Origin of the sequence: Bacillus mycoides, assembly GCF_001757995.1 — a bacterium.
In the GTDB taxonomy this organism is placed as follows: Bacteria; Bacillota; Bacilli; order Bacillales; family Bacillaceae_G; genus Bacillus_A; species Bacillus_A mycoides_B.
Window position 1 is genome coordinate 1 of the sequence record NZ_LXLV01000009.1, and the last position, 220,191, is coordinate 220,191.

Sequence of the window (220,191 nt, forward strand, 5' to 3'; positions counted from 1 at the left end):
TTCCCATAGCGTAAGCTAGTAAGATCCCTGAAAGATGATCAGGTTGATAGGTTCGAGGTGGAAGCATGGTGACATGTGGAGCTGACGAATACTAATAGATCGAGGACTTAACCATATAATATGAAGCAAATGTTATCTAGTTTTGAAGGAATATACCTTCATCAGTTTGGTGATGATGGCAGAGAGGTCACACCCGTTCCCATACCGAACACGGAAGTTAAGCTCTCTAGCGCCGATGGTAGTTGGGACCTTGTCCCTGTGAGAGTAGGACGTCGCCAAGCAAAAACCTAAGTTGTTTCGACTTAGGTTTTTTTGTGTATATTTTTATTTACCGAAGGTTAAAATCCAGAAATTTAATAACCCTAAAGAAGAAAAAAGAGTGAAATAGAGGCTGTTTAAAATAATAACAATGATTTTTTGTGCTCCTGATTTTCCGAATGCTCCTAAAATAATCCCTAAGATAGGAAAGATTATTTCTATCATAAGTGTATATTTTAAATAATGAGAGTGGAAAAAATGGGATGATATAAATAAGTATTCAATAATTACTGCAATTACTGCGATAGAGAAAAATAAATAGGATAATAGCACAGTTATTTTTTTCACGATTATTCCTCCTTAGAAATTAAATCGTTCTAATATAAGTTCTATTGATGTATAGAACTTATATTTTGATTAAAACATACTGAAGTACTATATAAACAGTTATACGTAAAGTAGATCTCTAGAAATATATATTCTAATTCCCTTTCCTTCTTGCATATAGTTGCAATTCTTCTTTTGAATATAACTAAAACACGAACGTTATCGATAACTAGTAAAAAAACATTCGATTATTTATTGACATTGTTTATGAAATATTGTTAATATAGCCATAGAAACAATAATATATAAGACCTCATATAATCGCGGGGATATGGCCTGCAAGTCTCTACCTAACGACCGTTATTCGTTAGACTATGAGGGAAAGTCACTCGGTATTTTTCTATTCACAAGGGATACGTATGCCTGAGTAGAGCGCTTTCTCTCATAGTAAAAGAGAAACTGTTCTATTTCAGGCTTTTTTTATTTGAATCGGGGGGATTCTAATATGAAATCACTAGTTGGAGTCATAATGGGAAGTACGTCAGACTGGGAAACAATGAAATATGCTTGTGACATTTTAGATGAATTAAATATACCGTATGAGAAAAAAGTTGTATCCGCTCATCGGACTCCGGATTATATGTTTGAATATGCAGAGACGGCTCGTGAACGTGGATTGAAAGTTATTATTGCTGGAGCTGGTGGAGCAGCACATTTACCAGGGATGGTTGCAGCGAAGACAAATCTTCCTGTAATTGGCGTTCCAGTTCAATCAAAAGCGTTAAACGGATTAGATTCATTATTATCCATCGTCCAAATGCCAGGAGGGGTTCCAGTTGCAACTGTTGCAATTGGTAAAGCTGGTTCAACAAATGCTGGATTACTTGCTGCACAAATACTTGGATCATTCCATGATGACATACATGATGCATTGGAATTGAGACGAGAAGCGATTGAAAAAGATGTGCGTGAAGGTAGTGAGCTAGTATGACGAGAATCATTTTACCTGGAAAAACAATCGGCATTATTGGAGGCGGCCAGCTTGGAAGAATGATGGCATTGGCAGCTAAGGAGATGGGATATAAAATTGCTGTTTTAGATCCTACAAAGCATTCACCATGTGCACAAGTTGCTGATATTGAAATTGTTGCATCATATGACGATTTAAAAGCAATTCAGCATTTAGCAGAGATCAGTGATGTTGTCACATATGAATTTGAGAATATTGATTATAGATGTTTACAATGGCTTGAAAAACATGCTTACTTACCGCAAGGCAGTCAGTTGTTAAGTAAAACGCAAAATCGTTTTACAGAAAAGAATGCAATTGAAAAAGCGGGATTACCAGTAGCAACGTATAGACTGGTTCAAACTCAAGAGCAGCTTACTGAAGCAATCGCCGAGTTATCATATCCTTCCGTCTTAAAAACAACGACAGGTGGATACGATGGTAAAGGGCAAGTGGTTTTAAAGAGTGAAGCTGATGTTGTGAGAGCAAAAGAACTTACTAATAAAGCAGAATGCATTCTAGAAAAATGGGTACCTTTTGAAAAAGAAATATCAGTTATTGTAATTCGTAGTGTAAGTGGTGAAACGAAAGTATTTCCCGTAGCAGAAAATATTCATGTGAATAACATTTTACATGAATCTATTGTTCCAGCTCGCATTACAGAAGAACTTTCTCAAAAAGCAATTACTTATGCAAAAGTACTTGCGGATGAATTAAAACTTGTGGGAACACTAGCGGTAGAGATGTTTGCTACAGCTGACGGTGAGATTTACATTAATGAATTAGCGCCAAGGCCTCATAATTCAGGACACTATACACAGGATGCATGTGAAACGAGTCAATTTGGTCAACATATTCGAGCAATCTGTAATTTACCTCTTGGAGAAACAAATTTGTTAAAACCAGTTGTCATGGTAAACATTTTAGGCGAACATATAGAAGGGGTCCTAGGACAAGTGAATAGACTAACCGGGTGCTATTTACACTTGTATGGAAAAGAAGAAGCAAAAGCGCAGCGAAAAATGGGGCATGTTAATATTTTAAATGATAATATTGAAGTCGCTCTAGAAAAAGCGAAGAGTTTGCATATTTGGGACCATCAAGAACAACTGTTGGAGGGAAAAAGATGATTAATCGTTATACACGCCCTGAAATGGGTGCAATTTGGACGGAAGAAAACAAATTTAAGGCATGGTTAGAAGTTGAGATTTTAGCTTGTGAAGCATGGGCTGAGCTTGGCGATATTCCAAAAGAAGATGTTAAAAAAATTCGTGAGCATGCATCATTTGATATTGATCGTATTTATGAAATTGAAAAAGAAACACGTCATGACGTAGTTGCTTTCACTCGTGCTGTATCAGAAACACCAACATTAGGTGAAGAACGCAAATGGGTTCATTACGGTCTAACATCTACAGACGTAGTAGATACAGCTTTATCTTACATCTTAAAACAAGCAAATGAAATCTTGTTAAAAGACTTAGAAAACTTTGTTAGCATTTTAGCTAATAAAGCGAAAGAGCATAAATACACGATTATGATGGGAAGAACACACGGTGTACATGCAGAGCCAACAACATTTGGTTTAAAACTTGGTCTTTGGTATGAAGAAATGAAACGTAACGTAGAGCGTTTCAAACAAGCTGCTGATACAGTTCGCGTTGGTAAATTATCTGGTGCGGTTGGTACATATGCAAATATTGATCCATTCGTAGAAAAGTATGTTTGTGAAAACTTAGGATTAGAAGCAGCACCAATTTCAACACAAACATTGCAACGTGATCGTCATGCACATTACATGTCAACACTTGCACTAATCGCAACATCTGTTGAAAAGATGGCAGTTGAGATTCGTGGTTTACAAAAGAGTGAAACACGTGAAGTTGAAGAGGCTTTCGCAAAAGGTCAAAAAGGTTCTTCTGCAATGCCGCATAAACGTAATCCAATTGGATCTGAAAATATGACTGGTTTAGCTCGTGTTATCCGCGGTTATATGATGACAGCTTACGAGAATGTTCCGTTATGGCATGAGCGTGATATCTCTCACTCTTCTGCAGAACGCGTAATTTTACCAGATGCTACAATCGCGTTAAATTACATGTTAAATCGCTTTGGTAATATCGTTAAAAATTTAACTGTATTCCCAGAGAATATGAAACGCAATATGACAAGAACATACGGATTAATTTACTCTCAACGCGTAATGCTTACACTAATTGACAAAGGTCTGGTACGTGAAGAAGCTTATGATATCGTACAGCCTAAAGCAATGGAAGCTTGGGAAACACAAGTACAATTTAAAGAGCTTGTAGAAGCTGACGAGCGTATTACAAGTAAGTTAACGCAAGAAGAAATTAACGAATGTTTCAATTATGAACATCATATGCAACACGTTGATACAATCTTTGAACGCCTTGGATTAAACGAAGCGTAAAATTTCATATGGCACAGAATAGAGTCATTCTGTGCCATTCTTTATAAAAATATTATTCACATTTTTCAAACTACAGGGGGCTTGCGAAATGCAAAAGCTAGAATTGCTGTATGAAGGTAAGGCAAAAAGAATTTATCGTACAGAAGCAGCAGATATGGTTTGGGTAGAGTACAAAGATAGTGCGACTGCTTTCAATGGGGAGAAAAAAGCGACAATTACAGGAAAAGGTCGTTTGAACAATGAGATTACAACTTTATTGTTCAGAAAGTTACAAGAAGTTGGAATTAAAACACACTTTGTAGAGAAGTTATCTGATACAGAACAACTTGTCAAAAAGGTGAGTATTATTCCATTAGAAGTTGTCACAAGAAACGTAATTGCAGGTAGTCTTTCAAAAAGACTAGGAATGGAAGAAGGAACTGCTCTTACAACACCAATCGTAGAATTTTACTACAAAGATGATGATTTAGGAGATCCGCTTGTAACGGAAGATCATATTCGTTTGTTAAATGTTGCAACACCAGAGCAAGTAAGCGTATTACGAGATGCAGCTCTACAAATCAATCAAGTGTTGATTGAGCATTTCGCAAGCTGTCGTGTAAGATTAGTAGATTTCAAATTAGAGTTTGGCTTAACAGAAGAAGGAGAAATCATATTAGCAGATGAAATTTCGCCAGATACTTGCCGTTTATGGGATGAAACGAGCAATGAAAAATTTGATAAAGATGTATTCCGTCGTGATCTTGGGAATTTAACAGAAGCATATGAAGAAATTTTAAAACGTTTAGGGGGAGCTTCACATGTATAAAGTTAAGGTATATGTAACGTTAAGAGAAAGTGTATTAGATCCACAAGGAACTGCGGTAAAGGGAGCACTTCATAGTCTTTCATTCACAGAAGTACAAGACGTTCGAATCGGAAAGTATATGGAATTAACAATTGATAAATCAGTATCTGATCTAGATAGCAAGGTAAAAGAAATGTGCGAAAAACTATTAGCAAACGTTGTAATGGAAGACTACCGTTATGAAGTTGAGGAGGTTGTCGCACAGTGAAATTTGCCGTAATAGTATTTCCGGGTTCGAACTGTGATGTCGATATGTTCCATGCAATTAAAGATGAGCTTGGCGAAGAGGTAGATTACGTTTGGCACGATAGAGAGAATTTAGATGAATATGATGCGATTTTACTACCAGGTGGATTCTCTTACGGTGACTACTTACGTTGCGGTGCTATTTCTCGCTTTGCTAATGCAATGAAAGCAGTGCAAAAAGCTGCTGAGCAAGGAAAGCCGATTTTAGGTGTATGTAATGGATTCCAGATTCTTGTTGAATCAGGATTATTACCAGGAGCATTAATGAGAAACGAAAACTTAAAATTTATGTGCCGAACTGTTCAGTTACGTGTTGAAAATAATGAAACGATGTTTACATCACAATATGAAAAAGATGAAGTGATTAATATTCCAATTGCACATGGTGAAGGGAATTACTATTGTGATGAAGCGACCCTTAAACAATTAGAAGAGAATAATCAAATCGCATTCCGTTACGTAGAAAATCCGAATGGAAGCGTTTCAGATATTGCAGGTATTGTAAATGAAAAAGGGAATGTCCTTGGCATGATGCCACATCCAGAGCGCGCTGTAGATGAATTACTTGGCGGTGCGGAAGGGTTAAAAGTCTTTCAATCTATCTTAAAACAGTGGAGGGAAACATATGTCGTTAATGCTTGAGCCAAATCCAACACAAATTAAAGAAGAGCGTATATATGCGGAAATGGGGCTAACAGACGAAGAGTTTGCCATGGTTGAAAAGATTCTAGGCCGTTTGCCGAATTATACAGAAACAGGATTATTCTCTGTAATGTGGTCTGAACATTGTAGTTATAAAAATTCAAAACCAGTTCTTCGCAAGTTCCCAACGACAGGGGAGCGTGTCCTGCAAGGGCCTGGAGAAGGCGCTGGAATTGTAGATATCGGTGATAATCAAGCGGTTGTATTTAAAATGGAAAGCCATAACCATCCTTCTGCTATTGAACCATATCAAGGAGCAGCAACAGGCGTTGGTGGTATTATCCGTGACGTATTCTCTATGGGAGCACGTCCAGTAGCTCTATTAAACTCACTTCGCTTCGGTGAATTACAATCACCACGCGTGAAATATTTATTCGAAGAAGTAGTAGCAGGAATCGCAGGATACGGTAACTGCATCGGTATTCCTACTGTTGGTGGAGAAGTACAATTCGATCCATGTTACGAAGGAAATCCACTTGTAAATGCAATGTGCGTAGGTTTAATTAACCACGAAGATATTAAAAAAGGGCAAGCACACGGTGCTGGCAATACAGTAATGTACGTAGGAGCATCAACTGGTCGTGACGGTATTCACGGTGCAACATTCGCATCTGAAGAACTATCTGAAAGCTCAGAAGCAAAACGTCCGGCAGTTCAAGTAGGAGATCCATTTATGGAGAAACTTCTTATCGAAGCATGTTTAGAACTTATTCAGTCTGATGCACTTGTTGGAATTCAAGATATGGGAGCTGCTGGTTTAACTTCATCTTCTGCAGAAATGGCAAGTAAAGCAGGTATGGGTATTGAAATGTACTTAGATGATGTACCACAGCGTGAAACGGGAATGACACCATATGAAATGATGCTATCTGAATCACAAGAGCGTATGTTAATTGTTATAAAAAAAGGTAGAGAGCAAGAAATAGTAGATTTATTTGAGAAGTATGGTCTTGCAGCAGTTACGATGGGGAAAGTAACGGAAGATAAAATGCTTCGCTTATTCCATAAAGATGAAATGGTAGCTGAAGTACCGGCGGATGCTCTTGCAGAAGAAGCGCCAATTTATAATAAACCGTCAAAAGAAGCAGCATACTTTGCTGAGTTCCAGCAGATGAAAATGGAAACACCAAAAGTAGAAAATTATAAAGAAACGTTATTATCTCTATTACAGCAACCAACGATTGCAAGTAAAGAGTGGGTATACGATCAATATGATTATCAAGTGCGCACAAGCACAGTTGTTACACCAGGTTCAGATGCAGCGGTTGTACGTGTACGCGGTACAGAAAAAGGATTAGCAATGACGACAGATTGTAACTCTCGCTACATTTATTTAGATCCAGAAGTGGGTGGTAAAATTGCAGTAGCAGAGGCAGCACGTAATATCGTATGTTCTGGCGGGGAGCCACTTGCAATTACAGATTGCTTAAACTTCGGTAACCCAGAAAAACCAGAGATCTTCTGGCAAATTGAGAAATCAGTAGACGGTATGAGTGAAGCTTGTCGCAAGTTACAAACGCCAGTTATCGGTGGGAATGTATCAATGTATAACGAGCGTAGTGGTGAAGCTGTATATCCAACACCGACTGTTGGGATGGTCGGTCTTGTACACGATTTAAAACATGTAACAACACAAGAGTTTAAGCAAGCTGGTGATTTAGTTTATGTAATCGGAGAGACGAAAGCTGAGTTTGGTGGAAGTGAATTACAGAAAATGATTCACGGCAAAATTTTCGGTCAATCACCAAGTATCGATTTAGACGTAGAATTACAACGTCAAAAACAAGTATTAGAAGCAATTCAAGCTGGACTTGTTCAATCTGCACATGATGTTGCTGAAGGTGGTTTAGCAGTTGCGATTGCAGAAAGTGCAATTGGTGCTAATGGCTTAGGTGCTACTGTGAAATTAGATGGAGAAGCAACAGCGGCATTATTCTCTGAATCACAATCTCGCTTCGTGATAACTGTAAAGCGTGAAAATAAAGAAGCATTCGAGAAAGCGGTAGAAGCAATTCAAGTTGGAGAAGTTACAAATACAAATGAAGTAACAATTCATAATGAAGAAAATGAAGTATTACTTACAGCAAATGTAGATGAAATGAGAAAGGCTTGGAAAGGGGCAATCCCATGCTTGCTGAAATAAAGGGGTTAAATGAAGAATGTGGCGTTTTTGGAATTTGGGGGCATGAAAATGCAGCACAAGTTTCGTACTACGGATTGCACAGTTTGCAGCACCGTGGACAAGAGGGCGCAGGCATTGTTGTAAATAATGGGGAAAAGATCGTCGGTCACAAGGGGTTAGGTCTAATATCAGAAGTGTTTTCAAGAGGTGAGCTAGAGGGATTAAACGGAAAATCAGCAATTGGACACGTACGATATGCAACAGCTGGTGGAAGTGAAGTTGCTAACGTTCAACCATTATTATTCCGTTTTTCCGATCATAGTATGGCATTAGCTCATAACGGAAATTTAATTAATGCAAAGATGCTTCGCCGTGAATTAGAGGCAGAGGGAAGTATTTTTCAAACAAGTTCAGATACAGAGGTACTTTTACATCTCATTAAACGTAGTTCAAAAGATTCTTTAATTGAAAGTGTAAAAGAGGCCCTAAATAAAGTGAAAGGTGCGTTTGCATATCTTTTACTAACTGGAAATGAAATGATCGTTGCGTTAGACCCGAATGGGTTCCGTCCTCTTTCAATTGGAAAGATGGGGGATGCTTACGTTGTAGCGTCAGAAACATGTGCTTTCGATGTGGTTGGTGCAACATACATTCGTGATGTAGAACCTGGTGAATTGCTTATTATCAATGATGAAGGAATTCACGTAGATCGTTTTACAAATGAAGTAGACCATGCGATTTGTAGTATGGAATACATTTACTTTGCACGTCCAGATTCTAATATCGCTGGTATTAATGTTCATGCAGCACGTAAAAACATGGGGAAACGTTTAGCGGCGGAAGCTCCTATTGAAGCTGATGTTGTTACTGGTGTACCAGACTCTAGTATTTCAGCAGCAATTGGTTATGCGGAGGCGACAGGAATTCCGTATGAGTTAGGATTAATTAAAAATCGTTACGTTGGACGTACGTTTATTCAACCTTCTCAAGAACTGCGTGAGCAAGGGGTTAAGATGAAGCTTTCAGCAGTAAGAGGCGTAGTTGAAGGAAAACGAGTTGTTATGATTGACGATTCTATCGTAAGGGGAACGACAAGTAAACGAATTGTTCGTATGCTTCGCGAGGCTGGAGCGACAGAAGTCCATGTAAGAATTGCTTCACCACCTCTTAAGTATCCATGCTTCTATGGCATTGATATTCAAACGAGAAAAGAATTAATCGCAGCAAATAATTCAATAGAAGAAATCCGTCAAATCATCGGAGCAGATTCTTTAACATTTTTAAGTGAAGATGGATTAGTAGATGCAATTGGACGTCCATATGAAGGGAAATACGGCGGTCTATGTATGGCTTACTTCAATGGGGATTATCCAACAGCTCTTTATGATTATGAGCAAGAGCTTTTAGAAAGTATGAAATAAGAAGAAAAAAGCTTCTACTTCTTTTGATGTAGAAGCTAGCTTCTTTCTTAAAACGGCCGCCCTGGATGGGGAGAAATTAAAAGACGAGGTGTAAATAACGATGGCGAATGCATATAAGCAAGCAGGAGTAGATATTGAAGCTGGATATGAAGCGGTATCTCGCATGAAAAAACACGTACAAACAACAATGAGAAAAGAAGTGCTAGGCGGTTTAGGCGGTTTTGGAGGTATGTTTGATCTATCAAAATTTGCATTAGAAGAACCTGTATTAGTATCTGGAACAGATGGCGTGGGAACGAAATTGATGCTCGCTTTTATGGCAGATAAACATGACACAATTGGTATTGATGCAGTAGCAATGTGTGTAAATGATATTGTTGTCCAAGGGGCAGAGCCGCTTTTCTTCCTTGATTATATTGCTTGTGGTAAAGCTGAACCTAGTAAAATTGAAAACATCGTCAAAGGTATATCAGAGGGCTGTCGCCAAGCTGGTTGTGCATTAATTGGTGGGGAAACAGCTGAAATGCCAGGTATGTATTCTACGGAAGAATATGATTTAGCTGGTTTTACAGTTGGTATTGTTGATAAAAAGAAAATTGTAACAGGTGAAAAGATTGAAGCTGGTCAAGTATTAATTGGCTTAGCATCTAGCGGTATTCATAGTAACGGTTATTCTTTAGTGCGAAAAGTGTTACTAGAAGATGGAGAATTATCTTTAGATCGTATTTATGGGCGCTTAGAACTACCTCTTGGTGAAGAATTATTAAAACCAACGAAAATTTATGTCAAACCTATTTTAGAACTATTGAAGAAACATGAAGTATACGGTATGGCGCATATTACAGGTGGCGGGTTCATTGAAAATATTCCACGTATGTTGCCAGAAGGAATCGGTGCGGAAATTGAACTAGGAGCTTGGGAAATTCAGCCGATCTTCAGTTTACTTCAAGAAGTTGGGAAACTAGAAGAGAAAGAAATGTTCAATATTTTTAACATGGGTATTGGTATGGTAGTAGCGGTGAAGGAAGAAGATGCAAAAGATATTGTTCGTCTTCTTGAAGAGCAAGGAGAAACAGCTCGTATTATTGGACGTACTGTACAAGGAGCTGGCGTTACCTTTAATGAGGGCGCAGCACTATGAGTAGATTAGCAGTTTTTGCTTCTGGAAGCGGATCTAACTTTCAATCTCTCATTAATGCGGTAGAAGAAAAAAGATTGGACGCAGATATTAGTTTATTAGTATGTGATAAACCAGAGGCACGCGCTATTGGACGGGCACATTATCACCATATTCCGTGTTTCGCCTTTTCAGCGAAAGCATATGAGTCAAAAGAAGCATTTGAAAAAGAGATATTAAAGAAATTGGAAGAGTATGAAATTGATTATGTTATTTTAGCTGGATATATGCGTTTAATTGGACCGACTTTACTAGAAGCGTACGGCGGAAAAATTATTAATATTCATCCATCACTATTACCGAGCTTTCCAGGTAAAGATGCTGTCGGTCAAGCGTTAGAAGCAGGTGTGAAAGTAACTGGAGTAACAATTCATTATGTAGATGCAGGTATGGATACAGGTCCAATTATTGCGCAAGAAGCAGTAGTTGTTTCTGAAGGGGATACGAGAGAAAGCTTACAAAAGAAAATTCAACAAGTTGAACATAAATTATACGTAAATACAGTGAATCAAATTGTTCAGTCTGCGAAAGAAACAACTGTTAACTAACATACAACCAGGGGTGAAGGATAAATGAAAAAGCGTGCATTAGTAAGTGTTTCAGATAAAACAGGAGTAGTAGAATTTGTTAAAGGTTTACTTGAACAAGGGATTGAAGTTATTTCAACTGGTGGTACGAAAAAATTATTAGAAGAAAACGGCTTACAAGTAATTGGTATTTCTGAAGTAACTGGTTTCCCAGAAATTATGGATGGCCGTGTAAAAACATTACATCCAAATATTCATGGTGGTCTATTAGCAGTTCGTGATAATGAAACGCATGTAGCGCAAATGAATGAATTAGGTATTCAACCAATTGACTTTGTTGTTGTTAACTTATACCCATTTAAAGAAACAATCGCTAAGCCTGATGTAACATTTGCTGATGCAATTGAAAATATTGATATCGGTGGCCCAACAATGATTCGTTCTGCAGCAAAGAATCATAAATTTGTATCGGTAATTGTAGATCCAGTAGATTACGACGTTGTACTAGCAGAGCTGAAAGAGAACGGTGAAGTAACAGATGAAACGAAACGTAAATTGGCAGCGAAAGTATTCCGTCATACAGCAGCATATGATGCGTTAATTTCTAGTTATTTAACAGAGCAAATGGGTGAAGAAAGCCCTGAAACATTAACTGTAACATTTGAGAAAAAACAAGATTTACGTTATGGAGAAAATCCGCATCAAAAAGCGACATTCTATAAAGCACCATTTGCTGCAACTTCTTCTGTTGCATATGCAGAACAATTACACGGTAAAGAATTATCTTATAACAATATTAACGATGCAGATGCAGCGCTTAGCATCGTAAAAGAATTTACAGAACCAGCAGTAGTAGCGGTAAAACATATGAATCCATGTGGTGTTGGAGTGGGTACGGATATTCATGAAGCATACACACGCGCTTATGAAGCAGATCCAGTATCAATCTTCGGAGGCATTATTGCAGCGAATCGTGAAATTGATAAAGCTACAGCAGAAAAGTTACACGAAATTTTCTTAGAAATTGTTATCGCACCTTCTTTCTCACAAGAAGCTTTAGAAGTATTGCAAAGTAAGAAAAATTTACGTTTACTAACTGTAAATATTGAAAAAGCGACAAGTGCAAGTAAAAAGCTAACTTCTGTACAAGGTGGACTTCTTGTTCAAGAGGAAGATACGTTATCATTAGATGAAAGTACAATTTCAATTCCAACGAAACGTGAACCATCAGAGCAAGAGTGGAAAGATTTAAAACTAGCTTGGAAAGTTGTAAAACATGTGAAATCAAATGCAATTGTTTTAGCGAATGATAACATGACAGTTGGTGTAGGTGCGGGACAGATGAACCGTGTAGGTTCTGCAAAAATCGCAATTACACAAGCTGGCGAAAAAGTACAAGGTAGCGCACTTGCATCTGATGCTTTCTTCCCAATGCCAGATACAGTAGAAGAAGCAGCAAAAGCTGGAATTACAGCAATCATCCAACCAGGCGGATCGATTCGTGATGAAGATTCTATTAAAATGGCAGATGCGTATGGGATTACGATGGTGTTCACTGGCGTACGTCATTTCAAACATTAATAGAGTAATTTTAGAAATAACAGACTAGGAGCATAGCTTCTAGTTTGTACTTATTTAATTATTGGGGGATGAAATATGAATGTTTTAGTAATCGGCCGTGGTGGGCGTGAGCATGCTTTAGCTTGGAAGTTTGCACAATCTGAAAAGGTAGAAAAAGTATATGTAGCGCCAGGGAATGAAGGTATGCGAGATGTTGCAACACCAGTTGATATTGATGAAAATGATTTTGATGCATTAGTTTTATTTGCCAAAGAGAATAATGTTGAGTTAACTTTCGTTGGACCAGAAATTCCGCTTATGAACGGAATCGTGGATCGTTTTAAAGAAGAGGGACTTCGCGTATTTGGTCCGAATAAAGCGGCTGCTGTTATTGAAGGTAGTAAAGCTTTTACGAAAGAATTGATGAAAAAGTATAATATACCAACTGCTGCATATGAAACTTTTACAGACTATGAAGAAGCAGTAAAGTACATTGAAAAAGTTGGTGCACCAATCGTAATTAAGGCAGATGGTTTGGCTGCTGGTAAAGGTGTAGCGGTAGCAATGACGCTTGAAGAGGCATTACAAGCTGTGAAAGAAATGCTACAAGATGTGAAGTTCGGTGAAGCAAGTAAGAAGGTTGTTATTGAAGAGTTTTTAGATGGACAAGAATTTTCATTAATGGCATTTGTAAATGGAACAACTGTACATCCGATGGTAATCGCTCAGGACCATAAACGAGCTTTTGATGCTGATAAAGGCCCAAATACAGGCGGAATGGGTGCATATTCTCCAGTACCACAAATTCCAGAATCAGCAGTTCAAGAAGCGATTCAAACCGTATTACATCCAACTGCTCAAGCAATGATCCAAGAAAATCGATCGTTTACAGGGATTTTATATGCAGGGCTTATTTTAACAAATGATGGTCCAAAGGTAATTGAATTTAATGCACGCTTTGGTGATCCTGAAACGGAAGTTGTATTGCCTCGCTTAGAAAATGATTTAGTTGATGTATGTAACGCTGTATTAGATGAAAGTGAGTTAGTATTAGAGTGGTCAGAGGAAGCAGTAATTGGTGTTGTACTTGCTTCAAAAGGATATCCAGAAGCGTATAAAAAAGGTGAAATTATTACAGGATTAGATCGTTTAGAAGATGCTATTGTCTTTCATTCAGGTACAGAGATGAAGCATGGGGATTTTGTAACAAATGGTGGCCGTGTACTATTTATTGCTTATAAAGCGAAAGACTTACAAGAAGCGAAAGATAGAGTGTATAAAGAAATCGCAAAGATTGAGAGCGATGGCTTATTTTATCGTAGTGATATAGGATATCGTACGATTGGGCATGAGATTACGCGAAGCTAACATATGTTAGCTTCTTTTTTTTATAGGAAATAGAGTATAGTACGTTGAATCTTTTCAAGAGATTATAAACTATTTGTATCTATATACACTTTTTCTCTACCTGCTTACATCTTATTTCTCCAATTAATAATAGTAGTATTGAGATGATTAACGTAAGAGCAGCGACAAGGAGTGGGAGGGAAAAACTTTGCATTTGCTTCGCAATAATACCTGTAAAGATTGGACCGATAATTTGGCCAATCCCATAAACACCTGTCGTATAACCAATGATTTTATTACTTTCATTCGGTCTTATTCGTTTTGCTTCTGTAGTTGTTAAAATTGTAATTCCGACGAATGTAGCACCTAGAAGGAATGCACTTAGAAATGCCCCAAAAAGGTTTGGAATAAGGAGTGGAGAAAGTACACTTATAATTTGTAACATATAGGCGGATGTAAGAGCTCGTGTTGGTCCGTACTTCCGAGCAACAGTGGACCAAAGGTAACTAGATGGGATGACAGCAATACCGACAATAATCCAGCTACAAGATGCATAGAAGGGTGATAGTGTAATTCTTTCTACAATGGTGACAAGGAAGGTCCCTGTAATGATATAGCCAAACCCTTCGAATCCGTAAGCTAAAATAAGCCAAAATAAATAGTTTTTTCTATGAGATGTAGCTTGTATAGTACTTTTTGGTTGCTGTATAGTATGTCTACTGTCCTCTCTTAACCATTTCCATACAAGGATAGCTAAATTAAAACTAATAAGTCCTAACCCAATCCATGCACCTTGCCAATTCCAAATTGAGTTGAATAAAGGTGCGAAACTTCCAGAGAAAATAATGCCAATTCCAACACCGCTATAAATCATGCCAGCTAGCATGACTTTATTACTTTGAAATAAATAATCTAAAACAATACTAGAGGCAAGAACAAATACAATTGCACTTGTGAAACCACCGATAAAGCGAAGGGGAAACCATAAAAAGATATAAGAGGTTAAGCCCATACAAAGAGTTGAAAGAACATTGAAGAATAAACAGTGGTGTAATATTTTTTCACGATTTTTTATCGTAATGAATCCAATAAAGAATGCCCCAAGTAAATAACCAAGATAATTACTGGACGCTAAATATCCAGCGAGGTCATCTTCTATATGGGCTTGCTTTTCCATAAAAGAAATAATCGGTGTGTAGGCGAACCGACTAATACCCATGACAGCTATTAAAGAACATATCCCAGCTATAATCATTTTCCATGTTTTTGTCTCGTTCATATAATCTCCCTTCTTGAAATATCTTCTAATATATATGATAGAGGAATATATATGGGGCGTAAAATACTGATTTTTTATATGTAATATCAAAATTAATGATATGAACGAAGGGAGATGAACGAATGAACTTACAAGATTTTGTAGCTTTTTATATGGTCGCGCAGGAGAAAAGTATTTCAAGAGCAGCTATTCGGTTGAATTTTGTTCAATCAAACATAACAGCAAAAATAAAACGGCTAGAAGCTGAATATGAAACACAATTATTTTATAGGCATCGAGATGGAGTTACATTAACACCAGCCGGAGAAAAGTTGTTAACATACGCTGAAAAAATGATTCAATTATTAAATGAATCAAAAAGGCAAGTGAAACATACAGCGGAGCCTGGAGGAGTATTGAAAATTGGAGCGATGGAAACAGCAGCAGCTGTTAGATTGCCCACGATTTTAGCTAATTATCATATGCGCTATCCAGAAGTGGAAATTATGTTGCAAACGCACAATACGGAAGAATTAACGAAGAAGGTACTTTTATATGAAATAGAGGGGGCATTTGTAGCTGATTGTATAGATGATCCAGCTTTAGAAAAGATAGAAGTATTCCAAGAGGAAATGATGTTACTTTCAAAGCGGAATGTTTTGTGGGATAACGGATGTTCGGAATCGCAGTCTTTTATCGTTTTTCAATCAGGTTGTTTTTATAGAAAAGTTTTAGAAGAATGGTTACTATCTGAAGGGATTGTTCCAAAAAAAATAATGGAATTAAATTCTTTAGACGGTATTATTGGATGCGTAAAAGCTGGACTTGGGGTGTCTATGTTACCACATGAAGTAGCAGAGCAATTTGATAGCCATAAAGAACTTATTCATACACCGTTAGTACATGAAAACAGGTTTATTCCGACTTATTTTATTTATCGGAAAGATAGTGTGAGAACAGCAGCGTTATGCAAGTTTATTGATGACTTGCTTTGTATAGAAAATATTAGTAAGTGTATAAAAACAGCCCGCTGAAAATTCAGTGGGCTGTTTGTTCATGCATCTTTATCTTTTTTTAGTTTTCCTTTTTGCTTTGCCATTTCTCGAAGTAAATACTCGATGTGTGCGTTGACGCTGCGAAATTCATCATTCGCCCATTTTTCGATGACTGCGTGTAATTCAGGATCAATACGTAATGGAAAGCTTTTCTTTTTAGTCATAATTACTTACAACCTTTAATATAGGCTTCCTGTATTAATAACTGGTTGCGCACCTTTATCTGAAACGATGGCAACTAATAAGTTGTTCACCATATTTGCTTTACGCTCGTCATCTAATTCAAGCACGCCTTCTTCATCTAACATATGGATTGAATCTTTGGCCATCTTCACAGCACCTTCAACAATCTCTTTTCTAGCAGCTAATACTGCTTTTGCTTGTTGACGTTGCAACATTGCATGGGCAATTTCTGTTGCATAAGCTAAATGTGTTAAACGAGTTTCTAATACTTCTACGCCAGCGATTTCAAGTCGTGCTTCTAACTCACGCTTTAATTCTTCAGAGATTTCTTCAGTATTTCCTCGTAACGTGATGCAAGTTTCATCTTGGAAATTATCATAAGGATATTTTGTAGCAACGTGGCGGATTGCTGTTTCACTTTGAATTTCTACGAATCGATCGTAATGCTCAACACCAAACATTGCTTTTGCGGAATCAACAACTTTATATACGATAACGGCTGCAATTTCAATTGGATTTCCCTCAACATCGTTTACTTTTAATTTCTTACTGTTAAAGTTTTCAACGCGTAAAGATACAGTTTGACGGAATGCGAATGGAATTGTTAAAAATAAACCATTTTGACGAATTGTTCCTAAATAACTACCGAAAAACGTAATTACTTTTGCTTGGTTCGGTTGAACGATACCAATACCCGTCGCGAGAACCGCAGCTAAAATAATAGTTAATGCTGCTACTATAAAAATTTCTTGCACAAGGCAAAATACACCGATAGCAGCTAAAATGAGAATCCCGATAATTCCGAGAAATCCATTAACATAAAATACTTGTTTTTCTTTCATATGATCGCCTCCTGATATAAAAATGATATCACTTTTATATCACTTTATGCAAGGGATTTACACCTAATTTTCTGAAATTTATTTATTGATTGATTTATGTATGTTTTAGGGATAAAACTCAAAAATATAAGAATGTACGTTCTGTTTCGTGTTAAAATAAAGAAGACTTAACCGCCCACTGCAGCAGCTAAGTCTCTTTGAGAGCATCTTGCATCGTGACAAATGATTCAAAGCGGTTTTGCCAGGATTATATCTTCAATCGCTGACTCAATCTCTTTGTCAGAAGCGTTATAACTTCCATTTGACTGTGGTTTGTCATGATTGGAAGTTTGATTCACTTCTTCTTTAGCATGTCCTTTTTCAGAAAAATTCATGCTTGGCATTTTAAATGCGCCCATACTCATATATTTTCCAAATTTACATACTTCAGCAATAGGACAGAAACGAACAATCCCCTCTGCAATTTTCATTGCACCAATCCATAGTAAAACTTTAGACCAAGTGCACCACGGTTTGCGTACGAGTTTAGCTGTACTACAACCGAAGAGGATAAGTCCGAGTGTAATTCGAATTAGAGCATTGATTGTACCAATGTTTTGCTTCATTAGAAAAACACTCCTTTTTGATGAACTTTGAAATAGCAAATACTATTTCTCCTATTAGTATTCCATGTGCTCTTGGTGATATGTAATCCAACATTTGACGTTAAAAAAGATGTTGGAATGGGCGTGTGTGTAAGTAGTTTTTTTTGTTATAATGAAAGAATGCATAAAAGGAAGTTCAAAATTAAATCCTCCCGTTTGAAAAAATATGGAAGAGGAAATTCCAAACTTAATTCTCCGTTTTAAACAAATATTTAAGATGAAGTTAAAAAATCCTGATAAAAATAAACTGTTATTTTGAACAGAAATATATAAATAGAGAAAAGAAAGGGTGTTTTCATGTACGATATTTCCAAATGGAAGCATGTATTTAAGCTTGATCCAAATAAGGAGTTAAGTGACGAACATTTAGAAATGATTTGTGAATCAGGAACGGATGCTGTTATTGTAGGCGGAAGTGATGGAGTTACAATTGATAACGTATTACACATGCTAGTTAGCATTCGTAGATATGCAGTTCCTTGTGTGTTAGAGGTTTCTGATGTGGAAGCAATTACACCAGGATTTGATTTTTATTACATCCCAAGTGTTTTAAATAGCCGAAAAGTGGAATGGGTAACAGGTGTTCATCATGAGGCATTGAAAGAATTTGGGGATATTATGGACTGGGACGAAATTTTCATGGAAGGATATTGTGTTTTAAATCCAGAAGCGAAAGTAGCCCAGCTTACAGATGCAAACTGTGATTTAACAGAAGATGACGTTATTGCATATGCACGTTTAGCAGACAAGCTATTACATTTACCGATATTCTATTTAGAATATAGCGGTACGTATGGAGATATTGAACTTGTTAAAAATGTAAAAGCGGAATTGAAACAAGCTAAGCTATATTATGGCGGTGGTATTTCTAATGCAGAACAAGCGAAAGAAATGGCACAGTATGCGGATACAGTAGTTGTTGGAAACGTTATTTATGATGATATAAAATCGGCGTTAAAAACAGTTAAAGCAGTAAAAGGAGAGTAGGTGCAGGTACATATGAGTAAGACAGATAAGTTATTAAATGGACTAAATCCACAGCAACAAAAAGCAGTGCAAACAACGAGCGGACCACTTCTATTAATGGCAGGCGCAGGTAGTGGTAAAACACGTGTGTTAACACATCGTATTGCGTATTTACTTGGTGAAAAAGGTGTAGCACCATGGAATGTACTAGCTATTACCTTCACAAATAAAGCTGCTCGTGAAATGCGCGAGCGTATTGATACACTTGTCGGACCAGAAGCAGAAGATATTTGGATTTCTACGTTCCACTCTATGTGCGTACGTATTTTACGACGTGATATCGATCGTATTGGTATTAATCGTAACTTTACAATTTTAGATTCAGGTGATCAGTTAACTGTTGTGAAGAAGATTATGAAAGAGCGCAATATTGATCCGAAGAAATTTGAACCGCGCTCTATTTTAGCGGGTATTAGTAATGCAAAAAATGAACTTTTATCTGCAGATAAATATGCAAAGAAAATTACAATGGCTGATCCATATGAAAAATTAACGAGCGATGTATATACAGAATATCAAAAACGTCTTTTGAAAAATAACTCATTAGACTTTGATGATTTAATTATGACGACGATTCAGCTATTTGAACGTGTTCCAGAAGTACTAGAGTTTTATCAGCGCAAATTCCAATATATTCACGTTGATGAGTATCAAGATACGAATAAAGCGCAGTACCTTCTTGTTAAACATTTGGCAGCACGTTTCAAAAATCTTTGTGTTGTAGGTGACTCAGATCAGTCTATTTATCGCTGGCGTGGTGCTGATATTTCTAACATTTTGTCATTTGAAAAAGACTATGAGAATGCGCAAGTAATTTTGTTAGAACAAAATTACCGTTCATCACAAAATATTTTGAATGCAGCGAATGCTGTTATTGAAAAAAATTCAAACCGTAAACCGAAGAAATTATGGACAGACAATCAAGTTGGGAGCAAAATCTCGTATTATCGTGCTGCAACTGAAAAGGACGAAGCGTATTTTGTTGCGAAAAAAATTCGTGACGATATTCAAATGGGGAAACGAAAATATACTGATTTCGCAGTATTATATCGTACGAATGCCCAGTCTCGTATGGTCGAGGAGATTTTTCTGAAATCTAATATTCCTTACAAAATTGTCGGCGGTACTAAGTTCTACGATCGTAAAGAGATTAAAGACATTTTGGCGTACTTACGTTTAATTGGGAATCCAGATGATGAGATTAGTTTCGCGCGTATTATTAACATGCCAAAGCGTGGGATTGGTGCGACTTCTATCGATAAAATTATTAATTATGGTGTGCAAAACGGAATATCATTAACTGCTGTATTTGATGAGATTGAGCATGTTGGTGTAAGTGCAAAAATAACAAAAGCAGTAAAAGAATTCGCAAGTTTATTACACAACTGGGTAAATATGCAAGAGTATTTATCTGTTACAGAATTAGTAGAAGAAGTTATTGAAAAGACAGGTTATCGCGATATGCTGAAAAATGAGCGTTCTTTAGAAGCAGAAGGTCGTTTAGAAAACTTAGACGAGTTTTTATCTGTTACACAAACATTTGAATCTCAAAGCGAAGATAAGAGCCTTGTTGCATTCTTAACAGATTTAGCACTTGTTGCTGATATTGATCGTGTAGATGAAGACCCAACTGCTGGTGAGGAAGTTATTTTAATGACGATGCACTCAGCAAAAGGATTAGAGTTCCCAGTTGTCTTTATTGTTGGCTTAGAGGAAGGAATATTCCCACATACTCGTTCTCTTATGGAAGAAGATGAAATGCAAGAAGAGCGTCGTCTTGCTTATGTAGGTATTACTCGTGCAGAAGAAGAGTTATACTTATCGAATGCGCAAATGCGTACTTTATTTGGTAGAACAAGTATGAATGCAGCATCTCGATTTATTACAGAAATTCCGGCAGAGTTAGTAGAACCATTAAATGAAACAGCGCCGAAGCGTGAAACTTCGTTTGGTGCAAAAGGAAGAACGACAAGCGCAACTACAACACGTTCTCGTTCAGCTTTCGTACGTCCAGCTGTTAAGACAACAGGTGGCGAACAAATTGGCTGGGCAGTAGGCGATAAAGCTTCCCATCAGAAGTGGGGAGTCGGTACAGTTGTAAGTGTAAAAGGTGAAGGTGATTCAAAAGAATTGGATATTGCGTTCCCAAGCCCGATTGGTGTTAAACGTTTATTAGCAAAATTTGCACCTGTGACGAAACAATAGAAAGGAATGAGGATATGTCAAAAGAGATAGCAAAAAAACGTATAGAAGAACTGCGTGATTTGTTAAATACATTTAACTATCAATATCACGTATTAGACAATCCTTCTGTTTCTGATGCGGAATATGACCGTGATATGCAGGAGCTTATGAAATTAGAAGCAGAGAACCCTGAATTTGTAACGGAAGACTCCCCCTCTATTCGAGTTGGGGGAGCTGTACTTGATATATTTGAAAAGGTAACACATAAATCACCGATGTTAAGTTTAGGTAACGCATTTAATGAAGGAGATTTGCGTGATTTTGACCGAAGAGTACGTCAAGGAATTGATAGTACGAATGTAAGATATATATGCGAATTAAAAATTGACGGACTTGCTGTTTCACTTCATTATGAAAAAGGACGCTTTATTCAAGGGGCAACACGTGGTGATGGTGTAACGGGTGAAGATATTACCCAAAACTTGAAAACGATTAAAGCAATTCCACTTCGATTAAATGAAGAAGTAACGTTAGAAGCGCGAGGCGAGGCTTATATGCCGAAGCGTTCATTCGTTAAATTAAATGAGGAAAAAGAGCAAAATGGTGAAGATGTATTTGCGAATCCACGTAATGCGGCAGCAGGATCGATACGTCAACTAGATACAAAAATTGCAGCGAAGCGTAACTTATCTATGTTTGTGTACGGTCTTGCGAATGTAGAAGAAAAAACAATTCCATCCCACAGTGAATCACTGGATTTCTTAGGTGAGCTTGGATTTAAGACGAATCCAAATCGTCGTACATGTGAAACAATTGAAGACGTAATAGCCTATGTAGAAGAGTGGCAAGAAAAACGCCCGCATCTTGATTATGAGATTGACGGAATCGTTATAAAAGTAGATGATGTTGCTATTCAAGAAAGCTTAGGAACTACAGCAAAGAGTCCGAGATGGGCAATAGCTTATAAATTCCCAGCTGAAGAAGTTGTGACGAGATTAACAGGGATTGAATTAAGTGTCGGCCGCACAGGGGTTGTAACACCAACTGCAGAGTTAGAGCCAGTTAGAGTGGCTGGTACTATCGTTCGTCGTGCTTCTTTACATAACGAAGATTTAATTCGTGAAAAGGATATTCGAATTGGTGACTACGTTGTTGTGAAAAAGGCTGGAGATATTATTCCTGAAGTTGTGAACGTTATTTTTGATAAGCGTACTGGTGAGGAAGAAGAATATCATATGCCAACGCATTGTCCAGCATGTGAGAGTGAACTTGTTCGTTTAGAAGAAGAAGTAGCACTTCGATGTATAAATCCGACTTGTCCAGCTCAAATTCGTGAAGGATTAATCCATTTCGTTTCAAGAAATGCAATGAATATTGATGGACTTGGAGAACGTGTAATTACACAACTCTTTGATGCGGATTATATTCGTACGTTTGCTGATTTATATTCATTGACGAAAGAGCAATTATTAGAACTAGAACGTTTCGGTGAAAAATCAGCAACAAATTTAGTCCAAGCAATTGAGAATTCTAAGGAAAACTCATTAGAGCGATTATTATTCGGTCTTGGTATTCGCCACGTCGGTGCGAAAGCCGCACGTACATTTGCTGAGCATTTCGAAACGATGGATGAGCTTGTGAAAGCGACGGAAGAAGAACTAAAAGCAATTAATGAAATTGGCGAAAAAATGGCCCAATCTGTTGTGACATATTTTGATAATGAAGACGTATTAGAGTTATTACAACAATTTAAAGAGTATGGCGTGAACATGGCATACAAAGGTATAAAAATTGCTGATTTACAAAATGTTGAATCGTACTTCGCAGGAAAAACTGTCGTCTTAACAGGGAAATTAGAAGTTATGGGACGCAGTGAAGCGAAGAAGAAGATTGAGGCATTAGGTGGAAAAGTAACAGGAAGTGTTAGTAAAAGTACGGATTTAGTTGTTGCTGGTGAAGCTGCTGGCTCGAAATTAGCGCAAGCAGAGAAGCACAATGTTGAAGTTTGGAATGAAGAGAGGTTCTTACAAGAGCTGAATAAGTAAGAGGTGCAAACTTACGATGAAAAAAATAGCGTTAGTGGTATTAAGTCTAGGCCTACTTGTAAGTGGGTGTAGTACAGGTTCTAATAAAGATGAAAAGACAGTTGAGAAATCGGGGAAAGCGAAAGAGCAAGCGGTTGTCCCGAAATACTCCATTTCGGATGAATATTATAAGACGACGATTCCATTTGATCCAGGTAAGGCACGTGGTCTAGTTGTACAAGGTTTAAATAGTCGCCTTGATATAGATGAATTTGAAACCGGACTAATGCGTATTGCCAAAGAATCATTTAGCACGGAAGATTATTTCTTTAAAGGTGGAGACGTTTTAGATGCTCAAGCTGTTCAAATGCTTGTGAAAAGAAAGCGTACAGACGCTGAACAAAAAGAGCTAGAGGACAAGTTGAAAAAAGATGCAGTTAAATTTCCGAATATAGGGTTGAATCCAGCCTTAAGTGAAGGGTCAGAATCGTTAGAAGTAAAGAATAAAAAAAATCCAATGTATATCTCAAATATTTTAGAGCATGACTATTACCTGCAAAAAGGCGAGAAAGGTGCTGTGCCTGATGGGGTTGTAGTTGGATTAGCGATGAATTCTGTTCAATATTATGAGGAAGAGCATGGTTATCCACGTGAGGCTGCAATTCCAGATGAAAAAATGTTAGCTGAAGGAAAAAGGATGGCACAAGAAATCTTGAAAGTAATGCAGCAAAAAAAGCCTGAAATAAAAAATATTCCGGTTACATTTGCAATTTATCGTCAAGGTCCAAAGTCTTCGCTTGTACCAGGGAATTTTGTTTCTTATGCTAAGGTAGAAAAAGGTAGTGAAACGGTTGAGGATTGGAAAGAAATCAATGAGAAATATTATTTGTTCCCGTCTGAACAAGCAAAAGCGGATAATAAACGTGAAGATCTTGCAAGGGTGTCAAACTTTAAAGCAAAATTAAGTGAGTATTTCCAAGGCGATTATACAGCTGTTATCGGTACTGGAATGTATAGAGATGATGAATTAAAAGAAATGAAGCTCGATATTCCTGTCCAATTCAATGGAAAAGCTGAAGTAATTGGATTTACACAATATGTAGCTGGACTTGTTATGGAATACTTCCCGAATTATATGAAAGTACAAGTAACAATTAAATCTGTAGAACGTCCAGAAGCAATTATTATACGTGAAGCGAAGCAAGATGAACCGTTTGTGAAAATTTTAGATTAAAGGTGAGAGCTGTTCCTTTATGGAACAGCTTTTTTTCTCGAGGAATTTTGTTATAATTTAAAATGTTATAAATAAAGGGGTAAGGGGAAAAGTTATGGATGAACTAAGCTTTCAAGTCATTATTTTATTAATTGCATTCGGATTTTTAGCGGCTTTCATTGATTCGGTTGTTGGAGGGGGAGGGTTAATTTCGCTTCCTGCACTTATGTTTGTTGGTTTATCACCAGCTTCGGCAATCGCAACGAATAAATTAGCTGCAACGATGGGGACGCTTACGAGTACAATTTATTTTATTCGATCAGGCAAGGTTAATTTTCGGATTGTAGGAAAGTTAATCCCATTAACTATTATTGGAGCAGTCGCAGGGGCTTTAGTAGTAAAGTTTATTCCGCCTGATATTTTGCGTCCACTAGTGCTCGTAATGTTGGTTTTTATTGCTATTTATATTATTGCGAAAAAAGATTGGGGAAGTGCATCTACCTATAAAAAGATGACAAAAGGGAAAACATTAATGTTTTTCTTTGTTATTTTAATGATAGGGTTTTATGATGGATTTTTTGGACCAGGGACAGGATCCTTTTTAATTTTTGCATTTTTATTAATTGGTTTGGATTTTATTCAAGCGGCAGCATCTGGAAAACTTTTGAACTTCGTTAGTAATATCGTATCTTTAATTACTTTTTTATTTTTAGATGTGATTCATTTTGAATACGGTATAATTATGGGATTATCAATGATTTTAGGTGCTTATTTCGGATCGAAGTTTGCGGTTCAAAAAGGTGTTGGATATGTAAGGACTTTATTTTTATTAGTTACTATTTTATTAATCGGGAAAAATGTTTTGGAATATACTCATATTTTGTAGATTCATACGTATGTATGAATCTCTTTTTTATTATTATATTTTAAAAATTTATTAATTTTTAAAATATAAGTCTAGGAATATTTGAATAAATCTAAATTATCGTGTAGAATAATGTTGTAAAATGTAAACGTTTTTTTAAGGGGAGGCTAAAAAGATGGTAGTAGCATACAAACATGAGCCATTTACAGATTTTTCAGTAGAGGCTAACAAGTTAGCGTTTGAAGAGGGTTTAAAGAAAGTAGAAGCTTATCTTGGACAAGACTATCCATTAATTATCGGGGGAGAAAAAATCACTACAGAAGACAAAATTGTTTCTGTAAACCCTGCAAATAAAGAGGAACTTGTTGGTCGCGTTTCAAAAGCAAGCCGTGAATTAGCTGAAAAAGCAATGCAAGTAGCGGATGCAACATTCCAAACTTGGAGAAAGTCAAAACCAGAAATGCGTGCAGACATTTTATTCCGTGCTGCAGCAATCGTTCGTCGTAGAAAACATGAGTTCTCTGCTATTCTTGTAAAAGAAGCAGGTAAACCATGGAATGAGGCAGATGCTGATACAGCAGAAGCAATCGACTTTATGGAATATTATGCTCGTCAAATGTTGAAATTAAAAGACGGTATTCCAGTAGAAAGCCGTCCAATTGAATATAATCGTTTCTCTTACATTCCATTAGGAGTAGGTGTTATCATTTCTCCTTGGAATTTCCCATTCGCAATTATGGCAGGTATGACAACAGCTGCTTTAGTTTCTGGTAACACAGTATTACTAAAACCAGCTAGTACAACTCCTGTAGTAGCAGCGAAATTTATGGAAGTATTAGAAGAAGCTGGCTTACCAGCTGGCGTAGTAAACTTCGTTCCAGGTAATGGTTCTGAAGTTGGTGACTACTTAGTAGATCACCCTCGTACACGTTTCGTTAGCTTCACTGGATCTCGTGATGTAGGTATTCGTATTTACGAACGTGCAGCAAAAGTAAACCCAGGACAAATTTGGTTGAAACGTGTTATCGCTGAAATGGGTGGTAAAGATACAATCGTTGTTGATAAAGAGGCAGATCTTGAGTTAGCAGCTAAATCTATCGTTGCATCAGCATTCGGATTCTCAGGACAAAAATGTTCTGCATGTTCTCGTGCAGTAATCCATGAAGATGTATACGATCATGTATTAAATCGTGCTGTTGAATTAACAAAAGAATTAACAGTAGGTAACCCAGATGCAAAAGATATCAACATGGGACCTGTTAATGACCAAGCTGCATTCGATAAAGTAATGAGTTATGTTGCAATTGGTAAAGAAGAAGGTAAAATCGTATCAGGTGGCGAAGGAGACGATTCTAAAGGCTGGTTCATCCAACCAACAATCGTTGCTGACGTTGCAGAAGATGCTCGTTTAATGAAAGAAGAAATCTTCGGACCAGTAGTAGCATTCTGTAAAGCAAAAGACTTTGATCATGCACTTGCAATTGCAAACAATACAGAATACGGTTTAACAGGAGCAGTTGTTACTAACAACCGTGACCATATTGAAAAAGCACGTGAAGACTTCCACGTTGGTAACTTATACTTCAACCGTGGATGTACTGGTGCAATCGTAGGTTACCAACCATTCGGTGGCTTTAACATGTCTGGTACAGACTCTAAAGCTGGTGGCCCTGACTACTTAGCACTTCACATGCAAGCAAAAACTACTTCTGAAACTTTATAAGAAATAGTAGAAGAGATCTTCACATCCTGTGAAGATCTCTTCTTTTTGAGGAAATCTCTATATTAGAGGTAGCTAGTTAATTTGAATCAAGAAACAATTACTGTATATTACCATTTATTCTTTGAAACTAGCTAAACCCTATTAATAGCGGGATAAACATGTAAATAGAAACAAAACAACGAGAAAAATTGACTTATTAGTCATATTTTTTAGTATTCATTTTGAGAATTTCCTGTATAATACAATTTGAAAGAAAATCTATGGTTTGACAAGAGAACACTCCTTTCGGTTTTGCTCACTGAAAGGAGTGTTTTTTTTAGGTTGCTAAAAACTCTTCTGTACTCATTACATTGGCGTATACTCCATTTAAACTTGCCAAAATTGTATTATGAATATAAACAGCTGGTATAGTAGCATTCTTAAATGAAAGATCTTTTGTAGCACAAGCATCGTGTATTACGGTACAGTGAAAGCCGAAATCAAAAGCAGCCCTTACGGTAGCATCAATACACATATGAGTCATCATCCCGCATATGACGATGTGTTCAATGTCTAAACGTTGTAATTGTTCTAAAAGATTAGTTCCTCGGAAGCTATTTGGATAATGTTTGAGTATAACAGTTTCTTCTCTAAGCGGACGGACATTCTCGTGAATATGGACACCTTCTGTATTAGGTAGGAAAAAAGTAGCATCATCTTTTATTGCTACATGTTGGATATGAAAAATAGGTCCGCCGTTCATTCTAAAGTGTTTTAGTAGCTCACTAGCATACTCACTTGCTTCTACCGGATTGCGCAATTCCATCTTTCCATTTGGAAAATAATCATTTTGGATATCAACGAGTAATAGAGCTGTTTTCATATATTCACCTTCCTCTGATTTCATATTCAAATAATGTTATTCAATTCATAGAAAAAATAATCCTTTTAAAAAATATGAGGGAGAAGAATTTTACATAACTTTAAAGATTACTATTTTATTATGAATTTTTATTTGAAAATCTTAATAAAGAAATAATTAATATTTTTCTAAAAAATATATTGACTCTCACTATTCTGAGTTCTATAATGAGAATTAATTAAACGACAATTAAATCGATACATTCTTATCCAGAGAGGTGGAGGGACTGGCCCTACGATACCTCAGCAACGGGTTTTTTAATACCGTGCTAACTCCAGCAAGTCTTTATAGGCTTGGAAGATGAGAAGATGTGAACGAGTACATATAAGTGCTCTCCTTCTTATCTTTTATTACTGATAAGAAGGAGAGCACTTTTTATTTTACCTCGAAAGCTCTACTTCAAGTTTTTACAGCATATAGGAGGGAAGAAAATGATTTCTTTTAATAACGTAAGTAAAGTATATGAATCAGGTGGGCAATCTGTTCATGCTGTGGAGGATGTAACATTATCAGTTGAGAAGGGCGAAATTTTTGGCATTATCGGATTTAGTGGTGCTGGAAAGAGTACGTTATTACGCTTAGTAAATATGTTAGAAAGACCAACTGCAGGAACAATTTCAATAGATGATAAAGAAATTACATCATTATCGGCGAAAGAATTACGGAAACTAAGACAAAGAATTGGAATGATTTTTCAAAGCTTTAATTTATTTAATTCAAGAACGGTGTTTGGGAACATTGCTTATCCATTAAGGTTAGCGAAATTGCCGAAGAATGAGATAAAAGAAAGAGTGAATGAACTACTAAAATTTGTTGGTTTAGAAGATAAAGCGAACTATTATGCAGAACAGTTATCAGGTGGGCAAAAGCAGCGTGTTGGGATTGCAAGAGCACTTGCGACATCACCGGATATTCTCATATGTGATGAGGCAACATCAGCTTTAGATCCAGAAACAACGACAGAAATTTTAAATTTATTAAAGAAAGTAAATAGAGAGTACAATTTAACGATTCTACTTATTACACATGAAATGCACGTTGTGAAAGAAATTTGTCACCGTGTAGCCGTTATGGAAAAAGGAAAAGTAATTGAAGAAGGAAAACTGTTTGATGTTTTCACACAACCAAAAACAAAGACAACTCAAAATTTTGTACGCTCTGTTATTAATGATCACTTACCAGAAAGTGTTCTAGCGAAAATTCAAAACGGAGGTCAGATTTATCGCCTGACTTTTACTGGGGAAGAGACAGGGCAGCCTGTACTATCATATATTGCGAAAAACTATAACGTCGATGTAAATGTATTGTACGGAAATATTATTGAACTTCAAAATGTGCTATTTGGAAATCTTCTTGTAGAACTACAAGGTGAACAGAAAGAAATTCAAAAAGCATTACAACATCTAAGACTGCAAGTGCAGCTGAAGGAGGTAGAAGCTCATGCGAGTTGATTGGAGTATATTTTGGCCTCGCATATTAGATGCGACGGGGGATACCCTCTTAATGGTAATTGTAACCCTTATATTCGCTACAATTCTTGGTATACCTCTAGGTTTACTTTTATACGTAACGAGAAAAGGAAACTTTTTAGAAAATAAATGGGTCTTTTCTATTCTTAATATCGTAATTAATACAATTCGTCCTGTTCCATTCATTATCTTTTTAGTAGCTTTAAGTCCGGTAACGAGAAGCGTTATTGGAACGACGATTGGAACGGCAGCAGCAATCTTCCCAATGACGTTAGTTGCATCAATTGGTATTGCTAGAATGGTTGAAACAAATCTTGTTTCGGTTCCGAAAGGGGTAATTGAAGCAGCTCAAGCGATGGGTGCTTCACCACTTAGAATTGTTTTTGAAATCCTCGTGCGAGAAGCTTTAGCGCCATTGATCTTAGGTGTCACGTTTATGACGGTCGGTTTAATTGAATTTTCTGCAGTTGCTGGGCTTGTCGGTGGTGGTGGTCTTGGTGACTTAGCAATGACATATGGTTATCAACGCTTTGATACGTCAGTTATGTTCGTAACGGTCGTTTTACTTATTATTCTTGTACAGGTAGCTCAAAATTTAGGAAACTACTTTGCGAAAGTCTTTTTACGCAGATCATAAAAAGGAAGAGGGGAAAAGAAAATGAAGAAAATTTTAGCATTTGCATTATCAGCGATTGTAGGAATTACAGCCTTAAGCGGCTGCTCAGGTGGAGACACAGGTGCAGGAGCGAAAGAGAAAGTAGTTCGCGTCGGTGTAACTGGAACAGATGGAGACGCTTGGGAAATTTTAAAGAAAAAAGCTGAAAAAGAAGGGATTAAAATTAAACTGGTTGAGTTCTCTGATTACACAACGCCCAACAAAGCGTTAGCTGATGGAGATATTGAACTAAACTCATTCCAGCACATTGCTTTCTTAGAGCAATTTAAAAAGGAGCATAAGTTAGATATTACAGCTGTTGGTACAACGCAAATTGCACCGATGGGCTTATACTCTGAAAAATATAATAAAGCAAATGAAATCCCAGATGGTTCAGAAATTGCTATTCCAAATGATCCAACGAACCAAGCTCGTGCATTAAAACTTCTTGATGCAGCTGGATTATTAAAGCTTAAGAAAGATTTCGGTTTATTTGGAGATCCAAGCGGTATTGCTGAAAATCCGAAGAAGTTAAAGATTACACCGGTTATCGCACAGCAAACACCTCGTGTATTAAAAGATGTAGCGGCTTCAGTTATTAATAATGGTGTTGCTGGTCAAGCTGGATTAGACCCAGCGAAGGATCCAATTTTCTTAGAAGATCCAAATAATGAAAATGCAAAGGCCTATATTAATATTTTCGCAGCTCGTACGAAAGATAAAAATGATCCAACACTGAAAAAAGTAATTGAGTTATACCATTCAAAAGAAGTAACAGATGCAATTAAGAAAGAAACAAATGATGGTTCAATTTCAGTAGATCTTTCACTCGATGAGCTTGAAAAAATCGTAAAATAATTATCGGGTTTAATGACTAACAGTAGGAACCCCTCCACTGTTAGCTCGTTCAACATATAATCTACTTAACAAACAAAACCCTAATTCTGTACCTTCCAATTTTGTATAACATAGAATCCAATGTTCGTTAAGTAGAGTGATGGACCAGGAGTTTTCCTGGTCTTTTTTTAATTAAAGCAGCAAGCTAATAATAAGGTAATCCAAATTATGATTGGGTAAGAGAGTAAACTAAAAATGAGTGTAATTGCTAATTTCTTTTTATGGAGTAATAGTTTTTTTGATGAAAATAAGAAAAGGGAAAATAGGATAATAATAGATGCTGATATTACTCCCGGATTATAAGAACGATAAATAAAAAACAAAATAATATGTTGAACGGCGTTAAAAAAGATACAGCCCTGTATAAAAATGATCCAGTAAATAGAGGATATGATGCTTAATTGATATAGAATGACTATGAGTAAGACAAGGGTTGTTAAGATGGAAATTGCAATGAAAAATTGTTTGTTATTTATAAAATGAATCGAAAATTGATTAGCAAGATATTGTGGCATCTGGAAAGCTTCTTCAAGGTTATGAATGAAAAATAAAAAGGGGATTAACCAGAGTGTACGTGTAGTGAAATGTCTTGCAGAAGATGTTTTCATCAACTTACATCAGCTCCAATAAAGGTATAGAAAGCCTATAAGAAAAGGCCTTCTATACGAATATAGTTATTCAATTATGATACTTTTTAAACTGCTTTCAGGTTGCGGTTGTTCTGTGATGCAAGAAGAAAGCTCCTCCTGTAAAATATTTAGCGCTTGTTTAGCGTGATGCTGGATTGGATTGGGCAGCTCTTCTAATATACGTATACCGACTTTTATTTTTGTACGAATTACCTTTCTTAGTAGTTCATCATGCATGTACTACACCTCCAAACCGAATGTTTAGTACATCATCTTCAAACTTAGCTCCTTGAATAGAAAGGTGTGTTAATGTTTTAGGCAAGGTGATATTTCGTTTTGCAGAACCGGCTCGAATAATAAGTTCATCACCTTTTTGATTTAATGAAAGTTCACTTTTGTTTGAGAAGGGTATAGACAGAACGAAAATATACTCATCACCATCTTTTTTTACATATTGTGTGCGGCCGTTAAATTTCACTTCCGTAGGAGAAGAGTCAGATTTAAATAAAGCATCTCCTACACGTTCTAACATAGACAAACCAACAACTTCTTGTTCAAACATCGGGGCTTCGTAAATAGGAAGTGGCTGAAAACTATCTTGAATTAATGCTTTATATTTCTTTTGTGTATCTTTCCACGCTTGAAAATAAGGATCGGTGACAGTGTTAGGGATGACGCGGTTAATCATAATGGCATCTACGTTATAATCGTATAAGTTTAAATACGTAAAGCTGCGCTGAGCTTCTTTAATGACCATTTTTTCAGGATTTACAACAACGCGAATACTTGTTACTTCTCGGTTTGATAAAATATCTCTCATTTCTCCAAGCTGTTCAAGCGTATTTGTTAATTCGTCCATAATATCATCGGTTGGAAGGGGAACACCAAGAAGTGGTTGAGCTACAGGACGAACGACTTTTAGAACTTTTCTTTTAATAGGAAAGAGTTTTTCCATCCACCAGCCGAGCATGTCTGGAAAGCTTAGCATTGCTAAAGTTTCTCCAGTCGGTGCGCAATCAATAATGATGACGTCGTAAGTGTTGTGTTTATAATAATCGAGTACTCGAAGTAAGCTAATTAAATCTTCCATACCAGGAAACATTGTTAATTCTTCTGTTGTAATATCATCAGCTGCTTTGGAAGTGAATAGCAAGGTAATGTATTTCTGTAATTTTCCCCAGCCTTTTTCCATTTCATAAATCGTATTAATTTCTTGTGCCCATAAATTTTCACGAATTTCTAATGGCTCAGAAGATAACTTTATACCGAATGAATCTCCTAAACTATGAGCGGGGTCTGTGCTCATTACTAATGTTTTTAATCCTTGTTTTGCACTTTGAAGTGCTGTTGCTGCTGAAATGCTAGTTTTTCCTACGCCGCCTTTACCCGTATACAAAATAATTCTCATCATTCTATCCCCTTTGTTTCGAGTGTCGAATATTACGAGTTACGAAATATTTAATTGAATAAAAACCCAGCTAGGGTTTTATTCAATCGGAATGTTTTTCATTTTAGGTGTAGAAACCTTTTCTTCTGTTTTTTGCTGTGACGTAGCTATGTGATTCATAATCTTTTGGAAGATTTGTAGTAAGAATGCTTTTTCTTCTTCTGATAGTGCGTCCGTCACTAGGCTAAAGTAATGGGCTGCATTTTGTTTTACTTCTTGAACGAGCATTACGCCGTTTTCTGTTAAACGAATTAATACAATACGTCGATCGCTTTCATCACGGTATCGTTCAATATATCCCTTTTTTACAAGGCGATTTACAACGCCTGTCGTTGTACTCATCGGTATATCAAGAAGGTCAGCAATTTTTGTCATTGTAATATCTGTATTTCGCTCCATCCAAAGTAAACAAAATACTTCTGTCTTGGAAAGTGTTAAATCAAGGCTTACCCATTCTTCAGGATAGAAAAGTTTCTTGGCGTTATCTAGCAGTAAGTCTAAAAAATGTTCATATTGCAACAATTATTTCCACTCCCGTATATTTCGAGGTTCGTAATATTTGTTTTTATTTTATGTGGAATTGAAATAAATGTCAATGCTTTTGACTGTTTTTTCAGATTAGAAAGAAAAAAATCTTCAAAATAGAAATTTTTTGTGATAGATTAATAAATAGAAAAAGGAATTTTACATAAAAACCCATTGTAATAAATATATTTATCTATAATGGGTGTGCAGCTAACGAGGGGGAGAACGATGAGAAGACGAAATACGCAAGCGTTCACGTTTTTAGCATGGACTTCATTTGTTTGTGCGCTTTCAGGGATGCTAATTGGGATTTACACGTTAGATGAAACGCTTAGTGTAAAAGGGTACTATTTAATCGGAACATTATTTTTAACGATGTCTTGTTTTGTATTACAAAAAACAATTCGTGATAATGAGGAAGATAATGAAAGATTTCCGAAAAATAAATCGTTAGATAAAGAGTAAATTGTAAAGAAAGGCACTTGCCTTTCTTTTTTTATGTAAAAATGCCGTAAGTGCCGTGTGTTGACTTGCTTGAAGTACTGGAAATTTGGTATCATCAATAGTATTGTAGATTGAACGATATATTATGGAGGTGGCCTAGCCGTGTCAAGAATTTCCGTTGAGAATGTAAAGCACGTAGCACATTTAGCACGTCTTGCAATTACTGATCAAGAAGCAGAAAAATTCCAAAAACAACTAGATGCAATTGTTACATTTGCAGAACAGTTAAATGAATTAGATACAACAGATGTAAAACCAACAACTCATGTATTAACTATGAAAAATGTTATGCGTGAAGATGTGCCAGAAAAAGGTTTACCAGTAGAAGAAGTATTAAAAAATGCACCGGATCACAAAGATAATCAAATCCGTGTTCCAGCAGTATTAGAATAGAGGAGGGAATTTCGATGTCATTATTTGATCATTCTGTATCAGAGTTACATAAGAAGTTAAACAACAAAGAAATTTCCGTTACGGATTTAGTAGAAGAATCTTACAAGCGTATTTCGGATGTTGAAGATAACGTAAAAGCTTTTCTTACATTAGATGAAGAAAATGCACGCGCGAAAGCGAAAGAATTAGATGCAAAGATTGGTGCTGAGGATAATGGTTTATTATTCGGTATGCCAATCGGTGTAAAAGATAACATTGTAACTAACGGTCTTCGTACAACTTGTGCGAGCAAAATGTTAGCAAACTTCGATCCAATTTACGATGCGACAGTTGTACAAAAGCTAAAAGCTGCTGACACAGTTACAATCGGTAAATTAAATATGGACGAGTTCGCAATGGGTTCTTCAAATGAAAACTCAGGTTTCTACGCTACAAAAAATCCATGGAACTTAGATTACGTTCCAGGCGGATCTAGTGGTGGTTCTGCAGCGGCAGTAGCAGCAGGAGAAGTATTATTCTCCCTAGGTTCTGATACGGGTGGTTCTATCCGTCAGCCAGCTGCATATTGCGGTGTTGTAGGTTTAAAACCAACTTACGGACGCGTATCTCGTTACGGATTAGTAGCATTCGCATCTTCACTTGACCAAATCGGACCGATTACACGTACAGTAGAAGACAATGCATACTTATTACAAGCTATTTCAGGTATTGACCGTATGGATGCAACTTCTGCAAACGTTGAAGTAGGAAACTACTTAGCTGGTTTAACAGGCGACGTTAAAGGTTTACGCATTGCTGTACCGAAAGAATACTTAGGCGAAGGTGTTGGCGAAGAAGCTCGTGAGTCAGTACTAGCTGCGTTAAAAGTGTTAGAAGGTATGGGCGCAACTTGGGAGGAAGTATCTCTTCCGCACTCTAAATACGCCCTAGCAACGTATTACTTATTATCTTCTTCTGAAGCATCTGCTAACCTTTCACGCTTTGATGGCGTACGTTACGGTGTTCGTTCTGATAATGTAAATAACTTATTAGATCTTTACAAAAACACACGTAGCGAAGGTTTCGGTGATGAAGTAAAACGTCGTATTATGCTTGGTACATTTGCTCTTAGCTCTGGTTACTATGATGCATATTACAAAAAAGCACAACAAGTACGTACATTAATTAAAAATGACTTTGAAAATGTATTTGCTAACTACGATGTTATTATTGGACCAACAACACCAACTCCAGCATTTAAAGTGGGCGAAAAAGTGGACGATCCAATGACAATGTATGCAAATGACATTTTAACAATTCCAGTAAACTTAGCAGGTGTTCCAGCGATTTCTGTTCCATGTGGATTCGGTGCTAACAACATGCCACTTGGTTTACAAATCATTGGTAAACACTTCGATGAAGCGACAATTTACCGCGTTGCACATGCGTTTGAGCAAGCAACAGACTATCATACAAAAAAAGCAAGTCTGTAAGGAGGCGAGCATAGATGAATTTAGAAACAATTATTGGTTTAGAGGTTCACGTTGAGTTAAAAACAAATTCGAAAATTTTCTCTGCGAGTCCAACAGAATTCGGAGCGGAGCCAAATACACAAACAAGTGTAATTGACTTAGGATACCCAGGGGTACTTCCTACTTTAAATAAAGAAGCAGTTAACTTTGCAATGAAAGCTGCAATGGCATTAAACTGTGAAATCGCAACGGAAACGAAGTTCGACCGTAAAAACTATTTCTACCCAGATAATCCGAAAGCTTACCAAATCTCTCAATTTGATAAGCCAATTGGTGAAAATGGTTGGATTGAAATTGAAGTAGACGGTAAAAAGAAACGTATCGGTATTACACGTCTTCATTTAGAAGAAGATGCTGGTAAATCAACGCATACAGCTGACGGTTCATTAGTAGACTACAACCGTCAAGGTATGCCTTTAATCGAAATCGTATCTGAGCCAGATATGCGTACTCCAGAAGAAGCATATGCGTACTTAGAGAAGTTAAAATCAATCATTCAATATACAGGTGTATCTGATTGTAAGATGGAAGAAGGTTCTCTTCGTTGTGATGCGAATATTTCACTTCGTCCAGTTGGACAAGAGAAGTTCGGTACAAAAGCAGAACTGAAAAACTTAAACTCTTTCACTTACGTGCAAAAAGGTCTTGAGCATGAACAAGTGCGCCAAGAGAAAGAATTATTATCTGGTGGTATCATCCAACAAGAAACACGTCGTTATGATGAAGCAACGAAGAAAACAATCTTAATGCGTATAAAAGAAGGATCTGACGATTACCGTTACTTCCCAGAGCCAGATTTAGTTGAACTTTACATCGATGATGAGTGGAAAGAAGAAGTTCGTGCTTCTATTCCAGAACTTCCAGATGCACGTAAAGCTCGCTATGTTGAAGAAATTGGCTTACCGGCTTATGATGCACACGTATTGACATTAACGAAAGAGATGTCTGATTTCTTTGAAGCAACAATTGTAGATGGTGCAGATGCGAAATTAACATCAAACTGGTTAATGGGTGAAGTACTTGCATACTTAAACAAACAACAAAAAGAATTAAAAGACGTTGCGTTAACGCCTGCTGGCTTATCTAAAATGGTTCAATTAATTGAAAAAGGTACAATTTCTTCTAAAATCGCGAAGAAAGTATTTAACGAATTAATTGAAAAAGGTGGAGACCCAGAAGAAATCGTTAAAGCAAAAGGTCTTGTTCAAATTTCTGACGAAGGAACACTTCGTAAGGTTGTAACAGAAATTCTTGATAATAATGAGCAATCTATTGAAGACTTTAAAAACGGTAAAGACCGTGCAATTGGCTTCTTAGTTGGTCAAATTATGAAAGCTACAAAAGGACAAGCCAATCCACCGCTTGTTAACAAAATCTTACTTGAAGAAATTAATAAGCGATAAAAATAGTCTAGGATTTTAAAGATTAAACAGAAAAAACACCCGTATCGGGTGTTTTTTCTGAGTTAATCAAACGTTTGTTTAAATGGTGAAAAATAATTTAAACAAACGTTTGATTAACTGTCAAAAGTGAAAAAATGTTTGTATAGCAACTATGGTATGATAGTTGCAAAAAGGTGGGAATAATGATAAATCTAGACATAGAGAGTTTTTTCATCTCATGAAATAATAGATAATTATTATTCATTATATGTAAATTGATGTGAGAGAATGGATAGACATAAATTTATTGGTTAAATAAAGCAAAACCATCATGGGTGAATAGTTACTTTTGATGGGCTACACGAATCGGGTTCTTACTGCCTGTTTGAGCGGAATTAAAGAAGGATAGGAAGATGAGAGGAGGTAGGCATAGGGATACTGAATAAGGGTTCGGTGTATTCGTTTTTCAATGAATAAGGAATTTCCTGTGCTAATAAATGATGAAGCGAGCAAGAATTATTTATAATCCTACTTCTGGGCGCGAGCTATTTAAGAAGAGCTTACCAGAAGTATTACAAAAATTAGAACAAGCTGGATATGAAGCGTCTTGTCATGCGACAACTGGTCCTGGAGATGCGACTGTGGCAGCGAGGCAAGCTGCGGATCGTAAGTTTGATGTTGTTATCGCAGCTGGTGGTGATGGTACATTAAATGAAGTAGTGAACGGTTTAGTAGGACATGAGCATCGTCCAAAGTTTGGAATTATTCCAGTTGGAACGACAAATGATTTTGCGCGTGCGATCGGTGTACCTCGTGTTATTGAAGAGGCTGCGGATATTATTTGTGAAGGAACAACGGTACCGTTAGATCTTGGTAGAGCGAATGATACATATTTCATTAATATCGCTGGTGGCGGCCGTATTACAGAATTAACATATGAAGTACCAAGCAAGTTAAAAACGGTATTAGGCCAACTTGCTTACTATTTAAAAGGAATCGAAATGTTACCATCATTACATCCAACATATGTTGAAATTGAGTATGATGGGAAGTTGCTCCAAGAAGAAATTACGATGTTTTTAATTACGAATACTCGTTCAGTTGGTGGATTCGAAAAAGTAGCACCATATGCATCTATTAACGATGGGTTATTTGATTTATTAGTACTGAAAAAAGGTTCTATAGCTGATTTAATTAAAGCAGCAACACAAGCGCAGCGTGGGGAACATATTAACAATCCAAAAGTGCTATATACACAAGCTAATCGTATTAAAGTTCATTCACCTGATAAATTAATGATCAACTTAGATGGTGAATATGGTGGAGATGCGCCGATGGAATTCGAAAATATATATCATTGTCTAGAACTATTTGTTCCTGAACATCAAGAGGATGCCCTGTAAAGGCATCTTTTTTTGTTTTTACCTCACTATTTGCGAGTAATAAGATGCCCCGGCTGATTAAAGTTTAGACGAATTGTAAATTGGAAGTTAGTTTGATTTTTATGGTATTTTTACAATCCGTTTATTTTATATCCATATTTTATTGATACACTGGAAGAGATAAGAAATGAGAGGTAGGGTGCTATGGAGAAGGTAAAAGCAATATTATTTGATAAAGATGGGACATTAATGGATTTTCATTCAATTTGGATAAAAGTAGCTGAAGAGCTTGTTGCTGAATGTATAAATTTATATCAACTACCAGAATCAATGCAGCAGGCTTTATTAAAAGAGATTGGTGTAGATGGAGCATTTGTTCATCCACGTAGTGCGCTCGCTGCTGGAACGAGTCTTGATGTGGCAAAGGGGCTTTGTAAGTATATTGCATCATCTAGAGAAGAAGAGATGCATCAATGGGTGAGTGAAAAGTTGTTTGCTCTTATGTACGAGCATCGTTCACATATGAGAATGACGGCAGATTTACCGAAAGTTTTACAAGCGTTAAAGGATAGAGGATTTATTCTAGGTGTCGTTACAGCTGATGATTTCGCGCCGACAGAATTATTTTTAAAGCAATATCAATTGGAAGACTTTTTTGATTGTGTTATAGCTTCAGATACATTTCCAGCACAGAAGCCAGATAAAAAAATTGTAGAATCGTTTTGTGAGAGATTTAATTTAGAGACATGTGAAGTAGCAGTCATCGGGGATACACCGACGGATTTACATTTAGCGAAAAATGGTGGCGACTGCTATGCAATTGGCGTACTATCTGGTACGGGTAATCGTCAAACGTTAGAACCACTTGCAGATTTAGTATTACAATCTGTTGAAGATTTAATTTCTCATGCAGGTGAGTTTATTTGGAAACAAGGAAAGTCTAATGTATAAATGAAAAAGTCTATAAAGACTCTATATGAGTCTTTATAGACTTATTTTTTATGCCGAGATAGTAAGGGAATGGGATGAATACTAGGAAGAGGAAGTTGGCATACATCTTGCAATATAAAGAGAAAACATTGTATAGAAAAGGATGGGGTACACAATGAACACAAAAAAATTTGCTAAAGTAAATGAACAAATTCCAGGACCAAAAGCAGCGTCTTTATTAGAACGCCGCCAAAATATAGTACCAAAAGGAGTAAGTAATGGTATTCCAACATTTGTACAGTCTGCAAATGGTGCACTCGTAACAGATGTGGATGGAAATCAGTACATTGATTTCGCAGGAGCAATTGGGACAATTAATGTAGGACATTGTCATCCAGCTGTTAAAGAAGCGCTTCATAAACAAGTAGATCAATATATTCATACTGGTTTTAATGTGATGATGTATGAGCCATATATTGAATTAGCGGAAAAGCTGGCAGCATTAGCACCAGGTAATTTCGATAAACAAGTCCTGTTTTTAAACAGTGGGGCAGAAGCGGTTGAAAATGCAGTGAAGATTGCTCGTAAATATACGAAGAGACCTGGAATTATCGCATTTTCTAAAGGATTTCATGGGCGTACATTAATGACAATGACGATGACGAGTAAAGTAAAACCATATAAATTTGGATTTGGACCATTTGCTCCAGAAGTATATAAAGCGCCATTCCCATATGAATACCGTCGACCAGAAGGGTTAACAGAAGAGCAGTATGATGATTTTATCATTGAAGAGTTTAAGAACTTCTTTATATCAGAAGTAGCACCAGAAACAATTGCAGCCGTTGTAATGGAACCAGTTCAAGGGGAAGGCGGATTTATCGTTCCAAGTAAGAAATTTGTTCAAGAAGTACGCAGCATTTGTTCAGAGCACGGTATTTTATTTGTAGCTGATGAAATTCAAACAGGCTTTAGTCGTACCGGAAAATACTTTGCAATTGATCATTATGATGTCGTTCCAGATTTAATTACGGTATCTAAATCATTAGGTGCTGGTGTACCGATAAGTGGTGTTATTGGACGTAAAGAAATTATGAATGAGTCTGCACCGGGAGAACTGGGCGGAACGTATGCAGGAAGCCCGCTAGGATGTGCGGCTGCATTAGCTGTGCTTGATGTAATAGAAAAAGAGAAATTAAATGATAGAGCGATAGAAGTAGGGAAAGTCGTAATGAACCAATTCCAAGAGATGAAAAACAAATATAATTGCATAGGTGATGTGCGCGGCTTAGGTGCAATGTGTGCATTCGAGCTCGTTCAAGATCGCAAGACGAAAGCGCCTGATAAAACATTAGCGTCTAATTTATGTGCAGAAGCAAATAAACGGGGATTACTTCTACTATCAGCAGGAACATATGGAAATGTTATTCGTGTGTTAATGCCATTAGTTATTACAGATGAGCAACTTGAGGAAGGTTTAACAATAATTGAAGAATCATTGCTAGCTTGTTATGAGCAAGCAAATATCGCTCGCGTTTAAAGAATTGGGATAACTTAAAAAAGGGCATAAAGCTTTTCTTTTTAGGCGGAAGAGAGCATCTGGCCATGCATAGAATCGGTCAGCCCCTTTCCCATGCCAAGCTAAAACAAAGTGAGGGTGTGGTTGCGATGGCATTCTGTATTTTTCAAGGCAGCGAATTATGTGTTGAAAAATATAAATAGATTTGTATAAATAACAAATTGAAAACATTCTAGCTTACTCTATGTAAAATGCAGAAAATTCACTTTATAATAAAGGTAGTGAAGTGAATCGATGTATTTAAAGTAAGGGGTGGCTAGGATGGTTGCAGAAAAGGAACGAGTGTTGATGGATTTACAAGATGTATTTGAATATGCATTTGACGAAATTTTTGTTACGGATGATAAGGGAATTGTTGTACGCGTAAATAGCATGTGTGAAAGACATTACCAGCTCTCTGCTAAGGAATTAGTAGGAAAGCATGTAAAAGAACTACAAAAAGAAGGGATTTTTTATCCATCGGCAACATTAGAAGTAATTGAAAAAAAGAGACCAGTTGAACTTGTTCAAACAACGAAATCAGGAGAGTATTTGCATGTTCGTACAAGGCCTGTTTTTGATGATGAGGGAAATTTAAGAAGAGTGATTAGTTATTCTCGTGATCTTACAGAACTCTATCAATTACGTCAAAAGGTAGAGGAAATGGATAATCAGCTAAAGACATATAAGAAAGAATTAAGAGAAACATATGAGCATGAAGGGCTTATTTTTAAAAGTATCGCTATGCAAAAAATAGTCGAAACAATCAAGAAAGTATCCGTGGTAGATAGCACAGTTCTTGTTTTAGGTGAGACAGGAGTAGGAAAAAGTCGATTAGTACGTCATTTACATGAAGTGAGTAACCGGAAGAATGAAAGTTTCTATGAAATTAATTGTGCGGCATTGCCGACGAATTTAATTGAATCTGAGCTTTTTGGATATTCAGGTGGGTCTTTTACAGGTGCAAATCGTGAAGGGAAAAAGGGATTACTAGAATCAGCGCATAAAGGAACTCTTTTCTTAGATGAAATTGGTGAAATGCCGCTTGAAATTCAAGCAAAGCTTTTGCAAGTATTGCAAGAAAAAACGTTTCGCCCTATAGGCGAAAGAGAATTAAAAAAGGTGGACGTTAGAATTGTAGCGGCAACAAATAGAGATTTAAGTACGATGGTGAAACAAGGAACATTCCGGAAAGATTTATACTATCGTCTGAATGTCATTCCAATTTCAATTCCGCCACTTCGGGAGAGAACAGAAGACATTTTGCCGCTTATCTATCATTATTTACAGCATTTTAATAAAAAGTACGGACGTGATGTAAAGTTAGCTCCTAGTACGTTACAAATGTTTGTAGGGTATCCTTGGGAAGGAAATAATAGAGAGATTGAAAATGTAATTGAACGAATTGTTATCACTGCAGATGATTTTGTAATGGTAGAAGATTTGCCACTATCTATGCAAGAGGCCACAGTTGAACAATCCGGACAAAGTCTTTATAGAATGCTGGAAGAGGTAGAGAGAAATATTATTCTTAAAGCGTATAAAACGTATGGATCAAGTTATAAAGTGGCTGAGTTTTTACAAATAAGTCAATCTGCTGCCACTAGGAAGATTAAGAAGTTCATAGAGGAGGAAGAAAACATTGGATAAAAAAGCGACGTTCGTAAACTTAGAGAAAAAAGCGATGTATATAAATGGTGAGTGGATTACACTGCAAGAACAAATCGAAGTAAACAATCCAGCGACAAAGGAAGTATTTGCAACTGTACCAAAGGGCGGGGTTACAGAGGCAAAGCAAGCAGTTGATGCTGCACATGAGGCTTTTAAATTATGGTCAAAATTAACGGCAGCGGATCGTGCAGTAAAGTTAAAAAAGTGGTTCACACTCATTGATGAAAATAAAGAAGAAATTGCAGCAATCATGACGAGAGAACAAGGAAAGCCGTTTGCAGAAGCACTTGGTGAAGTGAATTATGCAAATAGTTTTGTTGAATGGTACGCAGAAGAAGGAAAGAGAATATACGGTGAAATGATTCCTGCTTCTCATCCGAATAAGCGTATTTTAGTTATGAAGCAACCAGTTGGGGTTATGGCAGCTATTACACCGTGGAACTTCCCAGCTGCTATGATTACAAGAAAGGTAGCTCCAGCACTTGCAGCAGGCTGTACGGCAGTTGTGAAGCCAGCGAGTCAAACACCATTAACGGCATTGAAGTTAGTTGAATTAGCACATGAAGCAGACATTCCAAAAGGTGTAATAAATATTGTAACAGGTAGTGCAAAAGCAATTGCTGATACGTGGATGGAAGATGAGCGCGTTCGAAAAGTTTCCTTTACAGGATCAACTGAAATTGGAAAAGAATTAATGGCTAGCGCTGCGCAAACGATGAAAAAGGTTTCGCTTGAATTAGGTGGTCATGCTCCATTTATTGTTATGAATGATGCTGATTTAGATAAGGCGGTAGAAGCGGTAATCGGTTCTAAATTCCGTAACGCAGGACAAACGTGTATATGTACAAACCGCGTCTTTGTTCAAGAAGAAGTGTATGAAGAATTTGCAGGAAAGTTCACAAAAGCTGTAGAGCAGCTTAAAGTTGGAGATGGATTTGGCGAAGGAACAACTGTAGGGCCACTTATTGATGCGAATGCAATTTCGAAAGTACAAGAACATATTGAAGATGCTATTCAAAAGGGTGGAGAAGTTTTATATGGTGGCCAAAAATTTGCAGAGTTAGATGGATATTTCATTCAGCCAACAGTAATTGGATTGGCAAATGACACGATGCTTTGTATGAATGAAGAAACATTTGGACCAGTTGCACCTGTTGCTAAATTTAAAACGGTTAAAGAAGTAATCGAGCGAGCAAATAATACACCATATGGCTTGGCTGCTTATATTTTCACAAAAGATATTAGTCAAGCATTCCAAATTAGCGAAGCGTTAGAGTACGGTATTATCGGTTTAAATGATGGACTTCCATCAGTTGCACAAGCACCATTTGGTGGCTTTAAAGAAAGTGGTATCGGCCGTGAAGGAGGTCACTTCGGTATCGAGGAATATTTAGAAATTAAATATATTTCGTTAGGACTATAAGTAGTATACTAGAATCTCTATAAGGTAACAGAGAAGGAGATTCTAGTATGATGTATTGGCTATTATTACTCGTAACAATTATTTTTGAAGTAGCTGGAACGATTGCGATGAAATTATCGAACGGTTTAACAAAGCCCGTTCCAAGTGTACTTATTTTTGTATTCTATGGAATTTGTTTCAGTGTGTTTGCTATCGTTGTTAAAAAGATTCATTTAAGCATTGCCTATGCAATTTGGTCTGGTGTGGGAACACTACTTATTACGATTATTAGTGTGTATTTCTTTAAAGAGCATATTAACTTATTCCAAGCGTGTTGTATTCTATTTATTGTTTTAGGAGTAATTGGACTTAAAGTTTCATCAGCATCATGAAAGCTATCTTTTGTAGAAGATAGCTTTTTTCTTTTGGTTAGTATGTGTTATTACAAAATATTACAGAAAAAAAGAAATGCTTTGTTATAATAGATATAAAAACCTTGTCTCATATGGAGGGAAGAGTATGTTAAAGAAAGTGAGTCGAATTATTTTAATTTGTGGCATAGCTTTTAGTTTAAGTGCTTGCACAGAAACTAAAAATAGTGATGAAAGTAAACAAGAGGACGTTCAAGAGAAAATTTATAAAATAGGGGAAACAGCAGATGTAGATGGTTTGCAAGTAACTCTCGATTCAGTTCAATTAGGATATCCAGATTACACTATTGATAAAAAGAAAGAGGATATTTTAGGAATTGTTTTTACGGTGAAAAATAATAGTAAGAAAGAAATACCTTTTGCATTTTACGAATTTGAGATTACCGATAAGAAAGGTACAAAGTTTAAAGAATATAAGTATGATAGTTTCATTAGTAAAAAGGTAGCACCGGATGAGAAAATTCAAGATGTTATGCTATTTGATGTAGATAAAGAAAATACGTATATCGCTACGTATAGGCCTGAGTTTACACATGAGAATAGAACGATAAAATTTGAATTGAAGCCAAACAAATAAAAAACACATTGGGTAATCCAATGTGTTTTTTATAATGGTTAACTTAAAACGCCCAGTTACCTTTACGGAAAATCGGCTCATGTCTTCCATCAGCTGTAATACCATCGATATCAAGCTCAGCTGATCCGATCATGAAGTCATTGTGTGTAATACTAGCGTTTGCGCCGTTTTCAGCAAGTTCTTCTTTCGTCATTGTTTTTCCACCAACTAAGTTAAATGCATAAGCATTTCCGATTGCAAGGTGGCAAGATGCGTTTTCATCAAATAGTGTATTGTAGAATAAAATATTTGTGTTTGAAATTGGTGAATTATGAGGCACTAAAGCAACCTCACCTAAGAAGTGAGAGCCTTCATCTGTTTCTACTAAATGTTTTAAAGCTTCTTCGCCATCTTCTGCTTTGTAGTCTACGATACGTCCGTTTTCAAATGTTAACGTGAAGTTATCGATAATGTTGCCTGCAAATGCTAACGGTTTTGTGCTAGATACTTGGCCGTTTACACCTGTTTTAAGTGGCATTGTAAATACTTCTTCAGTTGGAATGTTAGCCATAAATGGTACGTTCTTTTCATTTAAGCTACCAGCACCAGCCCATACATGTTTTTCTGGAAGTTCAATCGTTAAGTCTGTTCCAGGAGCTGTATAGTGAAGAGCTTTATAATGCTTTTCGTTTAAGTAATCTACTTTTGTATGTAGCGTTTCATCATGTTCTTTCCATGCTTCCACAGGATTCTCTAAATCAGCACGAGTAGCTTTGAAGATAGCATCCCATAGTTTAGCTTCTTGTTCCTCTGGCGCTACATCAGGGAATACTTTCGCAGCCCATTCTTTCGTAGGAACAGAAATAACACACCAGCTTACTTTGTCCGCTTGTACGTAATCACGGTATACTTTCATCGCTTCACCGGCTACTTTATGAGCTGTTGCGATACGAGTTGGTTCTACACCTTTTAATAAATCAGGATTTTCTGCATAAATAGACATAAATGCAGCGCCTTCTTTTGCTAATTCTTCACGAGCATGTGCTTTCCAAGATGGGAATTCGGCGAAAGCTTCTTCAGGAGCTAGATCGAACTTTAAGCGTGTTAACGTCTCATCATTCCAATCAACATATACGTGTTTTGCACCAGATTTATATGCTTTTTCTGTAACGAGGCGTACAAACTGTACAGCTTCTAGAGGTGCACTAATTGATAAAGTTTGTCCTGGTTGAATATTAACACCAACATTGACTGCAAGGGCAGCATATTTCTCTAACGTTTGTTCAAATGACATATGTATAATCTCCTTTAGTTTGAAAGATTTCTTACTATATATAATACAAGAAAATTCTAAAAATATATATAAATATAGAGTAAAAAGAGAGCTCAAAATGTATTGAGCTCTCACATTTATTTAATGGAAGAGGCGAATTGCTCCACAGTAGTTGTATGGTGTATGCGAACACGCTTCATTTTTAACAACTCATCAGGTTCACCCTTCGTAATGAATTGTCCAGGCTTCGTTGTTGTTGCAAATTGATAGTATTTCTTTGTTTCTGCGACAACTTTATCGTCTACATGACCGAATGGATAAGCAATTGCGATAACAGGCTTACCTGTTATTTTTTCTAGCTTTTCTTTTGATCCTTTTAACTCTTCTTCATAGTTTGTAATTTTCGGCAAGTCTGCATGTGTTGCTGTATGAGATTGTACAGAGAAAATACCTGAATCAACCATTTCTTTTATTTCAGATGTAGAAAGGGCGCCTTCTACATCAACGTTATCAACAATCATATATTCCGTTGCCGCTGGTTTAAAAGTATCATCTTTTAGCTTTTGTAAAATGCGAAATGCATTCATATTATTTTTCATACCGTCATCAAATGTAACGAAAATCGGCTTGTTTACTTTATTAATATCGCTCCAGCGTTCAAATGTTAATAATGTATAACCATTGTCTTTTAAATGCTTCATTTGTGCTTCAAAGTTAGCGGGTGATACGAATAAATCTTTAATACCTTGTCCATGATAATCATCAATTGCGTGGTACATAAGAACAGGAACTTTTTGCTCGAAAGTAATAGTAGATTTCGTAAGTGGAATAGTTTTTCCGCCCTCTGTTGTTCCTGTAGCTTCAATTTGGTATTCACCGCGTTTTCCTTCAAATTCTTTTATATCAAAGGGAAGTGTAAATTGTTGATCTTTCTCTTTAGAAGAAAAAGATTTAGCACTTTCCTTTCCATCAGCAGTGCGCCAAATTTTATATTGTACTTCGGTTAAAGAATCCTTTATGTCTGTAATATGAATATTTGCGTTTGTAGATTCGTGCGTAATTGGATTATAAGAAATTTTACTTTGTTCCCGCACCGGCTCTTCTTGCTTTTTGACCTCTTGTACTTTTTTCTCTTTTTTAGGTTCTTGGCTTACATTGCTAGTATTACAGCCTGCTAGAATAGCAGATGTACATAAAGCAATCGCTGCGTATTTTCTCATAAAGTCACCTTCTATTGTGTATTATGTTGCATACTTACATTAAAATCCCCACCGCTATAAGAGAGGTGGGGATATACCCTTGTTCATCATATCATTTTTAGATATGGGATAGGTTAGTGACTTTGAATAGAGGTATTCTTTCGTTTTTTATTAGAATTGATAATAATATAACCGACCACAAAGATAAGAGGGATAATGAAGACATAGATAGGTATACCCCATACATAATAGCTTTTCATGCTTAAAATTAATAAATGTAAGAAATCGAAAAGGGCGTGGGCTTTCATAATATCCTCCAATGTTTTTTACAAATTATAACATTATAAGTTTCTGATTTGTATATTTTGGTAATTAATTTAAGCTGATTTTAAAGTGAGAGAAAGGATTATTAATATGTAATTTTGTATATATTGATAGTTTTTATTAAAACATCAGGATTTTAAACTATAATAAGAAACGCTATAAATGAAAGTAATACTGATGTACGGAGTGGAGAACAGAGATGAAGTATAAAAAATTAGTATATATCCTGCTCATATCGCTATTCATAGTCGGTTGTCAAAGTGAAATGAGTAAGGAAAATAGTGTAGAGGAGTATATTCCACCGCACCTTATGAACGCGGAAGTGACGGCGGATATTATGACACTTGAGATGGATCCAGATGCTCTTAAAAAGGTAGGGAATATTGGTCAAAGAATGAGAGAGCACCTAGTGAATAATATGGAATGGTATTTAAAATACGTAGAAGAGCATGCAGAGAAAAAAAGTTTTCCATATCATCCTAATTTCGGTGTTACAAAAGAAGAGTATGAGTTTGTACTAAATGCAATTGATCAAAGTAAATTGGTTAATACAAAGGATGGAAAGCTGAAATTCAAGAAAAAAAGTGACCATGAAGTAGAGATTTTTTCAAGTGAAAGTATAAAACTTCTTAAATATATAGTTATTGATACGGAGAAGAATACAGTAAAAACATCTCTAGGCGAATGTGAATATTTTGGAGAAATACTGGCATCGCCAGAACAGAAGTTAACTGGTCCTTGGCACGGAAAACAATGGATGTTAAAAAAAGATGACTTAATATATATGTTTTCTTTAGGGAAAATGGAAACAGGAAATAAATCAATTATTGATATTTCGGTGAAAGGTGGATATAAGGGAGAAATTATTAATAAGGAAGAGGCATTAGAGTTTTCTTCAGTTTTTTAAATGATGATAATAAAAAAATCACCTTGCTGTCTAAGCGAAGGTGATTTTTTATTAAATAAACAATCCAGCGATTGTTGCAGATAAAATAGAAGCAAGTGTTGATGCAAATAGCATTTTCCAACCAAATTTAGATACGACGCTTCCTTGTTTTTCAGAAAGGGCACGGATTGTACCAACAATCGCACCAATTTGGCTAATACTTGCGAAGCTAATTAAGAATACGGTAACGATTCCAACTGTACGTGGAGATAATGTTGCAGCAGCGCCTTTTAAATCAAGGATTGCTACAAACTCGTTTAATACAATCTTCGTGCCCATAATACCACCAGCTGGGATAATATCTTGAGTTGGAATACCCATTAAGAATGCGAATGGAGCAAGTATATAACCAAAGATTTGTTGTAAAGTAACAGCATATCCCATTGCACCTGAAGCAGCGCTAATTACGTAGTTTACAACTTCCATAACACCAATGAAGGCAATCATTAATGCAGCAACGATACCAGCTACTTTTAAACCATCAAGCGCACCGTTAATCATAGCGCCGATAAAGCTATCTCCGAATAGGCTTCTATCAAATTTTTGAATCACTTCGTCTTCTTTTTTCGTATCAACTGGTGTTAATAACGAACAAACGATTAAGCTTGAGAATAAGTTTAGCGGAAGAGCCGCTAATACATATTTCGCATCTAACATCATAACGTATGATGCTGTTACAGAAGCAGAAACTGAGCTCATCGCAGAACAACAAATGATAAACATACGGTTTTTATTAAAATGCTGTAAATCGTTTTTAATAACGATTAACGCTTCACTTGAACCGAAGAATACAGAGTTTACTGCGTGGAATGATTCAACGCGTGGTAAACCAGTGATTTTTGAAATTGCACCGCCGACAATACGAACGATGAATGGTAAAACACCTAAATAACTAAAGATAGAAAGTAGTGCTGAGAAAAATACGATAATTAATAATACATTTAAGAAAAAGACAAAATCTCTTTGAATTCCATTAAAGAGAAAATCGACACCTGTCGTACCAAGTTTAATTAGTTTGTTGAAAACTTTACTAATGAATATAATAATTTGTTGACCAATTTTTGTGCCAAACATAAACCAACCGATTAAAATTTGGAAACTAATCATAATAGCAATTGCACGGAAGTTGATTTTACTTCTATTGTTTGACAAAGCAAAGCATAAACCTAAAACGACAAGAATACCGATAATGCTCATTACATATTGCATGTAGTTGCCCCTTTCAGAAGTTCGTATAAAGTTTGTACATAAAACGCTCGTTATATTACTAAAAATAAAGTAGTAGAAGTTTTATGTCATACGTAAGATGTCTGACCTTTTTGAAAATAAAAAATAAAAAAAGACCCATATGGATTCACTTTCATCTATGAGAGAAAGCTAATCAATATGAGTCTTTTTATACATAAGCTAATATTTATTAGTTTTCCCCATAGTCCAGCAATTTAAGGTTGCCGGGTAGAAACTCTCGATCCATATTATCGACTATATATGAGGTAACATCGTCCGTATTAAATTAGTAGTAGCGTAACATTACTAGAGAACTATCGTCAATAGCTTTTTTTCTTCCAATAGAAATAGACCGTATAAGTATGATAAAATGTAACGCAGTGTTATGAAAAAGAGAGGTCGGAAAATGAGTACAAAAATGACGCCACCAGTTGAAAAAAACGAGTTTATAGATGTAGTGTTTGAAGATTTAACACATGATGGTGCCGGTGTTGCGAAAGTGAAGGGATATCCTATTTTCGTGAAAAACGGATTACCAGGTGAGGAAGCGCAAATTAAAATTATTAAAGTGAAGAAAAACTTCGCGTTTGGTCGTTTAATGAAGCTTCATCAAGAAAGTCCATATCGTAAAGATGCAGAATGCCCCGTGTACAATGAGTGCGGCGGTTGTCAGCTTCAGCACTTAACATATGAAGGACAATTAAAAGCGAAAGAAAAACAAGTACGCGACGTTATGCAGCGCATCGGCGGATTAAGTGATGTTCCTGTTCATCCTGTACTTGGCATGAAGAACCCATGGGTATACCGTAATAAAGCACAAGTACCAATTGGAGAACGTGAAGGTGGGCTTGTAGCTGGTTTCTATCGTCAAGGAACGCATGACATCATTAATATGGAATCATGCTTAATTCAGGCGGAAGAAAACGATACATTAATTCAAGAAGTAAAACGTATTTGTGAAAAGCACGATATTTCGGCTTACAATGAAGAGCGTAACAAAGGAACACTTCGCCACGTAATGGCTCGCTATGGGCAAGTAACAGGGGAAATTATGCTTGTCTTCATTACACGTACAGCAGAATTGCCAAACAAAAAAGCAATCATTGAAGAAATTGCAGCGAAATTCCCAGAAGTAAAATCAATCGTTCAAAACGTAAACACGAAACGTACAAACGTTATTTTCGGAGACAAAACGACAGTACTGTACGGATCAGAATATATTTATGACTTTATCGGTGACATTAAATTTGCGATTTCAGCACGTTCATTCTATCAAGTAAACCCAGAACAAACGAAAGTGCTATACGATAAAACGTTAGAATACGCAAAATTAAATGGTAACGAAACAGTAATTGATGCATATTGCGGAATTGGATCAATCTCCTTATTCCTGGCGCAAAAAGCGAAAAAAGTGTACGGTGTTGAAATTGTTCCAGAAGCAATCGAAGATGCAAACCGAAACGCAGCACTAAACAACATGACAAACGCTGAATTTGGTGTAGGAGAAGCAGAAGTAGTTATTCCTAAATGGTACAAAGAAGGCGTAATCGCCGACACAATGGTCGTAGACCCACCGCGTAAAGGTTGTGACGAAGCATTACTAAACACAATCATCGACATGAAACCAAAGCGCGTCGTATACGTATCATGTAATCCAGCAACATTAGCACGCGACTTAAAAGTACTAGAAGAAGGCGGATATAAAACGCAGGAAGTACAACCTGTTGATATGTTCCCGCATACGACTCATGTAGAGTGTGTAGCTTGGCTTAAGTTGGTATAATAAAAAAGCAGTTGATATAGAAAAAATCTATACCATCTGCTTTTTGGTTTATCCCGTAAAAGCCCGATTGGTTCAACTAATAATCAGTGGAGGATGAAGAAAACCTCCACTGATTAAAGTTTCACTTTATAAAAATACCATTCATAAGCGATGTTAGTTAAAATAAATATTGCTGATTTTCACAAATTATAAATGTCCAAATGTACTGTTGCTATTTGGCTTTATATTTTTAAATTGAGAGTTTGAAATTGTATTCATATTGAGAGGATTTGAATTTGAAATGATAGATAATTTTTGGCGTGATTTACCACGACCGTTTTTCGTACTTGCACCAATGGAAGATGTGACAGATGTTGTTTTTCGTCACGTAGTAAGTGAAGCTGGTCGCCCAGACGTATTCTTCACAGAGTTTACAAACTCGGATAGCTATTGTCATCCAGAAGGTATGAAAAGTGTACGTGGCCGTTTAATTTTTACAGAAGATGAACAGCCGATAGTGGCGCATATTTGGGGAGATAATCCTGAATATTTCCGTCAAATGAGTATTGGCATGGCAGAGCTAGGATTTAAAGGTATCGATATTAATATGGGCTGCCCTGTACCGAATGTGGCATCAAGAGGAAAAGGTAGTGGCCTTATTCTACGTCCAGACGTTGCGGCAGAACTAATTCAAGCAGCAAAAGCGGGCGGACTACCTGTCAGCGTAAAAACACGACTTGGCTTTAAAGAGTTAAGTGAGTGGGAGGATTGGTTAACGCACATTTTCAAACAAGATATTGCAAACCTTTCTATTCACTTACGTACAAGAGAAGAAATGAGCCAAGTAGATGCGCATTGGGAGCTAATTCCGGAAATTAAAAAATTACGTGACCGCATTGCACCAAATACGTTAATAACAATCAACGGAGACATTCCTGACCGTCAAACTGGAATGGAACTTGCTGAAAAATACGGTATTGATGGCGTTATGATTGGACGAGGAATCTTTAAAAATCCATTTGCTTTTGAAAAAGAGCCGAGAGAACATAGCAGTAAAGAACACCTTGATCTTCTAAGACTACAGCTTGATCTTCAAGATCAATATGCGGAAGTACTACCACGTTCAATCACAGGGCTTCATCGCTTTTTCAAAATTTATGTAAAAGGATTCCCTGGAGCTGCTGAATTACGAAATCAATTGATGAACACGAAATCAACAGATGACGTGCGTGCGTTGCTTGATAAGTTTGAGGCTAGTGTTGATGTGATTGGGGATAGTGACACATTGTAACTCTTGAGAGTTAGAGTGGATGGGGTGTAGCGGTTTTATGAGTGATTGTTTCATTTTACTTAAGGTGAACCGTATCATAAGTAAGTGAGATATTCTATGTAAAACAAGGGTAAGAAAAGAATACAGAAGAAAATCGAAAATGGCAGGTTGGTCTTGATTTTCACTAATATTATCATGTTTATTTTATTATGCCTATAATTGGAGGCTATGTGAATGTTAAGTGATCAGGCGAGATATTCTAGGCTCGCGAATATAACAAAAATAATAAATACAAAATTAGAACTACGTGAAGTATTGCAGCGTGTAACAATGGCGATATCAGAGGAGATTGTTAGGTGCAACGCTGTTGGAATTTATTTACCCCAGGAAGATGGAACATTTAGAGGGGTTGCAGGAAAACCAGAGACCATAAATGGCGTAACGCTCGATACTCAGGTAATTGATCCTGAAATAGACTTACTGGCAAAAGAAGTTATTGAAACCAAAAAAACCATCTATATCCCTGATACCTCAAAGGATCATCGGCCGGATCCGAGACCAGTTGATGCGTTCAAAATTAAGTCCTTATTAGCCCTGCCTATCTCATTTGGGCAAGAGTTATTTGGTCTGGTTTTTTTATTTGATTATGGAACTCCAATGAACTTAACAGATTCAGAAATTCAAAGTGTTGAAGCTTATGTAAATATGGCTGCGGTCGCAATTCAAAACGCAAATAATTTAACACAAAAGGAAAACCTTATTGCCGAGAAGCAGCTGTTACTAAATGTTACCCGTGATTTATCAATGTGTTCCTCGATACAGGAGAGTTTTGATAAATGTTTTTTTTACTTAGGACAGATTTTAGAGAGTAAAAACGTGGCTGCCCACCTTTTAGACCCGCTAGACAAAACAACGATTAAAACAACGAAGTTAAGCAAGGACTGTGATTGGACAGAAGCGGATTGGATGGAGAAAAGCTATGAAGCCAAGATCCAAGAGGTTATTCAAACAAAAAATATAGATAGTAAGGGTCTACTGATGATTCCATTGGTTTCAATGGGAGAAGTATTAGGGGTAATCGTCGTTGGCAAAGAGGGAAAAGCTCACAATTACGATAATTCCCAAATTCAACTGGCAAAATCTATCGTTGATGCCACAGCTCCTACGTTTTCAAACTTGTTATATATGGATCAACTTGAAAGCATGGTGGAAGAGCGAACGAGAGAACTAGCTGCTGCTAATGAAAAAGTTACAAGTGTGATTGAAAGTATTACGGATGGATTCTTTACTTTGAATAATAAATGGGAATTTACGTACGTAAATAAGCATCAATATTTTCCACAAAGAAAAACAGCAAAAGATGTATTAGGCGAGAATATACGGGAGGTTTTCCCGAGTAGCGTCGACACCATTATGTATAAGGAATTTCATCGTGCAATGTCAGAGCGAACTACAGTTCATTTCGAATTTCTTTCTACCTCTGATGAATATTGGCACGAAGTTATTGCATACCCGTATGATGATGGTATTTGTTGTATTTTTAAAAACATAACGGAAAAAAAGCAATATGAGCAGGAATTGAAAAGGTTATCCAACATAGATTTAATAGGGCAAATGGCAGCAGGTATCAGCCATGAGATTAGAAATCCAATGACAACAGTACGAGGATTTTTGCAGTTATTAAAAGAAGAGAACATCTATGAGAAACATAATAAGCACTTTAATTTAATGATTGAAGAACTTGACCGTTCCAATTCTATTATTACTGAATTTCTCTCAATGGGTAATACAAAGAAATCGGATTTGCAGATGTTAGATTTAAATTCAATTATCCACGATATTATTCCTTTAATAAAGATCGATACGTATAATCAAAATAAATATATTCAAGTCGATACAAATGACATTCCGGAATTACTTTTAAATCGTAATGAGATACGGCAATTATTAATAAACCTATACCGTAATGGCTTAGAAGCGATGAGCACAGGGAAAGTTCTAACCATTAGCACCTATAAGGAAGGTCAAAATTGTGTGGTGCTTGCAGTGCGGGATCAAGGAAAAGGTATCAGGCCTGAAGTATTAGAGAAACTGGGTACTCCATTTTACACGACCAAAGATAATGGAACTGGATTGGGGGTAGGCATATGTTATGCCATTGCTGCCCGTCATAATGCAAAAATAGAAATTCAAACAGGATCGGAAGGCACTACCTTTTTTGTTAAATTTAATTATGAAAATAATGAACAATAACCTCATTTAGAGTAGTTACGGTGAACCGTACCACAAATAAAAAGTAAAACCTAAGTAAACATAATCAATAAATTCCACATGAATTTTGCATAACATTCATGTTTGAATTGCCCACTAAATTAGAGTTGCATAAAAAGAAATGGACTAACCTATATCAGGTTAGTCCATTTTCAAGTGTGTTAATTAATAGTAAATCCCCATCCGTAATTTCGCACGATTATCCCATCCTTTTTTGCTGTTTTAAAATCATCCCCAAAAGCATTAATCCACCAAAGACTACAAAATCTCCCCCTAAAATGTTAAAGTAGTAACTTAACGACATTAATTTATACATGCTAAAAGCATTACTATAATCAACATTTCAGGAGGAAATACAATGGCAATGAGCAACAACGATATATTAAAAAGAGTAAGATATGCTTTAGATATAAGAGATATAGATATGGTGGAAATCTTTAAACTTGGCGGGATGGAAGTAACGAAAGAAGACGTAGTTGATATGCTTACAAAAATAAAGAGAGCTCCTCAGCATGAACCTGAAGATGCTGATGTAATCGAAGATGAATACGTATTAACATGCGATATGATGATGTTAGAGTCATTTTTAAATGGATTTATTACTTTAAAAAGAGGAAAGCAAGATCCGACACCAGGGCAACCGGCACCTGTACAGAGCAAGGAGAGTGCCAATAACCTTCTTCTAAAGAAAATGAAAATCGCACTATCTTTAACGAGTGAAGATGTGCTTGATATATTAGACAGCGTAGGAGTTATCGTAACAAAAGGAGAATTAGGCGCCTTATTAAGAAAGAAAGGCCACAAGAATTACAAAGAGTGCGGCGATAGATACGCAAGGAATTTCATTAAGGGATTAGCTGTAAAGTATAGAGGATAATAAGTTTGTTAAAACAGTAAATGATATAATAGGTAGAGTAGGACGTTTGTAGCCTACTCTTTTTTATTTGTAAAAATAATTATGAACGAATACGTTAGGTGATGAAATGGTACATACATATTTAGGTGAGACAATTAATTTTCATATAACTTATAAGAAGAAAAAGTCTGTGCGTCTTTTTGTAGATTCGTATGGGAATGTGGAAGTGCAAGCTCCAAAAGGAACGCCTGTTGAATACTTAGTCCAATTGTTAGAGGAGAAATGGGATTGGATTCAGGCAACACGTAAGGAAATGCAGGAGCGGGCGCTTGGACCACAGGAAAAGGATTATGATCAAGGAGAAGGCTTTCTGTATTTAGGGAATACGTATCCGATACAGATTTCTCAAGATGCAAGTATTACACAGGACAATGCAGTTTTTGAAGGGGATAAGCTACACATTTATGTGAATGAGCTTAAGGATGAGAAAATACAACAAGCTTTAAAACGTTTTTACTATAAACAGTGTAAAGCGTTAGTAGAGAAGAGTATTAAAGTACATCAAAGTAACTTTAAAACAAAACCGCGTTCTATTCGTATTACAGATAGTAGTCGTACGTGGGGAACTTGTGATTCAAATCTACAGTTAACGTTTAATTGGAAGCTAGCAATGGCACCACAGCGGGTAATTGACTATGTAGTCGTTCATGAAATGTGTCATATGGTTCATTTAAATCATGATCGATCTTTTTGGCGCCTTGTTGGGAAGATAATGCCTGATTATAAGGAAATGGAGAACTGGTTAGCGTTATCAAGTTGGAAGATGACGGTTTAGTTATTATTTTGGATTGTGGAATGAAATAAAGTAGAACCCTAATGAATTAGGGTTCTTTTTGTACATAGATTATCGTCCAAACTTCACAATAAAATCGTCGTCTATTTTCTCCATTTTGTATCCGCGATAATCTTTTGAAATTAATGCCTGCTGTTCACTAGCATCACTCATCGGAACGCTTTTAACATTCGTCCAATCTCTTTCTGTATCCTTACGCAATTCCTTCACAAAAACATACCGCATACTACCGCCATACTTCTCCTTCAGTGCAGCGATCTCCATCCCTTGCGCAAATTTATCTTTTAAACTCGGAATGTTAAAAGGTGCAACGGTGCAGCAAACGTAATCGTATTTGCTGTCTTCTTTTTGTAATTCATCCATGATGACTGTCGCTAATGTTTTTTGCATGCCATTTCCTCGACAGTTCGGGTGAACGTTTGAGATTTCTTGATAGATGACGCGGTGTAGCTCGTTTTCTGGTAAGCCGATATCAAGCCCTAAATGTTCATCGTCAATAGGAGGGACTAGTAGGGCACGAAATGCGATGAGTTCGTTTTCGATAAAAGCACCGATCATCATGCCGTTTCCTTCTAGGATGTATTGAAATTCTTCTAGTGAGAGCGGTTGTAAACGACCTTTATCTTCTAGCGCTTCCACTACAACGTTTTGTAATGATAAAATTTGTTCCATATGTTCTAAAGATAGTAATGTAACGTGAAATGGATCGTTGTTTTGTTTTAGTGTTCCTTCGTAAAGAATCGTCATATGTTAGTCCTCCTTTAGCGTACAACGTCTTGAAAGACGGTTAATTCTTGTAATGTATTTTCGTTTATTTCAATGCCGAGTCCTGGCTTTTCATTTAAGCGAATAAATGGTACGTCGTAATGTAAGTTTCCGATGTCTTTCGTGAATTTTAATGGTCCTGTTAGCTCGACGCTAGTAATGCTTTTTTTTGAGAAAGCGACATGGAATCCTGCGGAAGAGGCAACAGATGATTCGACCATGGATCCAACTTGGCATTCAATGCCGGCCATTTCTGCTTGATGAGCGAGTTTTACAGCTGGATATATACCGCCGCATTTCATTAGTTTTATATTTACTTTATCAGCTGCGTCTAATTTAATAATTTGGCGCATTTCACGAGAGCCTTTTAGTCCTTCATCAATCATAAGCGGAAGGTCTGTTTTAGAACGAATGTGAGCCATTGCGTCAATATCATCCGCTACAACAGGCTGTTCAATCCAGTCGATGTTTAAATGTCCTAATGAACGAAGTGCTGTTAATGTGTTTGCGCTATTTTTCCAGCCTTGGTTTACATCAACGCGAATAGCAATGTCATTTCCTACACGCTCGCGTACAGCTTCAATTCGTTTTACATCTTCTTTTACATTTGTGCCGACTTTCATTTTGAAAGATTGGTAACCTTTCTTAATCATAGAGGCAGCTTCCTCAGCCATATTTTCTGGCTCGGCGATACTTAAGACGTGAGTAACAGGAAATTCTTCATGGTAGCGCCCGCCAATTAGTTGATATACAGGTTGATTTAGTTTTTTGCCCATTATATCGAAACAGGCGATGTCAATCGCAGCTTTGGCAGTAGGAATACCGTAAATTGTATTGTCCATCATATCGTGTATTTTCTCGATATTCATTGGGTTTTGTCCGATAAGAGCAGGAGCTAGTGTATGTTTTAAAACATAGAAAGTACTTTCCCATGATTCACCTGTAACGTGATCATCGGCAACGCCTTCACCGTAACCGATAATACCTTCATCTGTTTCCATTTTGATGATAATAGAAGGCATATCAGAATAAGAACCATAACTAATAACAAACGGATCGCGAAGCGGTAAACGAATTGCGTAAAGATGAATAGCTGTAATTTTCATTGAATAAAGACCCCTTCCTGTTTACAATGGTTTTGTACATTTGATATAGTTGACGTTAAATAGTCGTTAATTAATGATAAGGAGTTAGAGAAAATGATGATAAAAATTGCAGTTGTCGGTTCAAAAGAGTTTATGGAGAATCTTTTACCTATTGCTCATAAACTAGAAGAGATAGAGATTAATCCATATATTTACCTTCACCCGGCAGAATCTTCTGAAATATTAAAGCGTTTAAAACCTTGTGATGTTATCTTTTTCTCAGGTGCTTTACCTTATTATATGGCAAAAGAAATAAGAGAACAATTACCAATTCCAAGTGTATATTTGCAGCAAGACGAGACAACTGTCGCATCTTCACTTCTTTCTATATTATATCATCAAGGCATTCAACCTCATAAAATTTCAATTGATTTAGTAGATCGTTCGTTTATTACAAATGTGTTCCATGACATCGGTCTAAAAGAAACGCCACAAGTGATGGATTATGAAAATATGTTATGGAGTAAGGATGAAATTAAGAGAATCATTGATTTTCATTTAGCTAAATATCAATCTGGAGAGGTTGATTTAGCTTTAACTAGTATTCACACTGTCTACGATGAACTTCAAAAAATAGGTATTCCTTCAGAGCGTATGATAGATCCGACGCAATCAATTATACATGGGTTAAAAGATGCAAAAATAAAAGCTGAGTTAGCAAAAAGCCATTCAGCTACTGTTGGTTCTTGTATTATATCCTTTATAGAGTTACAAGAAAGCTCGCTTGAACAATTAAATGTAATCTCAAAAGAATTACGTGGTTCATTTAAACAAGTTGATGAAATGGCTTTTATTTTGTATACAACTCGTGGTGATATTGAATTGAGTATAAAAACAAATACGATAGATCGTTTATTTATGAATATAGAAGGCGCAGTATCTATTGGATTTGGTTACGGAAAAACAGTAAATGAAGCGGAACAAAATGCAAAAATCGCTCAAGGTTTCGCAAAAAATAATCCGATAGAACGCTGCTTTTATATACTAACAAGTGATAAAGAATTATTTGGTCCGTTCCCGAAAGAACAGAGAGTACAAAGTTTAAAAAACGATAATCCTGAATTAATGAAAATAGCGAAGGAAACGAAGCTTAGTCCTGCAAACTTGTCAAAAATCATTCAATTTAGTCAATCGCATCCATCATTGAAATTTACAGCGGCCGATCTCTCTGAGTACTTACAAGTGACTCGACGATCGACGGAAAGGCTGTTAAAGAAATTAGTTGATTACAGGTATGCCAATATTTGCGGCGAGGAAATGCCCTATCAACAAGGGCGCCCTCGTGCAATATATGAGCTAAATTTACCGTTGTATTCGTTTCAAAAATTTTAAGCTTCTAGTTGTGCTTTTTGTTTTTTCAGTAGGTCTGCTTTTTCAATATCAGATAGCTTCGTAATTGTGAAGCCAGTTATACCATAAATGATTGAGATAATAGGTACGATGAAATTCAATATAGCATAAGGAGCATATTCGAATGCGCCGACTCCAAGTGTTGCGAGTATAAATACACCACATGTATTCCAAGGTACGAAAACAGAAGTTAATGTTCCACCATCTTCTAATGCTCTGGATAAATTTTTAGAATGTAGTCCTTTTTCTGTGTACGCATTTGCATACATTCTTGAAGGAACAACAATCGAAATATATTGTTCAGAGCAAGTAAGATTCGTTGCAAAGCAAGATGCGATAGTAGAAGCGATAAGTCCTTTTGATGATGTCGCTAATTTTAAAATTTGATTTACAATTGAGCGAAGAATGCCAGTATGTTCTAGTACTCCGCCGAAAGTCATAGCGACAATTGTCATAGAAACTGTATTCATCATAGAGCTTAAGCCACCACGGTTAAATAGTTCATCTACTAGTTTGTTTCCAGTGTCTATGACAAATCCACTTTGGAGTGCACCGACAGCTGATGAGACAGAGCCACCTTGAATAAAGACTTGTGATAAGAATCCTAAAATAACACCTACAAGAATAGCTGGTATAGCAGGGACTTTTTTAGCGACCAATACCATAACGACTATGGGTATAATTAATAGGAAAGGCGAAATAACAAAGTTTTGTTGCAATACTTGTAACGTTTGATCGATGCTTTTTGCATCAATATTGTTATCGCCAAAGCTTCTTCCTAAGAACGCATAAACGATAAGAGTAATAATTAAACCTGGAATTGTAGTAAATAACATGTGACGAATATGTGTGAATAAATCGGTATTTGTTAATCCGGCGGCTAAGTTTGTCGTGTCTGAAAGCGGTGACATTTTATCGCCAAAATAAGAACCGGAAATTATAGCGCCAGCAACCATTGGAGCTGGGATTCCCATACTTAGGCCAATTCCCATTCCAGCAACACCAATTGTTCCCATTGTAGACCAAGAGCTACCGATAGCTAATGCAACGATAGAACAAATAATTGTAATTGAAACTAAAAATAATGATGGAGTTAAAAGTTTTAAGCCGTAATAAATCATAGTAGCGACGATTCCACCGCCAATCCAAGCACCGATCGTTAAACCTACAAGAATAATGATAACGATAGCGGGTAATGCAAGGCGAATTCCTTTATACATCGATTCTTCAATGTCATTCCATTTGTAACCGTATCGCCAAGCGACGATAGAAGCAACGGTTGTACCGATAATAAGTGGGACGTGAGGGCTTTGTTCTAATACAACAATTGTAACCATCATAACTGCAACTGTAATGATAATAGGGATTATTGCTATGCCAAAAGGTATTTCTCTTTTCATAAAATGCCTCCTCATTATGTATATTTGTATTTTTAGAATTGTCGCAAAATAGACGTTATTAAGTTATAATAACTAAAAATAGATACAAGCGTCAATATAAAAACAGAAAATATCGAATGTTCTATTTGTATGGATATCTTTATAAGATGAGTTGAAATCGGGTATTAACGGTATTAAAAAATAAATAATTGACTTTTTTCTTAAAATTCAATATGTTCATAAAAACATCTGTTTTTCATAAGTATAATTAATCTGAATGGTTTGTAATTAGGGGAAGGAGAATGAAGCTTTGAAAACATTAGAACTACAAGAGCGTTTAACTGAAATTTTTCAGCATTTACATGAAAACCCTGAAGTAAGCTGGAAGGAATATGAAACGACAGCTTATATTACTAACTTTCTAAAAGAAGAAGGAATTTCATATAAAATATTTGATGATTGCCCAGGCGTGATTGCTGAAATCGGAAGCGGGAATCCAGTTATCGCGATTCGTGCTGATATGGATGCGCTATGGCAAGAAGTAGACGGAGAATTTAAAGCGAATCACTCATGCGGACACGATGCTCATATGACAATTGTGATGGGCCTTATTTTACAATTGAAAAATATGAGATGGGATAGTGGTACTGTTAGATTTATTTTTCAGCCGGCAGAGGAAAAAGGAAATGGTTCCTTAAAGATGGTAGAGAAGGGCGCCGTGGATGATGCAGATTTCTTATTTGGTGTTCATTTAAGACCAATTGAAGAACTGCCTTTGAAACAAGCTGCACCATCTATTCGTCACGGAGCAGCAGGATTTTTAGAAGGGGTGATTCATGGAGATGATGCACATGGGGCACGCCCGCATCAAGGGATAAATGCCATTGATGTCATCACGATGATTAATATTGGATTGAAAAACATATGGCTACCACCGCAGACGTCGTATTCTGTTAAGATGACGAGATGCCAAGCTGGTGGTGATAATCTAAATATTATTCCAGGTAACGGGCATTTTAGTTTAGATGTAAGAGCAGAAAATAACATATTACTAAATGAATTAAAGCAAAAAATAGAGCAAGTAATTCAGTCAGCTGAATCAATGGGATCTAAACTTTCTTATGAGTGGATTGATCTTGCACCAGGAGCTGAAGTGTCAGAAGAAGCTGAGCGCTTTATGCGTAAAGGTATTCTTGAAGTGTATGGGGAAGAGGGATGTACTGGACCACTGTATACGACAGGAAGCGATGATTTCCATTACTACACAGTGAAGAGACCACATTTAAAAGCTGTCATGCTTGGACTAGGGGCAAACCTACAACCTGGATTACACCATCCGTATATGAAGTTTGACCATTCTTGCATAATGGATGGTGTAGAAATATTGAAACAAACTGTATTGAAAGTATTAGAAAACAGGGGCTAGAAAGCTCCTGTTTTTTTGTAGGAATTTGTCGTTAAGTCGATATATTCGATTTTGCGATAATATAATTTCACGTACCAACTAATTTGATAAAAATGAGCATTCAGTACGTGGTGTATAATAATAGTAATATTTCTTAATAGGAGCAAACGAATGAACGAACAATATTACGATGCAGTTTTAAATATAAAAACAGTCGGTGAGCAAAAAGGGTTTAATAAGTCTATGCATTATCACCGTTATGAACCGACGCCATATAGCGGATTAGATGAGTTACTGAATCAATATGAAATAAAAAGTAGCGATCGAGTTGTAGACTTTGGGTGCGGAAAAGGACGATTAAACTTTTACATGCATCATAAGTGCGGTGCTTCAGCGGTTGGAATTGAAATGAATGAAGAGTTTTATAAAGAAGCGATGGAAAACCGTGAGCGTTATGCAAGGAAGATAAGAAACAGTAAAGATAAGATTCAATTCGAGTGTTGTTTGGCGCAAGAATATGAAATTAATCCGCGTGATAACCGATTTTATTTCTTCAATCCATTTTCTGTCCAAGTGTTTATGAATGTAGTAAATAACATTTTGCTTTCGGTAGAGGAAATAGAGAGGAAAGTGGATATTATTTTATACTACCCTTCTGAAGAATATATTTTCTTCTTGGAGAATCAGACTGCGTTTGAGCTGAAGAAGGAAGTAAGATTACCGGGTGCTTATGAGAAGAATGGGAATGAGAGATTTTTAGTTTATACATTAGGATTATAAAAAAAGCAGGTGCCTTGGCACCTGCTTTTTTAAAACTCACGTCTATATAATTAGTTACGGATTAAGTAATCAAATGCACCTAAAGCTGCATTTGCACCTGAACCCATAGAGATGATGATTTGTTTGTACGGATTATTTGTACAGTCACCTGCACCAAACACTCCTGGTACGTTTGTAGCGCCGTGCTTGTCTGTTACGATTTCACCGCGAACGCGTTCAACTGTTTCGCCTAGCCAGTCTGTGTTTGGCACAAGACCGATTTGAACGAATACACCTTGTAATTCAACGTGATGAACTTCTTCAGTTTCACGATCGATGTAAGAAATACCGTTTACTTTGTCAGTACCAGTAATTTCTTTCGTTTGAACGTTTTTCAGAACAGTTACGTTTGGTAAGCTGTTAAGACGCTCTTGTAATACAGCATCAGCTTTTAATTCTGGCATGAATTCAAGAACAGTTACGTGCTTAACAATACCTGCTAAGTCGATAGCTGCTTCAATACCAGAGTTACCACCGCCGATAACCGCTACATCTTTTCCGATGAATAATGGACCGTCACAGTGTGGGCAGTATGCTACACCTTTGTTTTTGAACTCAGCTTCACCCGGTACGCCAACATTACGCCAGCGAGCACCTGTTGAAACGATTACGCTCTTACTTTTCAGAATAGCGCCGTTTTCAAGTTCCACTTCAATAAGTTCTTTTTTCTCTAAACGTTTCGCACGTTGTAGATTCATTACATCGATGTCGTATTCTTTTACGTGCTCTTCAAGGCTTGCTACTAGCTTAGGACCTTCAGTGCGTTTTACGCTGATGAAGTTCTCAATACCCATAGTATCCATTACTTGACCACCGAAGCGCTCAGCAACGATACCAGTGCGGATGCCTTTACGTGCTGCATAAATTGCTGCACTTGCACCAGCTGGGCCGCCACCAACAACAAGAACATCGTATGGATCTTTATCAGAAAGCTCTGATGCATCTGGACCGTTACCCATTTTAGCTAAAATTTCTTCAAGTGTCATACGACCGCTTCCGAAAGATTCGCCGTTTAGGTAAACAGTTGGTACCGCCATGATGTCTTTACTTTCTACTTCCTCTTTAAATGCAGCGCCATCAATCATAGTATGTGTAATACCAGAGTTTAGAACGCTCATTACGTTAAGAGCTTGTACAACATCAGGACAGTTATGACAACTTAGGCTGATATAAGATTCAAAATGATATTCGCCTTGAATGTTTTTGATTTGATCGATTAATTTTTGTTCAACTTTTGGAGCACGTCCACTAACTTGTAGTAAAGCTAACACTAATGAAGTAAATTCGTGTCCTAATGGAATACCAGCGAATACGACACCAGTGTCTTCGCCAGGGCGATTTACGCCAAAGCTTGGTGTTCTCTCTAGTTCAACTTTTTCTACTGTAATCTTAGACGACATAGTAGCTAATTCATCTACTAGAGATAACATATCTTTAGATACGTTATCGTCTCCTGCGCTTACTTTAAGTAAAATATCGTTCTCCATTAACTGAAGGTATTGGGATAGTTGTGTTTTTATATCTGCATCTAGTATCATTTTGATCGAACTCCTTAGATTTTGCCTACAAGGTCAAGGCTTGGTTTAAGTGTTGCAGAACCCTCTTGCCATTTAGCTGGACAAACTTCACCTGGGTTGTTACGTACGTATTGAGCTGCTTTAATTTTGTTAACAAGAATGCTTGCGTCACGGCCGATACCGTCAGCATTGATTTCCATAGATTGGATAACGCCGTCTGGATCGATGATGAATGTACCACGAGCAGCAAGACCTTCTTCTTCCATTAAAACGTTGAAGTTTGTAGTGATTGTGCGAGTTGGGTCACCAATCATAATGTATTCGATTTTGCCGATAGTTTCTGAGCTATCGTGCCATGCTTTGTGAGTGAAGTGAGTGTCTGTAGATACAGAGTATACTTCAACGCCTAAGTCTTTTAGAGTTGCGTATTGGTTTTGTAAGTCTTCAAGTTCAGTTGGGCAAACGAATGTGAAGTCTGCTGGGTAGAAACAAACTACGCTCCATTTTCCTTTTAAACTTTCGTCAGTAACTTGGATAAATTCTCCATTATGGTAAGCATTAGCTTTAAACGGTTTTACTTCTGTGCCGATTAATAACATATTAAAATTCCTCCTAAAGGTTGGTTTTGAGCATCGGAAATTAGTTTGCTCATAAAATATATTTTTTAATTAACTATAATAATTCTAATTCGATATTAATTATCATATAGAAGTGGTTATTTTGTCAAGAGAATAAACCAACTTTATACCAATTTAATTAATATTTATTCTCAATTAAGGCTGCTAGGGAATTAAAAGGTAATTTTCAAGTCATAAATTTTCAATGAGTGTTTGAAAGAGTAGTGTGTATGTTAGAGACATGGTGTAAGTATAAATTCTTAGGAAGGAAATATTTCTTAGAAGTTGTGGATTTGAAAAGGAATTGCTTACTTCTATTTTACAAAGAATTGTGCAATAAATAAAACAAAATGTATCGGAATCTTTGTGAACAATTATTGTCATCTTAAATATATATAATAAGAAGTATATTGCAATGAGAAATAGAAACATTGACGCTCATTTCTAACAAGATATAATAAAAACGAGATATGTATTGCGACAAAAAAGATAGAGTATAGATTGAAAAAATTTCAGTCTATTATTTTTTACGGCTTTTAGAAAACGTTTACATTTAGTGTGGAGGGGAAACCATGTCTAAGTTCACGAAGTATTTTTTAATGGAAGCTAAAGATGTGATCGCATATGTGCAAGAGAAATTACCTAAGTTCGAACATGCAAAGGGGCTAAAGTGTAAAGAAATAGGTGATGGTAATTTAAATTATGTGTTCCGCGTTTGGGATGAACAGAAGAACATTTCTGTCATTGTAAAGCAAGCTGGGGATACAGCGCGTATTTCAGATGAGTTTAAGTTGTCGACGAATCGAATCCGTATAGAATCAGATGTTTTGCGATTAGAAGGAGAGTTAGCATCTGGACTCGTGCCAAATGTATATTTGTTTGATAGTGTGATGAATTGTTGCGTGATGGAAGATTTATCAGATCACACAATATTGCGTACAGCACTCATAAATCATCAAATGTTTCCGAGGCTTGCTGATGATTTAACTACTTTTATGGTAAATACTCTTCTATTAACATCAGATGTTGTAATGAATCATAAAGAGAAGAAGGAACTCGTGAAGAATTATATAAATCCTGAGTTATGTGAGATTACAGAGGACCTCGTATATTCAGAGCCATTCACAAACCATAATAAACGAAACGAATTGTTTCAATTAAATGAAGGATGGATTAGGGAGCATATTTATAGTGATAAAGAGCTTCGTATGGAAGTAGCAAAACTTAAGTTTTCGTTTATGACGAATGCACAAGCGCTACTTCACGGTGATTTACATACTGGTTCTGTTTTTGTAAAAAGTGATTCTACAAAGGTTATTGATCCTGAATTTGCTTTTTATGGACCTATGGGATATGACGTTGGAAATATAATGGCGAATTTAATGTTTGCATGGGTGAATGCAGATGCAGTGATGCAATCTGGTATTGAGAAAGATACATATATGAACTGGATAGAATCTACCATGATAGATGTAATTGATTTATTTAAGAAGAAGTTTTTAGATGCTTGGGATATTCATGTGACAGAGATTATGGCGAAGGAAGAAGGCTTTAACCGAGTTTATTTACAATCTGTATTAGAGGATACAGCTGCAGTGACGGGTCTTGAGTTAATTCGTCGTATTGTTGGTCTAGCGAAGGTAAAGGATATGACTTGTATTGAAAATGACGCAGCGCGTGCTAGAGCGGAGCGAATTTGTCTTCAAGTAGCGAAGAAGTTTATTTTACAAGCGAATCAATATAAAACAGGTAGCAGCTTTGTAGAAACGTTAAAAAAACAGTCAATGCATAGTGCGAAATAAGGGGAGAAGATGATGGCAGAGCAATTAATACCAATTCAGTGGAAAGATGATGCTTTAGTGTTATTGGATCAAACGGTATTACCGAACGAAGTAGTCTATGAATCTTTTAAAACGGCTGAGGGTGTGTGGGATGCGATTCAAGTAATGAAAGTACGAGGAGCGCCGGCAATAGGTGTTTCAGCAGCCTACGGTGTGTATTTAGGGGTAAATGAAGTTACTAAAAGTTCGGCGGAAGAATTCATATCGGAAGTAAAAAAGGTATGTGCATACTTAGCGACATCAAGACCGACGGCAGTAAATTTATTTTGGGCGCTTGAAAGAATGGAAAGTGTAGCGAAAGAGAATGCTCACTTATCAATTGCGCAGTTGAAAGATAGATTATTAGAAGAAGCAAAAGAGATTCATAGAGAAGATGAAGAAATTAACCGTCAAATTGGAGAACATGCATTAACATTATTTCATGATGGCATGGGGGTATTAACGCATTGTAATGCAGGTGCGTTAGCAACGACTAAGTATGGTACTGCGACAGCTCCAATGTACTTAGCGAAAGAAAAAGGATGGGATTTAAAAATCTATTCCGATGAAACACGCCCTAGATTACAAGGTTCAACGTTAACAGCATTAGAGCTGCAGCGAGCGGGAATTGATGTAACGGTCATTACAGATAACATGGCAGCAATGGTCATGTCACAAGGGAAAATTGATGCAGTAATCGTTGGATGTGATCGTGTAGCAGCAAACGGGGATGTAGCAAATAAAATTGGAACATTAGGTGTTTCAATCTTAGCTAAATATTATAACATTCCATTTTATGTAGCAGCACCAACGCCGACAATTGATTTGAAAACACTGACAGGAAAAGAAATTCCAATTGAAGAAAGGGATGCTTCTGAAGTGATCAATCGTTTCGGACAATACTCTGCTCCGCAAGAAAGTAAAGTATATAATCCGGCATTTGATGTCACGCCACATGAAAATATAACAGCAATTATTACGGAAAAAGGGATTATAAAAGCACCGTTTACGGAGAATTTAAAGAAGCTATTTTAGTAAGTAGATATATATAGTCAGTCATCATAAGCTTCATACTTAGGGGGATGTATATGTTATTACAAAAAGAAAGAGAAGAAATTGTAGCGTACGGAAAGAAAATGATTTCTAGTGGTTTAACAAAGGGGACTGGCGGTAATATTAGTATTTTTAATCGTGAACAAGGACTTGTCGCAATTAGTCCAAGTGGTTTAGAGTATTATGAAACAACGCCTGAGGATGTAGTAATATTGAATTTAGATGGTGAAGTGATAGAGGGCGAGAGAAAACCATCAAGTGAACTAGACATGCACCTTATTTATTATAGAAATCGTGAGGATATAAATGCGCTTGTGCATACACATTCTCCTTATGCGAAGACAATTGCGTCATTAGGATGGGAACTTCCTGCTGTGTCATATTTAATTGCTTTTGCAGGTCCGAATGTTCGCTGTGCACCGTATGAAACATTTGGTACGAAGCAATTAGCAGAGGCTGCTTTTGAAGGAATGATTGATCGTCGTGCAGTTTTACTTGCGAATCATGGTTTAATGGCTGGTGCGAATAATATAAAAATGGCGTTTACTATTGCAGAAGAAATAGAGTTTTGTGCTCAAATTTATTATCAAACGAAAAGTGTTGGAGAACCAAAGTTATTGCCAGAAGACGAGATGGAGAATTTGGCGAAAAAGTTTGAAGGGTATGGGCAGCAGTAGAATGAAATGAAAACACCCTCAAGAAAAAAATCTTGAGGGTGTTTCTCTATGCTCTATGCCTTCTTCAATAACAAATACATAAAGTAAGGAGCACCAATTAAAGCAACGACAATCCCTGCTGGAATACCGCTAGGTTCGACGATATTTCGTCCAATTGTGTCCGCTAGTAGCAATAGCCATCCGCCGATTAAAACGGCGATAGGCATGAAGATTTGATGCCTTGGGCCTACTAAAGATTTCGCGATATGAGGGGCCATCAGCCCGATAAAGCTAATTCCTCCTGTTACGGAAACAGCAGCGGCAGCAAGTGCAACGGCTGCGATTAATAAGTATCTTCGCTCTTTTTCAATTTCAATTCCAACACCGATTGCTACTGGCTCGTTTAATGCTAGTATATTTAATCGATTTGCTTTATAGAAGACAAATGGGATTAATACGATTAGCCAAGGAAGCATTGCTAAAACAAATGTCCAGTCATCTCCCCAAATGTTTCCGGCAATCCATTTGGCGATAAAGTCCACTTTCATACGATCAGCGGATGAAATAAGGACAATCATTATTCCAGATAGTGCAAATGAAAAACCGATGCCGGTTAATGTTAATCGTATTGGCTGAAGGCCGGTGGATTTACTATATGAAAATACGTAAATTAGAACAGCTGTTAGAAACGCACCGATAAATCCAACGACTGGTAGTAGGTAAAGGAATGAACCTACGTCTATCGGGAAGTATAGAAAGAAAACAGAAACTGCAACACCAGCACCAGCGTTAATGCCGAGAATACCAGGTTCAGCTAAATCGTTTCGGGTAATACCTTGTAATACAGCACCTGATAAAGCGAGTGCCATACCAGCTAATAATGTAATGACGATTCTAGGTAGCCTTAAAGAATATAAAACGAATTCTTCTTTAAATGTACCTTGTCCCATAAGTGTTGGGATTAATCTGTCATAGGAGAGAGCGGCAGAACCGAGTCCCATTCCAATTACAATTGTTGTAATGGTAAGTATGAGTAATGCAAGTATGATAAGGCGTTGTTTCTTTAGAATAGATTGCATCATGAGAAAGTTCTTCCTCCTTTACGTACAATAAATAGGAAGAATGGTAATCCTACAATTGCGACGATTGCAGCAACTGGTGTTTCATACGGAGCGTTAATTGTACGTCCGATTGTATCTGCGAGTAGCATAAAGGAAGCACCAGCGATCGCTGACATCGGTATAACAAAACGGTAGTCTGGTCCAACGATTGGACGAACCATATGAGGTATCATTAAGCCGATAAATGCCATGTTTCCGACAAGCGCTACGGAAGCACCTGCAAGCAAGATAATAATGATAAACAAAATTGTTTTAATAACAATAATTTTTTGACCGAGTCCAACAGCAACTTCTTCACTGAAACTAAGGACTGTCAATTTTCTCGCGAGTAAGATAGCGAGAAATATACTTATTGAAATAACCGGAATAATAATTTTTAATTGGCTCCAAGTAGTTCCAATTACTCCCCCAGCCGTCCACATTGATACATCTTGTGAAATTTTAAAGTAAATGCCAACACCTTCTGAGATTGCAAGTAGAAATGCTGAAACAGCAGCACCAGCTAATACAATTCGAAGAGGAGAAAGTCCGCCTTTTTTCACCATGCCAATTCCAAATACCATAATTGCTCCTACCGCAGCCCCGATAAAACAAGCTAATGTTAAGTACAGATAGCTTATGGAAGGGTTGAAAGCAAGTGTTAGTGCAAGTGCAGCATTTGCGCCACCAGTTAAGCCTAGTAATCCAGGATCAGCAAGTGGATTTCGCGTTAATCCTTGCATAATTGCCCCAGAAACGGCAAGTCCAGCTCCGACAAATATGGCAGCAACTTCACGTGGCAAACGTATTTCGCGAATAATAGATATTTTGTCTCCTTTAGCGGAGGAAGTGAGTGCTAACCATACGTCTTTTATAGAAGTATCTGCAGCACCTAATACCATTGCAACCATAAAAATCAGAAAGAATGCAATTATGCTCAAAATTAGTTTGTATGTAAAAGCCATGGAACGTGGATTGTTGTGATCTTTCGTCATTTGTTTCACATCTTTTCTTTTCATAGAATAAAGGAAGAGGAATTCTTAAATTAAGAATTCCTCATGTTTGTATTATTGACCAAGAAAGCTCTTCTTGAAGAAGTCTAGTTGGAAATCTAATGTAAGTGGATCATTGAAATAGAATTCCATCATGTTTGCTTCATATACACGATTATTTTTTACTGCTGGAATGTTTTTATATGATTCTGTCTCTTGGAATGAGTTATCAGTATCTTTGTTTTTACTTACGATTAAGTAATCACCAGCAAACTCAGGTAATACCTCAGTAGATAATGCGTAGTAACCTTCTTTTAATGCTTTTTCTTTTACTTTTTCAGGCATTTTTAATTTCATTTCTTGGTAAAGAATTTCTGTTCCACGACCCCAGTTTTCGCCGTATACGTAAAGCTGTTTGTTGAAGTTTTCAACAACAGAAACTGTTGCATCTTCACCAATCTTCGCTTTAATGTCTTTTCCAGCTGTTTGTGCGCGTTTCTTGAAATCATCAACCCAAGTTTTTGCTTCTTTTTCTTTATTTAATAATTTACCGATTTCTAAGTGTTGTGTTAAGTAATCAACTTTTCCGTAAGTGTATGTTACAGTAGGAGCGATTTTCTTTAACTTATCAACATTTTTAATATTTGATAAACCAATGATTAAATCTGGATTTAATTCTGCAATCTTTTCAACATTCTCATCTGATACTTCAGCAACATTTTTCAGTTTGCTATCGAAACGTGGGTTTTGTTTAGACCATGAATCTACCCCAACAAGATTTACACCTAATGACATTACGTTACCAGCGAATGATGATAGGACAACAACACGTTGTGGATTTGCTGGAACTTCTACTTTACCATTTTCAGATTGGTATGTAATTGTTTCTGATTTACTACCTTTTGCATCGTTCTTTTTGTCTGTAGAGCCATTGCTACAAGCACTCATAACAAGAACGAAAAGAACTGTTAGTGAAATAAATAACTTTTTCATCGTCTTTCTCCTTTAAATAGATGATATGTGTATACAATAAGTTGTTTAACTGTGATTCTGTTGAAAGGTTAGTGGTAATGCAAAATGCTTATTAAAAATCTTGAATATGAGATTTCACAATATAGTATTGACCATATTAATGAAAGAAGATGTAATCCCAAATTTGCTAATTATTAACAAGCTGATAATGATTATCACTATTGATTCTTTAAATAATATAATTTTATATAGGTGTATTGTCAATAGTAATTTTGATTGTAAATTTTGCGGAAACAGGTTATATTTTATTGAGAATGATAATCAATGACTGATAGCTGAGGAGTGGGCACGAATGAATCGAGAAGAATTGTTTGATGTAACTGTGATAGGCGGAGGACCTGCAGGGCTTTATTCAGCTTTTTATAGTGGACTCAGAGAGATGAAAACGAAAATAATAGAATTTCAACCACAGTTAGGTGGAAAAATACATGTTTATCCAGAAAAAATGATTTGGGATATTGGCGGATTGTTACCGGTTACTGGTGAGAAATTAATTGAGCAACTTGTACAACAAGGATTAACATTTCAGCCTGAAGTTGTATTGAATACAAAAATAGAATCAATTATTCGTAATGAAGAGGGTATTTTTACGTTGAAAACAAGCTCTGGGGAAGAACATTTTTCAAAAACAGTGATCGTCGCAACTGGGAGTGGTATATTGAATCCACAAAAGTTATCGATTGAAGGTGCTGAGCGATTCGAAGTATCAAATTTAAATTATACAGTTAAATCTTTAAAGCGTTTCAAAGATAAAACAATCATTATTTCCGGCGGAGGAAATTCTGCCGTTGATTGGGCAAATGAATTAGAACCAATCGCGAAAAAAGTGTATTTAACATATAGAAAAGAAGAATTATCTGGTCATGAAGCACAAGTAAAACAACTAATGAACAGCTCAGCAGAGTGTTTCCTTAATACATCGATTACAAAATTAATTGCTGGTGATAACCATGAAGCGATTGAATATGTGGAATTAACGAATCATGAGACAGGTGAAGTTTCTCATTTACCTATTGATGAAGTTATTATTAATCATGGATATGAACGTGACATTACATTATTAGAAAATAGTGAGTTAGACGTTGCAATTATAGATAATTTTTATATTGCAGGTAATGCAAATAGTGAGTCTTCTGTAGATGGATTATATGCTGCTGGAGATATTTTAAAACATGATGGGAAATTACATTTAATTGCAGGAGCATTCCAAGATGCTGGAAATGCTGTGAATAAAGCGAAACAATTTATTCAACCAGATGCAAGTGAGTACGGAATGGTTTCTTCGCATAATGAAGTATTTAAGAAGAGAAATCAAGAATTGATCAAGCAGATGATGAAATAATAAAGTGAAACTTTAATCAGTGGGGGGCTATCCCCACTGATTATTAGCCCTCACCAAGCGGGATAAAGGAACAAGTATACCCCCATTTACTTCTCTATTCGTATGGATGAGAGAGGTAAATGGGGGTTTTCCTGTTTATTATATCTTTAATCATTATCATGACACCGGTTTCATTAGTTCATGTGACATGAACGCTTTATTTGTAATCTCTCTAGAAAACAATGAATCTAGGATTGGTTTATGCTGTCCCTTTTTCCTGTTCATTAGGAAATGGCATATTTAGTATAGACGCAATGTATTGTTTTCCGTGTTTTCGAGCTAATGATTCTAATATTTGGCGAACGCGTTTTGTAAGATGACCTTGTTTTTTTATAGCCTCACAATATGCGTCATAGAAAACGTATTTAGCCCAAAGGAAATCATCTTGTTGGAATAAGAAATGATTTTTGTACCATTCGCCAATTGTATGATAGCAATTGTTTTCATGTACTGCTGCACTTTGTGAAAGAATACGATCGGATAAAGAATTAGATAGATGAGAAATTGTGTTTTCTGTTTCAACTTGTAATGTTTTTTCTAACATTGTAATGATGTGACGAGTAGCCATATGTTAACTCTCCTTTGTGTAAATGGGTAATACCATTCTATATTTAAAAAAATACTTACTATATTATTATACAATATATGGAATGGTTCTACCTGCTTTTTAAACTGCATTTACAAAATCTTTTTTATTTGTTTACAAAAATAAAGTAAAGTAAGATACAGTATATATGAAAAAATAATAAGGGAATGAACACATTGTATATAACAGTAGAAGAGGCTGCGGAGTATTTGAAATTACCAAAATCGTATGTTGAAGACTTAATTCAGCAAAAGAAAATTCGTGCACTGTTTGATGGAGAGCAATATTTAATAAACAAGGAACAGTTTAATACACATTTAGAACAGATGGAGAAATATAAGCAGTTAGTGGAAGAAATATTAAACGAACCAATTCCAGAAGATATGGATGTTAAAGACGAAGATTAAATTTATAAAAAGCCCCCGTATTAAGATATGCAGAAATGTATCTTAATACGGGTTTTTTTTATATTAAGGGATGAAAAATTCATCCAAAATCCTAGAGTTACTTTAAGGGAAAGAAGATTTTATAGGGATTAATACTATTAGTTAAAAGCATATTTTTTCATAGCGGGGACAAACATAGCGAACATAACCTGTACAGATACATATACTATCAGTGCAAAAGCTTATAAATTAATGGAAGGGGTTTTCTCGTGAGTTTATTTCATTGGGATTTTTTGAAAGATTTAATTGGGTCTTATGTAAGAGTAAATAGAGGTGGACCAGAATCTCAAAAAGGAGCAATAGTATCAGTATGTGCGGACTACTTCGTATTACAGAATGAAAAAGGAGAGTACCATTACTACCAGCTTCGCCATCTGAAAAGCATTACAAAAAATACGAAAGATGGTGGGATAGGTGATTCTGTATGGTCGGAAGAAGACAGTGCAGCAGACTTTGAAACGCTACTTCAAGGCTTCAAATACCGCTGGGTGAAAATTAATCGTGGTGGTCCAGAGAAAATTGAAGGTATTTTACAAGATGTTTCTAGCGATTATGTAACGTTAATTATAAAAGAAGAAGTTGTATTAATTGCACTATCTCATATTAAAAGTGTTAATTATAATGCACCAGTAAGTGGAGAGAGCGATGAGAGTAGCGATGAGAAAAGTAATGAAAACAGCAATAATTCAAGTCGAGCTCGCGCACAAAGACAATCAAGTAGAGGAAGATAATATAGAAAGGAGGATATGAATTTGAAGGATGTAGTATGCTGTGATCAAATCAAAGGTTTAGTCGGTGAGAATGTAAAAGTAAATCTTCGCGGACCGGAAAGTCGAGTAGGTTTACTGTCATTGTTAGGAAAAGATTACCTTACACTACAATTACCTCATGGAGAATTAGTGTATTATCAGCTGAAGCATGTGAAGAGTCTAGTCAGGAAAGTGAAAGAAGCACAAGGAGAATATGGTTCATGTTTCTATGCTGATGAAGATACTTTTTTAGATGTATTAAATGACTTGAAGTATAAATGGATAAAGATTAATCGTGGTGGACCAGAGTGTGTGGAAGGTTTATTAAGTGATATACATGATGGAAGTATTACACTAGTAAACGGTGATGAGGTCATTTATGTAATTAATTCTCATATTAAGAGCGTGAGTCAAATAGTTAAAAACAAAAAGAATGAAGAAGAATAATGTTTAATAAATAAGAGGGGCATTATGATTGAAAGTGAAGAACGATTTCATATTTCGCCGCAATAATTTCGCGGTATATGAAAAGGAATTTCTTACTATTAAAAGACAGAACATTGCCCCTGATTATTTTTTTGAAATGGAAGACAGAAAAGCGCAATTTCATAGAAAGGAGGATATAGATGAATGAGTTAAACAAGAACATTGGGGAAAATATATACGTTAAATTAATCGGTGAAAAAAGGTTTAGAGGTATATTAATTGATGTAGGGAATGATATTGTTGTTCTTTACAATGGACAAGACTATGTATATATATCTTTATACCATATGCAGTATTATAAATTTTTAAGAGAGCATGATGAAGAAATATTAAAGCCAGATGTGGATTCTGTAATTAAGAGGGAATCCCCTTCAATTTCTTTGAGAAAAGTATTAAGCACCTCTAAAGGGATTTTTACAGAAATTTATGTGGCAGGAAATGCTCCAATACACGGTTATGTTACAAGTGTAATGAACGATTATATTGTTTTTTATAGCCCGGTTTATAAAACGGTATATATATCTTTAAAGCATTTGAAATGGTTAATTCCTTATAAAGAGAACCAAGTACCTTATTCCCTCAACAAAAATGAACTCCCCGTAAATCCACTAAATATTACTTTAGCTAGAACATTTGAAGAACAGCTTATTAAAATGGCTGGGAAAATTATGGTTTTTGATTTAGGTGAGGAATATAACAAAATCGGAAAGATGGCGAAAATTGATGAAGGACATATTGAAATATTAAAAGCACGTGACGCAAAAATGTATGTGAATATTCAACATGTGAAATCTGTCCATTGTCCGTAGGCTAGTTTAAAGGGCTGGCTTTTTCTTTTATATATGCGGAAGAAAAGGTCGAGCCTATTTTTTTACCGTTATTTGGATATGAGGGGGGAAGTGAATTGAATATATAAGTATGTTACTGTTTTTACTTATAAAGAGGTAACCTTGTACTACATTATAAAAAAGATGTACGAGCTACTTTTTGTTGTATTCAATTCACTTTTTGAGTAAGTGCTGCTCAACTAATTTATTAAAGGGGTTTTATTTGTGGAGCAGTTTCCAAATTCGTTTTCGATTACGTTGCTTGGCAGTGCTGGTGGAGCAGCAAAAGCAGTGTTAGCAATTTTGAATCAAGCGGTAGTAAATGAAAAAGATCCAATTTATGAAGTGATAAAGAATGTAGATTTCCATTTGGTGGATATAAAACAAAAAGATAAAAGTTATTATGATGAGTTGTTTCCAAATTTGAAAGAGCAATTTTTTTTATATGAAATAAACCTTCAAGATGTGGTCAAATTTAAACAACATTTAAAAGAAAAAAGAACGAAGGTTGTTATTGATGTTTCAGGGGCGGATACGATTAGGGTACTGAGTTGTTGTAATGAACTTGGCATTTGTTACATTAATTCGGCTTTGGAAAATGAGGCAGTAGATCAGGACAATAGTTTACTCGGTTTTCAGCTTACGGAAAGGTATACGAGGTTTGGGAAGGAGAAAGCGACATTTACAAATACAAGAGCGATTATAGGCTCAGGTATGAATCCTGGTGTTGTTCAATGGATGGTTGTTGAGCTTATGAAAGAACGCCCAAATGAAAAGCCACGAGCATGCTATATTGTAGAACATGATACGTCATTTTTGAATGATACGGCACTTATAAAGCCACATACACTTTATGCTTCATGGGCAGTAGAGCGATTTCTAGATGAAGCGATATGGAGTTATCCGATGTATATGAGTCATCATCGTCCTCTTTATTTTTATGAGGATGTATATGCTTCAGAGTACAAAGTAAAGCTAGGAGAAAAAGAGTTTTATGGTTGTTTAATGCCACATGAGGAAGTTTTAATTTTAGGGAAAAACTTCAACATGGAAGTTGGTTTTCTTTATCGAATTAATGAGTATACAACAGATTTAATTAGACAGAACTTAGATAATGTAGAAGATTTATGGAACTGGAATCGTAAAGTATTCAATCCAGCGGAAGAAGAGATTGCAGGAGAAGATCTAGTCGGTGTGTTACTCGTTTATGAAAATAACGAGACATACATGTATAATGTAATGAATAGTAGCCAAGTTTTTCAAAAATATAAAACAAATGCGACATACTTCCAAGTAGGGTGTGGAATTTATGCAGGCTTGTGTAGTTTATTGTTAGATACTTTTGGACAAGGCGCCTATTATGTTGAAGAATTATTATTAAATACTGAAAGTAAGTATGGGGAATATTTAAATTTATATATGAAGGATATTGTAGTAGGACATAATAATTTTACAGATGGATTGCTACACGATAGGGTAAGGTGGATATAAATTGTGATTGAAAAGGAAGGAGCTGTATCTCCTTCCTTTTAGTATTAGAAGGTTATATATTGCTCTGAAAGCAATTTCATACGTATAATTTAAGGGGATAACATGTGAAATGTTATTTTTGTATTGATCAAGAGGAGTTTTTATATGAACAAATACAAGAGCTTGATTTATGAAGAAAGAGAAGCTTTAAAAGTATTTATATTATTATTCTATATCATATTCTTTTTATATGACGTTATCTATTACTTTGTTTATCCTGCTATGAATATTAACGAAGCAAGGATAGGGTGGCCAGAAGGTGGTATGGGAATAGGCGTACATATATTAGTAATATCTTTGTTTCCTATTTCAATATATCTTCGAAAACAAGGTTATGTATATTTTGTGAAATACTTATTTTTAATTGGGTACATGCTTATTGATCTTATTAATAACTTAATGATTTATTTACACAGTGATCGTGTTTTTGAAAATGGGAATATGGTTGAAATATTTTTAATTTTATTTGCACCGATTTTCGTGAACAGAAAATATTTTTATTTCGTTTCCTGTAGTGTAATTGGAAAATATGTATTTTTCACTTCGATATTACAAGATGTAAAAGTTGTGATTCCGCTTGTATTATGTGTATTCTTTTTCATCATTTCGCATTCTTTATTAAAGAGATTTCAATCTTATGTAAGGACAGTTGTTGAGATGATGAACAGTATGAAAGAGACTGAAAACTTAGCTGTTATTGGGACTATGTCTACAACAATCGCTCATGAAATTCGAAATCCATTAACAGCTTTAAAAGGATTTACACAAATTCAAAAAGAAAGAAATCCTGAAGATACGATGAGCTATGAGATTATGCTGCAAGAAATTGAGAGAATTAATGGGTTTGTTAGTGAATTGATGTTATTAGGAAAACCGAAACCAACAAATTATGAGTGGTGTAATATACGGGAAATCCTTTTATATGTTGTACAGTTAATGGAAAGCTATGCGACTCAATATAAAGTGAAATTTCATTTGCAAGTAGATGGAAATTTACCTGTTATAAATGGTGATGACAAGCAATTAAAACAAGTGTTGTTAAACATCATCAAAAATGGAATTGAATCGATGCCAGAAGGTGGAGATATTCAGATTCATGCATATGAAAAAGCTGGAGAGAACTTGTGTATTTCTGTGGAAGATCAAGGTTTTGGGATAGAAAATGAGAAAATAGAAAAGATCGGAAAAGCTTTTTATACAACAAAAGAGAATGGTACAGGTCTTGGATTAATGATTACATATAAAATTATTGAAGAACATCAAGGGAGTATCGCAATTCAAAGTAGTATGGGGGTAGGAACGAAAGTGGAAATTTATTTACCAACAGTGTAGTGCAATAGACGAAATTACTTTTCAGAAAAGTGTTCTTGTTGTGTAAATATAAACATTTTATAAAATATTTCAAGAAGGGTTTTTTTTATAAAACACTTCGTTTATAATGGAGGAAAATATCGACATAGAGCTTGTAGCTCGTGTAACGGTTCGGTAGTGTTATGAAAAGAAAAGAAAAGAAGGGGTGCACGCGCATCCTTTTTTCTATGCAGATATGATGGAAGGGGTGGTATGATGGAATTAACATTAAATTCGACTGTATGTTTACACACGATTCAATTTCGAAAAGAGCAAAAGAACTATATTGTAAAAGATACGATTACAGGAGAGACATATGAAATGCCGCCACTTTGGATTGATGCACTGGCGATGATGCGTGACGGTTTTTTATTGGGAGAAATTGAGGAGAAATTAAAAGAAGAGTATCCAGCAGAAGAAGTAAATATGCTAGCATTCACGAGGCAGCTGTTAGAGCTAGAACTTGTCGGAATGGTAGATGGAGAAGAGATAGCTTGTACAAAGAAGAAAGATAAAGATTATTTAGCTTGGGTACGCCCAAGGGTGGAACAATTTTTCCTTAATTTAAATAAAAAATATAGAAGCAAAGGTCAGTGATGATCTTTGCTTTTTTAGTGCAATACAAAATAGGTATTCACCCAAATAAAGGTTCTCGCATATTGTAGCTTATGTAAGTAGAATGCTGCGAAGGGGTGGGTGCAGTGACAGGGAATGTATTGAACTATTTTGCTGGTGGAAATACAGCTAGAGGATTTTATAGCTTGTATGAAGAGAGTTTAAAAGGGCTAGATAGGTTATTTATTTTAAAAGGCGGTCCAGGAACAGGGAAGTCTTCTTTAATAAAAGCAATTGGGCGTGAATGGACTGGAAAAGGATATGATATTGAATTTTTACATTGTTCTTCTGATAATAAGTCAGTTGACGGTGTAATTATTCCAAAGCTAAATGTAGGAATTGTCGATGGGACATCACCACACGTTATAGAGCCGAAAATGCCTGGAGTTGTAGAAGAGTATATAAATTTAGGCGTTGCTTGGGACTCAGATAAATTAAGAAAGCAAAAATTAGAGATTGAACGATTTGTTTCAGAAGCAAGTAAAGCCTTTCAAGCAGCTTACGAGTGTTTTAAAGAGGCTCTAGTTATACATGATGAGTGGGAGAAAATATATATTAATAACATTGATTTTAATAAAGCAAACGAATTAACAAATCAGCTTATACAGAAATTGTTTGCAGATAAAGGCGGGAAGAAATCAATTGTGAAACATCGTTTCTTAGGGGCTGCTACACCGAAGGGAGCAGTTGATTTCGTTCCTAATTTGACAGAAGGGCTTCCGCATCGCTATTTTATAAAAGGTCGCCCAGGTTCTGGAAAATCAACGATGCTTAAAAAATTAGCTAAGGCAGCAGAAGAAAAAGGTTTTGAAGTAGAAGTGTATCATTGTGGATTTGATCCAAATAGTCTCGATATGATTATTGTAAGGGAATTAGGATTTGCAATTTTTGATAGCACAGCACCGCATGAATACTTCCCAAGCCGTGAGGGGGATGAGATTATCGATATGTATGATCTCATTGTTGCACCAGGAACAGATGAGAAGTATGCTACGGAAATTCGCGACGTTTCAATTCAGTATAAAACAAAAATGAATGAGGCGATGTCTTTCTTAGCAAAGGCAAAATCAGTTCGTGATAAATTAGAACGAATTTATATCGCCGCTATGGATTTTTCAAAAGTCGATGCATATAAAGAAGAAATCCAAAAAGAGATTGAACGAATTGCAGTTACTGTAATTGAAAAGAAAAAATAGGTATTTTGTTAGGCTGTCGGGAATTTTCTGACAGCTATTTTAGTATGTAGTAAAATTAGTCTTATATTTGTCGAATTTCCAGGGAAATGATCAAAAAATGGGGAGGGTATGAAATGAGAGAGAAAATTGAGTTGGAACTAGAAAGAATTGAAAAAGAGAATGATGTGAAAATTTTATTTGCTGTAGAATCAGGGAGCAGGGCGTGGGGATTTCCATCGAAAGATAGTGATTATGATGTTAGGTTTGTTTATATACGTCCTGTAGAATGGTATTTATCAATTCATGATAAACGTGATGTAATCGAGTATCCAATTAGTGATGATTTAGATATAAGTGGCTGGGATATTAAAAAGGCATTGCAACTATTTGCAAAGTCAAATCCGGCTTTACTTGAGTGGATTCGATCACCAATTTTTTATTCGAAAAACTCTAATTTTCCAGAACAGCTTCAGCAAATGAGCGAAAAGAATTTTGATCCAAAAGCAACGATATATCATTACTTACATATGGCTTCAAAAAATTATCGTGAATTTTTGCAAGGTGAGAATGTAAAACTGAAAAAGTATTTTTATGTATTACGTCCTATTTTAGCTTGTAAATGGTTAGAGGAGAAATCGACTTTGCCTCCTGTAGAATTTGATAGATTGATTACAGAATTGTCATTAGAACGTAGTGTATTAGATGAAATTGAAAAGTTGTTAATAAAGAAAAAAGTAGGTACTGAATTGGATATTGGATTGAAAATTGAGGTACTAAATCAATTTTTAGAAGAACAAATTGATTACTACCAGCAATACGTAAAAGGGATTGAAAAGGGATTAGGGATTGATATTGAGAGTTTGAATACATTATTTAGAAACATGTTGTTTGAAGTATATAAAAAAGAGCACAAGTGAGTTTGTGCTCTTTTTTATCCCGCTATTTGTGGGAGCCGCCGTAAACGCCTGATTGGTGAGGGCTAATAATCAGTGGGGATGAACAAAACCCTCACTGATTAAAGTTTCACTTTATTTTGTAGGAATAAAGAAAACAGATATAGCCGCGATAAGACCTGCAAAGGAGAATAAGTAAAAATTCCAAGCTAAGTCATATTGCATTGTCATAATAATACCGACAAGAATAGGGCCAGCAATTGCACCAACTCGGCCAAGCCCAAGTCCCCATCCTAAAGAGGTAGCTCGGATATGTGATGGGAAGTATTGTGTTACATAAGCATTTAATATTTGAGTAATACCGACTGATCCAATTCCAGCAAGACCAATTAAAAGATAAATGATTGTAACAGATGGTTTGATTGTTAATAGTCCGATGCATATGGCTGCCATAAGATAGGAGATGCTAATAACAATTTTTGCTCCTATACGATCGGCAATTGCTCCAGCAAATAATGCACCGATAGCTGCAGTAATGTTTAGTATAAGTAGAAATGATAAACTAGATCCAAGTGGATATCCTGCTTGGCGCATCATCTGTGGTAGCCAAGTGTTTAAACCGTATATCAAAAACATTCCCATTATATAAGTGGTCCAGAAAAGTAGAGTTGCTTTCATGTATTCTTTTGAGAATAATGTAAGGAATCCGTGTTTCTTTTGTATATTAGATGATGTTTGAGAAATTTCTTTTCTTACATGTAATTCGATTTGAAAACGATCACAAATTTGTTTCGCTTCTTCTTGACGATTACGTGATAGCAAAAATTGAATGGACTCAGGTAAATAACGAATAATGAAAGGAATGAGAAGTAGCGGAATCATTCCGATGCCAAACATAATTCTCCATCCGAAACCTTCTAACATAAACATGGACAAAATGGCGCCTAGTACGATACCTAAAGGATAGCCGGTAAACATAAGTGCATAAATAAAAGATTGTCGCTTTTGGGGTGAATACTCAACAGTAAGTGCCGAAGCTGTTGGGATAACACCACCTAATCCAATTCCTCCGATAAATCGAGATAGTCCGAATAATTCCGGGGAAGGAGCCATTGCAGCTAAGCCCATTGTAATAGAAAAAAGGGCTAGACAGCATATGAGTGTCCATTTTCGTCCAATTAGATCTGTAATGGTTCCAACTAGAATAGCACCAATAAACATCCCAAATAAAGCATAGCTGGCAATTGTTCCAGCGTGAGCTGGTGATAGTGCCCAGCTTTTGTCTTCTAGGAGCTTTGGCAGAACGGCGCCGTAAATACCTAAATCATATCCGTCAGCTAGAATGGCTAGCCAACAAATAAAAACAACAAGTTTTGTAATAGAACTTGAAAAGATAGTTTCTGTAGATTCTAGATGAGGTGGAGCAGAAGGTTGCATAGTATTCACCTCTTTTTTGTAAATTAATATATTATTTTGTTAAATGTTAATTTTTCCCTTCTTTTGTCGAAATTTATCTAAAAAAGCTTCATGAAAATAAAGAAGTTCAACGGGATTTCCGTTGAACTTCTTTATTTTTTACTCGTTATCAACTCGTTTCAATGGCTGATCTGCGGGACCTTCCATAACATCTCCATCAATTGAAAAACGAGAACCGTGGCAAGGACAATCCCAAGTACAATCACCGTTATTCCATTCAACTTCACAGCCAAGGTGTGTGCAAGTTGTATCGACGATATGTAATTTTCCTTCTGTATCTTTATAAGCACCTGCTCGTTTACCGTTGACATGTACAACAGATCCTTCGCCAACTTCAAGGTCTTCTGGCTTACGTAATGCGGTTTCAATTTTCCCTTCAATTAAGTGTTTGGCAACATCAATGTTCTGAGAGAGGAAAGTTTTTATATCTGGATTTGCATGAAAGCGTGATGGTGCAAACAGTTCTTTATATGGACTGTGGACTTTTAGAATGGAGTCCTTCAGTAAATGAGCTGCTGCAGTTCCAGTCGTCATTCCCCATTTACGATATCCAGTTGCCACAAATATATTTGGATTCCTTTCGTTAATATGTCCGATATAAGGAAGCTTGTCTAGCGTGATTAAATCTTGTGCTGACCATCTATAGGGAACTTCATCTACTCCAAAAGTTGCTTCAGCAAAAGAATAGAGTGCTTCGTAATGAAGCATCGTATTTATTCCTTGTCCTGTTTTATGACTCTCTCCGCCGATTAATATTAGCTTTTCTCCATTTTTTGTCGTATAGCGTAAGGAGCGTTTGGGATCATCGATACTTAAATACATGCCCCCTGGGTAATCCGTTTTTGCTTTTATTGCGAGAGCATAGGAGCGTTCTGCGTACATTCGCGTAAAGAAAAAGCTATTAGCATCATAAAAAGGAAAATGTGAACAAGAGACAATATATTTACAAGTGATGCGATGGTCACCCTTTGTAATTACTTGTGGATAATCTCCTTTTTCCACATCAATAGCTGTTGTTTGCTCATAAACCTTTCCGCCCATCTCCACAAACTTTTCTAAAAGTATTTTTAAATAAAGAAGAGGATGGAATTGCGCTTGATTTTTCATCACAAGTGCAGATTGTACGGGAATAGGAATCGACAGGGATTGAACATAGTCACAAGGAATATTTAGTTTTTGATAGGCTTCATATTCTTTCGTTAAATTTCGCAGGCCATTATTGGTAGTTGTATATAAATACGAATCTTCATTTGTGAAATTACAGTCGATTTTATATGCTTGTACAGTCTCGTTTATGAATTGTAGAGCTTTACTATTTGATTCGTAGTAAAGTTGAGCTTTTTCCACACCAAAATTGTTTATTAATTCATCATAAATAAGATCATGTTGAGCTGTTACTTTTGCGGTTGTATGCCCAGTTGTTCCATTTAAAACAGAACCAGAATCAATTAAAACGACTTTCATTCCTTCTTTAGCGAGTAAATAGGCGGTGGTAATGCCTGTAATACCAGCTCCGATAACAGCAACTTCTGTCTTTATATTTTCGGATAAATGAGGAAAAGTAGGAAATTGAGTAGATTCAATCCAATAGGATGATGGTAACTGCGGAAATGTGTCATCTGTCATTTTGAAAACCTCCTAAATTAGAACAATTTTCCTTTTAATATTTCCATATTATATGGAATTCATGTATGTTGTTTTCATAGCGTTCTATTTTTATCCCGCTATTTGTGGGCAGTAAAACTCCCACCTCAAAATTCGGCTGGAGCAAAGAAGTTAGGTGGGAGCCTTGCTGCCCGTCAACGCCCGATTGGTGAGGGTTAATAATCAGTGGGGGATGAACAAAACCCCCACTGATTAAAGTTTCACTTTATTAAACGAAAGATAAAATTATTTTAATATAATTATTTTGTTGGGGCAGTATGAAGAAGTAGGATTTATATAAAGCTAAATTCAAATGATTCCATTTGCGGATTACATAGAGAGTTCTTGAATGAGATAGAGTCTGTGTTGTTTAAGTGGATGTGTATGTATAGCGATAAAACCTTGTGAAATCCATACTCTTTCTTTAGTGAAATAAAGTATACTTATAAAAGTATAACCAACTTTTATTACTAGGTCATAAAAGTTGTTGACAATGTAGAAAGTCTATTGTTATGATTCATCATGTGGAAAGGTTGATAGAGAGTAAAAAGAGAAATGTTTTTCATTGATAATAAAAGCGAGAAATAAGTGACGATAGAGTGAGTATATTTTCCTTATGATAAATGCTTTTTGGATCACCTAGTAAAATCAATCTGGAAGCAAGAATTGATATATGCAAGTCGCGTAGGGCGCGGCATAAGAAAGGGGCAAAAGGATGAAGGAGCTTCATACGTTTGGGTGGTATGCAGCGCGTGTATCACCACATTTGCCAAAAAAAGCATTTAAACCAGTTCCTACTCGTTTATTTGGTGGACTGGCTTATTTACTTGTGGCATTAGCGGGGTTAATAGCGATTGGTGTATTTGAATTGAATGTGTGGGCAAATTTAGGAATTGCGATTGTTCTTGGATTATGTTTTGCTTCACTTGGATTTTTAGGACATGAAATTTTACATGGAACAGTTGTAAGAAAGGCATGGCTTCGTGATTTTTTAGGTGCGATAGCATTTATGCCATTATCAACTGGCCCAAAACTTTGGAGAAAGTGGCATAATGCAACGCATCATGTTCACACACAGCATGAAGAGAATGATCCAGATGCATGGCCGACATTTGAGAAACTGAAAAAGAGTAAGTTTTTGAGTTGGGTATATCGCATGCCTCTTCATGTACGTTCATTCTTTAGTTTTCTGTCATTAACAATTCAATTTACGTTACATTCGACTCGAATGTTCTTTCATTTTATAAAAGAATTTAAGTCATCCAATCAAAAATCTGTATGGCTTCAACTTCTTTTGCCCTGGACAGTTTGGATTAGTTTATTGTTTATTATGGGACCTACAAAGTGGTTCTTTGCATACGTGATTCCGTTGTTAATTGCTAACTTTATTGTAATGGCGTATATCGCAACAAATCACCGCTTAAATCCAATTGTTCCAGTAAATGATCCTTTAGCAAACTGTTTATCAGTCACAGTACCGCGCTGGGTAGACGTTTTACATTTCAATTTCTCATACCATACAGAACATCATCTGTTTCCTGCTATGAGTTCTAAATACTATCCATTAGTAAAAGATAAAATTAAAGAAATGTGGCCGGAACGCTATCACGAAATGCCGATGACAAAAGCATTGGCAGCACTTTGGAATACACCACGTGTGTATTATCACGGAAGTGAATTAGTTGATCCACATAGGGAGCATTTCTATGGTTCTTTAGGAAATGGATTGGATCCTCATAATATTTCATATCGTGAGGAACATATAGAGGAAAAAGAGACTATAAAAAAAGTAAATCAATAAACGTAGATATATTTTGCGATGAAAAAGCAAGCTCTCTTAGAGCTTGCTTTTTGTTATAAAGAAACTTCTTTCTTGTTCTTTGTTTTGACGTGGACAGAGTTATTTTCTTTCCGTTGTAGTCGTTTCTCTAAAAGATTAACAAAATAAGTAAATAGAAGAACAAGTACAAGATAGTATAGACCAACGATTATATATGTATCTAATTGTTGGAAGTTACCTGCAGCAATAGATAAACCCGATCCCCATAGTTCGGACAGTCCTACGTAAGCGACAAGTGAAGAATCTTTTAATCCAATAATAAATTGGTTCCCTAGAGGGGGAAGAGACAGACGAAATGCTTGTGGTAATATAATCCGGCGCATCGCTAAAGGGTAAGGCATCCCTAAAGAGCGAGCAGCTTCTAATTGTCCACGGTCAACGGATTGAATTGATCCGCGGAAAATTTCAGTAATATATGCACCGTTATGAATTGCTAAAGCAATTGCTCCTGCCCAAAAAGGGGTAAAAACAACAACGGATGTAATCCCAAAATAGAGAATAGCAATTTGAACAATTAAAGGTGTACCACGAATAATGGCGATGTATACATGAGCAATACTATTTAAAACCTTATTGTTAGAGATTCGAAAGAAAGCGACTAGTAATCCAATTAGTGAACCGAGTAATAGGGATGTTAGTGTTAATTGTAATGTGACAATAGTAGCCTTTAAGAGTGTGGGATAGGTAGAGATAAAAATTTCAAACATATGTGTCACCTCATATTGTATGGATTTTAGTAGGGAATGAAATGCCCCACATAAAGTGAAACTTTAATCAGTGGGGGGATCCCCCCTACTGATTATTAGCCTTCACCAATCGGGCATGTACGGGCAGTCCGACTCCTATCTAACTTCTTTGTTTTACAACCAAATTTTGGAGTGGAGGTTTTACTGCCCGCAAATAGCGGGATGGAAAGTGGGGCATGATTTATGAAATCTTTGAATAGCCAACTTACTTTGTTTTTGCCTCGTCTCCAAGAATATTACGCCCAAACCATTTCTTACTAATCTTTTCATACGTGCCGTCTTTAATGATTTCATCTAGCGCTTTATTTACCTTTTCGACCATGTCTTTATTGTCTTTATGAATAGCAATTCCCATTTCATCAAGGTTTAACGGTTTTCCAGCTTCTTTTATATTTGATTTACCTTCTTTAATCATGCGAAGACCAACCATTTGATCAGTAATAACTGCGTCTACACGTCCTGGTTCTAAGTCCATAAGTGCAGTAATATCACTATCATATTCTGTAATTTGATCTGTATATTTTGCAACAAGGGTTTTGAAAGTACTTGCTTTTACAACACCTATTTTTTTACCTTTCAAGTCCTCTGGAGAAGAGATAGATGTATTCTTTTTAGCTACAAAAATTTGTGCACCAGAACGATAATATGGATTTGAGAAATTCACGGCTTTTAATCGTTCTTCTGTAATTGCCATACTTCCTAATATCACATCATATTTTTTTGATTGTAGACCTTGAATCAATGTTTCCCAAGGATTTGTAACAGGAACAGGTTTCATTCCCATCTTTTTCGCGAGAGCTTCACCTATTTCTACATCAAAACCGACAAGCTTTCCGTCATTTTCTTTATAGTTAAAAGGTTTGTATAAACCACTCATCGCATAACGAAATTCTTTTTCACCATTAGATGAAGTAGTAGTGCTTTCCTTGCTGCAGGCTCCTAGTATGAAGGATGTACACAGTGTAATACTCGCAACAATAGTTAATAGTTTTCTTTTCATAAAACCCCTCCTATATATTGATCATACGGATGGTTTTAAGTATGTTATCGAGATATTTTATTTGGATGATTAGTTGTGCACCGTATGACTGTATTTCTTTTCGTTTGAAACAGAAGTTACATTATAAAACGTTGCGTAAAAATTGCTTGGCCCGTTCATGTGATGGAGCTGAAAAGAATTGTGCGGGAGGAGCTTCCTCCACAATTTTCCCGTCATCCATAAAGATGACGCGGTCAGCTACATCTCTTGCGAAATTCATTTCATGAGTAACAATAACCATTGTCATTCCTTCTTCAGCAAGTTCTTTCATAACTTGCAACACTTCTCCAACAAGTTCAGGGTCTAAAGCTGAGGTAGGTTCATCAAATAGCATAATTTTAGGATTCATAGCAAGAGCTCGCGCAATGGCAATGCGCTGTTTTTGACCACCGGAAAGGAGGTGGGGAGTTACATCTGCTTTATCCTGTAGGCCAACTTTTTGCAAAAGCTGATTTCCAATATCCTTTGCATTTGCTGTTTCTAATTTTTTTACATGAATAGGTGCTTCTGTGATGTTTTCTAGTGAGGTCATATGAGGAAAGAGGTTAAAGTGCTGAAAAACCATACCGACATTTTCACGGACTTTGTTTAAGTTTGAATGCTTTGGATCAATTCGTTCACCTTGTAAGTGAATTTCACCTTCATCGTACATTTCTAAAAAGTTAAGACAGCGAAGTAATGTACTTTTGCCGGAACCACTGGCACCAATTAAAACAACAACTTCTTTTTCTTTTACTTCTAAATCAATTCCTTTTAAAACATCAAGTGAGCCGAATGATTTTACTAGATTTCGAACTTGAATCATACAAAACCCCCAGTCAAAAATATATTTTACAAATGTTGCCCCTTATTTCTGTTATTAGTCATAAATTGTCAGAATCCTTTATTTTTTTGGCGGAATTTGATATTCAAGGGAATTATGATTTTTAAAATCTCTATATCTTTCTATAACGAAAATATGGATAATAATATATAGGTAGCACCTATATTGCTTATAAGAAGGGGAAAGAAGAGATGGAAAAAGAAAGGAAGACATTTTCCTTTGGTTTACGTATACAGCTTATGCTATTTACTACAGTTTTAGCTTTAATTACATATTCAACAAGTTTATTTTTTATTTACGTTATATATGATTATTTTCAAAGTTATGTAAGTCAAACTGTTTATAATATTATCGTTATGTTATTAGGTGTAGTATGGTCTGGAATTTTAGCGTATGGGGCAGCAATATTTTTAATTAAACCACTTCGAAAGTTGGAAGAATCAGCAAGGAAAGCGGCTGAAGGTGATATTCGTGAAGATGTCCCATTGCCAAAGACAGATGATGAGATTAAATCTTTAAGTGTTGCATTTAATATGATGCTAGGGAACTTAAGGGGCATGGTAAAAAATATCGATACTACATTTTCGTATACAAATAATCAAGTTCAGCAAATTAGAAAACAAACAGGTGAAGCGACAAAACAAGCACAAGGTGTGTCTGAAACTCTTGCGGAGATTTCTTCTGGTGCCGAGCAATCAGCGGCATCGATTCAAGCGATCGTTTCTACTGTTGATACAACGACTTCTATTGCAAATGAAGTAGAAGGAAAAGCAAAACAGTCTGACGAGTTGTCTTCAGAAATGGTTCAAGCTTTAGGACAAAGTACACGTGTATTTACTTCTTTAATTCAAGGTATTCAAACATTGGCGAGAGAAAATGAAGATTCGATGGAAAATGTACAGAAATTAGAAGAGCGAATGAAACAAGTTGAACACATTGTTTCTGTTGTGAGTGAGATTGCTACCCAAACAAATTTATTAGCACTCAACGCTTCTATTGAGGCAGCTCGTGCAGGAGAGCATGGAAGAGGCTTTGCGGTTGTAGCAGAAGAAGTACGTAAATTGGCTGATGAAAGTGATCATTCCGCAAAAAACATATCGCAGTTATTACGGAATATGCAAGATGAAGTACAGCAAGTCGCATTGAAAATGACAGAGCAGGTCAAGAAAGCTAAAGAAGAGGCGAAACGCGGAGAAGCTACAGAATTAATTTTAAAAGAAATGTCATCAAGTGTTATGGAAGTAGCCGATGCAACCAAGCAAATTAGTAGTTATATGAATGAACAAGTGAGTCACATTCATCAAACAGGAGCACAAACAAAGGCTGTAGCAGCAATTGCGGAAGAAACGTCAGCTGGTTCACAAGAAGTGGCACGTGTGACGTTGCAACAGTCTAAAAATATGATAGCAATCGATCAATTATTAAAAGACTTAGAGAAGCAATCAGCGGATTTAAAACAAACGATTGAACGATTTTCGATGTAAAAGAGAAGAACAGAATGCTGTTCTTCTCTTTTTTTAACTAGATTTAATATCTACAGTTAAAAAGTATAAACTATGAACGTTTCCGCAACATTCTTTTCTGTCCCTTTCGGATGAAAATTATAGCGAGCTATAATATTAAAAGGGGTGTCTTTTATGAAAAAAGAAAAAAGACAACGATTAATTAAACAATTTGTAAAGGAGTATGAAATAGAGAAGCAAGAAAGATTAGTAGAATTGTTAGCAAAAAAAGATGTATTAGTAACACAAGCTACAGTTTCTCGAGATATTCGTGAGTTAAACTTAACGAAGGTACCTTCTCAAGAAGGATTAATGATATATAAATTTTTCTCAGAAGAGCATTTACAAACTGATATAAAGTTAAAGAAAAAATTACGAGAGGTTGTTGTAAAAATTGATTGTGTAGATCAATTAATGGTTATTAAAACATTACCCGGTAATGCACATGTTATTGGTGTTTTGTTTGATGAGTTAGATTGGAAAGAAAAAATAGGATGTATATGTGGAAATGATACATGCCTTATAATTTCTCAGTCGAAATCAGATAGGGAGATTTTAGAAGAAAGGTTAAATTTAATTATTTAGATGCAAAATCCTGTTTTTAATAAAAATTAAAAACAGGATTTTTGTGTAAATACGGAAGTTAAATATTCAGCATATATGCGTAATATATGTATTTTTTTATTGAAAAAGCGGGATGGAGTGTTATAAAAATACAAATTCATATGATTTTAAAAAAATAACTTGTTTAATATTTCACAATGATAATGTGGATGTTTTCACAAAGATGAAAGCGCGTAGCATTTATTATGTACTTGTAAGACATCAAACATATTTAAAAGGAGGTACAACAAATGAAGCATCCGATACATGTTACTTCAGAAATTGGGGAATTACAAACGGTGTTATTAAAACGACCTGGTAAAGAAGTGGAAAACTTAACGCCAGATTATTTGCAACAATTATTATTTGACGATATTCCATACTTACCAATTATTCAAAAAGAGCATGATTATTTTGCACAAACATTACGCAATCGGGGTGTTGAAGTTCTTTATTTAGAAAAACTAGCTGCTGAGGCATTAGTAGATAAAAAACTTCGAGAAGAATTTGTTGATCGTATTTTAGAAGAAGGACAGGCTGACGTAAATGTTGCACATCAAACTTTAAAAGAATATTTACTTTCCTTTTCAAATGAAGAATTAATTCAAAAAATTATGGGTGGTGTACGGAAAAACGAAATTGAAACAAGTAAGAAGACACATTTATACGAATTAATGGAAGATCATTATCCGTTTTACTTAGACCCAATGCCTAATTTATATTTTACTCGTGATCCAGCAGCTAGCGTGGGCGATGGCTTAACGATAAATAAGATGAGAGAACCGGCGCGTAGACGTGAATCATTATTCATGGAGTACATCATTAAATATCATCCAAGATTTGCAAATCACAATGTGCCAATTTGGCTAGATCGTGATTATAAGTTTCCAATTGAAGGTGGCGATGAGCTAATTTTAAATGAAGAAACAATTGCAATTGGAGTATCTGCCCGTACGTCAGCTAAAGCAATTGAACGTTTAGCTAAAAATCTTTTTAGCCGACAAAATAAAATTAAGAAAGTGTTAGCAATAGAAATTCCAAAATGCCGAGCATTTATGCATTTAGATACAGTGTTTACAATGGTTGATTATGACAAGTTTACAATTCACCCAGCCATTCAAGGGCCAAAAGGAAATATGAATATTTATATTTTAGAAAAAGGTCCAGATGCGGAAACTCTTAAAATTACACATCGTACTTCTTTAATGGAAGCATTAAAAGAGGTATTAGGTTTAAGTGAATTAGTTCTTATTCCTTGTGGAGGAGGAGATGCAATTGCTTCCGCTCGTGAACAATGGAATGACGGTTCTAATACATTAGCAATTGCGCCAGGTGTAGTTGTTACATATGATCGCAACTATGTATCCAATACTTTATTAAGGGAGCATGGTATAGAAGTCATTGAGGTGCTAAGTTCGGAATTATCTCGTGGTCGTGGGGGTCCACGTTGCATGAGTATGCCAATTGTTCGTAAAGATATTTAGTATAAATAACGGAGAAAGTAGGGATGAAGTATGTTAATGACTAGACCAAATTTAAAAGGAAGAAGTTTTCTAGCTGAAAAAGATTTTACACAAGAAGAATTATTATATTTTCTAGATTTAGCAGCAGAATTAAAAGAGAAAAAGAAAAACGGTGTCCCACATCATTATTTAGAAGGTAAAAATGTAGCGCTATTATTTGAAAAAACCTCTACTCGTACGCGATGTGCATTTACAGTAGCATGTACAGATTTGGGGGCGAACCCTGAATATTTAGGGAAAGGTGATATTCAGCTTGGGAAAAAAGAATCCGTAGAGGATACAGCAAAAGTGTTAGGACGCATGTTTGACGGAATTGAGTTTCGTGGATTTAATCATGAAACTGTAGAATCTTTAGCACAAAATTCTGGTGTGCCGGTTTGGAATGGATTAACAGATATGTGGCATCCAACACAAACACTTGCAGATTTATTAACAATTAGAGAACATGTAGGGAAATTAAAAAATGTGAAGCTCGTTTACGTTGGAGATGGACGAAATAATGTTGCTAATAGCTTACTAGTTGGTGGAGCGATCGTTGGAATGGATGTACGTATTTGTACACCGGAATCTTTATGGCCAGAGCAAGAAGTAATTGATTTAGCAAAAAAATATAATGAACAGGTAATGATAACAAGTAATGTGGAAGAAGCTGTTGCGAATGCAGATGTAATTTATACAGATGTATGGGTGTCTATGGGTGAGGAAGAAAAATTTGCTGAACGTGTCGAGTTATTGAAACCTTATCAAGTAAATATGAAAATGATTAAAGAAACAGGAAATGAAAATGTGATTTTCTTACATTGTTTACCCGCATTCCATGATGTTGAAACGATGTATGGTGAGGAAGTTTATGAGAAATATGGGTTGAGGGAAATGGAGGTAACTGACGAAGTATTCCGCAGTAAACATTCAAAAGTATTTGATCAGGCTGAAAATAGAATGCATACAATTAAAGCGGTTATGGCAGCTACTTTAGGAAACATGGAGTAAAGAAGAAAGGGAGTCTTCCTTTCTTCTTTCTCCTCCTTTAGACACTATCATTCACTATGGCTTTCGTATTGTTATTGCAATTAAAGAGAGGTGAGTGGAATGGATGAAGATAAGAAATTAGGGTTGTTTACATTAACGGCGCTTGTAGTGGGGTCTATGATTGGCGGTGGAGCGTTTAATTTAGCAAGTGATATGGCAAAAGGTGCTGGAGCTGGAGCCATTATTATTGGTTGGGTTATAACAGGAATTGGGATGATTGCGCTTGGATTATCTTTTCAAAATCTAACTGTAAAACGGCCAGATTTAGATGGCGGTATTTTTAGCTATGCAAAAGCAGGGTTTGGTAATTTTATGGGATTTAATAGTGCGTGGGGATATTGGCTATCTGCCTGGCTTGGTAATGTAGCTTACGGTACATTATTGTTTTCTTCATTAGGGTATTTCTTCCCAATCTTTGAAGGCGGTCAAAATGTAGCATCCATTATTGGTGCAAGCGTATTATTATGGTGTGTTCACATGTTAATTTTACGTGGAGTTCAATCAGCAGCACTTGTGAATTTAGTAACTACAATCGCAAAATTAGTACCTGTATTTGTATTTATTGTTATAGGAATCTTCGCGTTTCATATTGATACGTTTCTAGATGGATTTTGGGGACAAACTGGTTCTTTTTCATGGGGAGCGGTTGGCAGCCAGGTTAAAAGTACAATGCTTGTAACTTTATGGGTGTTTATTGGGGTAGAAGGGGCTGTTGTTTTATCTAGTCGAGCAAAAAATAGAAGTGATGTAGGGAAAGCAACGGTTATTGGCTTAATTGGTACACTCATCATTTACATTTTAATTACATTACTGTCTCTTGGACTTATGCAGCAAGCAGATATTGCTAATTTGAAAAATCCGTCTATGGCTTATTTATTTGAAAGTGTTGTTGGAAAATGGGGGGCTATCTTTATTAATTTAGGTTTAGTCATCTCTGTATTAGGTGCTTGGTTAGGCTGGACTTTACTCGCATCTGAAATTCCATATTTGGCGGCTAAAGACGGAGTATTTCCAAAATGGTTTGCAAAAGAAAATAAAAACAAGGCTCCAATAAATTCATTATGGATAACAAATGGCTTAATTCAAATGTTCTTATTAACATTCGTCGTTTCCGATCAGGCGTATAACTTTGCATTCTCTTTAGCATCTTCAGCTATTTTAATCCCATATGCTTTTTCAGCATTTTATCAACTGAAGCATAGCTTAAAGTCTGAAGAAGTGGATCGAAATAAAAATATAATAATTGGTTTGATAGCAAGTATTTATGGTGTGTGGTTAGTTTATGCAGCTGGTTTAGAGTATTTATTATTAACTATGACTTTATATGCGCCAGGTATTTTTATTTTTTACAATGTTCAAAAGCAAAAGAGTTCGAAGCAAATATTTACTCGAGTGGAATTAGCATCATCGGTAGCAATTGGTGCTTTAGCATTCTTTGCGATTTATGGATTAATTACAGGCAGTATTACTTTATAAAGCGCTGTGAAAGCGAAATTAACTGGAGGGCTGAAATATGGCACGAAGAAAAATTGTAGTTGCACTAGGGGGAAATGCGATACAGTCTGGAAAAGCTACTGCAGGGGCACAGCAAGAAGCATTAGAAAAAACAGCGGAACAACTTGTAAAAATAATGGAAAATGATGTAGATATAGTAATTGCGCACGGAAATGGCCCGCAAGTGGGGAATATTTTATTACAGCAAAAAGCTGCAGAAACGGAAAAGACACCTGCAATGCCATTAGATACTTGTGGTGCAATGAGCCAAGGGATGATTGGATATTGGATGGAAAATGCGATTGAAAAGGCATTGAAAAAACGGAATATAAAAAAAGACGTAGCAACGGTTATAACACGCGTTGTCGTGGATGAAAAAGATGAGGCATTTAAAAATCCAACTAAACCAATTGGTCCTTTTTATACGGAAGAAGAAGCAAGAAGATTAATGGAAGAAACAAAAGCAGTGTTTAAAGAGGATGCTGGCAGAGGGTGGAGACGTGTTGTTCCATCACCGAAGCCTGTAAGTATTCATGAGCATAAAGTAATTAATTCTTTAGTTGAGGATGGAAATATAGTGATAGCTGTTGGTGGTGGTGGAATTCCAGTAATTGATTCCGAAGAAGGGTTAAAAGGAACTGAAGCGGTTATCGATAAAGATTTCGCTGCGCAGAAATTAGCTGAATTAGTAGATGCTGATACGCTCGTAATTTTAACTGCAGTTGATCATGTGTATGTAAATTATAATCAACTGAATCAAAAGAAATTAGAGCATGTCACAGTGAATCAATTAGAAGAATACATTGAGGAAAAACAATTTGCTGCGGGAAGTATGCTTCCAAAAATTGAAGCTGCTATTAATTTTGTTAATACAAATCCAAAAAGAAAAACAATTATTACGTCTTTAGAAAAAGTATATGAAGCACTAGAAGAAAAAGCTGGTACTATTATTTCTAAACAGAATGTATGCATGTATGTTTAAATAATTGTGTGCGCTATTTATTAGTAAAAAAAGAATGAAGTTAGTAACTTCATTCTTTTTATTTATTAATATTTTTTGTACTCATTGTTCATAAAGTTTTCATGATGAAATCTTAATATATAAGTTAATTATGATAAAATTTAATTTGAATACGCTTTCTTGACTTTTCGCTCCAACATACAGCAAGAGAGAGGGAATTTTATGAATAGACGGAACGTAGTTAAAGACTTAAAACAATTTGAATTATTTGCTCATTTAACAGAAAAGAAATTGAAAGGTTTGGCGGAGTTTGTCTATTGGCGAACTTATAAAAAGGGTCAATTTTTATTTTTAGAAGGGGATTCAAGAGAAAGAATTTACTTCATGTTAGATGGTTTTGTAAAGTTAGAGCGGGTAAATCAAAGTGGAAATTTATTATATGATGACTATGTAAAGCGGTATTCTATTTTTCCTTATGGTGGTATGTTTACAGACAGAGGATATAACTATACGGCAGAAGCGATGACAGATGTAGAGGTATATTATATTCCGACAGTAATTTTCGAAGATATGGTGAAATCTAGTAGGACGCAATTAATGTACGTTGTTCAGCAATTATCATCAATATTAAAACTAAACGAAAATCGAGTGCAAAATATTACAATTCCTAATGCACAAGATCGAGTCATTCAAACATTAAATTATTTAATGCAAGATTTAGGAGAACAGAGTGGCGAAACGATTGTAATTTCATGCCCACTTACAACAATTGAAATATCAAAAATATCTGGGACGTCCCGAGAGACGGTTAGCGGCGTATTAAAACAATTAAAAAACGATAGTATTGTTACAATTCTGGATAAAAAAATTACAATACATAATCCAACATATTTTGAGGAGATCTCTATGTGAAAATTGCATATTGATTTTCTAATTCTTATTGTATATTAATAAGGTTCTTTATATATTTATAAGGAACTTTTTTACGTTATCCTCTATAAAATGATTGTATAGTATGGTAATAATAGCTAAAATCGATAATAAAAAAGCAAAGGGAAGGGGAGAAGGAATGGTTCGAATTGAGTATGATCGATTAGTAGCTATTTGTTACAGTATAGGGGTTTTGTTATTATTAAAAATTCCAAACGATAATGAATTAATTGGGGAAAAACTATTCAATGTCTATAAGGTTCCGGTATATACATATATTTATATGGATTATAAAGTTTCAAATATATTAATTGTTTCTTTCTTACTACATATAATCGCATTTATATTATTTGTAAAATGGCTAGTAAAAAAGAAATCTAGTACATTTAGAACAATGAATAAGATAAAAGTAGTAGGCATTAGTATTTTGATTTTAATGATGCCGTTTATTTTAAATAACATCCTCCATACATTGAATAAAACATGGTACTACGCAGGAAAAACAGGGGTAGAGGCGATAGAATATAAAAAAGAAGATAGCCAGTGTAGAATGGAGAAAAATGGAGAGGATATCGAACAAAAGTGCATTGTGACTTTAAAAAATTATCGTAATCATTCACAGGCATTAAAAGTTGTTTTATATGATAATGCAAACGAGAATTCAAAAGGTTATCCAATACCGAAACCAGTCTATTTACAAAAACATGAGACAAAACAATTCGAATTTCAAATTCCTGTTGCTTATAATAGCGGTATTGAAAAAGATAAAGTACCAAATATTAAATTACATTCATTGCATAAAAATGATGAGAAATACAATTAATCCGTAATTGAAAGTTTATGAGTAGGAGCAATAATTTGAAACGATATAGAAAATCAACTTGAATCATCCAACACGCTGTGAGGTAACGGCATATTGGATGATTTTTTATTTTATCCCCTTTTTTACGTATGAAAGGGTGGGATACTTTGTTGAAAACGAAAAACATTACAAGGGTCATATGCTGTCTTCACTTTACGCAATCGTTGAAAGTTAGAGCCATAATAACTAGTTTGCCAATTTTTAATGTCGATATCGGGCCAATTGACATAGTCACCTAGTGTATAAGGATCTAAGCTTTCTCTTAAATCTTTAACCCAGCGTATATTTTGATTTTCTTCATCATCACATTTCCAAGAGGTAATGTATTCTTGAGCAATAATTGCTTTACGATGGAAATAAGCTGTTTCATTAGGTGAAATGTTTTCTACAGCACCTATGAGCGATTGGTGCCAAATACTCGCATCTTTATTTGGTGCATGAGAAAGAAAATATTGCATGATTTGAATGCCTTTAAGAGGGATAGGCTTATATAAGTAGGAGCCGGAGCGCTTGAAGTTTTCAGGGATGTTAACACTGTTAAAAAATTCAACAGCCTTTATATAAGGAACTTCATCTATAAAGAGAGAGGGGGTACCCGTTTCAAGAAGAGGAGATAATAAGGAATGGAGTTCAGAGGGAGAGCCAACAAACTCACCTTGTGCTTCAATTTTATTTCGTTGCTTTGCGAATAATTCAATTGATGAAGTGAGACGTTCGTCTATATAAGGCGCCCAGTTTTGCCAAGCTTGAAATGCAGCGATAAAATCTTCCCATTCCCATGTAATTGAGAAGATTGATACATTTTTTATAGGATGTACTCGAAAAGTTAAAGAAGTAACAATTCCGAAATTTCCACCACCACCACCTCGACACGCCCAAAACAAGTTAGGGTTTTCTTGTTCGTTTGCACGAATGATTTTTGCACCAAATTTACCGCACGCTTGTACCATTTCAACTTCTACTAATTGATCACATGTTAATCCAAATAAGCGTAAAAGCATACCGATACCACCGCCAAGTGTTAATCCAACAATTCCAACACTTGCACTTGTACCAGCCGGTATTGTAACACCATAATTCCAAAGCTCTTTATAAACAGTGCCAAGATTTGCACCAGCTTCAATTGTTGCTGTTAATTTATCTGTATTAACAGTAATGCGATGCATTTCACTCACATCAATAATAAGTCCTCTATTTAAAAGAGAAAAATTTTCATAGCTATGACGTCCGCTTCTTAAGCGAAATGGTATATGACGTTCGCGTGCCCATTTTAAGGCATTACAGACATCATTTTTATTTTGGCAAAAAACAATAATACAAGGGAGTTTTGGAATACTTAAATTTAAATTCATTCGGGCTATGTCATACCCAGGATCCGAGGGAACGACGATACGACCAGTTAATTTTGTTTGTTTCAATTTATATCTCCTTTCTGAAATAATATGAGCTTGTATTAGTATATGAAGAGTTTATTTAACACGCATGGACGAGAAGAAGAGAAGGGTTAGATTTATCCTGTTATTTGCGAGCAGTAAGACAATCCGGCTGAAGCAAAGAAGATAGTGCTGCTCGTAAAAGCTCGATTGGTAAGGGCTAATAATCAGCGGGGAATGGACACCTCCCCACTGATTAAAGTTTCACTTTATCTTTGTGAGAAATAAATAAAGCATAAGAATAAGGAAACTACATAGAGTTCAATGAAAACAGTTGCAAACTATTCATATTTTGTTATGATAGTGTTACGAAAACGTTTGCATAAAAAAATCGAGATGCAAAAGGAGAGAGTTATTATGAAGAAAACATGGTGGAAAGAAGCTGTCGCTTATCAAATTTATCCACGTAGCTTTATGGATTCAAATGGTGATGGTATTGGAGATTTACAAGGTATTATTGAAAAACTGGATTATTTAAAAGATTTAGGTATAGATGTAATTTGGATTTGTCCAATGTATAAATCACCTAATGACGATAATGGTTATGATATTAGTGATTATCAAGATATTATGGATGAATTTGGTACGATGGAAGACTTTGATGCTTTACTAGATGAAGTTCATAAGCGTGATATGAAGCTTATTATTGATTTAGTTATTAATCATACGAGTGATGAACATCCGTGGTTTATTGAATCTCGTTCATCTAAAGACAATCCGAAGCGTGATTGGTATATTTGGCAGGATGGTAAAGAAGGCGCGGAACCGAACAATTGGGAAAGTATTTTTAATGGTTCTGCATGGGAATATGATGAAGTGACTGAGCAATATTATTTACATTTATTCTCGCGTAAACAACCAGATTTGAACTGGGAGAATAAAGAAGTTCGTGAAGTTTTATATGATACTGTTAATTGGTGGCTTGATAAAGGTATTGATGGTTTCCGCGTCGATGCGATTAGTCATATTAAAAAAGAAGAAGGCCTCAAGGATATGCCAAACCCAAAAGGGTTAAAGTATGTGCCTTCTTTTGACAAACATATGAATGTAAATGGTATTCAGCCATTACTAGAAGAATTAAAAGAAAACACATTTGCTAAATACGATATTATGACTGTTGGAGAAGCAAATGGTGTGAAAGTTGAAGATGCTGATCTTTGGGTTGGAGAAGAGAACGGTAAATTCAATATGGTATTCCAATTTGAGCATTTAAGCTTATGGGATGCAGAAAAGAAGAAAGATCTTGATGTTGTTGAGTTGAAAAAAGTATTAACAAAGTGGCAAAAAGGTTTAGAAAATAAGGGATGGAATGCTTTATACATTGAAAATCATGATAAGCCACGTATTGTGTCTACTTGGGGAAATGATACAGAATATTGGCGTGAAAGTGCAACGGCTTTAGGTGCGATGTATTTCTTTATGCACGGCACACCGTTTATTTATCAAGGACAAGAAATTGGTATGACAAATGTTCAGTTCCCAAATATTGAGGATTACGATGATGTAGCAGTTAAAAATTTATATCGTGAGAAAATTGCAGAAGGAGTATCACATCAAGATATGATGGAAATTATATGGGCTTCTTGCCGCGATAATTCACGTACACCTATGCAATGGAATGCCGAAAGTAATGCTGGTTTTACAACAGGAAACCCTTGGTTTGGTATGAATCCAAATTACAAGGAAATTAATGTTGAAAAGCAGAAAAATGAAGAGGGATCTATTTTCAATTTCTACAAGAAGATGATTGCCTTGAAAAAAGAGCACGATGTGTTAAATTATGGTGCGTATCATTTACTTTTAGAAGATGATCAGCAAATTTACGCATATACTCGTACATTAAATGATGAAAAAATCATTGTTATTAGTAATATCTCGGAAGAGGAAGCAGTGTATAGTGAGGATAAATTCGTACTAGAACGCAAACGTTTGCTTTTAAATAACTATGAAGTTGCCGAGCACGATCAAGTAACTACAATCACGTTAAAACCTTATGAAACAAGGGTTTATCGCATTTCATAATGAAAAAGGATGCTCCTCGAGCATCTTTTTTTATGAAAAAAAAAAAATTTCTATTGCAATGTGAAAACGCTTTTATTAAAATAGATTTATGAAAACGGTTGCGTAAAGAGAAAAAAGTAACATAAGGAATCGTTTTCATAAGAGAAACAGAAATTATAATTTAAATCATTATGTTGTTATAAATAAAGGGGAGGAAGAAAAGATGAAAATTACGTCTTTTGATTTTTGGCAAAAGTTCGGGAAGGCATTATTAGTGGTTGTAGCTGTAATGCCAGCAGCGGGCTTAATGATTTCCATCGGTAAGTTAATTGGGATGTCTGCTGGGGATATTAACGCAGTTCATACAATTGCTCGCGTAATGGAAGACATCGGTTGGGCAATTATAACAAATCTACACATTTTATTCGCAGTAGCAATTGGGGGATCTTGGGCGAAGGATCGCGCAGGTGGTGCATTTGCAGCACTATTAGCATTCGTCTTAACAAATAGAATTACAGGAGCTATCTTTGGCGTAAACGCCCAAATGTTAGCGGATTCAAAAGCGACAGTTTCTTCATCATTAGCAGGTGATTTACTTGTAAAAGATTATTTCACTTCTGTACTTGGTGCACCAGCATTAAACATGGGAGTGTTCGTAGGGATTATCACAGGTTTCTTAGGAGCTACTTTATATAACAAATACTACAACTATAACAAACTGCCACAGGCATTAGCATTCTTTAATGGAAAACGATTCGTACCATTCGTTGTAATTGTTTGGTCTACAGTCACTGCGATTGTATTATCACTTGTATGGCCATTTATCCAAAGTGGATTAAATGAATTTGGTCGCTGGATTGCAGCATCTAAAGACAGTGCACCAGTTGTTGCACCGTTTGTATACGGAACGTTAGAACGTTTATTATTACCGTTTGGATTACATCATATGTTAACGATTCCGATGAACTACACAGAGCTAGGCGGAACATATACGATGTTAACTGGTTCAAAAGTTGGACAAGTTGTAGCAGGACAAGATCCATTATGGCTTGCATGGATTACAGATTTAAATAACTTATTAGCAAATGGAGATACGAAAGCATATAACGATTTATTAAATAACGTTGTACCAGCTCGTTTCAAAGCTGGACAAGTTATCGGCTCAACAGCAGCGTTAATGGGGATTGCGTTTGCGATGTTCCGTAATGTTGATAAAGAAAAACGTGCAAAATATAAACCAATGTTCTTATCAGCTGCATTAGCAGTATTCTTAACAGGTGTAACAGAACCAATTGAATTCATGTTCATGTTTATTGCGCCAGTATTATATGTTGTGTATGCAATTACAACAGGACTTGCATTCGCATTAGTAGATTTAATTGATTTACGTGTTCATGCATTTGGATTTATTGAGTTAGTTACACGTACACCAATGATGGTCAATGCAGGATTAACAAGAGATTTAATTAACTTTGTCATTGTTTCATTAGTGTTCTTCGGTCTTAACTTTACGTTATTCAATTTCTTAATTAAAAAATTCAATTTACCAACACCAGGACGTGCAGGTAACTATATTGATAATGAAGATGAGTCATCAGAAGGAACAGGAAATGTACAAGATGGTTCATTAGCAACAAAAGTTATTGATTTATTGGGCGGAAAAGATAATATCGCTGACGTAGATGCTTGTATGACACGTTTACGTATAACAGTAAAAGATTTAGATGTTGTTGCACCAGAAGCACAATGGAAACAAAATGGTGCTTTAGGACTTATCGTTAAAGATAAAGGTGTACAAGCCGTATATGGCCCGAAAGCTGACGTATTAAAGTCAGACATTCAAGATATGTTAGGTGCGTAATAATATGAAATTGCTAACTTTAAATTGTCACTCTTGGCAAGAAGAGAATCAAATTGAAAAAATAAAGTATCTTGCTAAAGCAATTCAAGAAGAAGATTATGATGTGATCGCATTGCAAGAAGTAAGTCAGTCTATACAAGCTGAAAATGTATGCGGTAACAAGAAAAAAGATAATTTTGGACTTTTACTGCTAGAAGAGTTAAGAGCATTAAATGTAAAAGAATACAATATTATTTGGGATTTCTCTCATATTGGATATGATGTGTACGAAGAAGGATTAGCAATTATAACAAAGCACAACATTGTAAAGGACGATACGTTCTTTGTCTCAGAAAATAAGGATACAACGTATTGGAAAACACGCAAAATTGTAAGTGCAACAATTGCTTATAATGATAAGAATATAACGTTTTATTCTTGCCATCTCGGTTGGTGGAATGATGAAGAAGAATCATTCAAAGATCAAGTGGATCGTTTAATGGAGCGTGTAAATAGCAATGAACTTTCCTTCTTAATGGGTGATTTTAATAACAATGCTCGTTTGGAAGGAGAGGGTTATGAGTATACGATGCAAAAAGGTTTATATGACACATATGAACTAGCGATAGAGAAGGATGAAGGAACAACTGTCCAAGGAGAGATTGCTGGTTGGGATGAAAATAAACAAAACTTACGAATCGACCTAATATTAAGCAATCAAAGTAAAACAGTTAATTCTTCAAAAGTCATTTTTAATGGAACAAATCGAAATGTAATTTCTGATCATTTCGGTGTAGAAGTACAATTAGATATATAATAGAAGAAACCCTCACAGATAATGAAAAGCTGGGAGGGTTTTTTGATAAATACAAGTATTCCCAAGAGAAAATACTTGTATTTTTTATGACATTTCCTATATATTTGTTATTATTGAATGTAAAACTAATTTGGTCATTTTGTATGCATACTTTTTTTACTTCGTTATATAATGAAGTAAGTGAAATATTTAATGGGAAAAATAGTATGTTTTCGTTTAATCCACGATGTAGAAAGTGATATAATTGCAAAATGTATGTATCATTTTCTAAAGAAAGAAAAATATATAATTAGGTGATTGCTTATATGAAACAGATTTGGCGTATTTATAAGACAGATTTACGGAATGTAGCTAAACATTGGGCTGCAATTGTTATTGTATTAGGGTTAATGATTTTACCATCGTTATATGCATGGTTTAACATTAAAGCTTCTTGGGATCCTTACGGAAATACGAAAGGAATCCAGATTGCAGTTTCTAACCAAGATGTTGGATCAAATTTAAGAGGGAAAGATATTAACATCGGGGAAGAAATTGTAGATTCACTTAAGAAGGACAAAAATTTCGGGTGGAAGTTTGTTGATGAAAAGCAAGCAATTTATGGAGTAGAGCGTGGAGATTATTCCGCAAGTATTACTATTCCAAAAGATTTTTCTGAAAAGATTGCAACAGTCTTGAATGAAAATCCACAGAAACCGGAAATTGATTACTATGTAAATGAAAAGGTGAATGCCATTGCACCGAAGATTACAGCTAAAGGTGCATCGGGTCTTACAGAAGAGGTTAGTAAAAACTTTGTTAAAACAGCAAACGGTGAGATTTTTAAAATCTTCAATGACCTTGGAATCGATTTAGAAACTAACTTACCGAGTATTGAGAAGGTCAAGGATCTTGTCTTTAAGTTAGAAGCACAGTTCCCAGAAATGAATACACTTGTGGATAAGGCATTAGATGATGCGACTCGGGCAGAAGATGTTGTGAAAGTAGCGCAAAAAGAGTTGCCAGTTGTAGAAAGTGTTATGAATGATGGGCAAGAAGCGTTAGGGAATTTAGATAAATTCTTTGCGAGAAATGATGAAACCTTGAAACGTGCACCTGGAACAATTAAGAATAATTTAATTGTAATGCAACAAGGTTTAGATAGTGCGGCAGCAATTACGGATTTCTTAAAAAATCCATCATTTGATTCTAATCTGACACTTCCAGATCCGGCTAAATTCCCAGTGTTGCCTAATATAACTATTCCGCAAGTACCACAAATACCAGAAATTCCAGCGTTACCGCAAGTGAATGGTGAGGGGTATAAAAATATTGCTAAAAATATTGATCAAACTGTAAATAATGTTTTTAGTTCGATACGTGTCGGAACAACTTATGCACAAGGTGTTATAAACGGGTTGCAAAATGGTAATTTTGATCCGGAAAAAGCGAAACAAGATCTTAATAAGGTTTCTGAGACGCTGCAAGGTCGAGCAGATAGTGTTTCATATTTAATTGATGTCTTTACTAAATTTAAAGAGTCTGCACCAACTGATTTTGGAAAAGAATTCTTCCAAAAGAGAATAGAAAAATTAACAAACCTTAAATCAGCTATTGAAAATGCAAATGGTGGCGTTAAAGATATTGCCAATATTATTGGTACAGGGCAAGAAGTGAAACAAGATGTAAGAGACGCTACTAATAAAAAATTAGATGCAATAAATAACTTGGTAAATCAAGCAGAAGCAGATTACAATGCTACGTTTGTAGCAGATTTCGAAAAAGCAGTAAGCACAGCTGAGCAATTGAAAAACAAAGCTGAAAATGTAAAAGAAGACGCTCAGCAGTTAAGAGGGAATTTAAATCAAGATATAAAAGCAGCAAATGATTTAGTAAACCAAACAAATGAAGCATTAGACAATGGTAGAGAAAAATATGATAAGGCTGTAAATGATTACAGCAGATTAAAAACGGAGCTTGAAAAAGCAAGAGAAGACTTAAGTAACAAAGGTGTTAATGGATTAGATTCTACAAAAGTAGCCTTAAATGATTTAAATGGACAGTTCAAAGCAGGATGGAATTTAGTTAATGATATGATTCCTGTTATGGAAAGTACAAATAAAGTTTTGGGCGATGTGAATAGTGATAAAAATCTTAATGGCACAATTGCTAAGTTAAATAAAGCAAAAGATGGTTTGCAAAAAGGAATCGATTTAACTGATAAAGGAATTGACGCTATTAATAAAGGTCAAAAACCAGCAGCAGATGTTATTGAAAGTATTAATCAAGTGTCTAAAAATGTTTCGGGCCAAATTGGTGACATTTTAGCTAAATATGACTCAGAAATCACTCCAAATTTCAATGCAGCAATTGCTCGTACAAAAGAGATGTCTAAAAATACATCTCAAATTTTAGGCGAGGCAGATAAGAAGCTTCCAGATGTGAAAAAATTACTTGAAGATTCATCAAAAGGCTTAGTAGATGGTCAAAAGAAAATTGCAGATATTAAAGCTGAAATGCCAGCTACCGAGAAAAAGATTAAAGAATTAGCAAATAAAATTCGTGATTTTGAATCAGAAGAGGATATAAAAGACATCATACGCTTATTAAAAAATGATGTTGAAAAGCAAAGTGATTACTTCGCAAATCCAGTAAATTTAAAAGAGAATAAATTATTTGCGATGCCGAACTACGGTTCAGCGATGTCACCATTCTACACAGTGCTTGCACTATGGGTTGGTGCACTATTAATGGTTTCGTTATTAACGGTAGAAGTACATGAAGAGGGCGCTAATTATAAGAGCCATGAAATATACTTTGGACGTTTATTAACATTCTTAACGATAGGTCTTTCACAGGCGTTTATCGTATCGATGGGGGATATATTCCTACTCGGTACGTACGTAGTCGATAAGTTCTGGTTTGTGTTATTTAGTTTATTTATTGGGGGAGTATTTGTTTGTATCGTGTACTCACTCGTTTCTATTTTCGGAAACGTTGGGAAATCGATGGCGATCATTTTACTTGTACTACAAGTAGCAGGATCGGGTGGTACGTTCCCAATTCAAATGACACCACCATTCTTCCAAGCGATTTATCCATTCTTACCATTCACATATGCAATTAGTGCAATTCGTGAAACAGTAGGTGGAATGCTTTGGGATATAGTAATAAGAGATTTACTTGTGTTAAGTGTTTTCGTAGTAGTTATGATTATTGCTGCGTTATTACTGAAAACACCAATTAACAAATCGAGTGAAAAGTTTGTTGAGAACGCAAAAGGAAGTAAAATTATTCATTAAAAACAAAAAGGTTCCTACCGATAGTGGTAGGAACCTTTTATTTTAATCAAATTTTAATTTCTTTAATGCTTCTGCGAATGGGTTGTTTAATGGTTCTTCCTCTTTTTGCTGGTGAACACCTCTTATATAGAATAATTTATCTCTCTATACTGTGTTCCAGGTTTACTGTAACACCTCAAAATAATATTTGGCTGATAGTGCCTCCATCTAAACCAAATTTCCTTTTTCATACTGATCACATATCTCTTGTAGAGCAATAGTATCAGTGTGTTCAAGATTTAAAGATTCATTGCACAAGTGTTATATTTTTTGCACCAGAACCATTAGTCCTCCCATTTCACTAAATTGGGAGTAGGATCTAATATAGAGTCATATTGTTCCTTCCATCCATATATGGCATCAGGATCTAGCTTTTTATAGCGTTTATATTTCCTTTTGCGGTCATTTTCTTGAGCCCATCCATAATGTTTTATTCTGGATGAATGACATGTATAAGGAAATTGCGAAATAGTATTAGGAAATCTTCCGCAATGTAAAGGGCTATTGTTCCAACTATACGTTAATTCATCATGATACCTTATTAAAAATGGACGGTAATAACGATGGGCTTTCCAGTAATCGTCATCTCTATAGTGGGTCTCTGACCACATATCATATAGCCGAAAATAAACCGCGTCATAGTGATTATGAGTTAAAATATTTCCTATTTCTTGTTCGAAACCAGATTCGAAAATTTCGTCTGCATCTAAATTTAAAATCCATTCAGGTTTCAATTTTACAGTTTCTTCCCATTGTTTTTGACGAAGCTGAACCTCATTTGTAAACATAGAATTTTCATTTTCTATAAGTGTATAAGGAGTATTTTTTAATAGTTTTTTACATAATTCTATTGTCCCATCTGTGCTTGCATCGTCAACAATCACCACATGGTCCACAAATGGCAAGTGATGTTCTAACGCTCTATGCAGATAACGATTTTCTTCATTTTTAACCACCATACTTAGAAGAAGTCTAGGTTTTGTAATCACTTGAATCTCCTCTTTCTGTTTTAGTTCATATTTATTATTTCATTAGCAATTGTTTGTATACAAAATAAACAACCATGACTTTACAGCCACACATGAAAAAGGGGGACTATTTATTTTTCAAGCTTTCCATACTGTTTATATAGATGGATGCTTTAGTACGTGCCTTAAAATAAATCGAACAACAAAGGGAAACCCACACATTCGATCTATGCTTTGTGAAGTAGCATGAGTGATTTCGAGAACGCGTCATACATGGTTATCAAGAAAGTATAGGTCTCTTGCCACACGAAGGGGTAAAAAGAAAGCACTTATTGCCATTGCGTATAAAGTCATTAAAATGATCTATCACATAATAGGTAAACAATCTGAACTTATTGGGTATTCGAAAATGTTTCCTTAAATGATCAACTCAAGTTCATATTTCTTCTGCTACTGTTCAAAGAACTTAATAATATGTAGCTTATTTATCTATGTTCTTCTACGATGACCACAGACATATCAAGGTTACTTACACCTATAATACGTATGCGGTTTGGAATGTTAACTAAAGTCTTTTGGCAAAAAATCATATTAAGATGCCTTCCATATCTTTAACAAATATATACAAACGGCTAAAAAGTAATGACATCATTTTTATTAATATTTAGACTTTTTTAGAATTTATCATTTTCCGACAGAAGACTTTTTCCTTAAAAATATGGAGGTCTGAAACGTCCATTTTAAGTGAGGTAGTGATACGGTTCGTGATCTGATCCATCAGATTATAAATGATTGTTCTCTTTTTGGAATTTATTCATTTCTTTGAAGTATGTTGTTACCTAAAGCGGAAGATGAAAGTTGTTAGCTGTTAGCTGTAACCTAATTTAGATGTCATTTTTTGCACCGGAACCATATAAATTATAAAAAACAATGATTTATTTGATAACAAGGAGGATTACAATGAAAAAAAGAATAATAATTGGAAGCCCTATTCATCAATCCCCTTCTATTTTGAATGAATTTCTCTTTTCATTAACAGAATTAAACACAGAAAACTTTGTTGTGCATTATATCTTTTTTGATGACAACGAGGACCTATCGTCCAAAAACATATTGAATCAATTTTATAGCAATAATACAGACGTTACTATTTTACAAGACCAAAATCTCCCCCCAGAATCTTATTATAAGGATGAAAACACTCATTATTGGCCCGTAAATCAAGTTTGGAAAGTAGCTGAAATGAAGGATAAAATAATTGATTATGCAAAAGCAAATCAGTATGATTATTTATTTTTAATCGATTCTGATTTGATTCTTCATCCAAACACTTTACAGCAATTGATTGAATCAAAAAAGGACATTATTTCAAATATTTTTTGGACTAAATGGGCAGCTAATAGTAGAGAAATGCCGCAAGTATGGATGACGGATGTATATACTTTTTATAAAAAAGAGGGGAAAACAATATTAACTAGAGAAGAAGAAATAGCAAAAGACGAAGAGTTTTTGAATATGTTAAGACAGCCAGGGATATATAAAGTAGGGGGACTTGGAGCATGCACCTTAATTAGCCAAAAAGCAATACAATCTGGTGTGTGTTTCAAAGAAATTCCTAATGTATCATTTTGGGGGGAAGATCGACATTTTTGCATACGTGCCATGGCCATAGGATTAGAATTATATGTGGATACACATTATCCAGCGTATCATATTTACCGTCAATCGGATCTAATTGGATTGAAAAATTATAAAGAAAATAACGGGTTGACTGTGCGGAAAGAATGATGTGTTACTATCAATCCCTTGAGATTCGGGTGTGAAAAATACTATATGAAAAAAGGGAAGATTTCTATCTTGAGACTCCTAGGGTTAAAGTCACAAGCCCTTTACCTGGTTCTAGTGGAATATTTCATTTATTTGCAGCAGAACTGATTACACTCATACCCTCTGTAATAAATACCCCATTTATATCTGAAGTATCTTTTATATCTTGAATAAGATATGCTAATTTAGATTCCAAGGTCGTCCACTTTGTATGAATATTCTCTAATGATACCAACCGTCTTATATTTAGAATACCATCATTCAAACCATTCAAATTAAAAGTAATTGTGTTGATCTGATGATTGTATAACAGTTCCAATTTATCATATAGTTTTAATATATTATATGTTTGATTGTCTAATTGTTTCCTTACAAAATCTCACACTTTACTAGAAGGCTTGACTCCATTTTGATCAAACTTTATTCAAAATGGAGTTTTTTTTATTGGATACTTAATTAGATTGTGCGACTTCGTTTTTATTAAATTTAATGCAAGCCCTACATAACTCCCCTTCAAAAGGAATGATGATTTCATCTAATGTTTTCTCCAATAATGCTTGGATGGTTGATGCATCGACTCCAGTTAAAAAGCGGTCTAAGACAGTTACGGATTTAAGCATTGAATATAAAATATCTTCTACTTCTATTTAAAATGAATTAAGTTATATTCAAAACAGCAAGTGATAGTTACTCCAAATCGATTTAATGAGGTTTATAGAGAGAATAACAAATTGAGATAAGAAGTAGAGATTCTTAAACAAGCTATGTCAATTATGACTGCCAAATAGAAGGTGATCCTTACTGCTCTTCTTGAAAACTGTGGTATATTAAACGGTATATAGTTAGTAAAGGAGTTTGAATAAATGGTAAAGAGTGTAGTAATTGCTGAGAAACCATCAGTTGCACGTGATATAGCAAAAGTATTAAAGTGTACAAAAAAAGGTAATGGATTTTTAGAAGGTGACAAATACATCGTGACTTGGGCTCTTGGGCATTTAGTGACGCTTGCAGATCCTGAGACTTATGATAATAAGTATAAAACATGGAATCTTGAAGATCTTCCAATGCTTCCAGAACGTATGAAATTAGTTGTTATGAAGCAAACTGGAAAACAGTTTAATGCTGTGAAACATCAACTTACTCGAAATGATGTTAATGAGATAGTTGTGGCGACTGATGCAGGGAGAGAAGGTGAATTAGTTGCACGTTGGATAATTGAAAAGGCAAAAGTGAATAAACCGATTAAACGTTTATGGATTTCTTCTGTAACAGACAAGGCAATTAAAGATGGTTTTAACAATTTAAAACCAGGTAAATCTTATGAAAATTTATACGCCTCAGCTGTTGCCCGTTCTGAAGCAGATTGGTATATTGGCTTAAATGCAACTCGTGCATTAACAACAAAATTCAATGCCCAACTAAATTGTGGTCGTGTACAAACACCTACTGTAGCTATCATTGCAGGTCGTGAAGACGAAATTAAAAACTTTAAAGCTCAAACATACTACGGTATCGAAGCTCAAACAACGGACAAGTTAAAATTGACTTGGCAAGATGCAAAAGGCAATGGCCGTAACTTTAATAAAGAGAAGATCGATACGATTGTGAGAAAGCTGGATAAACAAAACGCGACTGTCGTTGAAATTGAGAAACAGCAGAAAAAATCATTCGCTCCTGGTCTTTATGATTTAACAGAACTACAACGTGATGCGAATAAAATCTTTGGTTACTCTGCAAAAGAAACATTAAACATTATGCAAAAATTATATGAACAGCATAAAGTTTTAACGTACCCTCGTACAGATTCACGCTATATTTCATCTGATATTGTCGGAACGCTTCCCGAACGTCTGAAGGCGTGTGGCGTAGGAGAATACCGTCCTTTAGCACATAAAGTATTGCAGAAACCTGTAAAATCTAATAAATCATTTGTTGATGATAGTAAAGTAAGCGATCATCACGCGATTATCCCTACAGAAAGCTATGTGAATTTCTCAGCTTTCACAGATAAAGAACGTAAAATTTATGATTTAGTTGTAAAACGTTTCTTGGCCGTTTTATTCCCAGCCTTTGAGTATGAACAACTAACATTACGCACAAAAATTGGTGACGAAACGTTCATTGCACGTGGCAAAACAATTTTAAATTCGGGTTGGAAAGAAGTATATGCGAATCGATTTGAAGATGACGATGCAGCAGCCGATTTGAAAGAACAAATCTTACCTCGCATCGAAAAAGGCGATACATTAAACGTAAAACTAATCGCCCAAACGTCAGGTCAAACGAAAGCACCTGCACGCTTTAATGAAGCAACATTACTTTCGGCGATGGAAAACCCAACAAAATACATGGATACGCAAAATAAACAACTTGCTGACACGTTAAAATCAACTGGTGGATTAGGTACTGTAGCTACACGAGCTGACATTATCGACAAGCTATTCAATTCATTCTTACTTGAAAAACGTGGTAAAGATATTCATATTACTTCAAAAGGCCGTCAGTTACTTGATTTAGTGCCAGAAGAACTAAAATCTCCTACATTAACTGGTGAATGGGAGCAAAAGCTTGAAGCGATTGCAAAGGGTAAGTTAAAAAAAGAAGTATTCATTTCAGAAATGAAGAACTATACGAAGGAAATTGTTGCTGAAATTAAATCGAGCGATAAAAAATATAAACACGACAACATTTCAACGAAGTCTTGCCCAGACTGCGGTAAACCAATGCTAGAAGTAAACGGCAAAAAAGGGAAAATGCTCGTATGCCAAGACCGTGAGTGTGGTCATCGTAAAAATGTATCTCGTACAACAAATGCTCGTTGCCCGCAATGTAAGAAGAAACTAGAATTACGCGGTGAAGGCGCTGGCCAAATTTTCGCATGTAAATGTGGTTATCGTGAAAAACTTTCCACATTCCAAGAAAGACGTAAAAAAGAATCTGGAAACAAAGCTGATAAGCGCGACGTTCAAAAATATATGAAACAACAGAACAAAGAAGAAGAACCATTAAATAACCCATTCGCAGAAGCATTAAAGAAATTAAAATTTGATTAAATTAATATAAAGAATTGTCCATCTAAAATTTTGATGGGCAATTCTTTTTTTATATTAAGGTTAAACAGTGAAAATCAGTTTAAAAAAAGTGATATAAGTTTTTCTAAAGATTCAATTGTAATTTATCTTTAGGTAATAACTTTCGAATAACTTGAAAAATTTCGCGAACTTTCTCTTTCAGTATTTTCATCTTGTTGACGTCTTGCTGAAGGTTTGAGTTATTTGTGATGAAATATACCGGTGAGAGTTTTACTTATATAGATAAAAGATCTATATAAATGTCAGATTTTAAGGTGTATTCATTGACATTGTAAATGAATTTCATTTTTATTATATAAAGGCGAAGAATGGTTGAACCAGGAGAGTTATGATCTCTATCATTCTATAAATAGACGAGGGGGAAAGATGAAGCACATATAAAACCTTGCGAGTCTTTTACTGAGTTGAAACAAGAGATTAAGAAATATATGACGTACTATAATCACTATAGATATCAATGGAATTTAAAAAAGATGACTCCTGTTGGATACAGAAATCATCTTCTTGATGTTGCCTAACTTTTTTCAAAATGTCCTTTACAAAGGGTACAGATTATGAGATTCCTATCACTCTTTTTATATGGAAAAGTAAAGAACTTGTTATTTTACTAGAATAAGAGTAGACTTTGAAGTAGATGAATAATAAACACATGGGAGTTTGTGGATGCAAACTGAGAGTATGACTACTAGTCCGTCATTGACCATTTGAACCTGTTGGATAATGCCAGCGTAGGGAGAGTGTAAAAGCACATGTTCAGGCACTTTGCGTACGCGCAAAGTGCCTTTTTGTGTATCTCCCATCACTATAGTTAGGAGATGAAAAGGATGAATATGAAAGAAATTAGTAAAGTAGTGGATTTGGTGAGAGAATCTAATCCGCTCGTTCATAATATTACAAATGTTGTTGTAACAAATTTTACAGCAAACGGATTGTTAGCATTAGGAGCATCGCCTGTAATGGCGTATGCAAAAGAAGAAGTAGCAGAAATGGCTAGCATTGCTGGAGCTCTTGTATTTAATATGGGTACACTTCGTCCTGAAGAGGTAGAAGCGATGTTACTTGCTGGTAAATCAGCAAATACGAATAATGTACCGGTATTGTTTGATCCAGTTGGGGCAGGAGCAACTTCTTATCGAACAGAAGTTGCGAGATATATTCCAGCTGAAATCGATTTAGCTGTTATCCGCGGAAATGCAGCTGAAATTGCTAATGTTATTAATGAGAAATGGGAAATTAAAGGTGTAGACGCTGGTACTGGAAATGGTAATGTTGTAAATATTGCAAAACAGGCAGCGGATGAATTAAATACAGTTGCGGTAATTACTGGAGAAGAAGATGTTGTTACAGATGGAGAGCGAACTATTCTTATTCGAAATGGTCATCCTATTTTAACCAAAGTTACTGGGACAGGTTGTTTATTAACTTCTGTAATAGGAGCATTTGTAGCGGTAGAAAAGGATTATGTAAAGGCAGCAGTAGCCGCATTAACATTCTATGGAGTAGCAGCAGAAATAGCGGCTTTGAAAACAGTAGAGAATGGACCAGGAAGCTTCCAAATTGGATTTTTAAATCAGTTGGCGAATACAACTTCAGGTGATATTGAGAAGTATGGGAAGATTGAGGTTATACAGTAAGGAGGGGAACTAGATGTCGCGTATTACAATGAATGAAATGGCTAAATTACTACCAGTATATTTTATTATGGGAAGTAACAATTGTACGAAGGAGCCACTACAAGTATTGAGAGATGCACTAGAAGGTGGTATAACAATTTTTCAATTTCGTGAAAAGGGAGAAGGGGCTTTAACGGGAGAGAAACGTATTGATTTTGCGAAAGAACTACAAGCACTTTGCAAGGAGTACGGTGTACCATTCCTCGTAAATGATGATGTGGAACTAGCCCTTGAGTTAGATGCAGATGGCGTGCATGTTGGACAAGATGATGAAGGAATTACATCTGTTCGTAAAAAAATGGGAGATAAAATTATTGGAGTATCTACACATACAATTGAAGAAGCACGCTGGGCGATTGAAAATGGAGCCGATTATTTAGGAGTTGGTCCAATTTTCCCGACGAGTACGAAAAAAGATACGAAAGCGGTTCAAGGAACGAAAGGTCTAAAGTATTTTAGGGAACAAGAGATTACAATACCGATCGTTGGGATTGGTGGGATTACAATTGAAAATACTGCTTCTGTTATAGAAGCGGGAGCGGATGGTGTTTCAGTTATTTCAGCGATTAGCTTAGCAGAATCTGCGTATGAAAGTACGAAGAAATTAGCTGAGGAAGTAAATAAGAGTTTGTAGAGTCGCAAAATGGTTGTTTCGTTTATCCTGCTATTTGTGGGAGCCCTGCTGCCCGTAAAGGTCCGATTGGTGAGGGCTAATAATCAGTGAGGGATGAACAAAATTCCCACTGATTAAAGCTTCACTTTATTTAAACAAACGTTTGATTAAAAAAGCACAAACCCTTTAGAATTGTAGGTTTGTGCTTTTGTTTAAAACATAATTGAAATTAAGAGCATTCCAATTCCGATAGAAGTGAATGTTGCAATTAGGCCCGGAATCATAAAGCTATGATTTAATACATATTTACCGATGCCTGTTGTACCAGTACGGTCAAAGTTAATGGCAGCAACGATTGTTCCATAGTTTGGAATGAAGAAGTATCCATTTACTGCAGGGAACATTGCAATAAGTAATGCCGGCGGAATACCAAGTGATAGTCCAAGTGGCACTAAAGCACGAACTGTTGCTGCTTGGCTATACAGTAAAATAGATAGAATGAATAGTGCAATAGCAAATAGCCATGGTGCACTTGTCACTAAGTGTTGAATTGATCCTTGAATTATATTTAAGTTTCCGTTGAAGAAAGTATCTCCCATCCAAGCGATACCAAAAATAGCAACAACTGCTGTTGCGCCTGCTTTAAAGACGTTACCAGTTACAATGCTTTCCACATTTGGTTTACAGAAAATAATAATAAGAGCAGCAATGGTTAACATGACCATTTCAATTGTGTTTGGCATTGACAGACGAACTAATTTCCCATCAACCATCCATCCTGGACGAAGTGTTTCAAACGAACCGAGAAGTACAACAAGGAAAGTTGCGACTAGGAAAAGGATAACTGATAATTTCGCGCCTTTTGAACCTACAAATTCTTTTTTCTCTTCAAGTTTAGGGATCATTCCCTCTTTTAATCGCTTCAAGTATTCAGGGTCTTCATTTAGTTCTTTTCCCATTTTACTAGCAACGAATGCAGCTACCATACAAGCAATGAAAGTAGAAGGGATACTGACTTTTAAAATATCTAACAAGGTGATTTTATAGTCGGCTAACATTGCTAAAAGTGCAACTGTTGCAGCCGATATTGGACTAGCTGTAATTGCCTGCTGGGAAGCGATAACGGCAATTGACATTGGTCGTTCAGGTCTAATTCCTGATTCGCGAGATACTTCGGCGATAACGGGAAGTACAGAATAAGCGACATGACCAGTTCCCGCGCATAGCGTGAATAAATAAGTAACAATAGGAGCGAAAAATGTAATACGCTTTGGATTTTTTCGTAATGCTTTCTCAGCAAGGTGGACAAGGTAATCCATTCCTCCAGCAGCTTGCAAAGCACCGGCAGCTGTAATTACTGCTAAAATCATAAGCATTACATCAATAGGAGGAGCTGTAGGTTGTAAGTGGAATACGAAAACAAGTATTGCCATACCAACGCCACCCATTACTCCTAGACCAACTCCGCCTAAGCGTGCACCAATAAAAATGCAGAGTAGTAACGTAAGAAATTGTAGCCAAAACATGATAAACTACCTCCGGAATTCGTAAGTTAAGATATATTCGAATAGTTTAATTTGAATGAAAATTAAATAAATATCCGGAATAATCCTTGTGTTATATACGTTTTTTATTATATAACACAAGAAATGTAACATTCACTTATTTTGTTAAATTATTTCGAAAAAATAATACATTAAAACTTTATATTTACATCTCTAAATAAGTGGACATTTTAATTTTTATGTTGTAATCTTTGAAAGAGAATATTTTAATTCTCATAGAACTCCCATATCGTTCAACTCGTTCAGCGAGAAAGGCAAACTGATGGAAACATGAGGACGCAAAACTACAGGGGCTAAGGTCAAACGACTATGCTAGCCAGTTACCGGACGGATAGGGTTGGTCTTGACCAATGCTTTTTCATTGGTCTTTTTTTTATTTTTATCTATATTTGAGAAATATTATCAACTTAATGTTTTTATATTTGGATATTTTCACTTCATATTGAGCGAATTTAGAAAGGTGATGTTAATGAAAAAATATTGGCATAAGCTATCGTTTCTTCAAAAAAATGTATTGTTAACTGTATTAGTTATTTTAACGCTTGTTTGTAGTATGGGGGCGTTAAGTTTCAACATGTTTCAAAATAGTATGATGTCTTTATTTGAAAGACAGTCTATTGAAACAGGAGATGCGGTATTACATAAATTAGATGCAGAAGTAGTAAGAGATGTCGCGAAAGATCCTACGGCGCAAAAAGAGAAGAAAGCGATATTAACTGAGCAATTAGATGAAGTTACAGAAGAATTGAAAAGTGTTGGACAAACGTATGTTGTAGGAGCAAAACCAAATAAAAAAGCGGAACTACAAGTTGTCGGTTTGACTACAGAGTTAGCAAATGCTGTCCCGGTAAAACCAGGAGACTATTATGAACAACCAGTTCATTGGATGAAGGCATACGATAAAGTAATGGATACGAAAAAAGCACAAATGACGGAAGTATATGAAGATGAATTAGGTTCATGGGTGACAATATTAGAACCAATCACAGACGGAGAGAAAAATATTGTCGCAATTGTAGCGGCTGATATAGATGCTTCTATTATTCCTATTACAAAGAAAAAATTTACTATGCAAGGTTTACTATTTATTTGTATTTCGCTCTTAATTGCGACTGTTATTCAATTCTTGATTGTTCGTAATTCACTTGCTCCTTTGCGAGATTTGCGAGAAGGTTTGCGCAAAGTGGGTGAAGGAGACTTAAGCATTAAGTTGGAAGAAAGACCAGATGATATTGGTATAATCAATGTTTATTTCAATAATACAATTGAAAAATTTAAGGGAATTATAGATAAAGTGAAGCAAACTGCAGAGCAGGTATCCACTTCTTCACAGGAATTATCGGCAAGTACAGAAGAAAATAGTATGGCAGTTCAAGAGATTGCAAGCTCTATGGTAGGTTTAAGAGCAGGAGCGCAGTCGCAAGAATCTTCAGTACAACAGTGCTTAGGGATTGTACACGAAATGGAAAATAAGATGGAAGAGATAACTAGTGCTGCCAAGCAAGTGGCAACCGCATCTGAAGGTATGGAGCACCATTCAATAGAAGGAAATGGTGTTATTGAACAAATCATTAATCAAATGAGTTTAATCCAAAATGCAGTACAAGATTTATCTTCTATCATTTATTCGTTGGAAACAAGATCAAAAGAAATAAGTGACATTGTAACTGTAATTACAGGTATTTCAAATCAAACGAACTTACTAGCTTTGAATGCTTCCATTGAAGCATCGCGTGCTGGGGCAGCTGGGCGAGGATTTGCAGTTGTTGCCGATGAAGTTCGTAAATTAGCAGAGAAAACGGAAGCATCAGCAAAAGACATAGCTAAATTAATAGGAGAAACACAATCTGAAGCAGAAGATGCGGTAGTCTCGATGCAGAAAGGCTCAAAAGAAGTAGAGTCTGGAATTGTACTTGTTCAAAGTAGTGGTGCCTTCTTTGAGAAAATTTCAAAGTCAGCACAATCTGTTACAAATCAAGTTAGAGCTGTTTCTAGCAACTCAAGTGATATTTTACAAAACAGCCAAAATATTGTTCAAGTTGTAAATGAGCTATCACATATTGCAAATACGTATGCGAATAGTAGTAGTAATATTGAAGAGAGTATGAAGGAGCAGGAAATGTCCGTGCAGGATATAGCAGAATTAGCTACTTCTTTAAGTTGGCTTTCGCAGGAATTACAAGAGTTAATTGGAGAGTTTAAAAGTTAATAATAAGTATAAGGTGTAGATATAATCTACACCTTATATTTCTAATTAATAGTATTATATTTGAATTTAAAGATATTTAAGTGTAATTTTAATCAGCGGGGGATGAACATCCTCCACTGATTAAAGGTTCACTTATTTTATGGAGAGCGAGAGGATTCAGTATGAGTATTTTCTTAAAGCGTTCATATTTGGAGAGATATGAACAGTTTTTGCAACAAAGTTATAAACCGCTTATGATACCGAAAGATTTTCAAGTAAACGAATATAAGCAAATGAAAATTAAGGATCTACAAGCGATTGAACACAGTAAATTAGATATAATAGTAGCTACTTTTGTTTGGTTACATCATGTGAGTAATGAAAAATGTATTGTGATTCCTTATTACATGGGACAGAGTAGTTATCCGTTATGTATTACAATTTCAAATGAACTTTCTTATGAAGAGTTAAGGATAGAAATTAATGACCAAATTGTACAGTTAGAAAGCATGGAAGAAGTACAAAGGATATTATTACAATATGATGAGAAAAAATGGGGTAAACCTGCAATTACAGTAGGAAAAGAAAATATAAGCAGTCAGTTAAATTTTATAGCATTAAACAGCAATTGTTATGAGATTTATTATAACGAAATGCAATTGGAAGAAAAAACAGCCATGCGCTATATAAATCAAATTGAGCACGTATTACAACAAGGAATTGCAGACGGAAAACTATTTGTTGTAGATATGGATATTATTACAGACGAAGAATTAGCAGTATATGAAGAAATAAATTGTACAGAAGTGGCATATCCAAATAAGAGCATTGCACATATGTTTTATGAAACAGTAACAAAGTTTTCAAATCGTATAGCTTTGTCTTCAGTAGAAGGAACATTAACATATGAACAACTAAATAAAAAGAGTAATCAAATCGCTCATATGTTATTACATAATGGAGTGAAGCAAGGTGATTATGTTGGTATCTTCATGAAACGAAGTATTGATACGGTAGTAAGTTTATTAGCGGTTTTAAAAGCAGGCGCTGCGTATATTCCAATCGATCCAGATTATCCTGCCAATCGGGTGCAGTATATTATTGAGGATAGCCAATCGAAATTAGTGCTAACAAAAGAAACAAAAATTCCGTATGAAGGCATTCGAGAGTTGTCTCTTTACGATATTGAAAAATTTTCAGATGCAGATGTGAAATTGTCAATTCATCTTGATGATATTGCATATATGATCTACACATCAGGTTCTACAGGAAACCCGAAAGGAACAATGCTGGCACATCGCGGGGTAGTTAATTTATGTACATGGATGCAAAGACATTATGAATTAACTGAAGAAGATATTTTTGCGCAGTTCCCGTCATTTAGTTTCGACGCATCTATTTGGGAGTTGTTTGCGTCATTATTCTGCGGTGGAAATGTATATGTTTTATTGGATGAGCAAAGACTTTCAGTTGATGCGTTTACAAGTGCGATCTATGAAGCGAAGGCAACGTCTATTTTAGGTTTAGCTACAATTTTCTTGCAACAAGTAGCGACATACCTTCCGAACGAAAGTAAATATAAGCTAGATTCATTAAAGAGGATTGCAGTTGGTGGAGAAATGCTTACTGCTGAGGTAGTGAATTTATGGCGTGAGAGAATTAGTAACCATATTCAACTAAACAATGCATATGGTCCAACAGAATGTACGATTACAACAACGACGTATCCAATTCCAGCTGAGTTAAATGACAAACTTGCTAGTATTCCAATTGGGAAGCCAGCAGATAATTATAAAGTTTGGATTTTAAATGAAAATATGAAAGTTTGTCCGATTGGTATTCCAGGAGAATTATATATAGAATCAGTAGGGTTAGCGAAAGGTTACTTTAATAAACCAGAAAAAACAGAAGAAGTGTTTATTTCACACCCTTTAAATTACAATAGTGAAATATATAAAACCAGTGATATTGTTAAAATATTGGAAGATGGAAATATTGAATTTCTACATCGTAAAGACAATCAAGTGAAAATCAGAGGGCACCGAATTGAATTAGGTGAAATTCAAAACACAATTGCAAAGCATGAAATGATAAAAGAGGCTGTTGTATTTACGAAGAGAAGTGAAGAAGGTAGCCATTATTTAGTTGCTTTCTATACAACTGTGAATGAAGTCGCTATGGTAGATTTAATGCATGATTTGAGAGAGCAGTTACCAGATTATATGGTCCCATCTAAATTAATTTATATTAATGAATTACCACTTACACCAAATAAAAAGGTTGATGTTAAGAGGTTAGCGCAACTGGAAGAAGAGTATGAGCCAGTTCGTCTACAAGAATATATTGCACCGTCTAATGAAGTTGAAGAAAGAATAGCGAAAGCTTGGATTGATGTATTAGGAATCTCAAAGATTGGTGTGCATGATGATTTCTTTACAATTGGTGGACATTCATTAAAAGTATTGAGAGTTTTAACAGTATTAAAAGAAGATTTTCCACATTTAACAATTCAAGATTTCTTTAAAGAGAGAACGATATACGGATTAGCTAGAATTGAGAGGGAAATAAAAATAGAGGCAGAAGAAGTGTTCGGCGAGTATAAAGTTATTCATGAGCCAAAGAATATTACTTATACAAATGTTAAGAAAGAAACATACATTTCAAATGTATTCTTAACGGGAGCTACCGGTTATTTGGGATCACATATATTGTATGAATTGCTGAGAGAGACACCTGCTACTGTTTATTGTTTAGTCAGACCGACAGAAGATGTAAAACAAAGAATTATCGATACATTAGCAAGCTACTTTAATGATATATGTGAAGAGTGGTTACAGCGTATACAGGCTGTTTCTGGTGATCTTGGGGAAGAATATCTTGGTATGGGTGAAGAAGAATTTAGATTAATTCGTTCCAAGGTTGATAAGGTAATTCATTGTGGTGCAGATGTAAGACACTTCGGAGATGTAGCCCAGTTTGAAAATGTAAATGTGCAAGGGACAAGTCGTATGCTAGCGCTAACTGAAGAAGGCGCGACATTCCACTTTATTTCAACAATTGGTATTCCGATAGAATTAGCGATGGAGCAATGGGATATATATGCCGAAACAAGTGATTTTAACTATGATGTAGAGTTAGAAAATGTGTATTCTAATAGTAAACTACAGGCTGAAAATCTTGTTCGTGAAGCGATGAAATGTGGTTTGCACGGGAATATATATCGTGCGGGTAATTTAGCATGTCATTCAGAAACGGGTTCGTTCCAACGAAATATTGAAGGAAATGCATTTTATCGTCTTATTAAAACAATGCTGCTAATCGGAAAGGCACCAAACGTGAAGTGGAAAATTGACTTTACACCAATTGATTTTGCTAGTAAGTCGATTGTATCGTATTTACAAGATCCTCAAATTGTAGGAGAGACGTTACATATTTGTCATCCACATCAATTTGAATTTGAACATTTTGTACAACTAATTGAGGAATGTGGATATAATCTTGAAATGGTTCCGCTTTCGCAATATGTAGATGATGGACTCGAATTAGCGAAGGGAAATGAAGTAATAGCAGAGCTAATTGCTTCTCAAGTTGCAGGAGATGGAGCGCAGCAATCTGAAATTGTTATGGGTACGCGTAGAACAAATGAATGGATTAAGAAAAAAGAACTGGTAGTGCCAGCGATTAATAAAGAATTTATTCAGCAGTTATTAGCTCATGGTGCAGAAGTTGGATATTTTCCAAAAATAATGAAATGATATGTACGCTTTTGTTTGTTCAATAAAATAAATCATGCTACAATGAAAACGAATTAAGAACCGGGGAGCCAATTGGCTGAGAGGATGTAAGTATACATCGACCCTCAACCTGATCTGGATAATGCCAGCGTAGGGAGTTACTTTAAAGTGATGTAGCATAAGTTATTATAGAATAACTTGTATACAGGGCTTTCCTACATGGTAGGAAAGCCTTTTCTTTTTTTGAAAACATATTTTGTAAGGGGGATTTTATTATGTCACAACAAGTTACAATTTCATTTTCAGTAGTACCACAAGCGAAGAACAAAGATGTGTATTCCGTTGTTGATAAAGCAATTGAAGTTGTACAACAGTCGGGAGTTCGTTATGAAGTAGGGGCAATGGAAACAACGTTGGAAGGAGAATTAGATGTACTTCTTGACGTTATTAAACGCGCGCAACAAGCTTGCGTCGATGCTGGAGCAGAAGAAGTAATCACTTCTATTAAAATTCACTATCGTCCAAGTACAGGCGTAACGATTGACGAAAAAGTTTGGAAGTACCGTGATGAATATGCAAAACCAGAAGCGATCTAAAATAATCACAACAATTTGGCTTATCCTTCTCATTGCTATATGGGAAGGATCTGTTTCATTATTTAAAATTGAGCCGTGGATTTTACCGAAGCCGTCTGCAATTGTGCAAGAGTTAATTGGAATGAAAGATTTACTATTACCGAATACAGTGCAAACGTTAAAGGAAGTAATAATTGGGTTGTTTTTTGCAATTTTACTTGGGACTAGTATTGCTATCATTATGGATGTCATCCCTTTATTTCGGATTTTAATGAATCCGTTGCTCGTTATTTCGCAAACAATTCCAATCGTTGTGCTCGCACCATTATTTATTATTTGGTTTGGATACGGGATGTTGCCAAAAGTAATGGTTGTTATTCTTGTTTGTTTCTTCCCAATTGCGCTTAGCATTTTAGAGGGTTTCCAAACGGTAGATAAAAATATGCTGAAGTTGTTACAAACGATGAAGGCGACAAAGTGGCAAATTTATCAGAAAGTAAAATTTCCAGCAGTGCTCCCGTACTTTTTCTCAGGTTTAAAAATTGCTGTTACATATAGTGTGATGGGAGCGATTATTGGGGAATGGCTTGGTGCCAGTGAAGGATTAGGAGTTATGCTTACAAGAGCAACAAAATCCTTTTTAACGGCTCGAGTATTTGGTGTTGCAGCAATTATCGTCATGGTGACACTATTGCTGTACTTTATTGTTGAATTTATGGCAAGAATAACAGCACCATGGATATACAGAAAGGGCGGCAGAAAATGAAAAAAGGTTTAAAAATTATGTTAGCTGCATTATTAGCAGTTGGTGTTGCCGGATGTAATACGGCGAAGAAAGAAGAGAATACAAGCAAAGAAAAGAAAGTGAAAGTCGTTTTAGATTGGTTCCCTAATACAAACCATACTGGTTTATACGTAGCGAAGACGAAAGATTATTATAAAAAACAAGGATTAGATGTAGAAATTATTCAACCAGGTGATAATGTTACAGCGGAACAAATGATAGCTTCAGGAAAAGCTGATTTTGCAATAAGTGCACAAGAAAATGTAACGTTAGCTCGTGTTGAAGGTATTCCTGTTGTATCTGTAGGAGCGATTATCCAGCATAACACTTCAGCTTTTGCATCACTTAAAAAAGATAATATGACGTCACCAAAAGATTTTGAAGGTAAACGTTACGGCGGCTGGGGGGGACCAGCAGAAGAAGCGACGTTAAAGACGATTATGGAGAAACATCAAGCTGATTTTAATAAAGTTGAAAAAATTATTCTTGGACAAACAGATTTCTTTAAATCAATCGGTCGTGATGCAGACTTTGAATGGATTTATTATGGATGGGATGGAATTGAAGCGAAGCGTCAAGGAAAAGAGTTAAATACAATTATGGTGAAAGACTTAGATCCAGCGCTTGATTTCTATAGTCCTGTTATTATTACAAGTGAAAAACATACGAAGCAAGATAAAGATTTTGTGAAAAAGTTTATGACGGCAACGACAGAAGGTTATGATTTTGCAATTAAAGAACCGAAAGAAGCTGCGGATATTTTAATTAAAGCTGTTCCAGATGTGAATAAAGAATTAGTACAAGAAAGCCAAAAGTGGTTAAGTACAAAGTATCAAGATGATGCAAAAGCGTGGGGAGTACAGAAGGAAGAGATTTGGACAAATTACATGAATTTCTTATATGACAACAAAGTTATTAAAAAGAAAATCGATGTAAAAGATGCCTTTACAAATGAATTCCTTCCAAGTGAAAAATGAGTGGATTACAAATAAAAGATATTGTAAAAGCTTTCGATGGAAAGAATGTATTAGCAAATATTAGTGCTTCTATACAAGAGGGAGAGTTTGTCTCTTTTGTAGGTCCGAGTGGTTGTGGAAAAAGTACATTATTAAATATGATTGCAAGTGTTGAAGAGCCAACGAGTGGAGAAGTGTTTTATAACGAGGAGTATGTAAAAAAACAAGATGTTGTTAGTTATATGCCTCAACAAGATTTATTACTACCGTGGCGATCGGCTTTGCAAAATATCGTTCTTCCATTGGAAATCGAAGGGAAGCCTAAAAAACAAAGGCTGACAGAAGGAATGGAAGCATTAAAGCAATTTGAGCTAGATGAATATGCAGGTCATTATCCAGATGAGTTATCAGGTGGAATGCGTCAAAGAATTAGTTTCCTTCGCACATATTTATGTGAAAAGCCAATTATGCTGCTGGATGAGCCTTTTGGAAAATTAGATGCATTTACAAAAATGGAAGTACACAGTTGGCTTTTAAATTCTTGGCATCAAGAAAAGCAAACAATTGTTATGGTTACACATGACTTAGATGAGGCAATTTTACTTTCTGATCGCGTATTTATTTTATCTCAAAGACCAGCATCAATAGTTGGCGAGGTACAAGTGGAATTACCTAGGCCGCGAACGATGGATATGTTAACATCTCTTGAGTTAAAGAAGGATAAGGAAGAAATTTTAAGAGTATTAGCTCCTTATATGAAAAAATAGAAAGGGTCTTTTAACAGTTTTTGGTATAATTGCTGTTAAGAGGCTTTTTTATATAGGAGGAGAAAGATGAAATCTATAGGAGAAATAGTGGATTCATTGACAGCTGATAATCTTGAAGAAGGAACAAAAGAAAAAATAGAGAATAGAATATAACAGAGTAGTTTATACTCTTAATATAACAAATGTTAAAGGAGTGAAAGGATAAAATGACTTTATCAACTGTTCTTCAAATGGTTTTAGCTTGATACGGGAGAAGTCTGCCCATTTTAACAAATAAGCTAAATTGAAGACAGCAGGTAAAGAACCTTAATCCTTTTTTACGATAATATGTAATGGGTAAGGTGTATTCACCTTACCCATTTTTATATGTATAACTAAATAAGGCTTTATACTGTTGTTCTCTCTATTTAGCTTATGGATCATAAGAAAAGGAGAGAGAAAAGATGAGTATATTAACAGTAGAAAATGTAAGTCATTCATATGGTGAGAAAACCATTTTATATAATACGTGCTTTCGATTATTAAAGGGCGAACATGTTGGGCTAGTAGGGAAAAATGGAATTGGAAAATCAACATTATTACGCTTGTTAACAGGAGAACTTATACATGATGATGGAAAAATTGAATGGTTTCCACATGTGAAGATTGGTTTTTTGCAACAGCATATAGATTTACAAGAAGGCATAACAATTGAAGAATACTTGCAAAGTGCGTTTGCTAACCTATATGAGTTGGAACGTGAAATGTTAAAACTTACAGAAGAGATGGCTGGAGCAGGAGAAGTAGGAAAATTGTTAGTAAGGTATGGCGAGTTACAAACTATATTGGAGAATTCTAATTTTTATCAAATTCATACAAAGATTGAGGAAGTAGCAACCGGCTTAGGCTTGTTTGAAGTAGGAATGGAAAAGGATGTTTCAAAGTTAAGTGGTGGTCAACGGACAAAGTTGTTACTTGGGAAACTCCTTTTAGAGAAAGCGGATGTTTTATTATTAGATGAGCCAACAAACTATTTAGATACAGTGCATATAGAATGGTTACAATCATATTTACAAATGTATGAAAAAGCTTATATTATCATTTCGCATGATGAGGTATTTTTGAACAATATTACGAATGTTATTTATCATCTAGAGGAGCGCGCAATTAATCGCTATGTAGGTGATTACAATAGTTTTCTGCGTAATTATGAACTGCAAAAGAAACAATTACAAGCAGCATATACGAAACAGCAAAAGGAAATTGCACATTTAGAGAGTTTTATTCAAAAAAATAAAATTCGTAAAGCGAAACAAGCAAAAAGTCGTGAAAAAGTATTAGAGAAAATGCAGAAGGTTGAAAAGGTTAACACTGTACCTCGTGCTCGTTTTGATTTTAATGTTTATACTGAGCCAGTGAGTCGTATATTACAGGTAGAGAAACTAAAAATTGGTTATGGTGAACCTTTATTTCCAGAATTGGATCTTCAAGTGAAAAAAGGGGAAAAGATTGCAATTATTGGTCATAATGGGATTGGAAAAACAACAATGTTAAAAACATTACTAGGACAAATAAAACCGTTAAGCGGCTCAGTTTCTGTTGGGGAACGAGTAAAACCCGCTTATTTTGCACAAGAGGAATTTTCCTCAGAAATAACTGCACTAGAGAGAGTATGGGCAGGAAGACCAGACATGACAAGAAAAGAAATCCGACAAGTATTAGCAAAGTGCGGATTGAAAGAAGAACATATATTAAAACCTATTCAGTTATTAAGTGGAGGAGAACAAACAAAAGTACGGTTATGCGAACTTATCGTAACTAAAAGCAATGTTTTAGTTTTAGACGAACCAACTAACCATTTGGATGCAGAGACTAAGACGGCTTTACAGGAAGCGTTAAAACAATATAAAGGTACGGTTTTAATTGTTTCACATGAGCCATCTTTCTATGAAGCATGGATAACGAAAATATGGAATATAGAAGAATGGAACGTTTAACAATAATCATAAAGAAAAGGCATTAGCTTTTATGAGCTAATGCCTTTTCTTTGTGATTAACATGATTTTCAAGAACTCTTACGAGAGAATTGTAAGAAAAAGCACTCTTATGGTGCGCTTATAAGCGTACCATAAGAGTGCTTTTTCTTTGGTTATATTTATAATAATACTAGATGCCTTTCCCTAACAGGCTACTATCTTTCTTTATATATATAGATAGTTTGAAATGGAATAAAAATGATTCCTATATGTAAAGGATAATGTGATTAGTATGGGAAGACAATAGAACTTAAAGGAAATTCATGTGAAATTCAGATAAACTTCACATGAAATTCATATTAAAAACTAAATATAATTATAATAGGTTATTATAATATTTGTTTTTGATTTTTTGAAAAATTAGAAGTTTGGCAGGGGTTCTTGTGCTTTCGTCATCGATTGTAATGGATTTACGAGAAGGGATATCACCGTTTTTTTATACATTAGTAATTTCATAATAATTATTTGTTTTACTACAAATTTTAGCGTACAAAATTGGAAGTCAATCTTTTGAATGACGTAGCAGGATGATGAAATTTCATGTAAAATAATAGTAAAAATATGTAAAGGAGGGGATAGTGTGGATGTGTTTTTGAACATTGCTGAGGAAAAAATTCGTCAAGCAATACGGAATGGTGATCTTGATAACATTCCGGGAAAAGGAAAACCACTACAATTAGAAGATCTTTCAATGGTACCTCCAGAATTAAGAATGAGTTATAAAATCTTGAAAAATGCAGGAATGATTCCACCAGAAATGGAAATGCAAAAAGATATATTGAAAATAGAGGATTTAATCGCTTGTTGTTATGATGAGGCAGAGAGAAAAAAATTACAAGAAGAGTTAACGGTAAAAATGCTGCGCTTTCAGCAGGTAATGGAAAAGAGAAAGGTTAAAGATAGTTCAGCATTTCGTATGTATCAAGATAAAGTATTTCGTAAATTACGTTAAGAGGGATAAGATGAGTAAATTTGAAACGATAGAAGAATTAGCAACATATATTGAAGAACAACAATTAGTACTTCTATTTATTAAAACGGAGAATTGTGGCGTTTGTGATGTTATGTTACGGAAAGTAAATTACGTATTAGAGAATTATGATTACGTAGAGAAAGTAGAAATATTACTACAAGACATGCAAGAGATTGCAGGGCGATATGCGGTATTTACAGGGCCGACAATTTTATTATTTCATAATGGAAAAGAGATCCTTCGTGAATCGCGCTTTATTTCGCTTGAAAATATTGAGAGAGTACTTCAGTTATTAGAAAAATAAGGGAGGTTTTTATATGGGGTTTCTTATAGCGGCATTACTATTTTGTGTTTTAATTTGGATGATTGCAGCATCAGTTAAATCAAATAAACGAAGAGTAAATCTTACTAAAAAGAGTAATACACATAGTACGTCTAACAGTTCATCACCACTATTTTTCTTTGCTGGATCTGATAGTGATAGTTCACATGATGGCGGTTCGCATGATTGCGGAGGATCTTTTGGAGGAGATAGTGGAGGTAGCTGCGGTGGTGGCGGGGATTGATGATAATACGCCTTATATAGGCGTATTTCTTTTTAAACAAACGTTTGATTAGTTGGCTTACATATACATGATACCAGCTAAACAAACATTTGTTTAGCTGGTATCATGTATATGTAATAAGGGGAAGGGAACCGAAAGTAAAAAAAGGGAAAGTGGCATTATTCTTATTAGTTGCTGGGGGTGTATTTCTTGTTAAAACCGGGCTTGAATTTGGAGCAATACATTTCAGTCGAGTTTGGTTTGAAAATACATTTTCTTAAATAAGGGATATAGCCTCTTGCGATAGAGGTTTTTCATTTGTTATTATTAGACTGAATGGTCGGTTTAGTGAGGTGTGAATATGAGAAGAAGTGCAGAAGAGATAAAGAAAGAAATTGCATATAAAGCAGAAAGTTTGTTTTCACAAAAAGGTTATGCAGCTACATCTATGGAAGATATTTGTGAAATTACTGGGCGAAGTAAAGGAAGTATTTATTATCACTTTAAAAGTAAAGAAGAATTATTTTTATTTGTAGTGAAACAGCATACGTATGATTGGCTTGAGAAATGGAATGAAAAAGAGAAGTTGTATGTTACTAATATTGAAAAATTATATGGTCTCGCAGAATATTATGTAGAGGACATACAGCAACCTATTTCTAGTGCAGTAGAAGAATTTTCTATGAGCCAAGTTGTAAGTAAAGAGATTTTAGATGAAATGTTAGCTCTAACTAGAGAATCGTATGTTATTTTTGAGAAATTAATTGAAACAGGCATAAAGTCTGGAGAGTTCCGTGAAGATAATACTCGCGATCTCATGTATATTGTGAATGGGTTATTATCAGGGCTTGGAGTACTTTACTATGAGTTAGATTATCAAGAGCTAAAACGAATTTATAAAAAGGCAATAGATGTATTGTTAAAAGGGATGGCAGCTGAATAATAAGTCAGTGGCTTTTCTTACAAAATAAATTAGACTGAACGGTCGGTTTAAAAAAGGAGGAATGAAGATGAAGGCTCTATTTAAAAACCGAGCATTTATGCTCGTTATGGCATCTGATATTTTACAACAATTTGCAATTTGGATCAGAAATATGGCTCTTTTGTATTTTATTATGGAGCGAACGAATAATGATCCGGTTTCAGTTTCTTTATTATCGGTTATGGAATATGCACCAATTTTTATTTTTTCATTCATTGGTGGTGCGTTAGCAGATCGCTGGAATCCGAAGAGAACGATGGTTGCTGGAGATGTATTAAGCGTACTATCTATTATAGGAATTGTCTTGTTGCTAAAGCTTGATTATTGGCAGGCTATATTTTTTGCAACACTCGTTTCCGCAATTGTAGGTCAGTTTTCTCAGCCGTCATCTTCACGTATATTTAAGCGCTATGTAAAAGAAGAACAGGTAGCAAGTGCTATTGCATTTAACCAAACATTACAGTCGTTATTTATGATTTTTGGACCAGTTGTAGGTTCAATTGTGTATACACAACTTGGCTTATTTACCTCACTATATAGCTTGATCATTTTATTTTTGTTATCGGCTATTGTCCTTTCGTTTTTACCAAAATGGGTTGAACAAGAGCAGGCAGTGAGAGGGGTATTAAAAAATGATATAAAAGAAGGATGGAAATACGTTCTTCACACGCGAAATTTACGTATGATTACAATTACTTTTACTATTATTGGTTTAGCAGTCGGATTAACGAACCCATTAGAAGTATTCCTTGTAATTGAACGTTTAGGCATGGAAAAAGAAGCTGTTCAATATTTAGCAGCAGCGGATGGAATAGGTATGTTAATCGGTGGTATTGTTGCTGCTGTTTTCGCTTCAAAAGTAAATCCGAAAAAGATGTTTGTATTTGGTATGAGTATATTAGCAATCTCATTTTTAGTTGAAGGGTTGTCTACATCATTTTGGGTTACTAGTTTGATGCGATTTGGAACAGGTATTTGTTTAGCCTGTGTCAATATCGTTGTCGGTACGCTTATGATTCAACTTGTACCAGAAAATATGATTGGAAGGGTAAATGGGACAATTTTACCACTGTTTATGGGTGCAATGCTAATTGGAACTTCACTAGCTGGAGGATTGAAGGAAATGACGTCACTAGTTATTGTGTTTTGTATAGCGATGTCACTTATTTTATTAGCAATAGGTCCGGTTTTACGTATGAAAATAAAGAAAGAAGATGTTGTTAATCGAGAGGAAATGACGAATTCATTGGTTTCGAAATAGCTATTGTAAGGGGGCAGAACTGCTCCCTTTTTCTATGGCAATCTTTTGACAATGAAATGTACCAACTATATACTGATGTTGTAAAAATAATTTTACAGGTTAGGAGAAAGATGTGAAAAATCAAATCTATGAATTACGCACTGAAAATAATATTTCACAAGGTGCATTAGCTGATAAGTGTAACGTATCAAGACAGACGATAAATGCAATTGAAAATAATAAGTATGATCCAAGTTTAGCACTAGCATTCCGGTTAGCAGAAGTATTAGGAACAACTGTCGATAAATTATTTTTGTACAAGCTGTAGAGTCTTTAATTGTAAGACGTTATCGCTAAAAATAAGAAAAAGATCCTCTTCTCGTTTGAAGAGGATCTTTTTCCTATATTGTTTTAGTTTTCGGATTAGGTGGTGTAACGGACGTATCATTTTCGGGTACTCTAGTTAATAAGAATCCACCGATAATAAATAAGACAATAATACTAAGGACACCAGCGTTTGTTTTTCCTGTTAATTGTGTTGTGACACCCACTAATACTGGACCCATAATTGCCGCGAATTTACCAAAGATATTATAAAATCCGAAGAATTCATTTGCAGATTCTTTCGGTACTAGTTTTGCGAAATATGAACGGCTAAGTGCTTGAATACCGCCTTGAGAAGTGGCAACTAACATTGCTAAAATCCAGAAATCAAACGTCGTTTTTAAGAAATAAGCATATGTGCAAATAATGATATAAATAATAATACCGACATATAGCATTTTTTTACCGGTAAATGTTTCCGATAGTTTTCCATATAATAAAGCGAATGGACAAGCGACAATTTGTGTTACAAATAAGATGATTAATAGATTGGTTGCACTAATACCGAGATCTGTTCCATAAGCGGTAGACATAGTAATAATTGTATCTACCCCGTCAATGTAGAAAAAGTAAGCTATTAGGAACATAAATACAGTTTTATATTCTTTAATATTTTTAAAAGTATTAGCAAGGCGCTTGAAGCTCATTGCAATTGGTCTTGGATGACGTTCAATATAGTGTGTTTGCTCTACATTTTTTAGCATTGGTATCGTAAATAGTCCCCACCAAAGAGCTGTTATTGCAAAGGAAATTTGACTAGCAATTCCGACCGATAAGGGGATAGTTCCTTTTTGAGCAAGAATAATAAGAGCAATACAACCGATAAAAGGAATTGTGCTCCCAATATAACCTAATGCAAAGCCTCTTGTAGAAATTCGGTCCATTCTATCTCCAGAGGTAACATCTACTAAAAATGCATCATAAAAAATATTTGCTCCAGCAAAGCCAACTAATGCGAGCATATAGCATCCTAGTAATAAGTACCACTGTGATGTTGGAACAACTGCTAGCATACTTGTAAATACGATACCGAGTCCAAAGAAGAATGTGAAAAATCGTTTTTTAAATCCTTTATAATCAGCAACTGTGCCGAGAATAGGAGCGAGTATAGAAATTAAAAGTGTAGCGAACGAGTTTGCATATCCCCAATAGGCTGTTGAAGTTGCACCAGATAGTCCAGCTTCTTTTGCTGCTGCTTTAAAGTAAATTGGAAATAATGCAGTTGTAATGACGAGCGAATATACCGAGTTAGCCCAATCATATAATATCCAGCTTTTTTCTTGTCTGGACATTTTTTTCATATAATGTTCCCCCTTAAATTTGTTCTACTAACAGTGTACAAAAATAAAAATTATAAAAAGAGAAACAGTGATGATTTTTACATAACTTTTACATATATACACAGTTCTTTACAATTGAAGTAAATCCTCTACAATTGCTCCGTCTGTTTCAACTAAGTGCAAACCGAGTAATCTAGCAATAGTCGGGCCTTCATCAATAAGTCTCATATACGGGATTGTAACGCCACTTTTTATGCCTTTCCCAGCAGCCATAAAAATTGTTTCATAGTTAGGTTTTGTTGGAGAATATCCGTGTGTTCCAAATGTATATTTCTTACTAGAAGTAACATCTTTTTTAGTAATTTCTTTTATGAAATTACCAGTATAATTTTCAGTGAAATAATACCCTTCTTGTGCTTCCAACATAAATAAACAATTACCATCTGCACCGCATTCTTTCGCCGCTTCATCATGAAGTATAAATTCAATGCCATTTTGTTTCTTTTGAAGCAGTTCTTCAAGGAGTAGTTGTACTTCCCGAATGGTATCCGTATCGTTTTTGTCTTTCGCATATACATAGGCAGAACCGTCGCAACTTTGACAATAGGCTTTCCAGTCTACTAATTTTCCTTTTTTATTTAGAGAGATAAGCCCTTTTTGATGGAATAGCACATTTAATTGAATTGATTTATTTTCACTTAAAGCGCTATGATCGCCAAGTGCAATAATCGTACTTTCTTCGTATATCCCGCTTTCTTTTAATGCATGAATAATTTTTCCTAGACGTTCGTCGTGTCTATGGATTGCAGCTACTGTTTCCTCGGACTCGAAGCCATGGTAATGTCTTTGAGTATCTAAATCAGTAAAATGTACAAACATAACATTAGGCTTTTTCGTATGGATTGTATGTACGGCAGAAGCAAGGACGAAATCATCAAGCTCAGGCTGTGATAATCCATTTCGTATATGGCCGAAACGACGATTTAAATCTAATTGATATAGCGGGCTACCGCTAAATAATGAAACTAAACTTTGATTTTGCCACGGTCTATTTGGAAAAATTTCTGGTAAATTGTAATCGATATTTGCTCTTCCAGTAACAGGCCATAGAAGGGCTGCTGTCGTTAAATTTGCTTTGCGTGCTTCATCATATAAAGTTGTTCCTTTAATGGACTTTCGATACCAATGCCAATCTGGTGACTCACGTCCTGGTTGAAGTAATGTATTGCTGACAACGCCATGTTTATTAGGATAATTACCGGTTACGATTGTTGAGTGGCTTGGATATGTTACTGAAGGATAAATTGGCTCCACTTTTTTCGCAATCGAGCCCTTTTTTATTAAAGTTTGGAAATTAGGTAGTTTTTGTAATATAGGAAAATCTAAAGCTGATAAGCAGTCGAAAGATAAAATAATGACGTGATTTGTTAATGCTTTATCCATAAAATTTCCCTCCTGATTATATAAAACCTATTCTTATATATTACTATTAATACCTGGTGATAAAAATTTATTATTTATTTTCAGAAAAATTAAACATATAATTAAGTATAAGGGAATGAATGGAAGGAGGGAATACTATGGATTGGCTAGATGGATTTGGTATCTTTTACATCATTGGCGGAATCACGATTATCCTCGTATTCGCTATTTCGTACTTACTAAAGAAACGGTTTCCAGACAAACAGTTCGATATTATATTTGCACTTAGTTTAATACTTCTTTGTTTAGCATCCTTTCCTATTACAATGATGGTTATTGGTGGATGGGAAGGAATGGGATATGGATTTATTGGTTTCTTCGTTCTACTAGGTACACTTATCGGTATGATTGCACATCAACTTGTTAAAATCTCTCGAAAAAGCTACGTATAAAACTGCAAAAAATGAAAAGAATATATAATAATGAGAAAATTAGCTATTGTTTTAAAAAAGAATTTGTATTATGATAATCAACAAATTTATTTCGTTATAACGATGAAAAAGGACTAGTACATGTTCAACCTTTTAAGCAGAGAGAGAATCCGCCAGGCTGAGAGATTCTTAAAAAGGCGATATGGAACCTACCTTTGAGTTCTGCATATGCAGCGGGAAATTCCCGTTATCAAAAAGAGAGCATACTCAATTTTTTTGTGTATGAATCAGGGTGGTAACGCCGGCAAAGCTCGGTCCCTATTTGGGGACACGGGCTTTTTTGTATTTTCTAAAGGAGGAAGAAGGACTATGGCAAAAGAACAGGTACAAGCTATTACGAAGATGGAAGAGGACTTTGCTCAGTGGTATACCGATATTGTAAAAAAAGCGGAGCTTGTTGATTATTCAAGTGTGAAAGGTTGTATGATTCTAAGACCATACGGTTATGCATTGTGGGAAAATATGCAGAAAGTAATGGATGAAAAACTAAAAGAATCTGGTCATGAAAATGTGTATATGCCAATGTTTATTCCGGAGAGTTTATTGCAAAAAGAGAAGGATCATGTGGAAGGATTTGCTCCGGAAGTAGCATGGGTTACTCATGGCGGGGATGAGAAATTGGCGGAACGACTTTGTGTACGCCCTACATCTGAAACTTTATTTTGTGAGCATTTCTCAAAAATTGTTCAATCATATAATGATTTACCAAAGTTATATAATCAGTGGTGTTCAGTAGTTCGTTGGGAGAAGACGACGAGACCATTCCTTCGTACAACTGAATTTTTATGGCAAGAAGGTCATACGATTCATGAAACGGCAGAAGAATCTCAAATTGAAACATTAAATATTTTAAATCTATATGCTGCTTTTTGTGAAGAGTATTTGGCAATTCCGGTTATTAAAGGGCAAAAAACAGAAAAAGAAAAGTTTGCAGGAGCGAAGGCAACTTATACGATTGAAAGTTTAATGCATGATGGAAGAGCACTTCAAACAGGAACATCTCATAACTTTGGAACGAACTTCTCAGAAGCATTTGATATTAAGTTTTTAGATCGTAATGGTAAATGGCAATACGTACACCAAACATCTTGGGGTGTATCAACAAGAATGATAGGTGGACTTATTATGGTTCATAGTGATAATAACGGACTTGTAATGCCACCGAAAGTTGCACCATTACAAGTTGTTATCGTGCCTATTGCACAGCATAAAGAAGGCGTTTTAGAAAAAGCAACAGAGCTACAAGGGCGTATTCAAAAGGTTGCGCGTGTAAAAATAGATGCTAGCAATAAAACACCTGGATGGAAATTTAATGAGTATGAAATGAAGGGTGTTCCAATTAGATTGGAAGTTGGTCCAAAGGATATTGAAAAGAACCAAGTAGTACTTGTAAGGCGGGATACGAAAGAAAAAGAGTTTATATCAATGGATCAATTAGAAGAACGTATTCTGTCATTACTTGAGGAGATTCATCATTCTTTATTTAATAAGGCAAAAGTATTTCGAGATGAGAGTACTTATAGTGTGACGAATTTCGAAGAGATGAAAAAAGTAGCTGATGAAAAGCAAGGCTTTATTAAGGCAATGTGGTGCGGAGAACTAGCTTGTGAAGAAAAACTAAAAGAAGAAGTTGGAGTATCTTCACGTTGTATTCCGTTCGAACAAGAAAATGTAGCTGACGAATGTATTTGCTGTAGTAAAGAAGCGAAGCACATGGTGTACTGGGGAAAAGCGTATTAATATTCTTTCTTATAGATGATAAAAAGGACCGTGGATTGAATAATAAATTTCAATCCAAAGTCCTTTTTATTTTAGTTTTATAATTTGTATCATATATTTTTTAGATGGAAGGATGTTGTTTTTTATTTTGCGTTTTTGCGACGAATAAACAGTAACATACCAATTAGGAATGTCGAAATCCCCATTAAAATTGATGCAGGATAATGCGTTGCAGTATTAGGTAACTTATCGCCTTGTTTTACTGAATTATCTTTTGCTTTGCCATTTTGAGAGCCATTGCCACCTTGAGAACTGCTGTCGCCTTTAACACGATTGCCTCCCTGAGAGCCATTGCCACCTTGAGAACTGCTGTCGCCTTTAACGCGGTTGCCTCCCTGAGAGCCATTGCCACCAGAGCCGTTGCCGCCAGAACCATTGCCGCCAGAACCACTGCCACCAGAACCACTGCCACCAGAACCACTGCCACCAGAACCGTTGCCACCAGAACCATTGCCACCAGAACCGTTGCCGCCAGAACCATTGCCACCAGAGCCATTGCCACCAGAACCGTTGCCGCCAGAACCGTTGTCACCAGAACCGTTGCCATCAGAACCACTGCCGCCAGAACCACTGCCACCAGAGCCGTTGCCACCAGAACCACTGCCACCAGAACCGTTGCCGTCAGAACCACTGCCGCCAGAACCCTTGCCACCAGAACCGCTGCCACCAGAACCGTTGCCACCAGAACCGTTGCCGTCAGAACCACTATCGTCCTGAGAACCATTGTTTCCTGGAGGTTTATTATTATCTTTTGAATTACCTTCTGCTAAATTATCGTTATTTTGTACAATAGCGTTTGTTATTGGATTGAAGTTTTCAGTTGCAGCATTACCAATATTTAAGCCGCTAAAAAAGGATAAAGAAAGTGTAGATGCTAAAATGAATATTTTTGTCATTGTTTTCCTCCTGAAGAAAAAATTATTGTTCCATCTAAAACACATCCCTTTGTAATATTTCATAGGAAAAAGAGTTTTATGCAAAAAAAACTATATATAGAAAAAGGTGGTGTATTTCTAAAGGGAGAAAAGAGTTAATGTGAATTTCTTGCAAATAGTAGAGTGATGGAGAATTTACACTCATAACAGTAGAGGAAGTGGCAACGGATGAAAGAATATATTGCATTTGATATTGGTGGTACGCAAATTAAATATGGAATTGTTTCAGAAATAGGGGTAGTACTAATGCATAAAAAGGTCCCAACAGAAATTCACTTAGGCGGGGAACAAATTGTTCAAAAGCTTATATATTTATCAAAAAAATTAATGACTGAACATACTATTTTCGGAATTGGTATTAGTACAGCGGGAATTGTTGATATTAATAAAGGAGTTATAACGGGAGGTGTGGATCATATTCCGCATTATACTGATATTCCTATTGTTGAGAGATTACAAGAAATATTAAAAGTTCCTGTATCTATTGAAAATGATGTTAATTGTGCAGCCTTAGGCGAGAAATGGAAAGGTACTGGGAGGGGAGAAAGCGATTTTATTATGCTTACGCTTGGAACGGGCATCGGTGGGGCAATTGTTATAAATGGGGAGTTATACCGTGGACATTCGTTTGGTGCTGGGGAATGGGGGAATATGTTAATAGAAGGGAAAACTTTTGAGGAGGTTGCCTCAATTTCGGGATTAATTCATCTTGTACGAAGATATAAGGGTGAAAAGGAGTGGGATGGTAAAACAATCTTCGAATTATATGATAAGGGTGATAGCTGTGTTACTCAAGCCGTGAAGATTTTCTTTAAACATTTGGCGATTGGAATTAGTAACCTTGCTTATATTTTTAATCCGAAAATGATTATTATTGGTGGGGGAATTACTGAAAGAGGAGATGATTTCTTAAATGAAGTGAAGGAAGAGATAGGAACATACTTAAATCAAGAGATTTATAGTAATTGTGAGATTAAACTTGCGCAAAGTGGCAATTGTGCAGGAATGATTGGTTCTATTTACCACTTATTACATCAGTATAAATAAATATAGTATCTGTTTTCATATAATTGAGAATTTATCCTTTTTCTCATTAGATAAATAATGCTACAATATAAGAGGAGAATACAATGTTTTCCGATTTGGAAAATGCTTTGTAGAAAGGAAGAAACTTCATGCCTATTATTTTAGAAAAAGGACAAAAGATTGATTTAACGAAAGGACAACCGAGAGTAGCGAAACTACAGGTTGGCTTAGGCTGGGATCCAATTGGGCAATCAGGTGGGTTTCTGTCTTCTTTATTTGGAAGTAAACCAAGTGTAGATTGTGATGCATCTGTTGTTATGTTAGAAGGGGATCGCTTTTTAAACAAAAATGATTTAGTTTACTTCGGCAACAAACTTTCTACTTGTGGTAGTATCATTCATTCAGGAGATAATTTAACAGGTGAAGGCGCTGGTGACGACGAAACAATTTTCGTAGAATTACATAAAGTTCCGAGCCGTATTAATCGTTTAGTATTCGTTGTAAATATTTATGACTGTGTAAATCGTCGTCAAGATTTTGGGATGATTCGCAATGCATATATTCGTATTCAAAACCCACAAACAGGTGAAGAATTAGCACGTTATAACTTGTCAGATAATTACGCTGGCAAAATGACTTTAATTGCAGGGGAAATGTATCGAGACGGAAACGAATGGAAGTTTTCAGCAGTTGGAGAAGGAACACAAGATAAAAACCTAAGTGAGATTGTATCACGTTACCAATAAAATAAACCAAGGAGGAATTGTATATGGCATCAATTTCATTGAAAAAAGGACAAAAGGTAGACTTAACAAAAACAAATCCAGGTCTTTCTAAAGTTCTTGTAGGACTTGGTTGGGATACGAATCGTTATGACGGACAAAACGATTTCGATTTAGATGTTAGTATCTTCTTAGTAGGTGCTAACGGTAAAGTTTCAGGAGCAGAGGATTTCGTCTTCTATAATAATCCAAAAGGTGCGAATGGTGCTGTAGAGCATTTAGGAGATAACCGTACAGGTGAAGGTGAAGGCGACGATGAAACAATTAAAATAGACTTAAAAAATGTTCCTGCACATATCGAACGTATTTGCTTTACAATCACAATTTATGATGGAGAAGGCCGTAGCCAAAACTTCGGACAAGTTTCTAACTCTTTCGTACGCATTCTGGATGAAGAAAAGAATGCAGAATTAATTCGTTACGATTTAGGAGAAGATTTCTCTATTGAAACAGCTGTAGTAGTAAGCGAATTATACCGTCACGCAGGTGAATGGAAATTCAATGCAATCGGAAGTGGATTCCAAGGTGGATTAGGTTCTCTATGTAATAACTTTGGTTTAGATGTAGAGTAATAGATTTATATATCCATCAGTGAAACGCGTATTTACTGATGGATATATTTTTTGAAATTAAAATATAGAGGTGAATATATATGGTTATTCAATTGCAAAAAGGACAGAAAATAGATTTAGCAAAAACAAGCCCAGGTTTATCAAGAGCAGTAATTGGTCTTGGATGGGATATTAAATCTTATGATGGTGGATCTGATTTCGATTTAGATGCATCCGCCTTTTTATTAGATGCGAACGGGAAATGTACGAAGGAAACTGATTTTATTTTCTATAATAATTTACAGTCTCCTTGTGAATCAGTTTTACATACAGGAGATAACCGTACTGGTGCAGGTGACGGTGATGATGAGCAACTTGTTGTCGATTTGAAAAAGGTTCCAGCAGATGTTCATAAAATTGCTATTACAGTTACAATTTATGATGGAGAAGGCCGTAATCAAAACTTTGGACAGGTTGCAAATGCATTCGTTCGTTTAGCAAATGAAGAGACAAACGAAGAAGTTCTTCGTTTTGATTTAGGGGAAGATTTCTCCATTGAAACAGCAGTTGTCTTTTGTGAATTATATCGTCATAATGGACAGTGGAAGTTTAGTGCAGTAGGAAGTGGATTCCAAGGTGGATTAGGTGCGCTTGTAAGAGCGTATGGCTTGGATGCATAAGAAGGGAAACGGCATTCGTTTCCTTTTTTTGACCTTTCTATAAATCTAGCAAAGAATAGGGGATAAAGGTAAGATGAGTATTTTGCAAGGAATCCTTGATACGTATGCTCAGTTTTTCGACTTGGACATGTGGATTAAAGTGTTACAAGATCCAGTATCTTGGGGGTTAATAGGTACACTTGTTGTACTTGAAGGTTTATTATCTGCTGACAATGCACTTGTGTTAGCGGTAATGGTAAAACACCTTCCAGAAGAAAAACGAAAAAAAGCATTATTCTATGGACTGATTGGAGCTTATGTATTCCGTTTTATTGCAATTGGAATCGGAATGTTCTTAATTAAATTGGCATGGGTAAAAGTGTTAGGTGCGCTTTACTTAGCTTGGCTGTCAATTAAATATTTCATTGATAAAAGAAAAGGCACTTCAGAAGAAGAGGAAGCCCATGGTATGAACCAAAATAGTATTCTCTTCAGAATGTTCGGTGTTTTCTGGGGAACGGTTGCGATGGTTGAATTAATGGATATCGCGTTCTCTGTAGATAGTGTTCTTGCTGCATTTGGTGTATCGAATGAAGTTTGGATTTTACTATTAGGTGGAATGCTCGGTATTTTAATGATGCGCGGTATTGCTGGCGTATTTTTAAAATTGTTAGAGCGTATTCCAGAACTTGAAACGACAGCATATATTTTAATCTTAATTATTGCAGCAAAAATGCTACTGTCTGTCATTCATATTGAAGTAAGTCATACGCTGTTCTTTATTATTTTAGTTATAGCGTTTGGAGCAACATTTATACTTCACTACATGAAGAATTCTGGACAAGCTAAAGAAGAAGTTGCAGCTACTAAAAATGAACATAAATAATTGAAATGGGTTTGCTCGTTATGCGAGCGCCCATTTTTTATAACTAAAAATAGTTTATAATAGAAGAGAGACTTTATAAAAAACGTAAATGTTTTTGGAGGTGAACTGTTGTGTTCTCACGTTTTACACTTCAACCATGTGCATTAAAAGAAGAATCAGATTTAAAGCAATTTGAAGCGCTTTTAGAAAAACGCCCACAATATGAGCTGACAGAGAATGAGATGAAATTTAGTTATATAGCAACTCGTATTCTTGGTGTTCCCAATGATGTAGATGAATATTTCAATGAGTTATTTGATTATAGTGAAGCAAAAGGGATCGAGGTTTTGCATGAACAAAACTTAAATAAGGTAATTGATCCCGAAAAACTGCGCCATATTCAAGAAGTTTTTACATTACATCAAGAAGCACCGAATGGACTTACAGTAAATAGACTTGTAGCCCATTTGTCCGGAAAACAACTATTACCGCAAGTAGACAATCCTGATTTACAGCATTATATACATACGACGTTTATTTCTGTATTGAAATTGTATGAGAAACAACATAATCAATCTTTAAAAACAGAAGGGTTCCGTCGTTTCTTAATCGATATGATTAAATTAAGTGAAAATTACGTAGCGAAGTGGTTCTCTACGATTAATTATAAGAAACAAATGCCGCGTATCGTTTGGTACGGTGATGCGACGGAGAGTCGTATATATTTCTTATACTTTCTTATTATGCTCGGCTGCGATGTACTTTATTATCACCCTGAAGGAAAAGATGGGTTTGAGAGTGTAGATGAGGAAGGAAAGACTTTTGTCGTATCTCATTTGGGCCGTATTTCATTGGAACCATTTCCCGATCGGCGTCGTGAGCGCGTCGCAACAGTAGCTTATCAAGCTTCAAAAGAAATCGAGCAAGTACTTCACCACGATAATTCACTGCTGTACAAGCCGTGGCAATTCCGTTCATATACACCTGTAGCACGTACATTAAAAACAACATATGATGAACTCTTTTTAATTACGAAAGAAAAGGCATTTGTACGCCCAACCTTCTTTGTTGAAAATAAGCATATTTATATTCCTTCTTTATTTGCAAAAATATCAGGTGTGTCAAAGAATGATAAAGAATATTTTCAGCGATTAAAGGCTGTTACATCATTTGATAACAGTTTATTAATTAATACATTTCCGTTTACGAAAGAACAAAAAGCGAATTTCCAATATCATTATCGAGATGCATTAGACCGCGGAGGGAAGTTACATCCGGATTTAATTATGAATAGTCATTGGTGGCCACATAAACGTTTACCAGAAGGTTTACAACATGGTATTGCAGAAGCAATCATCCATACGTGCGAAAGTGAAATGTGTAAACCAATTGCGAAAGAGACGAAACAAGATGTAGCACTGTATGTTTTCGCACAACTCTCTCAAATACCACCGAACATTTTAGAGCAGCTTGAGAAATTTGATTATTCGCAAGAAGTACCGAAAATTGTTATATTTAATAATGAGAAGAGCGGAGAATTAAGTCGTTCTGATGCTGTGTTATTACTATTTTTAAATCAAATTGGAGTAGATGTATTCCACTTTAATCCAACGGGGAGAAACGATATTGAACCGTATATTGAATCAGGAGCATTTGATTCACATTGGCTTGAAGAAGTTAATTTCGATCTTGAATTTCATGGTTCATCAGCCTATAAAAATTTATCACAAACAATAAAAGGACTATTTCGTCCATTTTTATAAGGAAAGGGAGAATACCATATGAATAACCCAGTCGTACTAGATTCGAAAACAGAATTGAATGAGCAAACCGCACAAGATGTTCGCTTGCAACTTAGACAAGATGCTGAAGTACAACGTATTTATAATGCAGTAGACATTAAAGATCAATTAGAATTAATAGAACTCGGAAAAGAACCTTCTATGGAAATTTCACGTTTCGCTGATCAAATTTTACATACAATGTCTTTATCGAAAGTAGAAGACTCTGGTGAATTATTAAAACAGCTTGGTAAAATTATGGACAGATTTGATAGTAAAGACTTTGCGGAAGAGAAAAGTGGTTTCTTCTCACGTATGTTCAAAAAAGCAGATAAAATGATTGAACAAATCTTTAGTAAGTATCAGACAATGGGTCGCGAAATGGATAAAGTATACGTAGAAATTACGAAGTATCAAGATGAAATGAAAAAATCAATTGGTACGTTAGATGGTTTATATGAGCAAAACTTAAAGTATTATTTAGACTTAGAAAAATACGTAGTAGCAGGGGAAATGTTATTAGAGCGTTTAAATACAGAGTTAGTTCCGATGTACGAAGAGCGCATACGTAATAATGATCAGTTAGCGGGTATTGAATTAGAATCGCTTAAAAACTCTGTTGAAATTTTAGAACAACGTATTGATGATTTAGAAAAAGCACGTATGGTTGCTCTATTAACAGCACCACAAATTCGTATGATTCAACGCGGTAACAATAAATTAATCGGTAAAATCAATACAGCATTTATTACAACGATTCCTATCTTTAAAAATGGTATCATTCAAGCGGTAAATGCGAAACGTCAAAAGCTTGTTGCGGACTCTATGGCTGAACTTGATCGCCGTACAAATGAATTACTTAAGAAAAATGCACAAAATATCGCAACTCAAAGTGTGGAAGTAGCGAGATTATCAGGTTCTTCTAGTATTAAGATGGAAACACTTGAGGAAACTTGGAACATTATTTCAAGAGGTATGCAAGAGACACAACAAATTGAAGAGCAAAATAAACGTGAGCGTGAAGAAAGTCGTAAGCGTATGGCTACATTAACAGAGAACATCAAAAAAGAATTACAAGGATAAACAAAAAGGCAATGAGGAACAGCCCTCATTGCCTTTTATTTTCTCTTAAATAATTTAATGATTTCATTCACAACAAGCGGAATGATACTTAACAAGAGAACGAATCCCCAATCTCGCATTGTTAATGCATGTACACCAAATATATTAGCAAGAGGTGGGATGGAGATGATACACACTTGCATAAGAACACCGATAAGAAGTGAGAAGACTAAATATTTATTTGTAAATATCCCAATTGAAAAAATTGATTTCGTTCTTGAACGTAAGTTAAATGAATGAACGAGCTGAGAAAAACTAAGAACGACAAATGCCATCGTTTGAGCGTGTAATAGAGCGTCTTCATCAATTTGATCTGGGAAGAGAGGAAATAAATTTGTATCTCCTGTATAGAGCTTTGCCCCAACGATAAAGGCTGTTAAAGTAAGAAGTCCAATTACAACCCCATTGAAAATAAGAAATGGAATGCTGCCGCTAAATAAGCTTTCTTTCGCATGTCGTGGTTTTTCCTTCATCACATCTGGATCTTCAGGATCAACACCGAGTGATAATGCAGGCAGTGTATCTGTAATTAAATTTACCCACAAAATGTGAATCGGGCGTAGTGGTGTTGCCCAGCCGAGTAAAATAGCTAAAAAGAGAGCTATAATTTCGCCGAAGTTACAAGAGAGTAGGAAGAGAATCGCTTTTTTTATATTACGATAAATATTTCTTCCTTCTTCAACAGCTTTAACAATAGATGAGAAATTATCATCTGTTAAAACTACATCAGCTGCGCCTTTTGCAACATCTGTTCCTGTAATTCCCATTGCTACTCCAACATCTGCTTGTTTTAAAGATGGAGCATCATTTACACCGTCACCAGTCATGGAAACAATATTTCCTTTAGCACGTAATGCTTTTACAATCTTCACTTTATGTTCTGGAGAGACCCTAGCAAAGACATTTAAGTGATTAATTTTACTTGCTAGTTCTGTATCTGAAATGGTATCTAATTCAGTTCCAATCATAATTTCAGATTTTTCTTCAGCAATGCCAAGTTCTTTGGCAATTGCAAAGGCGGTATCCTTATGATCACCAGTAATCATAACCGTGCGAATACCAGCTTTTTGACATTCTGTAATTGAATCTTTTACTTCTGTGCGTGGTGGATCAATCATACCGACAAGACCGATAAAGATAAGATTTTCTTCGAGATGATTTATATCCACATCGTTTGAATCGTATCGTTTATATGCGAATGAAAGTACTCTTAAGGCTTCTTGTGACATCGACCCGGCAGCTTCTAATATTTGATTTTTATCAGAAGCTGTTAAGACCTCAATTTTATTATTTATAAAGATATGGGTACAGTGAGGTAAAAGTTTATCAATTGCACCTTTCGTCATGCTATAGTAGCTTTCATCGTACGTATGTACAGTTGACATCATTTTACGATCAGAATCGAAAGGTAGTTCGTTAACACGTTCATGTGTATTTTCTAAATGATCTTTTTGAATGTTAAAAGAGCTTCCGGCAACAAGAAGGGCAATTTCTGTAGGATCCCCTGTTTGTGAGTCGGTACTGTAAGAAGCATCGTTACATAAAACCATATTTTCTAATAATAGACGGTGTGCATCATTATTTACATTCAAATTTTCTAGCTGGTCGTATGTGCGATCACTATAAAAGTGAGTAACGGTCATTTTATTTTGAGTTAATGTACCTGTTTTATCTGAACAAATAATTGTGACAGAACCGAGAGCTTCAACAGCTGGTAGTTTACGAATGATAACGTTTTGTTTAATCATACGCTGAACACCAATGGCAAGAACGATGGAAACAATAGCTGGTAAGCCTTCTGGAATGGCTGCAACAGCTAAACTAATTGCGGTCATAAACATTTCTAACGTATCTCGTCCTTGTAAAAAACCGATGAGAAACATAATAACGCAAATAGCTACAGCGACAAAACCTAAATATTTTCCTACTTGTGCTAAGCTTTTTTGAAGTGGTGTCATATCATCGTCTGCTTCATGTAAAAGGGTAGCAATCTTGCCAATTTGTGAGTTCATCCCAGTTTCAACAGCAACACCAGCGCCACGTCCGTATGTTACTAACGTCGACATAAAGGCCATGTTTTTTTGATCGCCTAATGGTACTTGCTCATCACTTTGCATGGAAGGGTGGTAGACTGCATCTTTATCGACAGGGACAGATTCACCAGTTAGAGCAGATTCTTCAACTTTTAAATTTGCAGTTTCGATAAGGCGTAAATCGCAGGGGATATACCGCCCGGCATCAAGCATAACGATATCACCTGGAACGACGTGCTCAGATGGAATTTCCTTTAGTTCACCATCTCGCTTTACGATAGCTTTAGGTGTTGCCATCTTTTTCAATGCTTCTAAAGCTTGTTCTGCTTTCGATTCTTGGATTACACCGATAACAGCGTTTAAAACTACAACGAGCGCGATAATACTTGCATCGGCCCATTCACCTACAAAGGCGGAAATAAGGGCAGCGATAATAAGGACATATACGAGGACGTCATTAATTTGGGCGAAAATGCGCTGCCATAAAGTGCGTTTTTGTTTTGAAGTCAATTCGTTTGGACCATACTGTTTTAAACGTTCATTTACGTTTTCATCTGTTAAACCGTGCTGTTCATTTGTTTCTAGGTCGATTAATGTTTGATTTTTCGTCTTACTGTACCAATTGCTCATAAGTAAGCACCCCCAGTAAAAACAGTTAGCAATGGTAGTGTGGCAATTTTTTTAGAGTAGTATGTATGGAGAAAAAATCTAAGGTGAGGTTCTACTTTCATTGTACAGTATTTTAGAATGTGATGAGGAAAAGAGAAGAGTTGTCATGAATTTGTTGAAATAACAAAGAGCCTCTATTTATGAGGCTCTTTGTTATTTTTTAATTAATGTACCTAATTCCTCAGTAATAGCTTGCATTTCACTAATACTGAATGTTTCACGTTTCATAACGTGCTCATAAATGTCACGTAAGTCCTCGTACATTTCTTCGTTAAAACTAGCAGCTCTCATTGCTCCAGCATTAACCATGCGTAATTTTTCTTTAATAGCTTCTACCATATATTCAACGTTTGCTTCTGATTTTACGGATAAATCCACCGAAGTGTCCCCCTTTAAAATAACATAAGGTTATCTTAACATTTTTTTATCATTTTCGTTAATGAAACTTTTCAATCCTATTAAATTAGTAGGGATTTCCTTTATAATTAATAATTGGTTGTTTATACTATATAAGTATATGGTAATAAATGCACCAAGAAGGGAAGAAACAAAAATATGATCCGAGTATTGTTTGTTTGTCTTGGGAACATTTGTCGGTCTCCAATGGCAGAAGCAATTTTTCGAAATCTTGTCGTAAAAGAGGGACTCGAAGAGAAATTTGTCATTGATTCTGCAGGAACTGGAGATTGGCATATTGGTCATCCACCACATAAAGGAACACAAAAAATTTTAAAAGAAAATGAAGTCTCTTTTGAAGGAATTAAAGCACGGCAAGTAGAAAAAGAAGACTTAACAAAGTTTGATTATATTATTGCCATGGACAACAAGAATATAGCGGATTTAAAAAGTTTTGGTAAAACTGGAGGCTATATTGGTAGGCTGTCCGATTTTGTTCCAGACGGTGGCTGGACAGACGTTCCTGACCCTTACTTTACAGGGAACTTCCAAGAAGTGTATGACCTTGTAACAGAAGGGTGTGTAAAGCTATTAGCTTTCATTCGAAATGAACAAGGAATATGAGGAAGCTTAGAAAGTAATACTTTCTAATATAAGAAATGAAAGGGTGAAGGAATATGGCAAAGAAAAATAATATTGCTCGAAACATTGCGATTGGTGTAGCTGCAGGTGTAGCTGTATCTATGTTAAAGAAAGAAAACCGTGAAAAAGTAAAAAATACGGCAGAAAAAGCAAAAACAAAGATGATTGAAATTGGTGAAAATGCGAAAATCAAAGAAAAAGTGCAAACTGTTACAGATAAAGGACGCGAGCTTGCTGATTTCAATGTAGTGAAAGCGAAAGTAGCAGAAATTAAAAAATTGACGCCGTCTGTTGTAGAAACGTTAAAAGAAACGAAAGAAATTTTTAGTAAGAGAAAAGCTGAGCGAGAAGAAAAGCCAGAAACGATTGAAATTCAAGCTGTATCTCCAAAGGTAGATGAGCTTAAAGCAGAAGAAGAGCCGGTAGTTGCTGAAGATGGCGGTATGAAAGAAGCGCGTGAATTATTTATGAAGGACTCAAATGCAGAGGAAAAAAAAACTGAAGCGTACATTGAGTTAAAGCAAGATAAAGAAGAGAAGAAAAGCGTTTAAACATATATGAGAAAAATTTTAGAAAAGGTGAGAAGAAATCGCACTTATTCGTTTGGAAAAGATTTATATGACCGGACGATGCGCGATGATGTAGCGGGCTTGGCAGCACAGCTCGCTTATTTCTTCTTGCTTGCAATTTTTCCTGGGCTCGTTTTCTTAATTACGCTTCTTGGATTTATTCCCATTCAAACAGAGGATGTGCTTAGTTTATTAGAGGTTTATGTACCAGATGATGCGATGAACTTAATTGAAGTAAACGTAGATAAAGTTGTAAACGAACAAAATGGTGGTTTATTATCATTCGGTTTACTATCGATGTTATGGTTTGCTTCAAACGGGGTGAATGCGGTTATGAACGCTTTTAACCGTGCTTATGATGTGAAAGAAACACGTTCTTTTATTAAAACAAGAGCGTTATCAATTGTGTTTACATTAGCTATCATTTTTATGATTGTCTTTGCGTTAATTGTCCCGGTATTCGGACAAGTTATTGGAGCAGCGGTGTTTAAAGCGCTCGGTTTATCAGATAGTTTTTCTTACGTGTGGAGTATTACACGGTTAGTAGCGAGTTTCTTCGTGCTATTTGCCTTGTTTAGTTTTTTATATACGTTTGCACCAGATCGGAAATTAAAAAGAAGAGAAGTCATTTCAGGAGCGTTATTTGCTACTGTAGGATGGATTGTTGTATCGTACTCATTTGCTTATTATGTAGATAAGTTTGCGAATTACGCCAATACATATGGTGGTCTCGGTGGTATCATTATTTTAATGTTATGGTTTTACTTAACTGCGTGGGTAATTTTACTTGGCGGTGAAATTAATGGTTTACTCCATCACTATAGAACGGGTGACAATAATTCCCGTAATGAAAAATGAGCTCTTGTTCCATAATAAAAGGGAACAGGGGGGATATTTCATGAGTAATAATAAAAAGAACCACAATAATAAAAGCAATAATAAACAAAAGAGCAGTTCGCATCCAAAGCATAAAACGAGCAGTAGTGCGAACGGTCATAATAGTTACCATTAAAAAAACGGGTCCTTTATCAGGGACCCGTTACTTATTTCCTTTTAATAATCGTAAGCCATTCAAAATTACAAGAATGGTACTTCCTTCATGTCCAATAACACCGAATGGAAGAGCTAAAAACTGCAAGAAGTTAGAACAAATCAGCATTGCAATGACAGCTAAAGAGAAGATAACGTTTTGCTTCACAATACGGTTCATTCTTTTTGATAAACGGATAGCTTGGGAAAGTCGAGATAATTCATTCTTCATAAGTACAACGTCTGCAGTTTCTAATGCTACGTCTGTTCCTTCACCCATTGCAACACCAATACTAGCAGTAGCGAGGGCAGGTGCATCGTTTATACCATCTCCAACCATGGCGACTATGCCGTACTTTTCTTTTAACTGCTTTATCGTTTCAACTTTTGTTTCCGGTAAACATGATGCGTAATATTCTTTTATATTACTTTCATTGGCAATTGCTTTTGCTGTTTCTTCATTATCACCAGTAATCATGATTGCTTCGACACCAATGCTTTGCAAATCACGAATAGCCGCTATCGTTTCTTGGCGAAGGGTATCTTTTAAAGCGATCAGTCCAAGAATACCATCCTCATCACTAATATAAACGACAGTTTTTCCCTCTTTTTCAAGTGAAGCAGAAATGCCATTATGAAATGTCTTTATTTCTTCTCCGATAAAATCAGCTTTACCAATTTTATAAGCTTTGTTTTCTAATATTCCTTTTAATCCAAAACCAGTTACATCTTCAACGTTTTCTGGTTTTTTTATCGTAATGTCGTAAGCATGTTTTGCATATTTAACAATCGCTTCTGCTAAAGGATGTGTAGAGTGACTTTCAATCGCTGCTGTAATAGAAAGTACTTCACTTTCTGCTATGCCTTCTCGAACATATACATCTGTTACAGTAGGTTTTCCTTGTGTTAATGTTCCCGTTTTATCAAAGGCAATCGCCTTTACTGAAGCTAGACGTTCTAAATGAATACCACCTTTAAAGAGAATACCGTTTCTCGCTCCGTTTGAAATTGCTGATAAAGTTGCTGGTGTAATAGCTGCAACTAGCGCACAAGGAGAAGCGACTACAAGTAAGATCATAGCGCGATAAAACGTTTCATTCCAACTCCAATCAAGTAAGAAATGAGGAACGAACATCATAAGCGCAACAACGAGTAGTACACCTTTTACGTATGTTCCTTCAAATTTTTCGATGAATAGTTGTGATGGTGATTTTTCGCTTTGTGCACTTTGAACGAGACGAATAATCTTTTGGAATAATGTTTGATCGCTCGGCTTCGTAATTTTAACTTCAATAGCACCACGTAAATTTACAGTGCCGGCAAATACTTCATCGCCGAATTTTTTCTCATTTGGAATAGGTTCTCCTGTAATAGCAGCTTCATCAATATTTGTTTCACCAGTATGAATTGTACCATCAGCAGGAACACGCTCACCTGGCTTAATTAAAATAATATCGTTAATTTGTAATTGTCCAACTGGAACACGTTCCTCGGTTCCGTGTGAAATACGTAATGCTTCTTCAGGTTGTAGATCAAGAAGCGCTGAAATTTCTTTTTGGCTTTTACTTAATGTATAAGATTCCATTGCTCCGCTTAATGCAAAGATGAAGATTAAAATAGCACCTTCTGCCCAGTAACCGATAACTGCGGCACCGATAGCTGCAAAAATCATGAGCATTTCAACATTTAGCTCTTTCTCTTCAATTGTGTCTTCAATACCTTCTTTCGCTTTTGCAAATCCTCCAATTACATAAGCAAGGATATAGAAAGTAATACCTGCACTTATTGCATCATTTTTTGTGAATAACCAACCAGCTAAAATAAAAATACCAGATGCGATTGCAAATATAAGTTCATAATGTTTCTTTAATGTATCCCATAAAGAGGGATGAGAAATATCTTTTTGTGCTTGTAATGTTTTTACTTCTGCGTTCATTAATACTCGCTCCTTCCGAATTCTTATTGAGAAAAAGAATCAAAATCGAAACCCCTATAAAACGACGAAAGCTGCCATCCATAATGGATAGCAGCATTTCTGTTGAATCTGATTTTAATAGTTATTATGTTGTAATTATTCTATAGTATAGCATATGTTTTTCTTAGATGATATGTTTTTGTTTTAGTATAAAGTGAAACTTTAATTAGTGGGGGTTTTGTTCATCCCCCACTGATTATTGGCCCTCACCAATCGGGCGTTTACGGGCAGCAGGGCTCCCACCTAACTTCTTTGCCCAGCCGAATTTTGAGGTGGGAGTTTTACTGCCCACAAATAGCGGGATAAACTGAAAACTTGTGTTTTCGCATTTCCTTTGGTATATATGAATATTGTTCATAAAAAGGTCGGAAAGGAAGACATCAAGTTGAAGACAGAGAAATTTTTTATCCATCCGATTGGCGTGTTTATTGCTGCAATAGTAGCAACATTTTTATGGGGAAGCGCATTTCCCTTTATTAAATTAAGCTATGGTGAACTTGGAATTCAGCCACAAGAAGTCGGGGAACAAATATTATTTGCTGGCTATCGCTTTTTCTTATCTGGTGTAATGCTCTTATTATTTTTTAAAGCGTTAGGAAAAGATATGAAGTTCAAAAAAGGAACAGGGAAGCAGTTAGTTCAAATTGGCTTGTTTCAAACTTTTCTTCAATATATATGTTTTTATATTGGAATGAGTTACAGCTCAGGAATTGAAGGAGCGATTATTTCAGGAACATCATCATTCTTTCAAATTTTACTCGCACACTTTTTATATAAAGATGATGCTCTAAATAGGAGAAAAGTAATTGGAGTAGCTATCGGTTTTTGTGGTGTGATTTTAGTGAATGTACCGAGTGATGGAAGTTTATCATTTCATTTTGGAATAGGTAGCTTATTACTTCTTGGGGCAGCCATGATGTATTCGTATGGAAACATATTAGCGAAAGAAGGTAGTAAAACGTTAGATATTGGGTATATGACAGCATATCAGATGATTTTCGGATCAATTGGGTTGCTATGTATAGGGGCATTTCAAGTTGGAATGATGCCATTCGCATTTAATCTACATGCAATACTTATGCTCATATATTTATCGTTCTTATCAGCAGCGGGATTCTGTATATGGAATACAATTATGAAGTATAACAAAGTAGGGAAAGTCTCGATGTATATGTTCTTTATACCAGTGTTTGGTGTGCTACTATCAAGTCTGATTTTAGGGGAAGCAATTCATTCCTTTGTACTATTTGGTTTAGCATGTGTCGCAGCCGGAATTATTGTAGTAAATCGTAACCCGGTTAAAAAGAAAGTTGAGCAAGAAAAACAAGTAGCATAGAGAACAGAAAAACGATTAAAATGGAAGAACAGTATTGTTCTTCTTTTTTTACATAGAAAAAGGAGAACGTGCTATATGTAACGAAAAAAAGATAGAAAAAGCATTTATTGAGGAGAACATATTATGAATGTACTTTACATTGTGTTAGTCGGGCAAATTATTCTTTTTTTAATGGGAGCAATTTATGCAATAGGACAGACGAAAAGAACGAGAAATAATATGCCGTTACCTTTAGCGGTTCGTCTTATTCTTAGTTTTTCTTTAACAGGAAGTGCAATTTGGATATGGTTACAAGATCCATCGGTTGAGTACAGTACGTGGGTTGCACTCGGTATGACTTTATCAACTTTAGGGGATTTATTTATGGCAGGATTAATTCCAATTGGTCATCGATTAATTGGAGGAATGGTCACTTTCGCTCTTGCACATTGTTTCTATGTGAAAGCGTTTTTACAAACAGGTATTTCATGGAATGGTTTTTGGATCGGTTTACTCGTATACGGACTCTTTCTAATTATAGGCTGGTTTTTCTTTATTCGAAATGAAAAACAGGATAAATTGTTTACGGTAGGGGCTCTAATTTACGGTTTGTGGGTTGGAGGAATGGCATGTTTTGCATTCGCCTTATATTACGAGAATACAGGAATATGGTTGGTGCCAGCACTTGGTGGTTTATTGTTTGTGATTTCTGATTTTATTATCGGTGTGACAGATATCGGGGGGCGCAAACTGAAGTATGAACCACTTTGGATTTGGGTTACATATGTTGCAGCGCAGATGTGTATTGTATATGTAGGGTTATAAAAAGATACTCTCAAAAATAGTAGATAGACTATTTTGAGAGTATCTTTTTTGTTACTACGCTACGATGTTTTTTTGTTGTAGAGCAGAAAGGCTATATTCATCAGCTGCTTTATAACCTTGAGCTAATAAATCATTGATGTAAAGCTTGTTATAAATAAAGCAGAAGACTAGGTTAGAGAATCCGAATGTAAACATGCTAGCTACTAAAATAATTAAAAACCATTTCCAATCTCCACGGAATATAGCAGGGAAGAAACCAAAGAAAAATACAGTCCAACTAAAACCAATTTTTGCTTGTTTAATTTGACCGGTATTTTCATTTTTAAGCATAACTTTCATAGAAAAAGTCCTCCTAATTAAATAAAAATATAATAATGAATGCAAGATATATTATATCAAAATAATACATTTTTGAATATTGTTATTTTAAATTTTGTAATATTAGAATTTTGCAATTCAGAATTTTGTGGAAATTTATCAGTTGAAGTCTTTATAATAAAAATAAAAAGATGATGAGATGGTGGAATGATGCAAAAGAAAAAACGTTTGCGTGAATTCTTTGAAATAATTGCAATTGCATGTTTATTGGTGTTTTTGGCGAAAATCTTTTTGTTTTTTCCTACGACTGTAAAAGGAGCATCGATGAGGCCGACGTTACAAGATGGAGATAAAGTAATTATTAATAAACTTGCAAAGAGATTTGAAAGTTATGAGAGAGAGGATATTATTGTCGTGAAGACAGATAATTTCTACGTGAAGAGAGTTATCGGATTGCCAGGAGATGTAATTGAGATGAAAAATGATCAATTATATGTTAATCATCAAGTGAAAAACGAAGAGTATTTAAAGAATAATAAAAAACAGGCAGAAAAATTACTTATCAATTTAACTGAAGATTTTGGACCGATTACAATTCCTAAAAATAAAATTTTTGTGATGGGAGATAATCGTTTAGTTAGTAGGGATAGTAGGAACGGCTTAGGGCTCATTGATAGAACAGAAGTATTAGGAAAGCTCATGGCGATATATTATCCATTTGAACATGTGAAAATTGTAGATTAAAAATAAGAAAAACCAAGCGAATTAGTTGCTTGGTTTTTCTTATTTAAACAGTTGGTGTTTTACTGCCCGTAAACGCCCGATTGGTGAGGGTTAATAATCAGTGGGGGATGAACAAAACCCCCACTGATTATAGTTTCACTTTATTGTTTCTTGTGAAGCGATATGTTCATTATTTTGGTCGATATTTAACATGAATTTTCGTTGTAAAAATTGCAATTTAAAGAGTGTTAAAGGATCATGATAAGTTTCTGGGTTCGTTCTTAGCTTTGTTAAAGTTTGCTCATCTTCTTGTATTTCAAGTTGGGCTGCTTCTACAGTTTGTTTCAATATGCTAAGAGGGTCCTTAAAGAACATCATGATATCACGTTCTAGCGCACCTTCAAATACTTCAAATTGAAGGAAGAATTGTTTTGAAATCATCTGAGCAACTTCTGTATAATCTTCTGTTTCAATATATTGTTTATATTTATTTGATAGCATAGATTGATTTTTTTGCATATTACCGAATAATTTCCCTGCACTCTTTAAGAAAAATTGTGTCGGTGTAAAGCGTAATAAAATATTGATGTTAGCTACTGTAATTCTATTCGTCATTCTTGCAACATCTCTATCCCAGTCGTCTAGTAATTTGAAATCACAAGGAAGTTTAATACGCTCTTCCTCATAGAGCTTATTAAAGGTATCGCCCATTTCATCTAAATAAGCCTGAGCTTGAATGAATTCATTATGAGCAGTTTCAATCCATTCTTGAATAGATTGAGTAAATTTAGGAAGAAGCACTTGCTGTACATGTTTTTGAATTCTTTCATTCATTGCTACATTTAGTTCTTCATGGACCAATTTGAAATCACTATCTTCTTGAACAAGATCAGAGCAACTCTGCAACAATTCAGGAATTTGAGAATGTATATCCTGCGTAATCTCTTCTTTTGTTAAGAGATAAGATTCTGTAATAGAACGAATTTTATCTTTTTGAATGGCAGTAAGATTATTAATAAAACCATCAAGTTTTACTAAAATATGTTTATTCCAGCGGACGGATTTCACTAACGTATTTTCTAATTCCACACGTTCATTTACAAGGTATGCAATTGTTTTTTGGATAAACCATAATAATTTTTCAATGCGTTCTTTTTCCACGTTACGCTGAGTAAGGTTAGAAAGAATAGAGTCTGTTACGTTACCTAGCTGTTCACTACTCTCCTGTGAAGGAGAGTAAGGGAAAAATTGTGCTTCTGGGAAATGTATGAGTATTTTCTTTTTAATGCTGTTCGTAATATTTTCACTAGTATTCGTATCAATTGTTTGTAAGACGAATTGAATTTGTAAATTTGGTACTTGCTCACGAATATATAATAATGTATCGAGCTCTTCATCATGTAATGGTGAAGCTGAATTTAGTACATAGATGAGACTATCTGCTGCCTGTAAGTATTCAAAGTGAGAGCTGTTTTTGTCAAGTTGTCCATGCACAGTAGGTGTGACAAGGAATGAAAACTTATTTTTTCGTAAAAATCTACTTGGTAATTTAACTTCAATACATTTTCTTTCTAGCTCTGACTGAGAAGGTACCGCTAGTATGTTATGAAGTTCGTCAAAGTTTGGTATATTTCGTATATCTAGCTCTGTAAGCTCAGTTATTTCAGTTTGACTATTATCTTTAAATGTAATTGAAGTTGTTATAGCTTCATTTAATATATTTTCTCCTAGTATAGAGTTAATAAAGGCTGATTTATCATAATCGCTAGCTCCTGCTACTAGAAGTTGTGTAACAGTTAAATCGTATAACTCACGAACAAGTAGTGTGAATTGATGACCTAAATCTACATCATTCTTCTCAGCCCATACAGCAATCGTTTCAAATAATGCTGATACGTCTGCCATATCAACATTTGCATGAGCTGATGCATTTGAAAGTAAGGCACCTGCGCTTTTTACGAGTAATGATTCTAGAGTTGTCGGTGAAACTTCATTCCATGCTAATACTGCTGCGGAGACAAGTAAAGAATCTTCCGCTCTCGTTAAACTAAACCAATTTGTTAATAAATCTGGTACAAGTCCTTGTAATTCGTGCATGAAATGTTGTCCAGTAATCAATTCGAAGTACGTCTCTTGATAGCGAGTAGAAATTTCATTCCAATCGTCATGAGCATCTACTTCAATATGTAAGAATAGGTGATTTATTGTTTGAATCCAAGGTAGATGGAATGATTCATTTTCATAGCTGTTCCAAAGTGAGATAACAAGCTCTTTAAATTGAACTTGATCAATTGTATATAAGGCTTTTAAAGATTCATAGAAATACTCAGGTTTAATTTTTTTAGTAAAGCCTCTGTTCACATAATTGATTAAAGTATCGAACCAGTGTAATGATTTTGTTCGAATTCCTTCTTGAACAGCGAGTTCAATAGCATTATTCCAATCTTCTTGTTTTTCATAGAACGATCGAGCGATTGCAGTAATATTTGGATAGTCTGGTTGAAATGCAACAGCTTCGCTAATCGTCTTAAATGCTAGTCCTAAACGATTTTGCTCTATATAAAGAGAAAGAAGTTGTAGGGAAACTTCCATCGTAAGAGTTGTATCTTCTGTTTGGATAGATGTATAAATTTCTTCTGCTTTTGGTAAGAAACCTAATTCGAAATAAGCATCTGCAATATTCTTCATAGCCCAGAGAGCAAGTTCATTATTTACTTTCTCCCATTTGAATATAGCGGCTTCAAAGTCGTTAGTTTGAAAATAAACTTCACCTTGTGCGAAGCGAATATTAGATATATTGGAGAATTCATTTTTTGATTCATTTATATATGCTTCACCGAGTACTTCCGCTACCGGAATGGAAGAGTCTTCTGTTAAAAATGTTTTATAGTAAATCTTTTGGATAAATTGTTTTTCAATGGTCATGTTCGTTCCCCCTGTATAATTTAGAAAAATGATGTTGTATGTAAAAGGGTGCATGTTACTCTAATAGGTAGAAGTTGCATTATATAGACCAAACTATGTTTTTGCTAGATATATCATTTTTCCTGAGAGTTAAACCGTTGCAAAAAGTAACTTTCCTTTATTGTAACAAAAAAATAAGCCTATGAATTTTTATTTTTTAATCTCGCTATTTATAGGCAGTAAGACTCCTACTCCAAAATTTAGTGAATGCAAGGAAGTTAAGTGGGAGCCCTGCTGCCCGTAAAATCCAGATTGGTGCGAGATAATAATGAGTGGTGATGGATAAAAAAAACCACTGCTTAAATCTCTGTTTAAGGAATGGAATAGAAGTAGAGTTCATTATAAAAACAATGTATAGTGAATATGTATACCATGTTTGTCTTAAAGATAGAATGGGCACAATATGGAATAACGATCGTGTATAGGATGTGTCTTCCGAATGGAACAACATATTGGCGAGTTAATCGCACATTATGGGTATTTTGGAATTATTATAGCTTTAGCTGGCGGGATTGTTGGATTACCTATACCGGATGAGTTTTTATTGACTTTTATTGGCTATAACATTTCAAAAGGAGTTATGTCAGGAACAGCTGCTTTTTTAAGTGGAATGGCAGGTGCAATGCTTGGCATTACATTAAGTTACATATTAGGTTTAAAACTTGGGCTCCCTGTTTTAAAAAAATATGGTCCGAAAGTTAGAATTAAGGAACATCATATTGAAAAAACACATATTCTATTTGAAAAATACGGTCCATTTCTTTTAATGATTGGTTACTTTATACCGGGAGTACGTCATTTAACAGCATATTTTGCTGGAGTTTCAAATTTAACATTGTGGCGATTTTGTTTGTATGCTTACGGTGGTGCACTAATTTGGATAAGTGTTTTTATTGGCCTAGGTTGGAAACTGGGAGAGAAGTGGCGCTTTGTTGAATATAGTTTACATCATTATGGGATATGGATTTTATTAGTTTCGGCAATTGTAACATTGATTGTGTGGATTTACATAAGGAAAAGGCAAAACCGCTAATAATAGCGGTTTTTTAGCTGAAAGCAATAAATAATACACCAGCTGTAATAAAGACTACACCAATACCAGTCATAAAGTTTAACTTTTCACCTAATATAATCATCGCGAGAATAATGGAAAATACTACACTTAATTTATCGATAGGTGCTACTTGTGAAACTTTTCCTGTTTTTAATGCAAGAAAATAAAATAGCCATGACGAAGCACCAGCGATTCCACTTAATGTGATAAATAGCAGTGCTTTTTTATTTAGGAGTACATCACCGATATTTTGAAATTTACCTTGTATAATAATAACTCCTACCATAAATAATGCCATAATAATAGATCGAATAGTTGTTGCGACGTTGGCATCGATTCCATCTAAGCCGATCTTTCCAAAAATAGATACGAGGGCAGCGGCAACTGCTGATAATAGTGCGAATAATAGCCATGAACTCATAGTGACATTCCTCCAATCTTACATTATTATACATGAAAATCATTCTCATGTATAAAGTGAAACTTTAATCAGTGGGGGGGAGCATTCCCCATTGATTATTAGCCTTCACCAATCGGGCGTTTACGGGCAGCAGGGCTCCCGCCTAACTTCTTTGCTCCACCTGAATTTTGAGGTGGGAGTTTTATTGCCCACAAATAGCGTGATAAATAACGAAATAAACCCCCGCCCTATATATTTAATAAGGTGGGGGTTTATTATACTACTCTGCTATTTCTTCATATAAAAAGTACGTTACATTATAAATATGCTCTACTTCATCATCCGTCATAAATAATAATTCGTCACGTTCAATCCCTTTTTTCTTTTCAATAAACTCAATCATGTTTTTTCGTTCTTCTCTTTTCATCAATTTTTATTTCTCCCCTCAATCTGTTTTAATACAGTTTATTTAAGTTACTGCTATTATATAACAGAATCTTTAGAAAGTTCCACCTATTTTATTGTTTTTTTCAGAAGAACCTTTCGACAAAACAAGCCCACCTAAGGGGGGCTTGTTTTCATTTTAAAGTCGTAAAAACTCGGGCTCGGTCGTACCAGCACCATCGATGTAATAAATTGTGTCGGGATTGATTTTAATTAGTACATAATTAGGATCTTCCGCACCGAGTAACCAGCGTTTTAAGCTATTAGTCCAAAATTTGTTTTTTAACGTTTGATCTTCTTCGATGGAAGCTATACCTTCAACTTCAATGTAATCTTCATCTAATTTCTTTCCCTCTCGCCCAAGTAGTACATGTACATTTGGATTCTTTTCGATATCTGTTATCTTTTTTGAATTTCGATCTGTTGCAACATATAGTACAAAATCTTCGTGGAAAAACATCATAAAGGCACCATGTGGCTTATCGTTACGTATAGTAGATAATACACCAGTACGTTGACCTTGAATAATAGTTGCGATTTTTTCTTTTAAGTGCATATTTTTAACCTCTTTTCATAATTTGTAATTTTTTCTGTCTGAACCAGATAATTTAAATATCTTTCATACTGTTTTCTTCAACCCGATTTTTTAAACGTAATTGTGATGAAATCGGACAAATTAGGAGATGAATAATAATAATATCGAGGAGAAATACATACGATGGAAGGATGAAAAGCATGTTTAATAAAATATTTCTTATAGTAGCGCTTATAGGTGTACCACTTTCTGTAATCGGAAAAACACTTCATTGGCCACAAACCATTATGTTTGCTGTATACTGCATTACTATTATTGCATTAGCAGGTTTTATGGGGAGGGCGACAGAAAGTTTAGCAATTGTTTCTGGGCCTCGGATAGGTGGTTTATTAAATGCAACTTTCGGTAATGCCGTTGAACTTATCATTTCAATTTTTGCACTTCAGGCAGGATTAACAGAAGTTGTTTTAGCTTCCTTAACTGGTTCTGTACTTGGAAACTTATTACTGGTAGGAGGGTTATCCTTCTTTATAGGTGGCCTTAAGTATAAAAGACAAAGTTTCAATGTTTATGATGCAAGACATAATTCAGCTTTATTAATATTTGCTGTTGTCGTAGCCTTTGTTATTCCAGAGATTTTTTCAATGAAGATGGATGCTGGAAAGACGTATCAATTAAGTATTGGTGTTTCTATTATCATGATTATTATGTACCTTGCTGCATTGCTATTTAAGTTAGTTACGCACCGTGGTGTATATCAACATAAAAGTGATGAAGTAGCGCATGAGGAAGAGCCAGAGTGGTCAAAAGGTAAAGCGCTACTCATTTTAGCGATAGCAACACTTGCAGTTGCTTATGTGTCAGAGGCCCTCGTACATACTTTTGAAACGGTCGCAAAGTCGTTTGGCTGGTCAGAGTTATTTATAGGGGTTATTATCGTTGCAATTGTTGGTAATGCAGCAGAACATGCATCTGCGATTATTATGGCATATAAAAATAAAGTGAATATCGCAGTAGAAATTGCAGTAGGTTCTACATTACAAATCGCCATGTTTGTTGCGCCCGTGTTAGTACTTCTTTCGATGCTTTTTGCACAAAAGATGCCTTTAGTATTTACAATACCAGAACTTGTTTCCATGATTACAGCCGTTTTCTTAACCATTGCGATTTCAAATGATGGAGATACAAACTGGTTTGAAGGTGGCACTTTATTAGCAGCGTATGTCATTATGGGAATTGGTTTTTATTTATTATGAAAAATAGGCATAACAATTGTATTGAGAGAAAACAATAAACAAAGTAGTATATATACCTTTACATAGGAAGGAGCCAGACAGGTGAAACGAGTATACAGCATATGTCTTTCAACCATGGTCTCGTTTATTTTATTATTTCCTAACAGTAGTTTCGCAAAGACAACGGTAGAAGTAAAAATGCCTTCATCTGTTTTAAATATTTCAAAAGATAATACATTCCCAAATGACGCGCAAGATTTACCGCGTTTACAGCCAAGTAAGTTTGCTCAAGAACTATTGAAAACAGCAAATATCAAAATTGAAAATCCTGATTTAATTCGAATGTTTAATGAAACAACAATTTCGAATGCACCGCTTGCGGTAGGGTACCGGGCGAAAATTTATTTAGGTCAATGGGCATTAAATTATGAGTCGATAGATACATCGATTAATTGGGAATATAAGCAAGTAAATCGAAATGTATATGATAATCGCGGAGGTGATCGCTTATACCCACTTCGCTATAAGCAAGAAACCCAAAAGACAATCGAAGGTGATTTAACAGCAGATATGAAAGATGCTACAGATGTGAAAAAAATGATGCTTCTAAAAGCGCTTGAAAAAGTACAATTGCCACTTTCATTTAAAACAACCATTGGTTATGGTACTGGACATGAGCGTGTTTATAATATTAGTCCAAGTCAACTTGGATATTTATATGCGTATACACCAGCAGTAAATGAAAAAGGAAAAGTAACATTTGGAGAAGTCTACCTTGTGTTAAAAGGGAATCAAAAAAGGCTTGTCGTGAAAAATATTACATCTCAAGGAATCGGAGCTGCTATTCCAATTCATGATCATTTATTTTTTAAGTTTATTTCTTCATCGCACGCACAATGAAATAAAAAACGTCAGCACACCGGCTGACGTTTTTTTATTTATAACATAAGGTTTGATGTTTTTGATAAGAAATCTTCTTGCGGATAGTAGCTATTTTTTACAAGAACATTTGGTCCAAGACATTTAACTGCAGGACAGTGACAGCTTAATGATTTTGCTGTTTTTGATTCACACCATTTGTCATAAGCTTCTTGTAGTGTATTTGTTTGTATATTACCTAGAAGCGGGACATCACCGAAATCAGTTACGATAATATTTCCATCAAAAATATTTACGTTTAAACGAGAACGACCGTCTGGATCATTACGGACAGTTACGTTTTTACTTTCATGTAATTTCTTAAATGTAGCTAAATCGCGTTCATCATCACTACATGCATAGAAAGGTAATGTTCCAAATAACATCCATACATTTTCATCACGAATTTCTAATAAATGTTCAATTGCATGTCGAATTTCGTCTTTTGTTAAAATTTCAAGTGTGCTAGCGAAGTCACTTGGATACATCGGATGCACTTCATGACGTTTACAACCCATTTCTTCAACGATTTGACGATGAATATGTTCGATATGTGGTAGAGTTCGTTTATTCAGCATAGTTTCGGCTGATACGAGTACACCTGCATCTGATAGAGCTTTACTATTTGTAATCATTCTTTCGAATAATTTTGCACGTTGTTCATAAGTAGGTTTACGCTCCATCATTGCAAATCCGCCTTCAACGAAGTCATCAATTGTTCCCCAGTTATGAGAGATATGCAATACATCTAAGTAGGGAATAATTTGTTCGTAACGTGCTAAATCTATAGTTAAGTTTGAGTTGATTTGAGTGCGAACGCCTCGTTCATGGGCGTATTTTAAGAGTGGTGTTACATAGTTGTCGACGGATTTCTTTGAAAGCATAGGTTCTCCGCCAGTAATACTTAAAGAACGTAAATGAGGAATCTCATCTAATCGTTTTAATAAAAGCTCCATCGGAAGCGGATTTGGATCTTTCGGCTGTAATGTGTAACCAACAGCACAATGCTCGCAACGCATATTGCATAACGTCGTCGTTGTAAACTCAACGTTTGTTAATAGTAGTTTGCCGTACTCTTCAAGGTCCATATACGCTTCCCATGGATCGTAAGAAGGAGTAATCGGCTTCATTTTTTGTGATATCGTCATATGAAATACTCCTTTGACTATTGAAATAACAATTTGTCCATTCTCTATAATAGAAGAATATGCACTTTTTATAAAGTGAAACTTTTTAGCGAAAAAAGAGAGAGGGCTTACATTATAGCGGATGACCGTGACAAAATTGATGAAATTTCATGCCCATAGCAATCATTTTTGCGGTATAATAAAAGCAACTCGAATTAAAAGGAGAGTGCCTTCATGGGAAAAGCAATTCAAGATAAAGATACACAATTAGTATATTTAAAAGAGCGTTTAAATATGTTCATTGAAGTAATTGATACAATTGAACCTGAAGAAGTAGAGTTAGAAGATGTAGATCGTCTTCTTGCGATGTTAGATGAATTAGAACTGAAATGTGAGCAATTTAAAAAAGACGAATAATATATTAAAAAGGCTGCCAATACAAAATTGGTAGCCTTTTTCTGTGCGGATAATAGAAGGAATATAGAAAAAAAGGTATAATCAAGTTGTGAAAAATTTCATTTATACTTTAATAGCGTGAAATAAATAAAAAGCTGAAGAGCATAACGATGGAATTTTCATCTCATAACGTTTTGGTAGCGTTCACAATTGAGGGGGAAGTACAATGGAAAAGCTTCAAGAAAGCATGTATCAACTAGTTGTTGAAACGTCAACGAACTTACCGAAAGATGTTCGTCGTGCGATTCAACAAGCGAAAGAGCGAGAAAACGCAGGGACTCGTTCAGCGATGGCACTTGGCACAATTACGAATAACATTAAAATGGCAGATGATAATATCTCGCCGATTTGCCAAGATACAGGGATGCCAACATTTAAAATTTATACACCAGTTGGTGTGAATCAATTAAAAGTGAAGGAAGCTATCTATAGTGCGCTTGAGCGGGCGACAAAAGATGGTAAACTTCGTCCAAACTCTGTTGATTCTCTTTTTGGAGACAATAGCGGAAACAATTTAGGACCAGGTACACCTGTTATTAAGTTTGAACAATGGGAAAAAGATTACATTGATGCACGTTTAATTTTAAAGGGCGGCGGTTGTGAGAATAAAAATATTCAATATAGCTTGCCTTGTGAAATAGAAGGACTTGGACGAGCTGGGCGTGATTTAGAAGGAATTCGTAAATGCCTTCTTCATGCAGTATATCAAGCGCAAGGCCAAGGGTGTAGCGCAGGGGTAATCGGCGTCGGTATCGGGGGAGACCGCACATCAGGTTACGAATTAGCAAAAAATCAATTATTCCGTACATTAGATGATGTAAATCCAGTTCCAGAATTACACAAGCTTGAAGAGTATGTATTAGAGAATGCGAATAAGCTTGGCATCGGTACGATGGGATTTGGCGGAGAAACAACTTTATTAGGTTGTAAAATCGGAGTATATAATCGTTTGCCAGCGAGCTTCTACGTATCTGTTGCGTATAATTGTTGGGCATATCGCCGCCTTGGTGTGAAAATCCATCCTGAAACAGGAGAAATTATGGATTGGCTATATCAAGAAGGTGACGATACACTTCAGCAAGAAGTACAAGAAAAAACAGAGCAACGTGAGATTGTATTGCAAGCACCAATTACAGAAGAGCAAATTCGTGAACTTCGCGTTGGTGATGTTGTAACAATTAATGGCATGATGTATACAGGCCGTGACGCAATCCATAAGCATTTAATGGATAACGATTGTCCAGTAGACTTAAAGGGACAAATTATTTATCACTGTGGTCCAGTTGTAGTGAAAGATGAAAATGATAATTGGCAAATTAAAGCGGCAGGTCCAACGACAAGTATTCGTGAAGAGCCATATCAAGGCGATATTATGAAAAAGTTCGGTATTCGTGCTGTAATTGGTAAAGGTGGTATGGGTGCTAAAACATTAGCTGCTTTAGAAGAACACGGTGGCGTGTACTTAAATGCAATTGGTGGTGCAGCACAATATTATGCTGAATGTATTAAAGAAGTGAAAGATGTTGATTTCTTACAATTCGGTATCCCAGAGGCAATGTGGCATTTACGTATCGATGGTTTTAAAGCAGTTGTAACGATGGATTCTCATGGTAAAAGTCTACATGCTGATGTTGATAAAACATCACTTGAAAAATTGGCGAGCTTTAAAGAACCTGTATTTAAGTAAAGAGAAATGCATCTCGAATTATTCGAGGTGCATTTTTTGGTATATATAGAAAAACATGTTCAGCATGAAAGAAAGCAGGGAAACAGAAACTACAGGTACGATTATATATGGAAAGGAGACTATTTATGAAATATAAATGGTTATATATAGGTCTCATTTTTTCAATTATGATGGCACTTGTTCCAGTTTCAACATTTGCTTATACGAATACACCACATAACTGGGGAATTCCGCGTCCTAAAAATGAAACAGTACCAGATGCAGGGAAACTTTATACAGAATTGCTACAAAAAAATGGCGGATTTTATTTAGGGGATACGAAGAAAAAAGATATTTATTTAACGTTCGATAATGGATATGAGAATGGATACACAGGACAGATTTTAGATGTATTAAAAGAGAAAAAAGTGCCCGCAACTTTCTTTGTAACAGGGCATTATATAAAAACACAAAAAGATTTGCTATTAAGAATGAAAAACGAAGGACATATTATTGGAAATCATTCGTGGAGTCATCCTGATTTTACAACAGTTAATGATGCAAAACTTCGTGAAGAATTAACAAGTGTAACGGAAGAGATTAAAAAAGTAACAGGGCAAAAGGAAGTGAAATATGTACGCCCTCCGCGAGGTGTATTTAGCGAAAGAACATTAGCTCTTACGAAAGAAATGGGATATTATAACGTGTTTTGGTCGCTTGCATTTCTGGACTGGAAAGTAGATCAGCAAAGAGGATGGCAATACGCTCATAATAATGTAATGACTATGATTCATCCAGGATCTGTTTTGTTACTTCATGCAATATCAAAAGATAATGCAGAAGCACTTGCGAAAATCATTGATGATTTGCGCGAGAAAGGGTATCATTTTAAAAGCCTAGATGATTTAGTAAAAAGCAATCAACCGTAAGCATGTATGCTTGCGGTTTTCTCATGCTATAATGATGTATAAAAAGGATGGGGAAACGTATGTGGGGCGAACATGTTACGTTAGAGTATCCGTATCATTTTGAAGAGGTATTAAAGCGTTTATCTTTTGATCCTCTCAACGTCATTCAATTAGATGAGAAAGTCATTTATGTCCCGCTTTGTATAGATGAGGAACAGGTTGTTGTTCGCTTGCAAGGGGTTGGTACTGTTCAAAATCCACAGTTTTGGATTTCTAGTCAGACAGGAGATCCGGAGAAAGTAATGAAACGAATGAAGTCCATCTTTCACTGGAATGATCCGTTTCAAAATATACAAAATCATTTTTTAAACACATCGTTACGTCCACTATTTGAAATGTATGCCTATACTCCAATTATTTTAGAATTTGATTATTTCGCTTGTCTTCTTCGCTGCATCATTCATCAACAAATAAATTTGAAATTTGCTACTGTGTTAACAGAACAATTTGTAAAACGATATGGAACAGAGAAGAACGGTGTATTCTTTTTCCCCACTCCGGAAATAGTAGCAAATATTTCAATAGAAGAGTTGAGAGAGCAGAAGTTTAGTCAGCGGAAGGCTGAATATATAGTAGGATTAGCAAAAAGTATTGCCAGCGGTACGCTAGATTTAGCGAGTATAGAAACCGAGACGGAAGAAGTAGTATCGGCACAATTGTTACCAATTAGGGGGATTGGTGCATGGACAGTGCAAAACTTTTTAATGTTTGGGCTTGGGCGGAAAAATATGTTTCCGAAAGCAGATATCGGGATCCAGCGTGCAGTGCAAGGTGTATTTCAATTAGATGATAAGCCGGATGATGCATTTTTAGAAAAAGTGAAACAAGAGTGTGAACCATACTGCAGTTATGCTGCGTTATATTTATGGAAAAGTATAGAGTAGAGGTGTAATAATGATACAAAAGCAACAAGAGAGTAAGTTGGAAGTTGGTCAAACGTTTCCTGTGACAATTAAACGTCTTGGGATTAACGGAGAAGGCGTTGGTTATTTTAAGAGACAAGTTGTATTCATTCCAGGGGCATTACCAGGAGAAGAAGTCGTTGCGGAAGCAACGAAAATCCAGCGTGGCTTCGCTGAAGCGAAAGTGAAAAAAGTTCGTAAATCATCACCACATCGTGTGAAAGCACCGTGTCCAGTATATGAAGAATGCGGTGGATGTCAATTGCAGCATTTAGATTATAAAGAACAATTAAATCAAAAACGTGATATCGTTGTACAAGCATTCGAGAAGTATATGAACAACAGTCTAGAAGAGAAAATTCGTCCAACGCTTGGCATGGGAAATCCATGGCATTATCGTAATAAGAGTCAACTACAAGTAGGACGTAAAGACGAAAAGGTTATTACGGGGTTATATAAACAAAACTCACATCAGTTAATTGATATTTCTCATTGTATGATTCAACATAAAGCAACGAATGAAGCGACAAAAGTTGTAAGACGTATATTAGAAAAATTAAATATATCTATTTATAATGAGAAAAAACAAAAAGGTTTAGTACGTACAATTGTGACACGTACTGCAGTTCAAACAGGGGAAGTGCAAGTCACACTTATTACAACAAAAGAAGAATTACCAAATAAAGATCAATTTATCGCAGAAGTACAAAAACAGATGCCAAGTGTTAAATCAATTATGCAAAACGTAAACTGGCGTAAAACATCTGTTATTTTCGGTGATAAAACATTTAAATTAGCTGGAAAAGAAGTAATTCAAGAAACACTAGGTGATTTATCATTTGAATTATCAGCACGCGCATTCTTCCAATTAAATCCAGAACAAACGGTTGTTTTATACGATGAAGCGAAAAAAGCAGCTGCTTTAACAGGAAACGAGAAGATTGTGGATGCATATTGCGGTGTCGGTACGATTGGACTTTGGCTTGCGAATGATGCAGCGGAAGTACGTGGTATGGATGTAATTCCAGAAGCGATTGAAGATGCAAAGAAAAATGCAAAACGCCACGGATTTACAAATACAAAATATGAAGCTGGAAAAGCTGAACAATGGTTACCAAAGTGGGTAAAAGAAGGATGGCGTCCAGATGTAATTGTTGTCGATCCACCACGTACAGGTTGCGATGATAAATTACTGGAAACGATTTTAAAAGTGAAACCGAAACAAGTTGTTTACGTGTCTTGTAATCCTTCCTCATTAGCACGTGACGTGGAAACATTAATGCAGAGCTATGAAGTGGAGTATGTACAGCCAGTTGATATGTTCCCGCATACAGCTCATGTAGAAAATGTAGTGAAGCTTGTTAGAAAGTAAAGTTTATTAATATTCCCTCATGGTATGAGGGAATATTTTCTATGAAGGAGAATACTATGCACAATTATAAATTAACGATTCAGTATGACGGTGCGCGTTATAAAGGGTGGCAGCGTCTTGGTAATAACGATAATACGATTCAAGGGAAAATCGAAAGCGTAATATCTGAAATGATCGGAAAAGAAATTGAAATTATCGGCTGTAGCAGAACAGACGCTGGTGTACATGCTTTAAATCAAGTAGCTAACTTTAAAAGTGATGAGAAGTTAGTAGAACATAAAGTGAAAAAGTATTTAAATCAATATTTACCAAATGATATTAGTATTACAGATGTAGAAGAAGTTTCAGACCGCTTCCATGCTCGTTACAATTCTAAGGCAAAAACATATTTATATAAAATTTGGAATGAAGAGCATACGCACCCATTTATGCGTAAATATAGCATGCATGTTAATAAAAAATTAAATGTGGAGAGCATGAAGACGGCTGCACAACATTTAATTGGTTCACATGACTTCACTGCTTTTTCAAATGCAAAGTCTAAGAAGAAATCTATGGTTCGAGAAGTGTATACACTTGATGTTTCCGAAGAATCAGGATTTGTACAAATTAGAATAAGTGGTAACGGATTCCTTCATAACATGGTGCGAAAAATTGTTGGGGCATTAATTGAAGTTGGATTAGGACAATTAGATGCTGAAGCAATTCCAAACATTTTAGAGGAAAAACAACGCAATCAAATTAATTGTCTTGCTGAGGCGAGCGGATTGTATTTGGAGAGTGTTGAGTTTTAAAAAGATATGGATACGAAAAAAAGCACTCATTTGAGTGCTTTTTTTACGCTGATACAGTAGTTTTATCTTTTCGGAAAATCCCCATTAACCCTCCAATTAATAATAAAACACCTGGTAATAAGTAAATAACAGAAATACAAATAAATCCACCAATAGCAGCGATAGTCATCATAATACCGCCTGCTTTAGCTTTGCTCTTAACCATAATACATCCAACAACTCCTAAAATTGAAAGAGCTACAGCAGCCCAGCCTAATCCAATAACTTGATTAGCTCCGTCAGCTTCAACAGCTGCTCCAACGCCTCCGATAAATAAAGCGATGAATGCACATAAAATCCCGAATATACCACCGATTAGTCCTAATACAAATTCTGTTGTTCTTTTCATAGTAACCACCTTTTAGAAAATATTTATTAGCTTTTTCATCCAACTCACAATTTGTTAGTTCAACAAAATGAACTACATGTTATTAACATAAGTGAAGTTTATCCCGCTATTTGCCGTGCAGTAAAACTCCCACCTCAAAATTCGACTGGAGCAAAGAAGTTAGGTGGGAGTCGGGCTGCCCGTAAACGCCCGATTGGTGAAGGCTAATAATCAGTGGGGGATGAACAAAACCCCCACTGATTAAAGTTTCACTTTATATAAACAATCTTCAGAGATGTTGAAATGTCAGATTTAGAACTTATATGATAACAAATATAATGAAAACAGAATGTCGAAATTTGTCGATTTTACTAAAGTACATTTTTTCAGTATATAACTAATTTTGAGTTAAATTTCAAATCATTGAGATAAAGAGAGTAGAATGAAAAAACACGAGAGCGGTAACCGTCTCGTGTTTTTTATGATAATTAACTTTGTTCGTTTAAGAAGATTTTTCTCTTTTCATACGTAGCTTCAAATTCCAAAAAGCAGCAAGCATAATAGCCGCAAAGGAGCCGCTAATTGTTCCTAGTAACTTTGCATAAGGAAGGCTGTTCATATCAATGAATAGCATCATACATAAAATGGTAGGGAAAAGGCCTAAGTAGTGTAATAATTTCAATTTCTTATCATTACTCATATATATCGCCCCTTTATAGCATGTTATATGTTTATTATAACAAAGTTTTCCATTTCTTTACACTTAGTAGTATGTTCATTTTATATGTGCAAATGCAGTTTTTTTATTCGATATTGTAAGTTTTGTCTACTCAATCCTAAAAACTTTGCCGCTTGTGAGATATTACCATGATTCTCTTTAAGGATTTGATTGATGTAGTTCTTTTCCATTTCTTCTATTGTGCGCTTTAAAGTTTTAGGTGTATCAGCATTCTGACTATTTAGGGAAGGGTGTATATGAAATTCTTTTTTTATTCGTTCGCGAAAGCGAGTGGGAAGATGAAACGCTGTAATGATATTTTCATCTTCTATTAAGTTCATTGAACCTTCTATTATATGTTCCAATTCTCTTACGTTTCCGGGCCAATCGTGTGCATAAAAGAATTCTCTTACATGTACATCTATATCCGTTACGCTGAGCCCAAATTGAGTGTTATACTTTTCGATAAAGTGCTGAATAAGAGCTGAAATATCTTCTTTTCGTTCCCGTAAAGGTGGAAGACATAAAGTAACAACGCTTAATCGGTAATATAAGTCTTGCCTTAATCGATTGTGTGTTATGGCTTCAAGAGGATCTTCATTAATAGCTGCTATAATACGAACATCAATTTCTTTTTCTTGTGTGCCTCCGATTCTTCGTATTGTTTTTTCTTGTATAGCCCGCAATAACTTAGCTTGAAGTGTGGGGCTTAACGAATTGATTTCATCTAATAATAAAGTCCCGCCGTTTGCTTCTTCAAATAAACCAGGTTTATCTATTGCTCCTGTAAAAGCACCTCGATTCGTACCAAATAGTAGACTTTCCATTAAGGTTTCTGGTATAGCGGCACAGTTTTGCGAAATAAATGGTTTTATTGAACGCTGACTTTCATTATGGATGCTTTGCGCAAATAGCTCTTTACCGGTCCCTGTTTCTCCGATGATAAGTATGGAGGAGGATGTACGTATTACTCTCTTTGCTTCTGCAATGACCGATTGAATAGCTCTAGAATCACCAATTATGTGATTAAAGGTAAACTTAGTATTTTGTTTTCGAGAAAGGTTTGTTTTCATTATTTGCTTTAAATTACTAATTTCTTTTGAAATTTCAATAGCGCCTTTAATTTTTCCATTTTCTATTATAGGAAAAGTATCGTTAATCGTCGTAATCTCTTGTCCTTTATTGTTAAAATACGTTTGTTTTATATTTTTGTTTGTTTTTCCAAGTTTTAATGCCTCTATAAGAGTACTATTTTTATTTTCTTCAAATGCAAATACTTCTAAAGGATTTTTATCTAGCACATCTAAGCGATCCATTGATTCAATTTCCATCATTTTGCGGTTATAGATAATCGTTTTACTTTCCTCATTAATAATATGAATCCCGATATCGAGTTCATTGAGTAAAGTTTCGTATAGCACATTCATTTCAATAATCTTTTTAAAATTGATTTCTTCTGTATGCATATATTATCTTCTCCTCGTTATACCCTATGAAGACTGACTTTTTATAATTTTATTAAAATTCTTATAAAATCGCAAAATTTTTTTTCTATTTTCTCTTAAAACTTTTCAAATGATAAAAAAATTTTGCGGTTATGTAGATTTTTTTCGTAAGAAAGCCCAATTTTACATAGGTGTTGAGGTTGGTACGTATTTTGCATGAATAGTAGTTAAGATCTCTAAATTTAAAGAGTAGGGGGATTATGAATCTTTATAGGTTATGCAACGTTTCAGTGCCAATTAATAAGAGGGAGGAATTTATAAAGTGAAGATGGTTATAGAAGGTGTGTATAGTCCTTGTTACGGGAAAGTAGAGAAATTATTTGTTACTGAAAGTTCTTACGTATATGAGTGGGAAAAATTAGCGTTAATTGAAACAATAGATAAGCAGCAAGTGGAAATTAAAGTGGGAATCAGTGGTTATATCGAATCATTAGAAGTGGTAGAAGGACAAGCTATCGCTGATCAAAAACTATTAATAACAGTGAGGGATGACCTTTTAATAACAGGTAGTGATTAATATAAGTAATATGTATTTTTGCTCTTTTAAATAATTATTTTTACTATGAAGAATTTTTAAAACGCTTACATTAAATGGATTTGCAAAGTGAAAAGGGGGGATTTATATAATGGATCAAAACCAAGGATTAAAAAGGGAATTGAAAAGTCGGCACATATTTATGATTGCACTCGGAGGTGTTATTGGTACTGGGCTTTTTTTAGGATCAGGTTATACGATTCATGAAGCTGGACCTGGAGGAGCCATTGTAGCGTATCTTGTAGGCGGGTTTGTTATGTATTTAACGATGCTCTGCCTTGGAGAGTTAGCGGTTGCGATGCCGGACGCAGGATCTTATCAAACGTATGCTACAAAGCACATTTCCCCTGCAGCGGGTTATGTAGTGGGATGGATGTCGTGGCTAAACTGGTCTGCTACGATAGGTATTGAATTAATTGCAGTTAGTATTTTGATGAAACGATGGTTTCCTGATGTACCGTCATGGATTTGGTGTGTAGTGTTCGCAGTGTTGCTCTTTGCTATTAATGCATTATCTTCAAGAAGTTTTGCGGAAGTTGAATTTTGGTTTGCAAGTATTAAAGTAATTACGATCATTGCATTTATTATTTTGGGCGGGGCAGCAATGTTTGGTTTTCTAGATATGAAAGGAAATGAACCAGCGCCGATGTTTTCTAGCTTTACTGATTATGGTGGATTGTTCCCAAATGGATTATCAGCCATTTTAATTACGATGATTGCAGTTAATTTTTCTTTCCAAGGAACAGAACTAGTTGGTATTGCAGCTGGTGAGAGTGAAAATCCAGAGAAAACTATCCCGAAGGCAATTAATAATACGGTTTGGCGCATACTTATTTTCTTTGTACTATCTATTTTTATTCTTGCGGGACTATTTCCTTGGCAGCAAGCAGGCGTGATAGAAAGTCCATTTGTAGTTGTATTTGATAAAATTGGGATTCCTTATGCGGCAGATATTATAAATTTCGTTATTATTACAGCGGTACTATCAGTTGCGAATTCAGGATTATATGCAACTTCCCGTATGCTATGGTCTATGTCGAATCAAGGAATGATTAGCCCGATTTTTGGTAAATTATCTAAAAACGGTGTTCCTATTTATGCATTGATTGTAAGTACGTTTGTAGGGTGTCTCTCATTATTATCAGGTATTTATGCGGAAGATACAGTTTATTTATGGCTTCTTTCAATTGCAGGGTTCGGAGCAATATTAGTTTGGGCATCTATTGCTCTATCTAACTTATTAGCTAGAAGGTCATACATTAAGCAAGGTGGAGATGTTAAGGACTTGAAATTTAAAACACCATTGTATCCATTTGTCCCACTTCTTGCGTTAGTATTAAATTTAACAGTAATCGTTGGTATGGCTTTTATTCCGGAACAAAGAATGGCATTGTATTGTGGTATTCCATTTATGATTATTTGTTTACTGTTTTACCGTGCTACCAAAAATAAGAGAAGTAAAGTAGAACATATTGAAAAGACAAATACAACCGAATTAGAAAGTTTACCCCGCATTAACGGGCAGTAAAACTCCCACTTCAAAATTCGGCTGGAGCAAAGAAGTTAGGTGGGAGATAAACTGCCCGTAAACGCCCGATTGGTGAAGGCTAATAATCAGTGGGGGATGCCCCCCCACTGATTATAGTTTCACTTTATAATAGTGATTAATTTGGAGACTGTAAGATTGTAAACAGTCTCTTTTTTTGTGAAAATAAAGCTGGAAACATACTACGTATGCAAAGGGGAATTAGCAATGAATCAAGAAGTTTCACAGCTATTAGAACAGATTGATTTACGAAAAGAGGAGCTACTAGAACTTACAAAAACTTTAATTCGTTTTGAAACACCAGCACCACCAGCAAGAAATACAAATGAGGCACAGGAATTTGTTGCGGAGTTTCTAAAAAAACGAAATTTTAGTATTGATAAATGGGATGTATATCCAAATGATCCGAATGTTGTTGGGGTAAAAAAAGGGACGGAAAGTGAGTTGTATAAAAGTCTTATTATTAATGGCCATATGGATGTAGCTGAAGTATCGGTAGATGAGGCATGGGAAACAAAGCCGTTTGAGCCGTTTATAAAAGATGGTTGGTTAGTTGGGAGAGGCGCGGCAGATATGAAAGGTGGACTAGCTGGAGCCTTATTTGCTATTCAGCTTTTAGAAGAAGCGGGAATTGAATTGCCAGGTGACTTAATGTTTCAATCGGTAATTGGAGAAGAAGTGGGAGAAGCAGGAACACTTCAATGTTGTAAGCGTGGTTATGATGCTGATTTTGCAGTAGTGGTTGATACAAGTAATTTACATATGCAAGGGCAGGGTGGCGTAATTACTGGATGGATTACTGTGAAAAGCCCGCAAACGTTTCATGATGCAACACGTAGACAAATGATCCATGCTGGAGGACGTCTATTTGGAGCGAGTGCGATTGAAAAAATGATGAAAATTGTGCAAAGTTTACAAGAATTAGAGCGTCATTGGGCAGTCATGAAAACATATGAAGGCTATCCATCTGGAACAACAACAATTAATCCAGCTGTTATTGAAGGTGGACGTCATGCAGCGTTTATTGCAGATGAATGCAGGTTATGGATAACGGTGCACTTTTATCCAAATGAAACACATGAACAAATAATAGAAGAGTATATAGGAAAAGTGGCAGCAGCAGATCTATGGTTAAGTGAGAACCCACCACAATTTAAGTGGGGCGGAGAATCAATGATTGTTGATCGAGGTGAGATTTTTCCTTCTTTAGAAGTAGATAGTAGTCATCCGGCTATTCAGAAACTAAGTTCTGCACATGAATCTATATTAAAGAAAGTCGCAACTTTAGATATGTCTGCTACAGTAACTGATGGCGGATGGTTTAGTGAGTTTAACATTCCAGCTGTTATTTACGGACCAGGTACATTAGAAGAAGCTCATTCAATAAATGAGAAAGTTGAAGTTGAGCAGTTAATTGAATTTACAAAAGTAATAACAGCATTCATATATGAATGGTGTCATACAAAAAAATAGATTAGTATGTTGAAATCATGCAGGTATGTACTTGTACGCTTTTTTAGTGAACTATTTCAGAGTTGAACATAAACAACTGAAATAGTTCTTTATTTTTCTATGCTTTTCGTTTTATTTCAATTAATTTTTCTTTAGCTAATTCAACGGCAATTGCATCATCTAAATAGCCAATTGGAAAAAGATAATCGGGGATAATGTCTGTTGATAAAATGAAATATAGTAAGGCACCCCCAATAATTGCACGTTCTTCGTTTGAAATGGTTTCTGTACAAAATTGTTGGTACATATTTGTTAATTGCTCAATGAAAGGACCGGCACTATCAATTTGTTCTAGTTTACTTTTGAAACTCTCGTGAATACGTTTTTCGCCTTCAGTAGTTTGAGCATAGCGCTCGTAATTTTCAAGTTCTTGTTTCACACGAGTTGTTGTGTATTCGAAGTCGAATAGGTTAGAGGATTGTAATGTTTGCTGAATTGTATCGAGAGATGTGTACATATCTGCTTTTTCCTTATTTATGTGTGGAGAGTCAGGGTACATTGCATCAAGTAATAATTGCGGTGGAACTTGTAGACATTTTGCGAATTTTTGTAAATGGTTTTGCTTTGGTTGTTGTTTGCCATTAATTATTCTTGAAATTGTTGCAGGATCAATATTTGTCAGTGTTCCTAGTTGGCGCATAGATAGAGCGCGCTCCTTTAACAGTTTCTTTATTAATTTACCAAGCCGCTCATTTGGATTTTTATTGGGCATAATGTAGGCACTCCTTTTCTATTGTCTATCGTTGAAAAAATGTTGAGCATTTATTACAAGTATATGAAACAGACAGGCACAGTTGCTCAACATTTTCATAATATGCATTGAAAAGTGAGAAAAGGGGTGACTTTACGATGAGTACGGCAGGTTTATTTTCAATTTTTTTAATCGGAATTGCATCTAATTTAGATAATGCGGGTGTTGGGATTGCGTATGGCATTCGTAAAATTAGAATTTCGTGGTTTAACAATTTTATCATCGCATTTTTGGGATTTTTATTTACTTTACTAGCTGGATTTTTTGGGAATTGGATAGCATTATTTATTTCAGAGTTCACGGCAAACCTTATTGGAGCAATTGTTTTAGGAATAATTGGGGTGTTTATTTTATGTCAGCCTTTCTTAGGTAAAAAAGACACCTTAGGATCTAAAGATGGTAGTGTACTTATGGGGATTTTACGTGATCCAGAAAAAGCAGATTTTGATGGTTCTAAAACAATTAGTTTTTCTGAAGCAATTATTTTAGGAGTTGCATTATCCATAAATAATATTGCAGGTGGATTTGATGCTGGAGTAACAAATTTAAATCTTTGGCTTACGGCGTGTATTTCTGGGATTTTTAGTTTTATTTGTATTAGTGGTTTTACGTATGTAGGAAAACGATTTTTAGCGGAGTACTTAGGAAAATGGGCGACGATAATTGCGGGCGTACTATTAATTCTTATTGGGATAGATCAGTTATTATAAAAATAGAAAAGCAATGTTCGAGCATTTCCTCGGAAATACGGCAAGGGATTGCATATATTGACGTACTTTTCTCCATACTAATACGGATTTCTTTTAAAGAAAGGGGGATACGTATGGGACGCGGGAAAGCATTTGATCATAAGAAAAAAGGGCATGATCATCAACCACCTAAAGGTGCGTTCATTCATAAAGATGTAAATGAACATACTTTAGAAGAGGAAGAGCTACCAGTAAATATTGAAACGTATAAAAATAGTTTGAAAAAACATTAAAAGCACCTACATAGGTGCTTTTTAACGTATATCTTCAATTAATTGTTCCGATTCTTCATGCATACTGTATTCACTTAAAACTTGGATGCAAAGCCACTTTAGTTCCTCAATACTATGCTCAAGTTCTTCAGGAAGCACATGGTGAATGTCTTCAAGTCCCATTCCGAAATGAATAAGTTCTAGTACTTGATCATCAATGTTACGATCCATTAATAATTCAAGCACCTCTAAATTGAATATGTATCGGTGTGCTTCATCGAGTGAAACAACTTTTAACTTCAAGCTTTCTACAATACTCAATATAAAAAGAAGAATTGTTTTTTCAAGAACAGGTTGTTTTTCCATTTGAAATATCAACTTCATCTTTTACACCTCCACATATAGCGCTAGGTTGTACTATATTATTCAGGAGGGGGGAGCAAATATGCATAATAAAGAGAAACTTTCATCACTGTTTTTTTGTACTGTATTGATGCATGATGGAACTAGATTTTTCGTGAAATAAAAAATCCTGCTAATGTAGCAGGATAACTTCCTAATTAAAATATACTCCAACCTTCTTGAGCGGAAAGAAGTTCAAGAATTTTAAAACCAGCGATACTATTTCCGTTTGCATCTAAAGCTGGTCCGAAAATGCCAATCCCCATTTCTCCCTTTACGCAGCCGAAAATGCCGCCCGCTACACCACTTTTTGCAGGGATACCAACACGAATTGCAAATTCACCAGATTCGTTATACATTCCGCAAGTAACCATGAATGTTTTACAAATTTTTGTAATGTGTTTAGGGATAATTTGTTTTTTCTTATATGGATCATAGCCGTCCATTGCAAAAATTAAGCCAATACGTGCTAAATCGATACAGTTTACTTCAACTGCACATTGACGAGTGTATAAATCCATAAGTTCTTCAATATCACAATCGATAATTCCGTTTTGTTTCATATAGTAACAAAGTGAACGGTTTAAGTAAGCAGTCTTTAATTCTGAATTGGCAACTTTAGAAGAATAATTAATAGTAGGATTATCTGTTATTTCACGTACAAAATGAAGAATATGCTCCATTTTTTCTTCGTTATCTTTTCCTGCTAACATGCTTGTAATGGCTAGTGCTCCTGCATTAATCATTGGATTAAGAGGTTTGGAAGGACTTGTCGTTTCTAACTTAATAATAGAATTGAAAGGGTCACCAGTTGGCTCCATTCCAACTTTAGAAAATACATATTCTTCACCACGATCTAAAAGGGCAAGGGCAAGTGTAATTACTTTGGAAATACTTTGAAGAGTAAATAGTGTTTGTGAGTTGCCAGCATGGATATATTCTGTATCTTTATGGAAAATGGCAATCCCTAAATCATCTGGATCTGCATTTCCTAGTTCGGGGATATAAGTAGCAAGTTTTCCTTTTTTCGTATATGGTTTTACTTGTTCTAACAACTGCTGTAAGTTGTTTGTTTCAATGCACTGCATAGTACCAACGCTCCTATTTCGAATTAACTAAGTTTACTTTTCCCGATATGCTCGGAAATAAATAATAACATGAAAAAGTGGAATGATAAAACGAAAGTTACATGTTTTATAGTGAGTCGTCTATTCCGATTATGCTGTATTGAAAAAGGAGAATTTTCCTTTTATATAACAGTTTGGGAATAGAAAACTTATCCATAAAAAGTTCGGAAATAAAAACTACACATCTATACAACTATATGTTATTATGGTTATGTAAATAGAAAGCGTTTTCTAAGGCGTACTTATAATGATAACGATTTCATAAATTTGATAGGGGGAATTAAAATGTTGCAGTTTCTACAACGTATCGGTAAAGCGTTAATGCTTCCAATCGCCGTACTACCAGCAGCAGGATTATTGCTTCGTTTAGGACAAGAAGATGTATTTAATATTCCTGTTATGGCACAGGCCGGTGCAGCAATTTTTGATAATTTAGCACTTATTTTTGCAATTGGTGTTGCAATCGGTTTGTCTATTGATGGTAGTGGAGCAGCAGGACTTGCTGGGGCAATCGGATATCTTGTTTTACAAAATACAACGAACGCTCTAAGTAAGGCATATTCAGCAGCAGAGCTGAATGATAAATTAAAAAGTGTTCAGGATTTAGTCGGTTCGGTAGATCCAACTAAATTAGCAGATACAATGACAAAAGTTTCAAAAGCAGCGGCGTTAACGCCAAAAATAAATATGGCCATACTTGGTGGTATTATTGCTGGGGTTGTTGCTGGGTTACTATATAACAAATTCCATAAGATTAAATTACCAGAATGGTTAGGTTTCTTTGCAGGGAAACGTTTCGTACCAATCATTACTTCAATTGTAATGCTTCTTTTAGGATTAGTATTCGGTCAAATTTGGCCAACAATTCAAAGTGGTATTGATGCAGTAGCACACGGTATCGTGAATTTAGGTTCAGTTGGTGCTGGTTTATTCGGATTATTAAACCGTTTATTAATTCCAATCGGTTTACACCACGTAATGAACACATACTTCTGGTTTGTACTTGGTGACTTTACAAACGCAGCTGGTGATATCGTTCATGGTGATATTGCACGCTTCTTCGCAAAAGATCCATCAGCAGGTATGTTTATGACTGGTTTCTTCCCAATCATGATGTTCGGTTTACCGGCAGCATGTTTCGCAATGATTGCGGCTGCTAAGCCAGAAAAACGTAAAATGGTTACAGGTATGTTAGGTGGCCTAGCATTAACTTCATTCTTAACTGGTATTACAGAACCAATTGAATTCTCATTCATGTTCTTATCACCAGTATTATATGGTATTCATGCAGTATTAACAGGTCTTTCTTTATTCATTACAACAACACTTGGCATTCATGATGGTTTCTCATTTAGTGCCGGTGCAATCGATTACGTTTTAAACTTTGGTATTGCAACAAAACCAGTATTGCTAGCGGGAATAGGTTTAATTTACGCAGCAATTTACTTTGCAGTATTCTACTTCTTAATTAAGAAGTTCGACTTGAAAACTCCTGGTCGTGAAGATGAAGATGAAGATGAAGATGATTTAGCTGAAGAGGGTGATGCACCAGTTGCAGGTTCAATTGGTGAAACTTACGTAGCAGCTTTAGGCGGAAAAGAAAACTTAACAGTTATTGATAACTGTGCAACGCGTTTACGCTTACAAGTGAAAGATGCAGGTTTAGTAAATGAACCAGCATTAAAACGCGCAGGTGCAAAAGGCGTTATGAAATTAAGTAACACAAGTGTACAAGTTATCGTAGGTACAAATGTTGAATCTGTTGCCGATGATATGAAAAAACATGTGTAAATAGTTAGATAAGAGGATATCCAAAAAGATTGATAACAACAGTCTTTTACAGGATAGCCTCTTTTTTTGTTAATTTTTTAAAGGGAATCTTACTTTTATAAATTTTCTTTTTCTTTTTTGAACATATAGGTTGGTAATATGTTCGGTGCATGATACAGTAGTGATGACATAAAATGGAGTGTCCATAATCTGCGGAAATGATTTGAAATAAGTCTTGTGTAGATGAATTAAATTATCGGTAAATAAGGGGAAAAAGGTAATCATGGATCAGGAAAAAAATACTGTTAATGGGAAAGCAAATCGGTCGATTGTATACATAAAAAGAACAATCATTCTAGCCCTACTACTGTCACTTGTATATTTCATGTATACAAAAATTGTTGCGCATAATAAAAAAGAGGAAACTTTAAAAGCAGCAGCAGAAATGAAGAAGCAAGAAGAGTTGAAAAAGAAAGAAGAAGAAAAAAAGAAGCAAGAAGCACAAAAACAAAAAGAGCAGGAAGAACAAGTGAAACAAGCGCAAGCTATAGAGCAGCCTGCTGAAGGACCGCCTCAAGAAATTAATGAAAACGCTCAATTGGATCAATATTTACAAAACGCAGGATTTAGTGGAACAGCTGTTATTGTGAAGAACGGAAAAGTTCTTTTGAATAAAGGATACGGTATGGCGAACAAAGAGAAGCAAGTACCGAATAATTCAGAAACGACCTTTTATATTGGCTCTATTTCAAAGGCATTTGTAGCGACTGCTATTATGCAATTAAAAGATCAAAATAAATTACAAGTAGAGGATACGGTTGCAAAGTATATTCCAGATTTTCCTCAAGGTAATAGCATTCAGCTAAAACATTTATTAACACATACATCAGGGATTCCAGAATATGAGCAGGGAACAGAAGATATCTCTCATGAAGAGTTGATAAAACGGATAGGAAACCAAAAGCGTATTGCAGGCCCAGGAGAGAAATGGAAGTATTCAGATTCGAACTACTCTATACTCGCCTACATTGCCGAGAAAGTAAGTGGACAACCACTAGAAGAATATATTAAACAACATATTTTTGCAACTGCTGGTATGAAGCATTCTGGTTTTGGTAAAGCGTTAGAGCAAACAAGGTTCCCATCAACAGGTTATAAAATAGTGAATAACAACATGACAACACCTAATATTCCGAGCATGTCACAATTATATGGTTGTGGTGATATATATACAAGCGCGCATGATCTATATTTATTTAATGAAGCGCTATTCTCTGGAAAATTAATTTCAAAAGAGAGTTATGATCAAATGTTTACAGCCGTGAAAAAGGATTACGGATTTGGCTGGTATGTAGATCCAGGCAGTTATTCAAATCACGGTGTAATGCCAGGTTGGAATTGCTTAAATGGATTTAGTAAAAACGGAAGTGTGTATGTCGTTTTATTATCAAACATTCAAAATAACATTAAATCATTTGGTAAAGTGAATAACGACATTTATACGATGTTGCGAAATATTGAAGTGTAAAAGACTATCCCTTTTGGATAGTCTTTTTTGTATTGAGAAAATATATCCCCGATTATTAATTAATGTAATACAAAAATAATGAATATGTTCTAGAAAATGTATGTCTTACCTATCACAAAAAAAGCCGCTTTGTATACATTAAGATGTATGGATGTTATTTTTTATACTTTAAAAATAATAGGAGGAGAAGCGTATGTGTCTGTTCAGAAAATATTGGCACAAATTATCCAGACTGTTTAATAGACAATTAGGTTATTTTTTAGATGACAAGTTACTGCCTGCTGTGGAACGACTTTTATTTTCGCAAAACTTCGCGAGATTTATTCAAAGAAATTCTAAGCAAGCTACGGAAGAGTTTATAGAATCAAGTCAATTTCAATCTATTATTTGTAACATTTTAAAAGAATGCAATACATCACCTTTTAAGGAAATTGCAAAGCAATATTTAGGGAAAAACGTAGAAATTACTGTGACGGTTGGACAGTTAACAGGTGTTATTGTAGCAGTTGGTGACGATTTCTTAACGCTGCAAGAAGGAATAGGAACAGAAGTTTTATTACCATTTACAAGTATTATATCAATGAAAGAAGTGTAAGAAAGGAGACTTATATATGTTATTTACTGATGAATTGCGTAACCATGTTGGTGAATTAGTGCAAGTTGTGACAGCTGTTGAAATTATAGCAGGTATTCTTTTATCTGTTACGGACGGGGCAGTAAGCGTTCGTACATCTCCTTCTTATGGACCACCTGAAGATGTACTTGTGCGTATTCCTATTATTGCTTATGTTCGCTTGGAAGGGTAAGAGTGATACAAGTATGAGAATATCAGTTGTTATTCCAGCGCATAATGAAGCAAGTACTTTATCACAAGTTTTAGTAGAAGTGGAGAAGCTGAAGCCGTATGAAATTATTGTAGTAGATAATGGATCGACAGATGGAACGAAGGAAGTCGCATTACAGCATAGTTGCCATGTAATTTATTATAAACATTCTCTTGGTAATGATGTAGGAAGGGCAATTGGAGCTAGAGAAGCAAAAGGTGAAATTGTATTGTTTTTAGATGGTGACATCGTCATTGATAGTAAAGAACTACAACGTTTCGTGAAAGGAATTCAGCAGGGGCATCAAATTGTTGTGAATAATTTAACATGGTCTGTTTATTTAAAGATTAGACCACACTATACGACAGTTGGAAAATTCATGTTGAATCGTTATTTGAATAAAAAAGAGCTTGTTGTTGGTTCTTTAATCGCAATTCCACATGCGATGAATCGGGATGTTATTGAGAATCTTGGGTGGTGGAATTTAGCAGATCCAGCACTATTTCAAGCGATGGTGATGTCTAGAGGAGTAGATATTGCCGATATGGCTTCGGTCGATGTAATTCACACGAATAAGGTTCGTCCTGTGCATACGGGTACATCACCTGGTTCTCCTTATCCGAAAGCGACTAGTCGTATTATGGGTGATCATTTGCGTGCTTTGCAATACGTAACCGAAACATATGGTAAACGCGGCGGTTTTTCGGAGGGAAACAGGGATAGAGAGTTTATAGGGAAGTATAAACCAGTTTTATTACAAAAGGAAAAAGCGAAATACAGTGCGATTATACCAGTATCAGAAGAAAAAATGACTATAAGATCTGTTATACAAGAAGTGAAAAAAGCAGGTATAGATGAAATTATAGTTGTTGCGAATGGGGCGGATGTGGAGACAATTAAACAAGCAAAACTAGAGAATGTTATTGTCCTTGAATTTTCAAAAGCACTTGGGCACAATGTGGCAAGAGCAATAGGAGCCATGCATGCTACGGCTGATATTTATTTATTTTTAGATGGTGATTTTGTGATTGATGCGAAAGACCTAGTTCCATTTTTACGTGCTGTAGAAGATGGAAATGATGTTGCGTTAAATGACTTACAATGCTTATTGGATATGTTTCATCCTACAGATCCAATTAGTATGGGGAAATATTTCGTGAATTTGGTAGCAAAACGACCAGACTTATGGAACAACTCATTAACGGCAGTACCACATGCTATGCATAAAAAAGTAATAGAGAAGATTGGATACGAGGCCCTCGTTATTCCACCGTTAGCTCAAATGAAAGCTATTTTAGCTGATTTTTCTATAAGAGCAATAGATTTTGTTGATGTTATAAAACCGAACCGTATACGTCCAGAACAACACGGGTTTGTAAACGGACGAATTCCTGCATTTGATCGTATTTTCGGAGATCAGCTTGAGGCGATTGCTTATTTATTACAGCATACAGACGAGCGCGGAAGTTTTACAGATGGAGAAAGGGATAGAGATATAATACTACAATTGAGAAGGGAAGAAGAGAATATAGATGAATGCTAGTAGTAAAGTAACCATTATTGGATTAGGATATGTTGGCCTTCCTTTAGCGGTCCTTTTTGCAGAAAGAGGACATGCTGTACTTGGATTAGATAAGGATACTAGAAAAATAGAATCAATTATAAAAGGAGAAAGTTATATTCCTGATGTGTCTTCTAAAGTATTACAAGGCTTAATAAACGAAAGAAGATTAATAGTGAATACACCAGATAAAGGTGTTGCGGATTTTAAGCGTAGCGAATATGTCATTGTGACCGTGCCAACCCCAATTAATGAGCAGAAAGAACCAGATTTAAGTGCCCTCATTTCAGCCTCCCATTATATACAACAAAACCTTCAAAAAGGACAAACCTTCATTTTTGAAAGCTCCACATATCCAGGTACACTGGAGGAAGTTATCATTCCTATTATTTCTCAAACAGGTAAAAAGGTAGGAGAAGATTATTATATTGGCTATTCACCAGAGCGAATTGACCCAGCAAATAGCCAGTATTCAGTCCAAACTATTCCAAAAGTTATTAGTGGACAAACCGAGCAGTGTAAACAAAAAGTGCAGGATTTGTATAGCACTATATTTGATGTAGTTGTTCCAGTTAGCTCCCCGAAAGTAGCAGAGATGTGTAAGCTATTTGAAAATATTCAGCGCTTAGTTAATATTTCATTAGTAAATGAGTTAAATATACTTTGTGAAAGTTTGAATATTAATTTTTATGAGGTACTTGAAGCAGCATCTACAAAACCGTTTGGATTTACTCCGTATTGGCCAGGACCAGGAATAGGGGGACATTGTATACCGGTAGACCCTTTATATTTTCAATGGAGAATAAAAAAGAGTGGAGCAATTAGTCAATTAATTGAGGCGGCCCATGTAATTAATGAAGAAATGCCAGAGAAAATAATTGGGAAAGTAAAAAGTGTGGTGCAATCACCCGCAACGGTTTTAATTGTAGGGATTGCGTATAAGAAAGATGTAAATGATTTGAGAGAATCACCAGCGTTGCCAATTGTTCAATTATTAATAAAAGAAGGATACAAGATAGAATATCATGATCCGTATATTTCTACAGCGGAAATTGGAGATACACTATATCAATCTGTTCCATTAGATGAACAAAGAATTAAACAAGCAGATTGTATTGTAATTGTAACGGATCACTCTAGTATCGATTGGGATCTTTTTAAAGGGATTGAGCGATTAATAGATACTCGTGGAATCGTAAAGAAGGTGAGTGTATGAGTAAAAAATGTTTAATTACAGGTGGAGCAGGGTTTATTGGTTCGCATTTAGCTGAAGAGTTGGTGAAAAGAGGTTATGAAGTTACTATTGTTGATAACTTCTATAAAGGAAAAAATAAATATCATAATGAGTTAATGAAAGAGCTCCGGGTTATTCCAATAAGCGTTTTAGATAAAAATTCAATTTATGAATTAGTAAATCAACATGATGTGGTGTTTCATTTAGCTGCAATTTTGGGAGTCAAAACTACAATGGAAAAAAGTGTAGAGCTTATTGAAACAAATTTCGATGGAACGAGAAATATTTTACAAGCAGCGTTAAAAGGGAAGAAGAAAGTAGTATTTGCATCTACTTCTGAAGTATATGGAAAGGGAGAGCCGCCATTCTCTGAAGAAGGAGATCGTTTATACGGTGCAACTTCCAAAATACGTTGGAGTTATGCAATTTGTAAAACGTTAGAGGAAACATTATGTTTAGGGTACGCATTAGAAGGCTTACCTGTAACGATTGTTCGTTATTTTAATATTTATGGTCCAAGAGCGAAAGATGGTCCATACGCAGGAGTAATTCCACGATTTATTCGTGCGGCTTTGCAAGGTGACGATATTCTCATATATGGAGATGGGAAGCAGACACGTTGCTTTACGTATGTAAGTGATGCGGTCGAGGCAACAATTCGTGCAATGGATGAGAAGGTAAATGGTGAAATTATTAATATAGGTTCTGAGAATGAAAAAAGTATAAGGGAAGTAGCGGAAGATATAAAAAAATTAACGAAGTCTGTTTCCAAAATTGTGCACGTTCCATTTGAGGAAGTATATCCACATGGATTTGAAGAAATTCCAAATCGAAAACCAGATGTAACGAAATTAAGAGAACTTGTTCAGTTTCAAGCGAAAGTAACGTGGGAACAAGGATTGAAAGAAACTATTAAGTGGTTTCGTGAAGAAAACAATGGCTAAGTCGTTATCAGTTATTATTCCCGTATGTAATGAAGTAGATACGATTTCAGACGTGGTTCAATCGGTAAAACCATTAAACCCAGTAGAGATTATTGTAGTAGCAAATGGTTGTAATGATGGTACAGAAGCGATTGCTGAGAGCTTAGGATGTATAGTAATCCAGCATGAAGAGTCACTTGGTAACGATGTTGGACGCGCAGTTGGTGCAAAACATGCGATAGGTGATGTATTACTGTTTGTAGATGGTGATTTTGCTATTCGAACTTCACAATTGCAATTATTTCTTAATCCAATTTTATATAATCAGGCTGATGTAGTTTTAAATAATTTAGACGCATTATTTTTAAAGAAACAAAAACCACATTCTATTACAGTATGGCGCCAAATATTAAATGCAATGTTAGAGCGTGAAGAATTAAAAATTGATTCTTTACTATCTGTACCACATGCGCTGACGAAGGAAGTTGTGCAAAGTATTGGATACGAATGTTTTGTTAATCCTATTGTGGCTCATCTACGCCTAGCACAAAGTAAATGGAGAATTAGTCGTCATTGTGCAATTGACGTTATTACGCCGAATAAATTTCGTCCATTCGAGCACGCTGCATATGGCACGGATCTTTCTCAATCTGAAAAACGAATGATAGGTGATCATATAGAAGCTGTAGCAGAGCGGATAATAGGCAGCGATGAGCGCGGAGGATATTATGATGGAAATAGGAAAAGAGAGAGTGTCTATCATACTCTAAATTTTGAAGATTTTTATCAAGGATGGGGCGTTACATCTAAGTTGTATAGAGGAAAGCAATTATCGGTAATTATTCCTGTACAAGATGAAGAGAAAACAATTGGAAACGTTATAGAAGAGCTTCGCAAAATTGAACCATTGGAAATCATCGTTGTTGTAAATGGTTCGTCGGATAAAACGGCAACAATTGCAAAAGACAAGGGAGCAACAACAATTGTGTATAAAGAAGCACTTGGAAACGATGTGGGACGTTCGCTTGGAACTTATTTTGCAAAAGGAGAAATTGTGTTATTTATAGACGGTGATTTTGTTATTCCAGCTAGTGAGCTATATCCCTTTGCAAAAGTTATTGCAGATGGAACGGATGTCGCATTAAATGATTTAAATCATTATTTAGATTTGAGAGTACCACTTCATCTTGTAACAGCATTTAAATATGCATTAAATTTAGCTTGTGATAGAAAAGATTTAGGAGTAGGCTCTCTTATTGCTGTACCTAATGCGTTTAGTCGTACTTGTTTGAAGGAAATAGGGTATAAATCATTATTGTCACCTTGTGTAGCACAAGTTAAAGCTGTACTTTCAGGTTTTGAAATCGCTTGTGTAAGTCGTATCGATGTGGATAAGATGAACCGTATTCGTCCCAGTGAACATTTCGCAAAAATAGGTCATCCTCCAGCTGTTCTTCGAATTATTGGTGATCATATAGAAGGATTAGAGCGATTAATTGCATTAAAAGGTAGTCGTGGTGGATTTTATGATGGAAATAGAAAAAGAGATGTTTTATAGTGGTAACAAAAAAAGTGTACAACATATGTACACTTTTTTGCTCTGTTATAAAAACTATAACAGATTAGGAGATAAGAGTATTACAGCTCTACAATGGGTATCGTTCTTATATTACAAAATAGGACTCGTATATAAGAATACTAAAAAAATACAATTAAAGAAAGGGTTAATTATAAAGACTTTTAAGCGAGGTTAACACTACGAGTATAGTAGTTTGTTCAATATTTCACAAACATGTCACAACTATTTCGTCCACTTCCGAAAAAAAGTAGTATTCTAAGTGTGTAAGCTGTTATATAAAAAATCTTAGTCCTGTACTAATCAAAAATGGAGGAGATTAGGATGACTCAAGTATTAGAAAATGTAAAAAATGCGTGGGAAAACTTTAAAGGTGAAAAATGGAAAGCAGAGATTGATGTTCGCGATTTCATTTTAAATAATGTAAACGTTTACGAGGGAGAAGACTCTTTCTTAGCGGGAGCAACTGAAGAAACGAAAAAACTTTGGGATCAAGTAATGGATTTAACAACAAAGGAACGTGAAAACGGTGGCGTTCTTGATATGGATACAAAAATTGTTTCTTCTATTACATCACATGAACCAGGATATTTAAATAAAGATATTGAAAAAGTAGTCGGTTTCCAAACTGATAAACCATTTAAACGTTCTTTACAACCATATGGTGGTATTCGTATGGCGGAACAAGCTTGTGAGTCTTATGGATACGAAATGGATAAAGAACTTAGTAAGATTTTCAGAGACTGGCGTAAAACTCATAATCAAGGTGTATTTGATGCATATACCCCAGAAATGAAAGCGGCTCGTAAATCAGGTGTTATTACTGGTCTTCCAGATGCATATGGACGTGGACGTATTATCGGTGATTACCGCCGCGTAGCGTTATATGGTATAGATCATTTAATTGAAGCGAAAAAAGCTGATTTTAATTTAACTGGTGGTGTAATGAGCGAAGATACAATGCGTTTACGCGAAGAATTATCTGAGCAAATGCGTGCACTTCAAGAGTTAAAACAGATGGCTGCTTCTCATGGATTCGATATTTCTAAGCCAGCTACAAATGCACAAGAGGCTTTCCAATGGTTATACTTTGCTTATCTTGCAGCAATTAAAGAGCAAAACGGGGCAGCAATGAGCCTTGGACGTACCTCTACATTCTTAGATGTTTACATTGAAAGAGATTTAGCAAATGGTACTTTAACAGAAGAAGAAGCACAGGAAATCGTTGACCATTTCATTATGAAATTACGTCTTGTGAAATTTGCAAGAACACCTGATTATAATGAACTATTCTCTGGAGATCCAACTTGGGTAACTGAATCTATCGGTGGTATGGCGTTAGACGGTCGTCCGTTAGTAACAAAAAACTCATTCCGTTTCTTGCATACATTAGATAATTTAGGACCAGCACCAGAACCAAACTTAACAGTTCTTTGGTCTAAACAATTACCAGAGAACTTTAAAAACTACTGTGCGAAAATGTCTATTAAAACATCAGCAATTCAATACGAAAATGATGACATTATGCGTCCTGACTACGGTGATGACTACGGTATTGCTTGTTGTGTATCAGCAATGAGAATCGGTAAACAAATGCAGTTCTTCGGAGCACGTGCAAACTTAGCGAAAGCATTACTATATGCGGTTAACGGTGGTAAAGATGAAAAGTCAAAAGCACAAGTTGGTCCTGAATACGCACCAATTACTTCTGAAGTATTAGATTATGAAGAAGTTATGCGTAAATTCGATATGACAATGGAATGGTTAGCTGGTCTATACCTAAATACATTAAATGTAATTCACTATATGCACGATAAATATAGCTATGAACGTATTGAAATGGCACTTCATGATACAAATGTTCTTCGTACAATGGCAACAGGTATCGCTGGATTATCTGTAGTAGCAGACTCTTTAAGTGCAATTAAATATGCACAAGTAAAACCAATTCGTGATGAAAATGGTATTGCAGTTGATTTCGAAATTGAGGGAGATTTCCCTAAATACGGTAACAATGATGATCGTGTAGATGAAATCGCAGTAAATCTTGTGAAAACATTTATGAACAAGATTCGCAAACATAAAACATACCGTAATTCTGTTCATACAATGTCAATCTTAACAATCACATCTAACGTTGTATACGGTAAGAAAACTGGTAACACTCCAGATGGACGTCGTACTGGAGAACCATTTGCACCGGGCGCAAACCCAATGCATGGCCGTGATACAAAAGGTGCGTTAGCATCATTATTATCTGTAGCTAAATTACCATATGAAGATGCACAAGATGGTATTTCAAATACATTCTCTATTATTCCAAAAGCACTTGGTAAAGAAGATGATGTACAAGTACGCAACTTAGTATCTATGCTTGATGGATATGCAATAAAAGAAGGACATCACTTAAATATTAACGTATTTAACCGTGAAACGTTAATGGATGCAATGGAACATCCTGAAAAATATCCACAATTAACAATTCGTGTATCTGGTTACGCTGTTAACTTTATTAAATTAACTCGTGAACAACAAATTGATGTAATTAACCGTACAATGCATGAAAGCATGTAAGTGAAAAAAGTGTCCCTCCACTTTTAATATATAGCGGAGGGAGGCTGTTTCAATAAAGGAGGAAGTAACATGGTAAAAGGAAGAATACATTCTGTAGAGACTTGTGGTACTGTTGATGGCCCAGGGATTCGTTATGTCATATTTACACAAGGGTGTTTATTACGTTGTCAATATTGTCATAATGCTGATACGTGGGAAATCGGTAAAGGTAAAGAAATAACAGTTGAAGAAGTGATGCAGGATGTGACATGTTACCTTCCATTTATTGAAGCTTCTGGAGGCGGTATAACAGTTAGCGGTGGAGAGCCACTATTACAACTAGACTTTTTAATTGAGTTGTTTAAAAAGTGCAAAGAATATGGTATCCATACAACAATCGATTCTTCTGGTGGTTGCTATTCTGAAGAACCAGAATTCCAAAATAAGCTAGATATTTTAATGGATTATACAGATTTAGTTTTATTGGATTTGAAGCATATTGATTCAAAGAAACATCGTAAATTAACAGGGAAACCAAATGAACACATTTTACAATTTGCTCGTTATTTATCGGATAAAAAGAAGCCAATTTGGGTAAGACATGTATTGGTTCCCGGTGTTACCGATGGTGAAGAGGATCTGCAAAAACTATCAAGCTTTATTCAAAGTCTATCTAATGTTAAGAAAGTGGAAGTGTTGCCATATCATAAACTCGGTGTTTATAAATGGGAGGCACTTGGACATAAGTATCCACTTGCGGATGTGAATCCACCGACAGAAGAAAATGTTGAGTATGCAAAACATATTTTAAAAGCAGTCTAATCCAAATGTTGGATTAGGCTTTTTGTTTCTTTACCCCGCTATTTGAGGGCAGTAAAACTCCCACTTCAAAATTCAGCTGGAGCAAAGAAGTTAGGTGGGAGCCCTGCTGCCCGTAAACGCCCGATTGGTGAAGGCTAATAATCAGTGGGGGATGAATAAAAACCCCACTGATTAAAGTTTCACTTTATAATAAAATCTAGAGTATATATTAAGAACAGAGTATACTGAAGAGAGAATATCCATATTTTTGTAAAGAATAAGCGGAGAAATTTACATAATTGTAAAGGGAAATCAAAATAGTAAAAAGAATTAAGAAGTAAAAGAGTGAGTATCATGGAATATAGAACATTTGTAAGTTATTGCGAAAGCTCTTATAGGAAAGTATAATGTAAAGATATGAGCACAGATAGGATTAAGGGGTCAATCTTATATGCTTTGCATATCCACGACAGGTACATAGCTAACAGGGGACTATTGGAATCCGAGTATGTAATGTTTAAGGAAAATGTTTTTCCTATTGTCGTATATGCAATATGGAGAAACAAAAAGCTAGGAGTGGATTTGTTTGATAAAAAACCCCAAGGTTTTAATATTAACTGCACATTATGGTAACGGTCATGTGCAAGTAGCGAAAACATTAGAACAAACCTTTCGTCAAAAAGGAATCAAAGATGTAATTGTATGCGACTTGTTTGGAGAATCACATCCAGTTATAACCGATATTACAAAATATTTATATTTAAAAAGCTATACGATAGGAAAAGAATTATATCGTTTGTTTTATTATGGTGTAGAGAAAATTTATGATAAAAAAATAGCATCTTGGTATGCGAATTTTGGGAGAAAGCGTTTGAAGACGCTATTGCAGGTGGAGAAACCGGATATTGTTATTAATACCTTTCCAATCATCGCTGTACCAGAATTGAAAAAGCAAATAGGTATTTCTATTCCTGTTTATAACGTATTAACGGATTTTTGCGTGCATAAAATATGGATCCATCGAGAAGTAGATCGTTATTTTGTAGCAACCGATCATGTGAAAAAAGTGATGGTTGATATCGGTGTACCTGCAGAGCAAATTGTTGAAACAGGGATTCCGATTCGTAGCAGTTTTGAGCTAAAGATAAATCCAGCAATTATATATAATAAATATCAGTTATGTAAGGATAAAAAGATGTTACTAATTGTAGCAGGTGCTCATGGTGTGCTAGGAAGTGTAAAAGAGCTATGCCAGTCATTTATGTCAGTACCAAACTTACAAGTAGTTGTCGTTTGTGGGAAAAACGAAGCTTTAAAGCAGGATTTAATGGAACTACAGGAACAAAGTTCTGATGCTTTAAAAGTATTTGGTTATGTTGAAAACATTGATGAGTTGTTCCGTGTTACTTCCTGTATGATTACGAAGCCAGGTGGCATTACATTAAGCGAAGCAGCAGCATTACAAGTACCTGTCATTTTATATAAACCTGTCCCAGGACAAGAAAATGAAAATGCGTTGTATTTTGAAAAAAAAGGGGCTGCAGTTGTAATTCGTGATGATAGTGAAGTTTTTGCAAAAACAGAGGCGTTATTGCAAGATGATATGAAGCTTCTTCAAATGAAAGAAGCAATGAAAAGTATTTATCGTCCTGAGCCAGCTGGTCATATTGTGGATACAATTTTGGCAGAAAATCATGCAGAGCCGAATCATATACCTATTAAATCACCAGCTCTTGCCGAATCTTTTACTTAATATGAAACCCCTCTTTTAAGCATTTAAAGAGGGTTTTTTTATTGTTGTAAAAAAAGAAAACATGAATTATTAACTTATCCACAAAGGATTGCGCTTTCATTAGACGGTAAAGTCGGAATATTAACAACTATATCCACATAATCCACAATTTTTAGAAAATTATCCACAATTCTCACGTTTAGAATTCATTTAAATAAATGAATTCATAAAATATTTTTTGAATTTATGCACAATTCTACAATTTTTGTGGATAAAGTTGTCCACAAAAAAGGTTCCTTATTTATAAGGAACCTTTTTTGCCAATTCATTGGAAAATATTATGTAATGAAACTGAATAATTAGGGGGGAAACCTTCTAATTATTCAGGTTCACTTTAAATGCTTTTTGAGCGATAGCCCGCTGCACGATCTGCTTTTCGAAATTCTCGTTGATAGAGAACTTCTTGTGTACTAGATAATGTGTTTTTTGCTTTATCACGTTTCTTTTTATCCATTACAAATCACCTCGTGTCCTAAAGTCACTATCTATCGTTTCCAAAGACATGGGGTGATATACATATATGTCAAACTAGCATTGATTAATTATCATTTCTGAATTTTTAGATTACGCTTCTTTTAATTGATGTGCTTCTTGGAATGTTGTATCTCGCATTGTTGCAAGTGTATATTGATCTTTTGGAATTTCATATAAATTATATACTTCTTCATGCGCGTTAATTTCATCATAAACGGCTTTTCTTGTTTCATTTGCTAGATTTACATATTGTAGTTTTTCGGCAGCCTTAATAGACCGGATATTTATTTTACGAATACGCATAAAAATCGTTTCAATATCTAATTCGTAGAAAAGTTCGCTAAAAAATGAATCTTTCGCTAATTTATTATATCCTTTACCATGATAGGGTTTGCCAAGCCAGGTTCCGAGGAATCCGGCTTTTTCTTGCACATCAAATAAAGTAATTGTACCGATAGGGTTACCCCATTCATCTAAAATTGTGCGTGAAATTAATTCTCCACGCTCTTCGGCTTCGATGGTTTGTTTCGTTAAAAATAAATATTCTTCATAAGAATAGGCCTTTTGACGCACAAAAGGGAAGACAGCTGGATCCACCATTAATTCGTATAGAACGTGGCTGTCGTGTAAGTCGCGTTTTTTCAACACACTAACTCCTCCTCACACGAGGGTAGCATGACGAAAAAGCACCCCACCCTCGAAATTTTTATATCAATCTTTAAAAAATTTCGGGGTGGGAATCGAACCCACTAGAACCAGTTTATAACGCTGGTGGCGCACCATTTGCCTTCCCCATTCATCAATTTGAAAATGATAATCACGACACAAATTGATTATGGTTTCATTCAGTTTATAATCGTATAATACTTTATCTAGTCAAAAAAATAAACTAGTTTTTTTTATTTTTTTTGTAAATTATTTTCCCATCAATCATAGTTAGTACAGGCTTGGCTAAATAATGGAAAGGATGATGTGTCCATAACACGAGATCGGCGTCTTTTCCAACCTCAATGCTTCCAATTCTATCCTCTAAACGTAAATTTCGCGCTGGGAATATAGTGATTCCTTCCAATGCAGTTTTCTCGTCTAATCCTTCCCTTACTGCGACAGCAGCACAAACATTTAAATATTGAATGGGTGTATAGGGATGATCTGTTGTTATAGAAACTTCCACTCCATTTTTTGATAATATATGGTAAGTATCCCATGTTTTGTTTTTTAGTTCGATTTTAGAACGGCGTGTAAGAGTGGGGCCAACTGAAACCTTCAAATTGTGTTTCGAAAGCTCTTCAACAATAAAGTGTCCTTCTGTACAATGCTCAATACGTAAATCAAGATTGAATTCTGTTGCAAAGCGTAAAGCAGAACTAATATCGTCAGCACGGTGAGCGTGAATACGTACCGGTATTTCGCGGCGTAGTGCTTTTAGAATAGGAAGCATTCGAAAATCTGCTTCATGCCCGTAGTGCTGTGCTTCATAGAATGATTCGCGAAGTACCCCCATAATCCCCATACGTGTTATGGATTCTTTTGTTCCATTACTATGGATCTTTTTTGGATTTTCTCCAAAGGCAATTTTTAAACCAGCAGGTTCTTGAATAATCATGTGATCAATACAAGTTCCAGCAGTTTTTATTACACAAGTAGTACCGCCGATAATATTTTGACTCCCAGGCATAACGTGAACAGTTGTGATCCCGTTTTGTACAGCGTCTTGAAATGCAATATCAAAAGGATGGATTCCGTCTAAAGAGCGGATATGTGGTGTTGAAACTTCAGATGTTTCATTTGCATCATTGCCAGCCCAACCAGTGCCTTCATCATAGAGACCAAGGTGAGTATGGACATCAATAAATCCAGGTAAGAGATGAAGGGCTCGCGCATCTATAACGGTCATATCTTGAGTAGGCTGAATAGAAGGTTTGACCTCAGCGATTCGTTCTCCTATAACAAGTACATCCCCTTGAAATTTTTGAGATGTAATAGGATATACAATGGCTTGTTTGAGCAATATTTTCATAGGTACCTCATTTCTGTTACTTTACAATGTTAATGGAATTTAAGAAAAAGTAACTGAAAGGTTATTTGTGCAGTAATGCTCTGGATCCTAGAAAATGAAAGTTTTGAAAGGGGACCCCCTTGTAAAACTGTGTTTTAGAAGTACTACATTGTATGCGAAAGTATATTTTGTAATGCATGGTTTACTGTCAGAAATGTGTATTGGTACCCATGTTCAATTGCTTTAATAGGTAATACATGTTGCCCTTCTAGTACAAGTATACTCATCTCACCCAATAAAGCGTGAAGCATAAATGAAGGGACAGGTAACCAATGAGGCGTTCTCATTATAGTTGCAATGGTTTCTCCAAATTCCTTCATTTTTATAGGGAGAGGGGCTGTAATATTAAGAGGACCATCAATTTCTTCTTTGTGTATGATGAAATCCATCATGCGAACGACATCGTCTATATGAATCCATGATAACCATTGGTTTCCAGATCCAATTGTACCTCCGATATAGAATCGATAGGGAAGTAGCATTTTTGGAAGAGCTCCTCCGTCTGCACCTAATACGACTCCGAATCTTGAGTAGATTGTTCTTATTTCAAGAGAACGTGCTTTAGATGCTTCTTGCTCCCATAAAAATACTGTTTCTGCTAAAAAGTCATTTCCGGGAGTTTCTTGTTGCTCGGTAAAAGACTCTGTTTCAGATGTTCCATAGTATCCAATAGCGCTTGCGTTAATAAATGTGTGTGGTTTTGTTGCGAGTGCTTGTAATTGTTTAATGAGTCCTCTTGTTGTTTGAATCCTACTGTTTAAAATTGTTTCTTTTTGTTTCTTTGTCCATCTACTATTAATAGACTCTCCAGCTAGATTAATAACTACATCGATAGAGGAGAGGGGAAAGGTCTGTAAATCCGGTGTCCATTGTACGTATTGAAGGTTAGTGTGTGAAGTTTCAGCAGTTTTTTTTCGAGTAAGAATGTAAACAGTATATCCCTTTTGAATAAAAAAACTAGAAAGGTATTTGCCTATAAAGCCAGAGCCACCAGAAATTGCGATTTTCACAATCATTTCCTCCTCATTATATATATTCTTGAAAAGCAAAAACGTTCCTTGACTATGTTAAAATAATAGAGAGGTGAGAGTATGACTGTCATTACAAAAATAGAAGTGCAAAAACGATCAAAAGAACGATTTAATATTTATATTGATAAAGGTCAAGGTGAAGAGTACGGGTTTAGTGTGAACCAAGCAATTTTAATGAAACATGGGTTACAAAAAGGCTTAGAAATTGATGAAGTAGCGTTAGGGAATATTTTGTACAATGAAGAGGTACAAAAAGCATATTTACAAGCAATTTCCTATTTATCCTATCAAATGAGAACAAAACAAGAAATAGAAGATTTCTTACGAAAAAAAGAAGTGGGACAGGCCATCATCTCTGAAGTCGTTTCGAAATTATTACATGATCGATATATTAATGATAAAGAGTACGCTATTTCATACGTGCGAACGCAAAGTAATGTGAATCAAAAAGGTCCAACTGTTATTAGGAGAGGGCTATTAAGTAAAGGTGTTCAGGATTTAATCATTACAAATAGTTTACAAGAGTATCCAAAGGAAAAGCAAATTGAGAATGCTTTGTTTCTTATAGAAAAGAAAAAAAAATCTTATCAAAAGCATTCATTTTTACAAATGAAACAAAAATTAGAAGAAATGCTTGTTCGTAAAGGGTATTCTAGAGAGGTAATTCAAATTTGTCTTGAAGAATTGAAAGACGAAAAAGATGACGAACAGCAACAAGAAGCGTTACACTATCATGGGAATAAATATTATGAGAAATATAAGAAGTATGATGGCTGGACATTCGAAAATAAGGTGAAGCAAGCGTTATATCGAAAAGGATTCTCTATTGATGAGATCGATATATTTTTACAAATGAAACGTGAAGAGGGATGAGGAAATAAGATGGGTATGCCAAAACGCTACAGTGAAATGACGCCACATGAGCTAAGGGAAGAAATTGGGATTTTGAAGGAGCAAGCAGTAAAGGCTGAGCAACTTGGAATTGTAAATGAATTCGATGTATTAATGAGAAAAATGGCTATGGCTCGTGCTTATATGATAGATATAAATAAATTCCATATTGGTGAGACATATGAATTAGTAGAAGAACCTGGTGTGGTATTTAAAATTACGTATTTCAATGGGGTATTTGCTTGGGGATATAAGCAAAATGATAATGAAGAAATTGGAATACCAATTTCCTTGCTGCAGGAAAAATGAAAACCAGAGAGTGAATATCTCTCTGGTTTTCATCTTTGGTAGGCGTTAAAGGAGATAGGAGATTCTAAAATTGGCGTTTTTTACATTCGTTTGCCAGTATAATGAGAGACTGGGTTTGTTGCGTCTGTCCATTAACTTGCGCTTTCGCATGTTTTGGACGAGTCCACGTATGGTTAAATAATTCAGAACGACGATCTAAATGGTCACGGTAGCTCATCTTTATCACCTCGTGTAGGAAGTTAATTTAGTTTGTTACTGTACTACTCTTCCTGCTGATTTGCAGCACGCATACGTTCTTGTGGGTGCGTGTTAATTGTGCCGTTAGGTCTTTTCGAAGCGAAGCGTGATTTCGCTTTCGGTTGACCTTCGATTTTGCTGTTGTTTTTTGACTCAGACCAAAATTCGGCTTGTCTACCCATTAAGAACGCCCCCTCATTATCAGTTGATACCCCTTTAAGAAGTATCACTTATAGAATGTGCAAAATAGAAGAAACTATCCTTTAGAAATTAAGGGAATAAATAGGTAAAAGGAGAATAGAACATGAATGATATTTATGAAACATTAACGAAAGAATTATTAGATAAGAATGACAACCTTTCTTACGCACAAGCTCGTGCATGGGTTGAATTATTGTGGGAAGACTTCCGAACAACCTATGCTAAATCAGGTCGTTACCAAGGTGAGGAAATGACTGAGCAAGTGGTACGAACATGGATTAATAATCATGGAAGGCGCCTTCATGAAATGCGTACAAATAATCCGAAGTATAGCCATTTAATCAATCAAGAAGATCATTTGAAACATTAAAAAAAGCGACTTAGGTCGCTTTTTTTAATGTGGAAGCAATTCCAGTTTCTTTCGAAGTTTTTCTTCGCTGAAAATCCATCCTGTATATGAACTAATAATATTTAAATTTTGATCGAGCTGAACGATTGCGACGAATGGATAATAATCTTTACTTCGATACCGCAAATCAATAAAACGAACTTCATAATAGTTATCATAATCGAAAATATCCCAGCGATATACAGGCGAGAAAGATAAGAAAGCAGATATATTTTCATCTCGCACAGCGGCTTGCATAATGGCGGTATTCGGGAACGGTACGCGATTAAATTTATCGTATACAAGGATGTTACCGCGGTGCCATCTTGCTACGTAGTAATGTTCAGTTGTAACGACGGCTAAATGATAATGGTAAAATTTGTAAGAAGGAGAAATAATTACTTTCTCTACATTTTTGAAACGTTTGTATACTACACTTTTAATATTTCGATGCATCATAATGCGGCCGATATAGTAAACAAACATTAATATATACGCTGCTAAAGCAGTATAGCCTTTATGTGCTCCGACAAGTATACAGGCGATAGCGAGTATATGAATAAAGAAAATGACAGTATCAAACGTATTAATTATGCCGAGCGCTACCCATTTTTTTGTGAAGGGCCTTAATGCCTGGGTACCATAGGCATTGAAAATATCCACAAAGACATGAAGAAAGACGGCAATAAATGACCAAAGTAGTAGATGCAGATATGGAGCGTCTGAAAAGAAGGCGAAAGAGATGCCACTTATAAGGAGTGACCAAAGAATCACTGCAGGAATTGAATGAGTAATCCCGCGATGATTTCTTATATATTTAGCGTTATTACGCAATTTTAAAACTGTATCGATGTCAGGAATATTGGAACCGGCAATTGTTGCAAGCATCACTGCTTGTGGCCCAATATCACTTTGTGCTATAGCTGGATCTAATGTTGCCAAACTGCCTAGAGTAACGCCCATAACAAGGTGAGTGGCTGTGTCCATAGAAATCCACCTCCGTTTTTTATTAATGTAACTCTTTTTATTCGATACCTCAAGTCCTTTGCCTTCTATTTCCTATGTCATCTTACTTAAATTTTTTCCTAAAATCTTTATAATAGTACGTATATGCAAAAAAATGAGGGGGATCAAGTTTGACACTTGAAATATTAAATGAGTTTAACATAGAACAGTTTCAAAATGATTTAATTGGTTGGTTTGAAAAAGAACAACGTGATTTACCATGGCGAAAAAATAAAGATCCATACCGTGTTTGGGTTTCAGAAATTATGTTACAGCAAACAAGGGTAGAGGCTGTAAAACCATATTACGCAAATTTTATGGGGAAGTTTCCTACGCTTGAAGCGCTAGCAACTGCCGATGATGAAGAAGTATTAAAAGCATGGGAAGGCTTAGGTTATTATTCTAGAGCACGAAATTTACATGCTGCAGTAAAAGAGGTAAAAGAAGTATACGGCGGGACAGTACCGAGCGATGTAAAGAAAATTGAAAAATTAAAAGGAGTGGGACCATATACAAAAGGTGCCATTTTAAGCATTGCATATGGCATACCAGAGCCAGCGGTTGATGGAAATGTTATGCGCGTATTATCTCGTATTTTATCAGTGTGGGATGATATTGCAAAACCGAAGACGAGAAAAGTTTTTGAAGAGATTGTGCGTGAAATTATTTCGATAGAAAATCCATCTTATTTTAACCAAGGTTTGATGGAATTAGGGGCATTAATTTGTATACCGAAAAATCCATCTTGTTTACTTTGTCCTGTACGTGAACATTGCAGAGGGTATGCTGAAGGTGTTCAAAAAGAACTACCAGTGAAGAGTAAAGCGAAAGCACCTACAATGGTACCGCTCGTTGCAGGAGTACTTCAAACTGAAGATGGCCGTTACGTAATTAATAAACGCCCAAGTACGGGATTACTGGCTAATATGTGGGAGTTCCCGAATATTGAACTAGGTGAAGGGATTCGTAATCAAAAACAACAGCTTACGGATTATATGAAGGAGAGTTTTGAACTCTCTGTTTCAATTGATGAATACGCGATGAATGTACAACATACTTTTACACATCGTACTTGGGATATATTTATATTTTACGGAAAAGTAACAGGTAATATTGTCGAAACGGATACATTAAAGTTTGTGTCGAAAGAAGCGTTTGAACAGCTACCTTTCTCGAAATCACATCGTACAATTTACGAAAAGTGTGTTGAGAAAATTACAATGCAATAAAGTGAAACTTTAATCAGTGGGGGTTTTCTTCATCCCCCACTGATTATTAGTTGAACCAATCGGGCTTTTACGGGCAGTTGATCCCTACCTAACTTCTTTGCTTTCGCTGCATTTTGAGGTGGGGGTCTTACTGCCCGTTAATGCGGGATAAATAATAAAAACGTGTTCCAGAACTTTGGAACACGTTTTTTATATTGAAAATAAATTTGTATTTTGAGGTTAAAAATCCACGCGTTTATAATCCGCCCCGTGACTCGATTTCTTTCACAACTTCTTTATAAATCGTTTGTCCCTCTACATTTAGATAAGGCATAATTTGCTGAAATGAATGATGAAAATAAGCTAATTCATCCTCTTTCCATTCATTTTTGGAAATCATAGTTAGCTCAGTCATATCACGTCCAGTATACATATTCCCACCTCCATCATATGTAGTTTGAATGAGTGATAAGAGATATATGCGTGAATTTTTAAAAAGAAAATTAAGAATAACTTCTAAGTAAATTGGTTACATTATTGGTTGTGGAGGTGAGAAAGATGAGTAAAAAACAACAAGGTTATAATAAGGCAACTTCTGGTGCTAGCATTCAAAGTACAAATGCTAGCTATGGTACAGAGTTTGCAACTGAAACGAATGTACAAGCAGTAAAACAAGCAAACGCACAATCAGAGGCACAGAAAGCACAAGCTTCTGGTGCTCAAAGTGCAAATGCTAGTTATGGTACAGAGTTTGCAACTGAAACGAATGTACAAGCAGTAAAACAAGCGAACGCACAATCAGAGGCACAGAAAGCACAAGCTTCTAGTGCTCAAAGTGCAAATGCTAGTTATGGTACAGAGTTTGCAACTGAAACAGATGTGCATTCTGTGCAAAAACAAAATGCAAAATCAGCTGCAAAACAATCAAAATCTTCTAGCTCAAATCAGTAATGAAAGAAAAACACTTCTCTAATTCAAGAGAAGTGTTTTCTTTGTGCGCGGGTCATTGTAATGAAAAGAAAGTGAACGACATAACTTCTAATAAGTCAACAAATGTAGTCAAAGGAGAAAGAAGTTCACGATTAGAAAATATGTAATAGGAATTATAACTGGCGAATGAATCAAAAAGGGGGTAAGTGATGAACGATTTTGATAAGTTGGTAGGAGAGCAGTTGGAAACGATGGATGAGCTTTTAAAGTTACAATCACATTTAGAGAAGTATCAGCAAATTGAAATGAGTGGAAGGGATACGTGCGATAAAAAAGAATTGCATTTTATCCGTCAAGAAATATACAGAACAGAAATAGCATTAAAACTTTTGCATGAAAAATTTGAACAGCAAACGAATAATGTGATTCAATCTTTTGAAACCGAAAAAATAATTTAAAATTAAGGGTGAGATATGTTGTTGATTTTAGGGGGAAGTCCTTTCTTAAACAGAGATGAGGGGGACTTTTCTTTTTGTTATATCTTCGTTTAATCTTCTAAAATACGTATTGCTAATTCATAGGAAATTTTCCTTTATTAAAAGGGTTGGTGATGTGGTATTCAATAATACAAACTTCATTATATTCCTCATGAAAACAAGTGTCCTATCGCTTTAGTTTTAAAATTTTGACAAAAAAGTTATAATAGAAAAAAAGTGAATGCAGTTCAAGGGGTAGTTAAGGCAACTTAAGAATGGCATTTGCAGTTGAAAGAAGGGAGCATATATGGGATTTCCCAAAGAAGGAGAAAAGGTACAAATACATAGTTATAAACATAATGGCTCCATTCATAGAATGTGGGAAGAGACAACGATTTTAAAAGGGACGCAGAGTCTTGTGATCGGAGCGAATGATCGTACAGTAGTTACGGAATCAGATGGCCGAACATGGATTACTCGCGAACCTGCGATTTGTTACTTCCATGCCAATTATTGGTTTAATGTGATTGGAATGCTGAGGGAAGAAGGAGTATATTATTATTGTAATTTAAGTTCTCCTTTTGCATATGACTCTGAAGCATTAAAGTATATTGATTACGACTTAGACATTAAAGTGTATCCAGATATGACATATACACTTTTAGATGAAGATGAGTATGAGAAGCATAGTCAAATCATGCAGTATCCACCTGTTATTGATACTATTTTAAAACGAAATGTAGCACATTTAACACAGTGGATTCATCAAAGAAAAGGACCATTTGCACCGGATTTCGTAGATATGTGGTACGAAAGATATTTAATGTACAGAAATTAAAACAAACCTGCAGGGGATTTCCCGGCAGGTTTGTCCTATTAGAGGGGGGATTATGTGCAAGGTATAAAAAGATATTTACAATTTGTTAAACCATATCGATGGCTTATTGCTATGACAATTATTATTGGTCTTGTGAAGTTTGGTATCCCGCTTATTATGCCATGGTTATTAAAGTATATTATTGATGATGTTATTCAAGGCGCGGGATCGCTTCAAGAAAAAACGTCTCAATTAATAACCGCAATTGGGATTGCTTTTTTTATTTTTGCAGTAGTAAGACCACCGATAGAATATTATCGTCAATATTTCGCGCAGCGCATTGCCAATACAATACTATACGATTTACGAAAATACATTTTTGGGCACTTGCAAAAATTGAGCTTACGTTATTATTCGAACACAAAAACAGGGGAGCTTATTTCACGTGTAATCCATGATGTAGAACAAACGAAGGACTTTGTAATTACTGGTCTTATGAATGTTTGGTTAGATACTGCAACAATTGTTATTGCTATTATCGTTATGTTTTCTATGAATATAAAATTAACCTTTGTTGCTTTATTAATTTTACCTATTTATGTAGTTGCAGTGAAATATTTTTTCGGGCGCCTTCGAAAACTGACGAAAGAGCGCTCACAAGCGTTAGCAACTATGCAAGGGTATTTACATGAACGTATTCAAGGGATGCAAGTGACACGTAGTTTTGCATTAGAAGAGTATGAAAGAGGACAGTTTGAAAAGAGAAATAATGAATTTTTAACGAAAGCACTAACTCATACGAGTTGGACGGCGAGAACATTTTCGGTAGTGAATACGTTAACGGATTTAGGGCCATTACTTGTTATTGGCTTTGCGGCGTATGAGGTAATTCAAGGGTCGTTAACACTGGGTACTATGGTTGCTTTTGTTGGATATATGGATAGTTTATATAGTCCGCTTCGTCGCCTTGTTAATTCATCTACAACATTAACACAGTCTTTCGCCTCGATGGATCGAGTGTTTGAATTGTTGGATGAAAAATACGATATTGTTAATGTGCCAAATGCGGTGCAAACAAAAAAGTTAAATGGTGAAATTGTATTTGATAATGTTTCGTTTCGTTATAATGCGGATGAAAAAGAAATATTGCATAATCTGTCATTAACTATGCGCCGGGGAGAGAAGGTTGCGCTTGTAGGGGCAAGTGGAGGAGGAAAGTCATCTCTTGCTAGTTTAATTCCGCGTTTTTATGATGTTTCTGAAGGTGCAGTTTATATAGATGGGATAGATGTAAGAAAGTATGATATGAGAAATTTGCGTAGTAATATTGGAATTGTACTGCAAGATAATTTATTATTTAGCGATACAATCGGTGCTAATATTTTATATGGCAATCCGAAAGCTACAGAGGCGGAAGTGATTTCAGCTGCCAAAGCTGCACAAATTCATGATTTTATTACAGAGTTGCCAGACGGCTATGATACTGTCGTTGGAGAACGTGGTGTGAAATTATCTGGTGGACAAAGACAGCGTGTAGCAATCGCGCGGGTTTTTCTAAAGGATCCGTCTTTACTTATATTAGATGAAGCAACGTCCGCTTTAGATTTAGAAAATGAACGATATATTCAAGATGCACTGCAAACGTTAGCTGCAGATCGGACAACAATTATCATTGCACACCGATTAGCGACGATCACGCATGTTGATACAATTATTTATGTTGAAGATGGTGAAATAAAAGAAAAGGGTTCTCATGAAGAGTTAATGAAGAAAAGGGGATTTTATTACAATCTATATCAACTTCAGCATATAGCAGAAACAGCTCCTTTAGCGTAAAAGGAGCTGTTTTTTATTCGTCTTCTTTTTTATCTTCGATTTGGAGTTCGCTTTCTGGTTTATGGTATGTGTAGAAGCTATCCACAAGTAAATCTAAATGCTCTACTTCCTCACTGTAGTTAATAATTGAAGAAATAAGAGGGAAGAGGTGTAACCATATTTTATATGCTTCCTCATCGTCCTTATTTTGATAATCCATAAAGATATCAATCAATTCTTGTTTACCTGTTTCAACTTCATCAAGCATTTCAACGGATTGTTGTTTCTTTGCTTTACCAATAAATTTTAATAACACTTGTTCATGATAATGCGTTAATGAATCAAGTTCGTTTTGAATAGATTCCTGAAACTCTTCTGGCATATAGCGCAGTTCATTTTCAGTACGATGTAATGACTTTAACGTGCTTAAAGCGCGGCTTGTTGTCGCTAACATTTGTCTGAATAAAACGAGCTTACGAATTTTCGCGAATTGTATTTTCTTCGTGTAACTTCTTTCTTCTTTATAAAGCAAATAGTAATGATTTAGTTTAATCATTTTTTCTTTCATGCGGTCAATATCGGTTTTTAGCGTTGTAAAATCAGAAGCTTGCCTACTGTTCATACGAATCCATTTAACAATTTCCTCTGTATTATCAACGATGCGATGGTAAAGTTTCGTTTCATATTTTGGCGGCATAAATACTAAATTTACAAGCGAAGCCGCAATAATTCCAATCATAATCGTCGCGAATCGAAGTAAGGCAAAATTAAAGAAATCTTCGCCTTGATACTCCATAATGGCGATAACTGTTACTAAAGCGATTGATATTGTGTTTTCCAAGCGTAATTGTAAAGTAAGAGCAATTACTAATATACACGTTAATCCAATAATAAAAGGATTATGTCCAAAAGCAGCAGCAAATACGATAGCGAATACAGCACCAATTACGTTTGCTTGAATTTGCTCAAGAGCCGTTAAATATGAGCGGTATACAGACGGTTGAACAGCAAAGATAGCTGAGATTCCCGCAAATACTGGGCTCGGTAATTGAAGTAAAATACAAGCAAATAAAGCTAATGTAATGGCAATACCCGTTTTTAAAATGCGAGCACCAAGTTTCATACCCTTATTGATATCCTTTCTCTTGTCATAATGAATGTACAACATGATACTATACATTCATTACAATATGTTAGCAAGTGATATTTTAGTGACGTTAAAAAAGTTTAATAAATAAATTACAATCCATTTATAATTTCTCCAAATTCTCTTTAAACATCTATTCTTTAATAAAAAAACCTGCTGAATTTCAGCAGGTTTCAAATTGTTATTCTAGATTACTATGCGATGCTCGCTTCGTCAATTTTTTTATCCCGCATTAACGGGCAGTAAAACTTTCACCTCAAAATTCAGGTGGAGCAAAGAAGTTAGGAGGGAGATCAACTGCCCGTAAACGCCCGATTGGTTCAACTAATAATCAGTGGGGGATGAACAAACCCCCACTGATTAAAGTTTCACTTTATGAAAATAAATATTGTACATATCATTCAGTTGAAATAGATGGATCCGCCTGTTCTTTTTTCGGGATAATTTCATAGAAGTGAAGCTGGATATCATCTAATAATGGTGTTAACAAAGCGACTTCTTCATATTGTTCGTGCTCATTTAATACACGAATGTAGTCTAATAATAATTCATTCACATCTTGCAAACCATTTTTACTAATTGGCTGCAATGTTACATTTGCACCTTTAGCAATTCTTCTTTTTAAAGCGTGTTCTGTTAAACCTAAGTTTGGCTCATGACGTAAATAAACAACACCACCAGTCATGCCGGCACAAATCCATGGTCCAGGATCGCCTAAAACAAGAGCGCGACCATTTGTCATATATTCAAAAGCAAATCCTTTTATATTAGAATATACTCCGATATTTCCTTGTTCTTTTTCGCGGAGTGGTTTTGTAATTCTGCCTCCAATTATCATATCTGCTCCAGAAAGGCGAATGCCAGCACGAGCATCAGCGTTACCTTGCACGTATAATGCACCTTTTTGAGCACCGTATCCAAATCCTTTTCCGACAGAACCGTTATAATATGTTCCATCTTTTCCTTTTGCTTTCGTTATATAAATGCCACCGCCAAATGAGGTTTTTCCAATTCCGTCTTGTGCGCCGCCATTTACGTGTATAAATAAGTTCTCGCTATTGTACGCGCCTAATCCGTTTCCGGGAACAGATCCGTTTGTATACTTTAATGTAAGTGGTTCAAGATGAGTGTTTTCATATAATTTGCTACGAATACGATAACAGGACTCTAGACCGCCCATTACGCGTTGCTCTACGCCGACGCTTACTAATTCTTTTGACTGGAGAGAATTTGTTGTTTTAAATTGTTTTTCTTGTACAGATGCCGTTATTTTCACGGATGAATCTTCTATCGTTTGTATTAAATTACGTAAGTCTAATAAGTCCTTGCCTCGAGTTTGTTCTAATAAGTCTGATCGCCCGACAATATCTTGTAAGTTTGTGTAACCTAGCTGTCCTGTTAAACGTTTTAGTTCTGTACTGAAAGTAGTGAATAGGTTTAATAGCCCGGTAACTGCGCTTTCTAATTCACGTGGAACGAAACGGCGTAGTCCATGTTCTTTTGCTTGAGCTTCAGATTCAATTTGTGTTGCAATTCCGACGTGGCACGTATCGAGATGACAACCACGGCAAGTTGTACAGCCAATTGCAATCATTGATAATGTGCCAAATCCGATCCGGTTTGCTCCGAGGAGCATGATTTTTAAGGCGTCATTTACACTTCGAATACCGCCATCTGCCCAAATCTCTACTTTATGTCTCATATTTGCTTCTAGTAACGCATTGTGAGCAGCTTTAACACCAATCTCTACAGGAAGACCTACATGTTGCAATGCGTGAATACGCGCAGCGCCTGTTCCACCATCAAATCCACTAATGTTAATAAAGTCAGCGCCAGCTTTTGCGATACCAACAGCAATTGTTCCGATGTTAGGAACGACAGGAACTTTTACAGCTACTTTTGCAAGATGATTAGCCGTTTTAATTTCTGTAATCATTTGAGCCAAGTCTTCAATTGAATAAATATCATGGTTGTTAGAAGGTGAAATTAAATCCGAACCAATTGTAGCATTACGTGCTTCCGCAATTTTGGCAGTCACTTTTGAACCAGGCAAATGTCCACCTTCACCAGGCTTTGCTCCTTGACCGATTTTAATTTCAATTAAATTTGATGAATTTAGTAGTTCAGCGTTTACTCCAAACCGGCCAGATGCAACTTGTTGTCCGCGTGTATGTGGGTACTTACCAATCATATCTTTAATTTCGCCGCCTTCACCGTTCAAACTAATCATATTTAGCTGATCGGCAGCTTCTGCATACGCGCGAAAGGCAATTTCATTTTGAGAACCAAATGACATAGAACTAATAATAAAGGGTAAATCATGATTGTGAATGCCGATGGACACTTCTTCAGTCGGAACTACATGCTGTGCTTGTTTTGTTTGAACAAGGTGCCGAATTGCGATGGGAGTGTTTTCTTCTAATTCACTTAACTTGTCGCGGTAATCATCATAAGAGTTTCCTTTTGCAACATCACCAATTGCTTTCCAAATCCGTGGGAATATATGAAATGATTTTCTCATTCTAACTTTTGGATTGTTATAATCATCAGCTCGAATTTTTGCATCTTCAGCAAGTGATTCAAGTGAAAAAGTTAAATTATTTGAACCGCAGAAGTTTGTAATTTGTAATATATTTGCGATTTCCTCATGTAATCCGATAGAGGAGAAGAGGCGACCGTAACCGCGTAATTCATGAATTCCAATTGTTGAAATTACTTTCTCTAGTCCTTTATTAAGTGCAGTATACAAATTAGCAATTGGTGCTTTTGTTTCATCATTTACCGTTGCGAACAATAAATATGGATTAATACCATCTGCCCCTAATCCATATAGCGTGACGATATCGTGTAAGGAGCGAAGGGCACCGGAACGTATAACGAGAGAGCATTTCCGGCGTAATTTATTTTCAGTTAATGCTTGATGTACTTTAGCAGTAACTAAATGTGGATCAATCCATAATAGTCCATTTTGATGAGATTTAGCGTCATCTAATAATAGTAGGGAAGCCCCATTTTTGACGGCTGCTATCGCTTCGGAACTAATTCGATTTAATGCGATTTGTAGAGTTTCTGATGGACTAAATGTAACAGAAATTGTAGAGACAGAGCTATGAGTAATGAATAGCTGTATAAGTTGTTCGTACGTAATCGTGTGTAAGTCTGCCGCGATAGATTGAGCTAAATTCCCTTCTAAAATAATGGGTGAAAGCATCTCGATTATAAATGGTTGTTTAGAGTTATCTAATAAACCCGGACGCTCTCCGAGTACAGTACGTGTGGAGAAGTGTTCGACTTCTCGATCACGATCGATTGCTGGATTTGTAACAACGGCCACACTTTCCTTAATGAAATCAGCAATATTTCGTCTATCTGTATCAAGTGCGGCAAGTGGTGAGTCATGCCCAAGTGACCGAATTGGTTCGACGCCTTTTGTTGCCATCTGTTCAAGGAGCTGAATATGTTCTCGATCCCAGCCGAAAGCAACGTATTGCTTCGTTTCAACTTGAACAGAATCACATAATCCCTCAGTTTCTTTCGTTTCAGGGATAGATAAGTTTAAATGATAATTGCTAACATCGATTCGTTTCTTAAAACGGTTATATACTTCAATTTGATAATTGTCGTATTCATAGAGAACGAGCTCATCTTGTTCATTCCATTTTAATCCAACTTTTTCTCCAGGAGCGAGTGGTTTCGGCTCTGCTACATATTCAGTTGGTGATACAACTCCAGGTTCAGAAGAGAAAATATAGGAGCTCTCTGTCTCTACTTTCCAAACTGGGCGTAATCCAAGGGAATCGACACTGAAAACAGCTTCATCTTTATAACGTGAAATAATACCAGCTGGACCTTGTGCGAAATGCCCCCAAGCCTCACGTATATAAGTGTATAAGTTTTGTAAGTTTGTTTCGTAAAGTTTTATTTCATTAATAATTGGTGGAAATAATATATCCATTGCTTCAAATAAACTGTAGTTATACTGAACGAGAAGGGTTTCTAAGGTGCGGTTTAAATCTTGGGAATCACTACCCCCGGCAGTAAGTGGTACATTAATCATTTCAGCTTGATCGCGTAATTTTGCAATCGTGTTAATTTCGCCATTATGTCCGAGAATGCTAAATGGTTGTACACGAAAAAAATTAGATAACGTATTAGTAGAATAGCGATTATGTCCCAGTGTCATAGTTGAAGCGATAAGTGGGTGTTGTAAATCATTGTAATAAGCAACGAGTGTATCGCCAGCACCGAGAACTTTATATACAACATGGTCATGACTTAATGAGGCAACATGAATTGCTTCATTTTCTTCTATTTTTATCGTTACAGAAAATAATGTTTGTTCAATATTTTTAACTTCACTTTCAGCGATAAGGGCAATTTGCCAAAATAAAGGTTCTTCCTGTTTACCAAGAGGACCGAGTGCATCTGAGTTTATTACATCATCATTCTCGAGAACAATTGTAAATTTTTCATTGTTTAGTTGTGTACGAATGTAAGCTTTTAACTCAACAATGTTTTCTTTTTTGTTTAGAAAAAAATGTCCAACGATAAAGTGGGGATGATCCACAATCGTTGGATTATATCCGCTACTTTTCAGTTTTTCATTCCAAAGTGCTTTTGGTATGTCGATATGAATTCCGATACCATCTCCTTCGCCATTAATGAAACCAGCTCTATGATTCATTTTGACTAGTGATTGTATACAAAGATCGATGTTTTCTTTTGTAGGAATTCTTCGTTTTTCCATAACGGAAACGATTCCACACGCATCATGTTCTGCATTTTTATAATTCCGAAATAAAGACGGTGTCCATTTGTTTTTTTTATTGAGCATCCGTCAATCCCCCCTCTGGAAAATGAATTTTGAATAATCTTACTATTTAAGGCATGAACTGCCTTGTATACAGGGATAGTAAGGATATAAAAGAATATAAAACAGATAATTATGAATAATTATACTATTAATGAGGGATTTATGAAATAGAAAAAAGGAAAAAAGAAAGATGGGCTTTCTTTTTTCCTTTTGAATGAAGAGATTATTTATTGTTCGCTAGGGTAGAAAATGCTCTGCCAACAGCTTCAATTGTATATTCAATATCTTCTTTTGTATGTTCTGTCGTTAAGAACCATGCTTCATATTTAGAAGGTGCTAAATTAATACCTTCTTGTAGCATCAGCTTGAAGAATCTACCGAACATTTCACCATCTGTATTTTTGGCTGCATCGTAATCTTCAATTGTATTTGTCGTGAAGTATACAGTTAATGCACCCTTTAGACGGTTTACTGTAATATCGATGTTATGTTTTGTAGCTTGATCTAAAATTCCTTTTTCAAGCATTGCGCCAAGTGCATCTAATTTCTCGTATACGCCTTCTTGTTGAAGTACTTCTAAGCAGGCAATACCTGATGCCATAGAAGCAGGGTTCCCCGCCATTGTACCAGCTTGGTATGCAGGGCCGAGCGGTGCAACTTGTTCCATAATTTCTTTCTTACCACCGTAAGCACCAATTGGAAGTCCACCACCGATAACTTTACCAAGTGCTGTTAAATCTGGGGTTACGCCAAGTAAGTCTTGAGCGCCGCCATACATAAAGCGGAAAGCAGTAATAACTTCATCGTAAATTACTAGTGCACCAGCTTCGTGAACAAGTTCATTAACTTTTTCAAGGAAGCCAGGTTTCGGCTCAACAATACCGAAGTTTCCAACGATTGGCTCTACAAGGATAGCTGCTACTTCATGTCCCCATTTATCTAACGCTTCTTTTAAAGTTTCTACATTATTAAATGGAACAGTAATAACTTCTTGAGCGATACTTTGTGGCACACCAGCTGAATCAGGAATTCCAAGAGTAGAAGGACCAGAGCCAGCTGCTACAAGTACTAAATCGGAATGACCGTGGTAACAACCAGCGAATTTCATAATTTTTGTGCGGCCAGTGTAAGCACGAGCAACACGAATGGTTGTCATAACGGATTCTGTCCCAGAGTTTACGAAGCGAACTTTATCTAGAGCGGGCATTGCTTCTTTTAACATTTTTGCGAATTTTACTTCTAATGCTGTTGGAGTACCGTATAGTACGCCGTTTTCAGCCGCTGTTTTAATTGCTTCTGTTACGTGTGGGTGAGCATGTCCAGTAATAATAGGGCCATACGCTGCTAAATAGTCGATATATTTATTTCCATCTACATCCCAGAAATAAGCACCTTTTCCGCGTTCCATTGCAACAGGAGAACCGCCTCCAACTGCTTTAAAAGAGCGGGAAGGACTATTAACACCACCAACGATATGTTCTAAAGCTTCTTTATGTAACGCTTCTGATTTTGTGAAATTCACTACAATTCATCTCCTTACAAAAATCTATGTATTATTCTAACATGTTTTTTGAAAAGACGTATTGTTTGTGATAGAAGGAGCAGTTGGGTAAACTATTCGTTGTGACATTTAGGAAGGGGGTCCGATTATGAAATCGGTAATTGAGGTACAAGGGTTACGTAAAGAGTTTACAGCCTATTCAAGTCGTCCGGGCTTAAAGGGTGCATTTCGCGATTTATTAAATCGTAATTATAAAATAGTACCAGCAGTAAATGATGTTTCTTTTACTGTAAAGCAAGGTGAAATGGTTGGTTATATTGGTGAGAATGGTGCTGGTAAATCAACGACGATTAAAATGCTTACAGGGATTTTGACTCCGACATCAGGACAAATTACAGTGAATGGAATGAATCCACACAAACAGAGAGAAGAATTTGTAAGAACAATCGGTGTTGTGTTTGGTCAGCGTTCACAGCTTTGGTGGGATATTGCTGTACAAGAATCATTTCGTTTATTGAAGAAAGTGTACGGTGTATCAGACGCTCAGTATAAGGAACATATGGAACATGTTATTGAAACGTTAGATATCGGTCCTTTATTAGATAAACCGGTACGAAAATTATCTCTTGGTCAAAGAATGCGTTGTGAATTAGCAGCGGCGTTAATTCATAATCCGCCGTTATTATTTTTAGATGAGCCAACAATTGGACTAGATGTTCTTGTGAAATTGAAAATACGAGAATTCTTAAAAGAGATGAATGAACGTTATAAAACAACAATTTTATTAACGACGCATGATATTACTGATATTGAAGCTTTATGTGAACGCGTCATCATGCTTGATGAAGGAAATATTATGTATGACGGATCTTTAGATAATCTTCGTACGCAGTGGGGAGTAGAGAAGGAAATACATTTTCAGTTTGTTGCCCCAGTTTCATACCAGGAGTTATCAATGGTTATGCCAGATAGTCATGTTGCTTGGTCAAAGGCGAAAGAAGAAAACGCATGGGTTGCAAAAATACCGAATGAAGAAGTTATCATTTCTATGTTGATTTCTAAAGTAGTACAAGCCTTTCAAATTAAAGATTTGAAAATTAACGAAGTGTCTACAGAGGAAATTATTCGTAACATTTATGAAGAAGGTATTATGCATGGGTAAGTATATTGAAATGATTCGGATTCGTTTTTTAATGATGCTTGCGTATCGTACAAATTATTACAGCGGGATTTTAATTTATACGATTAACATTGGTGCGTATTATTTTTTATGGCAAGCAATTTATAGCGGGAAAGAGAATATTGAAAGTTTATCTATTTCACAAATGACTACGTATATTGCGATCGCATGGATGGCACGCGCTTTTTATTTCAATAATATAGATAGAGAAATTGCGATGGAAATTCAAGAAGGACGTGTGGCGGTAGAGCTAATTCGTCCATATAATTATTTAGGTATGAAAGTTATGCAAGGGCTTGGAGAAGGGATATTTCGTTTTGCTTTCTTTTCGATTCCAGGCATGGTTATTGTTACGTTATTATTTTCATTACAAATTACAACGAATTTTCAAACGTGGTTATATTTCTTCCTATCTTTAATATTTAGTTTTATCATTAATACACAAATAAATTTAATGACAGGAATGCTTACATTCTTCTTATTTAATAATAGTGGAATTATGTATGCGAAACGTGTTGTCATCGATTTATTTTCTGGTTTATTATTACCGATTAGTTTTTATCCGTTATGGGCCCAAAAAGCAATGGTGTTTTTACCGTTTCAAGCAATTAGTTATATTCCGAGTATGATTTTCTCTGAAGGTATACAAGGAAGTAAGTTATATGAAGCTTTATTATTTCAAGTGATTTGGGAAATTATACTTATTATTCCAATTGTACTGATGTGGAAAACGGCGAGAAAACGTCTAATCGTACAAGGGGGATGACAAGATGATATATATAAAATTATTTTTGCAATATGCAAGTCAATATATAAAAACAAAATTGGAGTATCGTGGCGATTTTATCGTCGGGTTACTTTCAGATTTATCACTACAAGCTGTTAATTTAATCTTCATTCTCGTTGTGTTTGGGCATACCCAAGCACTAAAAGGGTGGAGCCGAGAAGAAGTAATCTTTATTTATGGTTTCTTTTTAGTACCGTTTGCCATTTTTTCAGCTTTCTTTAATATATGGGACTTTAATGATCGTTACATTATTAAAGGAGAAATGGACCGTATATTAACGAGACCGATTCATAGTTTATTTCAAATTATATTAGAAAGAATGGAACTTGAATCTTTAATTGGAGCTATTACGGGGATTATTGTGATGGGTTATGCAGCGATGGAGCTGCAATTATCTTTTTACTGGTATGATTTCTTCTTATTCCTACTTATGGTAGGGGGAGGAGCACTTGTGTATGGCGGGATATTTGTTACGCTTGCAAGTCTTGGCTTTTGGTCGGATGCGAAAAGTTCCATTATGCCGCTTATGTATAACATAGGGAATTATGGACGCTACCCTGTTGATATTTATAACCGTGTTATTCGCTTTGTTTTAACGTTCGTTTTACCGTTTGCATTTGTTGGGGTATATCCAGCAGCATACTTTTTAAGAAAAACAGAGTGGAATAGCTATGCTTTCGCAACGCCAATTGTTGGTGTTATCTGTTTTACTATTGCAATTACCCTCTGGAATCAAGGGGTTAAACGATATCGTGGTGCAGGGAATTAATTATAGAAGCTTGCTCGTTTCTAAGGGATAAATCAGCTACAGTCCTCATACATATAAAATGAGGTGGAGGACATGTTATGGGGATTTATTCTATTAATTGCAGCAATCGCTATTTTGAGAAGTGTCCAATTATTATGGAGTTCATATTCAAATTCCAATCGTTTCTTTTCGCTGTACAATTTAGCTACGTTGTTTTTAATTTATACAACGGTACTGATTGCGTTTGGATTAAGTTATGTTGTGCTAGAGGAAATGGGTTTTGCAGTTTTGAAAGAAGATGGGGATAGGCTAAGTGCTCATTCCTTTCAACTCGTTGAAATATGTTTATATTTTAGCGCGGTTACTTTATTGTCCGTTGGATATGGTGATATAGCTCCGATTGGAATCGGAAGATGGATTGCAATTGGAGAAGCGCTAATTGGATATACATTACCGTTTGCCTTTGTGGTAAGGGCGGTAACGGACAATGAAAAATAAGTTAGCATTTGTTATAGTAATAGAAAAGAAAAGGAGTGATAACAATGATCACAGTAGGAGAAATAGCACCGGAATTCACATTAGAGGGAAGTACCGGAGAACAAATTCGCTTAGCTGACTTCCGAGGTAAAAATGTAGTTTTATATTTTTACCCGAAAGATATGACTCCAGGGTGTACAACTGAAGCATGTGATTTTCGTGATGCATATGGATTATTCCAAGAGAAGGACACAGTCATCCTTGGTGTAAGTCCTGATTCGGTGAACAGACATATGAAATTCATCGAGAAGCATGAGCTTCCATTTGTACTTTTAGTAGATGAAGATCATAAAGTAGCAGAATTGTACGATGTTTGGAAGTTGAAAAAGAACTTTGGAAAAGAGTACATGGGAATCGAGCGTTCTACATTCCTTATCAATAAAGATGGCGAACTTGTAAAAGAATGGCGTAAAGTGAAAGTGAAAGAACATATTGAGGACGTTCTTTCTTATATAAAATAAATCTATATTAATGTGGAGAAAAAATACATATGTAAGGCATGCGTCTATACATATTTTCTTGCGATACATAAAGTGAAAGTGTAGGGCATACCTCCTCAGATGATAGTATTCCAAGTGCGATTATGTCGCACTTTTTTCTATGTAAATGTATAGGAAATGGGGGAAGGTACATAAGAATAAGGATATGTATCTAAATAAACCACATAGTTATAGTAGAAATATTGACGATTTATAAGAAAAGGAGTACACTCTTTATAAGAATTATAAAATAATAATCCGTATAGAATCGGGGTGCATGACGGTGGTCAAAGAAGAATTAAAAGAAGCGCTAGAAATGCTGAAAAATACGGGTGTACGCATTACTCCACAGCGTCATGCTATTTTAGAGTACCTTGTGGAATCTATGACGCACCCAACAGCGGATGACATTTATAAAGCATTAGAAGGTAAGTTTCCAAATATGAGTGTTGCAACTGTCTATAATAACTTACGTGTGTTTAAAGAAGTTGGACTTGTAAAGGAATTAACTTATGGAGATGCTTCAAGTAGATTTGATTATGTTACAAGTCAACATTATCATGTGATTTGCGAAAAATGTGGTAAGATTGTTGATTTTCCTTATGGAGGTTTGGAAAAACTTGAAGAGGAAGCTGCAAAAACGACAGGCTTCGTTATTAATAGTCATCGCTTAGAAATTTATGGCGTTTGTCTAGAGTGTCATAAGGCGTAATATATAATAAAGAAAGAGGCTGACGGCTATACGTCGACCTCTTTCTTTATTATATATACCTATTTAGGATTTATAGCTCTTCTTATTATATTTCTCATCAAATTCTTTTCCTTCTAGATTTCGATCAAGTGTTAAAGGTTGATTGCAATGCATACATGCGTCGACACGACCGAGCATTTTTGTTGGTTTATCGCAGCTTGGACAAATAATTTGTATCGTTTTTGTAGATAACATACCAATCCAAAAGTAAACAACAGTGCTAGCGATGACAGCTAAAAAACCAACCATCATAAAGGTTGTCATAATAATGATGTTTTCGCGAAAAAAGACACCTAAGTATGCAATGAAGAGGCCGATAAATACTAAGCTCAATGCAAAGGTTCGGATTTTATTAATTTTGTTCGAATATTTAATGCTCATTCTCACCACACTCCTATAATAATAATATAACATAAAATTTAGAATTTTCACTCGTTTGTAAATTTAGTAAAATGATAAGGAGTGTATCTATGTGTAAAGAATGAATGGGGAGAGATGGTTTTTTAAGCTTTTAACGGGATGTGAATTTTTTTTATAAAAAGTATTGACCCTACATATACTGCATGATATATTAATAAACGTCGCTGATGCGGAAACGCAGTAAACGACAAAAAAGAAATTGAAAAACTTAGTTGACATCGAAAAACGAAGATGTTAACATAAGGAAGTCGCAAGTGAGCGACCAAGTAGTTCTTTGAAAACTGAACGAAACAAACAACGTGAACGTCA

Annotated in this window: 201 protein-coding genes, 2 rRNA genes, 1 pseudogene, 6 riboswitches and 1 other annotated feature; of the genes and pseudogenes, 144 read left to right on the forward strand and 60 right to left on the reverse strand. The window is 35.6% G+C overall.

Annotation, left to right across the window (positions count from 1 at the left end):
* Positions 1-115, forward strand: a 23S ribosomal RNA gene (locus BWGOE10_RS01485); the annotation flags it as partial.
* Between the two features lie 50 nt (positions 116-165).
* Positions 166-281: ribosomal RNA gene (rrf, locus tag BWGOE10_RS01490) — 5S ribosomal RNA — on the forward strand.
* A gap of 43 nt (positions 282-324) precedes the next feature.
* Here the strand turns inward: rrf and BWGOE10_RS01495 are convergent.
* Positions 325-606, reverse strand: coding sequence for a hypothetical protein (locus tag BWGOE10_RS01495; protein ID WP_070140637.1), 282 nt, complete (start codon positions 604-606; stop codon positions 325-327).
* Positions 607-878: 272 nt separating this feature from the next.
* Positions 879-980: riboswitch (purine riboswitch) on the forward strand.
* Positions 981-1,090: 110 nt separating this feature from the next.
* On the opposite strand from BWGOE10_RS01495, the gene purE reads away from it, so the two are divergent.
* The 12 genes from purE (at position 1,091) to purD (ending at position 13,998) form a co-directional block, all read left to right on the forward strand.
* Positions 1,091-1,576, forward strand: coding sequence for a 5-(carboxyamino)imidazole ribonucleotide mutase (purE, locus tag BWGOE10_RS01500; protein WP_000839367.1), 486 nt, complete (start codon positions 1,091-1,093; stop codon positions 1,574-1,576).
* Positions 1,573-2,724: a 5-(carboxyamino)imidazole ribonucleotide synthase gene (gene purK / locus BWGOE10_RS01505; protein WP_070140638.1), complete on the forward strand. Its 1,152-nt coding sequence runs from the start codon at positions 1,573-1,575 to the stop codon at positions 2,722-2,724. Before purE ends, purK begins: the two co-directional genes overlap by 4 nt.
* Positions 2,721-4,028, forward strand: a complete 1,308-nt coding sequence (gene purB, locus BWGOE10_RS01510; RefSeq protein ID WP_002091361.1) for an adenylosuccinate lyase — start codon at positions 2,721-2,723, stop codon at positions 4,026-4,028. The genes purK and purB overlap by 4 nt, the downstream gene beginning before the upstream one ends.
* Before the next feature lie 88 nt (positions 4,029-4,116).
* Positions 4,117-4,836 carry a phosphoribosylaminoimidazolesuccinocarboxamide synthase gene (purC, locus tag BWGOE10_RS01515; RefSeq protein ID WP_070140639.1) on the forward strand — a complete coding sequence of 240 codons (720 nt, stop codon included), beginning with the start codon at positions 4,117-4,119 and terminating at the stop codon, positions 4,834-4,836.
* Entirely contained in the window at positions 4,829-5,083 is a 255-nt protein-coding gene (gene purS / locus BWGOE10_RS01520; RefSeq protein ID WP_070140640.1) for a phosphoribosylformylglycinamidine synthase subunit PurS, read from the forward strand. The genes purC and purS overlap by 8 nt, the downstream gene beginning before the upstream one ends.
* Positions 5,080-5,763 carry a phosphoribosylformylglycinamidine synthase subunit PurQ gene (gene purQ / locus BWGOE10_RS01525; protein WP_000666771.1) on the forward strand — a complete coding sequence of 228 codons (684 nt, stop codon included), beginning with the start codon at positions 5,080-5,082 and terminating at the stop codon, positions 5,761-5,763. The genes purS and purQ overlap by 4 nt, the downstream gene beginning before the upstream one ends.
* Positions 5,747-7,966 (forward strand): phosphoribosylformylglycinamidine synthase II, encoded by a 2,220-nt coding sequence (gene purL, locus BWGOE10_RS01530; RefSeq protein WP_070140641.1) that lies wholly within the window; start codon positions 5,747-5,749, stop codon positions 7,964-7,966. The genes purQ and purL overlap by 17 nt, the downstream gene beginning before the upstream one ends.
* Positions 7,951-9,366, forward strand: a complete 1,416-nt coding sequence (gene purF, locus BWGOE10_RS01535) for an amidophosphoribosyltransferase (protein ID WP_070140642.1) — start codon at positions 7,951-7,953, stop codon at positions 9,364-9,366. Before purL ends, purF begins: the two co-directional genes overlap by 16 nt.
* A gap of 100 nt (positions 9,367-9,466) precedes the next feature.
* Positions 9,467-10,507: a phosphoribosylformylglycinamidine cyclo-ligase gene (gene purM, locus BWGOE10_RS01540; RefSeq protein WP_070140643.1), complete on the forward strand. Its 1,041-nt coding sequence runs from the start codon at positions 9,467-9,469 to the stop codon at positions 10,505-10,507.
* Positions 10,504-11,091, forward strand: a complete 588-nt coding sequence (gene purN, locus BWGOE10_RS01545; RefSeq protein WP_070140644.1) for a phosphoribosylglycinamide formyltransferase — start codon at positions 10,504-10,506, stop codon at positions 11,089-11,091. Before purM ends, purN begins: the two co-directional genes overlap by 4 nt.
* Positions 11,092-11,115: 24 nt before the next feature.
* Entirely contained in the window at positions 11,116-12,651 is a 1,536-nt protein-coding gene (gene purH / locus BWGOE10_RS01550; RefSeq protein ID WP_070140645.1) for a bifunctional phosphoribosylaminoimidazolecarboxamide formyltransferase/IMP cyclohydrolase, read from the forward strand.
* A 75-nt stretch (positions 12,652-12,726) separates the two neighbouring features.
* Positions 12,727-13,998, forward strand: coding sequence for a phosphoribosylamine--glycine ligase (gene purD / locus BWGOE10_RS01555; RefSeq protein ID WP_070140646.1), 1,272 nt, complete (start codon positions 12,727-12,729; stop codon positions 13,996-13,998).
* A gap of 79 nt (positions 13,999-14,077) precedes the next feature.
* Here purD and BWGOE10_RS01560 read toward each other — a convergent pair whose 3' ends face one another.
* A complete protein-coding gene (locus BWGOE10_RS01560) occupies positions 14,078-15,256 on the reverse strand; it encodes a YbfB/YjiJ family MFS transporter (RefSeq protein WP_070140647.1) in 1,179 nt (392 codons plus the stop codon).
* Positions 15,257-15,378: 122 nt separating this feature from the next.
* Here BWGOE10_RS01560 and BWGOE10_RS01565 point away from each other — a divergent pair, with 122 nt between their 5' ends.
* Positions 15,379-16,269, forward strand: a complete 891-nt coding sequence (locus BWGOE10_RS01565) for a LysR family transcriptional regulator (protein ID WP_070140648.1) — start codon at positions 15,379-15,381, stop codon at positions 16,267-16,269.
* Positions 16,270-16,289: 20 nt separating this feature from the next.
* Here the strand turns inward: BWGOE10_RS01565 and BWGOE10_RS01570 are convergent, their stop codons facing one another.
* The 3 genes from BWGOE10_RS01570 to BWGOE10_RS01580 all read right to left on the reverse strand — a co-directional run bounded on the left by BWGOE10_RS01570 (position 16,290) and on the right by BWGOE10_RS01580 (position 17,920).
* On the reverse strand, positions 16,290-16,454 hold the full coding sequence (locus BWGOE10_RS01570) for a toxin-antitoxin system HicB family antitoxin (RefSeq protein ID WP_070140649.1): 165 nt from the start codon (positions 16,452-16,454) through the stop codon (positions 16,290-16,292).
* Positions 16,455-16,469: 15 nt separating this feature from the next.
* Positions 16,470-17,315 (reverse strand): SPFH domain-containing protein, encoded by an 846-nt coding sequence (locus BWGOE10_RS01575; RefSeq protein ID WP_002159495.1) that lies wholly within the window; start codon positions 17,313-17,315, stop codon positions 16,470-16,472.
* 227 nt (positions 17,316-17,542) lie between these two features.
* Complete coding sequence (locus BWGOE10_RS01580; protein WP_070140650.1) at positions 17,543-17,920, reverse strand: DUF2892 domain-containing protein; 378 nt, start codon at positions 17,918-17,920, stop codon at positions 17,543-17,545.
* Between the two features lie 336 nt (positions 17,921-18,256).
* Here BWGOE10_RS01580 and BWGOE10_RS01585 point away from each other — a divergent pair, with 336 nt between their 5' ends.
* From BWGOE10_RS01585 to pruA, 6 genes are all read left to right on the forward strand, one after another.
* On the forward strand, positions 18,257-18,946 hold the full coding sequence (locus BWGOE10_RS01585) for a heptaprenylglyceryl phosphate synthase (protein WP_070140651.1): 690 nt from the start codon (positions 18,257-18,259) through the stop codon (positions 18,944-18,946).
* A gap of 12 nt (positions 18,947-18,958) precedes the next feature.
* Positions 18,959-21,190 carry a DNA helicase PcrA gene (pcrA, locus tag BWGOE10_RS01590; RefSeq protein ID WP_070140733.1) on the forward strand — a complete coding sequence of 744 codons (2,232 nt, stop codon included), beginning with the start codon at positions 18,959-18,961 and terminating at the stop codon, positions 21,188-21,190.
* Positions 21,191-21,204: 14 nt separating this feature from the next.
* Complete coding sequence (gene ligA / locus BWGOE10_RS01595; RefSeq protein WP_070140652.1) at positions 21,205-23,214, forward strand: NAD-dependent DNA ligase LigA; 2,010 nt, start codon at positions 21,205-21,207, stop codon at positions 23,212-23,214.
* Between the two features lie 16 nt (positions 23,215-23,230).
* Positions 23,231-24,427, forward strand: coding sequence for a CamS family sex pheromone protein (locus BWGOE10_RS01600; protein ID WP_070140653.1), 1,197 nt, complete (start codon positions 23,231-23,233; stop codon positions 24,425-24,427).
* Between the two features lie 94 nt (positions 24,428-24,521).
* Positions 24,522-25,292: a TSUP family transporter gene (locus BWGOE10_RS01605; protein ID WP_070140654.1), complete on the forward strand. Its 771-nt coding sequence runs from the start codon at positions 24,522-24,524 to the stop codon at positions 25,290-25,292.
* A gap of 154 nt (positions 25,293-25,446) precedes the next feature.
* Positions 25,447-26,994: an L-glutamate gamma-semialdehyde dehydrogenase gene (gene pruA, locus BWGOE10_RS01610; RefSeq protein WP_070140655.1), complete on the forward strand. Its 1,548-nt coding sequence runs from the start codon at positions 25,447-25,449 to the stop codon at positions 26,992-26,994.
* Positions 26,995-27,310: 316 nt separating this feature from the next.
* Here pruA and BWGOE10_RS01615 read toward each other — a convergent pair whose 3' ends face one another.
* The gene (locus tag BWGOE10_RS01615; RefSeq protein ID WP_081338056.1) at positions 27,311-27,880 is read right to left on the reverse strand and encodes a cysteine hydrolase family protein; all 570 of its coding nucleotides are present in this window, start codon (positions 27,878-27,880) and stop codon (positions 27,311-27,313) included.
* A gap of 217 nt (positions 27,881-28,097) precedes the next feature.
* A riboswitch (SAM riboswitch) is annotated at positions 28,098-28,202 on the forward strand.
* A 124-nt stretch (positions 28,203-28,326) separates the two neighbouring features.
* Between BWGOE10_RS01615 and BWGOE10_RS01620 the strand changes: the two genes are divergently transcribed.
* From BWGOE10_RS01620 to BWGOE10_RS01630, 3 genes are read left to right on the forward strand one after another with little or no spacing between them, the layout of a single operon-like run.
* The gene (locus tag BWGOE10_RS01620) at positions 28,327-29,346 is read left to right on the forward strand and encodes a methionine ABC transporter ATP-binding protein (protein WP_070140657.1); all 1,020 of its coding nucleotides are present in this window, start codon (positions 28,327-28,329) and stop codon (positions 29,344-29,346) included.
* Complete coding sequence (locus BWGOE10_RS01625; RefSeq protein ID WP_070140658.1) at positions 29,336-30,001, forward strand: methionine ABC transporter permease; 666 nt, start codon at positions 29,336-29,338, stop codon at positions 29,999-30,001. Before BWGOE10_RS01620 ends, BWGOE10_RS01625 begins: the two co-directional genes overlap by 11 nt.
* A 21-nt stretch (positions 30,002-30,022) precedes the next feature.
* Entirely contained in the window at positions 30,023-30,877 is an 855-nt protein-coding gene (locus BWGOE10_RS01630; RefSeq protein ID WP_070140659.1) for a MetQ/NlpA family ABC transporter substrate-binding protein, read from the forward strand.
* A 167-nt stretch (positions 30,878-31,044) separates the two neighbouring features.
* On the opposite strand, the gene BWGOE10_RS29415 is transcribed toward BWGOE10_RS01630, so the two are convergent.
* From BWGOE10_RS29415 to BWGOE10_RS01645, 4 genes are all read right to left on the reverse strand, one after another.
* On the reverse strand, positions 31,045-31,527 hold the full coding sequence (locus tag BWGOE10_RS29415) for an HXXEE domain-containing protein (protein WP_081338057.1): 483 nt from the start codon (positions 31,525-31,527) through the stop codon (positions 31,045-31,047).
* 63 nt (positions 31,528-31,590) lie between these two features.
* A complete protein-coding gene (locus tag BWGOE10_RS01635) occupies positions 31,591-31,782 on the reverse strand; it encodes a DUF3926 domain-containing protein (protein ID WP_070140660.1) in 192 nt (63 codons plus the stop codon).
* Entirely contained in the window at positions 31,775-32,956 is a 1,182-nt protein-coding gene (locus BWGOE10_RS01640; protein ID WP_098786356.1) for an ArsA family ATPase, read from the reverse strand. The genes BWGOE10_RS01635 and BWGOE10_RS01640 overlap by 8 nt, the downstream gene beginning before the upstream one ends.
* A gap of 75 nt (positions 32,957-33,031) precedes the next feature.
* Positions 33,032-33,514, reverse strand: a complete 483-nt coding sequence (locus tag BWGOE10_RS01645; RefSeq protein ID WP_070140662.1) for a MarR family winged helix-turn-helix transcriptional regulator — start codon at positions 33,512-33,514, stop codon at positions 33,032-33,034.
* Positions 33,515-33,745: 231 nt separating this feature from the next.
* On the opposite strand from BWGOE10_RS01645, the gene BWGOE10_RS01650 reads away from it, so the two are divergent.
* The 11 genes from BWGOE10_RS01650 to BWGOE10_RS01700 all read left to right on the forward strand — a co-directional run bounded on the left by BWGOE10_RS01650 (position 33,746) and on the right by BWGOE10_RS01700 (position 45,258).
* Positions 33,746-33,982: a YiaA/YiaB family inner membrane protein gene (locus tag BWGOE10_RS01650; protein WP_002029490.1), complete on the forward strand. Its 237-nt coding sequence runs from the start codon at positions 33,746-33,748 to the stop codon at positions 33,980-33,982.
* Positions 33,983-34,123: 141 nt separating this feature from the next.
* The gene (gatC, locus tag BWGOE10_RS01655; RefSeq protein ID WP_000086999.1) at positions 34,124-34,414 is read left to right on the forward strand and encodes an Asp-tRNA(Asn)/Glu-tRNA(Gln) amidotransferase subunit GatC; all 291 of its coding nucleotides are present in this window, start codon (positions 34,124-34,126) and stop codon (positions 34,412-34,414) included.
* Positions 34,415-34,428: 14 nt separating this feature from the next.
* Complete coding sequence (gene gatA, locus BWGOE10_RS01660; protein ID WP_002113505.1) at positions 34,429-35,886, forward strand: Asp-tRNA(Asn)/Glu-tRNA(Gln) amidotransferase subunit GatA; 1,458 nt, start codon at positions 34,429-34,431, stop codon at positions 35,884-35,886.
* 14 nt (positions 35,887-35,900) lie between these two features.
* A complete protein-coding gene (gene gatB / locus BWGOE10_RS01665; protein WP_070140663.1) occupies positions 35,901-37,328 on the forward strand; it encodes an Asp-tRNA(Asn)/Glu-tRNA(Gln) amidotransferase subunit GatB in 1,428 nt (475 codons plus the stop codon).
* A gap of 476 nt (positions 37,329-37,804) precedes the next feature.
* Positions 37,805-38,710 carry a diacylglycerol kinase gene (locus BWGOE10_RS01670; RefSeq protein ID WP_002010051.1) on the forward strand — a complete coding sequence of 302 codons (906 nt, stop codon included), beginning with the start codon at positions 37,805-37,807 and terminating at the stop codon, positions 38,708-38,710.
* Positions 38,711-38,893: 183 nt separating this feature from the next.
* Positions 38,894-39,640: an HAD family hydrolase gene (locus BWGOE10_RS01675; RefSeq protein WP_070140664.1), complete on the forward strand. Its 747-nt coding sequence runs from the start codon at positions 38,894-38,896 to the stop codon at positions 39,638-39,640.
* Between the two features lie 154 nt (positions 39,641-39,794).
* The gene (gene gabT, locus BWGOE10_RS01680; RefSeq protein WP_070140665.1) at positions 39,795-41,159 is read left to right on the forward strand and encodes a 4-aminobutyrate--2-oxoglutarate transaminase; all 1,365 of its coding nucleotides are present in this window, start codon (positions 39,795-39,797) and stop codon (positions 41,157-41,159) included.
* A 300-nt stretch (positions 41,160-41,459) separates the two neighbouring features.
* The gene (locus tag BWGOE10_RS01685) at positions 41,460-42,827 is read left to right on the forward strand and encodes a sigma-54 interaction domain-containing protein (RefSeq protein WP_070140666.1); all 1,368 of its coding nucleotides are present in this window, start codon (positions 41,460-41,462) and stop codon (positions 42,825-42,827) included.
* Complete coding sequence (gene gabD / locus BWGOE10_RS01690; protein WP_070140667.1) at positions 42,820-44,271, forward strand: NADP-dependent succinate-semialdehyde dehydrogenase; 1,452 nt, start codon at positions 42,820-42,822, stop codon at positions 44,269-44,271. The genes BWGOE10_RS01685 and gabD overlap by 8 nt, the downstream gene beginning before the upstream one ends.
* Positions 44,272-44,318: 47 nt before the next feature.
* Entirely contained in the window at positions 44,319-44,642 is a 324-nt protein-coding gene (locus BWGOE10_RS01695; protein WP_070140668.1) for a DMT family transporter, read from the forward strand.
* A 127-nt stretch (positions 44,643-44,769) separates the two neighbouring features.
* Positions 44,770-45,258, forward strand: a complete 489-nt coding sequence (locus BWGOE10_RS01700; RefSeq protein ID WP_070140669.1) for a DUF4352 domain-containing protein — start codon at positions 44,770-44,772, stop codon at positions 45,256-45,258.
* Positions 45,259-45,301: 43 nt separating this feature from the next.
* On the opposite strand, the gene BWGOE10_RS01705 is transcribed toward BWGOE10_RS01700, so the two are convergent.
* Positions 45,302-46,531 carry an aminopeptidase gene (locus tag BWGOE10_RS01705; protein WP_070140670.1) on the reverse strand — a complete coding sequence of 410 codons (1,230 nt, stop codon included), beginning with the start codon at positions 46,529-46,531 and terminating at the stop codon, positions 45,302-45,304.
* 116 nt (positions 46,532-46,647) lie between these two features.
* Positions 46,648-47,730: a polysaccharide deacetylase family protein gene (locus BWGOE10_RS01710; RefSeq protein WP_070140671.1), complete on the reverse strand. Its 1,083-nt coding sequence runs from the start codon at positions 47,728-47,730 to the stop codon at positions 46,648-46,650.
* Between the two features lie 502 nt (positions 47,731-48,232).
* Between BWGOE10_RS01710 and BWGOE10_RS01715 the strand changes: the two genes are divergently transcribed.
* Positions 48,233-48,940, forward strand: a complete 708-nt coding sequence (locus BWGOE10_RS01715; protein ID WP_070140672.1) for a hypothetical protein — start codon at positions 48,233-48,235, stop codon at positions 48,938-48,940.
* Between the two features lie 51 nt (positions 48,941-48,991).
* Here BWGOE10_RS01715 and BWGOE10_RS01720 read toward each other — a convergent pair whose 3' ends face one another.
* A complete protein-coding gene (locus tag BWGOE10_RS01720; RefSeq protein ID WP_070140673.1) occupies positions 48,992-50,188 on the reverse strand; it encodes a NupC/NupG family nucleoside CNT transporter in 1,197 nt (398 codons plus the stop codon).
* A 201-nt stretch (positions 50,189-50,389) separates the two neighbouring features.
* Positions 50,390-50,491: riboswitch (purine riboswitch) on the reverse strand.
* A 121-nt stretch (positions 50,492-50,612) separates the two neighbouring features.
* Here BWGOE10_RS01720 and rlmD (BWGOE10_RS01725) point away from each other — a divergent pair.
* From rlmD (BWGOE10_RS01725) to BWGOE10_RS01745, 5 genes are all read left to right on the forward strand, one after another.
* The gene (gene rlmD, locus BWGOE10_RS01725) at positions 50,613-51,989 is read left to right on the forward strand and encodes a 23S rRNA (uracil(1939)-C(5))-methyltransferase RlmD (RefSeq protein ID WP_070140674.1); all 1,377 of its coding nucleotides are present in this window, start codon (positions 50,613-50,615) and stop codon (positions 51,987-51,989) included.
* Positions 51,990-52,269: 280 nt separating this feature from the next.
* Positions 52,270-53,259 carry a tRNA dihydrouridine synthase gene (locus tag BWGOE10_RS01730; protein ID WP_070140675.1) on the forward strand — a complete coding sequence of 330 codons (990 nt, stop codon included), beginning with the start codon at positions 52,270-52,272 and terminating at the stop codon, positions 53,257-53,259.
* 213 nt (positions 53,260-53,472) lie between these two features.
* Positions 53,473-55,491, forward strand: coding sequence for a GAF domain-containing sensor histidine kinase (locus BWGOE10_RS01735; protein ID WP_070140676.1), 2,019 nt, complete (start codon positions 53,473-53,475; stop codon positions 55,489-55,491).
* 376 nt (positions 55,492-55,867) lie between these two features.
* On the forward strand, positions 55,868-56,386 hold the full coding sequence (locus BWGOE10_RS01740; protein ID WP_070140677.1) for a DUF1456 family protein: 519 nt from the start codon (positions 55,868-55,870) through the stop codon (positions 56,384-56,386).
* A gap of 106 nt (positions 56,387-56,492) precedes the next feature.
* Positions 56,493-57,200, forward strand: a complete 708-nt coding sequence (locus BWGOE10_RS01745; protein ID WP_070140678.1) for a M48 family metallopeptidase — start codon at positions 56,493-56,495, stop codon at positions 57,198-57,200.
* A gap of 69 nt (positions 57,201-57,269) precedes the next feature.
* Here BWGOE10_RS01745 and BWGOE10_RS01750 read toward each other — a convergent pair whose 3' ends face one another.
* Together BWGOE10_RS01750 and BWGOE10_RS01755 are read right to left on the reverse strand one after the other, a co-directional pair.
* Positions 57,270-57,965 (reverse strand): N-acetyltransferase, encoded by a 696-nt coding sequence (locus BWGOE10_RS01750; RefSeq protein ID WP_070140679.1) that lies wholly within the window; start codon positions 57,963-57,965, stop codon positions 57,270-57,272.
* A 14-nt stretch (positions 57,966-57,979) separates the two neighbouring features.
* Positions 57,980-59,089 carry a mandelate racemase/muconate lactonizing enzyme family protein gene (locus BWGOE10_RS01755; protein WP_070140680.1) on the reverse strand — a complete coding sequence of 370 codons (1,110 nt, stop codon included), beginning with the start codon at positions 59,087-59,089 and terminating at the stop codon, positions 57,980-57,982.
* 93 nt (positions 59,090-59,182) lie between these two features.
* Between BWGOE10_RS01755 and BWGOE10_RS01760 the strand changes: the two genes are divergently transcribed.
* A complete protein-coding gene (locus tag BWGOE10_RS01760) occupies positions 59,183-60,460 on the forward strand; it encodes a transcriptional regulator (RefSeq protein WP_070140681.1) in 1,278 nt (425 codons plus the stop codon).
* Here BWGOE10_RS01760 and nhaC read toward each other — a convergent pair.
* Positions 60,457-61,878 (reverse strand): Na+/H+ antiporter NhaC, encoded by a 1,422-nt coding sequence (gene nhaC / locus BWGOE10_RS01765; RefSeq protein WP_070140682.1) that lies wholly within the window; start codon positions 61,876-61,878, stop codon positions 60,457-60,459. The genes BWGOE10_RS01760 and nhaC overlap by 4 nt on opposite strands.
* 289 nt (positions 61,879-62,167) lie before the next feature.
* Here nhaC and BWGOE10_RS01770 point away from each other — a divergent pair, with 289 nt between their 5' ends.
* The gene (locus BWGOE10_RS01770) at positions 62,168-63,283 is read left to right on the forward strand and encodes a M20 peptidase aminoacylase family protein (RefSeq protein ID WP_070140683.1); all 1,116 of its coding nucleotides are present in this window, start codon (positions 62,168-62,170) and stop codon (positions 63,281-63,283) included.
* Positions 63,284-63,433: 150 nt separating this feature from the next.
* Positions 63,434-64,042, forward strand: a complete 609-nt coding sequence (locus BWGOE10_RS01775; protein ID WP_070140684.1) for an SAM-dependent methyltransferase — start codon at positions 63,434-63,436, stop codon at positions 64,040-64,042.
* A gap of 50 nt (positions 64,043-64,092) precedes the next feature.
* Here BWGOE10_RS01775 and ahpF read toward each other — a convergent pair whose 3' ends face one another.
* Together ahpF and ahpC are read right to left on the reverse strand one after the other, a co-directional pair.
* Positions 64,093-65,619 (reverse strand): alkyl hydroperoxide reductase subunit F, encoded by a 1,527-nt coding sequence (gene ahpF, locus BWGOE10_RS01780; protein WP_070140685.1) that lies wholly within the window; start codon positions 65,617-65,619, stop codon positions 64,093-64,095.
* 14 nt (positions 65,620-65,633) lie between these two features.
* Positions 65,634-66,197 carry an alkyl hydroperoxide reductase subunit C gene (gene ahpC, locus BWGOE10_RS01785; protein ID WP_000924420.1) on the reverse strand — a complete coding sequence of 188 codons (564 nt, stop codon included), beginning with the start codon at positions 66,195-66,197 and terminating at the stop codon, positions 65,634-65,636.
* A 590-nt stretch (positions 66,198-66,787) separates the two neighbouring features.
* Between ahpC and mtnK the strand changes: the two genes are divergently transcribed.
* The 3 genes from mtnK to BWGOE10_RS01800 are packed head-to-tail and all read left to right on the forward strand — an operon-like array spanning position 66,788 to position 69,765.
* Positions 66,788-68,017 carry an S-methyl-5-thioribose kinase gene (mtnK, locus tag BWGOE10_RS01790; protein WP_070140686.1) on the forward strand — a complete coding sequence of 410 codons (1,230 nt, stop codon included), beginning with the start codon at positions 66,788-66,790 and terminating at the stop codon, positions 68,015-68,017.
* A 12-nt stretch (positions 68,018-68,029) separates the two neighbouring features.
* The gene (gene mtnA / locus BWGOE10_RS01795) at positions 68,030-69,070 is read left to right on the forward strand and encodes an S-methyl-5-thioribose-1-phosphate isomerase (RefSeq protein WP_070140687.1); all 1,041 of its coding nucleotides are present in this window, start codon (positions 68,030-68,032) and stop codon (positions 69,068-69,070) included.
* Between the two features lie 53 nt (positions 69,071-69,123).
* Positions 69,124-69,765 carry an L-fuculose-phosphate aldolase gene (locus tag BWGOE10_RS01800; RefSeq protein WP_070140688.1) on the forward strand — a complete coding sequence of 214 codons (642 nt, stop codon included), beginning with the start codon at positions 69,124-69,126 and terminating at the stop codon, positions 69,763-69,765.
* Positions 69,766-69,818: 53 nt separating this feature from the next.
* On the opposite strand, the gene BWGOE10_RS01805 is transcribed toward BWGOE10_RS01800, so the two are convergent.
* The 3 genes from BWGOE10_RS01805 to BWGOE10_RS01815 are packed head-to-tail and all read right to left on the reverse strand — an operon-like array spanning position 69,819 to position 72,829.
* A complete protein-coding gene (locus BWGOE10_RS01805) occupies positions 69,819-70,826 on the reverse strand; it encodes a FecCD family ABC transporter permease (RefSeq protein WP_070140689.1) in 1,008 nt (335 codons plus the stop codon).
* Positions 70,823-71,863 carry a FecCD family ABC transporter permease gene (locus tag BWGOE10_RS01810; RefSeq protein WP_070140690.1) on the reverse strand — a complete coding sequence of 347 codons (1,041 nt, stop codon included), beginning with the start codon at positions 71,861-71,863 and terminating at the stop codon, positions 70,823-70,825. The genes BWGOE10_RS01805 and BWGOE10_RS01810 overlap by 4 nt, the downstream gene beginning before the upstream one ends.
* A 48-nt stretch (positions 71,864-71,911) precedes the next feature.
* Complete coding sequence (locus BWGOE10_RS01815; RefSeq protein WP_070140691.1) at positions 71,912-72,829, reverse strand: iron-hydroxamate ABC transporter substrate-binding protein; 918 nt, start codon at positions 72,827-72,829, stop codon at positions 71,912-71,914.
* Positions 72,830-73,160: 331 nt separating this feature from the next.
* Here BWGOE10_RS01815 and BWGOE10_RS01820 point away from each other — a divergent pair, with 331 nt between their 5' ends.
* Positions 73,161-74,210 (forward strand): NAD(P)/FAD-dependent oxidoreductase, encoded by a 1,050-nt coding sequence (locus tag BWGOE10_RS01820; protein ID WP_070140692.1) that lies wholly within the window; start codon positions 73,161-73,163, stop codon positions 74,208-74,210.
* A 238-nt stretch (positions 74,211-74,448) separates the two neighbouring features.
* Here BWGOE10_RS01820 and BWGOE10_RS01825 read toward each other — a convergent pair whose 3' ends face one another.
* Positions 74,449-74,817 (reverse strand): hypothetical protein, encoded by a 369-nt coding sequence (locus tag BWGOE10_RS01825; RefSeq protein WP_070140693.1) that lies wholly within the window; start codon positions 74,815-74,817, stop codon positions 74,449-74,451.
* Positions 74,818-75,002: 185 nt separating this feature from the next.
* Here BWGOE10_RS01825 and BWGOE10_RS01830 point away from each other — a divergent pair, with 185 nt between their 5' ends.
* The 9 genes from BWGOE10_RS01830 to BWGOE10_RS01870 all read left to right on the forward strand — a co-directional run bounded on the left by BWGOE10_RS01830 (position 75,003) and on the right by BWGOE10_RS01870 (position 82,930).
* Positions 75,003-75,242 carry a helix-turn-helix domain-containing protein gene (locus BWGOE10_RS01830; protein ID WP_098786541.1) on the forward strand — a complete coding sequence of 80 codons (240 nt, stop codon included), beginning with the start codon at positions 75,003-75,005 and terminating at the stop codon, positions 75,240-75,242.
* A 248-nt stretch (positions 75,243-75,490) separates the two neighbouring features.
* Positions 75,491-76,012 (forward strand): spore coat protein, encoded by a 522-nt coding sequence (locus tag BWGOE10_RS01835; protein WP_070140695.1) that lies wholly within the window; start codon positions 75,491-75,493, stop codon positions 76,010-76,012.
* A 21-nt stretch (positions 76,013-76,033) separates the two neighbouring features.
* Complete coding sequence (locus tag BWGOE10_RS01840; protein ID WP_070140696.1) at positions 76,034-76,477, forward strand: spore coat protein; 444 nt, start codon at positions 76,034-76,036, stop codon at positions 76,475-76,477.
* Between the two features lie 179 nt (positions 76,478-76,656).
* A complete protein-coding gene (locus tag BWGOE10_RS01845; RefSeq protein WP_070140697.1) occupies positions 76,657-77,325 on the forward strand; it encodes a DUF2642 domain-containing protein in 669 nt (222 codons plus the stop codon).
* Positions 77,326-77,568: 243 nt separating this feature from the next.
* On the forward strand, positions 77,569-78,834 hold the full coding sequence (locus tag BWGOE10_RS01850; protein WP_070140698.1) for an S-adenosylmethionine decarboxylase related protein: 1,266 nt from the start codon (positions 77,569-77,571) through the stop codon (positions 78,832-78,834).
* A 144-nt stretch (positions 78,835-78,978) separates the two neighbouring features.
* A complete protein-coding gene (locus BWGOE10_RS01855; RefSeq protein ID WP_070140699.1) occupies positions 78,979-80,205 on the forward strand; it encodes an ATP-binding protein in 1,227 nt (408 codons plus the stop codon).
* Positions 80,206-80,439: 234 nt separating this feature from the next.
* Complete coding sequence (locus BWGOE10_RS01860) at positions 80,440-80,820, forward strand: hypothetical protein (protein WP_070140700.1); 381 nt, start codon at positions 80,440-80,442, stop codon at positions 80,818-80,820.
* 104 nt (positions 80,821-80,924) lie between these two features.
* Positions 80,925-82,034, forward strand: coding sequence for a PRK06851 family protein (locus BWGOE10_RS01865; protein WP_070140701.1), 1,110 nt, complete (start codon positions 80,925-80,927; stop codon positions 82,032-82,034).
* A 113-nt stretch (positions 82,035-82,147) separates the two neighbouring features.
* Positions 82,148-82,930, forward strand: a complete 783-nt coding sequence (locus tag BWGOE10_RS01870) for a nucleotidyltransferase domain-containing protein (protein ID WP_070140702.1) — start codon at positions 82,148-82,150, stop codon at positions 82,928-82,930.
* Positions 82,931-83,041: 111 nt separating this feature from the next.
* On the opposite strand, the gene BWGOE10_RS01875 is transcribed toward BWGOE10_RS01870, so the two are convergent.
* The gene (locus BWGOE10_RS01875) at positions 83,042-84,343 is read right to left on the reverse strand and encodes an MFS transporter (RefSeq protein ID WP_002151590.1); all 1,302 of its coding nucleotides are present in this window, start codon (positions 84,341-84,343) and stop codon (positions 83,042-83,044) included.
* A gap of 138 nt (positions 84,344-84,481) precedes the next feature.
* Entirely contained in the window at positions 84,482-86,008 is a 1,527-nt protein-coding gene (locus BWGOE10_RS01880; protein ID WP_070140703.1) for an FAD-dependent oxidoreductase, read from the reverse strand.
* Positions 86,009-86,741: 733 nt separating this feature from the next.
* On the opposite strand from BWGOE10_RS01880, the gene BWGOE10_RS01885 reads away from it, so the two are divergent.
* Positions 86,742-87,827, forward strand: coding sequence for a fatty acid desaturase family protein (locus BWGOE10_RS01885; protein ID WP_070140704.1), 1,086 nt, complete (start codon positions 86,742-86,744; stop codon positions 87,825-87,827).
* A 53-nt stretch (positions 87,828-87,880) separates the two neighbouring features.
* On the opposite strand, the gene BWGOE10_RS01890 is transcribed toward BWGOE10_RS01885, so the two are convergent.
* The 3 genes from BWGOE10_RS01890 to BWGOE10_RS01900 form a co-directional block, all read right to left on the reverse strand.
* Positions 87,881-88,573 (reverse strand): amino acid ABC transporter permease, encoded by a 693-nt coding sequence (locus tag BWGOE10_RS01890; protein WP_070140705.1) that lies wholly within the window; start codon positions 88,571-88,573, stop codon positions 87,881-87,883.
* A gap of 244 nt (positions 88,574-88,817) precedes the next feature.
* Positions 88,818-89,612, reverse strand: coding sequence for an ABC transporter substrate-binding protein (locus BWGOE10_RS01895; RefSeq protein WP_070140706.1), 795 nt, complete (start codon positions 89,610-89,612; stop codon positions 88,818-88,820).
* Positions 89,613-89,733: 121 nt separating this feature from the next.
* Positions 89,734-90,456 (reverse strand): amino acid ABC transporter ATP-binding protein, encoded by a 723-nt coding sequence (locus BWGOE10_RS01900; RefSeq protein ID WP_070140707.1) that lies wholly within the window; start codon positions 90,454-90,456, stop codon positions 89,734-89,736.
* Positions 90,457-90,665: 209 nt separating this feature from the next.
* On the opposite strand from BWGOE10_RS01900, the gene BWGOE10_RS01905 reads away from it, so the two are divergent.
* From BWGOE10_RS01905 to BWGOE10_RS01940, 8 genes are all read left to right on the forward strand, one after another.
* Complete coding sequence (locus tag BWGOE10_RS01905; protein WP_070140708.1) at positions 90,666-91,958, forward strand: methyl-accepting chemotaxis protein; 1,293 nt, start codon at positions 90,666-90,668, stop codon at positions 91,956-91,958.
* A gap of 153 nt (positions 91,959-92,111) precedes the next feature.
* The gene (gene argR / locus BWGOE10_RS01910) at positions 92,112-92,561 is read left to right on the forward strand and encodes an arginine repressor (protein WP_000711835.1); all 450 of its coding nucleotides are present in this window, start codon (positions 92,112-92,114) and stop codon (positions 92,559-92,561) included.
* A 269-nt stretch (positions 92,562-92,830) separates the two neighbouring features.
* A complete protein-coding gene (arcA, locus tag BWGOE10_RS01915; protein ID WP_002091257.1) occupies positions 92,831-94,063 on the forward strand; it encodes an arginine deiminase in 1,233 nt (410 codons plus the stop codon).
* Between the two features lie 30 nt (positions 94,064-94,093).
* Complete coding sequence (argF, locus tag BWGOE10_RS01920; protein WP_000930304.1) at positions 94,094-95,092, forward strand: ornithine carbamoyltransferase; 999 nt, start codon at positions 94,094-94,096, stop codon at positions 95,090-95,092.
* A 99-nt stretch (positions 95,093-95,191) separates the two neighbouring features.
* Positions 95,192-96,607 carry an arginine-ornithine antiporter gene (gene arcD / locus BWGOE10_RS01925; protein ID WP_000343045.1) on the forward strand — a complete coding sequence of 472 codons (1,416 nt, stop codon included), beginning with the start codon at positions 95,192-95,194 and terminating at the stop codon, positions 96,605-96,607.
* Between the two features lie 37 nt (positions 96,608-96,644).
* Complete coding sequence (gene arcC / locus BWGOE10_RS01930) at positions 96,645-97,607, forward strand: carbamate kinase (protein WP_002139469.1); 963 nt, start codon at positions 96,645-96,647, stop codon at positions 97,605-97,607.
* A 201-nt stretch (positions 97,608-97,808) separates the two neighbouring features.
* Positions 97,809-98,498, forward strand: coding sequence for a Crp/Fnr family transcriptional regulator (locus tag BWGOE10_RS01935; RefSeq protein ID WP_001081901.1), 690 nt, complete (start codon positions 97,809-97,811; stop codon positions 98,496-98,498).
* A 157-nt stretch (positions 98,499-98,655) separates the two neighbouring features.
* Positions 98,656-99,339: an ABC transporter permease gene (locus BWGOE10_RS01940; protein WP_070140709.1), complete on the forward strand. Its 684-nt coding sequence runs from the start codon at positions 98,656-98,658 to the stop codon at positions 99,337-99,339.
* A 122-nt stretch (positions 99,340-99,461) separates the two neighbouring features.
* On the opposite strand, the gene BWGOE10_RS01945 is transcribed toward BWGOE10_RS01940, so the two are convergent.
* Positions 99,462-100,796, reverse strand: coding sequence for an FAD-binding oxidoreductase (locus tag BWGOE10_RS01945; RefSeq protein ID WP_070140710.1), 1,335 nt, complete (start codon positions 100,794-100,796; stop codon positions 99,462-99,464).
* A gap of 372 nt (positions 100,797-101,168) precedes the next feature.
* On the opposite strand from BWGOE10_RS01945, the gene BWGOE10_RS01950 reads away from it, so the two are divergent.
* From BWGOE10_RS01950 to BWGOE10_RS01965, 4 genes are all read left to right on the forward strand, one after another.
* The gene (locus BWGOE10_RS01950; RefSeq protein ID WP_070140711.1) at positions 101,169-102,833 is read left to right on the forward strand and encodes a glycoside hydrolase family 13 protein; all 1,665 of its coding nucleotides are present in this window, start codon (positions 101,169-101,171) and stop codon (positions 102,831-102,833) included.
* A 202-nt stretch (positions 102,834-103,035) separates the two neighbouring features.
* Positions 103,036-104,673 carry a PTS transporter subunit IIBC gene (locus BWGOE10_RS01955; RefSeq protein WP_070140712.1) on the forward strand — a complete coding sequence of 546 codons (1,638 nt, stop codon included), beginning with the start codon at positions 103,036-103,038 and terminating at the stop codon, positions 104,671-104,673.
* Positions 104,674-104,677: 4 nt separating this feature from the next.
* The gene (locus BWGOE10_RS01960; protein WP_070140713.1) at positions 104,678-105,469 is read left to right on the forward strand and encodes an endonuclease/exonuclease/phosphatase family protein; all 792 of its coding nucleotides are present in this window, start codon (positions 104,678-104,680) and stop codon (positions 105,467-105,469) included.
* A gap of 305 nt (positions 105,470-105,774) precedes the next feature.
* The gene (locus BWGOE10_RS01965) at positions 105,775-108,750 is read left to right on the forward strand and encodes a YhgE/Pip domain-containing protein (RefSeq protein ID WP_070140714.1); all 2,976 of its coding nucleotides are present in this window, start codon (positions 105,775-105,777) and stop codon (positions 108,748-108,750) included.
* Between the two features lie 323 nt (positions 108,751-109,073).
* Here the strand turns inward: BWGOE10_RS01965 and BWGOE10_RS01970 are convergent, their stop codons facing one another.
* The gene (locus BWGOE10_RS01970; RefSeq protein WP_236735942.1) at positions 109,074-109,778 is read right to left on the reverse strand and encodes a glycosyltransferase family 2 protein; all 705 of its coding nucleotides are present in this window, start codon (positions 109,776-109,778) and stop codon (positions 109,074-109,076) included.
* Between the two features lie 939 nt (positions 109,779-110,717).
* Here BWGOE10_RS01970 and BWGOE10_RS01975 point away from each other — a divergent pair.
* From BWGOE10_RS01975 to thiE, 5 genes and pseudogenes are all read left to right on the forward strand, one after another.
* Positions 110,718-111,545: a glycosyltransferase family 2 protein gene (locus tag BWGOE10_RS01975; RefSeq protein ID WP_070140715.1), complete on the forward strand. Its 828-nt coding sequence runs from the start codon at positions 110,718-110,720 to the stop codon at positions 111,543-111,545.
* 902 nt (positions 111,546-112,447) lie between these two features.
* Positions 112,448-114,637 (forward strand): DNA topoisomerase III, encoded by a 2,190-nt coding sequence (locus BWGOE10_RS01980; protein WP_070140716.1) that lies wholly within the window; start codon positions 112,448-112,450, stop codon positions 114,635-114,637.
* Between the two features lie 401 nt (positions 114,638-115,038).
* Positions 115,039-115,194, forward strand: a pseudogene (locus BWGOE10_RS29425) (IS3 family transposase); the annotation flags it as partial.
* Positions 115,195-115,315: 121 nt separating this feature from the next.
* Positions 115,316-115,428, forward strand: a riboswitch (TPP riboswitch).
* Between the two features lie 72 nt (positions 115,429-115,500).
* Positions 115,501-116,310 (forward strand): hydroxyethylthiazole kinase, encoded by an 810-nt coding sequence (thiM, locus tag BWGOE10_RS01985; RefSeq protein ID WP_070140717.1) that lies wholly within the window; start codon positions 115,501-115,503, stop codon positions 116,308-116,310.
* Between the two features lie 13 nt (positions 116,311-116,323).
* A complete protein-coding gene (thiE, locus tag BWGOE10_RS01990) occupies positions 116,324-116,983 on the forward strand; it encodes a thiamine phosphate synthase (protein WP_070140718.1) in 660 nt (219 codons plus the stop codon).
* A gap of 191 nt (positions 116,984-117,174) precedes the next feature.
* On the opposite strand, the gene BWGOE10_RS01995 is transcribed toward thiE, so the two are convergent.
* Positions 117,175-118,488: an anaerobic C4-dicarboxylate transporter family protein gene (locus tag BWGOE10_RS01995; RefSeq protein WP_002113643.1), complete on the reverse strand. Its 1,314-nt coding sequence runs from the start codon at positions 118,486-118,488 to the stop codon at positions 117,175-117,177.
* A 282-nt stretch (positions 118,489-118,770) separates the two neighbouring features.
* Positions 118,771-118,855: riboswitch (cyclic di-GMP riboswitch) on the forward strand.
* 141 nt (positions 118,856-118,996) lie between these two features.
* Between BWGOE10_RS01995 and BWGOE10_RS02000 the strand changes: the two genes are divergently transcribed.
* The 14 genes from BWGOE10_RS02000 (at position 118,997) to BWGOE10_RS02065 (ending at position 133,614) form a co-directional block, all read left to right on the forward strand.
* The gene (locus tag BWGOE10_RS02000) at positions 118,997-120,736 is read left to right on the forward strand and encodes a methyl-accepting chemotaxis protein (protein ID WP_070140719.1); all 1,740 of its coding nucleotides are present in this window, start codon (positions 118,997-118,999) and stop codon (positions 120,734-120,736) included.
* Between the two features lie 161 nt (positions 120,737-120,897).
* Positions 120,898-124,470, forward strand: coding sequence for a non-ribosomal peptide synthetase (locus BWGOE10_RS02005; RefSeq protein WP_410254627.1), 3,573 nt, complete (start codon positions 120,898-120,900; stop codon positions 124,468-124,470).
* A gap of 51 nt (positions 124,471-124,521) precedes the next feature.
* A riboswitch (TPP riboswitch) is annotated at positions 124,522-124,623 on the forward strand.
* A 101-nt stretch (positions 124,624-124,724) separates the two neighbouring features.
* On the forward strand, positions 124,725-125,045 hold the full coding sequence (locus BWGOE10_RS02010) for an MTH1187 family thiamine-binding protein (protein ID WP_000082898.1): 321 nt from the start codon (positions 124,725-124,727) through the stop codon (positions 125,043-125,045).
* On the forward strand, positions 125,017-125,790 hold the full coding sequence (locus BWGOE10_RS02015; RefSeq protein ID WP_070140720.1) for an ABC transporter permease: 774 nt from the start codon (positions 125,017-125,019) through the stop codon (positions 125,788-125,790). Before BWGOE10_RS02010 ends, BWGOE10_RS02015 begins: the two co-directional genes overlap by 29 nt.
* A complete protein-coding gene (locus BWGOE10_RS02020; RefSeq protein ID WP_070140721.1) occupies positions 125,787-126,785 on the forward strand; it encodes an ABC transporter substrate-binding protein in 999 nt (332 codons plus the stop codon). Before BWGOE10_RS02015 ends, BWGOE10_RS02020 begins: the two co-directional genes overlap by 4 nt.
* Entirely contained in the window at positions 126,782-127,531 is a 750-nt protein-coding gene (locus BWGOE10_RS02025; RefSeq protein WP_070140722.1) for an ABC transporter ATP-binding protein, read from the forward strand. Before BWGOE10_RS02020 ends, BWGOE10_RS02025 begins: the two co-directional genes overlap by 4 nt.
* Positions 127,532-127,974: 443 nt before the next feature.
* A complete protein-coding gene (locus tag BWGOE10_RS02030; RefSeq protein WP_070140723.1) occupies positions 127,975-129,507 on the forward strand; it encodes an ABC-F family ATP-binding cassette domain-containing protein in 1,533 nt (510 codons plus the stop codon).
* Between the two features lie 619 nt (positions 129,508-130,126).
* Positions 130,127-130,498, forward strand: coding sequence for a DnaJ family domain-containing protein (locus BWGOE10_RS02035; protein ID WP_070140724.1), 372 nt, complete (start codon positions 130,127-130,129; stop codon positions 130,496-130,498).
* A gap of 10 nt (positions 130,499-130,508) precedes the next feature.
* On the forward strand, positions 130,509-130,823 hold the full coding sequence (locus BWGOE10_RS02040) for a thioredoxin family protein (protein WP_070140725.1): 315 nt from the start codon (positions 130,509-130,511) through the stop codon (positions 130,821-130,823).
* A 13-nt stretch (positions 130,824-130,836) separates the two neighbouring features.
* A complete protein-coding gene (locus tag BWGOE10_RS02045) occupies positions 130,837-131,085 on the forward strand; it encodes a hypothetical protein (protein ID WP_070140726.1) in 249 nt (82 codons plus the stop codon).
* Positions 131,086-131,201: 116 nt separating this feature from the next.
* On the forward strand, positions 131,202-131,345 hold the full coding sequence (locus BWGOE10_RS02050; RefSeq protein ID WP_070140736.1) for a histidine kinase: 144 nt from the start codon (positions 131,202-131,204) through the stop codon (positions 131,343-131,345).
* A gap of 80 nt (positions 131,346-131,425) precedes the next feature.
* Positions 131,426-132,007 (forward strand): TetR/AcrR family transcriptional regulator, encoded by a 582-nt coding sequence (locus tag BWGOE10_RS02055; RefSeq protein WP_070140727.1) that lies wholly within the window; start codon positions 131,426-131,428, stop codon positions 132,005-132,007.
* Between the two features lie 67 nt (positions 132,008-132,074).
* Positions 132,075-133,307, forward strand: coding sequence for an MFS transporter (locus BWGOE10_RS02060; protein WP_070140728.1), 1,233 nt, complete (start codon positions 132,075-132,077; stop codon positions 133,305-133,307).
* Between the two features lie 112 nt (positions 133,308-133,419).
* Positions 133,420-133,614, forward strand: a complete 195-nt coding sequence (locus tag BWGOE10_RS02065; RefSeq protein WP_000795763.1) for a helix-turn-helix transcriptional regulator — start codon at positions 133,420-133,422, stop codon at positions 133,612-133,614.
* A 73-nt stretch (positions 133,615-133,687) separates the two neighbouring features.
* Here the strand turns inward: BWGOE10_RS02065 and BWGOE10_RS02070 are convergent, their stop codons facing one another.
* Positions 133,688-134,971, reverse strand: a complete 1,284-nt coding sequence (locus tag BWGOE10_RS02070) for an MFS transporter (RefSeq protein ID WP_002140249.1) — start codon at positions 134,969-134,971, stop codon at positions 133,688-133,690.
* Between the two features lie 108 nt (positions 134,972-135,079).
* Complete coding sequence (locus BWGOE10_RS02075) at positions 135,080-136,393, reverse strand: ectonucleotide pyrophosphatase/phosphodiesterase (protein ID WP_070140729.1); 1,314 nt, start codon at positions 136,391-136,393, stop codon at positions 135,080-135,082.
* Between the two features lie 137 nt (positions 136,394-136,530).
* Here BWGOE10_RS02075 and BWGOE10_RS02080 point away from each other — a divergent pair, with 137 nt between their 5' ends.
* Together BWGOE10_RS02080 and proS are read left to right on the forward strand one after the other, a co-directional pair.
* Entirely contained in the window at positions 136,531-136,824 is a 294-nt protein-coding gene (locus tag BWGOE10_RS02080) for a YesK-like family protein (RefSeq protein ID WP_070140730.1), read from the forward strand.
* A 93-nt stretch (positions 136,825-136,917) separates the two neighbouring features.
* Positions 136,918-137,126, forward strand: a binding site (T-box leader).
* A 46-nt stretch (positions 137,127-137,172) separates the two neighbouring features.
* Positions 137,173-138,603: a proline--tRNA ligase gene (proS, locus tag BWGOE10_RS02085; RefSeq protein WP_070140731.1), complete on the forward strand. Its 1,431-nt coding sequence runs from the start codon at positions 137,173-137,175 to the stop codon at positions 138,601-138,603.
* Between the two features lie 122 nt (positions 138,604-138,725).
* On the opposite strand, the gene BWGOE10_RS02090 is transcribed toward proS, so the two are convergent.
* Positions 138,726-139,538 (reverse strand): LPXTG cell wall anchor domain-containing protein, encoded by an 813-nt coding sequence (locus tag BWGOE10_RS02090; protein ID WP_070168341.1) that lies wholly within the window; start codon positions 139,536-139,538, stop codon positions 138,726-138,728.
* A gap of 207 nt (positions 139,539-139,745) precedes the next feature.
* Here BWGOE10_RS02090 and BWGOE10_RS02095 point away from each other — a divergent pair, with 207 nt between their 5' ends.
* From BWGOE10_RS02095 to BWGOE10_RS02125, 7 genes are all read left to right on the forward strand, one after another.
* Entirely contained in the window at positions 139,746-140,624 is an 879-nt protein-coding gene (locus tag BWGOE10_RS02095; protein WP_070140737.1) for an ROK family protein, read from the forward strand.
* Positions 140,625-140,752: 128 nt separating this feature from the next.
* Positions 140,753-141,349 (forward strand): TerD family protein, encoded by a 597-nt coding sequence (locus BWGOE10_RS02100; RefSeq protein ID WP_002029589.1) that lies wholly within the window; start codon positions 140,753-140,755, stop codon positions 141,347-141,349.
* Positions 141,350-141,372: 23 nt separating this feature from the next.
* Positions 141,373-141,957, forward strand: coding sequence for a TerD family protein (locus tag BWGOE10_RS02105; protein WP_002029588.1), 585 nt, complete (start codon positions 141,373-141,375; stop codon positions 141,955-141,957).
* 80 nt (positions 141,958-142,037) lie between these two features.
* A complete protein-coding gene (locus BWGOE10_RS02110) occupies positions 142,038-142,616 on the forward strand; it encodes a TerD family protein (RefSeq protein ID WP_002010227.1) in 579 nt (192 codons plus the stop codon).
* A 73-nt stretch (positions 142,617-142,689) separates the two neighbouring features.
* The gene (locus tag BWGOE10_RS02115; RefSeq protein ID WP_002125000.1) at positions 142,690-143,481 is read left to right on the forward strand and encodes a TerC family protein; all 792 of its coding nucleotides are present in this window, start codon (positions 142,690-142,692) and stop codon (positions 143,479-143,481) included.
* Between the two features lie 110 nt (positions 143,482-143,591).
* Positions 143,592-145,223 carry a YceG family protein gene (locus tag BWGOE10_RS02120; protein ID WP_070140738.1) on the forward strand — a complete coding sequence of 544 codons (1,632 nt, stop codon included), beginning with the start codon at positions 143,592-143,594 and terminating at the stop codon, positions 145,221-145,223.
* 18 nt (positions 145,224-145,241) lie between these two features.
* The gene (locus BWGOE10_RS02125; protein ID WP_002029585.1) at positions 145,242-146,324 is read left to right on the forward strand and encodes a toxic anion resistance protein; all 1,083 of its coding nucleotides are present in this window, start codon (positions 145,242-145,244) and stop codon (positions 146,322-146,324) included.
* A 35-nt stretch (positions 146,325-146,359) separates the two neighbouring features.
* On the opposite strand, the gene BWGOE10_RS02130 is transcribed toward BWGOE10_RS02125, so the two are convergent.
* Entirely contained in the window at positions 146,360-149,026 is a 2,667-nt protein-coding gene (locus BWGOE10_RS02130) for a cation-translocating P-type ATPase (RefSeq protein WP_070140739.1), read from the reverse strand.
* A 192-nt stretch (positions 149,027-149,218) separates the two neighbouring features.
* On the reverse strand, positions 149,219-149,443 hold the full coding sequence (locus tag BWGOE10_RS02135; protein WP_002010236.1) for a DUF1128 domain-containing protein: 225 nt from the start codon (positions 149,441-149,443) through the stop codon (positions 149,219-149,221).
* A gap of 177 nt (positions 149,444-149,620) precedes the next feature.
* Here BWGOE10_RS02135 and BWGOE10_RS02140 point away from each other — a divergent pair, with 177 nt between their 5' ends.
* The 3 genes from BWGOE10_RS02140 to BWGOE10_RS02150 are packed head-to-tail and all read left to right on the forward strand — an operon-like array spanning position 149,621 to position 151,530.
* Positions 149,621-150,085, forward strand: coding sequence for a low molecular weight protein-tyrosine-phosphatase (locus BWGOE10_RS02140; RefSeq protein ID WP_070140740.1), 465 nt, complete (start codon positions 149,621-149,623; stop codon positions 150,083-150,085).
* A gap of 53 nt (positions 150,086-150,138) precedes the next feature.
* Positions 150,139-150,654: a DUF4075 domain-containing protein gene (locus BWGOE10_RS02145; protein ID WP_070140741.1), complete on the forward strand. Its 516-nt coding sequence runs from the start codon at positions 150,139-150,141 to the stop codon at positions 150,652-150,654.
* 6 nt (positions 150,655-150,660) lie between these two features.
* On the forward strand, positions 150,661-151,530 hold the full coding sequence (locus tag BWGOE10_RS02150) for a YihY/virulence factor BrkB family protein (protein WP_070140742.1): 870 nt from the start codon (positions 150,661-150,663) through the stop codon (positions 151,528-151,530).
* Between the two features lie 181 nt (positions 151,531-151,711).
* Here the strand turns inward: BWGOE10_RS02150 and BWGOE10_RS02155 are convergent, their stop codons facing one another.
* The gene (locus BWGOE10_RS02155) at positions 151,712-153,637 is read right to left on the reverse strand and encodes a heavy metal translocating P-type ATPase (RefSeq protein ID WP_070140743.1); all 1,926 of its coding nucleotides are present in this window, start codon (positions 153,635-153,637) and stop codon (positions 151,712-151,714) included.
* Positions 153,638-154,061: 424 nt separating this feature from the next.
* Between BWGOE10_RS02155 and BWGOE10_RS02160 the strand changes: the two genes are divergently transcribed.
* Entirely contained in the window at positions 154,062-155,012 is a 951-nt protein-coding gene (locus BWGOE10_RS02160; RefSeq protein ID WP_070140744.1) for a DMT family transporter, read from the forward strand.
* 123 nt (positions 155,013-155,135) lie between these two features.
* Positions 155,136-155,816, forward strand: coding sequence for a lysoplasmalogenase (locus tag BWGOE10_RS02165; protein WP_070140745.1), 681 nt, complete (start codon positions 155,136-155,138; stop codon positions 155,814-155,816).
* A 54-nt stretch (positions 155,817-155,870) separates the two neighbouring features.
* Here BWGOE10_RS02165 and BWGOE10_RS02170 read toward each other — a convergent pair whose 3' ends face one another.
* Positions 155,871-156,155 carry a hypothetical protein gene (locus BWGOE10_RS02170; RefSeq protein ID WP_000867042.1) on the reverse strand — a complete coding sequence of 95 codons (285 nt, stop codon included), beginning with the start codon at positions 156,153-156,155 and terminating at the stop codon, positions 155,871-155,873.
* 186 nt (positions 156,156-156,341) lie between these two features.
* Between BWGOE10_RS02170 and lepB the strand changes: the two genes are divergently transcribed.
* The gene (lepB, locus tag BWGOE10_RS02175; protein WP_070140746.1) at positions 156,342-156,878 is read left to right on the forward strand and encodes a signal peptidase I; all 537 of its coding nucleotides are present in this window, start codon (positions 156,342-156,344) and stop codon (positions 156,876-156,878) included.
* 135 nt (positions 156,879-157,013) lie between these two features.
* Here lepB and BWGOE10_RS02180 read toward each other — a convergent pair whose 3' ends face one another.
* Positions 157,014-159,782 carry a tetratricopeptide repeat protein gene (locus tag BWGOE10_RS02180; protein ID WP_070140747.1) on the reverse strand — a complete coding sequence of 923 codons (2,769 nt, stop codon included), beginning with the start codon at positions 159,780-159,782 and terminating at the stop codon, positions 157,014-157,016.
* Between the two features lie 478 nt (positions 159,783-160,260).
* On the opposite strand from BWGOE10_RS02180, the gene BWGOE10_RS02185 reads away from it, so the two are divergent.
* On the forward strand, positions 160,261-160,854 hold the full coding sequence (locus BWGOE10_RS02185) for a DedA family protein (protein WP_002115865.1): 594 nt from the start codon (positions 160,261-160,263) through the stop codon (positions 160,852-160,854).
* Between the two features lie 13 nt (positions 160,855-160,867).
* Here the strand turns inward: BWGOE10_RS02185 and BWGOE10_RS02190 are convergent, their stop codons facing one another.
* From BWGOE10_RS02190 to BWGOE10_RS02200, 3 genes are all read right to left on the reverse strand, one after another.
* Positions 160,868-161,296 (reverse strand): EamA family transporter, encoded by a 429-nt coding sequence (locus BWGOE10_RS02190; protein WP_070140748.1) that lies wholly within the window; start codon positions 161,294-161,296, stop codon positions 160,868-160,870.
* Positions 161,297-161,555: 259 nt separating this feature from the next.
* A complete protein-coding gene (locus BWGOE10_RS02195; RefSeq protein ID WP_000817786.1) occupies positions 161,556-161,702 on the reverse strand; it encodes a BH0509 family protein in 147 nt (48 codons plus the stop codon).
* Positions 161,703-161,858: 156 nt separating this feature from the next.
* Positions 161,859-162,275 carry a pyridoxamine 5'-phosphate oxidase family protein gene (locus BWGOE10_RS02200; RefSeq protein ID WP_070140749.1) on the reverse strand — a complete coding sequence of 139 codons (417 nt, stop codon included), beginning with the start codon at positions 162,273-162,275 and terminating at the stop codon, positions 161,859-161,861.
* Positions 162,276-162,454: 179 nt separating this feature from the next.
* Here BWGOE10_RS02200 and cax point away from each other — a divergent pair, with 179 nt between their 5' ends.
* A complete protein-coding gene (gene cax, locus BWGOE10_RS02205) occupies positions 162,455-163,510 on the forward strand; it encodes a calcium/proton exchanger (protein ID WP_002125016.1) in 1,056 nt (351 codons plus the stop codon).
* Positions 163,511-163,591: 81 nt separating this feature from the next.
* Positions 163,592-164,389, forward strand: a complete 798-nt coding sequence (locus BWGOE10_RS02210) for a YfkD famly protein (protein ID WP_070140750.1) — start codon at positions 163,592-163,594, stop codon at positions 164,387-164,389.
* Positions 164,390-164,427: 38 nt separating this feature from the next.
* Here BWGOE10_RS02210 and yfkAB read toward each other — a convergent pair whose 3' ends face one another.
* A complete protein-coding gene (yfkAB, locus tag BWGOE10_RS02215) occupies positions 164,428-165,555 on the reverse strand; it encodes a radical SAM/CxCxxxxC motif protein YfkAB (RefSeq protein ID WP_070140751.1) in 1,128 nt (375 codons plus the stop codon).
* Between the two features lie 213 nt (positions 165,556-165,768).
* Here yfkAB and BWGOE10_RS02220 point away from each other — a divergent pair, with 213 nt between their 5' ends.
* The 6 genes from BWGOE10_RS02220 to truA all read left to right on the forward strand — a co-directional run bounded on the left by BWGOE10_RS02220 (position 165,769) and on the right by truA (position 171,692).
* A complete protein-coding gene (locus BWGOE10_RS02220) occupies positions 165,769-165,951 on the forward strand; it encodes an SE1561 family protein (RefSeq protein WP_000513558.1) in 183 nt (60 codons plus the stop codon).
* A 205-nt stretch (positions 165,952-166,156) separates the two neighbouring features.
* The gene (fumA, locus tag BWGOE10_RS02225; RefSeq protein WP_070140752.1) at positions 166,157-167,677 is read left to right on the forward strand and encodes a class I fumarate hydratase; all 1,521 of its coding nucleotides are present in this window, start codon (positions 166,157-166,159) and stop codon (positions 167,675-167,677) included.
* Positions 167,678-167,802: 125 nt separating this feature from the next.
* Positions 167,803-168,585, forward strand: a complete 783-nt coding sequence (pdaA, locus tag BWGOE10_RS02230) for a delta-lactam-biosynthetic de-N-acetylase (protein WP_070140753.1) — start codon at positions 167,803-167,805, stop codon at positions 168,583-168,585.
* 59 nt (positions 168,586-168,644) lie between these two features.
* Entirely contained in the window at positions 168,645-169,508 is an 864-nt protein-coding gene (locus BWGOE10_RS02235) for a DNA-3-methyladenine glycosylase family protein (RefSeq protein WP_070140754.1), read from the forward strand.
* A 10-nt stretch (positions 169,509-169,518) separates the two neighbouring features.
* Complete coding sequence (gene rlmD, locus BWGOE10_RS02240; RefSeq protein WP_070140755.1) at positions 169,519-170,898, forward strand: 23S rRNA (uracil(1939)-C(5))-methyltransferase RlmD; 1,380 nt, start codon at positions 169,519-169,521, stop codon at positions 170,896-170,898.
* Between the two features lie 56 nt (positions 170,899-170,954).
* A complete protein-coding gene (gene truA / locus BWGOE10_RS02245) occupies positions 170,955-171,692 on the forward strand; it encodes a tRNA pseudouridine(38-40) synthase TruA (protein ID WP_070140756.1) in 738 nt (245 codons plus the stop codon).
* 43 nt (positions 171,693-171,735) lie between these two features.
* Here the strand turns inward: truA and BWGOE10_RS02250 are convergent, their stop codons facing one another.
* The 3 genes from BWGOE10_RS02250 to BWGOE10_RS02260 all read right to left on the reverse strand — a co-directional run bounded on the left by BWGOE10_RS02250 (position 171,736) and on the right by BWGOE10_RS02260 (position 174,243).
* Complete coding sequence (locus BWGOE10_RS02250; RefSeq protein WP_070140757.1) at positions 171,736-172,080, reverse strand: DUF4064 domain-containing protein; 345 nt, start codon at positions 172,078-172,080, stop codon at positions 171,736-171,738.
* A gap of 481 nt (positions 172,081-172,561) precedes the next feature.
* Positions 172,562-172,759, reverse strand: coding sequence for a hypothetical protein (locus BWGOE10_RS02255; protein ID WP_070140758.1), 198 nt, complete (start codon positions 172,757-172,759; stop codon positions 172,562-172,564).
* An 80-nt stretch (positions 172,760-172,839) separates the two neighbouring features.
* Positions 172,840-174,243: a sigma-54 interaction domain-containing protein gene (locus BWGOE10_RS02260; protein ID WP_070140759.1), complete on the reverse strand. Its 1,404-nt coding sequence runs from the start codon at positions 174,241-174,243 to the stop codon at positions 172,840-172,842.
* A gap of 301 nt (positions 174,244-174,544) precedes the next feature.
* Between BWGOE10_RS02260 and BWGOE10_RS02265 the strand changes: the two genes are divergently transcribed.
* The 3 genes from BWGOE10_RS02265 (at position 174,545) to BWGOE10_RS02275 (ending at position 177,836) form a co-directional block, all read left to right on the forward strand.
* On the forward strand, positions 174,545-174,799 hold the full coding sequence (locus BWGOE10_RS02265) for a biotin/lipoyl-containing protein (protein WP_070140760.1): 255 nt from the start codon (positions 174,545-174,547) through the stop codon (positions 174,797-174,799).
* 106 nt (positions 174,800-174,905) lie between these two features.
* Positions 174,906-176,345 (forward strand): amino acid permease, encoded by a 1,440-nt coding sequence (locus BWGOE10_RS02270; protein ID WP_070140761.1) that lies wholly within the window; start codon positions 174,906-174,908, stop codon positions 176,343-176,345.
* Positions 176,346-176,570: 225 nt separating this feature from the next.
* The gene (locus BWGOE10_RS02275) at positions 176,571-177,836 is read left to right on the forward strand and encodes an acetylornithine deacetylase (RefSeq protein WP_070140762.1); all 1,266 of its coding nucleotides are present in this window, start codon (positions 176,571-176,573) and stop codon (positions 177,834-177,836) included.
* Between the two features lie 97 nt (positions 177,837-177,933).
* Here the strand turns inward: BWGOE10_RS02275 and BWGOE10_RS02280 are convergent, their stop codons facing one another.
* On the reverse strand, positions 177,934-178,587 hold the full coding sequence (locus BWGOE10_RS02280; protein ID WP_070140763.1) for a helix-turn-helix domain-containing protein: 654 nt from the start codon (positions 178,585-178,587) through the stop codon (positions 177,934-177,936).
* A 137-nt stretch (positions 178,588-178,724) separates the two neighbouring features.
* Between BWGOE10_RS02280 and ytaF the strand changes: the two genes are divergently transcribed.
* Complete coding sequence (ytaF, locus tag BWGOE10_RS02285) at positions 178,725-179,336, forward strand: sporulation membrane protein YtaF (RefSeq protein WP_070140764.1); 612 nt, start codon at positions 178,725-178,727, stop codon at positions 179,334-179,336.
* 113 nt (positions 179,337-179,449) lie between these two features.
* Positions 179,450-179,608, forward strand: coding sequence for a hypothetical protein (locus BWGOE10_RS32695; protein WP_000532411.1), 159 nt, complete (start codon positions 179,450-179,452; stop codon positions 179,606-179,608).
* Between the two features lie 21 nt (positions 179,609-179,629).
* On the opposite strand, the gene BWGOE10_RS02290 is transcribed toward BWGOE10_RS32695, so the two are convergent.
* Both BWGOE10_RS02290 and glsA read right to left on the reverse strand, forming a co-directional pair.
* Positions 179,630-179,971, reverse strand: coding sequence for a DUF3969 family protein (locus tag BWGOE10_RS02290; RefSeq protein ID WP_070140765.1), 342 nt, complete (start codon positions 179,969-179,971; stop codon positions 179,630-179,632).
* A 176-nt stretch (positions 179,972-180,147) separates the two neighbouring features.
* A complete protein-coding gene (gene glsA / locus BWGOE10_RS02295; RefSeq protein WP_070140766.1) occupies positions 180,148-181,077 on the reverse strand; it encodes a glutaminase A in 930 nt (309 codons plus the stop codon).
* A 324-nt stretch (positions 181,078-181,401) separates the two neighbouring features.
* On the opposite strand from glsA, the gene nagE reads away from it, so the two are divergent.
* The 12 genes from nagE (at position 181,402) to BWGOE10_RS02355 (ending at position 195,639) form a co-directional block, all read left to right on the forward strand.
* Positions 181,402-182,907, forward strand: a complete 1,506-nt coding sequence (gene nagE, locus BWGOE10_RS02300; protein ID WP_070140767.1) for an N-acetylglucosamine-specific PTS transporter subunit IIBC — start codon at positions 181,402-181,404, stop codon at positions 182,905-182,907.
* Positions 182,908-183,169: 262 nt separating this feature from the next.
* On the forward strand, positions 183,170-184,414 hold the full coding sequence (locus BWGOE10_RS02305) for a serine hydrolase domain-containing protein (protein ID WP_070140768.1): 1,245 nt from the start codon (positions 183,170-183,172) through the stop codon (positions 184,412-184,414).
* 193 nt (positions 184,415-184,607) lie between these two features.
* Positions 184,608-185,009, forward strand: coding sequence for a hypothetical protein (locus BWGOE10_RS02310; protein ID WP_016103463.1), 402 nt, complete (start codon positions 184,608-184,610; stop codon positions 185,007-185,009).
* Between the two features lie 16 nt (positions 185,010-185,025).
* Positions 185,026-185,220, forward strand: a complete 195-nt coding sequence (locus BWGOE10_RS02315; protein ID WP_070140769.1) for a hypothetical protein — start codon at positions 185,026-185,028, stop codon at positions 185,218-185,220.
* A gap of 13 nt (positions 185,221-185,233) precedes the next feature.
* Positions 185,234-186,781, forward strand: a complete 1,548-nt coding sequence (locus BWGOE10_RS02320) for a glycosyltransferase family 2 protein (protein WP_070140770.1) — start codon at positions 185,234-185,236, stop codon at positions 186,779-186,781.
* Positions 186,771-188,015, forward strand: coding sequence for a nucleotide sugar dehydrogenase (locus BWGOE10_RS02325; RefSeq protein ID WP_070140771.1), 1,245 nt, complete (start codon positions 186,771-186,773; stop codon positions 188,013-188,015). Before BWGOE10_RS02320 ends, BWGOE10_RS02325 begins: the two co-directional genes overlap by 11 nt.
* A complete protein-coding gene (locus BWGOE10_RS02330) occupies positions 188,012-188,977 on the forward strand; it encodes an NAD-dependent epimerase/dehydratase family protein (protein ID WP_070140772.1) in 966 nt (321 codons plus the stop codon). The genes BWGOE10_RS02325 and BWGOE10_RS02330 overlap by 4 nt, the downstream gene beginning before the upstream one ends.
* On the forward strand, positions 188,970-190,514 hold the full coding sequence (locus BWGOE10_RS02335) for a glycosyltransferase family 2 protein (RefSeq protein ID WP_070140791.1): 1,545 nt from the start codon (positions 188,970-188,972) through the stop codon (positions 190,512-190,514). Before BWGOE10_RS02330 ends, BWGOE10_RS02335 begins: the two co-directional genes overlap by 8 nt.
* Positions 190,483-190,710 (forward strand): hypothetical protein, encoded by a 228-nt coding sequence (locus BWGOE10_RS02340; protein WP_070140773.1) that lies wholly within the window; start codon positions 190,483-190,485, stop codon positions 190,708-190,710. Before BWGOE10_RS02335 ends, BWGOE10_RS02340 begins: the two co-directional genes overlap by 32 nt.
* A gap of 146 nt (positions 190,711-190,856) precedes the next feature.
* On the forward strand, positions 190,857-193,106 hold the full coding sequence (gene pflB / locus BWGOE10_RS02345; RefSeq protein ID WP_070140774.1) for a formate C-acetyltransferase: 2,250 nt from the start codon (positions 190,857-190,859) through the stop codon (positions 193,104-193,106).
* 69 nt (positions 193,107-193,175) lie between these two features.
* Entirely contained in the window at positions 193,176-193,907 is a 732-nt protein-coding gene (pflA, locus tag BWGOE10_RS02350; RefSeq protein ID WP_070140775.1) for a pyruvate formate-lyase-activating protein, read from the forward strand.
* Between the two features lie 565 nt (positions 193,908-194,472).
* Positions 194,473-195,639: a diglucosyl diacylglycerol synthase gene (locus BWGOE10_RS02355; protein WP_070140776.1), complete on the forward strand. Its 1,167-nt coding sequence runs from the start codon at positions 194,473-194,475 to the stop codon at positions 195,637-195,639.
* 373 nt (positions 195,640-196,012) lie between these two features.
* Here BWGOE10_RS02355 and BWGOE10_RS02360 read toward each other — a convergent pair whose 3' ends face one another.
* The 4 genes from BWGOE10_RS02360 to BWGOE10_RS02375 all read right to left on the reverse strand — a co-directional run bounded on the left by BWGOE10_RS02360 (position 196,013) and on the right by BWGOE10_RS02375 (position 199,221).
* Positions 196,013-196,132, reverse strand: a complete 120-nt coding sequence (locus BWGOE10_RS02360; protein ID WP_000358484.1) for a YfhE family protein — start codon at positions 196,130-196,132, stop codon at positions 196,013-196,015.
* Between the two features lie 110 nt (positions 196,133-196,242).
* On the reverse strand, positions 196,243-196,800 hold the full coding sequence (locus BWGOE10_RS02365; protein WP_002091129.1) for a GNAT family N-acetyltransferase: 558 nt from the start codon (positions 196,798-196,800) through the stop codon (positions 196,243-196,245).
* A gap of 241 nt (positions 196,801-197,041) precedes the next feature.
* A complete protein-coding gene (locus BWGOE10_RS02370) occupies positions 197,042-198,172 on the reverse strand; it encodes an amidohydrolase (protein ID WP_070140777.1) in 1,131 nt (376 codons plus the stop codon).
* Positions 198,173-198,315: 143 nt separating this feature from the next.
* Complete coding sequence (locus BWGOE10_RS02375) at positions 198,316-199,221, reverse strand: TIGR01777 family oxidoreductase (protein ID WP_070140778.1); 906 nt, start codon at positions 199,219-199,221, stop codon at positions 198,316-198,318.
* 81 nt (positions 199,222-199,302) lie between these two features.
* Here BWGOE10_RS02375 and recX point away from each other — a divergent pair, with 81 nt between their 5' ends.
* Entirely contained in the window at positions 199,303-200,115 is an 813-nt protein-coding gene (recX, locus tag BWGOE10_RS02380; protein WP_070140779.1) for a recombination regulator RecX, read from the forward strand.
* Positions 200,116-200,124: 9 nt separating this feature from the next.
* Positions 200,125-200,442 carry a YfhH family protein gene (locus tag BWGOE10_RS02385; RefSeq protein WP_002151721.1) on the forward strand — a complete coding sequence of 106 codons (318 nt, stop codon included), beginning with the start codon at positions 200,125-200,127 and terminating at the stop codon, positions 200,440-200,442.
* A gap of 64 nt (positions 200,443-200,506) precedes the next feature.
* Here the strand turns inward: BWGOE10_RS02385 and BWGOE10_RS02390 are convergent, their stop codons facing one another.
* Positions 200,507-200,659 carry a YpzG family protein gene (locus BWGOE10_RS02390; protein ID WP_002010325.1) on the reverse strand — a complete coding sequence of 51 codons (153 nt, stop codon included), beginning with the start codon at positions 200,657-200,659 and terminating at the stop codon, positions 200,507-200,509.
* A gap of 43 nt (positions 200,660-200,702) precedes the next feature.
* The gene (locus BWGOE10_RS02395; protein ID WP_002113845.1) at positions 200,703-200,861 is read right to left on the reverse strand and encodes a small, acid-soluble spore protein K; all 159 of its coding nucleotides are present in this window, start codon (positions 200,859-200,861) and stop codon (positions 200,703-200,705) included.
* A 122-nt stretch (positions 200,862-200,983) separates the two neighbouring features.
* On the opposite strand from BWGOE10_RS02395, the gene BWGOE10_RS02400 reads away from it, so the two are divergent.
* Entirely contained in the window at positions 200,984-201,250 is a 267-nt protein-coding gene (locus BWGOE10_RS02400; protein WP_070140780.1) for a YfhJ family protein, read from the forward strand.
* Between the two features lie 24 nt (positions 201,251-201,274).
* Here the strand turns inward: BWGOE10_RS02400 and BWGOE10_RS02405 are convergent, their stop codons facing one another.
* Positions 201,275-202,255 carry a metal-dependent hydrolase gene (locus BWGOE10_RS02405; RefSeq protein ID WP_070140781.1) on the reverse strand — a complete coding sequence of 327 codons (981 nt, stop codon included), beginning with the start codon at positions 202,253-202,255 and terminating at the stop codon, positions 201,275-201,277.
* Positions 202,256-202,404: 149 nt separating this feature from the next.
* Between BWGOE10_RS02405 and mutY the strand changes: the two genes are divergently transcribed.
* A complete protein-coding gene (mutY, locus tag BWGOE10_RS02410) occupies positions 202,405-203,502 on the forward strand; it encodes an A/G-specific adenine glycosylase (RefSeq protein WP_070140782.1) in 1,098 nt (365 codons plus the stop codon).
* A 235-nt stretch (positions 203,503-203,737) separates the two neighbouring features.
* Here the strand turns inward: mutY and BWGOE10_RS32700 are convergent, their stop codons facing one another.
* A complete protein-coding gene (locus tag BWGOE10_RS32700) occupies positions 203,738-203,914 on the reverse strand; it encodes a hypothetical protein (protein WP_002091123.1) in 177 nt (58 codons plus the stop codon).
* Positions 203,915-204,024: 110 nt separating this feature from the next.
* Between BWGOE10_RS32700 and BWGOE10_RS02415 the strand changes: the two genes are divergently transcribed.
* The 4 genes from BWGOE10_RS02415 (at position 204,025) to BWGOE10_RS02430 (ending at position 207,540) form a co-directional block, all read left to right on the forward strand.
* Complete coding sequence (locus BWGOE10_RS02415; protein WP_081338063.1) at positions 204,025-204,432, forward strand: gamma-type small acid-soluble spore protein; 408 nt, start codon at positions 204,025-204,027, stop codon at positions 204,430-204,432.
* A 188-nt stretch (positions 204,433-204,620) separates the two neighbouring features.
* On the forward strand, positions 204,621-204,869 hold the full coding sequence (locus BWGOE10_RS02420) for a YgaB family protein (protein WP_002091121.1): 249 nt from the start codon (positions 204,621-204,623) through the stop codon (positions 204,867-204,869).
* Positions 204,870-205,194: 325 nt separating this feature from the next.
* Entirely contained in the window at positions 205,195-205,725 is a 531-nt protein-coding gene (locus tag BWGOE10_RS02425; RefSeq protein ID WP_000506627.1) for a DUF402 domain-containing protein, read from the forward strand.
* Positions 205,726-205,779: 54 nt separating this feature from the next.
* Positions 205,780-207,540 carry an ABC transporter ATP-binding protein gene (locus BWGOE10_RS02430; protein WP_070140783.1) on the forward strand — a complete coding sequence of 587 codons (1,761 nt, stop codon included), beginning with the start codon at positions 205,780-205,782 and terminating at the stop codon, positions 207,538-207,540.
* Between the two features lie 13 nt (positions 207,541-207,553).
* Here BWGOE10_RS02430 and BWGOE10_RS02435 read toward each other — a convergent pair whose 3' ends face one another.
* The 3 genes from BWGOE10_RS02435 to hemL all read right to left on the reverse strand — a co-directional run bounded on the left by BWGOE10_RS02435 (position 207,554) and on the right by hemL (position 215,001).
* Entirely contained in the window at positions 207,554-208,642 is a 1,089-nt protein-coding gene (locus BWGOE10_RS02435) for an aromatic acid exporter family protein (protein ID WP_070140784.1), read from the reverse strand.
* A gap of 421 nt (positions 208,643-209,063) precedes the next feature.
* A complete protein-coding gene (locus BWGOE10_RS02440; RefSeq protein WP_070140785.1) occupies positions 209,064-213,500 on the reverse strand; it encodes a glutamate synthase-related protein in 4,437 nt (1,478 codons plus the stop codon).
* Between the two features lie 202 nt (positions 213,501-213,702).
* The gene (hemL, locus tag BWGOE10_RS02445) at positions 213,703-215,001 is read right to left on the reverse strand and encodes a glutamate-1-semialdehyde-2,1-aminomutase (RefSeq protein WP_002010346.1); all 1,299 of its coding nucleotides are present in this window, start codon (positions 214,999-215,001) and stop codon (positions 213,703-213,705) included.
* Positions 215,002-215,128: 127 nt separating this feature from the next.
* Between hemL and BWGOE10_RS02450 the strand changes: the two genes are divergently transcribed.
* The 6 genes from BWGOE10_RS02450 (at position 215,129) to perR (ending at position 219,423) form a co-directional block, all read left to right on the forward strand.
* Complete coding sequence (locus BWGOE10_RS02450; RefSeq protein WP_000843652.1) at positions 215,129-216,142, forward strand: ATP-binding cassette domain-containing protein; 1,014 nt, start codon at positions 215,129-215,131, stop codon at positions 216,140-216,142.
* Entirely contained in the window at positions 216,135-216,926 is a 792-nt protein-coding gene (locus tag BWGOE10_RS02455) for an ABC transporter permease (protein WP_070140786.1), read from the forward strand. The genes BWGOE10_RS02450 and BWGOE10_RS02455 overlap by 8 nt, the downstream gene beginning before the upstream one ends.
* 4 nt (positions 216,927-216,930) lie before the next feature.
* Positions 216,931-217,716, forward strand: a complete 786-nt coding sequence (locus BWGOE10_RS02460) for an ABC transporter permease (RefSeq protein ID WP_070140787.1) — start codon at positions 216,931-216,933, stop codon at positions 217,714-217,716.
* A gap of 72 nt (positions 217,717-217,788) precedes the next feature.
* The gene (locus BWGOE10_RS02465; RefSeq protein ID WP_070140788.1) at positions 217,789-218,193 is read left to right on the forward strand and encodes a potassium channel family protein; all 405 of its coding nucleotides are present in this window, start codon (positions 217,789-217,791) and stop codon (positions 218,191-218,193) included.
* 44 nt (positions 218,194-218,237) lie between these two features.
* Complete coding sequence (gene bcp / locus BWGOE10_RS02470; RefSeq protein ID WP_070140789.1) at positions 218,238-218,693, forward strand: thioredoxin-dependent thiol peroxidase; 456 nt, start codon at positions 218,238-218,240, stop codon at positions 218,691-218,693.
* Between the two features lie 301 nt (positions 218,694-218,994).
* Positions 218,995-219,423: a peroxide-responsive transcriptional repressor PerR gene (gene perR / locus BWGOE10_RS02475; RefSeq protein WP_171903085.1), complete on the forward strand. Its 429-nt coding sequence runs from the start codon at positions 218,995-218,997 to the stop codon at positions 219,421-219,423.
* Positions 219,424-219,486: 63 nt separating this feature from the next.
* Here the strand turns inward: perR and BWGOE10_RS02480 are convergent, their stop codons facing one another.
* Positions 219,487-219,843, reverse strand: a complete 357-nt coding sequence (locus BWGOE10_RS02480; RefSeq protein WP_044444349.1) for a YgzB family protein — start codon at positions 219,841-219,843, stop codon at positions 219,487-219,489.
* Positions 219,844-220,191 lie beyond the last annotated feature (348 nt).

Excerpts from the sequence above, each read along its gene's own strand:
- purE (WP_000839367.1), top strand. The coding sequence starts at position 1,091 with ATGAAATCACTAGTTGGAGTCATAATGGGAAGTACGTCAGACTGGGAA.
- purK (WP_070140638.1), top strand. The coding sequence starts at position 1,573 with ATGACGAGAATCATTTTACCTGGAAAAACAATCGGCATTATTGGAGGC.
- purB (WP_002091361.1), top strand. The coding sequence starts at position 2,721 with ATGATTAATCGTTATACACGCCCTGAAATGGGTGCAATTTGGACGGAA.
- purC (WP_070140639.1), top strand. The coding sequence starts at position 4,117 with ATGCAAAAGCTAGAATTGCTGTATGAAGGTAAGGCAAAAAGAATTTAT.
- purS (WP_070140640.1), top strand. The coding sequence starts at position 4,829 with ATGTATAAAGTTAAGGTATATGTAACGTTAAGAGAAAGTGTATTAGAT.
- purL (WP_070140641.1), top strand. The coding sequence starts at position 5,747 with ATGTCGTTAATGCTTGAGCCAAATCCAACACAAATTAAAGAAGAGCGT.
- purF (WP_070140642.1), top strand. The coding sequence starts at position 7,951 with ATGCTTGCTGAAATAAAGGGGTTAAATGAAGAATGTGGCGTTTTTGGA.
- purM (WP_070140643.1), top strand. The coding sequence starts at position 9,467 with ATGGCGAATGCATATAAGCAAGCAGGAGTAGATATTGAAGCTGGATAT.
- purN (WP_070140644.1), top strand. The coding sequence starts at position 10,504 with ATGAGTAGATTAGCAGTTTTTGCTTCTGGAAGCGGATCTAACTTTCAA.
- purH (WP_070140645.1), top strand. The coding sequence starts at position 11,116 with ATGAAAAAGCGTGCATTAGTAAGTGTTTCAGATAAAACAGGAGTAGTA.
- purD (WP_070140646.1), top strand. The coding sequence starts at position 12,727 with ATGAATGTTTTAGTAATCGGCCGTGGTGGGCGTGAGCATGCTTTAGCT.
- BWGOE10_RS01560 (WP_070140647.1), bottom strand. The coding sequence starts at position 15,256 with ATGAACGAGACAAAAACATGGAAAATGATTATAGCTGGGATATGTTCT.
- BWGOE10_RS01565 (WP_070140648.1), top strand. The coding sequence starts at position 15,379 with ATGAACTTACAAGATTTTGTAGCTTTTTATATGGTCGCGCAGGAGAAA.
- BWGOE10_RS01570 (WP_070140649.1), bottom strand. The coding sequence starts at position 16,454 with ATGACTAAAAAGAAAAGCTTTCCATTACGTATTGATCCTGAATTACAC.
- BWGOE10_RS01575 (WP_002159495.1), bottom strand. The coding sequence starts at position 17,315 with ATGAAAGAAAAACAAGTATTTTATGTTAATGGATTTCTCGGAATTATC.
- BWGOE10_RS01580 (WP_070140650.1), bottom strand. The coding sequence starts at position 17,920 with ATGAAGCAAAACATTGGTACAATCAATGCTCTAATTCGAATTACACTC.
- BWGOE10_RS01585 (WP_070140651.1), top strand. The coding sequence starts at position 18,257 with ATGTACGATATTTCCAAATGGAAGCATGTATTTAAGCTTGATCCAAAT.
- pcrA (WP_070140733.1), top strand. The coding sequence starts at position 18,959 with ATGAGTAAGACAGATAAGTTATTAAATGGACTAAATCCACAGCAACAA.
- ligA (WP_070140652.1), top strand. The coding sequence starts at position 21,205 with ATGTCAAAAGAGATAGCAAAAAAACGTATAGAAGAACTGCGTGATTTG.
- BWGOE10_RS01600 (WP_070140653.1), top strand. The coding sequence starts at position 23,231 with ATGAAAAAAATAGCGTTAGTGGTATTAAGTCTAGGCCTACTTGTAAGT.
- BWGOE10_RS01605 (WP_070140654.1), top strand. The coding sequence starts at position 24,522 with ATGGATGAACTAAGCTTTCAAGTCATTATTTTATTAATTGCATTCGGA.
- pruA (WP_070140655.1), top strand. The coding sequence starts at position 25,447 with ATGGTAGTAGCATACAAACATGAGCCATTTACAGATTTTTCAGTAGAG.
- BWGOE10_RS01615 (WP_081338056.1), bottom strand. The coding sequence starts at position 27,880 with ATGAAATCAGAGGAAGGTGAATATATGAAAACAGCTCTATTACTCGTT.
- BWGOE10_RS01620 (WP_070140657.1), top strand. The coding sequence starts at position 28,327 with ATGATTTCTTTTAATAACGTAAGTAAAGTATATGAATCAGGTGGGCAA.
- BWGOE10_RS01625 (WP_070140658.1), top strand. The coding sequence starts at position 29,336 with ATGCGAGTTGATTGGAGTATATTTTGGCCTCGCATATTAGATGCGACG.
- BWGOE10_RS01630 (WP_070140659.1), top strand. The coding sequence starts at position 30,023 with ATGAAGAAAATTTTAGCATTTGCATTATCAGCGATTGTAGGAATTACA.
- BWGOE10_RS01635 (WP_070140660.1), bottom strand. The coding sequence starts at position 31,782 with ATGCATGATGAACTACTAAGAAAGGTAATTCGTACAAAAATAAAAGTC.
- BWGOE10_RS01640 (WP_098786356.1), bottom strand. The coding sequence starts at position 32,956 with ATGATGAGAATTATTTTGTATACGGGTAAAGGCGGCGTAGGAAAAACT.
- BWGOE10_RS01650 (WP_002029490.1), top strand. The coding sequence starts at position 33,746 with ATGAGAAGACGAAATACGCAAGCGTTCACGTTTTTAGCATGGACTTCA.
- gatA (WP_002113505.1), top strand. The coding sequence starts at position 34,429 with ATGTCATTATTTGATCATTCTGTATCAGAGTTACATAAGAAGTTAAAC.
- gatB (WP_070140663.1), top strand. The coding sequence starts at position 35,901 with ATGAATTTAGAAACAATTATTGGTTTAGAGGTTCACGTTGAGTTAAAA.
- BWGOE10_RS01670 (WP_002010051.1), top strand. The coding sequence starts at position 37,805 with ATGATGAAGCGAGCAAGAATTATTTATAATCCTACTTCTGGGCGCGAG.
- BWGOE10_RS01675 (WP_070140664.1), top strand. The coding sequence starts at position 38,894 with ATGGAGAAGGTAAAAGCAATATTATTTGATAAAGATGGGACATTAATG.
- gabT (WP_070140665.1), top strand. The coding sequence starts at position 39,795 with ATGAACACAAAAAAATTTGCTAAAGTAAATGAACAAATTCCAGGACCA.
- BWGOE10_RS01685 (WP_070140666.1), top strand. The coding sequence starts at position 41,460 with ATGGTTGCAGAAAAGGAACGAGTGTTGATGGATTTACAAGATGTATTT.
- BWGOE10_RS01695 (WP_070140668.1), top strand. The coding sequence starts at position 44,319 with ATGATGTATTGGCTATTATTACTCGTAACAATTATTTTTGAAGTAGCT.
- BWGOE10_RS01700 (WP_070140669.1), top strand. The coding sequence starts at position 44,770 with ATGTTAAAGAAAGTGAGTCGAATTATTTTAATTTGTGGCATAGCTTTT.
- BWGOE10_RS01705 (WP_070140670.1), bottom strand. The coding sequence starts at position 46,531 with ATGTCATTTGAACAAACGTTAGAGAAATATGCTGCCCTTGCAGTCAAT.
- BWGOE10_RS01710 (WP_070140671.1), bottom strand. The coding sequence starts at position 47,730 with ATGAGAAAATACGCAGCGATTGCTTTATGTACATCTGCTATTCTAGCA.
- BWGOE10_RS01715 (WP_070140672.1), top strand. The coding sequence starts at position 48,233 with ATGAAGTATAAAAAATTAGTATATATCCTGCTCATATCGCTATTCATA.
- BWGOE10_RS01720 (WP_070140673.1), bottom strand. The coding sequence starts at position 50,188 with ATGCAATATGTAATGAGCATTATCGGTATTCTTGTCGTTTTAGGTTTA.
- rlmD (WP_070140674.1), top strand. The coding sequence starts at position 50,613 with ATGAGTACAAAAATGACGCCACCAGTTGAAAAAAACGAGTTTATAGAT.
- BWGOE10_RS01730 (WP_070140675.1), top strand. The coding sequence starts at position 52,270 with ATGATAGATAATTTTTGGCGTGATTTACCACGACCGTTTTTCGTACTT.
- BWGOE10_RS01735 (WP_070140676.1), top strand. The coding sequence starts at position 53,473 with ATGTTAAGTGATCAGGCGAGATATTCTAGGCTCGCGAATATAACAAAA.
- BWGOE10_RS01740 (WP_070140677.1), top strand. The coding sequence starts at position 55,868 with ATGGCAATGAGCAACAACGATATATTAAAAAGAGTAAGATATGCTTTA.
- BWGOE10_RS01745 (WP_070140678.1), top strand. The coding sequence starts at position 56,493 with ATGGTACATACATATTTAGGTGAGACAATTAATTTTCATATAACTTAT.
- BWGOE10_RS01750 (WP_070140679.1), bottom strand. The coding sequence starts at position 57,965 with ATGACGATTCTTTACGAAGGAACACTAAAACAAAACAACGATCCATTT.
- BWGOE10_RS01755 (WP_070140680.1), bottom strand. The coding sequence starts at position 59,089 with ATGAAAATTACAGCTATTCATCTTTACGCAATTCGTTTACCGCTTCGC.
- BWGOE10_RS01760 (WP_070140681.1), top strand. The coding sequence starts at position 59,183 with ATGATGATAAAAATTGCAGTTGTCGGTTCAAAAGAGTTTATGGAGAAT.
- nhaC (WP_070140682.1), bottom strand. The coding sequence starts at position 61,878 with ATGAAAAGAGAAATACCTTTTGGCATAGCAATAATCCCTATTATCATT.
- BWGOE10_RS01775 (WP_070140684.1), top strand. The coding sequence starts at position 63,434 with ATGAACGAACAATATTACGATGCAGTTTTAAATATAAAAACAGTCGGT.
- ahpF (WP_070140685.1), bottom strand. The coding sequence starts at position 65,619 with ATGATACTAGATGCAGATATAAAAACACAACTATCCCAATACCTTCAG.
- ahpC (WP_000924420.1), bottom strand. The coding sequence starts at position 66,197 with ATGTTATTAATCGGCACAGAAGTAAAACCGTTTAAAGCTAATGCTTAC.
- mtnK (WP_070140686.1), top strand. The coding sequence starts at position 66,788 with ATGTCTAAGTTCACGAAGTATTTTTTAATGGAAGCTAAAGATGTGATC.
- mtnA (WP_070140687.1), top strand. The coding sequence starts at position 68,030 with ATGGCAGAGCAATTAATACCAATTCAGTGGAAAGATGATGCTTTAGTG.
- BWGOE10_RS01800 (WP_070140688.1), top strand. The coding sequence starts at position 69,124 with ATGTTATTACAAAAAGAAAGAGAAGAAATTGTAGCGTACGGAAAGAAA.
- BWGOE10_RS01805 (WP_070140689.1), bottom strand. The coding sequence starts at position 70,826 with ATGATGCAATCTATTCTAAAGAAACAACGCCTTATCATACTTGCATTA.
- BWGOE10_RS01810 (WP_070140690.1), bottom strand. The coding sequence starts at position 71,863 with ATGAAAAGAAAAGATGTGAAACAAATGACGAAAGATCACAACAATCCA.
- BWGOE10_RS01815 (WP_070140691.1), bottom strand. The coding sequence starts at position 72,829 with ATGAAAAAGTTATTTATTTCACTAACAGTTCTTTTCGTTCTTGTTATG.
- BWGOE10_RS01820 (WP_070140692.1), top strand. The coding sequence starts at position 73,161 with ATGAATCGAGAAGAATTGTTTGATGTAACTGTGATAGGCGGAGGACCT.
- BWGOE10_RS01825 (WP_070140693.1), bottom strand. The coding sequence starts at position 74,817 with ATGGCTACTCGTCACATCATTACAATGTTAGAAAAAACATTACAAGTT.
- BWGOE10_RS01830 (WP_098786541.1), top strand. The coding sequence starts at position 75,003 with ATGAACACATTGTATATAACAGTAGAAGAGGCTGCGGAGTATTTGAAA.
- BWGOE10_RS01845 (WP_070140697.1), top strand. The coding sequence starts at position 76,657 with ATGAATGAGTTAAACAAGAACATTGGGGAAAATATATACGTTAAATTA.
- BWGOE10_RS01855 (WP_070140699.1), top strand. The coding sequence starts at position 78,979 with ATGAACAAATACAAGAGCTTGATTTATGAAGAAAGAGAAGCTTTAAAA.
- BWGOE10_RS01860 (WP_070140700.1), top strand. The coding sequence starts at position 80,440 with ATGGAATTAACATTAAATTCGACTGTATGTTTACACACGATTCAATTT.
- BWGOE10_RS01870 (WP_070140702.1), top strand. The coding sequence starts at position 82,148 with ATGAGAGAGAAAATTGAGTTGGAACTAGAAAGAATTGAAAAAGAGAAT.
- BWGOE10_RS01875 (WP_002151590.1), bottom strand. The coding sequence starts at position 84,343 with ATGCAACCTTCTGCTCCACCTCATCTAGAATCTACAGAAACTATCTTT.
- BWGOE10_RS01880 (WP_070140703.1), bottom strand. The coding sequence starts at position 86,008 with ATGACAGATGACACATTTCCGCAGTTACCATCATCCTATTGGATTGAA.
- BWGOE10_RS01885 (WP_070140704.1), top strand. The coding sequence starts at position 86,742 with ATGAAGGAGCTTCATACGTTTGGGTGGTATGCAGCGCGTGTATCACCA.
- BWGOE10_RS01890 (WP_070140705.1), bottom strand. The coding sequence starts at position 88,573 with ATGTTTGAAATTTTTATCTCTACCTATCCCACACTCTTAAAGGCTACT.
- BWGOE10_RS01895 (WP_070140706.1), bottom strand. The coding sequence starts at position 89,612 with ATGAAAAGAAAACTATTAACTATTGTTGCGAGTATTACACTGTGTACA.
- BWGOE10_RS01900 (WP_070140707.1), bottom strand. The coding sequence starts at position 90,456 with ATGATTCAAGTTCGAAATCTAGTAAAATCATTCGGCTCACTTGATGTT.
- BWGOE10_RS01905 (WP_070140708.1), top strand. The coding sequence starts at position 90,666 with ATGGAAAAAGAAAGGAAGACATTTTCCTTTGGTTTACGTATACAGCTT.
- argR (WP_000711835.1), top strand. The coding sequence starts at position 92,112 with ATGAAAAAAGAAAAAAGACAACGATTAATTAAACAATTTGTAAAGGAG.
- arcA (WP_002091257.1), top strand. The coding sequence starts at position 92,831 with ATGAAGCATCCGATACATGTTACTTCAGAAATTGGGGAATTACAAACG.
- argF (WP_000930304.1), top strand. The coding sequence starts at position 94,094 with ATGTTAATGACTAGACCAAATTTAAAAGGAAGAAGTTTTCTAGCTGAA.
- arcD (WP_000343045.1), top strand. The coding sequence starts at position 95,192 with ATGGATGAAGATAAGAAATTAGGGTTGTTTACATTAACGGCGCTTGTA.
- arcC (WP_002139469.1), top strand. The coding sequence starts at position 96,645 with ATGGCACGAAGAAAAATTGTAGTTGCACTAGGGGGAAATGCGATACAG.
- BWGOE10_RS01935 (WP_001081901.1), top strand. The coding sequence starts at position 97,809 with ATGAATAGACGGAACGTAGTTAAAGACTTAAAACAATTTGAATTATTT.
- BWGOE10_RS01940 (WP_070140709.1), top strand. The coding sequence starts at position 98,656 with ATGGTTCGAATTGAGTATGATCGATTAGTAGCTATTTGTTACAGTATA.
- BWGOE10_RS01950 (WP_070140711.1), top strand. The coding sequence starts at position 101,169 with ATGAAGAAAACATGGTGGAAAGAAGCTGTCGCTTATCAAATTTATCCA.
- BWGOE10_RS01955 (WP_070140712.1), top strand. The coding sequence starts at position 103,036 with ATGAAAATTACGTCTTTTGATTTTTGGCAAAAGTTCGGGAAGGCATTA.
- BWGOE10_RS01960 (WP_070140713.1), top strand. The coding sequence starts at position 104,678 with ATGAAATTGCTAACTTTAAATTGTCACTCTTGGCAAGAAGAGAATCAA.
- BWGOE10_RS01965 (WP_070140714.1), top strand. The coding sequence starts at position 105,775 with ATGAAACAGATTTGGCGTATTTATAAGACAGATTTACGGAATGTAGCT.
- BWGOE10_RS01975 (WP_070140715.1), top strand. The coding sequence starts at position 110,718 with ATGAAAAAAAGAATAATAATTGGAAGCCCTATTCATCAATCCCCTTCT.
- BWGOE10_RS01980 (WP_070140716.1), top strand. The coding sequence starts at position 112,448 with ATGGTAAAGAGTGTAGTAATTGCTGAGAAACCATCAGTTGCACGTGAT.
- thiM (WP_070140717.1), top strand. The coding sequence starts at position 115,501 with ATGAATATGAAAGAAATTAGTAAAGTAGTGGATTTGGTGAGAGAATCT.
- thiE (WP_070140718.1), top strand. The coding sequence starts at position 116,324 with ATGTCGCGTATTACAATGAATGAAATGGCTAAATTACTACCAGTATAT.
- BWGOE10_RS01995 (WP_002113643.1), bottom strand. The coding sequence starts at position 118,488 with ATGTTTTGGCTACAATTTCTTACGTTACTACTCTGCATTTTTATTGGT.
- BWGOE10_RS02000 (WP_070140719.1), top strand. The coding sequence starts at position 118,997 with ATGAAAAAATATTGGCATAAGCTATCGTTTCTTCAAAAAAATGTATTG.
- BWGOE10_RS02005 (WP_410254627.1), top strand. The coding sequence starts at position 120,898 with ATGAGTATTTTCTTAAAGCGTTCATATTTGGAGAGATATGAACAGTTT.
- BWGOE10_RS02010 (WP_000082898.1), top strand. The coding sequence starts at position 124,725 with ATGTCACAACAAGTTACAATTTCATTTTCAGTAGTACCACAAGCGAAG.
- BWGOE10_RS02015 (WP_070140720.1), top strand. The coding sequence starts at position 125,017 with ATGAATATGCAAAACCAGAAGCGATCTAAAATAATCACAACAATTTGG.
- BWGOE10_RS02020 (WP_070140721.1), top strand. The coding sequence starts at position 125,787 with ATGAAAAAAGGTTTAAAAATTATGTTAGCTGCATTATTAGCAGTTGGT.
- BWGOE10_RS02025 (WP_070140722.1), top strand. The coding sequence starts at position 126,782 with ATGAGTGGATTACAAATAAAAGATATTGTAAAAGCTTTCGATGGAAAG.
- BWGOE10_RS02030 (WP_070140723.1), top strand. The coding sequence starts at position 127,975 with ATGAGTATATTAACAGTAGAAAATGTAAGTCATTCATATGGTGAGAAA.
- BWGOE10_RS02040 (WP_070140725.1), top strand. The coding sequence starts at position 130,509 with ATGAGTAAATTTGAAACGATAGAAGAATTAGCAACATATATTGAAGAA.
- BWGOE10_RS02045 (WP_070140726.1), top strand. The coding sequence starts at position 130,837 with ATGGGGTTTCTTATAGCGGCATTACTATTTTGTGTTTTAATTTGGATG.
- BWGOE10_RS02055 (WP_070140727.1), top strand. The coding sequence starts at position 131,426 with ATGAGAAGAAGTGCAGAAGAGATAAAGAAAGAAATTGCATATAAAGCA.
- BWGOE10_RS02060 (WP_070140728.1), top strand. The coding sequence starts at position 132,075 with ATGAAGGCTCTATTTAAAAACCGAGCATTTATGCTCGTTATGGCATCT.
- BWGOE10_RS02070 (WP_002140249.1), bottom strand. The coding sequence starts at position 134,971 with ATGAAAAAAATGTCCAGACAAGAAAAAAGCTGGATATTATATGATTGG.
- BWGOE10_RS02075 (WP_070140729.1), bottom strand. The coding sequence starts at position 136,393 with ATGGATAAAGCATTAACAAATCACGTCATTATTTTATCTTTCGACTGC.
- BWGOE10_RS02080 (WP_070140730.1), top strand. The coding sequence starts at position 136,531 with ATGGATTGGCTAGATGGATTTGGTATCTTTTACATCATTGGCGGAATC.
- proS (WP_070140731.1), top strand. The coding sequence starts at position 137,173 with ATGGCAAAAGAACAGGTACAAGCTATTACGAAGATGGAAGAGGACTTT.
- BWGOE10_RS02090 (WP_070168341.1), bottom strand. The coding sequence starts at position 139,538 with ATGACAAAAATATTCATTTTAGCATCTACACTTTCTTTATCCTTTTTT.
- BWGOE10_RS02095 (WP_070140737.1), top strand. The coding sequence starts at position 139,746 with ATGAAAGAATATATTGCATTTGATATTGGTGGTACGCAAATTAAATAT.
- BWGOE10_RS02100 (WP_002029589.1), top strand. The coding sequence starts at position 140,753 with ATGCCTATTATTTTAGAAAAAGGACAAAAGATTGATTTAACGAAAGGA.
- BWGOE10_RS02105 (WP_002029588.1), top strand. The coding sequence starts at position 141,373 with ATGGCATCAATTTCATTGAAAAAAGGACAAAAGGTAGACTTAACAAAA.
- BWGOE10_RS02110 (WP_002010227.1), top strand. The coding sequence starts at position 142,038 with ATGGTTATTCAATTGCAAAAAGGACAGAAAATAGATTTAGCAAAAACA.
- BWGOE10_RS02115 (WP_002125000.1), top strand. The coding sequence starts at position 142,690 with ATGAGTATTTTGCAAGGAATCCTTGATACGTATGCTCAGTTTTTCGAC.
- BWGOE10_RS02125 (WP_002029585.1), top strand. The coding sequence starts at position 145,242 with ATGAATAACCCAGTCGTACTAGATTCGAAAACAGAATTGAATGAGCAA.
- BWGOE10_RS02130 (WP_070140739.1), bottom strand. The coding sequence starts at position 149,026 with ATGAGCAATTGGTACAGTAAGACGAAAAATCAAACATTAATCGACCTA.
- BWGOE10_RS02140 (WP_070140740.1), top strand. The coding sequence starts at position 149,621 with ATGATCCGAGTATTGTTTGTTTGTCTTGGGAACATTTGTCGGTCTCCA.
- BWGOE10_RS02145 (WP_070140741.1), top strand. The coding sequence starts at position 150,139 with ATGGCAAAGAAAAATAATATTGCTCGAAACATTGCGATTGGTGTAGCT.
- BWGOE10_RS02150 (WP_070140742.1), top strand. The coding sequence starts at position 150,661 with ATGAGAAAAATTTTAGAAAAGGTGAGAAGAAATCGCACTTATTCGTTT.
- BWGOE10_RS02155 (WP_070140743.1), bottom strand. The coding sequence starts at position 153,637 with ATGAACGCAGAAGTAAAAACATTACAAGCACAAAAAGATATTTCTCAT.
- BWGOE10_RS02165 (WP_070140745.1), top strand. The coding sequence starts at position 155,136 with ATGAATGTACTTTACATTGTGTTAGTCGGGCAAATTATTCTTTTTTTA.
- BWGOE10_RS02170 (WP_000867042.1), bottom strand. The coding sequence starts at position 156,155 with ATGAAAGTTATGCTTAAAAATGAAAATACCGGTCAAATTAAACAAGCA.
- lepB (WP_070140746.1), top strand. The coding sequence starts at position 156,342 with ATGATGCAAAAGAAAAAACGTTTGCGTGAATTCTTTGAAATAATTGCA.
- BWGOE10_RS02180 (WP_070140747.1), bottom strand. The coding sequence starts at position 159,782 with ATGACCATTGAAAAACAATTTATCCAAAAGATTTACTATAAAACATTT.
- BWGOE10_RS02185 (WP_002115865.1), top strand. The coding sequence starts at position 160,261 with ATGGAACAACATATTGGCGAGTTAATCGCACATTATGGGTATTTTGGA.
- BWGOE10_RS02190 (WP_070140748.1), bottom strand. The coding sequence starts at position 161,296 with ATGAGTTCATGGCTATTATTCGCACTATTATCAGCAGTTGCCGCTGCC.
- BWGOE10_RS02195 (WP_000817786.1), bottom strand. The coding sequence starts at position 161,702 with ATGAAAAGAGAAGAACGAAAAAACATGATTGAGTTTATTGAAAAGAAA.
- BWGOE10_RS02200 (WP_070140749.1), bottom strand. The coding sequence starts at position 162,275 with ATGCACTTAAAAGAAAAAATCGCAACTATTATTCAAGGTCAACGTACT.
- cax (WP_002125016.1), top strand. The coding sequence starts at position 162,455 with ATGTTTAATAAAATATTTCTTATAGTAGCGCTTATAGGTGTACCACTT.
- yfkAB (WP_070140751.1), bottom strand. The coding sequence starts at position 165,555 with ATGACGATATCACAAAAAATGAAGCCGATTACTCCTTCTTACGATCCA.
- BWGOE10_RS02220 (WP_000513558.1), top strand. The coding sequence starts at position 165,769 with ATGGGAAAAGCAATTCAAGATAAAGATACACAATTAGTATATTTAAAA.
- fumA (WP_070140752.1), top strand. The coding sequence starts at position 166,157 with ATGGAAAAGCTTCAAGAAAGCATGTATCAACTAGTTGTTGAAACGTCA.
- pdaA (WP_070140753.1), top strand. The coding sequence starts at position 167,803 with ATGAAATATAAATGGTTATATATAGGTCTCATTTTTTCAATTATGATG.
- BWGOE10_RS02235 (WP_070140754.1), top strand. The coding sequence starts at position 168,645 with ATGTGGGGCGAACATGTTACGTTAGAGTATCCGTATCATTTTGAAGAG.
- rlmD (WP_070140755.1), top strand. The coding sequence starts at position 169,519 with ATGATACAAAAGCAACAAGAGAGTAAGTTGGAAGTTGGTCAAACGTTT.
- truA (WP_070140756.1), top strand. The coding sequence starts at position 170,955 with ATGCACAATTATAAATTAACGATTCAGTATGACGGTGCGCGTTATAAA.
- BWGOE10_RS02250 (WP_070140757.1), bottom strand. The coding sequence starts at position 172,080 with ATGAAAAGAACAACAGAATTTGTATTAGGACTAATCGGTGGTATATTC.
- BWGOE10_RS02255 (WP_070140758.1), bottom strand. The coding sequence starts at position 172,759 with ATGAGTAATGATAAGAAATTGAAATTATTACACTACTTAGGCCTTTTC.
- BWGOE10_RS02260 (WP_070140759.1), bottom strand. The coding sequence starts at position 174,243 with ATGCATACAGAAGAAATCAATTTTAAAAAGATTATTGAAATGAATGTG.
- BWGOE10_RS02275 (WP_070140762.1), top strand. The coding sequence starts at position 176,571 with ATGAATCAAGAAGTTTCACAGCTATTAGAACAGATTGATTTACGAAAA.
- BWGOE10_RS02280 (WP_070140763.1), bottom strand. The coding sequence starts at position 178,587 with ATGCCCAATAAAAATCCAAATGAGCGGCTTGGTAAATTAATAAAGAAA.
- ytaF (WP_070140764.1), top strand. The coding sequence starts at position 178,725 with ATGAGTACGGCAGGTTTATTTTCAATTTTTTTAATCGGAATTGCATCT.
- BWGOE10_RS32695 (WP_000532411.1), top strand. The coding sequence starts at position 179,450 with ATGGGACGCGGGAAAGCATTTGATCATAAGAAAAAAGGGCATGATCAT.
- BWGOE10_RS02290 (WP_070140765.1), bottom strand. The coding sequence starts at position 179,971 with ATGAAGTTGATATTTCAAATGGAAAAACAACCTGTTCTTGAAAAAACA.
- glsA (WP_070140766.1), bottom strand. The coding sequence starts at position 181,077 with ATGCAGTGCATTGAAACAAACAACTTACAGCAGTTGTTAGAACAAGTA.
- nagE (WP_070140767.1), top strand. The coding sequence starts at position 181,402 with ATGTTGCAGTTTCTACAACGTATCGGTAAAGCGTTAATGCTTCCAATC.
- BWGOE10_RS02305 (WP_070140768.1), top strand. The coding sequence starts at position 183,170 with ATGGATCAGGAAAAAAATACTGTTAATGGGAAAGCAAATCGGTCGATT.
- BWGOE10_RS02310 (WP_016103463.1), top strand. The coding sequence starts at position 184,608 with ATGTGTCTGTTCAGAAAATATTGGCACAAATTATCCAGACTGTTTAAT.
- BWGOE10_RS02315 (WP_070140769.1), top strand. The coding sequence starts at position 185,026 with ATGTTATTTACTGATGAATTGCGTAACCATGTTGGTGAATTAGTGCAA.
- BWGOE10_RS02320 (WP_070140770.1), top strand. The coding sequence starts at position 185,234 with ATGAGAATATCAGTTGTTATTCCAGCGCATAATGAAGCAAGTACTTTA.
- BWGOE10_RS02325 (WP_070140771.1), top strand. The coding sequence starts at position 186,771 with ATGAATGCTAGTAGTAAAGTAACCATTATTGGATTAGGATATGTTGGC.
- BWGOE10_RS02330 (WP_070140772.1), top strand. The coding sequence starts at position 188,012 with ATGAGTAAAAAATGTTTAATTACAGGTGGAGCAGGGTTTATTGGTTCG.
- BWGOE10_RS02335 (WP_070140791.1), top strand. The coding sequence starts at position 188,970 with ATGGCTAAGTCGTTATCAGTTATTATTCCCGTATGTAATGAAGTAGAT.
- BWGOE10_RS02340 (WP_070140773.1), top strand. The coding sequence starts at position 190,483 with ATGATGGAAATAGAAAAAGAGATGTTTTATAGTGGTAACAAAAAAAGT.
- pflB (WP_070140774.1), top strand. The coding sequence starts at position 190,857 with ATGACTCAAGTATTAGAAAATGTAAAAAATGCGTGGGAAAACTTTAAA.
- pflA (WP_070140775.1), top strand. The coding sequence starts at position 193,176 with ATGGTAAAAGGAAGAATACATTCTGTAGAGACTTGTGGTACTGTTGAT.
- BWGOE10_RS02360 (WP_000358484.1), bottom strand. The coding sequence starts at position 196,132 with ATGGATAAAAAGAAACGTGATAAAGCAAAAAACACATTATCTAGTACA.
- BWGOE10_RS02370 (WP_070140777.1), bottom strand. The coding sequence starts at position 198,172 with ATGAAAATATTGCTCAAACAAGCCATTGTATATCCTATTACATCTCAA.
- recX (WP_070140779.1), top strand. The coding sequence starts at position 199,303 with ATGACTGTCATTACAAAAATAGAAGTGCAAAAACGATCAAAAGAACGA.
- BWGOE10_RS02385 (WP_002151721.1), top strand. The coding sequence starts at position 200,125 with ATGGGTATGCCAAAACGCTACAGTGAAATGACGCCACATGAGCTAAGG.
- BWGOE10_RS02390 (WP_002010325.1), bottom strand. The coding sequence starts at position 200,659 with ATGAGCTACCGTGACCATTTAGATCGTCGTTCTGAATTATTTAACCAT.
- BWGOE10_RS02395 (WP_002113845.1), bottom strand. The coding sequence starts at position 200,861 with ATGGGTAGACAAGCCGAATTTTGGTCTGAGTCAAAAAACAACAGCAAA.
- BWGOE10_RS02400 (WP_070140780.1), top strand. The coding sequence starts at position 200,984 with ATGAATGATATTTATGAAACATTAACGAAAGAATTATTAGATAAGAAT.
- BWGOE10_RS02405 (WP_070140781.1), bottom strand. The coding sequence starts at position 202,255 with ATGGACACAGCCACTCACCTTGTTATGGGCGTTACTCTAGGCAGTTTG.
- BWGOE10_RS32700 (WP_002091123.1), bottom strand. The coding sequence starts at position 203,914 with ATGTATACTGGACGTGATATGACTGAGCTAACTATGATTTCCAAAAAT.
- BWGOE10_RS02420 (WP_002091121.1), top strand. The coding sequence starts at position 204,621 with ATGAACGATTTTGATAAGTTGGTAGGAGAGCAGTTGGAAACGATGGAT.
- BWGOE10_RS02425 (WP_000506627.1), top strand. The coding sequence starts at position 205,195 with ATGGGATTTCCCAAAGAAGGAGAAAAGGTACAAATACATAGTTATAAA.
- BWGOE10_RS02435 (WP_070140784.1), bottom strand. The coding sequence starts at position 208,642 with ATGAAACTTGGTGCTCGCATTTTAAAAACGGGTATTGCCATTACATTA.
- BWGOE10_RS02440 (WP_070140785.1), bottom strand. The coding sequence starts at position 213,500 with ATGCTCAATAAAAAAAACAAATGGACACCGTCTTTATTTCGGAATTAT.
- BWGOE10_RS02450 (WP_000843652.1), top strand. The coding sequence starts at position 215,129 with ATGAAATCGGTAATTGAGGTACAAGGGTTACGTAAAGAGTTTACAGCC.
- BWGOE10_RS02455 (WP_070140786.1), top strand. The coding sequence starts at position 216,135 with ATGGGTAAGTATATTGAAATGATTCGGATTCGTTTTTTAATGATGCTT.
- BWGOE10_RS02460 (WP_070140787.1), top strand. The coding sequence starts at position 216,931 with ATGATATATATAAAATTATTTTTGCAATATGCAAGTCAATATATAAAA.
- BWGOE10_RS02465 (WP_070140788.1), top strand. The coding sequence starts at position 217,789 with ATGTTATGGGGATTTATTCTATTAATTGCAGCAATCGCTATTTTGAGA.
- bcp (WP_070140789.1), top strand. The coding sequence starts at position 218,238 with ATGATCACAGTAGGAGAAATAGCACCGGAATTCACATTAGAGGGAAGT.
- BWGOE10_RS02480 (WP_044444349.1), bottom strand. The coding sequence starts at position 219,843 with ATGAGCATTAAATATTCGAACAAAATTAATAAAATCCGAACCTTTGCA.